This is a genomic window from Amycolatopsis roodepoortensis (assembly GCF_024628825.1).
GTDB classification, from domain to species: Bacteria; Actinomycetota; Actinomycetes; order Mycobacteriales; family Pseudonocardiaceae; genus Amycolatopsis; species Amycolatopsis roodepoortensis.
This window is the reverse complement of the sequence record NZ_CP102415.1, coordinates 8532883-8763568: the sequence shown is the minus strand read 5'-3', so window position 1 is coordinate 8763568 and position 230686 is coordinate 8532883. Positions and strand designations below refer to the sequence as shown.

Below are 230686 nucleotides of genomic sequence, written 5' to 3'. Positions count from 1 at the left end.
CCACCGCGTACAGCGAGGTCGCCGCCGAACTCTCCCAGGAGAAGCTCGCCCTGCTGGACGGCCTGCTGCACGGCCGGTTCGACACCCAGAGCGAACTCGAGAACGCCGCCAAGGAACTCGATCTCCCGGCGGCGGGCACGTTCGTCGCCGTCGTGACCGAGTCCGTCGACCCGGACGAACGCCCGGGCGTCGAGGCCCTGCTGCGAGCACGCCGCTGGAAGTCGGCCTGGCGGCCCGGCGCCGAGGTCGGCCTGGTCGTGATCGACCGCGTCGAGGACGTCCGGCGGCTGCGCGACGTACTGGGCACCCTGCCGCTGGCGGTGGGGATGAGCAGGCCGTTCAACGGATTCCTCGAGGTACCGGATGCGGTCCACCGAGCCCGGATAGCCCGCCGCTCGCTGACCACCGGCGCCGCCGGTGTCGCCGTCTTCGGTGACTCCCCGGTCACCACCCTGGTCGCGAGCGCGCCGGAGATGTCGCGGGACGTCCTGCGTTCGGTGCTCACCGGAGTCCTGGTGCTGCCCAAGGCCGAGCGGCAGGTCCTGCTCGACACGCTGGTCGCGTGGTTCGCCGGGCACGGCTCGGCCAAGGAGGCCGCGGACCGGCTGATCGTCCACCCGAACACGGTCCGGTACCGGCTGCGCCGCGTGCAGGAACTGACCAGACGCGACCTGTCCGACCCGGTCGACGTAGGCGAGCTCTATGTCGCACTGGAGGCGGTCCGGCTGGCGGACGCTTAGGCTCTTCTGTCCGGCGCCATGTCGGCGTCGATGATCCTCGCGAGGTCCAGCAGCGTGTGCCCGAGACCGGGCCGCGCGGTGAGCCGCACCGCGAGGGTCCGGCCGCGCGCGGTCGTGGCGACCGGCAGGGTCACCTCGGGATTCGCCGACCTCGTCCATTGTGGACGTCTTCCGGCCGCGGACAGGACGATGTCGGGATGCGGGGACCGCCGCCCGGGCCGCCACCGTGATCTCCTGGCGTCGAGATCGCGGATCACGTTGCCGTGCAACGAAAGCAGCGCCGCGACATCGGCGACGGCGTCGCGGAGCTCGACGTCGGTGATCGAATCCGAGTAGGCGCCGATGTCCAGCGCGCGGGGATCGTTCGGGTCCTGCGGCACAGAGTTCCTTTCCACGCACCGGAAGTCGTCCGATGGTGGTCCCGCTCACGTTGTTCCCGGGAACAAACATGTTTGGCTGCCTGCGCCGAATGGCGGCGCGCGTACCGCCTTCCGGTCGCACGGCGTGCCTGTGACCCTCGGTCACACCTTTGACGCTGACCGGCGGGCGGGCCAGTATCTGGCGACTGATTACCGATGGGTAATGTGTCTCACCAGGAGGACCGTTGCGTCGAGCGTTGAGCCTGATCTTCTTGGCACTAGGGGTGTTCGCCATCGCCGGCGCGGTGCTGCTGCCGACCTACGTCAAACCCGAACTCGCCAAGGTGCCGCTGAACCAGGAATCGACGTCGATCCTCGAAGGCACCGCGTCCAAGGTGCTCGCGGTGAAGACCGTGGACGGCAAGACCGTCACGGAGATCCGCGACGACGCCAAGCTGAAGGCGACCGCGCGCGTGGTGGCGAACTTCGCGCCACCGGAGATGCGGGAGGGCACGGACGTCGCGGTGTGGCTGATGGCCGTCTCGGTCGTCGACACCAGCGACCAGACCGTGGTCAGCGCGAGCAAACGCCAGGTCTGCTTCGACCGCCGCACCGCCGAAGGCTACGTCCCGCCGGGCGGCGACCAGGAGGCGAAGTGCTCGGCCAACAGCAGCTTCGTCACCAAACTCAAGGAGAAGCCCGCGAAAGAGGGCGAGAAGCCCGAGGAGGTCCAGGAGTACAAGCCGCAACCCGGCCTGAACTTCAAGTTCCCCTTCGGCACCGAACAGAAGGACTACCAGGTCTACGACGACAACACCGGCCGCGCCGTCCAGGCCCGGTTCAAGGGTGTCGAGGAGATCAAGGGCGTCGAGGTCTACAAGTTCGTCCAGGAGATCCCCGCCACGAAGATCTCGACGAAGAAGGTGCCCGGCTCGCTCATCGGCGCCACCGGCGACTCCGTCGAGGCAGGCCAGTTCTACCAGGGCACCATCACGAGCTGGATCGAGCCGGTGACGGGCATCCAGGTCAAGCAGGAACAGCAGTCGCACCAGGAACTGCGGTCGGCCGCGAATCCCACGCCCACGGTGGTCTTCGACGGCAAGCTCGCCTTCACCGACGCGACCGTCGAAGCGATGGTCAAGCAGGTGGACGAGAACAAGGGCAAGCTGGACTTCATCGGCAGCACCGGGCCGATCGTGCTCGGGGTCGGCGGCGCCGCCTTCCTCGCACTCGGCGTCTTCCTTCTGGTGAAGCGGCGCCCCACCCCCTCCCGTCACTGACGCTTGCGCAACACCATCACGAGGTTCCACGACGCGACTTCCCGGATACCGGGGACAGATGCGATCCACTGGGCCCAGGAGGGGTGGTAGCGCGGGTAGACCTCCCGCAGATCGGCGTACGGCGCGGCCTTCCCCCACCGGATGGCCGCGCCGGCCGAAAAGGCGAAAAGACTTTCCCCGAATTTGTTCTTCGGCTCCTTGCCGTTCTTTTCGAGATAACGCCGCCGGGCGTAGTGACCGCCGAGAAAATGCCACGGCGCCGTCTCGTGGCCGCCCCACGGCGAATACCAGGGTGTGAACGAGGCGAAAATCGTGCCGCCGGGTTTGGTCACCCGGCACATCTCGGCCAGCATGACCTCGGGTTCGGAAACGTGTTCGAGGACGTTCGACGAATAGCAGACGTCCACCGACGCGGTACGCACCGGCAGTTTCGTCCCGCTGCCGCGGACCATGTTCTCCCCGGCCTCTCCGCGCGCCGTCAGCTCTCCGACGTCGGGATCTATGCCAAGATACGTGGCGCCGGCGGCGCGGAACGCGTCGGAGAAATAGCCCGGCCCGCCACCGACGTCGACGATGGTCCGTCCGTTCAACGGAGTGTGCTGCGCCAATTGGCGGACCGAGTCGCCGGCGAGCACCGAGTAGAAACCGTCCGGATCCGTCTGTTCGGTGAGAAAAGCCCGGAACAACGTCACCGATCTGCGCAAAGTGGCGCGATGAGGCATCGTTGCTGGAGTCACCGACCGATTACCGACCATCGAACCATCGCTTTCCGAGAATGATTCATCTACCGTGTACGCACCGGTAACCTAGCATTGTCGCTAACAGGTTGGGAGAACCACGATGGAAAGGCCACGTGTGCTGCTCGTCAACTGGCGCGACACCGAGCATCCGGAGGGCGGCGGCTCCGAGCGGTACGTCGAGCGGATGGCCGAAGGGCTCGCCAAGGCCGGATACCGGGTCGAGATCCAGTGCGCGGCGTACCCGGGCGCGAACGCGGGAGAATGGCGCGACGGTGTCCACTATCGCCGCCGTGGCAACAAGTTCGGCGTGTACCTCCACGCGCTCCGGGCGATCCGGAAGGCGCACGCCGACCTCGTCGTCGACGTCCAGAACGGGATGCCGTTCTTCGCCAGGCTCGTCGCGGGCTGCCCGGTTCTCGTACTGGTGCACCACGTCCACAAGGAACAATGGATCAGCGCGCTCGGCGAGACACTGGGCCGGATCGGCTGGTGGATCGAGTCGAGGCTGGCGCCGTGGCTGTTCCGGCACTGCCGCTACGCCACGGTTTCCGAGATCACCAAGGGCGAACTGGCCGGGCTCGGCGTCGAAGGCTCGCGGATCACCGTGGTACCCAACGGCCTGGACACTCCCCCGCGCGGCAAGTCCGTCCGCGAACCCGAGCCGACGCTGGTCGCGGTCAGCAGGCTGGTGCCGCACAAGCGGATCGAGCACGCGATCGACGTCGTCGCGGAGCTGAGCCGGCGCTGGCCGACGCTTCGGCTCGAAATCGTGGGCCAAGGTCCGTGGGAAGAGGTCCTGCGCAAGCACGCCCGTGACCGGGGTGTAGAAGACCGCGTCCGGCTGCACGGCTGGGTCGACGAGCACGAGAAGCACGAGATCCTGGAACGGTCCTGGCTGCACCTGTGCCCGTCGGTCAAGGAAGGCTGGGGAATCGTCATTATGGAGGCCGCCGCGCACGGCGTCCCCTCGGTGGCGTACCGGGCGGCGGGCGGGGTGGCCGAGTCCATTGTGGAGGGCAAGACCGGGCTGCTGGCCGACGACTTCGCCGATTTCACCGCGCAGGTCGAGGGGCTGCTCGCCGACCGCGCACGGCGGGACGAGATGGGCAAGGCAGGCATCACCTGGGCGGGTCTGTTCGACTGGGAACACAGCGTGAACCGCTTCGAATCACTCGTGCGTGACGTGGCCGGGGTGGCCATCCCCCCTCCCAGGGTCCTGACTCCTCAAGGCTTCCACGAGCCCGTCGGCCAGGTCGGCCGTGGCGGCGTCGTCGAAGTCCTTGCGGCGTGCGCGCACGGTGACAGTGCTCGTCTCGCCGACGGTCACCGCGCCGAACGCCACGCCTGAGCGGCCGCTGGCGGCGGGATAGAACGCGATCGAGGTGACCGCGTCCGCCGCCGAAACGACGCCGAGGTTGGAAACAAGGTAGGTCGAACCGAGCCTGCTCGCCAGCAGCCGGGTGCCCAGCCGGGCGATTCTGCTGCTGCGGGCGGGGAAATCGGGTTCCGGCGGCTGGGCGGCCAGCAGCGCGCCCACTTCGGCGACCGTGGGTTTCCCACCGAGCCGCAACCGGAAGAACGCGCTGTCGTGCAAGGGTTCCGGCGCGGCTCCGCTGCGCCATGACGCGCCGACCGCGGCGACCACCCTGACGGCTTCCTCGCCGTGCCGGGCGTTCCACGTCTCGGTCAAGTTGGCGGCTGCCGCCGCGAAGGCCGAGGAACCGAACCGCGAGCGAGGGAGAATCCTCGCACTGAACACGTCCCCTGGGCGACTTTCGGCCCGCTCCGGGGTAATCCTCGCCGGAGGCGCGAAAAGCGCTTCAGCGAGGCGCTGGAAGGCGGACACGAGAAACGATCGATCGGCCGTGCGGGCGCCGATTCCCTTGGCGGCGGACGAGATCGGGACGTCGAGGGCCAGCCCGAGGACGGCGAGCAGGCCGAGGCCGTCGAGGGCGCCGTGATGCGCGGCGATCAGCACGACGGGCTCGTCGGCGCCGACCGCGACCCGGAGCAACGGCGCGCCACGCTCGTACGAGGTCTCGGCGAAACGATCGCGGATCGCCGGAAGTTCTTCGCCGGGCACGGCCAAGACCTCGGGAGCGGCGCCGAGCCACGGCCGTTCCTCGACCGCGACCGCCAGCCGCATCCGCGCCTTTTCCGGCGTCAGCAACGAAGACAGTCTCGCTTCCAGGAGGATGCTCCAGGAAACGGTGGGGTCGCCGTAGAGCCCGACGACCCGGCCGGCGTGGTCGTAAGCGAGCTCGGACACCGGCTCAGCGGTTGCCGTAAATGACGTGCTCGGGGCTCGAGTTCGGGTTGAACTGCTCCTTGATCTTCGCCTGCACCTGGGGTGCGGCGTCCGGATCCGCGGTGGTCGTCAGCGCGTAACTCCCGCCCGCGGCCGTCGCGAGCCCGATGATGACGGCGGCTGCCGCGCCGATGAGGGTGCCCAAGACCTACTCCTTCCGAGACAGGGAATTCCTGCGTCGGCTCAATGTACGCACCGGTAACTTGAGGCACAACAGGGCGACCGCGATCGACACCAGCGCTACTCCGTTTGCCAGCACCACGGGGATCGGTGATCGCGTCCCCGTCACCGCGGGCTCACCGGGAGTGCGGTAAAGCGTGAGCCAGTCACCGGACCACACCGGTTGCGCGCCGGTCAGCAACCGCGGGTCGACCCGCCCCGGGGTCCCGTGTTCGACCAGGATCCAGCCGATTCCCGCCGCCGCCAGGTCTGCCGGCGACTTCGCGGCGCGGACACGGTCCATTCTGGAATCCTCGCCCGCGATCTCCTCACCGCCGACGCGCAATGTGTCGTCGGCGAGGACGGTCTCGGGCAGCGCTCGCGGCGCCGGGTCCAGCTGTGTCCGATGGTCGTTCCAGGCGAAACTCCGGAAGGTGGACAGCGGCAGCGCGACGACGTCACCGGGCCGGTCGTCTTCCGCCAGCACGCGGTGCACTTCGCTCCAGTCCGCCGGGTAGCGCACCGCTTCGAGTCTTCCCCAGCCGCCCCAGGCGAGATCGGGCATGGCGAGCAAGGGAAAGAGCGCGGCGGCCGCGGCGAGCGCCCTGCGCGACGCACCGGCCCGCAGGCGCGCGGCGGTGGCTTCGACCGCCAGCGCGAACCCGAGCGCCACCGGGAGCGCCCACCAGGCCACCCATTTCTGCGCGTCCCGCAGCAGACCCGCGCCGGGAACGTGTCCCATCGCCCAGGAGAGCACGGGCTCGCCGAACGGCAGTGTCGCCAGCGCGGCGAGCACGACACCGAGAACTCCCAGCAGCAGCAACGCTCTCGCCGGCGGTGTCCCCCACTTTCGCGCGAGGGGGCGGAGCCCGGCCAGCGCCACGGCGACCGTGACGAGGATCAGCACCGGGGCCATCGGCGCGCCCCTGCTGCCGGGGACGACGTCGCCGTTCCAGATCCCGCCGAGCCCGAGCACGCTCAGGATGGCCGGGCCCCAGCTTTCCGCGCGGGCGCTGAAGGCGGCCACCCCGGCGGGATCGGACAGCGTGCCGCCGTCGTGCAGGAACGTCGGGACGAGCCACGGCAGGTTGAGCACGACGGCGAGACCGAGCGTGTGGCCGAGTTTCCGTGGTCCGGCCAGTGCGATCGCGGTGAGCGCGGCCAGGACACCACTGGGTGGCGTGAGCACCGCGGGGGCACAGGCGAGCACCAGCCCCGCGAGCGCCCTCGGTTCGTTCCGGCGCAGGGAAAGCGCGGCGCGCGCGATCCACGGGAGGCAGGCGTAGGTCAGCAGGAGCGGCCAATGCCCGATGAACAACCGCTCCGCGAAATAGGCCGTCCACGCGTATCCGGTGGCCGCGACGATCCGCGTACCCAGTTGCTCCGTCGGCACCAGCCGCCCTGCGCCGTATGCCGCAAGGAACAGCGAGAGCAGCAGGACGATTTTCTGGACGATGTCACCGGGAACCACGGCTGTCGCGAGCGCGATCACGGCGTCGGCGGGAACCGATCGCGGGAGGGCGGAACCGAGCCCGAGCGCCTCCGGGATCAGCGACTGACGCTGGGCGAACACCATGTCGTAACTCAGGACGAAGCCGCGTCCGAGCACGGGCAGGAACACCAGCGTCGCCAGCGCGGCCGACACCGCGGCCAGTACGAGACGTTCACGCCGTGCGTCCAACTGCTCTTCCCTTTCCGCCGCGATCACGGTTATGGTCGCGGAGATTACTCGCCGGTAATGGGAGCTCCGTTGAGCGTAGACGTCGAGGTCGAAGCGACCAGGACCGACAAGCGTGTCGCGGCGATCCTCGTTTCCCTCGTGCTGGCGGCCAACAACGCCGGCGCCTACGTGCTGAGCATCGTCGCCGCCCGGTTGCTCGCGCCGAGCGCGTTCGGTGAGCTGAGCTCGCTGCTGGCGGTGCTGGTGATCGGCGTCGTCCCCGCGATGGGGCTGCAAACCGTGGTCGCGCTGCGGGTGGCCCGCAAACCGCAGGACAGCGGGGCCCTCCTCGCGCTCGGCCTCACCACGAGCGCCGTCGTCGCGACCATCGGACTGCTCCTGGCGCCGGTGCTCGTCTTCGTGCTGCACCTGGATTCCGTGGTGCCCGCACTCCTGCTCGCCGTCACGCTCGGCCCGCTGACGCTGCTCGGCCTCTTCCACGGCCTCCTCCAGGGCAGCGGCCGCTTCACCCGGCTGGCCGGGCTCATGGCGCTCGAAGGCGCGGGCAAGGTCGGCGGCTCGCTGATCGGCCTGCTGATCGGCGGCAACGCCACCGGGGCGCTGGCCGGGACCGCGATCGGCTCGTACCTGGTGATCTTCTGCGGCTGGATCCTCTGTGGACGGCAACGCCCACGGAAGGCGGGCTGGCGCGCGGGCGAAGTCCTGCACGCGGCGCAGGCGATGCTGGCGCTGGTCCTGCTGGTGAACCTCGATCTGGTGCTGGCGCGCCACACCCTCCCCGCGACCGAGGCCGGCGAATACGCGCTCGGCGCGATCGTCACGAAGATCGCCTACTGGCTCCCCCAGGCCGTCGGTGTCCTGGTGCTCCCGCGTTTCGCGAACGGCGACGACCGGCGCCGTATCCTGCCCGTCGCCTTGGCCGTCTGCGCCGCTCTCGACGCCTTCGTCCTTTTCGTGTCCCTCGTTTTCGGGTCGCGCTTGCTGTCGTTCATCGGTGGCTCCGGATACGCCGCCAGCACCATGCCGGTCTGGCCGTTCGCCCTCGCCGGCTCGATGCTCGCGCTGGTGCAGATCCTGCTGTTCTCGCGCCTCGCCGCCGGTGACCGGCGGGTGACCTTGCTGATGTGGACGACCGTGGTGGCGGAGACGGTGCTGGTGACCACCTGGCTGCACTCTTCGGCTGTCCAGGTGGTGACCGTCGCCGCTTGCTGTGCCGGGGGTTTGGCTCTGTCCGGCGCCGTCTTGGAGTGGCGGTCGCGTCGCGCTTGACCGGAACTGTGTGGATTTCTGGTCATCCAACGCACCAAAATCCACACAGTCGCGCGTGAAAGGTCCGGTCACGAAGCCGAGGCGCCGGGTTCTGTCGGTGGTCGGCTCCATGCTGATCCGGTGCGTAGAGGAGAGTGGGCGCGCCACCCATTGATCATCGATGGTCCACCGGTGATCGCGGCGAAACGACTCGAGACCATCGGAGTATCGCGGAGCACGATCTCGCGACGCTGCGCGCCCGGCGGGACCTGGCGGATGCTCCTCCCCGGCGTCGTGCTGCTCCAGAACGGCGAACCGACGGACGAGCAGAAGATCCACGCCGCACTGCTGCATTGCGGCCCCGGCTCGCTACTGACCGGTGTGCGTGCCTTGCAGCGATACGGGCTGCGCTGCCTTCCGGAGACCCAGGAGGTCCACATCCTCGTTCCCGCGGAACGCTCGGTCACGAACTGCGGCTTCGTCCGCGTCGAACGGACACGGCGCCTCCCGAAATCCAGACCGCGAGGCGGCGTCCCGACCGTTCCTGTCCCCCGCGCGGTGATCGACGCGGCGCGAAGGACACCGGACAGGGACGCGATCACGGCGATGATGGCCGAGTCCGTCCAGCGAGGTTTCTGCCTCCCGCGTGCTCTCTCCGACGAGCTCGACGAAGGCCGAACAGGCAAAGCACTCCTGCGTTGCGCACTGACCCCGATCCTGGGCGGCGCACGGTCGGTCGCCGAAGCCGATGCCTGGCGGCTCTGGCAGCGATCGGATCTCCCCGAGTTCCGCTGGAACGTCAAGATCTTCGCCGCGGACGGCACCTACATCGCGCAGCCGGACGGCTGGTGCGACGAACTGGGCTTCGCCTGGGAAATCGATTCCCTCGGGCACCACGCGGGAGAGGCAGGCTTTCGGGAAACCCTCGCCCGCAACGCCCGCTATGCCGCGGCCGGGATCGTCGTTCTCCAGACGCTGCCGTCCCGGCTGCGTTCGGAACCCGGCAGGGTCATGGCCGAGCTCCGGGCGGCACTGGACAGCGCACGCCTACGACCGCGGCCCGGCGTCCGTCTCGGGTGAGCGTCCAGCGAACCAAGGCACACACGTCGCCACCATCGCCGCCGCCGCCAGCAGCAGCGAAGCCTGCGTCACCGGACCATAGGCCCACTCCTGCCCGTGCCCCAGCAGCCGCCCCACCACCGCGACGAGCGTCCCCACGACCATGCCGCCGAAAGCGAGGTACCGCGGCGCGCGTTCGCTGAACTGGCGGGCCAGCAGGACGGCGATCAGCAGCACGATCGGCAGCATTCCGCCCAGGACGGCCAGCAGCCCGATGAGCACCACCGGAACCACCCGCCCGGAGCCCGCCTCGACCGGAACACGTCGTCGCCGGACCGGCCACAGAGCGCCGATCAGCACCAGCAGGATCGCGACCGCCCCGATCAGCAGACCCGACCGGTACTTCCAGTCCGGGGTGAACTCCAGCTGCACGACGCCACCGGAGCCGGCGGGCAGGATCCACGCCTGCTGCCAGCCGTCGACGCGCGTCTTCGCCAGCGGAGTCCCGTTCAGCGAAGCGGTCCAGCCCGCGTTCGCGTTCTCCGGAACGGCCAGAATGGACTCGTCGCCGCCCGCCACGGTGACCGAGCGGGACGTCGCGTCCCAGGTGTCCACGGTGACGGCACGGTGTCCGGCGACCCCAGAAGCCTGCCCGATAGGCTTCAGCCACAGGTCTTGGACCACAAAGGACTCGGATCGCTCCGTTCGCAGTTCGTGCCCGCCCGCCGCCAGGTCGACGCCGCCCGCCGAATCGGGGCACGCGGAGAGCGTCAGCGGCCGGTGCGCGACGAAGTCGGCGAGGGTGCCGCGCACGGACGTGTCGTAGTCGAAGCCGTCCAGGCGGACGTTCGGACCCGATCCGCAGGGCAGCGTGAATTCCGCGGCCGGGGCGGGAAGTTCGGCCCCGGTCAGGGAAAGGTTCCCGATGCCCAGCGAATGCCGTGTCCGCTGGTCGTCGTCGAGACCGGCGAACGCGATCTTCAGCTGCGAGGTCTCCAACGGCGGGAACGTCGCCGCGCCGGACGAGTCGAGTTCGACGGAGCGGCTCGACGTCGGGGTGGTCAGTTCCAGCCGTGCGGGCGCGCCCGTGTCGGCGGCGACGCGGATCCCCGAGATCGTCTGGGGTTTCGCCCAGTCCAGGGTCAGCGTCGGCCGGAGATCGGTGACGTCGGGCAGCCAGGTGGTGGCGGGATTCCCGTCCACCGCGGCGAATCCGCTCGCCGACGGATCCCCGCCCAGTTGCGAAGTCGCCGACACCTGCATGCCCGGCAAGTTCACCGGGAACCGGCCGCCACCGGCGGGCAGCACGGTACCGCCGAACTCGTAGGCACTCGGCGACGTCGTCGAGAACAGCCGCCGGATCCCGTCCGGCTCTTCACCGTCGCGGCCCGCGTTAGCATCGCAGCGGACGCGCCCTTCATCGGGCACGCACGCGTAGCGCGGTTGCGCGCCCCGGGTGAACGCGAAGCCCGGCGCCGCGCCAGGGCCGAGGTCGGCGGGGACTTCGAGCGCGCGTTGCGGGTCGACGCCGGGGATCTTCAGTTCCGAGATCCCGACGTTGCCGTCCTGCCTGCCGACCACGAGCGACAGCAACGTGATCCGCACCTTGCGCGTCACCCCCGCGGGCGCCGGGTAGGTGTGCGCCCCCGCGCCCCGGACGACCTGGTGATCGACGGAACCGTTGTCCGTGGTGATCCGGATCCGGGTCGGCGGCCAGCCGACGCGGATGTCGTCGACCATCGCGAGATCGACCGAGTTCACCAGCCTCGGCGTATCGAGTTCGACTTCGAGCCATTCGCCGATCGGACCGGTGAAACTCGACGAATGCCAGGCGGTGCGCGGATCGCCGTCCAGTGCGGCGAACGGCTGGTGGCTCGGATCAGAACCGCCGAACGCGTCCGCGAACGACGCCGCCGTCGACGCGTCGACCGAACGGATCCCCCGGTACGCGGCCACGGTCTGGTGCTGCTCGCCGGGAAACGGCAAGACGTCCAGCGCGGCTCGTTGCTGTCGCGCGGATTCTCCCGCCGTCAGCGTCTGGCTCAGGTTGTCCCGCACGCCGCCGACGTTGCGCTCGGCACGGCGTAGCCCATCGGTGACCAGCCTCGGCCCGGCAGGCGAACCGCCGTCACCGGTCAGCACCGTCGGCGTGCCGGGGTCGAGCTGCCCGGAGTTCATCAGCGGCAGCAGGTTCTCCGGACCGCCGCTCACCGTCGGGACGTCCTTCGCGGACGTCGCGGTGACGAGCGGTACCGGCCGTTTCACCTCGTAGACCTCCAGTGGCCCGAACTGGGCCGACTTCTCGATCCCCGGCGACCCCGCCAGCCCGGCGCGCAACGTCGTGAAATCGGGCGCGCCGACCTTGGCGCGGTCGATGTCGCCGCGCAGCACCAGGAACCGGTAACCCGATCGCGCGAGCAGCGCCGCGAGCCCGGGGTCCCCTCGGCCGTCGGCCAAGGCCGCGTCGATCGAGTCCATCAGGCGGGTGTTGCCCTCCGAACCCAGCGGGACCTGGTTGCGCACCGCCCACGGACTGTCCGCGATGGCCTGCGCCGGTTCGTCCACCGTGCGGCCCCAGTCGTACTCACCGAACCCGGTCGCCGGCAGCAGCAGCGTGCGCGCCGTCGCGTCGGCCTTGGCGACGTGCCCCATCGCGTCGTACCAATACCCCGGCACCTCATCCCAGCCCGGCCCGGGCCGCAACGTCAGCAGCCACACCGGCGCGGCCATCGCCACCACCAGTAAGGCGCCCAGCGCGGGACGCAGGTTTCGCCGCAGCGCGGGCGCGGCGCTCGAGATGCCGTGCACGAACGCCAGCATCAACGGCAGCCGCAGCACCGGTTCGAATTTGTGGACGTTCCGCAGCGGCGCGAGCGGTCCGTCGAGCAGATGCCGCACCGGTTCCGCCAGCGGGCTGTCGAGCGTCCCGACATAGCCGACGGTCAGCAGCGTCAGCCCGGTCAGGACGCCGAGCACCAGGAAACGCCGTTCCGGCAGGCCGCGCCGCGCGAGGCCGAGCAGCCCCACCGCGGCCACCAGCCCGGTGGCCGTCATGAGCACGGGATTGTCGATCAGCGCCCAGCCCGACGGCCACCACGGCGTGCCCTGCACGACGTAGGCGACCCACTGGTTCGTGCCGCGCAGCACCTCGAACAACGACATCGGCGCCGTGGTGTTGGTCGCGGATTCGATGTAGTCGAGGAACGGCAGGCTGTACTGGCCGAGCAGCACCAGCGGCAGGAACCACCACAGCACCACGCCGACGACGAAGACGAACCACCAGATGACCAGCGCGACGTGTGTGCTCCGCCATTTCCGGGTCAGCAGCCACAACCCCGGGAGCACCAGCGCCATCACGACCATCGCGCCGTTGATCCCGCCCATGCACAGCACGGCGAGCGCGGACAACCCGGCGGCACGGCGCGGCGAGCCGATGCGATCGGCGAGGATCAGCGGCAGCAGCACCCACGGCAACAGGACGGCGGGCAGCATTTCCGAGGACAGCGAACCGATTTCGGTGACCATCCTCGGCGCCAGGGCGTAACCGACTGCTCCGATCAGCCGAGTACGTTCGTTCCCTATTTTCAGCGCGCGGGCCACCAGGAGGGCGCCACCGAAGGCGACCGAGAGCAGTATCGCGCACCACAACCGCTGCGCGATCCACACCGGGATCCCGGCCGCCTGGCACAGCGCGAAGAACGGTCCCATCGGGAACAGGTAGCCGTACGCCTGGTTCTGCAGCTCCCCCGCCGTCGCCTGGGGATTCCACAGGTGCAGCGCCCGGCCGAGGAAGGCGAGCGGATCCACGGCCAGATCGAGTTTCGTGTCGAACGTCGTCCTGCCGGGACGCTGCACAAAGGACAGCACGGTGAGCGCCAGCACGATCCACGTGCTCGGCCGTTTCACAAGCGCCCCGGGGGTTACCATCCGGTAGATACTAGGCGGAAACGTGGCTACTATGCGCCCTATGACAGACGGTTTCGAAGATGCGTGGTCGCTCGCCGAACCCGTCAAGGGCTGGATGACACGGGACCAGGGCCTGTCCTTGTGGAACGCGGCCCGCCGGTTGGACAAGGGCGACCTCATCGTCGAAATCGGCAGTCACCAGGGCCGTTCGACGATCGTGCTCGCCAGTGCCGCCCGCACGGTCGGCGCGCGGGTGGTCGCCGTCGACCCGTTCGTCGACGGCCGTCTGTTCGGCGGATCGCCGACACGCCAACGGTTCGAGGCGAACTTGCGGAAGGCGGGCGTCGAGGACGTCGTGGAACTCGTGGCGGAGTACAGCACGAAGCTCCGCCCGGGCTGGGATCGCCCGATCCAGCTGCTCTACATCGACGGCAAACACGACTACTGGACCTACACCGACGACCTGCGCTGGTCGGCCAACCTGACCGACGGCAGAGAAATCCTGGTCCACGACTGTTTTTCGTCGATCGGCGTCACCCTCGGCACGATCGCGAAAGTCCTCTTCGGACGGCGTTACACCTATCTCGACCGCGCGACGTCGCTGGCGCGGTTCCGGCTCTCCCCACCGTCGTTCAAGGACAGACTGCGCGTCCTCGCCCAGCTGCCGTGGTTCCTGCGCAACGTCGGGATCAAGATCCTGCTGCGGCTCCGGCTGGCGCCCGTCGCGAGGATCTTCGGCCACGACAGTCCGTACGACCCCTACTGAGTGAGCGGCTTGCCGACGTCGACCTTCGCGAGACAGACGGGAGCACCCTTCGCGGACAGCTGAAAGCCGATCTTGTCGAAAAGTCCCTCGATCGGCAGGTACATCGTGTGCAGGCCGGGCTGGAACCACACGGGCACGCGGGTGCCGTCGCGGTCCACGAACCCTTCGCCGCCGTCCGAGGTGAAGTAGTCGATCCGCAGCAGGTAACGGCCGAGAACGGGCGTGTCCAACGGAACGCGGACCAGTTGTTCACCGACGGTGTACCCGCAGCCCGCCACCGGGCCGGGCACGCCGCGGGAAACCGGCTCCACCCCGGTGATCGTCCGCGCGGTGCCCGAATCGTCCAAAAGGGACATCCGGCTCGTCGGCTGGTCGAACTGGAAACCCGGGATCAGGCCGACCACCCTGGACGTGCGGGCGTTTTCCCCGAACCACCCGTGCAGGACGTCGTTCGGCACCGCCGTGTCGAACAGCACGAGATCGGGGTCCCGTTCGATCGAGGCACGCGCATTGGCGACGAATTCCCGGGAGTGGTCGAATCGCAGCCCGGGCGCCAGCCGGGAGAATCCCACGGCGGAGCTCACGAGCAAGGCAAGGCACAACGCCAGGGCGATCGGCCGTTTCGCCGTGGACGCCAAGGCATCCGAAGGCCGGTCGAGAGGTTTGGGCTCGAGAAAGGCGAAAGCCAGACACAGCGCGGCGACGAACGCCAGGTCGGCGACGTAGCGGGGATCGCTGCCCAGTTCCGGGCCGACCTCGGTGAGCCGGGTGGCCGCCGACAGCCCGATGTCCGCCACGAACACCAGCCCCAGCAGCAGCCACGCCTTCCTGGCCCGGAGCCCGCCCACGCGGATCCCGGCGACCAGCACCGCGACGGCCAGGAGCAGCAGCGGAATCCGCACCGCCACGGGGGAAGCGGCGAACGTCGCACCGGGACCGGGGCCCGACCAAGGTCCGCCCACGAGTCCGGGGATCAAGGTGTCACCGAGCATCCGTCCCGTCATGTCCGCGACCGTGCCGACGGTGACCGCGCCGCCGCCTTGCCCGACCTGGCTCGTGGTCAACGCCAGGAAGACGACGGCGTAGCCCGCGAGGACGGCGGCGAGGACACCCATGAGCACGAGGTGCCGGCGCAAGGAAATCCCGAGCAGCACGGTGATCCCGGCGATCAGCACCGGGATGAACACGGCCTTCTCGTAGAAGGCCAGCCCGTACACCGTCCAGGCCACGGTGGCGATCGCCCAGCGCCCGCCGTCGGCGAGATACCGCACGTGTGCGTGGAGCGCGGCGGTGGCGGCCAGCAGCACGGGCGCGATCTGGATGGCGTACGCCCACCACAACGTCGGGACGAGCAGCAAGGTCGACGTCGTGAACATGGTGAACGGGACGAGAATCCCCCACCGGCGGCCGAAACAGCGCACCAGCACCGCCCACAGCAGCACGGAGGACACCGCCTGCATCACCAAAACCGGAGCCATCAGCACGGCGAAGTTCAGCGGTGCCCACGCGGTCAGCACGTCGGCGAGCAGGAACCCGCCCGGTGCGAGATGGCCGTGGTAGTCCTGGAAGAAGTAGCCGAAGTCCAACGGGCCCGACTTCGCGGCGTGATACGTGATGACGAAATCGTCCTGCGCGAGGCTGCCGCGCAGCGCGGCCCACGCGTGCAGGACGAACGGGATCGCGCCGGCGGCCAACGCGGCGAGCGTGACCGGCGAAGGTCTTTTCCCCCGGAGGAGCACGGATCGCCTCAATTCTTGCAGGTCGGCGGCTGGCACATGATCTTGCTCAGCGCCTGGTAGAAGACGTCCGAGATCTTTCTCGGATCGGGGGTGGTGAACGAATCCCCGCCGGTGGCGGTGGAAACCTGCCGCAGTTCGGACGCGTCGATATCCGGCCCGATGCCGATTCCGATGACGGGCAATGGTTTCCTCGGGTCCTGGAGTTTACCCAGTTCCTCCAGCAACCTCGGCAGCCCGATCGTCTCGCCGTCCTCGTTGCGCCCGTCGGTGAGGACGACGACCAGGTTGATCCGGCCGGGTTTCCAGTTCTGCCTGGCGTTCTGGTACGCGGCGAGGATCGAATCGTAGAGCCCGGTCGCGCCGCCGGCTTTCGGCCGCACGGCCTGCAGCCGCTCGACGCCGCCCGACGACTTCTGCTCGGCGATCGTCTTCATCGGCAACAGGACCCGATGGTCCTTGTCACCGTCCAATTTGGTCGAGAACAGCCACAAGCCCAGTTCGGTGGAGGGTTTGAAGAGTCCGAGCCCCTGCGTCGCGGCCTGCAGCGTGAGCTCCATCCGGCTCTTTCCCGTCCCCGGCACGGCGGCGGACATCGATCCGGAGACGTCGAGCAGCACCTGGACCCGGGCGCTCAGATTCGTCCCCGCCCAAGCCTGAAGAGCGGCGTACAGGTCCGTCACCGGCGGCGGCCCTGGCGGATGTGGCGCCGGGTCGGTCCGGCTGTCCCGCGCCCGCGGCACGGCGAACTGACCGGTGGGCGCCCGGAATCCCTCGTCGGCGAAGATACTGCCGGCGAGCGGATCGAGCAGCAGCCGCAGAAAACGTTCCGCCGCGGTCCTCGACGCTTCGGACGCCTTCGGCAGCACGACATACGGGTAGTCGAACCCCTGCACCGGGACACCGGGATACGCGGCCACCAGATTCCGTGCGAGTACCGACTGCTCGGTCGCCGGGGTCTGTCCCGGCGCGGGGTTCAGTTTTCGCATGGCGGCGGTGAAGGCCGCGGCCGGATCGGGCTCCTTCTCGGTCAGCTTCCGCAGGGCGAGCAGCGTGGCGACGCCAAGCGGATCACGCGCCGGGTCCGGGATCCCGACCGGGGATCCGTCGAGGATCTCCTGCCAGGAGGGCGCTTTCCCCGGCCAGCCGAACCGCCGCGCGGTTTCGTCGGAAAGTCCCAGCACCACCGGGGAATTCGCCACCGACTGACCGGATTCCGGCAGGTTCCACGCGCCGGCGTCCCTCGCCTGCGACAACATCGTGCTCGACTCGGGAACCCAGACGTCGGGCCCGCCGGAGGCGGTGGTCCCGAGCAGATCGGCGACCTCGGCCGACTCCTTCGCGGTCACGTTGACGCTGAAGCATTCTTCCTGCGGCACGGTCTTCGCGAGCCGAGTGAGCACCGGTGCCACGTCGGGTGCCGCGGTGATCTCGACCGGCGTCAGCGCGTCACAACCGTTGCCCGCCAACCGGGCCCGCAGATAGTCCACGCCCCACCAGGCGCCGAGCGCGATCACCAGCAACAGGCTCAAGACGACGACGGGCGCGTTGAAACGCCCGCCACGCCTCGGGCCTACCTGCATGTGCATGCCTCCGAGGTGCGGGGTGAGGACCTGGGATGTTGCCCAATCCGCCCGCGAACGTCAACCCTCGGGTAACTTAGCGCGTTCCGCTGCGGCAAACGGCCTAACCGAACTCGCGACTCGCGTGATTGAAGGCGTAACTCGCGTGATCAGAGGCGTAACTCGTGAGTTACGCCTTCAATCACGCGAGTTACGGCTCTGATCACGCGAGTTACGCCTAACCGAAATAGCGTCCGGCACCGATGTGGGCGCCGGCGTTCTGCCACCATCCGGCGTCACCGGTCGAGTCGATCCCGTCCGCGATCACCGTCGCGCCCGCCATGGTCGCGGTGTCGATGAGGTTCCGCAGCGAACGTTCCGCCAGCGGTTCCGTCCGCCGCTCCGCCAGCCGGGGCGCGATCCGGACCGTCCGCACGGGCACGTCGACGAGGCAGACGACGTCACCGGCCGCGCCGAAGTCCTGCAGTTCCGCGTCCACGCCGATCTCGGCGAGGAGATGCAGGTTGTCGACCGTCTCGCCTAGGTCGGCGAGCACGGCGCCGGCCGGGAAGCCCAGCCGCAGCCGTGACGGCCCGAGCCCGGTCGTGGTCAGGATGGTCCGCACCGATCCGACGAGATCGGGGTCCGCGGCCTGGTGCGGGGTCAGTCCCACGACCATCGGGAGCCGGTCGTCCGACTCCTCGCAGGCGGTACGGATGAGCCATTCGCCCAGCGGCACGATGAGACCGGTCTCGTCGGCGAAGCGGACGCAGGTGTCGTGACCGATCCGGCCGTGGCGCGGGTGGTTCCACGCGAGTCTCGCCTCGATCCCCGCCGGCCTGCTGTCCGCCAGCCACGTCAACGGCCGGAAGCCGACCTCGAGCTGACCGGTCTCCCAGGCGCCCGCCATGGAGACGGCCAGGCCGAACTCGTGCCGTTCCCTGGTGTCGAGGGTGGAGTCGGACAGCGCCCACTGGCGGTAGCCGTTGGCCTGCGCCCGGCGCAGCGTCATCCCGGAGACGCGCAACAGCTCGTTCGGCGCGATGTCCCTCGGTGGCCGGTGCACGACCCCGATACAGGCCGAAACCGCCACCCCGCTGCCGCTTTCGAGGTAGACCGGTTCGGCGAGCTCGTGGTTGATCATGCCGATTACGGTGGCGACGTCCGGGCTGGCCGCGGTGTTCTGGATGAGGATGCCGAATTCGTCGCCGCCGATCCTGGCGACGAGCGCGTCCTCGCCGCCGACGACGGCCCGCAGTTTCGCGGCGACGCTCTTCAACAGGTCGTCGCTCTGTTTCTGGCCGAGCCCGCCCGCGATCAGGGAGAAACCGTCCAGGTCGAGGTGGTAGACCGTGACGCCGAAGGACGGGTCGGCGTGCCGGAGCGCTCGTTCCAGCCGGGTGCCGAAGCACTGCCGGTTCGGCAGGCCGGTCAGCGGGTCGTGCAGGGCCTGACGGCTCAGCTGCCGCTGCAGCAGGGAGACGTCCGTGTCGCCGGCGACCAGGGTGATCAACTGCTGGGCTTCGCCCGCCGGGTCGCGGATGACGGCGCCGGTGAAACCGGCCCACGTCGGTTCCTCGTCCTCGGCCACGAGTCTTCGCGACAGCTCGAGCCGCTGACTCTCGCCGTCGAGCAGCTTCCGGTAGCCCTCGCGCAGCCCGTCGGCGTCGTCCGGGTGCACGAGGTCGTAGAGGTTGACCCCGGTCAGGTCGGCGACGGGCCGGTTCACCATTTCGGCGAACGCGGGGTTCACCCGCTGGACGCGGCCGTCGACCCTGGTGACGGCCACGCCGGTGGCCGAACCGGTGAAGAGCTGCTCGAAGCGCGCCTGGGTCAGCACCAGCTCACGCCGGGTCTCCCGTTCGAGCGTGACCATGGTGCGGCTCAGGTCCTCTTGCTGGGTCTGGATGCTCTCGCGTAGCGCCTCGCCGTAGCCCGCCGCGAGCGCGCCGAGCACCTGCAGGACCCGTTCTGGGAGCGAATTCACGCTCTGCAACTCCGGCTCGTGCAAGAGCCCCTTGCCGAGCACCTCCATCGTGCGGCGGAGGCTGTCCGGGCCGACGCATCTGAGCGCGACGAGCCGCGCGCCGGCTTCGGTGGCCTGCGCCGGCTCGGCGTCTTCACTTTGCACCGCGGCGAAGACCTGGTCCAGGAGAGCGGCGAAATGCTCTTCGATCTGGGCGTGGGTATACGGAAGATACGCCGTACCGGTGACCAGGTAGGCCCACTTGCGGGCCAGCGTGGCGCGGCTCGGCGCGGTGTTCTTCCGCTTCGGGGATGCGGAGGTTGAAGTTCTCTTCGGGGCGTCCGGCGATACGGGGAGCTCATCGCCGTCCGGAAGTGGGGCAGTCACGTCCGCCGGTCCTGGGGTCGCTTTCGTATTCCGTGGTGGAGAAACATCTTCCACGATTCTCTAACCGTACTCACGGTTCACCGATCATCCAATCGGGTGGTCACCCTACGGTACCGCGACTCCCGTCTTGTCCTTCGGCCATACGCGTTGCGTGGTAAGGCCGGCGAATGTCCGGCACCGGACAGAACATAAGCGGAAAAGCCGCGCCTCGGTGTTTTCCGTCGCGTGGAACAGTCCGCGTATCGAGCGGCATTATCACAGAACCTCTCCGGAATCGGGGCGCTCGGAAGGACCATGAACTCTACACGTGGTGATCGAACGTTCACCGTCAGCCCGCTGCCCCCGGCCCCGTGAATGGTGATGACGGCGAGGTGAAGCGGCCCCCCTCGAAGCCAGGCCCGGTCCCGAGGACTCGAGCCTCGCCTCACCCCCGTGGTACCGCCATCACCACTCCCGGCCCCGTCAGGGCAGCACGTCGGTCACCGTGTCCTTGATGACCAGCCACTTGCCGTGCTCACGCACCAGCGTCAGGCTGATCGTGTAGTGCCGGTCGATGTTCTGCGACGGAGCCTTGTAGTACGCGTCGAGGATCGCGAAGCCCATCTTGCAGTCCTCGACGACGGTGTGCGTCACCGTCCACGGCATGCTCCACTCGTACGGCAGCTTGAACTGCACGTCGATCACCGGATCCACGTTGGCGTCGTAGCCGATGATCGTCTGGCCCTTGCGGCCGATGGTCACCATGTTCTGGTGGATGATCGCCCGGTAGCGGGCCGCGTCGCGTTTGTTGAAGCTGTCCATGTCCTCCCAGACCGCGCGGTCGAACGCGCGCTGGCAGGCCTGCCGCTCCGTCTCCGCCCGCTGGTCACTGGCCGCCGCGGCGGCGGGTACGGCGATTCCCGCCGCCGCCACGACCGCCCCGGCCAACGCCGCGTAATACCGCTTGCGCATGGGATTCTCCTCATCACGTCCTGTATTCCGTCCTCGGCAGGTTCTCCGGACGGCGCATCACAGCTGCATCACTTCCGCACCGGCGCGGGCGGACCGCCGGTTAACCTCGCGGGAGGGGGTGCGATGGAGTTTCGGATTCTGGGTCCGGTGCAGTGCCGCAGCGGCTCGCGGGCGCTGAAGCTGGCGGGCTCACGGCAGGAGCGGATCCTGGCCGCGCTGCTGCTCGGCGCCGATCGCGTCGTCTCGGTCTCGCGGCTGGTGGACGTCGTCTGGGACGAGGACCCGCCCGCCACCGCGACCCGGCAGATCCGCAATCTCACCACCGCGCTGAAACGCGCACTCGTCGCCGAGGGCGCCGCCGATGACGTCCTGACCGCCGAGGGGCCGGGTTTCGTCCTGCGTCCGCGGGTCTTCGATCTGCGCACGTTCGAGGAGCACGTCTCGCGAGGCGAGTTCCGCGAAGCACTCGCGTGCTGGCGCGGCCCTGCTCTGTCCGGTGTGGACAGTACGGCGCTGCGCGGCGAGGCCGAAGAGCTCGACGAGCGCCGTTTGTCCATTGTGGAGCGTTGCCTCGACGAGGAGATCTCCGCCGGGGAGGACACCGTCGCGGAACTGACGGCGCTGGTCGCCGAACATCCGCTCCGGGAACCGTTCGCCGGGTTGCTCATGCGCGCACTGCATCAACAGGGCAGGCAGGCCGACGCGCTGAACGTCTACCGGCAGGCACGGACACGGCTGGTGGAGGAACTCGGGATCGAACCCGGGCCGAAGCTCCGCGAACTCTACGAGCGGATCCTCCGCGACGAGCCGGAATACGGCAAGACCCGGTGCTTCCTCCCTTACGACGTCCCGGATTTCACCGGCAGGGAAGCCGAGATCGGCCGCCTGCTCGACGCCCTCCGCCTCGGCCGCCCGGTGGCCGTCGACGGGATGGCCGGCGTCGGCAAGACCGCGCTCGCCGTCCACGTCGCGCACCGGCTCGCCGCCGACTTCCCCGACGGGCAGCTGTTCGTGGATCTGCACGGGCATTCCCCCGCCCGTGAACCGCTTTCGCCCGAGGCCGCGCTCGAAGCCCTGCTCGGCCAGCTGGACGTTCCGGCGAGCAGGCTCCCCCGCGACGTGGACCGCCGGGCCGAGCTCTGGCGCGCCAGAACGGCGGGGCGGTCACTGCTCGTGGTGCTCGACAACGCCGCGAGCGCGGAACAACTCCAACCGTTGCTGCCGGGTTCCGCCACGGTCGCGCTCGTGGTCACCGGCAGGCGCCGCCTCGCCGCCGTGGACGGTGCCGCGTCGATCAGTCTCGAGGTCCTGCCCGGCGAACAGGCTGGCGCCCTGTTCGCGGCCGCGTCCGGACGACCCGATGCGGGTGTGGCCGCGTTGTGCGGGAATCTGCCGCTGGCGATCCGGATCGCCGCGGCGCGGCTCCAGAATCGTCCACAGTGGACCGTGTCGACCCTGGCCGAACGGCTGGGTTCCGAACACGACAGGCTGGCCGAGCTGAAGGTCGCCGGACGCGACGTGGCCGCGGCCTTCGCACTGTCCTATCGGGAGCTGGACTCCGCACAACAGCGCATGTTCCGGTTGCTGGGGCGGAATCCCGGCACCGACATCGGGGTCCCCGCGGCGGCCGCGCTGGCCGGTGTCGGTGAACCCGAGGCCGAACGGCTGCTGGAGGACCTGCTCGACGCTCATCTGCTCAGGCAGCCCGCGCTGGGCCGTTACGCGTTCCACGACCTGATCGCCGAGCACGCCCGCAGCGTCGCGCGCGACGAGGAATCGGGTCCGGCGATGACCAGGCTGCTCGATCACTACCGCGACGGCGGGGGCCCCGGCTGGTACCGCGGGGAACGGGCGAACCTGGTCGCGGTGACGCGCCACGCGTTCGAAGCCGGTCTCGACGAGTACGCCTGGCGGATCGCCGAGGACACCACCGAACACCTCCGGGAGAACGGCTATCTCGACGAGCTGCTCGCCGTGGCGCGGACCGGGGTCGCCGCCGCCCGCCGGATCGGGGATCCGCACGCGATCCAGCTGAGCCTGGCGGGTCTCACCCTGGCGTTCTGGGAGAACGGGCGGCTCACCGAGGGGATGGACTGCGCCATGGAGCGGCTCGACGTCGTCCGGAGGTCCGGCGATCGGGCGGCCGAAGCGATCGCACTGTCCCGGGCGGGCGCCCTGCACAGCATGCTCGGCCGTTACGCCGAAGCGATCCGGTTCTATCGGGACGGGCTGGCCGTCGCGGACGGCGGCACCGACGCCGCCGCGACGCTGTGGACCAACCTCAGCAACACGCAGGAGGTCCTCGGTGACCTCGACGACGCGCTCGAGTCGGCCAGGCGGTCGGTGGCGCTCCGCGAAGACGACCGCGGCATGATCCTGAGCTCGGCCCAGCTCGGTCTCGTCCTGGCCCGGCTCGGCCACTTCGAGGAAGCCTTCGAGACCATCGAGCGTTCGATCGCCGCCTCGCGCGACTTCGGTTACCTGTTCGGCGAGGCGTGGAGCCGGATCGACCTCGCCGACGCCCTGTTGCTCGCCCATCGGCCGGGCGACGCGCGCGAGCAGGCCGAACGCGCGTGCGCGATCCTCACCCGGCTCAACCACCCACTGCTGCTGTCCATGGCGGCGAACAGCCTGGGCACCGCCTGCCTCGCCCTCGGCGAGACGACGGCGGGCCTCGACCGGCACCGGCTCGCGCTGGAAACGGCGAGGCGGATCGGTTACCGGCTGCAGGAGGCCCGCGCGCTGGCCGGCTTGGGGCAGACCCGCGCCGCGCGCGACCACTACGCGGCGATGGGCCTGTCCCCCGAACCGCTGCAGGTCGTCACCTGAGGAATCCGGTGAGCAGGTCGCGCAAGGTTTCCGGCTGGTGGAGGACGCCGTGGTCCTGCCCCTCGACCGTGGCATAGCGGGCGCCGGGGACCGTGTCGGCGACCGCGCGGGCGCCCGCCCGCATCCAGGCGTCGCTCTCGCCGCCGTCGATGACGAGCGTGGGGACCTGGATCTTGGCCAGCCTGTCCGCGGGCAGCACGTTGCCGGGGCCACAGAGCGCGAGGTCGTAGGGCAGCGTGTGGGCGAGGCCGGTGAACCACGCCCAGAACGCGTCGTCCCGCATCCCCTTCACGACCTCGGCCGGGGTGGCCGTCCCCTCGACCAGGAAGAGCTCGGCCGCGCCGTCGCGGTCGCCGTCGGCGATAAACGCCCGCACGCGGTCGAAAAGGTCGGCCGCGGGCCGCGTACGGCTGTCGTCGACGACATACGGCGGCTCGTACACGGCGAGGCTGGTCATGGCGACGCCTCTCGCGGCGGCCTCCAGCCCCAGCACCGCTCCCGACGAGTGCCCGAACACCGACGCCGAACCACCCACGTGCTCGACCAGCGCGGCGAGATCCTCGACCTCACGCTCCACCGAGTAGACCGCGCCCGCGCCGCTGTCGCCGCGTCCGCGCCGGTCGTAGGCGATCACGGTGTAGTGCGGGGCCAGCGTCGCGGCCAGGCCGGCGACGGTCGTCCGGTCGTTGAACGCGCCGCCGACCAGGATCACCGGCGCGCCCTGCCCGGTGCGATCGAAGGCGATCGAGGTGCCGTCGGCCGAGGTGACGGTCTCGAACGAGGTGGTCATCAGGTCCTCCAAGGGTCTTTCGCACTTTAGCTTCGTCCCTGGGTCGGAGCCGGCGACCACCGCTCGACATCACTTCCGGAGATTTCCGAAGAATTCCCGGAGCTCGGTCACCACGTCGTCCGGAACGGCCATCGCGACCATATGGCTGGGGCTTTCGTGATCCGCCCAGCGCACGATGTCGTTCTTGCGGGTGGCGATCGTGCGCAGCGCGGACGGCCCGCCGTGGGACACGCCGGTCGGCACCGCGGTCTGGTCGATCGGCATCGCGGCCGCGCCCTCGTAGTACGGCCACAGCGAGGTGCCGCCGGTCCCGGTCAGCCAGTACAGGGTCGCGTTGGTGAGCAGGAGGTCGCGCTCGATCGGCTCGGCGGGCGCCGCGCCTTCGGGCCAGCCGTCGAACTCCTTGAACCGCTCGACCAGGTACGCCAGCTGCGCGACCGGCGAATCGAGGAAGCCGAAACTGAGCGTCTGCGGCCGGTTCGTCAGGTACAGCGCGTATCCGCTGCCGCCCGCGAAACGCTCCAACAGCCCCGCGAGCTCCGCCTGATCCCGTTCGGTGAGCCCTTCGAAGTCGGCCGGATCGCCGGTCGGCACGCCGAGCCCGGACGTGATGTGCGAGCCGATGACATGCTCGGGCGCGTGCACCGCGAGACACGGCGTCACCAGCGCTCCGGCGTCGTTCCCGTGCGCGCCATAGCGTTCGTAACCGAGACGGCTCATCAGCTCCGCCCAGGTCTGCGCCACCCGCGCGATGTCCCACGGGTGCTCGTCAGCAGGCTCGGGGAACGGCGAGAAGCCGAAACCTGGCAAGGACGGCGCGACGACATCGAAGGCGCGCGACGGGTCGAGGCCGTGTGCTCGCGGGTCGGTGAGCGGCCCCAGGACGTTCAGGAACTCGGCGATCGAATTCGGCCAGCTGTGCGTCAGGATCAGCGGGATCGCGTCCGGCTCCGGCGACCGGACGTGAAGGAAGTGGATCAGCTGCCCGTCGATGATCGTGGTGTACTGCGGAAAGTCGTTGAGCCGCTTCTCGTATGCGCGCCAGTCGTAGCCGTCTCGCCAGTATTCGGCCAGGTCCTTGAGGTACGCGACGGGAACGCCTCTGCTCCACTCGGCACCGGGCAGCGCCGACGGCCAGCGGGTGCGGGCCAGCCGGTCGGTCAGATCGTCCAGATCGGACTGCGGGATGTCGATGCGGAACTGCTCGATGTCGGTCATGTGGCGACCATAGGGGGCATTCAGGCCAGATCCTGACCTAAATGACCCCGCAGTTAGTCGACTAAACGCGGCGCGGTCGTCCGTGCCCCTTCACGGTGAGGGCACCGCCGTTCATGGCGTGCTCATGGCCGAGCGTGTCGCGAAAGCCACTTTCGCGACGCCTGACGTCCCGAAAGTGGCTTTCGCGACACGGCCCCCTGGCAAGCATGGAGAGGCGAAGGGAGCCTTCTCCGCATCGGATGCGACGAAAGTCCCCTTCACCCCAACCCAAGCCCCGCATTCAGTCGACTAAACGCGGACGATCTGCGTGGCGCCGAAGGTGTCCTTCACCGCCACCTCGACGGTCTTGCGCCGCACGGTCACGCGCAGGACTTCCTGCCGCTGTGTCGGGTCCGAAACGGCCAGCCGCCAGCCGTCGCGGGTCCGGCCCAGCGCCACCGACGCCGGACCGGACACGGACACCTCGTCGACCGAGCCGGCGGCGAAGAAGTTCGCCAACAGCGTCGCGTCCCACAGCCGGACGGCCTGGACGGTCGCGGTGTTGGACCGCACGCGCCACGACCAGGCCGAGGCGATCGTCTCCAGCACCGACGCGGTGGGCAGGACGGCGTACGCGTAACTCGCGTTCGAGGGCTTGGCCCCGTGTTCGATGACCAGCTTTTGATAGCGCCGGGTGTAGGGCACCGTCGTGCCCTTGGTGTTGGCGCCCTTGTCGATGTCGCGCCAGGTGCCCGTCCGGTCCTCGCGCAGCGCGGTGACCTCGGCGTCGTCGAGCAGGACGTACCCGCCGACCTTCTCCAGGTGCAGCCATCGCTTGCGCCGCAAGGGCTCCGAGCCGCCGACGAGATGGCCGTCGGCCAGCAGGACACCGGAGCCGTTCTCGCCGAGGTTGCGGTTCTCGATCGTGGTGCGGATCCGCTCCCCGGAGGAGTCGGTGATCCCGGCACCGAGGCACAGCACGCCCGAGGGTGTGAAGAACCACGACTTCTTCGCGGTCAGCGTGCCGTCCTGGGAAACGAAGTCGAGGGCGTGCGCGCCGTGTCGCGCGTCCCAGCGGACACCGCCGCAGTGATCCTTGCTCGTCAGCGGGACCGACTCCAGTTTGGGGGCCGGACCGGTCTTGGTGGTCGTGCCGGGCAGCAGCAACGGGTCGACGGTCGGCCAGTAGGCGTCGGTGAAATGCCCCTTCGCCTTGGGCAGGAACAGATACAGCGAACCGTCACCGACGTACCAGCCGTGCAGATTCATCGAATTGATCGACTCGTACCGCGAGATCCGGGTCGAGGCGACGCCGAGCGAGGCCGACCAGCCTTCGGTGACGTGCACCATCCGGTCCTGCTGGCCGAACACGCGATGCGTCGCGACCGTCCGCGCCGGCCGGATCCCGGTCGCCAGCAACTCCTGCGCGAACTCGATACCGGGGATGCCGACGAGATCCGGCCCGGGCGCGAACCGTTCGGGATCGGGGATCTTCAGGTACGGCGCGAACGTGTCTTCGGTGATCCACTTCGCCGCAAGGCCGCCCAGCTCCTCCTTGCGCCGGCCACTCGCCGACCGCGCCAGCAGGACCACCGCGCCGGTGAGCTGATGTCCGATGTCGTGCGCGGATTCCCCTTGCCTCGAAAGGAACCGGCCGCGGACCGACTCCATCATCGCGCCGGCGTGGACGAACGGCGCGAACGTGTCGGCGACCAGCGCGTACGCGGCGTCGCGCACGTCGGCGGGCAGCGCGAACTCCGTGCCCTGGGTGACATGGATGGCGGACGCGACCGCGGTGAGCAGGATGATCCCGTAATGCCCGGGATAGGGCACCGAGTCGTGCTGCAGGAACGAGCCGTCGGTGTGGAAACCGTCGCCCGCAGCGCGGTGGAGCTTGGCGATGACGCTCGCCGCTCCCCCGCCTTCGACGTCGGTGAACGCGCCGACACCGCGGTGGATCCGGTCGACGTCGCCGAGCATCGCACCGGAGACGATCGAGATCATCGACTTGTCCGCGCGGTTGGCGCCGGTCTCGACGACACTGGGGTTGTTGGTGCGGCGATTCGGGTCGCCGGAGAACTTCAGCACCGGCTTGAGGTACTTGGCGAGCTCGTCCTGGGTCAGCTCACCGGCCACTGTGGACAAAATGTGCAGCAGGTAGAGCGGGATACCGATCTCGTAGGTGTACCAGTTGCCGATCTCGGCGGTCTTCTCGCTGTACTGATCGCTGGTGTACAGCAGTTCCAGCGCGCCCTTGATCCGGGCGAGCACGGCCGGGTCGCCGGCGAGCGCGCCGCCGGGGGTGCCCCAGTTGACCGCGACCGCGCGGAGCCGGGCGTACATCGACGTCGTGAACTCGCTGCCCGGGCCGAGCGGGAGGTCCTTCCACAGTGGACCGCCGCCGACGGTCATGCTGTCGTGATAGGCCTTCGCGACTCTGTCCAGGTTCGCGAGCGCGGCGGCGCGTTCCGCCGACGGCCGGTCGATCCCGGTCTGCAGCTCGCGATACCCGGACACGATGGACGACGTGCCCGGGGCCGCGGGCTGCGCTGACGAAGGGCTCGCGATCGCGGTCGTCAGCGCCACCGAAGCGGCCGCGGCCGCGCCTCCCCGCAAAGCCGTTCTCCTGTCGAAGTGACCGAATCCGGACATGACGGTGCCTCCCAAGGGGGTCAGAGACGGGTTCAAGGGCGGCGGCGGGTGCTAGGGCTCGTGAGTGGTAAGGACGGTTCTAACCGTCCTTACCACTCACGAGGTGTTACTGGCGCTTCCCGTCGGTCCTGCGAGGCAGGTCCCACGGGTTGTTCTCCTGCAACGGTTCCGGCAGCAGCGCGTCGGGGAAGCCCTGCCAGGCGATCGGTCGCAGGAACCGCTCGATCGCGGCGGTGCCGACCGAGGTACTGGTCGGCGCGGTGGTCGCCGGGTAGGGACCACCGTGTTCCTGTGCCCAGGTGACCGTGACACCGGTCGGCCAGTCGTTCCACAGCAGACGGCCGGCGACCCTGGTCAGCGACGGGAGTACCGGGCGGATCCAGTCCACATCGGACTCTTCGCCCTGGATGGTCGCGGTGAGCCCGGGTTCCATCACGCCGAGCAGGCTGATCAGCTCGTCCTGATCGGCGTAGGTGACGATGAGCGAAGCGGGGCCGAAGCATTCCTCGCGGACGGTGTCGGCGTCGGCCAGGAAGGCCTTGGCGGTGGTGGCGAGCAAAGTCGCGCCGTGCGAGATCCCATCCGTACCACCGGATTCCGACAGCACCTCGACGCCGTCGACCTCGCTCAGCTTCGCCAGCCCGTCGGCGAATCCGGCCGCGATGCGCTCGTTGAGCATCGGCTGCGCCGGGATCGCCGCGACGGCCTCGCGCAGCGTGTCTTCGAGGCCGTGGCCCTCGGGCAGGAACAGCAGCCCCGGTTTGGTACAGAACTGCCCGGCACCGAGGGTGAACGAGCCCGCGTAGCCCTTGGCGATCGCTTCACCGCGCGCGTCGATCGCGGCCCGAGTGACGACGACCGGGTTGACACTGCCGAGTTCGCCGTAGAACGGGATCGGCGACGGCCGCGAGTTCGCGATGTCGAACAGCGCGCGCCCGCCCGGCACCGAGCCGGTGAACGACGCCGCCTGGATCCTCGGGTCCTTCAGCGCCGTGACGCCGTTCTGCTGGCCGTATATGACCGCGAAGATCCCTTCCGGCGCACCGGCGCCGACCAGCGCTTCACGCAGGACCTCGCCGGTGCGGGCGGACAGCTCCGGATGTCCCGAGTGTGCCTTGAGCACGACCGGGCAGCCGGCGGCCAGCGCCGAAGCGGTGTCCCCGCCCGCGACACTGAACGCGAACGGGAAGTTGCTGGCGGCGAACACCAGCACCGGCCCGATCGGGGTGAGCAGCCGGCGGATGTCCGGCCGCGGGCCCATCGGCCACGCGGCGTCCGCGTGGTCGACCGTGGCGCCGAGGAACGCGCCGTCGGCCAGCACCTCGCCGAACAGGCGCAGCTGGAACGTCGTGCGCTTCAGCTCGCCCTGCAGCCGCGGGGAGGCCGGGAGATGGGTCTCCCGGTTGGCCAGCGCGATCAGCTCGTCGGCGGCCGCGTCGAGGGCGTCCGCCGCCGCGTTCAGCCATCCGGCGCGCTGGGCTGGGGTCGCGGCCGCCGTCGTGCCTGCCGCATCGGCGGCGGCCGCGAGGATCTGGTCGAGCGTGGCGGGATCCGTTGCCTGGCTCATTTTCTGGTGTCTCCTAGAGTTCTTGCGCGGCGCTGACGGCGGCGATGAGATCCGCCCAGCGCCCCGGGCCGGCGAGGCCGAGGTGGTACAGGTGCAGCTCGGCGGCGCCCGCCTTGCCGAGTTCGATGGTGTAGGCCTCGATGTCGGGGACCGGGCTCGCCGCCACCGCGGTGATGTAGCTGCCGACGGCGACCTTCTCCGGCAGCTTCGCCCGTGCCGCCGCGACGGCGCCGACGCTGGGCCTGCCGGGTGCCCAGTTCTGCAGCACCACCGCGTCGACGTCGTCCGGGGCCGACGGCGTCAGCCCCGGGAGCGCGCCGGTGACCCACGGATCCATCGCGCCGTGCAGCACGATCCGGGGCCCGGACGGGATCTTCGCGAGCACCTCGCGCCGGAGGGCGTCGGTCGCGTTCTGCCGCGTGTCGAGCAGGACCTGCCGCAGGGTGGGGAGGATCTTGTCCTCGGTCGCTCTGAGGTCGCCGCTGTCGATCAGCCGCCGGACCTCGGCCCGCAGCTTGCCCAGCGCCTTCGCCGGGTCCTGCCCCGCCGCGGCCCAGGCGTCGAGACACTCGTCGCAGCAGCAGATCGAGAGCAGCCGGGCCACGGCGGGTGACCAGACGCCGTCGGTCTTCTCGTGCTGGTGCTGGTGCACGGCGCCGAGCGGACCGCAGGCCTCGAGGATGACCGTGGCGAAGTCGAGCCCGGCGAGGCTCTCCGCCGTCACGTTCGCCGCGTATTCGCGGACGGCGGGCTGGCCCGGGCACAGCGCCCACGGGTACCGCTCGCCGAAACAGTTGCGCACGGTGTAGTCCGGGAACTCCGTGCCCAGCTGCGAATTGTGGGTCAGCACGAGCCACGCCGCGGCCGGGATCCCCGCTTCGTTCAGCATCCGGACGGCGTCGCCCGCGCTGTCGCGGCTTTCGACCCAGTCCGGCTCGGCGGGCTTCAGCTCACCCCACGCCTCCTCACGCACCGGCCGGTACAGCGCCGCGTGGCGCGCGACGACCGAAGTGCGCTCGGGCGACCAGGGCGTCGCCGCCCTGGCGCTGTGGTACGACACGGCGACGGCGACCTCGTCGACGCCGAGTTCCCGCACGCGCTCGACGAAGCCGGGATCGTCGACGACGTCCCAGGGGTAGGCGTATCCGGTGACCTTCACCTCGTCACCACCGCGCCGTATTCGGTTCGAAGCTTCCCACGAACTTCCGCATATAGGTCACGTCATCCCGTTTGGTCTGTCCACTTCGGACATAGTCTTCATGGGCCCGCGCCAGCGCGTCGGGGTCGAGTTCGACCCCCAGCCCCGGCTTGTCGGGCACCGCGACCGCACCGTCGACGAACTCCAGCGCACCCGGGGCGATGACGTCGGCCGTTTTCCACGGCCAGTGGGTGTCGCAGGCGTAGGTCAGATGCGGCGTCGCCGCGGCCACGTGCACCATAGCGGCCAGACTGATCCCGAGATGACTGTTCGAATGCATGGACAGCCCCACGTCGAAGCATTCCGCCGTGGTCGAGAGGGCTTGGGTGTCCCGCAGACCACCCCAGTAATGATGGTCCGAAAGTATGACGCCGACCGCCCGCTGCCGGAACGCCGGCTCGATGTCCGCGAAGCGCACGACGCACATGTTCGTGGCCAGCGGCATGTTCGCCTTCTCCGCGACCCGCGCCATGCCCTCGATACCCGGCGTCGGGTCTTCGAGGTATTCCAGGACGCCATCGAGTTCTTCGGCGACTCGGATCCCGGTCTCGACGGTCCACGCCGCGTTCGGGTCGATGCGGAGCGGGTGGTCCGGGAACGCGTCCGCGAGCGCGCGGATCCCATCCATCTCCTGATCGGGGTCGAAGGCGCCGCCCTTCAGCTTGATGGAGCCGAAGCCGTACTCCTCCACCATGCGGCGCGCCTCGCCGACGAGTGCCTCCGGCGTGGTGACTTCACCCCAGGAGTCCGCTTCGGCGCCGATGTGGGCGCCGAACTTGTAGAACAGGTAGGCGGAGAAGTCGACGGCGTCACGCGCCTTGCCGCCGAGCAGGTCCACCACCGGCCTGCCGAGGTAGTGGCCCTGCGCGTCGAGCGCGGCCACCTCGAACAGGGAGTACACGCTGGCGACGGTCTTGCTGACGGAGAAGCCGCCGGTGAGGCCGTGCGCGTCGGCGAAGACGACCTCGCCGAGCGTGGTGGCGACCTTCCGGCGGAGGCCGGGCAGGTCGAACACGTCGTGCCCCTTGAGTTCCGGGAGCACCTTCCGGACCTGGTCGAGGAACGCGAGGTCACCGTAGGACTCGCCGAGGCCGACCACACCGTCCTCGCAGATCAGCTGGACGACACCGCGCAGCGCGAAGGGCTCGTGCACGCCCATCGCGTTGAGCAGCGGAGGGTCGGCGAAGGCGACCGGGGTCAGGACGACGTCGAGAACCTTCATCGTCAGGCACCGGCCTCGACGGACTTGAGGACGGCGAACCCGTCGTCGATGATCTTCTCCAGGCGGGCGATCTGGTCCGCGGTGGGCTCGACCAGCGGCGGCCGGACCGAGCCGACCTTGTCACCCCGCAGGCGCGCGGCGGCCTTGACCAGCGACACGGCGAAGCCCCGTCCCTCGTCCCGCAACGCCACCAGCGGAAGGTAGAACCCGGCGAGCAACGCCTCCATGACGGCGTCGTCGTTCTCCGCGAGCGCGCGGTGGAAGCGGGCCGCGATCTCCGGGGCGAAGCAGTGCACGGCCGAGGAGTACCGCGCCACGCCGACCGCGGAGTAGGCGCGCGCGGAGACCTCCGCCGTCGGGAGACCGTTGAAGAACAGGAAATCCTTGGCCCGGTCGGTCCCGGCGGAGCGGATCGTGGTGATGATCCGGCTCATCAGCTCGACGTCGCCGAAGCCGTCCTTGATGCCGACCACCGACGGGATGCCGAGCAGGTCTACGGCCGAGTCCGGGGTGAACACGCCGGTGGACCGGTGGTAGACGATCACCGGGATCGAGGAGTCCCCGACGGCGTACCGGACGTGCTCGACCAGGCCTGACGGCGGACCGGTGACCAGGTACGGCGGCAGGAGGAGGACGCCGTCCGCGCCGCCCGCCTCCGCCGCCGCGATCCCGGCGCGGGCCGACGCCGCGCCTCCGCCCGCGCCGACCCACACGGGCACCCGCCCGGCGACGACCTCACGAGCCTTGCGCAGGATCGCTGCGTGCTCGTCCGGGGACAGCGAGCTGAATTCGCCCGTACCGCAGGCGACGAACAGCGCGCCGGCCCCGGCGGCCACATGGCTCTCGACGGTTTCCGCGAACGCGTCGAGGTTCAGTTCCAGCCCCTCGGTGAAGGGGGTCAAGGGGAACGCCAGTAGGCCGTCGAGTTCGATCTTGCGCTCTGCCATGGATTTCTCTTTCGTTCTTTGTGGATGGTCCCGGGTACGGGCCCGGTCAGGCGGGCACGGTGGTGCCGTCCTGCGACTTGGTGGGTGTGACGTCGTCGTCGCGGTCGATCGTGTCGATGATCTCGTCGGTGGCGGCCGTGCGCTCGGGCATGAGGTAGCCGAGCCCGATGAACAGCCCCAGCGAGACCAGGATCGGGGTGGACACGGTGACCGCGAGGGTGGCCTTGAAGCCGTAGTAGGCGATCGCGTAGGCGATGAGACCGCCCGCCCACGAGACCAGCGCCGCGCGGGATCCGGAACGGCGGAACCACGGGAGCATGCCGAGCAGCAACGGCACCGAGATCGGGCCCATCAGGGCCGCGACCCAGAGCACCACGATGCCGAGCACACCGCCGAGTTTGGGGGCCTGCGTGGCGACCGCCATGGTCAGCACGATGAAGATCGCGGTCGTGATGCGGGCGGCCAGCAGCCCCTGCGCCTCGGTCCACCGCCGGGTCTTCTTGATCAGCACCGGCAGCATGTCGCGGGTGATGACCGCGGAGATCGCGTTCGCGTCGGACGACACCATCGCCATCGTGTGGGAGAAGATGCCGGCCAGCACCAGCCCGATCAGGCCCGGCGGCAGGAACGTCGTCGTCATGATCGCGTAAGCGTTGTCCGGGTTCTGGATGTCCGGGATCAGCAGCGGCGCCGCGAACATCGGGAACATCATGAACAGGGGCCACACCAGGTACAGGATCGAGGAGAGCCGCGCGCCCCGGCGTGCCGCGTGCGTGTCCGGCGCGGCCATGTAGCGCTGCGCCAGGTTCCACATACCGCCGTTGTACTCCAGGGTTTTCACCAGCACGTAGACGAGCAACACCACGGTGGTGAACTTCGACGTGGTCGGGTTGAGGTGGCTCGGCGGGAGGTCGCCCCACATCGTCCACAGACCCGAGACGCCGCCGAGTTTGCCCAGCACCACCCAGAGCATGGCGATGGCCGCGATGGCCTGGATCACGAACTGGCCGAAGTCGGTGAGCGCGTCGGCCCAGAGACCGCCGACGGTGCAGTAGACCAGCGTGACCGAACCGGTGATGATGATCCCCCAGGTGTAGTCCACCCCGGCGAAGACGTTGAGGATCGTGGCGATCGCGAACCACTTCGCCGCGATGTCGAAGATCTTCAGCAGGCTGCCGCTCCACGCGAGCGCCTGCTGCGTCGGGACGTTGAACCGCCGCGCGAGGTACTCGAGCGGGGACGCCACCCCCAGCTTCGACCGGAGCCTGTTCCACCGGGCGGCGAACAGCCAGCTGCCGATCCCGACGCCGATGCCGATGCTGGCCATGCCCCAGAAGTAGACGGTGATCCCGCTCGTGTAGGCCACGCCCGCGTAGGCGACGAACAGCACCGCGCTGTAGCCGGACATATGGTGCGAGATCCCGGTCAGCCACCAGGGCATTCGCCCCCCGGCGGTGAAGAAGTCCTTCACGTCGTGGATCCGCTTGTGCGACCACCAGCCGATCACGACCATCAACGCGAAATACGCGCAGACCATCGCCCAGTCGAGTACGTGCACCGTTGACTCCTCTCCGCGTTCACGAAGGCCCAGCCCGACCTGTTCACATCCATGAACGGAGTCTGTTATAGTGATTATGTTCATCCATAAGAACGCTGTTCGGGACGCTAATATGGCCGGAGTCACAAGTCAACGGCCGGATGGAGGAGCGCGGATGCCACAGCAGGAAGCCGCTGTCACCGTGGCGAACGGCGCGCCCGCCGCCGAACCCGCCGGGGTCAAATCGGCCAGGCGGGCGATCGACCTCATCGAGACCTTCGCCGCGAACGACGTGTGGCTTTCCCTGTCGGATCTCCACGCGCGCACCGGTTTCCCCCGGTCGAGCCTGCACGGGCTGCTCCGCACCCTGCTCGAAGCAGGCTGGCTGGAGGTGGACCCGAACACCGCCCGCTACCGCCTCGGCGTCCGCGCGCTGATCTGCGGCACGGCGTATCTGGACCGCGACCCGGTCGTCCCGTACGCGACCGAGGCGCTGGAGCGGATCCGGGAGAAGACCGGCTACACCGCGCATTTCGCGCGCCGCGAAGGCACCGACGTCGTCTACCTGGAGACGCGCGAGTCCCGGCACTCGACGCATCTCGTGTCCCGCGTCGGCCGCACGCTGCCCACCCACGCGACCGCGCTGGGGAAGGCATTACTGGCCGAACTGACGCACGACGAGATCGACGGGCTCTTGACCGGAGAGCTGTCGGCGCTCACCCCGAACACCATCACCAGCGTCGAAGCGCTGCACGCCGAATGCGCGAAGACCCGCGAACGCGGCTATGCCTCGGAAGTCGAGGAAGGCAGCCTCGGCGTGCGCTGCGTCGCGGCCGTGATCCCGTACCGCATCCCCGGCACCGACGCGATCAGCTGCTCCATGCCGGTCACCGAAGTCACCGACGCCGACGCCCGGCGCGTCGGCGAACTCCTCGCCGAAATCACCGCGGAACTCGGCCAGCAACTGCGCCGCGCCGGTATCCGCTGATCATCCCGTACTTCCTTCACTGACAAGGGGTTCACATGGCAGAGCAGCGCGTCCTGATCACCGGCTCGGCGGGTATCGTCGGCACCCTGATGCGGCCGCGGCTACGCCGGCCCGGCCGGGTGCTGCGGCTGCTCGACCTGGCCGCGCAGCCCGAAGCCGCGGGCGGCGAGGACGTCGAGCTGATCACCGCTTCGGTGACCGACCCGGAGGCGATGGCGGAGGCCTGCGCCGGCGTCGACGCGTTGATCCACCTCGGCGGGCACAGCCGCGAGAACTCGTGGGAAGCCACCCTCGACGTCAACATCAACGGCACCCACACCGTCCTCGAAGCCGCACGGGCCGCCGGTGTGCCGCGTGTGATCCTGGCTTCCAGCAACCATTCCGTCGGCTTCCGCCGCAACGACGAAGCGGGCGAGGACGGCCTCCCCGCCGACTCCACGCCCCGGCCCGACACCTACTACGGCGTCAGCAAGGCGGCCATCGAAGCACTCGGCAGCCTGTACCACTCGCGGTTCGGCATGGACGTGATCGTCATCCGGATCGGCTCCTGCTTCGAAAGCCCGCTCGTCCTCGGCCCGCGCGGCCTGACGACCTGGCTCTCCCCCGACGACGGCGCGCGCCTGTTCGAGGCGTGCCTGAGCTACCCCTCCCCCGGCTACCGGCTGATCTGGGGCGTCTCGGACAACACGCGCCGGGTCTACTCGCTCGCCGAAGCCGAGGCGCTGGGCTACAAGTCGCTCGACAACGCGGAGACCTACGCCGACCAGCTGGCGGACATGCCCGCGCCGACCGGGATCGCGGCGGAGTACGTCGGCGGGCCGTTCTGCACCGCGCCGCTGGGGGCGCACAACCCGCTCTGAGGTCTCGGTTCACGTTGGGTGACGGGTGTGTGGGAATAGGGACGTTGAATGTCCCTGTTTCCACACACCCCTCTCCGGATCAACCGGTCAGACACCGCGGTCTACTGCTGGACGTAAGGGACGCCGGGTGACAGAGGCGCGAGGTGCCGTGAACGTGCGCCTGCCTTCGTCCTTCCCTGAACCCGCCACGTGAAGCGTCGCCACCACCTAGGATCACCTCGGCGCGGTCCGGACGTCACGACCTCCGGCGGGGAAGCTGTGGAAGGCAGGTATGTCAACCTTTACGTTCGCGAGCATTGACGTCATCCCGCGGGTATTGCAGCTCGTCGTGGGTCTGCTCGGCTTGATCCTTTCGATCAAAGCCCGGTCCCGCGGAGTCTCCGGCCTGATGGTGGGTGCCTTCGTGCTCATGCTCGTCGCGACGGCCGCGGGCATCATCTGGCGGTTCGTGTCGGTGAACGTGCCGTCCTGGGCCTCGTCCGGCGGCCTCTCCGTCGACGAGATCCAGTGGATCTTCATGGGTGTCAGCATCCCGCTCGACGCCGTCGCGCTGCTCTCCTGGCTCCTGGTCGCCATCGCGGTCGCCAAGAGCGGGAATCCGTCTCGGCAGCAGCCTGGCTTCGCGCCCAACCCAGGACCGGTCAACTATCCGATGACGCCACAGCCGGGGTTCCAGCCGCCACAGCCCGGCTACCCGCAGTCCAACCCGCCGACTCAGCAGCCACCGAGCTGAGACCCACGTACACGATCAGGCCCGTTCGATCCCGAACCGGGCCCGATCGTGTGTTTCCAGTGCCTCGCTACGACGCCCACTCGTACAGGCTGTAGTGCATGAACTTCAGCCTGCATTGATATTTGGGCCACCAGTCCTTCTGCACGCCATACCTCCCCCAGGCGTGGCAGTTGGCGCGGGCGGCCCACATGCTGACGCCGTCCACGAACCAGTAGCGCGCGTGCGCCCACTGCCAATGTCCCTTCTGTGCCTCGGCGGCGACGCCGCCGCTCGGCGTACCAGCGGTCCCGGCCATCGCCGGAGCGGTCATCACGCTCGCCGATGCACCCGCTATCAGCAGCGCCGTCGCGAGACGTACGAAGATGAGTTTGAGCGACATCATTCTCCTTCCGTGAATCGCCGGATCCCGTTCGGGCCAACGACGCCAGGATGGCTGGACCTCACAGGTGATCCAAGGCCTTTTCGCTGGAGGGAAAAGGTCAGCGCACTGAGACCTCCATCCCGTTGCGCGAGGCGGCATTTCATGGCTCACAGGGGCGGAGCCGACCCAGTTTCAACACCGTGACCTGCACCAATCCGCCCTACAGCCGCAGAACGAGTCCGCAATAGAGACCTTTCTGTTGCATGGCACAGAATTTCGTGCCCCCATGAGCACGCCGATAGCTTCGAATCCATGGAATGGAGCTTTCACTCGGCCGAAGAAATCATTGCCGCGTTGCGCGCCGGCGCGGTGACATCGGCGGAATTGACCGACGAGGCGATCACCAGGATCGAGGGCGACGACAAGGTGATCAACGCGATCTGCGTGCCGGACTTCGACCGCGCGCGGGCCGCCGCGCACCGTGCCGACCAGGCACGCGCGCGTGGTGAGGACCGGCCGCTGCTCGGCGTCCCCGTGACTGTCAAGGAGTCGTACGACATGGCCGGGCTGCCCACGACGTGGGGCATGCCGCCGCACCGCGACCATATGCCCGCCGAGGACGCGGTTCAGGTGTCGCGGCTCAAGACCGCGGGCGCGGTGGTGCTCGGCAAGACCAATGTCCCGTTGGGACTGCAGGACATCCAGAGCTTCAACGAGATCTACGGCACCACCGTGAACCCGTGGGATCATGGTCGTACACCGGGCGGGTCCTCCGGCGGCTCGGCGGCGGCACTGGCGTCCGGGTTCGGCGCTCTGTCCATCGGCTCCGACCTCGCCGGCTCCCTGCGCACGCCCGCGCATTTCTGCGGCGTCTACGCCCACAAGCCGACGCTCGGACTGGCGGCCGTCCGCGGCATGGTCCCGCCGTCCGAGCCTGCCTTCCCGGCCGACCCCGACCTCGCTGTCGTCGGTCCGATGGCGCGGGCCGCGCGCGACCTCGCGCTCCTGCTCGACGTCATGGCCGGACCGGACCCGCTGACGTACGGCGTGGCGCATCAATCGGCGCTGCCGCCCGCCCGCCACGAGCGGCTCCGCGATTTCCGGGTCCTGGTCGTCGACGACCATCCGCTCATTCCGACCGGGGCCGCCGTGCGGGCGGGCGTGCACCGGGTGGCCGACGCGCTCGTCGGCGGCGGCGCCCGCGTCGCGTTGCGTAGTCCTCTGCTGCCCGATCTGGCCGAGGCCGCGAAGCTCTACATGGAGTTGCTGATTTCGGGCTCCGTCGCGCGTTTCCCCATCGAATCACTCGAGAAGCTGCGGGCCGACGCGGACGACAAGAGCCTTGACGCCGTTCGGCTGGACGCCATGCTGTTCAGCCACAGCGACTGGATGGAGGCGGACAAGCGCCGGGAGGTCCACCGCCACGGCTGGCGGCGGCTGTTCGGCGAGTTCGACGCCGTGGTGTGCCCGATCACGCCGACGCCCGCCTTCCCGCACGACCACCACCCCAATCCGATGGAACGGCACATCGACATCGACGGCGTCGAGTACCCGTACTTCGATCAGCTCGTCTGGGCGGGCCTGGCCACCATGCCGGGCCTGCCTGCCACCGCCATACCGGCGGGCCGATCTCCCGAGGGCCTGCCGGTCGGCGTGCAGCTGATCGGTCCGATGTTCGAAGACCGCACCCCGTTGCGGCTGGCCGAACTACTCGAACGGGAGATCGGCGGCTTCCAAGTACCAGGCGGCGGCGTGCGATAGGTTGCCGGCCATGACCCACCTCGGTCACGTCGTCTGGCCACCCACCCCGATCAAGACCGAGCGGCTCGTCCTCCGCGGGTCCGAGGCCCGTGACCGCGCGGCGTTCATCGAGCTCTTCGCCTCACCAGAGGTGGGCACGTACATCGGCGGCGCTCGACCACGTGAGGAGCTCGAGCGCACGAGCCCCGCGATTCCGGGCAGGCGACCGGGACTGTTCGTCATCGAGCTCGACGGGTCGCTGATCGGCATGATCACGCTCGATCAGCGTGACGCGGAGCGCCCGGGGCATATCCGTCCGGATGCCGGGGAGACCGAACTCGGCTACCTGCTTTTGCCGCGGGCGTGGGGACGCGGGTACGCCACCGAGGCCTGCGCGGCGGCACTCGACTGGTTCGCCGAGGCGCTTCCTGACGAGCCGGTCGTGCTCTGTACGCAGACCGCCAACGAAGGCTCGATGCGCCTCGCGGCGAAGCTCGGGTTCACTGAAGTGGACCGATTCGAGGAGTACGACGCGGAGCAGTGGTTCGGTGTCCGGTACCCGCCTTCCCGCTGAGCGCACGGAACTCGTGAGTGGTGAGGACGGTTCTAACCGTCCTCACCACTCACGAGGCGGAAATCGTGTCAGCCCACCGCGATCGACTGGAACGTCACCGGGATCCGCGGCGGCCCGGTCCCGTCGCCCGGCCCCTTCGAGTCGTCCACGCCACCGCGCGCGACCTTGTCCAGCGTCTGGAGGCCGGCGTCCGAGATGCTCCCGAACACCGTGTACTCCGGCGGCAGCTCGGCTTCTCCGTAGACCATGAAGAACTGGCTGCCGCCCGAGTTCGGCGCCTGCCTCTTCGCCATGGCGAGAATGCCCCGGCCGTACTTGATCTGGGGGAAGACCTCGTCCGGGATGGTGTATCCCGGCCCGCCCATTCCGGAACCTTCAGGGTCGCCGCACTGGAGCATCTGCAGTCCCGAGGTACCGAGCCGGTGGCACGAGGTTCCGTCGAAATATCCCTGCTGCGCCAGCGAAAGGAAGCTCGCCACGGTGCACGGCGCGAGCCCGCGGTCCAGCGTCAACCCGATGTCACCGGCGGTCGTCTTGACCGTGACCTCCGACGTCCCGGACGCCGGGGTCGGGCCCGCCGCGGGCGGGTTCGCCTTCTTCGGCACCGAACCGGTGGAATCCGCCGGGTAGGCGCAGTCCGTCGGATCCGCCAGCGGCGCTGTGCGTTTCGGCAGCTCGGCACGCCCGGCCGGGATCTGCACCGGGCTCTGCGTCGTCGTCTCCTCGGAGCTGGACGTCGGAGCCGGCGAGGACGACGACGACACGGCCGCGCTCGTGTCCTTCGAGTCCGGCAGGAAGAACCCCGGCGCCACGAAGCCGGTGATCGCCACGACGGCGACGATCACGACAAGTCCCAGCGCACCCAGGCCGACCCAGAGCACCGTCTTGTTCGACGACGGCGGCGGCTGTTGCGGCGCGCCGTACCAGCCTTGCTGCTGGTACGGCTGCTGCGGATAAGGCTGCTGGTACTGCGGAGCCCCGGGGTCGGGCGCCTGGCCTTCGGGCTCGCCCGGCTGCGGCGGCTGGGACATCTGTGCTCCTGTCGTCCGGAAGAAGTACAGGAACACTCTCGCGTATCGCCGCTCACGACGTCACGGCATCCCCCATGGTGCGCTGGTCCCGTTCGACGGGACGGGCCGGATCTCGAGGTCCGGCCGGTCGCCCGCGCGGTGCACGACGGCCTCCTCCCCACGCCGCAGGTCGACGTGGACGTCGCCGTTCGGCGACCGCCGCCAGCGTTTCGGCCGCCCCCACCGGTCGCGGACGGTCAGCTCGCCGTCCATGTCCGTCCGAAGCACGCACGGCGCCCCCGCCTCGCTGGTGATCTTGACCCAGCGGGTCTTCCCCGCCTGCCGGGAAGCGGTGACCAGGAACGCGCCCTCCGTCCGGAAGTCGCGCAACGCGGCGTCGGCCCAGGCGGCGGGCACGGCCGGGAACAGCCGGATCACCCCGCCCCAGCTCTGCACGAGCATGTCGTGCAGCGACTGCGCGGCTGAAAGCGGCGTCTCGATCACCGGGCCGGATTCCTTGTACATCGTGTTCGGCTGGATGTAGCGCCGCTGCAGTTCGCCGAGGTAGAACGCCGCCTTCTCGCCGCGCAGCATCTGCGCCGACATCGACGCGGCGCCGGTGAACGTGTAGCCCTGCAACGCGCCTTCGAAGCCCACCCAGTGGTCGAGCGAGGTCTCGATGATCCGCCGATGCTCCGGCCGCTCCCAGGTGATCTCGTACAGCGGGTAGATCTGCAGCAGATGCGAGTAGTGCCGATGCGATTTCGCGAACGGCACCCCCGCGCCGATCATGTAACCGTTGGTGTCGGCCGGATACGGGACCAGGGTGGCCAGCACCTCCCGCCACCGCCCGGCGAGCGGGTCGTCGACGCGCAGTTCCGCCGCCGACTCCAGCAGGGTCTTGCAGCCCCAGCGGATCAGCGCGAGATCGTAGTTGCAGTCCGGCGCGTTCACGCCGTACTCCGGCGAGAACGTGGCCGGGAGATGCAGTTTGCCGTCCGGCCCGGGCGCCAGGAAGTGGAGGTAGTAGTTGATCGCCTTGCGCAGCAGCGGGAACAGGGTGTCCCGCAGGAGGCGCCGGTCCATCGTGTGCCGATAGGACAGCCAGACGTTGTGCAGCGCCCAGGTCAGATTGCCGACCTCCGGAGTCGGCGTCTCCTTGCCGGGGATGCCCACCGGGAAGCCTGCGTTCGTCCCGACGGCGCCGTTGAGCAGGGTCATGTCGGTGGTGCGCGGGATACCCGCCGAATCGTGCTGGTAGGGCTCGGCGACCTGGCTCGTCAGGTTGGCCCGGAACCTGTCGAGCGCGTGGCTCACCGCGTCCAGTTCGAGATGATTGGACCCGTGGATGAGCCAGTACTCCAGCTGGACGTTCAGGTTCCACCAGGTCGCGGGCCACGGAGTCGGCTCCAGCCACGGTCCGCAGGTCGCCATCACCGGCGCTTCCCGGCGCGCGGCGGAGGCGATCTTGTACAGCTGGATCCAGTAGAAGCTCTGGAGCCGAGTGTCCGGAACGGACAGGAAACCGTGCCGATAATAGTCGTGCCACCAGCGACGATGCCCGGCCGTCAACGCGGAGAACGGCTCTGCCCGGCGGACCGTCTTCAACGCCTCTCGCGCGGCCGTCCGCTTCGGGAACGACCACGCCACGGACGTGTACAGCGTCCGCTTCGATCCACGGGTGACCTCGCGCCACGCCGTGACGTGCTCCCCGCCGGACAGCAGGGTCTGCACGGAAAGCCTGGCGTCGCCGCTGCTTTCCAGAGTCGCGGGCGGATTTGCCACGTACCCGGCTGGCGGCGGCTTCCCGAACTTCGGATCGGTTCTCGGGCTCACCGCCTCGGCCGGATGGAAGATCCATTCGAAGCCGCGCTCCCCCTCGGTCGGCTCGATCTCGACGGCCAGCAGCGACTGTCCGGTGTGGACGATCGCGCGCAGTGAGAGACTGCCCGCGGCCGTGGTGATCGTGCCCCTCAGTTCGGCGTTCCAGAGGTCCATCCGCCAGTCGATCCCGGTGATGGCGCCGACCGGTTCGAGGGTGAAGTACCCGATCGGCAGCCGCGCGAGCCCGAACAGGGAGCCGAACTCCGGCCGGTGATCCTGCACCTCGCTGTGCTGGACGTTGAACCGGACGGCGTTCCGGCCCGGCTCGGCGTAGATGCCCGAGCCGAGGAAACCGTTGCCCAGGAAGGGGCCTTCGTACCAGGTCTTCGGCATGCGGCGCCAGCTCAGGTCGGCCGCGCCGAGGAACCCGGGCCAGTCGATACCGCCGAGCGCGAAGTCGTTCTCCACCGCCGAAGCCGACGGCGCGAACCCGGCCGCCGCCACGCCCGCCAAGGCCCCGCCGAGCATCGTCCTGCGAGTGATGTCCATCCTCAGATCCCCCATGCCGGAGTTCCACGATCACCAGGAACGTCCCGTGGCTCCAGCACCGGACGTGTGCCGCGTCGCGTGACGACGGCCGTCCCGCCGCGGCCGAGCGGGATCGAGATCGTGCCGGGGCCCGCGTGCCGCCAAGGAAGCCGCCGTCCGCGCCCGTCACGGACCTCGATGTCACCGGGGATCCCGTGCCGCAGCGTGAGCGGCTCCCCCGCCTCGCTGCGGACGCGGACCCATTCGGTCGCGCCGTTCGCGCGAGATGCGTCCACAAGAAAGGCGCCCTCCGCACGCAAGCTCTCGAAGGACGCGTCGGGCCACGTCGACGAGACCGACGGAAAGACCTTGAGCACTCCGTGATCACCCTGCAGCAGCATGTCCACTATGGACTGAGCGGCGGTGATGGGACTTTCGATCGCGAGGTTCGCACCCTCGCGGTACATCGTGTTCGGTGTCAGCTGCGTGTTGGCCACGACGGTCCCGTCGAGGAAGATCTTCAGATACCGCAGGGCCTCCTCCGGCGCGTCCATCACGGAGCTCATCGACGATGCCGCCGCGAAACTGTAGCCGTGCCATTTCTCCTGCGCGGCGGACCAGTGCGCGAAGGTGCGGCGCATGATGTCCCGGTCGCCGGGACGGTCCCAGAGCTTCTCACGCAGCGGATAAAGCCAGAGCAGATGAGAGAAGTGCCGATGCGAGTCGGCCAGCGGGACACCGTCGCCGATCAGCACGCCCTGCGCCGGATCCTGGTGGTAGGACACCAGTTTCTCGCCGATCTCCCGCCACGCCGGTACCCGCGGGTCGTCGATCCGCAGCTTGGCCGCCGATTCGACGAGGGTGCGCGCGGCCCAGCGGATCAACGAGAGGTCGTAGGTGCAGTCGGCCGCGTCGGCGTACTCGGGTGACCTCGTCATCGGCAGGTGCAAGGCGCCGTCCGGGCCGGTGGCGAGGAAGTGGCGGTAGTAGTTGAGCGCCTTGGCGAGCGTCGGATACAGCACGTCCCGCAGGACGCGGACGTCCATGCTGTGCCGATACGCGAGCCAGACGTTGTGCAGGCCCCAGATCAGATTGCCGGTCTGGTCGTTCTTGGTGGCGGGGCCAGGGATCCCGACCGCGCGGGTGCCGCCCGGCCGCAGCCGCCAGTCCCCCGGATGCGAAAGGGCGTACGTGTCACCGTCCCGGTAAGCGGGAGGGACCGAGAGTTCGAGGTTGGCGTGGTCGCGGCGGAACGTCGCGGTGACGGCGTCGAGTTCGGGATGGTTGCTGCTGTTGACGATCGGGTACGTGACCTGGACGTTGAGGTTCCACCACACCGCCGTCCAGCTGTTGCCGGCCTCCGGGAACCACGGGCCCCATTCGGCGACGACCGGTCCGTTCGCACGGGTGGCGCAGGCGGTCTTGTACAGCTGGATCCAGTAGAACCGCTGGATCCGTTTGTCCGGAACGGATACGAAACTACGGCGGTAGAAGGCGTTCCACCAGCGCCGATGGCCGGCGACGAGCCCGTCCGGGTGCACCGCCGACGCTCGGTGGACCCTCCTGATCGCCTCGGCGGTGTGGGTCGGCTCGGGGAACGCGTACGCGACCGTCGCCGCCAGGAGTCGTCGCGTGCCGATCTTCCGCTCACGCCACGCCGTCGTGTACCCGCCACCCGCGTGGAGCGGCTGCTCGCAGTAACGGACCTCGCCCGCACTGGCGAGCGTCGGATCGGGATTCGCCGTGTACTCCGGCGGTTTGCGGATCGTCCTGGTCGTCGCCGATACGAGGGGCGTGAACCCCCATTCCGCGGACGCCTCCCCGGTGAGCGAGACGAGGAGGAGGTCCTGGTCGTTGTGGACCAGCGCGGAGAACCGCACCGAACCCCGGGTGGTGGTGATCGTGCCGCCGAGTTCGGCGTTGTACAGGTCCAGGTGCCAGTCCACCGCGGTGATCGCGCCCTCGAAGGTGAGGGTGAGGTAGCCGATCGGGAGCCGCGAGTACCCGATGGCCGCTTCCCACTGCCCGCGCTGGTCCTGGACCTGGGAATGGCCGAGCATCACCTTGAGGACGTTCGGCCGCGCGTCCGCGTAGAACTGCACGCCGAGGAAGCCGTTGGCGAGGAACGGGCCCTCCTGCCAGTTCTTCGGCATCCGCTTCCAGGCCATGCGCGCGTCGTCGACGATCCGGCGGTGGACGTCCTGTCCGGCGAGCGCCGGCGGAGCCCCCTGAGCCCACAGCCCACCGAGCGTGGCCGCCCCCGCCGCGACCCTCAGCATCGATCGTCTGGACAGCTCGGCCATGGGTCGCCTCCAGATTCATACTACGTTTATCGCAGCTCAAGTCCTGGCGACCGGCATGTTTCCAGAAATAGTCGAGCTTTGGCCACCCCCTTCACTCGCGCAGCCGTACATACATCGGATGTATTACTGGACAATTCACTGCTTGTTGAGCAAGCGCGCCTTCAGTGTCCGGACGGCCGCGTCGGACACGCCACGCTGCCGGGCCCAGCCCGCGAAGCCACCGAAGTCGTCCTCGACGCTGTCCAGCAAGGCGGTGATCGTGCTCTCCGTGCACCGGAACAGTTCCTCCGGCAAGCCGAGCGGCCGGAACCGCTCGATCACCCGGGGAAGGCTGTACGCGCTGCGCAGGTAGTCATGGACGATCAGCTCGCGCGGCGCACCGGCGAGCCCGAGCGCGAGCGCCGTGACGACGCCTGTCCTGTCCTTGCCCGACGCGCAGTGCACCACGACGGGACGGGCCAGCAGGACGGCCAGGATCTCGATGGCGATCGGGAGGTTCTCGTCGTGCCGGAGATGATCGACGTAGATCTCCTCCAGCGCGCTCGACCGTCCGCTTTGGACGGTCCGCAACGGCACGTTCACATAGCGGACGCCGGGTAGTTCCGCCCTGCCCTCGCCGACCGTCTCGGCGCTGGAGCGGAGATCGAGCACACTCTCGATACCGAACCGGCCGAGCATGAGCTCCTTGTCGGTTACGGTCAGCGCCTGCAAGGTGTCGCTGCGGAACAGCCGCCCCGGCCGGATCGGCCCGCCGCCGGTGTCGCGGAAGTTGAACGCGCCGGTGAGCGCGGAAGCCACCGCGGTCACCGGGAATCCCCCACCGTCTCGCCGAACGTGATGGTCCCCGCCGAACCGTCGACGGTGATCACCTGGCCGGTGACGATCTGAGTCGTGGCGCCGGGAACGCCGACCACGGCCGGGATCCCGTGTTCCCTGGCCACGGTGGTGCCGTGGGAGATCATCCCGCCCGTTTCGGTCACCAGCGCGGCGGCCGTCAGGAACAGCGGCGTCCAGCCGGGGTCCGTCGTCGCGGCGACCAGGATCTCGCCTGGTTCGATCCGCGCGCCGTCCGGATCGTGGATCACCCGCGCCCGGCCGGTCGCCACCCCGGCGGCCGCCGCCAGCCCGGTGAGGTCGCTACCGTCCGAAGTGGATTCGAGGGCGGGCGCGGTGCCGTCGGACAGCACGACCGACGGCACCCGGGGCCGCCGGGATTCCCGCTCCCAGACCTCTCGCCGACGTGCCACAGTCGCGCGGAAGTCCCTGCTGTCCAAAGCTTCGCGAACCTCGGCGAGATCGAGGAACATCACGTCGCCGGCCCGTTCCAGCCGCTCCGCCCGCACGATCTCCTCGCCGATGAGGAGCAGTTGCGTCCGGAGGGCGGTGAAACCGCGCATGAGGCAGAACTTGGGGAACTCACGCAGCCCACGCAACCGCCTGGACCTCCGAAGCAGGAACCGCGCGAGCAACGCCCGGTGCAGCTTGGTCACCGGAAGCCGCTGGGTGAGCTCGACGATCCGCGCTTCGGCCGCCGCGGCCGCCTGCTCGAAGCGCGTCTCCGCGTCCTGCTCCTCGCCTTCCGCGCGAAGCAGGTTCGACAGCATCGCGAAGACCGGCTCGGGGTCGTCGGACCAGCGAGGCACCCCGAAGTCGATCTCCGAGGTCGCGCGGCAGCCGTACTCGGCCAGAAACTCGGCGACGCCGTGCTGGATCACCTCCGGCAGGGTCCCGGCGAGGTGCTTGGCGGCCAGTTCGTCGGGCGCTGTTTCCAGCAACAGCCGGAAGGCCTCCTCGTCGCGCCGGATCGCGGCCGCCGCCCGCCACAACGCCAGGTCCATCTCGGTGGTCGGATTGTGCGGGATCCCCCGGAAGACGGTGGCCACCTCGGCATCGCTCACGTACCCGCGCAGCAACTGCCCGGCCAGCTGCCCGCCTGTCCCGCCCGCGGTGTTGGCGTCGCGCGGGAGGTTCGCTTCGATCCGGCAGACGTCACTCCGGACCGATTCCACAAAGGACAGACGTTCCTCCGCCGTCGCCTCGGCGGGTCCGGCGAAGGCGGCGATCCGCCGCTCGGCGTCGCGGACGACCTCGGCGCGAGCCCGATCCGGCCACAGCCAAGCCGGGATCATCCGTTCCCAGCGGCGACGCCGTTTCTTCGGCGGGACGTCCTCCTCGGAACCGGGCGCCACCGAGGGGAACCGGCGATCACGGCCGAGCTGCTCGACGAGCCGTCCGGAAGGCGCGGCGAGACTGTCCACGAACGCGGACATCTTCGGCCGCTTCGCCGGGCTCCGCACGCCGTCGGTGATGTCCCAGTACAGCCACCCGTCCACGTCGGTGATCTCGGTGGAGAAGCCGAGCGCGGTCATGTACGCCGCCATCCCGCGCTGGCGTTCGCGGATCATGCACGCACCCATCGGTGTGAAGGGACGGTTGATCCCCTGATAGACGTTGACCGACCAGTACGCGCGCGGTTCCTCGCTCTCCGGGACCGGGAACAGTGTGGTGATATGCCTCGACTGGGTCAGCCACAGTTCGCCGTCACCGTTGAACGCCCACTCGACGTCCTGCGGCGCGCCGAAGTGCTTCTCCAGATGCCTGCCGACGGCCGCGAGTTCACCCAGCCGTGCCGGCGTCAGGCAGCCGTCGTCCGGGCCTTCGAGGGATTCGCCGTCGACGGTCAGCCGGTAGTGATCCGGGGTCACCGCACCGGAGACCACCGCTTCGCCCAGACCGGGAGCGGCGTCGACGATGTTCTCGGAACGCTTGCCCGACACCGGATTCGCCGTGTACAGCACACCGGCGCATTCGGCGTCGACCAGCCGCTGCACGATCACCGCGATGGCGGGATCGCGATCGGTGCCGTGTGCCGCCCGGTACCTGGTCGCCCGCTCCGACCAGAGCGAAGCCCAGCATCGGCGTACCGCCGCGAGCACCTCGCCGGAGCCCCGGACGTCGAGGAAGGTGTCGTACTGCCCGGCGAAACTGGCGTCCGGCAGATCCTCGGCCGTCGACGAGGACCGCACCGCGACCGCCGCCGGCTCAGCTCGCGAAAGCCGTTCGTACGCCTCGACGATCCCGGTTTCGAGCCGGGCCGGGATCGGCACGGTCAGGACGTGGGTCCGCAACCGGCCCGCCAGTTCGGCCAGGCGGCCCTCGTCGTCGGACGGCACACTGGTCAGCTCGCCGAGCAACCGCGGGCCCTCGCCGTCGGAGAGCACCTGCCGGTACGCGGCGGTCGTGACGCAGAAACCCTCCGGCACGGGAAAACCCGCCGAAGTCATTTCCGCGAGGTTCGCCGCCTTGCCGCCGACGAGGTCGCGCGGGATTCCTCCCGCTTCGGCGAGCTCGAGAATCACTTTCATTACCTCCAGGGGGTGTTTGCTTAGCCTAAGCTTGCATCCTCAACCTGGGTTGAGTTCAAATGATGACATGGAATCCGCATCGATCAGAGAGGTCGCCGACCGGTTCGACCTTCCGGTTTCGACCCTGCACTACTGGGAACGCCGCGGACTGATCAAGCCGCACCGGCGATCCGGCTGGCGTTACTACGACACCGACCAGCTCTACCGGATCGCCCTGATCCGGCTGTGGCGGGACACCGGCCAGCTCAGCCTCGACGAGATCGCGACCGTGCTCGCCGGGCGCACCGCCACGCACGACTGGCGGGACACGGTTTCGGCCCGTATCGAAGCCCTGGAGTCCCAGCTCGAAAAGCTCGCTACCGCGCGGACCTATCTGCGCCATCTGCTCCGCTGCCCCGAAAACACGCTGGAACGCTGCCCGGAGTTCCGGTCCACAGTGGAGCTTCCAGGCGCTTGACCTCAAGCCGGGTTGAGGAGGCAGGCTACCGGAGTATGACCGCCCGTGGCCTGATCGACACCACCGAGATGTACCTCAAAGCAGCCTACGAGCTGGAAGAGGACGGTGTCGTCCCGTTGCGCGCCCGGATCGCGGACCGGCTCGAGCAGAGCCCGCCGACGGTCAGCCAGACCGTGGCCCGCCTCCAGCGTGACGGTCTCCTCCTGATCGCGGAGGACCGGCGGCTGGAGCTTTCGCCGGAGGGACGACGGATCGCGGTGCGGGTGATGTGCAAGCACCGACTCGCGGAAACCCTGCTCTATCGGGTGATCGGGCTGGACTGGGTCCGGCTGCACGACGAGGCCTGCCGCTGGGAACACGTGATGTCCGACGCCGCCGCGCGCCGGATCTTCGAACTCTGCGGCAGGCCGCGGTTCAGCCCGTACGGCGGGCCGATTCCCGGATTGACCGTTCTCGGCCTGTCCGGGCTCGCCCCGGTGCCGGCGCCGCCGGGGATGCGGCCCGCCACCCATGCAGGAGGGCACGAGGTCCGGCTGCACCGGATCAGCGAACGGATCCAGGACGATTCCGCGTTCCTCGGAACGCTTCTGGCCGCGGGCCTCACCCCTGGTGCGCGGATGACGCTCACCCCGGCCGACGGACGACGGCTCGAAGCGCGTACGGCCACGGCGACCGTGCTCCTCGAGCGAAACCAGGCGTCGAAGATGATCGTCTGCGATCCCCCCGCACCGATTTCCCCGGTCCCGGCGCGCACCCGCTGCGTCGCCGGTCGCTGAGCCGTTCTTTCGCGCATTGCATATCGTTTTTCGAACAGGCGTGCGCGTTCCAGCCGAGCCAGGCAGTAAGATGTCATATGATCTGCCGATCTGATGTCCAGCTCCGGGGGCCGAAGGAGGGAGACCGCCATGCCACTTCGAGCGGCCAGTACAGCGAGACTCTCGTCCACTGTGGTCGACCAGTTCGAGGAACTGATCGAGACCGGCGAATGGCCGGTCGGCTCCCGTATCCCGCCGGAACAGGAGCTGGTCGAACAGCTCGGTGTCGGACGCAGCACGGTCCGCGAAGCCGTCCGCGCCCTTGAGCACGCCGGGTTGCTGGAGCCGCGCCGCGGCGACGGCACCTACGTGAGAGCACGGCACGGGCTGTCCGCGGCCCTGCTGCGGCGAACCCGCGCCGCGAACGTGCTCGAAGTACTCGAAGTCCGCAACAGCATCGAGCGCCAGGCCGCCAGGACCGCGGCGGAACGCCGGAACGCCGAAGACATCGCCCGGATCACCGAGGCCCTCGCCGCCCAGCACGAAGCACGCGACGCCGGGGACGAAGACGCTTTCCTCGCCGCGGACAACGAATTCCACGCGGCGATCATCGCCGCCACGCACAACGCGGTCCTGATCGAATTGTGGGAGGGCCTCAGCTACGCGCTCAGCAGCGGAGTGGCGACGGTGATGGCCGAGCTGCGCCGCGAGCACATCGACTTCCCGGATCACGACACCCTCGCCGAGGCCATCGCCGACGGCGACGCCGACCGCGCCGAACGGGCCGTCGCGGTGATCATCGACGCCGCCGTCGCGGTGCTGACCAAGGCACAGAACAAAACCGCTTCCCGCAAGAGGAAGAGCCCGCCGAAGCGCCGTTGAGCGCACCTGGCCGGTCAGCCGAGACGGATGGCCGGCCGGTACAGATCGAACCAATGATGGAGATCAAGAACCCGGTCCAGGCCGTGTCGCGTCTGGCCGGTCAACGTCGCCGCGTCGGCCTGGACGGCGTCGTACACCCAGTCCCGGTTCACCAGCTGGAAAACCGGCGAGTCGAGGTCCGCCAGCACCTGTTTCGCCTGTGACTGAAGCGCGACCGCGTATCCGATGTCCTGAGTGGACGGGTACGGGCTCTTCAGCCGCTCGGTGACCGAGGTCGGCAGAAGATGCCTCGTCGCCTGCCGCAACAGGCTCTTCTCCCTTCCATCGAAGTTCTTGAACGCCCACGGAGTGTTGTAGACGTACTCGACGAGCCGGTGATCGCAGAACGGGACCCGGACCTCCAGCCCCACCGCCATCGACATCCGGTCCTTGCGGTCGAGCAGCACCCGGACCCACCTGGTCAGGTTCTGGTGACAGATCACCCGCATCCGTTGTTCAAGGGCGTCGTCCCCCGGGAGTTGCTCGACCTCCGCGACCGCGGCGGCGTACTCGTCGGCGGCATAGGCGGGCACGTCGAGCGCTTCGCGGACGTCACGGCGGAGCAGGTTCTCCCGATCACTGGTGACCGCGTTGCGGAACACCAGCCACGGGAACATGTCGGTGGTGCGGGATTCCTCTTCGAAGAACCACCGGTAGCCGCCGAACACCTCGTCCGCCGCCTCGCCGGACAAGGCCACAGTGGACTGCCGCCGGATCGCCTTGAACAACAGATAGAGCGAGAGGTCGACGTCGCCGAGCCCGGACGGCATGTCCCGCGCCGCGACGCAGGCCCGGCGCACGTCGGGATCGGTGAGCTCGGCGGGGTCCAGCACGACGTTCTCGTGCACCGAACAGACGAGATCGACGACGTCGCGGATGAACGGCGAATCGGGGGCGTCACGCATCTCGTCCGGGCGGAAGTTCTCCTCCTGCCCGGCGTAGTCGACCGAGAACGTGCGCAGTGGCTCACCCGACTCCGCGAGCCGCGACGCCGCGATCCCGGTGACCGCGCTCGAATCCAGCCCGCCCGAGAGCAGAACACACCTCGGCACGTCGGAGACCAGCTGGCGGTGCACGATATCGGTCATCAGCTCGCCGACCCGCGCCACCGTCGCGTCCTGATCGTCGGTGTGCGAAGCGGTCCGCAGCCGCCAGTAGGTGTGCGAACGGATCCCGCGATCGTCGACGGTGACGATCGATCCCGGTTCGACCTCGTGCATGTCCTTCCACAGCGACCAGCCGGGTTTCTTGGTGAACGCGACCAGTTCGCGCAGGCCGTCCGCGTCGACGACCCGCGGCGCCCGCGGGTTCGCCAGGATCGCCTTCGGCTCCGAACCGAACAGCACCCCGCCGGAGGTCGCTTGGTAGTAAAGGGGCTTCACGCCCATGCGATCCCGGATCAGCACCAGCTTCGCGGTGCGGGAGTCCCAGACGGCGAAGGCGTACATGCCGTTCAGCCGCTCCGCGACCCCCGCTTCCCATTCCAGGTAACCGCGCAGAACCACCTCGGTGTCGCTGTCGGTGTGGAACCGATGCCCCTTGTCCCTCAGTTCCTTCCGGAGCTCGGTGTAGTTGTATACCTCACCGCTGTACACCAGCGCCACCTCACCGGCCGGGGTACCGGCCGACATCGGCTGCACACCGCCGGGCAGGTCGATCACCGCGAGCCTGCGGTGCCCGAGCGCGGCGTGGCGGTCCAGCCAGACACCTCCGGCGTCCGGACCGCGGCAGGACATCGTCGCCGTCATCGCGTCGAGGATCGGTCGCTGGCTCCGCAGGTCGTCTTCGAACGACACCCAGCCGGTGATTCCGCACATTTCGCCTCCCAGTAACCGTGGTGTCAGCCGAAAACGGGTTCCGCGGTCCGCGTCCGCTTCAGCTCGAAGAAATACTCGAATCCAGTGAGCGCCCGGACGCCGTCGAAGATCCGGCCGGCGGCCTCACCGCGCGGGACCTGGGCGAGCACCGGGCCGAAGCAGGCGCTGCCGTCGATCCGCACGACCGGCGTGCCGAGGTCGGGCCCGATCGCGGTCATCGCCTCGTCGTGACTTGTGCGGATCGTGGCGTCGAGCGCCGTGTCCGTTCCGGCCTCGGCCAGTCCGGCGGGGAGCCCGGCCGCTTCGAGGGCCAGACCGGTGACCTCGCGGTAGTCCTCGTTCCCGCCGGGATGGATACGGGTGCCCATCTCGGTGTAGAGGGGTTCGACGACCTTATCGCCGTGGTCACGGGCGGCGGCCGCGATGACCCGCGAGAGGTACCAGCCCTCGCGCATCATCACTTCGTACTTTTCGGGCAACTGGTGGCCTTCGTTCAGCACGGCGAGGCTCATCAGGTGGAAGCGCAGATCGATCTCGCGCACTTCGGCCGCTTCGAGCAGCCAACGCGAGGTCTGCCACGCCCACGGGCAGATCGGGTCGAACCACAGGTCGGCCCGGACGGAGGTTTCGGTCATCGCTCTCCTCGTTTCTGGAGACAAGGCGGGTTCGCGTGGTTTGGAGACCGGACTGGCGGGGCGTGCCGGCCCGGGTGGTCGCGGCCGTGGCCGAGAGGGCGGCGGAGTCGCGAAAGCCACTTTCGGGACACCAAGCGTCGCGAAAGTGGCTTTCGCGACGCACACCTCGGCCACGGGGTTCAGCGAAAGCCACTCTCGCTAGGCGAAGGAAGCCGGGGTGTAGGCGCCTTCGGTCCGGGCGGCCTCGAGCACTTCCGGGTAGATGACCGACTTCGGGCGGTCCCCCGCCACGATGACGATCATCAGGCTCTCCTCCGTACCGGGAGCGGCCGCCAGATTGGTGAACCGGCGCTGGAGCCCGGCGGGCAGGGAGATGACGTCGAACGGGCCGAGGTCGACGTACAGGTCGTCCTCGTCGTTGCAGCGGAACCGCCAGGTGCCGCTCAAGGGGATGAACGTCTCGTTCGTGTCGTGGTTGTGCAGGATCGTGCCGTTCCCCGGCGTGGCCTTGATGTAGGCGAGGTTGAATCCCTCGGCGATGTCGATCGGCGCGTTCCCCGAACTCTTCGCGCCGATCGGGGAGATCACCTGTTCGTCGTCGGCACCGTTCCGCTCCGGCGGCCGGAAACCGATCACGTTGAACATCACCCGCGCGCAGCCCGCGAGCACCGTGTCCGGGGCGCCACCGTCCGTCCCGGCCAGGTCGGTGAACCTGGCGACCCGGGCGCGGAGGTCATTCTCGCTGAACCGGATACTGGCCATGAGGTCGCTGGACATTCCCGTCTCCGATCTTCGAACGTCGGTCGATCACTGGGGTTTTCCCGTTGCTTCCGGATTCGATGGTGGTGAGCACGAGGCTGTGTGCGGGAACCACGACGCCGTCCCCGATGGTCACGGGGCCGAGCACCGTCGCCTTGGCGCCGACGACCACCCGGTCGCCGATACGCGGATGCCGGGCCTCGCCCTCGGCCCTGGCGTTGTCGCGCCAGAAGCCGATAGCGCCCAGCGTCACCTGCTGATAGAGGGTCACGTCGTCGCCGATGACGGCGGTTTCGCCGATCACGACGCCGTGCCCGTGGTCGATGAAGAAGCGCCTGCCGATTCGGGCGCCGGGATGGATTTCCACCCCGGTAAGGATTTTCGCCGCGTTCGACAGCAGCCGGGCGAGGATCCGGTGGCCGCGGCGATGCAGCCGGTGCGCGAGCCGGTGACTCCAGACCGCGGGCAGCGCGGGATGGCAGAGCGCCTCCAGGCGCGAGGTCACCGATGGGTCTTTGTCCATTGTGGTCGCGAGATCCTCACGCAACCTGATGAGGGACCGCCGCATGTCATCCGGCCGTCTGCTCGGCCTTGACCCAATCCTCCTCGGGACCGGCGTCGGCGAACAGGGTCACGACGACCTGGCCGGGGCCGAACCGTTCGGCGACCTTTTTCGCGCTCAGCCAAGCGGCCGCGGCGGAGGCGCCGATCGAGGTACCGGTGAGTTTCCGGTACTCCACCATTCCCCGCAGGGATTCGGCGTAGGTGACGTGCAGGTGTTCCGCACCGGGGAGCTGGGTGTCGACGAAGGGCTGACGCAGCCCGTTGCCGAACCCGCCCGCCCCCGCGAACCGCGGCTCGGAATGTGGTGCCCGCTCGGTGCCGTACGGCATTTCCGACGGCGTGACACCGGCGACCACGAGGTCCGGCCACCGCGTGCGCAGCGCGCGGTGGACTCCGGCCAGCGTTCCGCCGGTGCCGATCGCACCGACCCAGGCGGCGGGCCGATGCTCGCCGAGCTGGTCCAGGATCTCTTTGCCGGTACCGAATTCGTGGGCCGCGACGTTGGCCGTGTTCCGGTGTTGCACGAGCGGGGTGAGCGAGGGATCTTCGGCGGCGATCCTCTCGCACACCTTGATCATTCCGAGCAGGCCGCCCGCCGCGTCGGCGAGTTCGATCTCCGCACCCGTCTTCTCCATCGCGGCCAGCAGGCTCGGTGGGATGACCGACGGGACCACGAGCCGGGTCGGGATCCCCGCCAGTTCGCCGAGACCGGCGAGCGCACGGGCCATGTTCCCGGCGGAGGCGTCCAGCAGTTTCAGCGGCTCCGGCCCGGTGTGCGCGGTGATCGCCCGGCAGACCAGCGCGAACGCGGTGCGGTCCTTCACCGAGCCGAACGGGTTGGCGAATTCGTACTTCGCCAGCACTTTCGCCCCGCCCGGCGGGCCGGGGACCTCGACCAGCGGGGTGTCGCCGAGCCGTCCGGCGAACTCCTGCAGGCCGGAATGCCTGCCCAGCGCGATCGAGTGATCCGGCGCCTCGGTGAGCGGTTCTTCCACAGTGAGAGCGATCTCTGGCTGAGCGGTATCGGTCATGCGAGTCCTTCCCCAGGCGCCACTCGAGCAGCGCGACGATCAGCGCGGCGTGGTGTTCGGGTGCGGATCCCTCGGCGGATCCGGATTCTCCGGTGGCGGAAAACGCTCGTACCGGTGGTCCGCGGGACAGGGCCGCCGGCTTGACGGCCGCGCGCGGGACCTGGTTCAGGCTAGCAAGTAAACACCTGCTCTGTCGAACATCAGACGTTCAGTCATCCGCTTGCCCGATGCGCACACGAACAGGTGATCCGGTTCGCCCGAGTTGACCTCAACCCGGGTTGAGGGTCCAAGGTTAGGCTAACCACACCTGATGGATCGGAGGCTGACATCGGCACCACGTTCCCGCTCCCGCGCACCCTCACCGCCACCGCGGCGGCCCTGCGGGACGGCACGGTCACCAGCATCGGCCTGACCGAGGCGGCGATGGCCGCCGCGGACCGCGGCGACGCGGTTTACGGCGCCTATCTCACCCGCCTCGACGAGACCGCTTTCACCGCGGCGAGACGAGCGGACGCCGAACTAGCCGGTGGGCTGGACCGCGGGCCGCTGCACGGGATCCCGATCGGCGTCAAGGACATCATCGCCACCGCCGAAGCCGCGACGACGGCGCAGAGCCTCGTGCACGACCGCGGCTGGCTGGCGGGAACGGACGCGACGGTCGCCACCCGGCTCAAGGCGGCGGGCGCGGTGCTCACCGGCAAGACGACCACCATGGAGTTCGCCTGCGGGATGCCGGAACAGCGGCATCCCTTCCCGATCCCCCGCAATCCGTGGCGCACCGGGCGCTGGGCGGGCGGTTCGAGTTCGGGTGCCGGGATCGGGGTCGCGACCGGGATGTTCCTCGCCGGGATCGGCTCGGACACCGCGGGCAGCATCCGGGTGCCCGCCGCGTTCTGCGGGGTCACCGGCCTCATGCCCGGGTACGGCCGGGTGCCGAGGACCGGTTGCGTACCGCTGGGCTACAGCCTCGACCGGATCGGCCCGCTGGCCCGTTCCGTACGGGACTGCGCGGCGGTGCTCGAGGTGCTCGCCGGGCCGGATCCGGCCGATCCCGACTCCGCGGCCCGGCCGGTACCGCGCCCCGGATTCCGTGGTGATCTCACCGGGCTGCGGATCGGGGTCGTCCGCGACCACCACTTCCCGCCCGGCCGCGATCCCGCGTTGGACGGCGTCTTCGCCGAGGCGCTCGCGGTGCTGGCCGGGCTCGGCGCGCGGTTGAGCGGGATCACGCTGCCGTATCCGGCCGAGCTGGTGACGGCCGTCCTGGTGACCGTCGCCAGCGAGGCGCTCGCCCACCACCGCGCGGAACTGTGCCATCGGTGGCTCGACTTCAGCCGCGGGACCCGCGGCCTGCTGGCCACCGGCGCGCTCGTCACCGGCGCCGACTACGTCCAGGCCCAGCGCGTGCGGCGGGTCGCGCAGCGAGCGGTCGACGAACTCTTCACCGAAGTGGACCTCGTCGTCTGCCCGACGGCGTCCGTCGGCGCGCCCCGGTTCGAGTCGCTGCTCTCCCCCGCCGGGCTACCGGAGAACGAAGAACTCTTCGGCGTCATCCACACGCCGTACTGGAACGGGCTCGCCAATCCCGTCTTGGCGCTGCCCATGGGGTTCACCGCCGACGGCCTGCCGCTGTCGCTGCAACTGGCCGGACCGGTGAACGGCGAAACGGAACTGCTGGAGGCGGGCGACGCCTTCCAGACGGCCACCGGCTGGCATCTGCGGACTCCGCCGGAGCCGGCATGAGCGAGCCGGAGATCCGCGTTCTGCTCGCGGCCGCGACCCTGCCCGCCACCGAGCCCGAGATCGCCGGGCTGGCCGCGCGCTATTCCTGGCAGCGGGCCGCGATCGACGCTTTGTACGACCTCCCCGCGGCTCGCCACGCGCTGCCCGTCCTCGGCTTCCGGACGGGCGACGAAGCCGCGGCAGGAACAGGAAAGGTTTCATGAACACGTCTTCTCCCGCCCGCCGCCGTGACCACCTGGTGCTCGCGCTGGCCTGCCTCGGATCGTTCGTGGTGGTGCTGGACGCCACGATCGTTTCGGTCGCCCTGCCCCGGATCCGCGCCGATCTCGGTTTCTCCGCCGCGACGCTGCCGTGGGCGGTCAACGCGTACACGCTCGCGTTCGCGGGCTGTCTTCTGCTCGGCGGCAGGTGCGCGGACGTCTTCGGACGGCGCCGGGTGCTGCTGGCCGGGATGGGCCTGTTCGCCGGGGCGAGCCTCCTCGCCGGGCTGGCCGCTGACCCGGCGCTCCTGCTGGCCGCGCGCGCCGGGCAGGGCGTCGGCGGCGCGCTGCTGATGCCCGCGACGTTGTCCCTGCTGACCGACACCTTTCCGGCGGGGCCGAGGCGCGCCCGCGCGCTGAGCACATGGAGCGCGATCGGCGCCGTCGGTGCCGCGTCCGGCCCGCTGACCGGTGGCCTCCTGACCGAGTTCGCGGGCTGGCGCTGGGTCTTCTTCGTCAACGTGCCCTTGGGGCTCGTCGCGGTCGCCGGCACGTTGGCCCTGCTGTCCGGCGGGTCCCGGCCCGGCCCGGCGTATCGCCTGGACGTCGTCGGCGCCGGCCTGGCGACGGCCGGGCTGACCGGCGTCGTGTACGCGGTGATGGAGTCCGAGACGATGAGCTGGAACGCGCCGGAAGTGTCCAGCCCGCTGGTCGCGGGAATCCTGCTGTGCGGGCTGTTCCTGGTGCACCAGGCGCGCTGGGCGGCGGCTCCGCTGGTGCCGCTGAGCCTGTTCTCGCACCGCGCGGTCCGCGGCGCGAATCTGGTGATGTTCCTGCTGGGCCTGGGTTTCTTCGGTGCTCCCGTGCTGATCTCGTTCGCCCTGCAGTACGTCCACGGGGTCGGCCCACTCGCCGCCGGGCTCGGTTTCCTGCCCGCCGGGCTGGCGATGTTCGCCGGTGCCAAGGCCGCCGGCCCGCTCACCATCCGGCTCGGTGCCCGTCGCGCGGCGGCGCTGGGCTGCGTCCTCGGGGCGGCCGGTCTCGCCGGGGTGGCCGCCTCGCTGGGCACTGACGGTTCGCCCGTGGCGATGATCGTCCTGCCGAGCGTGGTGTTCGGTTTCGGTACCGCGTCGGCGTTCACCCCGTTGACGGTGGCGGCGACCAGCGGCGTGCCTGCCACCTCGGGCGGGGTGGCCGCCGCCGTGCTCAACACCGTGCGGCAGACCAGCGGCGCGATCGGTTTGGCCGTGCTGACCACGATCGCCGCGGCCGCCGCCGCCGGGTCTTCGGAACAGGAAGGACTCGCGCACGGGTACGCCTTCGCGTTCGCCGTCTCGGCGGGCTGCGTGGCAACCGCGGCCGTCGTCGGCATGCTCGTCCTACCGCCGCGGACCGCGGAACGGCTAGCCGCCGCCACCGGCCGGGTCCGGGGACTCGACGGCGACCCGGTGCCCGGCGCGGTGGTGCTGCTGGTGAATCCGGACGGCGGCCGCGTCGTCCGCACCGTCACCGACGAGACCGGCTGGTATCACGCGGCGCCCACGGCACCGGGGCCGCATCTGGTCATCTGCACCGCGCCCAGCCATCAGCCGTCGGTCGGGCGGATCGTGGCCGACGACACGCCGGTGCGGCACGACGTCGTCGTCGGGCAGGCGGGTTCGTGAGCCGCGCGTCATCGTGCCGCCGCGGCGAGCCGCGGCACGATCCGCTCGGCGGTGTACGCGAGGGCGAGCGCCGAGGGAAACGCCAGTGCTTGCGCTTCCGCCTTGTCGATCGGGAGATAGGAACCCCGGCGGACCGCGGGAAGCCGCGCGAAAAGCGGCTCGGCCTCGAACGCCTGCCGCTGCTGGACCGATTCGTAACTGACCAGCATGATGTCCGCGTCGAGCAGGTCGAGCCGCTCCGGACCGACCGCGGCGACACCCTTCGTCGTCGTGGAGCGCAGCTGGGTCACCTTGTCCGAGAGGCGCAAACCGAACTGCGCCAACGAAACCGCCAGCACGTCCTCCGGCGTGTTCTTGGTGTACACCTGTCCCCCACCGCTCACCGAGCTGCAGCTGAACGTCCGCCCCGCGAGCCGCGCGGCGTCCCTGGCCGTGGCGATCTTGCCCAGCGTGCCGCTGATCAGCTGTTCGGCCGCGGAATCCTTGCCGAGTGCCCGGCCGATCCGCCGGGTGGTCTCCTGCCACGGATCGAGATTCGGCCCGGCGACGTAGCCCAGCACGGGCGCGATCTCGGCCAGCCGCTGGTAACCGGTTTCGAGGTAGTAGTCGCCGACGGCGAGGAAGAGATCCGGCCGCAGGGCGGCGAAATGTTCCAGTGGGCGGTCCGGTCCCGCCCGCACCAGCTCGGGGCGGGCGGCCCCGAGCCGCGGCGCGATCCACGGCTGGATCCTGTCCGGCGTCGACGTTCCCTCCTGCATGGCCACCGGGACGACACCGAGCGCCACGGCGGCGTCGGCGTCCTGCCCGAAGCCGAGAGCGATCACCCTGGCCGGCAAGCGATCCAGCACCGTGGGACCGAGCTTTCCTTCCAGTGTCACCGAAAACCCGCCCGATGGGGCGGGGCCGACCGCCCTTCCGGGCGCACATCCGGCGAGTACGAAACCGGCCGCACCCGTCAGGAAGACCCGGCGGCCCGGCCTGCCGGATAGGTCCTTCACCTGCATCTGCGCACTCCACGAAGTCGGACACGAACGGAGGTTTCCCGGATCACACCGACGCGGCACCGAGGCGACGGGCAAGCGCGACCTACTTAGGTAAGGCTGCCAAAACATCGGTTGTTGCGCTAGTCATACGTCTGCTGTTAGGTTGAATCCTGCCCGCAATCGGGCGTGCTTCCCTTGCGAAAGGCTCACTGTTCGAGCCGATGCAGCGACGGTCGGGTTCCGGGCTTCGGCGGCTGCATGTTTTCGACGTTCGTCATCCACGCACTTGGGGGTGCAAGTGAACGAGGCCGCCGAAAGTACCAAGCCCCGATATCAGATTCCTTCCGCACGACGGGGATCCGTTGTCGACGAAGAAGATTTCGCAGTGCTCAGAACGGTTCTGCAGAACGATCTCGCGTTGACCGCGGGGCCGTGGCGAGACCGGTTCGAAGCCCAGTTCGCCGCGTACACCGGGTCTCGTCACGCCTTGTCCGTGACCAGCGGCACGGTCGCACTCGAGATCGCCATCCGGCTGCTCGACCTCCAGCCCGGGGACGAAGTGATCGCGACCACCCAGACGTTCCAGGCGTCGATCCAGCCGCTGCTGGCGTCGCCCGCCATCGTCCGGTTCTGCGACATCGATCCCGGGACGCTCAACCTCGATCCCCGCAAGCTGGAGGCGTTGATCACCCCGCGGACCAGGGCGATCATCCTGGTGCACTACGGCGGGAATCCGGCCGACATGGCGAGGATCTGCGCGATCGCGGCGAGGCACGACGTACTGGTGCTCGAAGACTGCGCGCACGCGCTCGGATCGGCCTATCGCGGACGGCGGCCCGGTTCCCTCGGCGACATCGGCACGTTCAGTTTCCATTCCTCCAAGAACATCACCACCCTCGGCGAAGGCGGCATGATCACCTTCGACCGCGACGACTGGGCCGTCCGGGTGGACCGGATACGGTCGAACGAGGTCGACATGGTCGCCGGCCCGGTCAGCGGGATCCTCGGTTCCCCGCCGGAAACCCTGCCCTGGATGAAGTTCTCCGAAGCGGTGTACCGGGAATCGGTCGCCGGGCTCCATGGCGCAGGAACGAACGCGACGCTTTCCGAGGTCGCCTGCGCCGTCGGCACCGTGCAGCTGCGGAAACTGCCGTCGCTGGTACGAAGGCGGCGCGTGATCGCGGCGAAACTCGACGAAGTGCTCGGTGGCTATCCGCAGATCCGGCTGCCTTTCGTCGATCCGGGCGACGAACATTCGTACCATCTCTACACCTTCTTCGTCACCGAAGGCGATGATGCCCGCCACGCGCTCGTACGCGCTCTCGACCGTCGCGGCGTCGAGATCCAGTTGCGGTACTTCCCTCTGCACCTCACGCCGGAATGGCAGTCCCGCGGACACGGCCCCGGGGAATGCCCGACAGCGGAACGGCTCTGGTTCTCCGAGCACGTGAACCTCCCGTGTCACCCCAATCTGACCGACACCCAGGTCGCACTCCTGTGTTCCGCGCTCCGCAGCAGCCTCAACGAGGTCTTCGGTAGGCGAGCCGTGCTGAGCCACAGCTGACCTGATCCCGCCCGAAAAGATCGGAGCGAGTTCCGTCATGCCCTACATCCATGTCCAGATCCTGGAAAACCGCCTCACCGAAGAGACCGAGCCGAAACTGATCGCCGCGATCACCGACGCGGTGACCGGAACCTACGGCGAAGACATCCGTGAACACGTGTGGGTGGTACTGGACCCGGTACCCGCACACCGCTGGGGCCTCGGCGGAAAACCCGCCGCGCCACGGCCTTCCTGACCGGCGCCCTTCCGAACAGCTGGGAGTACTGGTGAAATTCGGCTTGAACTTCTTCCCCGTCTTCTCCCCCGACCGCAAAACGGCGGGTGACTACTACCGCGAAGTCATCGATCTGGCCGAACGGGCCGATCGCGCGGGACTCGAACACGTCCAGACCGTCGAGCACCACGGATCCCCCTACGGTGGCTACAGTCCTGACCCAGTGACGCTGCTCGCCGCGATCGCGGCGAGGACCGAACGGATCCGGATCACGACCGGCGCGGTGATCCCCGCGTTCCTCCATCCGCTCAAGCTGGCCGGCAAACTCGCCATGCTGGACAACCTCTCCGGCGGACGGCTGGACGCCGGATTCGGCCGCGGCTTCCTGCCGGACGAGTTCGACTGGTTCGGCGTCCCGATGGACGAAAGCCGGCGTCGCTTCGACGAAGGCGTCGACGCCTGCCGCCGTCTTCTGTCCGAAGTGGACGTCAAGATCGAAGGCGAGTTCCACGGCTTCGGCCCCGTGACACTGTTGCCCCGGCCGGTGCAGCAGCCGTACCCGCCGTTCTTCGTAGCCTCCGCCTCGAATCCGGAGTCGTGTGCCGCGGCGGGCGCCGCCGGCCATCACCTCCAGGTGGTCCCGTCGATCGTCAGCCAGGAGACACTGACCGAGATGATCGGGGGCTATCGCACCGCGTGGGCGGCATCGGGACGACGCCCCGAGGACGGCCGGATCCAGATCAAGTACACCTGCTATCTCGCCGAGGACCGGGCGACCGCGCTGGCCTGGGGCGAGAAATTCGAGAACAACTACATCGAGCAGATGAGCGGCGCGATCGCCTCGTGGGCGTCGACCACGTCGGGCGCGTACCAGGGTTACGAGAAGCTCATCGAGAAGGTCCGCGCGTACGACTTCGAGAAGTCCTTGGCACAGAACAAGGTTCTCGCCGGGACGCCGGACGACGTCGCCGGTCAGATCGGCTGGATCGCGGAGAACTTCGGCAGCGACCTTTCGGTCAGTGTGCAGCTGAACCCCGGCTATCTCGACCACGAGCACGCGGTCCGCGCGCTCGACCTGTTCACCACCGGCGTGGTCCCCCGCTTCGATGCCTGAGCCGGACACCGACGTCGTCGTGGTCGGGCTGGGCGCTTGGGGCTCGATGGCCCTGTGGCAGCTCGCGAGCCGGGGTGTCCGGGCGGTCGGCGTCGAACGGCACGGCCGCGGCCACTCGCTCGGCGCGTCACACGGCGGCAGCCGGATGTTCCGGATCACCTGCCTGGAGCATCCCGGCCTGGTGCCGCTGGCCCGCAGATCCGCCGAACTGTGGGAGAAGCTCGGGCGCCAGGCCGGGAGACCGCTGCTGCACCGGTACGGCGGGCTCCTGATCGGCGCGCCGGATTCGGCGGTGGCGGGCGGGACACTGGCCGCCGCGAAGGAACACGGCATCGAGGTCGAACGGCTCGGCCGCGCGCAGCTCGCCGCCCGCTTCCCCCAGCACACCGCGCTGGCCGCGGACGACATCGGCGTCTGGGAGCCGTCCGCCGGACTCCTCCGGCCGGAGGAGTCGATCAGGGCCGCGCTCGACGCGGCGGAAACCGCGGGAGCACAGGTCTTCACCGGGACCGAGGTCACCGGGTTCCACCCGACCGGCGACCGCGTGCTCGTGCACAGCGCCGCACGGACCTGGCGGGCGCGGCGCGTGGTGGTGGCGACCGGATCGTGGCTCCCGTTCATGACCCCTTTGCCGGAGCTCCGGGTGGTGCGGATGCCGGTCACCTGGTTCCGGCCCGACGGCGGCGCCGACCATTTCCGGCTGGCGGAGTTCCCGGTGTTCATGCGGGAACTCGACGGCGGGACGGTGCTGTGGGGCTGCGGCGCGGATCCGCCGTACGACGTCAAACTCGGCCTGGAGCAGTTCGGCGCCACCGCGGTCCCGTTCGATCCGCTGGACACCGACCGTTCGGTGACCCCGGCCGACTGGACGGCGTTGCGCGACGTGCTCGCCGGTCATCTGCCCGGGCTGCGTCCGGAACCCTCGCGGGTGGCGGTGTGCATGCTGACGCTCACCCCGGACGGGCAGTTCGTGCTCGGCTCGCTGCCCGAAGCGCCGGACGTGATCGTCGCCGGCGGCGACAACGCGCACGGGTTCAAACACGCCACCGGGATCGGCGAACTGCTCGCGGATCTGGCCACCGGCCACGAACCGCGGCTCGACTTCTCGTTCATGGACGTCAAGCGATTCCGCTGACGCGAGCATCTTCTGGAGGAAAGCCGTGGACCTCGACATCTGCGGAATCGGCGCCGTCTCGAGCATCGGCCGCGACCCCGAAACGATCCACGACGCGCTGTGCGCCGGGAGAAGCGGACTGGGGCCGCTGCGGGTCTACGACACGACGAAGTTCCGGTCGCGGACGGCCTACGAGATCGACGACCGGGCCACTCCCGGCGAGGACGAACCCGGCCGATCGACGAACTGGCTGATCGACGCGATCACGCAGGCGCTCGAAGGCGCCGGGCTGACCGAGCTGCCGGAGGACTGCCCGGTACTGGTCGGCACGACACACCGGGAACAGCGCACGATGGAGCTGTGGTGGCGCGGCGAAGCGGCCGCGGATTTCGCCGACCTGCATTTCGGCACGGCGATCCGCGAACGGTTCGGCACGGTGGAAACGCATACCTTCGCGAACGCCTGCGCGGCATCGCTGACCGTGCTCGGCCTGGCGGCCGACCTGATCGCGGACGGCGAATACGACACCGTCGTCGTGGCCGGGACCGACGGCCTGACCGAAGCCACCTTCGGCATCTTCGACCGGGTCCAGAGCGGCGTACCGGGCGAGGTGCGACCCTTCGCGAAGGAACGGCACGGGATGATGATGGGTGAGGGCGCGTCGGCGGTGGTGCTCCGCAGACCGGGGCACGGCGGGCCGGTCGCGGCCCGGCTCCGGTCGGTCGCGCTCAACTGCGACGCCGACCATCCGACGGTGCCGGAGCCGGGCAGCGTCGCCAGGGTGGTGCGGCAGGCGCACGACCGCGCCGGGATCGGTCCGGACCAGATCGACCTGATCGTGTTGCACGGCACCGGGACCGTCCGCAACGACCTGGTCGAGACCGGGATGCTGCACGACGTGTTCGCCGGCGCGAAACCGGCGCTCACCGCGATCAAGGCGTCGACCGGGCACACACTGGGCGGCTCCGGGCTGCTGAGCCTGATCGTCGCCGCGATCTCCCTGCGGAAACGGCTGGCACCACCGATCCTCGGGCTGGCCGAGCCGATGGACGAGGCCGAGGGCCTGGACCTCGTCCGCGACGAACCGCGCGACGGTGAGTTCCGGATCGCGCAGGTCGACGCCTTCGGGCTCAGCGGGATCAACGCCGTGGCGATCCTGGAGGCGGCGTCGTGACCGCCGTGGTCGTGACCGGGACGGGGATCGCCGTCGACGGTCTGCGCGGGCCGGCCGACCTGCTGGAGCCGTACCGGCGCCACGAGGACGGCTTCGATCCGGAGACCGGGTTGAGCGGCAGGCGGTTCCGGCACCGCGACCGGGCCTCACGGCTGGCTTCCCGCGCGGCCACCACGGCGCTGGGCGACGCGGGCCTGCTCGGCGAGGACGGCTCGTATCGCGGGGAATCGCTCCGGACGGCGACCGTGGTCAGCACGAACACCGGGAACCTGGACAGCATCTGCTCGTTCCTGGACACGATCGCCGAAGAGTCCGCGAGTCTACTGCCGCCGACCGGGCTGCCGAACACCTCCAGCAACGTGTCCGCGGGCTGGGTCGCCATCGACCACGGGCTGCGCGCGCCGAACCTGACGCTGTCGAACGGCCCGACCAGCGGCCTCGACGCCTTGCAGTGGGCGCGGCGGCTGATCCGGCATGACCGGGCGGACGCGGTCGTCGTCGCCGGTGTCGAACCCGACAACCGTTATGTACGAAAACTTCTCGCCGACAACGGCGAGACGAACTGGCCCGACGCGGCCGCCGCGGTCGTGCTCGAATCCGCCGGAGCGGCCCGCCGTCGCCGTGCCCGCGTCCGTCTCTTGCTGGGCGAGTACCGGCGGGCCGGGACCGCGCGGGCGGCGGCCTCGGCCGTCCCGGGCGAAGCCGTCGCGACACTGGCCGAGCCGGGGATCCGGCCGGGTGAGGTGCTCGACCTTTCGGCTTGGGCCGGACGTCAGTCGGGGGCGCTCGGCGTCCTGCAGTGCGCCGCCGCGAGCGCGCGCATCGACGGCGGCGGAGGCAGCGCGCTCGCCGTGTCCTGCGGCCTGCCGGGTGCGGCGGCCGCCGCGATGGCGTTCGCCGGACCGGGCGCGGAACAGCCGTGAACGACCGAAATCGGGGAACAGAGACGAAAGAAGGGGCCTTCATGACCGCGAACAAGCTGATCGAGCCGGAACTGGAAGACCTGCGAACGCTGGTGGCCCGGGTACTGGAGGTCGAGCCCGCGGAGGTGACCGACGAGGCGAACCTCGTCGAAGACCTCGGCGTCGATTCGCTCCTGCTGCTCGAAGTCGCGGCGCGGATCCTGCAGCGCTACGGCATCCGGGTGGGTGACGCGGCGATCAGCGAGGTGGAGACGCTCGACGAGATCCACCAGCTGGTCCTCGCCGGGCAGAAGGGCTGAGCCGGGAATGGCACAGAATGGGGACTGGCCGGGGTGGCCGGAAGAGGACGCCCGTCGATACCGTGCCGTCGGCCACTGGCAGGGCAAGACCTTCGGTGAACAGCTCGCCGGCTGGGCGGTCCGGTACGCCGACCGGGTCGCGCTGGTGGACGGCGACCGCCGATGGACCTACGCGGCGCTGGACACCGCCGTGCGGCGCCTGGCGACCGGGCTCACCGGGCTCGGGCTGAACCGCGGCGACAAGGTGATCGTGCAGCTGCCGAACCGAGCCGAGTTCGTGCTGCTGTGGTTCGCGCTGACGCGGCTCGGGCTCGTCCCCATCCACGCGATGCCCGCCCATCGCCGCAACGAGATCGCGCACCTGGCGGCGATGGCCGAGGCCGTCGCGTACGTCATCCCGGATCGGCACGCCCGGTTCGACTACCGCGAACTCGCCGCGCGCGTCCGCGCCGACGCCGGCATCCGGCACGTGATCGTCGCCGGCGACCCCGGCGGACACGACGGTTTCCTCTCGCTGGCGGAGCTGCTCGACAACGAGCCGGGGCCCGATCCCGTCGATCCGCCGGCCGCGGGCGACCTCGCCCTGCTGCTGCTCTCCGGCGGTACCACGGGTATGCCGAAGCTGGTGCCGCGGACGCACGACGACTTCGCCTACAACTCCCGGCGGGCCGCGGAACTCTGCGAGCTGACCGAGGACTCGGTGTACCTCGCCGTGCTGCCCATCGCGTTCAACTACACGATGAGCTGCCCGGGGATGCTCGGTGTCCTTCAGGCCGGCGGGCGGGTCGTGCTCGCTCCGTCGCCGGGCGCGCGGACGTCGTTCGATCTGATCGCGCGCGAAGGCGTCACGATCGCGGCCATCAACCCTCCGCTGGTGCCGCACTGGCTCGCGGAGTTCGAACACGGTGACACGGATCTTTCGAGTCTCCGTGTCCTCCAGGTCGGCAGCGCCCGGCTCGCCGACGACCTGGCGGCCGCGGTCACCAAGACCTTCGACTGCCGTCTGCAACAGGTGTTCGGCATGGCCGAGGGGCTGCTGTGCCTGACCAGGCTCGACGATCCGGACGAACTCGTGCACACCACCCAGGGCAGGCCGATCTCCGCGGACGACGAGATCCGCGTGGTCGGCCCGGACGACGCCGAGGTCGGCCCCGGCGAGACCGGCGAACTGCTCACCCGCGGGCCGTACACCCTGCGCGGCTACTTCCGCGCCGCCGAGCACAACGCGCGGGCCTTCACCGCGGACGGTTTCTACCGCACCGGCGACCTGGTCCAGCGGCTCCCGACCGGGCATCTCAACGTCGTCGGCCGGGCGAAGGACCAGATCAACCGCGGCGGGCAGAAGATCGACGCGACCGAGGTCGAAGGCCATCTGCTGGCCTGCCCGGGCGTGCTGTCCGCGGCCTTGCTGCCCGAAGCGGACACCGTGCTCGGCGAGCGATCGGTGGCGTTCTTGGTATGCACGGGCGAACCGCCGTCCACGAGCACACTCCAGGCCTTCTTCCGTGACCGCGGTGTCGCCGCGTACAAGGTCCCGGACCGGGTCGCGGTCGTCGACGAACTGCCGTCGACGGCGGTCGGCAAAATCGACAAGAAGGCACTGGCCCGCCGGTACCTCGGCTGAATCCCGGTTGGAGGAAACGATGTTCTTCCCGTTCTCGGCCGAGTCACCCGATGGACTGGCGGCCGATGCAGCCACCCTCGCGGATCGGGCCGATCCGCTACCCGTCCTCGCCGCCGAACTCGCCGGACGACGGCACGGCCCTTGGCGTGCCGTCGTCGTGGGAGAGGACCGGGACTCGGTGACCGGCCGCCTCCGCGCGGTCGCCGCCGGGGAACCCGCCACCGGCGCCGCCGTCGGCGAGGCGGTCTCGGCCGGGAACGCGGTCTGGGTGTTCTCCGGCCACGGTTCACAATGGACCGGAATGGGCAAGGCACTGCTCGACGGGGAACCCGCCTTCGCCGAGGAGATCGATCACCTGGCGCCGCTGATCTCCGCCGAAGCGGGATTTTCCCTATACGACGCGCTTTCCGGGACAGCGGAAGGGATCGAACAGGTCCAGCCGTCGCTGTTCGCCATGCAGCTCGGCTTGGCGGCGGCCTGGCGGGCGCACGGCGCCGGACCGGCCGCCGTGATCGGCCACTCCATGGGCGAGACGGCCGCGGCGGTGGTCGCGGGCGCACTGTCCACAGAGGACGGCGTGGCCGTGATCTGCCGCCGCTCCCGGCTGCTGCGCCGCGTCTCCGGTACCGGCGCGATGGCGATGGTCGCCCTGCCATGGGACACGGTCGAAACCGAGCTCGCCGACGTGCCCGAAGTGACCGTCGCCGCGCACTCGGGCCCGACGTCGACGGTCGTCGCCGGCGGGCGGGACCGGGTGCGCACGCTGGTGGACCGCTGGGCCGCGAGAGACCTGATGGCCAAACTGGTCCCGGTCGAGGTCGCGTCGCATTCACCGCAGGTCGAACCGATCCTGGCCGACCTGAGAACCGAACTGTCCGCCTTGCGCCCCAGATCCGCACGCGTTCCCGTCTACTCGACCGTCCTCCCCGACCCGAGATCCTCGGCCGCCTTCGACGCCGCCTACTGGACCGCGAACCTGCGCCGTCCCGTCCGTTTCAGTGCCGCGGTGCGGGCTGCCCTCGACGACGGCCACCGCGCCTTCGTAGAGATCTCACCCCACCCGCTGCTGGCCCACGCGTTACGGGAGAACGCGGGTGCCTGGAAGGTGGCGGTGCTGTCCAGCATCCGCCGGGGAGGTGACGCGCTGCTGCGTTTCCGGACGCAGGTCGGGGCTCTGCACTGCGCGGGCGCTCCGGTGCGGTTCTAGCGTTCATCCCGCGCGACGCAGACGAGCTTCGGCTGCCCAGTAGGCCGCTCGAAGCTCTTTGGCGACCTCCTCGGGCTCCGACCGGAGACGGCTGGGCAAGGTCTGCAGCACGGCGATTCCCGCTGCGGCGTACCGGGCGTTCCTGTCCAAGGTCCTGGCATAGTCCTCCTTCGCGAAATGGAAGTCATATGAGTCGATCTCCCACACGAGCCGGACTTTCTTGAAGTAGCCATCGGGGGTTCCGATGTAACGGCAGGCGGCGTCCCGTACTTCGTGGTTCCACAACGGCTCCGGCAGTCCTGTACGCCGCCAGATCGCCATCGCGTCGACCTCGGCCACCGACCGCGCTCCTCGCACGACGTCGCGCAGGACCTCACGAGACAACGCGCTGCCCCGATCGCTGCCCGCTTCGAGTTCCCTGGTGAGAACTTCGGGATTCAGCCTTCCTCGCTGGACGGCTTCGGCCAGCAACGCCCGGACCGGATCGTGCGTGGTGTACCGGCGGCATTGATCGAGGACCGCCCGGACGAGTGGCGCCATCGCCACCCCGTCCACGACGACCGGCCGGGGCATGCGCGTGGTCCGCTCCACGATCACGTACTCAGTGCTGCTGACCTTGCAGGAGGCGGGCACCAGAAGCTGGATTCCGTTCGCCGCGACTCCCGAACCTCGAAGGCCCTGGCGGCGGCAAGCTTCGAGGCCTGTGACGAGCGCCTGCGCCCCGCCGTAGAGCAGGGCCCCGTCGACCAACTGACGTCGCGTCGGCTTACCCGAGCCGAGCAGGAGGACTCCCGGAAGCAAGCGCTGCCACGGCTGCCCTGGCCGGCAGCGCCGGTAACAAGTCTTCCTGGGAACGCCGAACTCCACCAGTCGCGCGACACTGATCACTCCGCCGCGACTCAGCTTCCACAGAGCCTCGCGATCGCCTCGCCATTCCCCGGTTCGCACCACACACGCGATCGTGGAGCTCCAAGCCGCTCCGCGCCAGCCCCGATCCGCTCTCCTGTGGACAACTCGCCCCACCAGCGCCCCTTGTGGACAACTCGCCAGGTGTTCCCAATGTCGCATTTGAGTCGCTGAGCGACTCAAATGCGACATTGGGAACCTTCAGGCGTCAGAGAAGCGGAGGCAGCGCCGGAGCGTCCAGCCAAGCGTCGAAGAAAGAAGCCAGCGACCGCCCAGCGAAGCGTTCCGCAAGCGCAACGAAAGCCGCCGTGGTCACCAGACCGTGCCGGTTCTCCGCCGCCCAGGCCTTCACCATCGGGAAGAACACCGCGTCGCCGACGGTACGACGCAAGGCGTGCAACAGAAGGCCGCCGCGTTTGTACACCCGCTCGTCGAACATCCGCGCCACGCCGGGGTCGGAGAGACGGAGATCCGCGGGTTTCGCCTTCGTCCGCGCGTGCCAGATCTTCGCCCACTCGTCCGCGCTCTGCTCGCCGGATTCCTCGGACCAGAGCCATTCCGCGTAGGTCGCGAAGCCTTCGTTGAGCCAGATGTGCCGCCAGTCGGCGACGGTCAGGCTGTTGCCGAACCACTGGTGTGCCAGTTCGTGCACGACGAGCCGTTCGTGGGTGCGCCGCCCGTCGACGTGGTTGGCGCCGAAGATCGACATGCCCTGCGCTTCGATCGGGTCGTCGAGGTCGTCGTCGGTGACGACGACGACGTACTCGCCGAAGGGGTACGGCCCGAACAGGCGCTGCAGCGAATCCATGATCCGGCCCTGCCGCCCGAAATCACGCGCGAACGCCCGGCGCAGGCGCGGCGGCACGGCGGCCCGTTGCGGGACGGAGGTGACCACGGAGCCGCCGTCGAGGTTGATCCGGAACGCCTCGACGGACGGTTGCGAGAACCAGCCGGGCTGGGGACCGGAGACGAGCTCGACGTCGTCGTACCGTCCTATTTGGACGCTCATCAGGTACGTCGGCGTCGGTTCGGGACGCTCGAAGACCCACTTCGTGGTGCTCGCGCGCTCGTGCCGCGCCACCAGGTTCCCGGTGACGGCCACGAGATACGGCGAAGACGTCGTCAGCGAGACGCGGTAGGTCGCCTTGTCCGACGGGTGGTCGTTGCACGGGAACCACGACGGCGCCCCGACCGGCTGGCTCGCGACGAGTGAACCATCGGTCAGTTCGTCCCAGCCGATGTCGCCCCACAGCCCGGGAAGCGGCCGCGGGTTGCCGACGTAGTGGACCTCCACCACGAACTCGCTGCCGAGCGCCAGCGACTTCGCCGGCTTCACCTGCAGCTTGTGCGCGCGCCGCAGGTACTTGGCCGGTTTCCCGTTGACCAGCACCCGGTTGATCCGGAACTCGCCGAAGTCGAGCGTGAACCGCGACAGCGCCTGCGTCGCCTCCGCGGTGATGGCCGCGGAGGCCGACAGCCGGTTGGGACCGATCTTGTAGTCCAGCTCCAGATCGTAGTGCCGGACCCGGTAACCGCCGTTACCGTGACGGGGCAGATAGGAGTCGCCGGAGGTGTCCGCGCCGGGCGAGGGCTGCGCGGAGGCCTTCGAAATCACCCGCGAAAGACCCCCAGTCCCTACTTCGTCCAGGCCGAGATGGGATTCCCCAGCCAGCGCGAATCGGCGGGAACCGCGTCGCCCCGGGTCACCAGGGAGCCCGGTCCGACGGTCGTCCGCGCGCCGATGCTCGCGCCAGGCAGCACGATACCGTGCGGCCCGAGCGTCGCTCCCTCGTCCAGGGTCACCGGCGACATCGTCATGATCCGGTCGTGGAACAGGTGCGTCTGCACCACGCAGCCACGGTTGATCGTCGCGCCGTCGCCGAGACGCACCAGGTCCGACTCGGGCAGCCAGTACGTCTCCAGCCACACGCCGCGGCCGATCTTGACGCCCATGGTCCGCAGCCACGCGGGCAGCAGCGGCGTGCCGCCGAGCGAGCCGATCAGCCACGGGACGGCGAGCGCCTCTACGAAGGTGTCAGCGAGTTCGTTGCGCCAGACGAACGAACTCCACAAGGGATGGTCGACCGCGCGGAACCGGCCGACCAGCAGCCACTTCATCGCGGTGGCGGTCAGCGCGGCGACGGCACCGGCGGCGAGCAGCAACGGCCCACCGAGCAGCACGGCGACCACGAACCCGAAGGACGACGCGAGCGCGAAGATCCCGGCGGCCACCAGCACGGTCAGCGCGACGCCGCACATCACCGGCACGATGCGGCACAGTTCGACGAGCGCACGCGCCGCCTTCAGCCGCAGCGGCGGGGTGTACGTGCGGCTCGTGTCGGACTCGCCGACCGACCGGCGGACCGGCAGCGGCGGCATCCCGAGGTACGACGAGCCCTTCTTCGCTTTGAGCGGGGCCGACGACAGCACGCCGACCAGACCGCGTTTCGGCACCGAACGCCCCGGCGCGGCCATCCCCGAGTTGCCGAGGAACGCCTGCTTGCCGATCCGCGCCGGCGCGACGTGCAGCCAGCCGTGGCCGAGTTCGTAGGTGGCGACCATGGTGTCGTCCGCGAGGAACGCGCCACTGTCCACCTGGGTCATCTTCGGCAGCGCGAGGACGGTGGACGCCTCGACGTTGCGGCCGACCTTCGCCCCGAGCATCCGGAGCCACACCGGGGTGAACAGGCTGGCGTACAAGGGGAACAGCCCTTCACGCGCCATACCCATCAGCCGTTCGGTCGCCCAGACCTGCCACGCGACGCGACCGTGAACGGGGTGGTAACCCTCGACCATGCCGATGCTCAGCGAACGGACGCCGGCGAGCACGAGCAGGGCGTAGGACAGGAAGTACGCGACGGTCGCGAGCGGCGTGAACAGCAGCGCCTGCCCGAGCGCGGCACCCAAGGACGAAGCACCGGAGATCGCGTAACCCAGCACCGCGACGGCGGGCAGGGCGGCGACGGCGGGCAGCAGGCCCAGCGCGACCGAGGTCGCGCCGTAGACCGAAGCCCAGAACCGCGAACGCGGCGGGCGGCTCGACGGCCACTTCAGCGAGTCCTTCGTGGCACGGGCGGCGGGGGCACCGGCCCAGCGCTGCCCGGCGGGCACGTTGCCGCGGACGGTCGACCCCGCCGCGATCTCCGCGCCCTTGCCGATCCGCGCGCCGGGGAACAGCGTGCTGCGCGCGCCGATCCGCGCGTCGGCGCCGATCCGGATCTTGCCGATGTGCACGAGATCGCCGTCCACCCAGTGCCCGGTCAGGTCGACCTCGGGTTCGATGGCGGCTCCACGGCCGAGTTTCAGCATGCCGGTGACCGGCGGCGGGGAGTGCAGATCGACGTCCTTCGCGATCCGTGCGCCGAGAGCCTTGGCGTACGTCGTCATCCAGGAAGCGCCCGCGACACTGTCCGCGCCGCTGAACTCGGCGAGCTTCTCCGCCGTCCACAGTCGCAAGTGGACACTCCCGCCACGCGGGTAACTGCCGGGGCGGACCCCTCGCAGCAGCAGCCGCGAGCCGGTGGCGGAGATCGCGATCCGGCCGGCGGGGCTGAACAGCGCGATCCAGGCGGCGGCGATCCACGCCCAGTGCAGCGTCGGCGCCCAGGCGAAACCGGCCAGCGACAGCACGTTCGACAGCGTCGCGGCGATGGTCGTCCAGCGCAGGCCGACCAGGCCCATCAGCGGGACCATCAGCAGCGACTGGATGATCCCGGCCTTGCGCGGGGTGGGCGCGATGTCGCGGCGTTCGGTCTTCTCGCCGCTCAGCGCGTCCAGCAGCGACGCGAGCGCGCCGAGCTTCGGGTTGGCGTAGATGTCGCTCACCGACACCTGCGGGTGCCGGGTGCGGATCCGCGCGATCAGCTGCGCGGCGGTCAGGCTTCCGCCGCCGTTGGTGAAGAAGTCGGCCTTCGGGTTGTCGACCGAGACGCCCAGGATCTCCGCCCAGCCTTCGGCGAGCCAGCTCTCCGTCGGGGACAGGCCGGATTTCGCGGCGTCCACAGTGGACAGCGGCCAGGGCAGCGCGTTGCGGTCGACCTTGCCGGAGGTGCGCGTCGGCAGGTCGTCGATCAGCGCCAGCAGCGGGACGAGCGCGGCGGGCAGCTGCTCGCGCAGCCGGGTCGCGGCCTCGTCGTGGTCGAACTCGACACCCTCGGCGGGCACGACGTACCCGACGAGCACCTGGTTTCCCGCCTTGGTGCGGCGGACCGCGGCGGCGGCGCCCTGAACTCCGGGCAGCGCCTGGAGCGCGGCGTCGACCTCGCCGAGTTCGATCCGGCGGCCGCCGAGCTTGACCTGCTCGTCGAGACGGCCGAGGAACAGCAGGCCCTCGGCTTCGGCGCGGACCATGTCACCGCTGCGGTACGCGCGGCGCCAGCCCAGCGAGGGCAGCGGCGCGAACTTCTCGGCGTCCTTCTCCGGGTCCAGGTAGCGGGCCAGGCCGACGCCGCCGATGACCAGCTCGCCGGTCTCCCCCATCGCGACCGGCTCACCCGCCTCGTCGACGACGGCGAGCTGCCAGCCCACCAGCGGCAGGCCGATGCGGACCGGGCCTTCGCCGGTCATCTGCGCGGCGCAGGCGACGACGGTGGCCTCGGTCGGGCCGTAGGTGTTCCAGACTTCGCGGCCTTCGACGGCGACGCGTTCGGCCAGCTCCGGCGGGCACGCTTCGCCGCCGAAGATCAGCAGGCGGACGTCTTCCAGCGCGTCGGCGGGCCACAACGCGGCCAGCGTCGGCACGGTCGACACCACGGTGATGCCCTGCGCGACCAGCCAGGGGCCGAGGTCGACGCCGGTGCGCACGAGCGAACGCGGCGCCGGGACCAGGCAAGCGCCGTGGCGCCAGGCGAGCCACATCTCTTCGCACGACGCGTCGAACGCGACGGACAGGCCCGCGAGCACGCGGTCGCCCGGGCCGATCGGCTCCTCGGTGAGGAACAACTGTGCTTCGGCGTCGACGAAGGCGGCGGCCGAGGCGTGCGAGACCGCGACGCCCTTCGGCTTCCCGGTCGAACCGGAGGTGAAGATGATCCAGGCGTCGTCGGTCGGCGCGGGCGAGCCTTCGACACCGCCCGGCGAGCCGACGACGGTGATCGCGCCGCCATCGGTGACGACGGCCGCGACGTCGGCCTCGCCGAAGACCAGCTCGGCGCGCTCGTCCGGGTCGTCCGCGTCGACCGGCACGTAGGCGGCGCCGACGGACAGGATGGCGAGGATCGCGACGTAGAGCTCCGCGGTGCCCGAGGAGATCCGGACGCCGACCCGGTCGCCGACGCCGACCCCGTTGGCGGTCAGCTTGCGGCCGTAGGCGTCGATCTCCTCGACGAGCTTGCGGTAGGACAGCGTGGTCTCGCCGTCGTCGATCGCACCCGCGTTGGGGTGGCGGGCGGCGGTCTCGGCGAGGATGTCGAGCAGGGTGCGCTCACCGGCGCCGAGACCGGACCAGAACAGGGCGCGGTCGGCGAGGGGGGTGGAAGAGGGAGCGACGGTGACGTCGGCGACACAGGCGATCGGCCGGGAATCGGCGGTCAGTGTCATCGGCTCATCACCACGGGCAGGGCATAACCATGGGCGCGCAAGCCCACCACACACCTTTCGCGAAGTGCATCATTCGGGCTCGCTCTCCGAATGAGGCGCCCGCTAGCAGACCTATGACTTTACCGCAGGTGAACGACATATCTCGGGAGGGTCTCGGCAGAGTGTCGAACCTCACCGGCGGACACGCCGAAACCCGAGGTCATCGGCGTGTCCACCCAGTGAAATATTCACCTACATCGTGAGAAGTCAGCGCGCTTTCGGTTTACCCGCTGATTTTCCGGCCGCTTTTCCGCCCGCCTTGGGCCTTTGCTTCTTTTCGCGGACCCGGACATTCACCCGGACGGGTGTGCCTTCGAAACCGAACCGCTCACGGAACTTGCGTTCGATGAACCGACGGTAGCCCGCCTCGAGGAAGCCGGTGGTGAACAGGACCAGCGTCGGCGGCCGGATACCGGCCTGGGTCGCGAACAGCACCTTCGGCTGCTTGCCACCGCGCACCGGCGGCGGGGTCGCGGCGATGAGGTCGGCGAGCCAGCCGTTGAGCTGGCCGGTGGGGACACGCTGGTCCCACGACTTCAGCGCGGTCCGCAGCGCGGGCGCGAGCTTGCGCACCGAACGGCCGGTGAGCGCCGAGATGTTGACCTTGTCCGCCCACGGCACCCGCACCAGGCCGCGGTCCAGTTCGCGGACCATGGCGTGACGGCGGTCCTCGTCGACGAGGTCCCACTTGTTGAAGGCGAGCACGCAGGCGCGGCCCGCTTCGACGACCATGGTCAGCACCCGCAGGTCCTGTTCGGACAGCGGTTCGGCCGCGTCCAGCAGCACGATCGCGACCTCGGCCGCGTCGATCGCGGTCTTGGTCCGCAGCGACGCGTAGTACTCCGCGCCGTTGGCCGAGTTGACCCGCTTGCGCAGGCCCGCCGTGTCGACGAACCGCCAGGTCTCGCCGTCCAGTTCGACCAGCGAGTCGACCGGGTCGACGGTGGTGCCGGCGACCGAGTCCACGACGGACCGCTCCTCGCCGGACAGCTTGTTCAGCAGGCTGGACTTGCCCACGTTCGGCTTGCCGACCAGCGCGACGCGGCGCGGGCCGGTGGTCGCGCGGTCGCCGTCGCGCGGCATCTCCGGCAGCGCCTTGACGATGGCGTCGAGCAGGTCGCCCGAGCTGCGGCCGTGCAGCGCGCTGACCGGGTACGGCTCGCCGAGGCCGAGCGACCACAGCGACGCGGTGTCGGCGAGCAGACGGTCGTCGTCGACCTTGTTGGCGGCGAGCAGCACCGGCTTCTTCGACCGGCGCAGCACCTTGGAAACGGCCTCGTCGGTGGCCGTCGCGCCGACGCTGGCGTCGATCACCAGCAGGACCGCGTCGGCGGTGGCCATCGCCATCTCGGCCTGCGCGGCGACGGAGGCCTGCAGCCCGGTCGCGTCCGGCTCCCAGCCGCCCGTGTCCACCAGCGTGAACCGGCGGCCCGCCCAGAAGGCGTCGTAGGCGACGCGGTCCCTGGTCACGCCGGGGACGTCCTGCACGACCGCCTCGCGGCGGCCGAGGATGCGGTTGACCAGGGTCGACTTGCCCACGTTCGGCCTGCCGACGACGGCGAGGACCGGCTGCGCGAGCTGCGCCTCCTCCTCGGCCTCGCCCGCGGCGATCTGGGCGTCGAGCGCGGTGAATTCGGACTCGTCGGACCAGGAGCCGTCGATCTCGCCGACTCCGTCGAGCCCCGCCGACGTACTTCCCCCCGCGGATGCGGAGTCAAATCCAGTCATGTACTCAATCCTGTCGCGTGTCTCGGAGCCCGTGCTCCAAGCGCCATTCGTCCAGTGCCTTCACGAGGTCCGCGAGCGCGATGCGAAGCCGCTCGGTTCCCTCCTCCAGCCCTGTCCTTCCCTTCCCGATCGCGGGAGTGAAAGGTTCGCCGACCATGATGTCGACGCGTGGCCGCCAACGCCTCTTGGCGCCGGCGGGTTTGTACGTCCCCCGAGTGGCGACCGGAACCACGGTCGCGTTCCCGGCACGGACCAGGAAGGCCGCGCCGCGCTCGAAGTTTTCGGCGTCACCGAGGCCGCGGGTGCCTTCGGGGAAGATCCCGACCGCACCGCCGTCCTCGAGCACCTTGACCGCCGCCATCAGCGGCTTGCGGTCCACCGCCCCCCGTTTCACCGGGATCTGGCCCAGTTTCGGGAAGAACCAGCCGACGAACCCCCGGAAGAGTTCCTCCTTGACCAGGAACGCCGTGCGCCTCGGCAACATTCCGAAGAGCAGCTGCGGTTCCACCATCGAGCTGTGGTTGGCGATGAACACCACCGGACCCGACGCCGGAACCCGCTCGGCGCCGTGCACCCGCACCCGGAAGGCGGGCCGCACGATGAACTTCGCGATGCCGCGGCCGAACGTGTGGATCGGGCCGCTCGCGCCCTCGGGAAGGCCTCGCGCGGTCACCTCGTCGCCTCGGCCGGGCAACCTTCGAGAAGACCGCGGTGCAGGGCGAGTTCGGCCAGCGCGACGATCACCTGGTCGATGTTGAGCGCCGAGGTGTCCACCTCGACGGCGTCTTCGGCCGCGCGCAGGGGCGACGCCGCCCGCGTGGAGTCGAGGTGGTCGCGCCGCTCCACGGCCGCCTTCGCGACATCCACGGTGGACTCGCGACCCGCGGCGGAGTCCTGCGCGCTGCGACGCGCGGCGCGGACCTCGGCCGAAGCGGTGAGGAAGATCTTGAGCGGGGCGTCCGGCGAGACGACGGTGCCGATGTCGCGGCCTTCGACCACGATGCCGCCGACGCGGCCGAGCACCTCGGCGATGATCTCGCGTTGCCTGGCGACCAGCAGTTCGCGGACCGCCGGGACGGCCGAAACCGGTGAGACCGCGGTGGTGACGTCCGCGCCGCGGATCTCGGCGGCGACGTCTTCACCCGCCAGGGTCACGGTCGCCTCGTCCGGGCTGGTCCCGATGCCGAATTCGGCCTTCCGGGCGACGTCGGCGATCGCGTCCGCGTCGGTCAGGTCGGTGCCTGCGCGCAGGACGGCGAGGGTGACCATGCGGTACATCGCGCCGGTGTCGAGGTAACCGGCGCCGAGCTTCGTCGCGAGCTTCCGCGAAACCGTGGATTTCCCGGTTCCGGACGGGCCGTCCATCGCGACCACACCACGCAGGGCTCCCGTCACCGAAACTCTCCTCAGCTCATTCGTCGCTCACCTGATCGACGACCATTCTGCCTGGTGGCGCGCGACACGCCTCAGCCGCCCACGGCGAACCGGTCGACGAGCATGCCGATCCGTTCCGCGCGCGCGGGCGCCGGGAGCCGCCGGCTGCGTTCGAGAGTGACCAGGCCGTGCAAAGCCGCCCAGAAGGTCTCGGTGTAGAGGGCCGGGTCGTATTCGCCGGCGACCGGGCCGACGACTTCGAACAGCGCGCCGAACGCGTCCTTGAGCGGCTCCGGACTGTCCGGGCTGGCGAAGCTCAGTTCACTGGCGAGAGTGAAGATCGCGTCGTAGAGCGCGGGTTTGCGGTCGGCGAAGTCGAAGTAGTTCTCGGCCAGCCGCAGCAGCGCCTCCCGCGAGCCCTCCGCCGCCCCGGCACCTTTCCGCATGTCGGCTGCCATTTCGGTGCAGCCTTCGAGTGCCGCGGCCGCCATGATCGCCCCCTTGCCGGAGAAGTGGCTGTAGAGCACGGGCTGGCTGTACTCGATCTTCGCCGCCAGCCGTCGCGTGGTGACCGCGTCCCAGCCCTCCTCTTCGGCGATCTCGCGGGCGGTGGTGACGATCAGCTGTTCGCGTTGCGAGCGGTCCCGCTCGCGCCGGGGGTTGGTGACCATACGAATATGCTAGCACCGCTAGACAAGCTAGCAGTGCTAGCGCTAGTGTCCGTCTCGTTCCTAGCGCTGCTAGCTTTTGGAGTCGGAGACCATGACCAGAATCAAGATCGCTTACGTCCTGTCCGCCGCCCTCGTGCTCTTCGTCCTCTACTTCGGGAGCGGTTACGTGTTCTTCCCGGCGACCCAGACGGGTGGCTTCGGACTGCCGGTGATTCCGTCCGAAGGCGACCCGATCCTCGCCGTCAAAGGCGTCCGCGACATCGGCACGGCGCTCGTGGTGCTCGCGTTGCTCCTGTTCCGGAACGCCCGCGCACTGGGCTGGGCGATGCTCGCGATGGCCTTCATCCCGTTCGGCGACATGCTGATCGTGTTGACCCACAACGGATCCGTGGCCGCCGCCCTCGGCATCCACGGCGCGACGTGTGCCCTGATGCTCGGGATCTCGGCGCTGTTCCTGATCCGCCCGAAGCGCGACGAACGGTGAGTTACTGTTGACGTCGTGAACGTCGAAGTGACCCCGCTCCCCGGAATAGGCGTCCGCAAGGACTTCGCCACCCGCAACGGCCGCCGCGTAGGCGTGGTGACCCATCGCGATGGGCACGTCGAGCTGATCGTGTCCAAAACGGACGATCCCGACGCCTGCCTGGCCTCACTTCCGCTCACCACCGACGAAGCGGGCGCGCTGGGCAACCTGCTCGGCGCGCCCCAGCTGGTCGCCCAGCTCACCGAAGAGCACCGGGACCTGCCCGGCATCAACACCAAGCAGCTGCCGATCAAGGCGTCGTCGCCGTTCGACGGCCGGACGCTCGGTGACACCGCCATGCGGTCGCGCACGAGCGTCTCGGTCGTCGCGGTGATGCGGGCCGGGCAAGTCCACCCCTCCCCCACGCCGGACTTCAATCTCACCGCGGGCGACGTCCTCGTCGCGGTCGGCACCTCCGAAGGTCTCGAGGCCGCCGTCAAGATCTTGAAGTACGGCTGATCGCGGATGGATCACACCGCACTGTCCTTGATCGAACTCGGGGCGGTCTTCTTCGGGCTGGGCGCGTTGGGCCGCCTCGCCGGGAAGATCGGGATGTCCCCGATCCCGCTGTATCTGATCGGTGGCCTGTGCTTCGGGCAGGGCGGGCTCATCCCGCTCGGCGACATCGGCGACTTCACCCACCTCGCCAGCGAGATCGGCGTCGTCCTCCTGCTGCTCCTGCTGGGCCTGGAGTACTCGGCGGCCGAGCTGTTCACCGGGCTGAAACGCTCGTGGGTGGCGGGTCTCGTGGACATCGTGCTCAACGCCGCGCCCGGCGCGATCGTCGCGCTCATCCTCGGCTGGGGGCCGATCGGCGCGATCGTGATGGCGGGCGTCACCTACATCTCGTCGTCCGGGATCATCGCGAAGGTCCTCGGCGACCTGGGAAGGCTCGGTAACCGGGAAACCCCGGTGGTGCTGTCGATCCTGGTGTTCGAGGATCTGGTGATGGCGCTGTACCTGCCGATCCTCACCGCGGTGCTCGGCGGGGTCAGCTTCCTCGGCGGCCTCAAGGCGGTCGGGATCTCGCTGATGGTGATCACCGTCGTCCTGGTGATCGCGCTGAAGTTCGGCCGGTACGTCTCCGCGGCGGTGGACAGCCCGGACCGCGAGGTGTTCCTCCTCAAGGTCCTCGGCGCGGCCCTGCTGGTCGCCGGCCTGGCTTCGGCGATGCAGGTTTCGGCCGCGGTCGGCGCGTTCCTGCTCGGCATCGCGATCTCGGGTTCGACGGCGGAGAACGCGACGCACATGCTCGAACCGCTGCGAGATCTCTTCGCCGCCGTGTTCTTCGTCGTGTTCGGGCTCAACACGAACCCCGCGTCGATCCCGCCCGTGCTCGGCTGGGCGGTCGTCCTGGCGGTCGCGACCACGCTCACGAAGGTCGGCACCGGCTGGTGGGCCGCGCGGAGACAGGGCATCGGGAAGATGGGCCGGGCCCGCGCCGGGGCCGCGTTGGTCGCGCGAGGCGAGTTCTCGATCGTCATCGCCGGGCTGGCGGTGGCGGCGGGCGCCGTGACCGGCGAACTCGCCGCACTCGCGACGGCGTACGTGCTCCTGATGGCGATCCTCGGCCCGACGGCCGCGCGGATCGTCGAACCGGTTGCCCGCGCGCTGCAGCGTAAGCCATTCGGCTCGAAGGCCGCCGCTTCCCAGACCGGCTGAACCTCCGCCAGGAACGGCCCTTTCCCTAGGAGTTTCGCAAGGAAAGGGCCGTTCCGGGCATTGGCCTAGCCGCGCTCGAGCCCCGATACGGTCGCCGGAGCGATCTGCGCGGGAGCCGCCGGAAGCGGAGCCGGAACCGCCGACGGTCCAGCCCCCGAGACGGGCAGAGCCAGCGAAGTCCTGCCCAGATCCACCGTGATCTTCGGATACTGCGACGGGCCGGAGATGAACGAGCCGTCCGTCCCGCCGATGATCAGGGCAAGCTGATGTCCCGCCGGCACGACATGGTCCGTACTCGCCAGCCGGAACGTCATCGTGTACGGCTGCCCCGGAGTCAGCGGCGATTCCTGGGTCAGCGACCGGTGGTTGGCCAGATCCGCCCACCCGCGGCTGATGATGTTCAGGCCCACCGACACCGCGTCGGTGCTCGTGTCCAGGTAGCAGGCGTCGTTACCGGGTGCGCTCGCGCCCCAGCACGACTGGGTCAGCTCGTTCTTGATGCCTTCCTTCGGTCCGGTGTAGTTCCGGATCGTCGCCGGGCCGTAGTCGACCAAGACCGCCGAGAGCCGCGCGGTGGGCGTCGACGGCGTCGCGGTCACAGTCACCTTCGCCGTCCCGGAGACGTGCAGGTCCTTCGCGAGCGCGCCGGTGCTGAACAGCACGCGCCCGCTCGCGGTCTCCGTCGGCCTCGCGGCCCAGCTGTTCGAGGACTGGCCCGACGAGTCCGTGAACGAGACCGTGCCCGTTCCCGCGGTCGTGCCCAGCGTGCCGACACCCGGTGTGCTCCCGGCCGCGGGGCGCAGGGTGACGGCGCTGCCCGCGGGCCACGCCGGCTGGTCCACCCAGACGTCGGGCTCGCGTTCCACACTCGCGCCCGGGGTCTTCTCGATACCGTTGTCCACGCCGAGCAGGTAGTGGTCGAACCACTTGTGCAGGGTGTCGACCCACGCCGATCGCCGGTAGTCGAACGGATCGACGTGGCCCGCCTGCGTCAGCCAGATCTTGCGCTCGACGTTCAGCGCTTCCCACCACTGCCCGAAGTTGATCGTCTTGACGTTGAGGTCACCCAAGCCGTGCGAAGCGAGCACGCTGGCCTTCACCTTCGAAGCGCTCTGCACGTGGTCCCGGTCGAGCCAGAACGCGTTGTAGTCGCCGTTCGAGGTCGCGCCCTCGGTGAGCTTCTGATTCGCCGCGGCGCAGTTCTGCCCGCCGTTGCGCCGCGAGACGGTCTGCGCGAGCCCCGCCGGGCTCCCCTGACGCAGGTTCGCGCCGTCGGAGCGGTAGTAGTCGTACCAGGAGCTGATGGCGCCGATCGGCACGATGGTCTTGAGCCCGTCGACGCCGGTCGCGGCGACGCCGTTGGCCACCGTGCCGTCGTAGGACTTCCCGATCATGCCGACCGCGCCCGTCGACCAGGTCGCGTTCGTCCTGGCCGGACCGGTCGCCGTCGTGTAACCGTTCGCGCGGCCGTTCAGCCAGTCGACGACCTTGCGCGCCGAATTGACGTCCGAAGGGCCACCGATGTCGGTGCAGCCGCGGGACTTGTTGGTACCGGCCAGATCCACCAGGACCACGGCGTACCCGCGCGGGACGAAGAAGTTGTCGTAGTAGAGCGGGAACCCGACCGGCCTGCCCGCCGAGTCGTAGGTCTTGAGCTCGCTCTCGTTGCCCCGCCCGCAGCACGAGTAGTACGGGCTCGCGTCCATGATGACCGGGACCTTCTTGCCCTGCGCCGCCGGTTCCTTCGGCCGGATGATGTCCGCGGCGACCCGGTCCGAACGGCCGTCGCCGTCACCGTCGAGCCCGATGTCCACCCAAGCCGTCTCGCGGACGGCCTTGGCGAAGTCGTAGACCGGTTCACTCGCCCGCGGTTTCGCCGCGGCCTGCGGTGCCGCGACCACGGCCGCGGCGACCGCCAAGATCCCTGCCAGCACAACTGTTTTCACGGTTGAGCCCTTCCCCGTCGGCTGAAAGCCCGTCAGGAAGAGCTAAACGCGGTGATCACCTGTGCAGTAGGGCGGAAAGTCTTGGTTACAGATCGACGGCGCGGTACAGCGAACCGACCTCGCCGCGGTTCAGCCGCCGGATCGAGCCCGAGCGCTGGGCGCCGAGCTGGACGTCGCCGAGCGCGGTCCGGACCAGTTTGCGCACCGGGTGCCCGGTGGCCGCCATCAGCCGCCGCACGATGTGCTTGCGACCCTCGTGGATGACCAGCTCGATCTGGGTGCGCCCGGCCAGCATGTCCTTGACCCGGAACTGGTCGACCTTGACGATGCCGTCCGGCAGCTCGAAACCGGCCCGCAGCTCCTTGCCGAGCCCGCGCGGGACGATGCCCTCGACCTCGGCGAAGTAGGTCTTCAGCACGCGGAACGACGGGTGCATCAGCCGGTGGCCGAGGTCGCCGTCGTTGGTGAGCAGCAGGAGGCCTTCGGTGTTCTCGTCGAGCCTGCCGACGTGCACGATGCCGGGCGTCTCCTCGTACCGGCCGCGCAGGTAGTCGCCGACGCACGGACGGCCGCGGTCGTCGTTCATCGTGCTGTGCACGCCCTTGGGCTTGTTCAGCAGGAGGTAGACGAGGTCCTCGCGGACCTGGACGCGGGTGCCGTCGACGTGGATCACGGAGTTGTCCGGATCGACCCGGCGGCCGAGTTCGGTGACCACCTTGCCGTCCACGCTCACGCGACCGCGCACGATCAGATCCTCGGCCGCGCGCCGCGAGGCGACGCCCGCCTGCGAAAGGACCTTCTGCAGCCGAATGCCGTCGGGATGCGGGTCAGATGTCATCGATGGTGTCCACTTCGGGTAGCAACGGAGCGATGGGCGGAAGGTCGGCCAGGGACGAGAGGCCCAGTCGCTCCAGGAACAGCTCGGTCGTCACGTACAGCGTGCCTGTGGTTTCGGGGTCGGTCCCCATCTCCTCGATCAGGCCGCGCGCCAGCAGCGTCCTGATCACCCCGTCCACGTTCACCCCTCGGACGGCGGCGACCCTGGCCCTGGTCACCGGCTGCCGATAGGCGATCACGGCGAGGCTCTCCAGTGCGGCTCGCGTCAGCTTGGAACGCTGGCCGTCGAGCAGAAGCTTCTCCACGAACGGGGCATAGACGTCCCTAGTGTAGAACCGCCACCCTTCGCCGACTCGGCGCAGGTCGATTCCGCTGGTCCGCTCGGTGAACTTCTGCGCCATCGTGCGCAGCGCCACGGTCACCCGCGACACGGGCTGGCCGACCGTGTCGGCGAGGGATTCCTCGTTGATCGGCGAGTCGACGACCAGGAGCAACGCCTCCAGGGCAGCTTCGAGCGCCTCGTCGGAGGTGACGTCGGGGTAGTCACCGTCGCCTGCCGCGACGAGCCCCTCGTCGGCAGGCGGCTCCGTCTCGGCTTCCGGCTCGACGGCAGAGGCCTCCGCGGTCGCTTCGGTCTCGGGCGTCTCTTCGGTCTTCTCGGTCTCTTCGGGGCTCACCCGTACTCCTCGTCCTCAGCGGCGGCGCGATCGTGTTCGGCCGCCACCGACGCCTCCTCCACGGACCCGCCGGTCCACCGCACGTGCAGTTCGGCGAGCGCCTCCAGCTGCTCGAACTGGACCGTGGCCTCCCGGTACAGCTCCAGCAGAGCGAGGAACCGCGCCACGATCTCGACGGTGTGCTCGCAGTCGTCGACCAGCTCGCCGAAGGTCGCTTCGCCTCGTTCTGCCAGCTTCAGCCGCAGCAGCGCGGCGTGCTCGCGCACCGAGACCCGGCCCATGTGGATATGCGCGATCGACACCTGTGGCGGCGGCTTCGGCCGGAAGACCGCCACGGCGATCTCGGCGAACTTCGCCGGGTCGACGCCTAGCATCACCTCGGGCAGCAGCCCCATGAACCGCTCTTCGAGCGCGACCGACCGCGGGTAGCGCCGCAGCGCACCCGCCTCCAGCTCACCGAACAGCGCCGCGACCTGCTTGTACGCCCGGTACTGCAGCACGCGCGCGAACAGCAGGTCCCTGGCTTCGAGCAGGGCGAGGTCGTCTTCGCTCTCCACCTCGGCGGCGGGCAGCAGCCGCGCCGCCTTGAGGTCGAGCAGGGTCGCCGCGATGACCAGGAACTCGGTCGTCTCGTCGAGGTTCCACTCCGTGCCGAGCGCACGGGTGTAGGCGATGAAATCGTCCGTGACCTGGTGCAACGCGACTTCGGTGACGTCGAGCTGGTGCTGCGAGATCAGCTGAAGCAGCAGATCGAAGGGGCCCTGGAAATTCGACAGGTTCACCTTGAACTTGGACGTGCTCAGCTCTTCACTGGCCAGTCCTTCGGGGACCATCCCGCCGTGCACGGTCTCGTGCACGACGGGGGTCTCGTCTGCCTCTGTCCGCTCGACCGGCTCTGAGCCGCTGGGAGCAGCCGCGGCCGGGTCGTCCATCAGCTCTCGGTCTCTTTCCCGTCCTCGCTGCCCGCCCGCAGGCGCTGGACGAGGACCGAGTCCTCGCCCGCCGCGTCGAAGTCGGCCAGCAGCACGGCCACCGCCTCGCGGACCAGCCTGCCGCGATCGAGGACGAGACCGTGCTTCGCCCGGAGGTTCAGCCTGGCCTGCTCCATCGCCAGCAGTTCGTCGCCGGAGACGTAGACGGTGATCTTCGCGTCGTGCTTGGTCCGCCCGGAGCCGCTGCGCGCGGCACGGGTCAGCCGTTCCTTGTGCTCGTTCCCTGAACCGTTCCCGTTGCCGTTCCCCTTCGCGGGGGCGGGCTGTTCGGGCGCGGGCGGGAGATCGAGCGCGGGGCTGGAGGTGATCCTGAAGAGTTCGGACGCTCCTGGCAGGGAAGCTCGCCTGCTCACCGAGCGATCACCTCGCGTGCCAGCGCGCGATAGGCCGCCGCGCCGGCTGATTTGGGAGCCCAGGTCGTGATCGGCTCGCCCGCGACCGTCGTCTCGGGGAACCGCACGGTGCGGTTGATCACCGTGTCGAACACGGTGTCGCCGAATGCCTCCACCACTCTCGCCATGACCTCCTTCGAGTGCAGGGTTCTCGGGTCGTACATGGTGGCGAGAATCCCGGTGATGTCCAGTTTGGGGTTGAGGCGTTCCTGCACCTTCTCGATGGTGTCGATCAGGAGCGCTACGCCTCGCAGACTGAAGAACTCGCACTCCAGCGGGATGATCACACCGTCCGCGGCGGTCAGTGCGTTCACCGTCAGCAGGCCTAGCGAGGGCTGGCAGTCGACAAGAACATAGTCGTAGTCGTTCATGACCGGACGAAGGACCCGTAACAAAGTGTGTTCGCGCCCTACCTCTGCGACCAACTGGACCTCGGCCGCGGACAGGTCGATGTTGCTCGGCAGCAGGTCGACGCCGTCCACCCGGGTCTTCCGGATGACGTCGGTGATGGCGACCGAGCGCTCCATGATGACGTTGTAGACCGTCTGGTCCAGCTCGTGCGGCTGAATGCCGAGGCCGACCGAGAGCGCGCCCTGTGGGTCGAAGTCGACCAGCAGCACCCGGCGGCCGCATTCGGCCAGCGCCGCGCCGAGGTTGATGGTCGAGGTGGTCTTGCCGACCCCGCCCTTCTGGTTGCACATGGCCATCACCAGTGCGGGACCGTGCCGGTCCAGCGGCGGCGGATCGGGGATCTCGCGGTACGGGCGGCCGGTGGGGCCGATCCCGTCCCTCTCGAGTTCTTGCTGCTTGGTTTCTTTGGCGCGCTTGGCCTTGCGGCCGCGGGAAGAGATCGTGTCCTCCGACGGTTCGTCGCCGTCGTGTTCGGCGGGGGTTGCGATGGTCACCTGGCTGAGGCTCGCGGCAGCCGAACCGGCGGACGCGGACGGCTTCGCCGGCTCGTTCGGTGTCGACATAACGCGAAAGCTCCTCTTCGGCAGGATCCTCGGCAGCCTATGCGCGATCCGGGAGTCGAGCCAACGAGGCACGCCGGGACCGACCGGGTCGATTAGCCCAGCGCGCGGGGATGTGCTGTGGCGTAAACCTCGCGGAGCGTGTTGACCGTGACCAGCGTGTACACCTGGGTGGTGGTCACCGAAGCGTGCCCGAGGAGTTCCTGCACGACGCGGACGTCTGCGCCGCCTTCGAGAAGGTGCGTGGCGAAGGAGTGGCGCAGCGTGTGCGGGGAGACGCCCGCCGTGATCCCCGCGGATTCCGCGGTGTCCTTGAGAACCTGCCACGCGCTCTGCCGGGAAAGCCTGGAGCCGCGGGCGTTCAGGAACATCGCCGGCGTCCCCCTGCCGTGGGTGGCGAGCGCCGGCCGCGCGCGGACGAGGTACGCGTGCACCGCTTCCAGCGCGGGACGGCCGATCGGCACGATGCGCTGTTTGCCGCCCTTGCCGTCGAGCAGCACGGTGCGTTCGGCGTCGTCGATGTCGTCGACGTCGAGCCCGACGGCCTCGGAGATCCGCGCGCCGGTGGAGTAGAGCAGTTCCAGCAGCGCCCGGTCCCGCAGCGGGCGTTCGCCCTCGGGCGGTGGGGTTTCCAGCAGTTTCAGCACGTCGCCCACCGGCAGCGCCTTGGGCAGCCGTTTGGCCGCGGCGGGCGGGCGGACCTCGCGGGCCGGGTCGTTCTCGGTGATGCCGTCGGCGTGCGCGAACTTGTGCAGCCCCCGCACCGCCACCAGCGCGCGGGCCGCCGACGACGCGGCGAGCGGCCGATGCTCTTCGTCGCCCTCGCGCAGCGCCGCGCCGAACGAAGTGATGTGCGCCGAGGTGACGTCGCCGAAGGACTCGACATCGGCGTCACAGAGGTACGCGGTGTACCGGCGCAGGTCGCGGGAGTAGCTGTCGAGGGTGTTCCTCGCGGTTCCGCGCTCGACCACCAGATGGTCGAGGTATGCGGCGACCACCTGGGCGACTCCGGTACCGCCGGCCCGTGACACACGGACACTCTAGGACGATCGCGACCCGTTCGGGGGATCGCCGCGCGTACGCGTCGCGGGTGTGAAACGGGCTACCTTGGGAGCATGTCCCAGCAACCGGACCCGGACGAAATGCGCGTCGGCACCGCCGAGCGCGAGGAGGCGGCACGGCTGCTCGCCGATCACTACAGCCAGGGAAGGATCACGCCGGACGAGTACGAGGGCCGCGTCCTCGCCGCGTACGAGGCCGTGACGCTCGGCGAACTCCGGCCGCTGTTCCAGGACCTGCCCGCGCCGCACCCGAAGTCGCTGGCGCCGCGGTTCGACCCGCCGCCGTTCGTGCCCGTGTATCAGCAGCCCGCCGCGGTGATGCCGTACTCACCGAAGTCGAAGATCGCCGCCGGGGTGCTGCAGATCGTGCTGCCGTTCGGGATCGGGCGCTTCTACACCGGCCATGTCGGTCTCGCCATCGGCCAGCTGGCGGTCGTGCTGGTCACCTGCGGCGTCGGGGCGGTCTGGCCGATCGTCGACGGGATCGTGCTGCTGGCGAACGGCGGCACCGACGCGCAGGGCCGCCGCCTCCGCGACTAGAGCCTCGTGAGTGGTAAGGACGGTTAGAACCGTCGCGTTTCGCATGCCGTCCTGTGCTGCCGGACGTTGCGAAAGCCACTTTCGCAACCTTCAACGTTGCGAAAGTGGCTTTCGCAACGTCGGCCACGGCCAGGCACGGTACCGCCCTGGCGAGCATGTCGCGAAAGCCACTTTCGCGACGTCTGATGTCCCGAAAGTGGCTTTCGCGACACCCTCGCCTCTCCCGTCCCGAAATGCCCTGAGCGGTCCGTTACTTTGCAAGCAACGGACCGCTCAAGCGCGCGAAGGGCGCCTAGAGACCGCGCGAAGCGAACTTCGTCGGCCTGTCCTCCCAAGGCGCGTCGGCCGGCCGCGACGAAGCAGCGCCCGAAAGCACCGCGTGCGCGGCGAGCACACCACCGACGGTCGACCCGTTCACCAGCTCACCCGCCAGCGCCATCCACACTGCCTCGGCGAGCGGGAACTTCCGCATGACGAGGTCCGCCTCCTCATCGCCGAGGACCTCCCTGTCCACTTCGGACAGCTCGCGCGCGAGGTAGACGCGGACGACCTCGTCGGTGAAGCCGGGCGACGCCGCGACGTCGACCAGGGTCTCCCACCGCTCGGCGCTGAGGCCGACCTCCTCGACCAGCTCGCGTTTGGCCGCCTCGACGGGGTCCTCCCCCGCCTTGTCGATCAGCCCGGCGGGCAGTTCCCACAGCCGCCGCCCGATCGGGTGGCGGTACTGGTGGATCAGCGTCACCATGCCGTCCGAGTCGAGCGCGACGACGGCGACCGCGCCGAGGTGCTCGACGACCTCACGGCGGGCGGTGCCGCCGCCGGGCATCACGACCTCGTCGACCCTCAGCCCCACCACACGTCCGATGTGGACGTCCTTTGTGGACGCGACGGTGAACTCGTGCTTACCGGGCTCGCTCACCGGGCCGCCGTCTGGGCGGTTTCGGGCAGCTCGACCGGCAGCCGCTCGGCGACCTTGCGGTCGACGACGGCCTTCACGAACGCGCTGAACAGCGGGTGCGGGCGGGTCGGGCGGCTCTTGAGCTCCGGGTGCGCCTGGGTGCCGACGAAGAACGGGTGCTTGTCGGCGGGCAGCTCCACGAACTCGACCAGGTGGTCGTCGGGCGAGGTGCCCGAGAACACCAGACCGGCGTCGGAAAGGCGCTTGCGGTAAGCGTTGTTGACCTCGTAGCGGTGACGGTGCCGCTCGGAGACCTCGGTGCTGCCGTACGCCTTCGCGACCTGCGAGCCCGGCTTGAGCTTGGCGACGTAGGCGCCCAGCCGCATCGTGCCGCCCATGTCGCGCTCGCCGGCGACGACGTCGCGCTGGTCGGCCATCGTGGAGATGACCGGGTTCGGGCCGTCCTCGAACTCGGCCGAGTTCGCGTCCTTGATCCCCGCCAGGTTCCGCGCCGCGTCGATCACCATGCACTGCAGGCCGAGACACAGGCCCAGCAGCGGCAGCCCGTGGGTGCGGGCGTAGGCGATGGCGCCGACCTTGCCCTCGATACCGCGGACGCCGAAGCCGCCCGGCACCAGCACACCGTCCACATCGGACAGCGCCGCGGCCGCACCGGCCGGGGTCTCGCAGGAATCCGAGGGGACCCAGGAGATCTGGACCTTGGCGCGGTGGGCGAACCCGCCCGCGCGCAGCGCCTCGGTGACCGACAGGTACGCGTCCGGCAGGTCGATGTACTTGCCGACGAGCGCGACCCGCACCGTCTCCGACGGGTTGTGCACCCGGTCGAGCAGGTCGCCCCACACGGTCCAGTCGACGTCGCGGAACGGCAGCCCGAGACGGCGCACCACGTAGGCGTCGAGCGCCTCACGGTGCAGCACCTTCGGGATGTCGTAGATCGACGGCGCGTCGGGGCAGGCGATGACGGCTTCGGTGTCGACGTCGCACATCAGGCCGATCTTGCGCTTGAGGTCCTCCGGCAGCTCGCGGTCGGCGCGGCAGACGAGCGCGTCGGGCTGGATACCGATGTTGCGCAGCGCGGCGACCGAGTGCTGGGTCGGCTTGGTCTTCAGCTCACCCGACGGGGCGAGGTACGGGACCAGGGAGACGTGGAGGAAGAAGCACTGGTCGCGGCCGACGTCGTGGCGGACCTGACGGCAGGCCTCCAGGAACGGCAGCGACTCGATGTCGCCGACGGTGCCGCCGACCTCGGTGATCACGACGTCCGGGCTGTTCCCGTCCTCGTCGGCGCCCGCCGCGGCGGTGATCCTCGCCTTGATCTCGTCGGTGATGTGCGGGATGACCTGCACGGTGTCGCCGAGGTACTCACCGCGGCGCTCCTTGGCGATGACCTCGGAGTACACCTGCCCGGTGGTGACGTTCGCCTTGCCGTCGAGAGCCCGGTCGAGAAAACGCTCGTAGTGCCCGATGTCCAGATCGGTCTCGGCGCCGTCGTCGGTGACGAACACCTCACCGTGCTGGAACGGGTTCATCGTGCCCGGATCGACGTTGAGGTACGGATCCAGCTTCTGCATCGTGACCCGGAGCCCACGTGCGGTAAGGAGCTGACCCAGGCTGGAAGCCGTGAGTCCCTTACCCAGAGAGGAGGCAACGCCTCCGGTGACAAAGACATACTTGGTAGCCCGCGACTGAAGTCCCACGGGCTTCCACCTTATCGCACGCACGCCGGGGCGCTCACCGGCCACGCCGCAAGCGTCCGATGGAGTGGAAAACCGCTACCCTCGCGACGTGACAGACGCGCACGACACCTGGACCGCACCGGTCGCGGAAGGCCCGCTCGACGCGGACATCCGTGTCCCCGGTTCGAAGTCGATCACCAACCGGGCCTACGTCCTCGCCGCGCTCGCCAGCGCGCCGACGCGGGTGCGGACCCCGCTCGACTCCCGGGACGCGCGCCTGATGCTCGGCGCCATCTACGCCCTCGGCGCCCACTCGCAGGGCAGCATCGGCGGTTACCTCGTGCACCCGCTCGGCCCAGGCCGCGTCCATCCCGACGAGACCGTCCGGGTGGAACTCGGCAACGCGGGCACGGTCGCCTGGTTCACCCCCGCGCTCGCCGCGCTGGGCACGGGCCCGGCGCTGTTCGACGGCGACGAGGCCATCCGCCGCCGTCCGATCGGGCCGCTGCTGAAGGCGCTGCGCGACCTCGGCGCCCGTATCGACGACGACCGCCGCGACGCGCCGCCCTTCACCGTCCACGGCGAAGGCGGCTTGCGGGGCGGCAGGGTCGACCTGGACGCCTCGGCGTCGAGCCAGTTCCTGTCGGCGCTGCTGCTCGCCGGGCCGTCGTTCCAGCAGGGCGTCACCGTGCGCCTCGTGGGCGGCCAGGTGCCGAGCGAGCCGCATATCGCGATGACCGTCGAGATGCTCCGCCGGTTCGGGGCCACTGTGGACCGCGAGGGCGCCGAGTTCCACGTCGCGCCGACACGGCTTTCCTGCCCCGAGTACGTCGTCGAGCCGGATCTTTCGACGGCGGCGCCGTTCGTCGCCGCCGCGATCGCGACCGGCGGCACGGTGCGCGTCGCGGGCTGGCCGCAGCGGACGACGCAGCCCGGGGACTGGCTGCGCAGCCTGGCGCCCGTCCTGGGGGCCACCGCCGAACTCGACGCGGCGGGCCTGACGGTCACCGGCAGCGGCACGATCCCCGGCGTCGAACTGGACCTGCACGACGTCGGCGAGCTGACCCCGGTGATCGCGGCGCTGCTGTGCTTCGCCGAGGGACCGTCGGTGATCTCAGGGGTGGCGCATCTTCGCGGCCACGAGACCGACCGGCTGACCGCGCTCGCCACCGAACTGTCGTCGCTCGGCGGTGACGTCCGAGAGACCGACGACGGGCTGCGCATCACGCCGGCGCCGCTGCACGGCGGGAAGTTCCGCACCTACGACGACCACCGGCTGGTGATGGCGGCCGCGGTGCTCGGCCTGAAGGTCGAAGGGGTCGAGGTGGAGAACCCGGGGACGGTCGGGAAGACCTTCCCCGGATTCGCCGAGGCCTGGACCTCGATGCTCGTCGCCTAGGCGAGCCCGCCGGCGAACGGGGTCTCCCGCCACTGTTCGATCATCGGCTTCAAACCTTCCAGCAGCATCGGCAGCTCCGGCGCCATCGCCAAGCAGGCCACCCCTTGAAGCATGGCCAGCGCGCCCAGTGCCTTCAGTACTCGTTCGTCCGCCTCGCGCAGCCCGAGCTGCTCGGCGGCGGCGTTGTAGGCCGCGACGCCCTCGGCTCCCATGGCCGGGAGATCCAGTTCGATCGGGGCACGGTTGACGAGTTCGAAGTCCGAGCAGAGTTCGCCGTCCGGCGTGGCGATCAGGTTGTACCCGGGGGCGTCACCGTGTACCGGCTGGACCGTCGCGCCGGGGAAGGCCCGGGTGAACGCCGCTTCCGACTCGAACAACGGCCGGAGGACGTCCCATTCACGCCGGGCCCGGTCCAGGTCGGCCGGTTCCAGCAGATCCGGGCGGTCCGCGAGCTGGTCGAGGCCGTCGGGGACGAACGGGATCAGACCGCCCATGAAGGCCAGGTCGCCGTCGTACTCGCGGAGGGCGGCGTGCAACCGGGCGACGATCCCCGCCCCGCGTTCGGGGCTGATCTCGGCTTCCTTGTCGTGCTCGACGAACTGCCAGAACGTCATCGAGAAACCGTCGCGCTGCACCGGTTCCGCGGGTACGAGCGGGCTCGGCGGGACGACCGGGTGGCCGCGGCTCGCGAGCCAGCCGGTGACGGCCAGCTCACGCCGCTGGTCGATCAGCTGCGTCTCGAGCGTGGTCGTGCGCGGCAGCACGGTCGGCACGCGCACTACCACCGGCAGGGGTGACAAGCGCACGATGACCGAGAAGACGTCGTACAGGATTTCCGGCTCGTCGAAGGACAGTCCGAGGTCGCGGCCCGCGGAGACCGCGGCGGCCACCGCCCGCGCGGTGCGGGCGGCCCGTTGTTCGTCGGTGATCATGCCCGCGAGTCTGACATGTCCGGTTCACCCGGCGGAGCGTTCTCCGTCGTCCTCGGGGAACAGCGTCTTCAGCGTGACCTCCCGGTTCACCCGCACGTGTTCGACGGCGTGGGCCCGCGCTCGGTCGGCGTCGCCGGAAGCGATCGCGTCGTAGAGGCGGCGGTGCTCGTCGAGCAGCTCGCCCCAATGTTCGTTCTGGCTGGTCAGCCAGCGCAGCCTGCCTTCGAGCGGGCGGAGGATCTCGTGCAGCAGCCCGTTGCCGGCGAGCGCGACGATCTGGTCGTGGAAGCGGGTGTTGAGCAGGGTGATCCGGGCCGGGTCGCCGCTTTCGGTGGCGCGGGCGGCGTCGGTGAGCAGCCGTTCGAGCGCGCGGAGTTCCGCCTTGCCCGCCCGTTCGGCGGCCAGGCCGGCGGCGAGCCCTTCGAGCGCCTCGCGGACGTCGAACAGCTCCTCGACGTCGGCCTTGGCCAGCTGGCGCACGACGATGCGACGCGGCGACTGGACCGCGAGGAAACCTTCGGCCTCCAAGCTCCGGATGGCCTCGCGCACCGGGACCCGGGAGACGCCGAGGTCTTCGGCGAGCTCGCGTTCGACGAGCCTGTCCCCCGGCTTCAGCCGTCCGGCGAGGATACGTTCACGCAGCTCGTCGCGGACCCGCTGCCGGGTCGCGGCCAGCGGCTGACGCGGTCCTTCCTCGGCCACCTGAGCCCCCTTCACCACCGCTGTAACAGCTTGTAACACCGAGTTTATCGGCAGAAACCTTGACGACGGCCCACCGCGGGGTGATATTTGGGATGCCAAATTTTGGGATACCAAATCGACCGGACGTCCCCGTCGATCGGAGGCCCCGCATGACCGCCGCCCCAGCAACCCGGTCCGAAGCGCCTACTACCGAGAACGCCGATCCCCGGCTCTGGAACGAAGACCTCGCCCCGGCGAAGGAACGCCGCTGGAAGGTCTACGACATCTTCGCGCTGTGGATGTCGGACGTGCACAACCTCGGCAACTACACCTTCGCGGCGGGCCTGTTCGTCCTCGGGCTCTCGGCCTGGCAGGTGTTCACCGCGCTGCTGACCGGTTTCGTGCTCATCTACTTCGGCATGAACCTGATGGGCCGGATCGGCCAGAAGACCGGCGTCCCCTTCCCCGTCGTCGCCCGCATCAGCTTCGGCACCTTCGGCGCGAACCTGCCCGCGCTGATCCGCGCGATCATCGCGATCTTCTGGTACGGCATCCAGACCTACCTCGCCTCCGTCGCCATCACGCTGCTCGTGCTCGCGATCGATCCGGGCCTGAAACCGTTGACGGAAGTGGGTTTCCTCGGCCTGCACGCGCTCGGCTGGATCTGTTTCATCGCGCTGTGGCTCGCGCAGGCGCTCGTGCTCACCCGCGGCATGGAGGCCGTGCGCAAGTTCCAGGACTGGTGCGGTCCCGGCATCTGGGTCGTGATGATCGCGCTCGCCGTGTGGATCCTCGCGGCCGCCGACTGGAACATCTCCTTGACCAGCAACCCGAAGGCACTGTCCACAGGGGAGCAAGTACGGCAGTGGTTCGGCGCCGTCGGCCTGATCCTGTCCATCTACGGCACCCTGATGCTCAACTTCTGCGACTTCTCGCGGTTCGCCCCGAACCAGAAAACGGTGCGGCGCGGCAACTTCTGGGGGCTGCCGATCAACTCGACGGCGTTCGCGCTGCTGTCGGTGCTGGTGACCGCGGGCAGCCTCCAGGTGTTCGGCGAAGCCATCACCGACCCCGCCGAACTGCTGGCCCGCATCGACAACACTCCCGTGCTGATCATCGGAGCGCTGACCTTCGCGATCGCCACCATGGGCGTGAACATCGTCGCGAACTTCGTCTCCCCCGCCTACGACCTGGCCAACATCTGGCCCAAACGGATCACCTTCACCATCGGCGGCATGATCAGCGCGGTCGCGGCGCTGTGCGTGCTGCCGTGGAAGCTGTACTCCTCCCCCGCGGTGGTCAACTACTTCCTCGGCGGCCTCGGTGCCTTCCTCGGCCCGCTGTTCGGCATCATGATCGTCGATTACTACCTGGTGAAACGCGGCCGGATCGACGTGGACAAACTGTTCGTCGCCGGGCCCGATTCGCCGTACCACTACAAACGCGGGTTCAACCCGCGCGCGATGATCACCTTCCTGCCCACGGCGGCGTTGTCCGCGATCATCGCCCTGGTGCCGTTCTTCGCCCCGGCCGCGCCGTACTCCTGGTTCATCGGCACCGCGTCCGCCGCGGCCCTCTATTTCGTGGTGACGCGCAAGCAGCGGGTCGCGTGATGCGGATCCTGGTCACCAACTGCAACACCACCGAGGCGATGACGAAGGAGATCGAGGCCGGCGCCCGCGCCGCGGCGAGTCCCGGCACCGAAATCCTGGCCAGAACCCCGCTGTGGGGCCCGGAATCCGCGGAAGGCTGGCTGGACAGCTTCCTCAGCGCCGCGGCCGTCCTCGACCTTCTCAACGGGCTGGACGAGCCGTTCGACGCGCTCGTGATGGCCGGTTTCGGCGAGCACGGACGGGAAGGCGCGCGGGAACTGCTCGACGTCCCGGTCGTCGACATCACCGAGGCCGCCGCGCATCTGGCCTGTCTGCTGGGAAGACGCTACGGCGTCGTGACCACATTGGACCGGACGTGCGGGCTCATCGAAGACAGCCTGCACGCCGCGGGCGTCGCGCAGAGCTGCGTCGGCGTCCTCGGTGCCGGGCTCGGCGTCCTCGAACTGACCGACGAACGCCGGACGGAGTCCGCACTGCTGACCGCCGGACGGCGTGCCCGCGACGCGGGAGCGGAAGTCCTCGTCCTCGGCTGCGCGGGAATGACGGGGCTCGATCGCCAGATCTCGGCGATGCTGGACATCCCGGTGATCGACGGCGTCGCCGCCGCCGTCCGCCTCGCCGAATCCCTTGTCGCCCTCGACCTCAAGACCAGCCGGGCCGGCTCCTATGCCCGCCCACTCCCGAAAACCCGGCTCTGGCCCCGCATTTAGTCCTCTGGACGCGGTCCTTGCACACGCAAGTACCAAATGCGCAAAGGGCTAGTTGCCGTCCGCGGCGATACCAGGGGCAGGTGCCTGGGCGTTGCCCGCGATGCCGTAGCGGCCCGCGCCGCCTTCGAGCTGCTCGCGCAGCGCCAAGATCGTGGTGACCCGGCCCGCCGCGGTCTCCGCGTTGTCCACAGTGGACAGGATCGAGGTCGACGAGGTGTCGGCGCGGACGACGCCGATCGCGCCGGTGCCGTCGGCGGATCCCGCGCCCCCGGCCAGCACGGTGCCCGCGCCGGAGCGGTCCAGCTGCGCGGCGAACCGCGCGATGGTCGAGGCACGGTCACCGGCGCCGTCACCGGTGTACTTCGAACCGGTGAGCACGATCGCGAGCTGCGCGGGCTTCACGTCCCCGCCGGTCTTGAGGAAACCGCCGTCGGTGAGCCCGCCGAGCGCGGCCGCCAGCTCCACCGGCGTGGACTGCGGCTGCGCGTTGTCCTTGTTCAGCAACGCGACCGAGCCGATCAGCGCGCCCGCGAGGGTGCCGGGGTCGCCCGCGGTCGGGAACTGGACACCGGCGGGCTGCAGACGCGACACCACGTCACGCAGCTGATCGGAGCGCATCGGGTCGGAGAACGCCTCGGTCAGCTGGATCTCCCCGGTGACGGCGGCACCGGACTGACCGACGAGCTGCTTGAGCGCGTCCCGGTCCGCCGGCTTCGCGTCCTCTGTGGTCACCAGCACCACCGAGCGCTTGTCCAGCTGCCCGGCGACGACCTTCGGCCCCATCGCGCCGGCGAACGCGTCCGCGTCACCGAGCCTGGCGTTGAGCGTGTTGCGCTGCGCTTCCAGATCCGCGACCTGGGTACCCAGATCCTCCTTCTGGCCGGCGAGGCCGGAAAGCAGGGCACCGTTCAGCGCCGTGGACCCGAGCACCACCCCGATGGCGAGCGCCAGGAAGCAGGCGGCGATGGAAACGATGTGGTACCGCAGTGAAATCACGTGAAGAGTCCCTTGCCCCAGACGATGAACGAGTTCCAGGTGTCGCGGATCCAGTCGAGGTAGACCGAACCCACGTCGGACACCAGCAGCGCGGCCCCGACGGCCACCAGGGTCGCGACGACCAGCAGGACGATCGCGCCGATGGACACCCGGCTGCGGTGCAGGGTCGCGACCGCCTTGCCGTCGACCAGTTTCGTGCCGAGCTTGAGCCTGGTGAGGAACGTCGACGGGTTCGAACCCGACCGGCCGTGGTCGAGGAACTCCCGCAGGGTCGCCTGGAAACCGACGGTGACCACCAGGCTCGCCTCGTGCGCGTCGGCCAGCAGCAGCGCCAGATCCTCGGCGTTGCCCGTCGCGGGGAAGGTGACCGCGCCGATCCCGAGGTCCTGGATGCGCTCGACACCCGGCGCGTGCCCGTCCGGCTGCGCCGGCACCACGACCTCGCCGCCGCTGCGCAGCGTCTCCGCGCCGATCCCGTGCGGGTCGCCGACGATGACGTCCGGCTGATATCCCTGCGCGCGCAGGGTGTCCGCCCCGGCGTCGACACCGATCAGCACCGGCCGGTGCTCGCCGATGTACTTCTTCAGCTTCTTGAGGTCTTCGGCGTGCCCGTTGCCGCCCGCGACCACGAGGGCGTGCCGGTCCTTGAGCGGAACGCGGATCTCCGGGACACCGACACCGTCGAGGATGAGGCTGCGTTCCCGGCGGAGGAATTCGATCGTGTTCGCGGAGAACGCCTCGAGCTGGGTGGACATCCCGGCCTTGGCCTCGATCATCTGGTCCGCGACGCTTTCCCGCGTCTGCTGGACACCCGAGCCGAGCTGCCGCTCTCCGATGTAGACGACGCCTTCGTGCAGGCGGAGTTTCGTGCCGTCCTTCACCTTGCGCAGCAGTTCGCCGCCGACCGAATCGACCAGCGGGATCCCGGCTTCGAGCAGGATCTCCGGGCCCAGGTTGGGGAAACGGCCGGAGATCGACGGCGAGGCGTTCACCACCGCCGCGACTTCGGCCTCCACCAAGGCATCGGCGGTCGACCGGTCGAGGTCGAGCTGGTCGAGGACGACGATGTCGCCAGGGCTCAGCCGGCGGAGCAGCTCGCGCGTACGCCGGTCGACCCTGGCGACGCCGGTGATCCCGGGGAGGGTCTCTTGGTTACGCGAGAGCAAGCCGGTGAGCTTCATGCGACCGATAGTGACAAATCCGCGCGGCCTTCCGTGTCCGCCACGCCGATGGAAACACGCCGATTAACCCACACCGGTTCGGCCGCGGCCTCCCGCCACGAACGGTGCGAAAGCCACTTTCGCAACCTTCAGCGTTGCGAAAGTGGCTTTCGCAACCTTACCGAGTGCCTCGACCCGGCCAGAGCGGCAGAAGTGGTGAAGGCCTCCTTCACCACCCTGAAGGTAGGAAAGGAGGCCTTCACGGACTCACGCAGGCGGAGCTTACTTCGCCTTCTTTCGCTTTCCGCCGCGACGGGCCTTGGGCTTGTCCGGCGCGCTCTTGTCGGCCTCGGCCACGGCGAGCAATTCCTCCGCGTGCGCCCGGCCGGTCTCAGTGCTTTCCATTCCGGCGAGCATGCGGGCGAGCTCGACGACCCGCTCCGACTGTTCGAGCACGCGCACCCCACTGCGGGTCACTCCGCCGCTGGTGCCCTTGTCCACCACCAGATGCTGATCGGCGAACGCGGCCACCTGCGGCAGATGCGTGACCACCAGGACCTGGTGACTGCGCGCCAGCCGCGCGAGCCGCCTGCCGATCTCGACCGCCGCCCGGCCGCCGACCCCGGCGTCGACCTCGTCGAACACCAGTGTCTGCACGGTGTCCGCGTGCGCGAGGACGACCTCGATCGCCAGCATCACGCGGGAAAGCTCACCGCCGGAAGCGGCCTTGTGCACCGGAAGCGGCGGCGCGCCGTTGTGCGCCTTCAGCAGCAGCTCCACTTCGTCGACGCCGTCGGGCCCGGCGTGCACGAGCCTGCCGCCGACCTTCACCGCGTGCGCGTCGCTCTCGTCCACTGCGCGCCGCTCGACGGTGATCTCGATCTCGGCCTGCCCCATGGCGAGCCCGGCCATCTCGGCGGTGATCGCCTCGGCGAGCTCGGCGGCGGCCTCGACCCGCGCTTCCGACAGCGTGAGCGCGTGTTCCGCCAGCGTGACGGCGAGTTCGTCGCGGCGCTTGGCCAGCTCGGCCAGCGCCTCCTCGGAGGTGTCCATCGTGGACATCCGGCGACGGGCGTCGTCGGCCCAGGCGAGTACGCCGTCGACGTCCGCCGCGTATTTGCGCGTGAGCCGCTTCAGGTCCGCCTGGCGCGCGAGCACCTTCTCCAGCAACGCCGGGTCGGCGTCGAGGGTTTCGAGGTAGCTGCCCAGCTCGGTGCCCACTTCGGACAGCAGCACCGATGCCTCGTCCAGCCGGGGCCCGAGTTCGCGCAGCACGGCGTCTTCGGAACCGTTCAGATGGCGCGTCGCCTCGCCGATCAGCCCCAGCGCGCCGGGCGCGTCCGGATCCCCGTCCGCCGAACCGGCGACGGCGGCGTGCGCCGCGCTGGCCGCCGCCCGCAGTTCGTCGACCGCGGCGAGCCGTTTGATCTGCTCGGTGAGCTCGGTGTCCTCGCCGGGTTCCGGCGCGACGGCGTCGATCTCGGCGAGGCCGTGGCGCAACAGGTCGGCCTGCTGCGCCATCTCGCGGGAGCGGGTGGAGCGTTCGGTCAGCTCGGCTACGACGGCGAGCCACTCGTCCCGGACCGCGCGGTAGCGCTCGAGCGGTTCGGTGACGGCCTCGCCGGCGAACCGGTCGATCACCGCGCGCTGCTCGGCGGGCCGCAACAGGCGCAGCTGATCGTTCTGCCCGTGGACGGCGATCAGCTGCTCGGACAGATCGGCCAGCACCCCGACCGGCACCGAACGGCCGCCGAGGTGGGCACGGGACCGGCCGTCGACCGAGACCGCGCGCAGCGCGATGACGCTGCCGTCCTCGTCGACCTCCGCCCCCGCGTCGGTGACGATCCGGGTGGCGCCCTCGGCACCGCCCAGCTCGAAACGGCCTTCCACGAAGGCCTTCAGCATTCCGGTCCGCACCTTGGACACTTCGGCTCGGCCGCCGGAGAGCAGGTGCAACCCGCTGACGACCATGGTCTTGCCCGCACCCGTCTCACCGGTGACGACGGTGAAGCCCGCGTGCAGTTCCAGCAGGGCGTCCTCGATGACTCCGAGGCCCTGGATGCGCATCTCGGCCAGCACGACGCCCACCGTAGCGGCCCACCCCGACCATTCCCGCACCCGGCACGTCATGAAAGGGGCCTTGACGACGAAAGTTGTCCTCAACGGCCCTTTCACGACATCCGTCAGCGGGCGTGTCGCTCCCGCCAGCCCTTGATCGGCAACGAGAACTTGTGCACCAGCCGGTCGGTGAACGGGCCTTCCCACAACCGGACCAGGCGCACCGGCACCCGGCCGCAGGTGACCCGCACGGCCGCACCGGCGGGAAGATCGAAGGTCCGCGATCCGTCGCAGGTCAGGACGGCGGGCGAACCGTCCGGATCGATGGCGACGGTGATCTCCGAGTCCCGCGAGACGACCAGCGGCCGGGAGAACATCGCGTGCGCGTTGCTCGGGACCACCAGCAGGGCTTGGACGTCCGGCCAGATGATCGGCCCGCCCGCGGAGAACGCGTACGCCGTCGAACCGGTCGGAGTGGCACACAGGACGCCGTCGCAGCCGAAGGACGACACGGGCCTTCCGTCGACCTCGATGAGCGCGTCCAGCACGCGCTCACGCGAGCTCTTCTCGACGCTGGCCTCGTTGAGCGCCCACGTGTTGACGGTCTCCTCACCGTCGACGGTCACGACGACGTCGACGGTCATCCGCTCTTCGACCTGGTAGTCGCCGTCGACGGCGCGCTGGACGGTGTCGGCGAGCTTGTCCGAATCGGCCTCCGCCAGGAAGCCGACCCGGCCGAGGTTCACACCGAGGACCGGAACGCCGTTCGGCCTTGCCAGTTCCGCGGCCCGCAGCAACGTGCCGTCGCCGCCGAGCACGAACACCAACTCGGTGCCGGCGGCCGGGTCCTGCTCCGGCGCCATGACCGTGCAGGGGGCGCCGATCCCGCCGTCGGCTTCCAGCATCTCCCGGACGTCCTCGTCGAGTACCCGAAGCCGCACACCCGCCTTGGCGAAACGGGCTGAAACCTCGCGTGCCGCGTCCCGGGTCGCGTCCCGGTCCGGGTGCACGACGAGCAGCACCTCGCGATCGCTCATTGGGGTCCCTCCAGGACTGCGGTCCGGACGAGCCGCTCGGCGTCGGTGCCGTCGGTCTCCCCCGCCCCGCGGGTAAGCCATACGAAGTATTCGACGTTCCCCGACGGCCCGGGAAGCGGGCTCGCCACGACACCGCGCAGGCTCAGGTCCAGCTTCTCGGCCTCGGCGAGCACACCGAGCACCGATTCGGCGCGCAGTTCGGGGTCGCGGACGACACCGCCGCTGCCGAGCCGGTCCTTGCCGACCTCGAACTGTGGTTTCACCATCGGCACCAGATCGGCACCGTCCCGCGCGCAGGCGGCCAGCGCGGGCAGCACGAGTTTGAGCGAAATGAACGAGAGGTCCCCGACCACGAGGTCGACCTGCCCGCCGAGGTCTTCCGGGGTCAGGTTGCGGACGTTCGTCTTGTCCAGGACGACCACGCGGTCGTCGGTGCGCAGGCGCCAGTCCAGCAGACCGCGGCCGACGTCGGCGGCGATCACCGTGGCGGCGCCGTTGCGCAGCAGGACGTCGGTGAAGCCACCGGTCGAAGCGCCCGCGTCGAGACAGCGTTTTCCCTCGGTGGAAAGACCTTGCGGAGTGAAGGCTTCGAGCGCGCCGAGCAGCTTGTGCGCGCCGCGGGACGCCCAGCCGGGATCGTCGCCGTCGCGCACCACGATCGGCGCGCCGGACTCGACCCCGGTCGCGGGTTTGGTGGCCACCATGCCGCGCACGGTGACCTTGCCTTCGGCGATCAGCGCCGACGCCTGCTCCCGGGAACGGGCGAGTCCCCGCCGGACGAGCTCCGCGTCCAGGCGGGCGCGTTTGGGCACGCGGTCAGACCTTGTCGATGGTGGACAGCGCCACCGTCAGCTCGGTGTGCACGGCCTCGAACCGGTCGACGTGCTCCGAGAGCGGAAGCGCGGTGAGGTCGTCGAGACCCGCCACCGCTTCGTCGATCCCGGCCCGGGGATCCGTGTCCTGCTGCGCGAACTGTTCGGCCTGGACCGCCGGAGGCCCGGGCACCGGCGGCGGGCCCGGCACCGGCGGTCGCGGCACGGGGTGGAAGTGGTCTTGCACCCCACCAAGTTAGCAGCGCTGGTCAGCCGAGGCGCAGCTCGGCGAGCGCGGCGCGGGCGGTGTCGCCCACACCACGGACCTCGGTGATCCCCGACTCCCAGGCCGCCGCGCACAACGCGCGCAACAGGTCGAGGGAGTCGCCTTCACCATCGGCTTCGAGGGCGTCACCCTGTGCGGTGACGCGCCAGCCGTCCTTGGGCCCGATTTCGAGAAGATCCGCCCGGCTGCTCAGCCCGGACAGGTCCTGCGCGAGGTAGCGCGGACGCTCCTCGGGCCTCGCCGCGATCAGGGACGCCGCGTCGGCGACGCCGGTCAGGACGCAGAGCGCGTCGATCCCGGCCGCGACCGCGCCCTCGATGTCGGTGTCCAGCCGATCGCCCACGACGAGGGCCCGCTCCGCGCCCGCGTCGCGCGCCGCCGTCGTGAACAGCCCCGGCGCCGGCTTGCCAGCCACCAACGGTTCGACGCCGGTGGCGTGGCGCAACGCGGCCACCATCGACCCGTTGCCCGGCAGCAGACCACGTTCGCTGGGCAGCGTCGCGTCGACGTTCGTCGCCACCCAGAGCGCGCCCGCGCGGATGGCGAGACACGCCTCCGCGAGGGCCGCCCAGGTGTTCTGCGGCGAGTGCCCTTGCACCACCGCGGCCACGTCCGGACCGGCTTCCCGGACCGTCCGCAGGCCGACGGACTCGACCTCGGCGGCCAGCGAATCCGTGCCCACGACGAGGACCACCGCGCCCTGAGGCAGCCGCTCACCCAGCAGGGCGGCGGCGGCCTGAGAGCTCGTGTGGACCTCTTCGGGGGTGGCGGGCAGTCCGAGTGCCTCCAGGTGCGCGGAGACCTCCGCGGGAGCCTTGGAGGCGTTGTTGGTCACCCACCGGACGGCCGTGCCGTGGTCCCGAAGCGCCCGAAGTGCTTCCGGTGCGCCCGGGACCACTTCGGTGCCGTGGTAGACCGTGCCGTCGAGGTCGAACAGGACCGCGTCGTACCCGGCCGACAGGGCGTCAGCCATTGGTGAGCTCCGCGGCGCGCTCGGCGGCGTCGGTCTCGTCCTCCTCGTCGGCCTCTGCCGCGTTCAGGAACCAGCGGATCGCCTCGTCCTTGCGGTCGGCGGCGGCGAGGTTGTCCGCGTAGGCGTAGAACAGCCGGGCGCTCCACGGGTCACGCTTCTCCGCCTTGAGGTCGTCACCCTGGAGGGAGACGACGGCGGCGTCCAACTGGCCGAGGTCACGCCGGGCGCCGGCCGCGACGATCGCAAGCTCGACCTGGGTCGCCTTGGACAGACGCTCCTTGTCGACCTCCTTCGCGAGGTCGAGCGCCCGCTCCGGGCGGCCGATGGCGCGCTCGGCGTCGGCGATGATGGCGATGTGGTCGTCGGTCCGGGTCATCCGGCGGACGGCGCGCAGCTCGGACAGCGCCTCGGACCAGTTGCCCGCGTGGTAGGCGACCAGGCCGAGCGCCTCACGGACGATCGGGACCCGCGACGCCTTGGCCTTCGCGTACTTGGCGTGCTCCATGGCGGCTTCTGGGTCCTCGTCGACGAGGCCACCGGCCGCGACCAGGTGCTTGCCGACGGTTTCCGCCAGTGCCTTGGGCAGGGTGCGGAGCTCCCGGCGGACCTCCTCGTCGAGATCGGAGAACTCGATGCCTTCGGGCAGCTCCGGAGCCTCGAGCAGCTCACGCGCCAAGGTCTCGTCGTCGACCGGCCTGTCGTCCACGCGAGGCGAGGAACGGAAGTCCTTGCGGCCCTCGGAACGGTCGCGCTGGGGACGGTCGTCGCGCTTGCGGTCGAACCCGCCGCGCTTGTCGTCGTAGCGCTTCTCGGGCCGGTCGGACGAGCGACGGTCGGGACGGTCGCCGGACGGCCGGTACGAACCGCGCTTGTCGTCGCCACGATTGTCGCGGTCGCCGAAGCTCTTGCGCTCGTAGCCACCGCCGCTGGGACGACGGTCGCCGCCGGAACGGGAGCCACCGCGGTCGTCGCGATAGGACGGACGCCGGTCGTCGCCGCCGCCCCGGTTGTCACGGCTGTCGCGGTCACCGGAGGACTTGCCCTGGGGGCGTCCCTCGTAACGGTTGCCGGACGGGCGGTCGTCGGAACGGCCGCGGTTGTCCGAGCCATAGCCGGAACGGGCCGGGCGGCTGTCGGAGCGCTTTTCGTACCGGCCCTCGGAACGGTTGTCCGAACGGCTGTCCGAACGATTGTCGGAGCGGTTGTCGTAACGACGCTCGGGACGGCTGTCGGACGAGCGGTAGCCGCCACGGTTCTCGGACCGGTAGCCGCCACGATTGTCACTGCCGCGGTTGTCCCGGTTGTCACTGCCTCGGTTGTCGCCGCCGCGGTACCCGCCGCGATCGCCGCCACGGCTGTCGCGGTTGTCGGACCGGTAGCCACCGCGGCTGTCGCCGCCCCGGTTGTCCGAGCGGTAACCGCCCCGGCTGTCTCCACCACGGTTGTCGCGGTTGTCGCCGCCGCGGTATCCACCGCGATCGCCGCCACGGCTGTCCGAGCGGCTGTCCGAGCGGTAACCGCCGCGGTCGCCACCCTTGTAGTCGCGGCTGTCGCGCCGGTCATCGGAGCGGAAGCCGCCACGACGGTCGTTGTCGCAGCCGCCGGACCGGTCGTCGTTGTTGTAGCGCGGGCGGTTGTCGTCACGCCCCTGGCCTGCGAACCGGCTGCCACCGGGGCGCTGGTCACGAGGACCGTCGCCGCTGCGGGAGGGCTTGCCGGGGTAACCGCCGGAACCGCGGGCACCGCGGTCGTCCCTGCGCGGACGGCCCTGGTAGCCGCCATCGCGGCCGCCCCGGTCCTGCCTACCGCCGGCGGAACCGCGCCGGTCACCTCGCTGCGCGTCAGACCGGCCTCCGCGGGGACTGTCGTCCCGGCGACCCGACCGGCCGGACGCGCCATCATCTGAGTCACGTCGACCGAACTCGGACACCTGGCCTCCTGCCACTATTGAAAAGTTTCGACACTGGGGCCCACCCGTCAGGTGGGCCAACGGACCATTCTAGTCGGTCCATGGACATAAAAAGAGACAGGGCCCTGACCGGGGAGAACCTGTTGGGGTTCTCGACCCTGGTCAGGACCCTGTCCTGAAGTTAGTCCGGCGGTGTCCTACTCTCCCACAACCCTTCGGTTGCAGTACCATCGGCGCTGTCAGGCTTAGCTTCCGGGTTCGGAATGGGACCGGGCGTTTCCCTGACGCTATAACCACCGAAACACTACGAAACAACACTCCCACCGATCTTGCTGGTGGTTGTGTGGTGTTTCAGAGCTGTAGAGTGGATGCGTAACATCTTTGTGGGCAAGTCCTCGGCCTATTAGTACCAGTCAACTCGACAACACATTACTGTGCTTCCATTTCTGGCCTATCAACCCAATGGTCTGTTGGGGGCCTTAACCCACAAAGGGGTGGGATACCTCATCTTGGAACAGGCTTCCCGCTTAGATGCCTTCAGCGGTTATCCCTTCCGAACGTGGCCAACCAGCCATGCCACTGGCGTGACAACTGGCATACCAGAGGTTCGTCCGTCCCGGTCCTCTCGTACTAGGGACAGCCTTCCTCAAGTATCCTACGCGCGCGGCGGATAGGGACCGAACTGTCTCACGACGTTCTAAACCCAGCTCGCGTGCCGCTTTAATGGGCGAACAGCCCAACCCTTGGGACCTACTCCGGCCCCAGGATGCGACGAGCCGACATCGAGGTGCCAAACCATGCCGTCGATATGGACTCTTGGGCAAGATCAGCCTGTTATCCCCGGGGTACCTTTTATCCGTTGAGCGACACCCCTTCCACCAGGTGGTGCCGGATCACTAGTCCCGACTTTCGTCCCTGCTCGACATGTCTGTCTCACAGTCAAGCTCCCTTGTGCACTTGCACTCAACACCTGATTGCCAACCAGGCTGAGGGAACCTTTGGGCGCCTCCGTTACTCTTTAGGAGGCAACCGCCCCAGTTAAACTACCCATCAGGCACTGTCCCTGAACCAGATCATGGTCCGAGGTTCAGATTCCCAATCCGACCAGAGTGGTATTTCAACAACGACTCCACCAACACTAGCGTGCCGGCTTCACAGTCTCCCACCTATCCTACACAAGCCGAACCGAAAACCAATACCAAACTATAGTAAAGGTCCCGGGGTCTTTCCGTCCTGCCGCGCGTAACGAGCATCTTTACTCGTAGTGCAATTTCGCCGGGCCTGTGGTTGAGACAGCCGGAAAGTCGTTACGCCATTCGTGCAGGTCGGAACTTACCCGACAAGGAATTTCGCTACCTTAGGATGGTTATAGTTACCACCGCCGTTTACTGGCGCTTAAATTCTCAGCTTCACCCCGAAGGGTTAACCGGTCCTCTTAACGTTCCAGCACCGGGCAGGCGTCAGTCCATATACATCGTCTTGCGACTTCGCATGGACCTGTGTTTTTAGTAAACAGTCGCTTTCCGCTGGTCTCTGCGGCCACCCACCCCTAGTCCGCAAGGGACTTCAGAGTGTTTGGCCCCCCTTCTCCCGAAGTTACGGGGGCATTTTGCCGAGTTCCTTAACCACAGTTCACCCGATCGCCTTAGTATTCTCTACCTGACCACCTGTGTTGGTTTGGGGTACGGGCCGTGCACGCACTCGCTAGAGGCTTTTCTCGGCAGCATAGGATCACTCTACTTCGCCTCAATCGGCTACGCATCACGTCTCAACCTTGATGAGCGGCGGATTTGCCTACCACTCGGTCTACACGCTTACACCAGTACTACCACTCACTGGCGGAGCTACCTTCCTGCGTCACCCCATCACTCGACTACTACGGAATCAGATCCCACGCTCCACAACCACCCTCCACCCCGAAGGGTCTTGGATGGCGCTTCGGGTGGTTAGTATCAACCGCCTCATCCTGGGCGCACGTGCTCGGGTACGGGAATATCAACCCGTTATCCATCGACTACGCCTGTCGGCCTCGCCTTAGGTCCCGACTTACCCTGGGCGGATTAGCCTGGCCCAGGAACCCTTGGTCATCCGGCGGCAGAGTTTCTCACTCTGCATTCGCTACTCATGCCTGCATTCTCACTCCCACACCCTCCACGACTGGCTTCCGCCGCCGCTTCCCTGGATGCAGGACGCTCCCCTACCCATCAACACGACTAGACGTCCCCGCAAGGAGAACGCCGATCTATATGTGTCAATGACACAGCTTCGGCGGTGTGCTTAAGCCCCGCTACATTGTCGGCGCAGGACCACTTGACCAGTGAGCTATTACGCACTCTTTCAAGGGTGGCTGCTTCTAAGCCAACCTCCTGGTTGTCTGGGCAATCCCACATCCTTTCCCACTGAGCACACACTTAGGGGCCTTAGCTGGTGTTCTGGGCTGTTTCCCTCTCGACGACGAAGCTTATCCCCCGCCGTCTCACTGCCACACTCTCACACCACGGTATTCGGAGTTTGGTTGATTTCGGTAACCCGGTAAGGCCCCTAGACCATCCAGTAGCTCTACCCCCGTGGAGAAACATGTGACGCTGCACCTAAATGCATTTCGGGGAGAACCAGCTATCACGGAGTTTGATTGGCCTTTCACCCCTACCCACAGCTCATCCCCTCAGTTTTCAACCTAAGTGGGTTCGGCCCTCCACGTCGTCTTACCGACGCTTCAGCCTGGCCATGGGTAGATCACTCCGCTTCGGGTCTAGACCACGCGACTCAATCGCCCTATTCAGACTCGCTTTCGCTACGGCTACCCCACACGGGTTAACCTCGCCACGCAGCACTAACTCGCAGGCTCATTCTTCAAAAGGCACGCCATCACCTCAACATCACAAGGATGTGCTCGGGCTCTGACGGCTTGTAGGCACACGGTTTCAGGTACTCTTTCACTCCCCTCCCGGGGTACTTTTCATCTTTCCCTCACGGTACTAGTCCGCTATCGGTCTTCAGGAAGTATTTAGGCTTACCGGGTGGTCCCGGCAGATTCACAGCAAATTCCACGAGCTCGCTGCTACTCGGGAACACCACCAAGGTCCACAAACATGTGTTTTCGCGTACGGGACTCTCACCCACTCCGGTCGCCCATCCCAAGGCGTTCCACTAACACACGCGTAAACCCGGAAGACTGTCAGATCTTCCAAGGCGGGTCCCACAACACCACACACACAACGCCTGACAGCTTGACATGTGCATGGTTTAGCCTCTTCCGCTTTCGCTCGCCACTACTCACGGAATCACGGTTGTTTTCTCTTCCTACGGGTACTGAGATGTTTCACTTCCCCGCGTTCCCTCCACACACCCTATATATTCAGATGCGGGTAACACCACATAACTGGTGCTGGGTTTCCCCATTCGGAAATCCTCGGATCACAGCTCGGTTGACAGCTCCCCGAGGCATATCGCAGCCTCCCACGTCCTTCATCGGCTCCTGAAGCCAAGACATCCACCATGTGCCCTTAACAACTTGACCACAAAGATGCTCGCATCCACTCTACAGTTCTCAAACACCACACCAGAAACAAACAACCCTGGAGCTCGTGTAAGCCCCTCGGCGTGTTGCCTCAGGACCCAACAGTGCGCGTAGTGAACACCGAAATCCTCTTGACCCTGCAGCACACGTTCCACGCACCAGAGGTGCAGTACTAGCCCGTGCGGGCATCAAGCGAACCGGCATAAACCAGTAGTTCCACAATTCCTTGAGCAACCAGCACAACACCACATTCGGGCATTGAGTGCCGGCCACCCCACCGCTCTGGTTCCGGGTATCCCGGGAACGATGGATGTGTTGCTCCTTAGAAAGGAGGTGATCCAGCCGCACCTTCCGGTACGGCTACCTTGTTACGACTTCGTCCCAATCGCCAGTCCCACCTTCGACCACTCCCTCTGCAAGCAGTTGGGCCATGGGCTTCGGGTGTTACCGACTTTCATGACGTGACGGGCGGTGTGTACAAGGCCCGGGAACGTATTCACCGCAGCGTTGCTGATCTGCGATTACTAGCGACTCCGACTTCACGCAGTCGAGTTGCAGACTGCGATCCGAACTGAGACCGGCTTTAAGGGATTCGCTCCACCTCGCGGTATCGCAGCCCTCTGTACCAGCCATTGTAGCATGTGTGAAGCCCTGGACATAAGGGGCATGATGACTTGACGTCATCCCCACCTTCCTCCGAGTTGACCCCGGCAGTCTCCCACGAGTCCCCGCCATAACGCGCTGGCAACGTAGGATAAGGGTTGCGCTCGTTGCGGGACTTAACCCAACATCTCACGACACGAGCTGACGACAGCCATGCACCACCTGTACACCAACCACAAGGGAAGCCCTATCTCTAGGGATGTCTGGCGCATGTCAAGCCCAGGTAAGGTTCTTCGCGTTGCATCGAATTAATCCACATGCTCCGCCGCTTGTGCGGGCCCCCGTCAATTCCTTTGAGTTTTAGCCTTGCGGCCGTACTCCCCAGGCGGGGCGCTTAATGCGTTAGCTACGGCACGGACAACGTGGATGTCGCCCACACCTAGCGCCCAACGTTTACAGCGTGGACTACCAGGGTATCTAATCCTGTTCGCTCCCCACGCTTTCGCTCCTCAGCGTCAGTATCGGCCCAGAGACCCGCCTTCGCCACCGGTGTTCCTCCTGATATCTGCGCATTTCACCGCTACACCAGGAATTCCAGTCTCCCCTACCGAACTCAAGTCTGCCCGTATCGCCCGCACGCTCCACGTTAAGCGTGGAGTTTTCACGAACGACGCGACAAACCGCCTACGAGCTCTTTACGCCCAATAATTCCGGACAACGCTCGCACCCTACGTATTACCGCGGCTGCTGGCACGTAGTTAGCCGGTGCTTCTTATCCAGGTACCGTCACTTGCGCTTCGTCCCTGGCGAAAGAGGTTTACAACCCGAAGGCCGTCATCCCTCACGCGGCGTCGCTGCATCAGGCTTGCGCCCATTGTGCAATATTCCCCACTGCTGCCTCCCGTAGGAGTCTGGGCCGTGTCTCAGTCCCAGTGTGGCCGGTCACCCTCTCAGGCCGGCTACCCGTCGTCGCCTTGGTAGGCCATTACCCCACCAACAAGCTGATAGGCCGCGGGCTCATCCTGTACCGCCGGAGCTTTCCACTTCCACGGATGCCCGCAAAAGTCGTATCCGGTATTAGACCCAGTTTCCCAGGCTTATCCCAAAGTACAGGGCAGATTGCCCACGTGTTACTCACCCGTTCGCCACTAATCCCCGGCCGAAACCGGTTCATCGTTCGACTTGCATGTGTTAAGCACGCCGCCAGCGTTCGTCCTGAGCCAGGATCAAACTCTCCAACAATGTCAAATTTGATCGAGGCAAATAAATGCTCTCAAAGGAACCTCAAACGAGGTTCAAATACATAAGCTCTACTGGCTTAGTTCACTAGCACACTGTTGAGTTCTCAAGCAACACACCCCAGATCGCACCACAGTCACGCGGCCTTATCCGAAGCAGTCATTCCTAGCAGTTTTTGGTGAGACACCCACTCAATCGCACTGAGTCTTTCAACTCCGAGGCGAGAGCTTGGTTCGTGTCCCGGTCGGCCGCCCGGTTTCCCTGGCGACTTGGAGAACTTTACACGCCCCGGAAGGGCCCGAAACAGGGGGGTACCTTAACTGCGTTTCCGCAGGTCAGAGCCCCTGTTTCGGGCCTGGGCCGCGATCAGCCCCCGACGCGCACGCCGGCGACGTTGCGCTTGCCCTTGCGGACCACGAGCCAGCGGCCGTGCAGAGCGTCGTCCGCGGACGGCTTCCACTCCTCGTCGGCGATCTTCGTGTTGTTGACGTACGCGCCGCCTTCCTTGACGGTGCGGCGCGCGGCGCCCTTGCTGTCGACTAGGCCGGCGGCGATCAGCAGGTCGACGATCGTCGACTCGCCGTTCGGGTCGACCTTGCCGTTGGGCACCTCGGCCATGGCGGCGTCGAGGGTCGGCGAGTCGAGCTCACGCAGCTCTCCCCTGCCGAACAGCGCCTGGCTCGCGGCGATGACCTGCCGGGTCGCCGCCTCGCCATGCACCAGGGTCGTGAAGTCCTCCGCCAGCTTCCGCTGCGCGGACCGCAGGTGGGGACGCTGTTCGGTGTCCTCGGCCAGCGCCGCGATCTCCTCCTGCCCGAGGAAGGAGAACATCCGCAGGTAGCGGATGACGTCGGAGTCGGCGACGTTCAGGAAGTACTGGAACCACGCGTACGGGGAGGTCATCTCCGGGTCGAGCCAGACGCTGCCGCCGCCGGTGGACTTCCCGAACTTGCGTCCCTCGGTGTCGGTGACCAGCGGCGCGGTCAGCGCGTGCGTGTGCCCGCCGTCGGTCCGGCGGATCAGGTCGACCCCGCCGACGAGGTTGCCCCACTGGTCGGAGCCGCCGATCTGCAGCTTGCAGCCGTACTCGCGGTGCAGGTGCAGGTAGTCCTGCGACTGCAGCAGCAGGTAGCTGAACTCGGTGTACGACATGCCGTCGGCCTCGAGGCGCCGCTTCACCGTCTCCCGGTTCAGCATCATGTTGACCGGGAAGTGCTTGCCGACGTCGCGCAGGAACTCGACCACGGTCTGCTTGCCGGTCCAGTTCAGGTTGTTCTCGATGATCGCGCCGGTCGGCGAGTCGTCGAAGTCGACGAAGCGCTCCAGCTGCCCACGGATCCGGTCCGCCCATTCGGCGACGGTGTCCAGCGTGTTGAGGGTGCGCTCACCGGTGTCGCGCGGGTCGCCGATCATCCCGGTCGCGACACCCGCCAGCACGATCGGCCGGTGACCGGCGCGCTGGAAGCGGGAGAGCATCAGCAGCGGGACCAGGTTGCCGGCGTGCAGGCTGGGCGCGGTCGGGTCGAATCCGCAATAGAGCGTGAGAGGTCCTTGGTCGAGGTCTCGCCGGAGTGCTTCGAGGTCGGTGGATTGCGCGATCAGGCCGCGCCAGGTCAACTCGTCAAGGATGTGCTCGCTCACGCCTGTAGATCCTCCCGCACCAGGTCAACCGACTATCGGCCGGGGGCGGCCGCCCGTCGCTTGCCGCCCCGCCGGTAGGTGGAGACCGCGGGCGATCCGTCGATCCAGAACCGCCATGGCGTGTCCATCGCCATCGCGACGCCGACACGCGGCCCGGTGCGGATGTCCGCCTCGGGAACGCGTTCGCCGGTGAACAACCGGACGGGTGACGCGGGGTCGGTCAGGTCGACGCCGTTCTCGGCCCGGTCGATGCCGAGCACCGAGGTGAGGATCGCCGGCCCTTTGGCGAGCTCGCCGTTGCCGCGTGCCGACGGCCTGCGCGCCCTGGCGATGTCCGCGCCGGACACCACCTCACCGGCCCGCAGCAGCACGGCGCCCGGCTGCCCGTCTTCGGTGCCGACGACGTTCGCGCAGAAGTGCATGCCGTAGACGAAGTACACGTACAGGTGCCCCGCGGGCCCCCACATGACCGCGTTGCGCGGCGTCTTGCCGCGGTAGCAGTGCGACGCGGGGTCGTCGAGCCCCCGATAGGCCTCGACCTCCACCAGGCGGACGGCGACCGTGCCGTCGGGGCCGGTCGCCTCGATCACCGCGCCGAGCAGGAGCGTGGAGAGCTCCACCGGATCCAGCGCCAGCTCGCGCCGGGTGAACTGCCTGCCGGTCTCCACGTTCCGCACTCCCCTTTACCTCGCGTTCTCCCAGGCCGACCTTAACCGGCCAGGTATTGAGCGATCGCTCAAACATGCTCTACAGTGCTTTTGAGCGGACGCTCAAAACTGGAGGGGCGCCATGAGCCGAAGAGCGCTTTACGTCGAAACGGTGATCCGCACCGACCTCGACACGCTGTGGCGGTACACGCAGGACCCGCGGCTGCACGCACGGTGGGATCTCCGCTTCTCGCAGATCGAGCCGGTCGTGGGTTCGCCGGGACGGTTCCGGTACACGACCGAGTTCCTGGGGCTCGTCGTCAGCGGGACCGGAACACACGCCGGTGAGAGCACGCGGCCGGACGGCGGCCGGACGTCCGCGCTGCGCTTCGCCTCGGCGGATCCGCTGTCGCTCATCAAGACCGGATCGGGTTACTGGCGCTACACCCCGGTCGACGACGGCGTCCGGTTCGTCACCGGCTTCGACTACACCACTCGATGGGGTGTCTTCGGCAGGTTCGCCGACCTGCTGTTCCGGCCGCTCTTCGGCTGGATGACGGCCTGGTCGTTCGACAGGCTCCGCTTGTGGCTCGAGACCGGGGCACCACCGGAAGAACTCCCCTTGCTCTCCCCCTCGGCGAGACGCTGCCGCCGGAGCCCGCGGCCCGGCAAGGACGGCGTCGCGCCCCGCATCCTCGACACCCTGGAGCAGGCATGATCTTCCGAGAAGCGCTGGGCGCCGGCTTCGCGTCCTTGCATCCGCGGATGCGCGAACGGCTGTCGCTGAGTTCCGAGAACGGCGTCGGGATGATCGGCGTGGGCGTGATGGACGAGATCTGGCGCGGCGCCGCGTTCACGACGCCGTTCCTGCGGCTCGGCGCGTCGAGGCACATCCTGTTCCCCGAACGGGGCCGCAACGTCCCCTTCACCATCGAGAACTATCCGTACGTCGACTCGCTCGGCAGGGAGACGGTGTCGTTCGTCCGCACCTTCGAACTGCCGGAACGGCGACGCCGGTTCGACGCGCAGATGATCTACAGCCGCGATCGCGGGAAGATCGTCGACTACCTGGGCACACATCAGCACCTCGCCGTCGATCTCGACATGACGGTGCGGCCCGACGGCGGCTTCCGCATCCGGTCGGAGGAGTTCCGTATCCGCGAAGGCCCGCTTCGGTGTGTGGTGCCGCGATCCCTCGTCGGTGTGGCCGAGGTCGACGAGTGGTTCGACGAGGAGAGCGGGCTCTTCCGCATCGAGATCCGGGTGACGAACCGGCGGTTCGGGCCGCTGTTCGGCTACCGGGGCGCTTTCGAGGCACGGTTCGTCGATCTGCGGCCGGGGGTGAGCGGCGCGGTGAAGCCCCTGCGTGAGAAGGTCCTGGACTGATGAACGGGCCCAGCACGAAACAGCGGTTGATCGACGGAGCGCTGGAGACGATCCGCACCAGCGGGATCACCGCGGTTTCGGCCAGGACCGTCGCCGCGGCGGCGGGCACCAATCAGGCGCTGATCTTCTACCACTTCGGCAGTGTCGAGGAACTGATCGCGCAGGCCTGCGTGACGGCGACCGAAAGCCGCGTCGCCCACTTCCGTGACCGGTTCGCCGACGTGACCACGCTGGCCGAGCTTCTGGACCTCGGCCGGGTCATCCATGCGGAGGAACGCGCCGAAGGGAACATGACGGTCCTCGCCCAGGCGCTCGCCGGCGCGCAGGGCGGCGGACGGCTGGCCGAGGCGACGCGGCAGGCGCTGGACAACTGGGTGCGTGAAGTCCGGGTCACCCTCGACCGTGTACTGGCCGATTCGCCGGTGCTGGAGTTCGCGGAGACCGAGGGGCTCGCCCACGCGGTCTCCGCCGGTTTCCTCGGCCTGACGTTGTTCGAATCGGTGAATCCCGAGGGCAGCGAACAGGCATTGGCGGCGTTGGAGCAGCTTGCCGTCCTGGTCGACGTCTTCGAAGGGCTCGGCCCGGTCGCCACCCGCGCGGTGCGTGCGAAGCTCCGGAAGACCGCTAAACGATCTTGAAGCGCGTGAAGGCCCCCTTCCCTCGGCTGAGCCGAGGGAAGGGGGCCTTCACGCGAGAGGTCAGCTCAGCCAGGCGCGGTGTTCGGCGACCCGCGCGACCAGCCGGTCCCGCTGCTCGGCGACCCGCTCCGGAGCGGTACCGCCGCGAGCGTTGCGCGAACTCACCGAGCCCTCGACGGTCAGCACCTCGCGCACGGCGGGCGTCAAGGCCGGGTTGATCTTCTCGAACTCTTCGTCGGTCAGTTCGTCCAGGCCGACACCGCGGGCTTCGGCGACGCGGACGCTCTCCCCCGCCGCCTCGTGCGCGACACGGAACGGAACTCCCTGGCGCACCAGCCATTCGGCGATGTCCGTGGCGAGGGTGAACCCGGCGGGCGCCAGTTCGGCGAGCCGGTCGGTGTGGAAGGTCAGCGTCTCGAGCATGCCCGCGATCGCCGGGAACAGCAGTTCCAGCTGCTCGACGGAGTCGAAAACCGGTTCTTTGTCCTCCTGCAGGTCACGGTTGTACGCGAGCGGCTGCGCCTTGAGCGTCGCGAGCAGACCGGTCAGGTTGCCGATGAGCCGTCCGGCCTTGCCGCGGGTCAGCTCGGCGACGTCGGGGTTCTTCTTCTGCGGCATGATCGAACTGCCGGTCGCCCAGGCGTCGTCGAGGGTGACGTAGCCGAATTCGGCGGTGTTCCAGATGATCACCTCTTCGGCGATCCTGGACAGGTTGACCGCGAGCATCGCGACGTCGAAGGCGAACTCGGCGACGAAGTCCCGCGAGGCGGTGCCGTCGATGGAGTTCTCGACGCTGGTGTCGAAGCCCAGTTCCGCGGCGACGGCCTCCGGATCGAGACCGAGCGACGAACCCGCGAGCGCGCCGGAGCCATAGGGCGATTCGGCGGTGCGTGCGTCCCAGTCGCGCAGCCGGGTGACGTCGCGCAGCAGCGACTGGCCGTGCGCGAGCAGGTGGTGCGCTAGCAGGACAGGCTGGGCGTGCTGCAGGTGGGTGCGGCCGGGGAGGATCGCGTCCGGGTGCCGCTTCGCCTGCGAAACCAAGGCGTCCACGACACCGAGGGTGCCAGCGACCACCCGCCGGGCGGCGTCCCGCAGCCACATCCGAAACAGCGTCGCGACCTGGTCGTTTCGCGAACGGCCTGCCCGCAGCTTGCCGCCGAGTTCGGTGCCCGCCCGCTCCAGCAGACCGCGTTCGAGCGCGGTGTGGACGTCCTCGTCGGCGACGGTCGGGGTGAACGCGCCCGACTCGACGTCCCGCGCGAGGGTGTCCAGCGCGGCGAGCATGCCGGTCAGCTCGTCTTCGGTGAGCAGCCCCGCCTTCCGGAGCACTCGCGCGTGGGCCCGCGACCCGGCGATGTCGTACGGCGCCAGCCGCCAGTCGAAATGGGTCGACGCGCTCAGCGCCGCCATCGCCTCGGCCGGCCCGCTGGCGAACCGGCCGCCCCACAGCTGCACCGGCTGCTCATTCCCGCTCACAACACTCCTCGAATCCCTTGGTTCTCTTCAGGCGACTGACCGGTCGAAGGTAGCGCCTGCGGTGAAGTCGTACAGCGCGCGCTCGTCGCGCGCGGAGTTCACGACCGCGTTGCCGCGGTGCAGGACCAGCCGCACCTCGCCGGACACCCGCCCGGTACTGACCTTCTGCAGTTCCTCGTGCGCGGTGACCAGTGCGCTCGCGGCAGGCCCCTCGTAGATCTCGCGCCCTTTGAGCCCGAAGGCGCCGACACGCAGGTTCAGCTGCTGGAAGGCTTCCAGCAGCGTCACGGTCTCCCCGTCGATGGCCACCGGCACACCTTCGTCGAAGGTGATGACCAGCTTCTCCGGGTCATCCGGGAAGGCGAACCCGTCAGGCGTCACCTTCGGTCTCCTCACCGCCGTCCACTGTGGACGACCGTCGGGCCAGCGCCATGAAGCGCTCGGCCAGGTCTTTGCCGGACAGCGGTTCCCTCGCGATCACCGCGACCGTGTCGTCGCCGGCGATGGATCCGACGACCTCCTCCAGCGCCGCCCTGTCGATGGCGCTGGCCAGGAACTGCGCCGCGCCCGGCGGGGTGCGCAGCACCGTCAGGTTGCCCGACGAGTCCGCCGAAACGAGCAGTTCGGCGAGCAACCGCGAAAGCCGGGACGTGCCACCCTGCACCCCGCGTACCGGGCTGCCGTCCTCGGGGATGACATACACCGGCGCGCCGGAATCGGCACCCCGGAGCTTCACCGCGCCCAGTTCGTCGAGGTCCCGCGAAAGCGTCGCCTGCGTGACGTCGATACCTTCCGCCGCCAGGAGCTTCGCGAGCTCTGTCTGGCTGCGGATGGCCATCGTGGACACGAGTTCGGTGATCCGTGCCTGCCGGGTGACCCTGCTGCCGGTCATCGTCGCTTCTCTGTGCCAGTGCGGGACACCCACACCCGGTCGGCATGCGCGAGCGAGGCTTCGCCAGTGTGGCTCACGATGCCTCCTTGCCAAGCAGCCACACCAGCAGCGCCTTTTGCGCGTGCAGCCGGTTCTCGGCCTCGTCCCAGACCGCGCTGGCCGGTCCGTCGATGACCTCGTCGGTGATCTCCCAGCCGCGGTGCGCGGGCAGGCAGTGCAGCACGATCGCCTCGTCCGCGGCGCGGCGCATCAACGCCGCGTTGACCTGCAGCTCACGGAACGGGCCGACCCGGTCGAGACCGTCGTTCTCCTGTCCCATGGACGTCCAGGTGTCGGTGACGACGACGTCCGCGCCTTCGACGGCCGCGTACGGATCGGTGAAGACCGTGGTGCTGCCGCCGGTCTCCGTGGACCGGTGCTTCGCGTCGAGCATGACCTGCTGATCCGGCTGGAAGCCCTCCGGCGAGACGACGCGGACGTGCATCCCGGCCGTGGTCCCGCCCAGCAGCAGCGAATGCGCCATGTTGTTGGCGCCGTCGCCGAGGTACACCAGGGTCAGCCCGGCGAGCTTGCCCTTGCGCTCGCGGATGGTCATCAGGTCGGTGAGCACCTGGCACGGGTGGAACTCGTCGGTGAGCGCGTTGATCACCGGGATGCTCGCCGCCGAGGCCATCGCATCGATGCGCTTCTGGGCGAAGGTCCGCCAGACGATCGCGTCCAGGTACCGCGAAAGCACCCGTGAGGTGTCCTCGATGGTCTCTTCGCGGCCGAGCTGCATGGAGCGGCCGTCGACGATGACCGGGTTGCCGCCGAGCTGGGCGATGCCCACCTCGAACGAGAACCGGGTCCGGGTGGAGTTCTTCTCGAAGATCGCCGCGACGGATTTGCCCTCCAGCGCGCGGGAGCTCAGCGGCTCGGCCTTCAGCTGGTCGGCGAGGTCGAGGATCTCGGCCTGTTCGGCGGGGCTGAGATCGTCGTCACGGAGGAAGTTGCGGAGCATGCGTTTCGTCTCTGTCCTAGGTGGTGGTGGAATCGAGCGCCCCGGGAAGGGCTTCGAGGAATCCCGTGGCCTCTTCGGCGCTCAGGATCAGTGGCGGTGCCAGCCGGATGGTGTCGGGTGCGATCGGGTTGACCAGGTATCCCGCGTCCTGCGCGGCCTTGGCGACCGTCGACGAGACCGGTTCGCGCAACGTGATGCCGAGCAGCAGGCCCGCACCGCGGACCCCGGACACCAGCGGGTGGCCGAGCTCCTCCACCCGGGAGGCGATGTCCTTGCCCAGCGCGGAAACGTGGTCGTTCAGATTGTCCTTGGCGATGGTCTTGAGCACGGCGAGCCCGGCGGCGCAGCAGACCGGGTTACCGCCGAAGGTGGTGCCGTGCTGCCCCGGCTTCATCAGCTCCCCCGCCTCCCCGACGCCGATGACCGCGCCGATCGGGAGGCCGCCGCCGAGGCCCTTCGCCAGCGTGATGACGTCCGGCACGATGCCGGTGTGCTGGAAGGCGAACCACGCGCCGGTGCGGCCGATGCCGGTCTGTACCTCGTCGAGGACCAGCAGGGTCCCGGCCGCCTTGGTGATCTCCCGCGCGGCCTGGAGATAGCCGTCCGGCGCCGGGACGACGCCCGCCTCCCCGAGGATCGGTTCGAGGAACACCGCCGCGGTTTCGTCGTCCACAGCGGCGCGAAGCGCGTCGACGTCACCGTACGGAACGTGCGTGACGCCCGGGACCAGCGGCGCGAAGGCGTCCCGCTTCGACGGCTGGCCGGTCAGCGAGAGCGCGCCCATGGTGCGCCCGTGGAAGGCGCCCTCGCAGGCGACGATCTTGGTCCGGCCGGTGAGCCTGCTGATCTTCAGCGCGGCTTCGTTGGCCTCCGCGCCGGAGTTGACGAACAGCACCTTCGCGTTGCCTGACAGGCCGGCGACGTCCAGGAGGGTTTCGGCCAGTTCGACGGCGACCGGGTTCACGTAGAGGTTCGAGGTGTGCCCGAGTTTCGCGACCTGCTCGGTGACCGCGGCGACCACGGCGGGGTGCGCGTGGCCGAGCGCGTTCACCGCGATGCCGCCCAGCAGGTCGACGTACGGTTTGCCGTCGGCGTCCCAGACCTTCGCGCCTTCACCGCGGACCAAGGTCAGCGCCGGGGTGCCGTAGTTGTCCATGAGGGACGACTTCCAGTGCTCCTGGCCGTCTACATTGGACTTGTACGTGGTCACGGGAGCTCCGTTTCGGGGAAGACCATGGTACCGATACCGCGGGAGGTGAAGACCTCCAGCAAAACCGAATGGGCGATGCGGCCGTCGATCACGTGCGCCCGGCGGACGCCGCCGCGGATGGCGCGCACGCAGGCCTCCATCTTCGGGATCATGCCGCTGGCGAGGCCGGGCAGCAGCGTTTCGAGGCGGTCCACGCGGATCCGGTCGACCAGCGATCCGCGGTCCGGCCAGTTGGCGTAAAGACCCTCGACGTCGGTGAGGACGACGAGTTTCTCCGCGCCGAGCGCCGCGGCCAGCGCGCCGGCGGCGGTGTCGGCGTTGATGTTGTGCACGACGCCGTCGACGTCCGGGGCCACAGTGGACACCACCGGGATCCGGCCCGCGTTGACGATGTCGAGCACCGCGTCCGGGTTGACCTCGGAGACCTCGCCGACGAGCCCGATGTCGACCGGTTCACCGTCCACAGTGGCCTGTTTGCGCTCGGCGGTGAACAGCCGCGCGTCCTCGCCGGAGATGCCGACCGCGTACGGGCCGTGCGCGTTGATCAGGCCGACCAGCTCACGGCTGACCTGACCGGTCAGCACCATGCGGACGATGTCCATCGTCTCGGGGGTGGTGACGCGCAGGCCGCCCTTGAACTCGCCTTCGACGCCGAGCCGGTTGAGCATCGCGGTGATCTGCGGGCCACCGCCGTGCACCACCACCGGCCGCAGCCCGGCCATGCGCAGGAAGACCATGTCCTCGGCGAAGGCCTGCTTGAGGCTCTCGTCGATCATGGCGTTGCCGCCGTACTTGACCACGACGGTGGCGCCGTGGAAACGCTGCAGCCAGGGCAGGGCCTCGATGAGGATCGACGCCTTCTCGGCGGCGGTCGCGAGCCGTTCGTCCGCGGGGACGGTGGATTCGGAAGGGCTCATGAGGAGTACGCGCTGTTCTCTTCGACGTACGCGTGCGAGAGGTCGGTCGTGTAGATCGTCGCCCCGCCTTCGCCGAGACCGAGGTCGACGACGATCTGGATGTCCCGGCCCGAGAGGTCCGCTTCGGAGCGGTCCGCCGCCGTGGTGCCCTTGGCGAACAGGGTGACGCCGTTGATCGCGATGGCGACCTTCTCCGGGTCGATCTTCGCGGGCACCCGGCCCAGCGCCATGGCGATACGGCCCCAGTTCGGATCCGAACCGAACAGCGCGGTCTTGACCAGGTTGTCCTCGGCGATCGTCCGGCCGACGGCGATGGCGTCCGCCTCGCTCGCCGCGCCGGTGACCGTGACGTCGACATACTTGGTCGCGCCTTCGGAGTCCGCGCGCAGTTGCAGCACGAGGTCGAGACTGACGGCGGTGAGGAGCTCGGTCAGTTCGGCCTCGGTCGGTTCGACGCCGCTGGCGCCGGACGCGAGGACGAGCACCGTGTCGTTGGTGGAGGTCCCGCCGTCGACGTCGAGCCTGTCGAAGGTCACGCCGGTGGCGGCGCGCAGGGCCTTGTCCAGGACTTCCGGCGTGACGACCGCGTCGGTGGTGAGGACCGACAGCATCGTCGCGAGGTTCGGGGCGAGCATGCCCGCGCCCTTGGCGAACCCGCCGACGCTCCAGCCGCTGTCGTGCTTCGCGACCGCCTGCTTCGGCTTGGTGTCGGTGGTCATGACCGCGGTGGCCGCGGCGAGATCGGCCTCGGCACCGGTGCCGAGGCTTTCGAAGGCGGTGTCCACGCCGGAAAGCAGCGCGTCCATCGGCAGCCGCTCGCCGATCAGGCCGGTCGAGCAGACCGCGACCTCGATCGCACCGGCTTCGAGGAGTTCGGCGACCTTCTCCGCGGTCTTGTGGGTGTCCTGGAAACCGCCGGGGCCGGTGGCGGCGTTCGCGCCGCCGGAGTTGAGGACGACGGCCTTGAGCCGCTGCTGCTTGAGCACCTCCTGCGACCACAGCACGGGCGCGGCCTTGATCACGTTGCGCGTGAACACACCGGCCGCGACCTGGAGCGGCCCGTCGTTGACGACGAGCGTGAGATCGAGCTTGCCCTCGGCCTTGATCCCGGCGGCGACGCCCGCGGCACGGAATCCCTTCGGCTGGGTGACGGTCACGGAGCGACTCCTACGGTCGGTAGTCCGGTGGTTTCCGGGAGGCCCAGTGCGATGTTCATCGACTGGACGGCACCTCCGGCGGTGCCCTTGGTCAGGTTGTCGATGGCCGCGACCACGATCAGGCGCCGGGTGTCGGCGTCGACGGTGACCTGCAGCTGGACGTTGTTCGAGCCGACGACCGAAGCCGAGGACGGCCACTGGCCCGCGGGCAACAGCTGGACGAACGGCTCGGTGGCGTACGCCTTTTCGTAGACCTCGCGGGCGCCGTCGGCGTCGAGGTCGGTCTTCAGCGGGGCGCTCGCGGTGGTGAGGATGCCGCGCGGCATCGGGGCGAGCACGGGGGTGAACGAGACCTTGACCCGCTCACCCGACACCGCGGAAAGGTTCTGCGCGAACTCGGGGGTGTGGCGGTGGGCACCGCCGACGCCGTACGCGGTGGCCGAACCCATCACCTCGGAACCGAGGAGGTTCGGCTTCAGGCTCTTGCCCGCGCCCGAGGTCCCGGTGACGGCCACGACGTTGACCTCCGGCTCGACCAGGCCCGCGGCGAGCGCCGGGGCGAGGGCGATCGAACCGCCGGTCGGGAAGCAGCCGGGGACCGCGATGCGTTTGGTCCCGGCGAGGCGCTCGCGGGCGCCGGGGAGCTCGGGGAGCCCGTACGGCCATTGCCCCGCGTGGTCGCCGCCGTACCAGCGCTGCCAGTCGGCCGCGTCCGAGAGGCGGTGGTCCGCGCCGAGGTCGATCACCAGGACGTCCGGGCCCAGCTGCGCGGCGATCGCGCCGGAGTGGCCGTGCGGCAGGGCGAGGAAGACGACATCGTGCCCGGCCAGGGTCTCCGGGGTCGTCTCCAGCAGGACACGGTCGGCCAGTGGCGCGAGGTGCGGTTGATGCTGGACGAGCGGGGTCCCCGCGGAACTGGCCGCGGTGAGCGCGCCGATCTGGACTTCGGGATGGGTCAGCAGCAGGCGCAGGAGTTCGCCGCCCGCGTACCCGCTGGCTCCGGCCACCGCGATCTTCACCGTCATACGCATGATTATGCACTCCCATGCAAGTTCAATCAAACAAAGTCGTGTGGCTCACCCGATACGGGACTCGGTACCGGCATCCTTGATCGCATGACCGACACGCCCGCCCGGCTGCTGAGCCTGCTGTCACTCCTGCAAACCCCTCGCGAGTGGCCTGGCAGCGAGCTCGCCGAGCGACTGGAGGTCAGTCCGCGGACCATCCGGCGCGACATCGACCGCTTGCGTGAGCTCGGTTACCCCGTCGAGGCGTCGCGAGGTTCCGAAGGCGGCTACCGGCTGGGCGCCGGCACGGCGATGCCCCCGCTGCTGCTCGACGACGAGGAGGCCGTCGCGATCGCGGTCGGTCTCCGGAGCGCCGCCGGCCAGGCGATCTCGGGAATCGAGGAGTCTTCGGTGCGGGCGCTGGCCAAACTCGAGCAGGTGCTGCCGTCGCGGCTGCGGTACCGCGTCGGCGCGCTGGGCGCCGCGACCGTGCCCATCCCGGGCGCCGGAGCCGCGGTGGACCCGGAACACCTCACGGTCTTCGCGGGCGCGATCGCCAACACCGAACGGACCCGGTTCGGCTATCGCACCGGCGACGGGACCGAATCCCGGCGGCACGTGGAACCGCACCGGCTCGTCTCCGCCGGACGCCGGTGGTACCTGCTCGGCTACGACCTCGACCGGGACGACTGGCGGATCTTCCGCGCGGACCGGATCTCGGAACCGCGGGCGACCGGTGGCCGGGCGACACCGAGACAGCCACCCGCGAAGGACGTGGCGGCCTATGTCACCGACAAGATGTACAGCCTCCTTCCCACCTACAGCGCACGCGTGACCCTGCACGCGCCGATCGGCCAGGTCTCCCCCGCGATCGGCGAGGGATCCGGCGAGCTGGAACCGATCGACGACGAGAGCTGCGTTCTCCACGCGGGCACGGACACCCTCGACTGGCTCGCGTTCCGGATCCTCGGGCTCGGCTGTGAATTCACCGTGCACGAACCGCCGGAACTGATCACTCATCTCCGGGGGATGGCGGACAGGGCTCAGCGCGGAACGCGGTCCACAGTGGACTGACGGCGGTCGCGAGGACGCACCGCCCTCGCGACCGCCACGGTTCAACCGAGTTCACCTACCTCTCGTCTGCTCGGCGGGATCGGGAGGTACGCGCCCCGGCGCTCCGGGTCGCAGCCGACCCTGGGCAGCCGGGCACGGATCCCGCCCGGTGTCCGCTCGAACCGCCGTGCGATCTCCTCGACGCTTTCCCCGGCAAGCCAACGGCTTTCCAGTTCCGCGTCCAGCTCGTCGGACCACGGCGAGCCCTGATGGGCGGGGCGGTCCGCCGATCTTCGGCGGCCGTTCCTTCCGTTGCCCCGCCCGGCGAACGCCAGGAGGGTGTCGGAAAGGACGGTCGCCAAGGCCGGTACGGCTTCGGCGTCGATGTCGAGCCTGCCTTCGGCGACAGGCTCCTCCTGCGGTCCGGCTCCGCCGACCATGACGGTCACCCAGCGGTCTTCTCCGGCCGCGCCGCCACCCTCGCGGGCGGCGACCTCGATGCGATAAACGGTGTCCTGCACGCGGATCTCGGTCCGGTGCTCTTCGACGATGGTCATGCCGGGGACGCTAACGGGCGGCGCCGACAGTTTTCCGGCGCGGCGAGAGGATTCGATGCGTGAGCGGAACTTTCATCGCATTCGGGGGCGAGAGGGTGCCGGTCACGCACTATCGGCCACCCCTGTTGCCGCACCTAAGTGATCGTGACCGCGGTCAGCCGCGAGTTAGCTTTGCGCACAGACCGGTACGGATCGACGATTTTCGGGGAGGAAACATGAAAACCACAGCGCGTCGGATGTCGCTTTTCGTGACGATGCTCGTGCTCACGATCGGGACCGTCTTCGCCACGCCCGCCTCGGCGGGGACGACGGGTTCCACCACCGCGCAGGCCACCTGCACCGGAGCGGATTCCTGCTGGTTCACCTGGGGTCGTATCCAGGCGGGCGACTGCACGATGGACAACGCGAAGTGGACGCTCAGACGCAACGGCAGCGCTTCGTTCGAAGCGACGATCGTCAGCAGCGACAGCAACGACGCGTGGTTGATGTGGGTGAACACCCTGGACAGCAACGGAATCGTCCTCGGACCCATCCATCACGGCGGTGACACCAAGTTCGTCAAGGGCACCGTCAAGAACGTGTGGCACTGGTGGTTCGCCGAGGGGTCGTTCGACGCCGGGTTCTTCGACCGCATCCACAGCATGCGGATCACGAGCCACTGCTAAGGGGTGCGCGGGGCGGCTGCTCAGTGTTCCCAATGTCCTCGACGGCCATGTCGCGAAAGCCACTTTGGGGACGTCTGATGTCCCGAAAGTGGCTTTCGCGACACGCCCTCGGCAGGTCGGGCGAACCATCCACGACCACCGCCGCCGCACGTTGCGAAAGCCACGTTCGCAACGTTGAAGGTTGCGAAAGTGGCTTTCGCAACCACGCCGAGGAGCATCAGAGCAAAGAAACGCCCCGGTCCGAAATCCGGACCGGGGCGTTCTCTGGCGAGAATCAGAAAGGCAGCGCCTGGGCCAGCGCCTCCTTCTTCACTTCGGTGACCGCGGAAGGCACGTCGGACTTGGCCGCCGCCGACGCACCGGCGGGAACCGGCGCCGGGACCGGCGAGCACTGCACGTCCGAGCCGTTGCCCGGCTTGCGCACCGGCAGCTTCCCGGTCAGCAGGTAGTCCGCGATCCTGTCGTCCACACAGGACACACCGGACAGCGAACCCGAGTGCGTCGTGCCGCCCGGCGCGCTGATCAGGCTGGAGTTCGGGTAGCGCTTGCGGACCTCGAGGCTGCCGGGGTACGGCGTCGCGGCGTCGTTCTCCTCGCTGATCAGCAGGATGCCGGGGACCTTGCTCCCGTCGATCTCCACCGGCTTGCCCGGCTTCGCGGGCCAGTCGAGGCACGGCGCGTTGAACCAGGCGTTGCCCCAGGTTTCGAACGGCGCCCGGAAGTGCGTGACCCAGTTGTCGAACTTCCAGCGGGGCCAGCTCTGCGGCCACGCCACGTCGGTGCACTGCACGGCCACGTACACCGCGTAGCCGTTGTCCTGGCCAGGCGGGTTGGAGCTGTCGTACAGGCCCTTCAGGGTCTGCCAGTCACCCTTGTGCACCCAGCCGGCGAACGCGTTCGCGATGTCTTCCCAGCCGAACACGTAGTAGCCGGCCTGAAGGAAGATGTCCGTCCACTCGGACCCGCCGATGACACCGCCCGCGGGCTTGTCGTACAGCTTCTTCTGCTCGGCGTACCACAGCTTTTCGACCGCGGCCGCGGTCTTGCCGAGGTGGTAGACGTCGTCGTACTTCGCGATCCAGCCGAAGTAGGTCTTGATGTTCTTGTCGAAGGCGATGTCCTGGTTCAGGTTCGCCTTGTACCAGACGTCGCGGGGGTCGACGGTGCCGTCGAACACCATCCGCCGCACGTTCTGCGGGAACAGCGTGCTGTAGACCTGCCCGAGGTAAGTGCCGTAGGAGAAGCCGTAGTAGTTGATCTGCTTCTCGCCCAGCGCCTTGCGCAGGCTGTCGACGTCCTTCGCCACATCGATGGTCTTGATGTGGTCGAGGATCGCGCCGTTCTTGGCGCACGCCTTCGCGTAGCCCTTCGCCTTCTCACGCCACGCCGTCTCGATGGCGCGCGTGGTCGGCACGTATTGCGGGCGGTTGTAGGAGGCGTAATTGCCGTCGCAGGTCAGCGACGGCTTGCTCTCCCCCACGCCGCGCGGGTCGAAGCCGATCCAGTCGTACTCCTCCCCCGCCTTCTTGGGGACGGCCCTGCCGAGGGTCGAGAGGCCGAGGCCGGAGCCGCCCGGTCCGCCCGGGTTGACCAGCATGACGCCCTGCGACTTGGCGGCCTTGTGCTTCACACGCGAGACGGCGATCGAGATCTTCTCGCCGCCGGGTTTCGCGTAGTCCAACGGGACCTCGAGGAAACCGCATTCCGCGCCGGCCTTGACCAGGCTCGGGCGCGTGCAGGCTCCCCAGGAGATGGGCTTCGGATCGAAGTCCGACGCCGAGGCGGCCGTGGCGGAGGGAGCGAGCGCCATCGTGCCGGCGCCGATCCCCGCGACCGCCAGGGCGGCAACGAATTTCTTCACTGTGTTCCTTTTCGTCCGCGTTCGACCCGGTCGGGCCGAAGCTACCGAGAACCGGCTTCAATCTCGCTGACCGACACGTCGGCCGCCATCCCTCTTTAGTCGGTATCCGCGCCTCGATCCGGGCATATCCGTCTTGTCGGTCCCCTGTCGTACGCTCGCGGCGCCCACTGGGGAAAGGAGAACGCGTGGACGAGGTGAAAAGCCTGGTTTCGGCGGTTCGCAACGGTTTGGCCGGGCTGGCCGATCCGGAGAAGGCTCCGGCGATGCGGGCGTACATGAAGTCGGAGATGCCGTTCCTCGGGGTGGCGTCCCCGCCTCGGACGGCCTTGCTGAAGCGGGTTTACGCCGAGCATCCGCTACCCGATCGAGTGAGTTTTTCGACGGCCGTTCTCACCTTGTGGCGCGAAGCGGAATTCCGTGAAGAGCGCTACGCGGCGATCGCCCTGTCCGGCCATCGTGCCTACGCCCGCTGGCAGGACGGCGATCTGCTCGGTCTCTACGAGGAGATGATCGTGACGGGCGCCTGGTGGGACTACGTGGACGAAGTCGCGATCCGCCGGGTCGGGCCGATCCTGCGGGCGGAGCCGGAGACGGTGACCACGCTGATGCTGACCTGGGCCTACGACGAGGACAGGTGGCGTCGCCGCACTTCGGTCATCTGCCAGATCGGCGCCAAGGGCGGAACGGACACCGACCTGCTCACCCGTGCCGTCGAAGCCAACATCGACGACAAGGACTTCTTCCTGCGCAAAGGGATCGGCTGGGCCCTGCGCGAGTACGCGAAGACCGAGCCGGACTGGGTGCGCGCCTTCGTCACCGCGCATCCGGCACTGTCCACTTTGTCCAGAAGGGAGGCGCTCAAGCATCTCGGAGGTTGAGCACCGGCCTGGGGACGAGGGCGATGAGATCCTCGATCACCCCGCCGAGTTCGGGCATCAGCACTCGGAGCTCCTTGAGATCGTGAAGCAGCTCCAAGCGCGTTTCCTGGGGCACGCCCTTCTCGAGAAGTGCCTTGAGATCACGGGTCATTTCGTCCTCGCGCCCGAGCACGAGGAGGTAGAACAGCGGCTGGAGCTGGACGTCCCAGTCGAAGGCGCCGGTCGCGATCCGGGCGTTGGCCCTGTCGAGGCCTTCGTTCAGCGCGCGGCGGGCTTCCTCAGTTCGCCCGGTCTTCAGCCAGACGAGCGTGAGGAGGTTGTGCGCCCAGCCGAATTCCGGTGCCAGCGGAGCCAGAAGCGCCTCCGCCTCGTCGGTCTCCCCCGCGAACAGCAAGGCCTCCCCGAGGTTTTCGCGGTATTCGGTGTCCTCCGGATCCGAGGCGACCAGTTCGCGCAGCTCCCGGATGGCCTCCCCGTACTCACCGGCCCGGCGGCGGATCTCCGCGCGAAGGGCACGGGCGCTCTCGTCATGCCCTGCTTCCAGCGCGCTTTCCGCATCGGCCAACGCGCCTTCCTGATCACCGAAAAGAAGGCGGTGCCGGGCGCGCCGGTACAGGGCGTACCCGCCGTCCTGTCCCAGCCGTACTCCTTCGTCCAGTGCCGCCCGGGCTTCGTCATGCCGGTCGAGGTCGCCGAGGATGTCACCGCGGGTGGTGTGGAAGAAGGCCATCTCCGGATTCGCCGCGACGGCGACGTCGATGTCGGCGAGGGCCGCCGGGGAATCACCGGAGCGCTGATGGGCCAGCGCACGCCAGGTGTGTGCCCATTCGTTGCCGGGGTCGAGTTCGATGGCGCGGCTCAAGGAGTTCACCGCGGCGCTGTTGTCCTTGAACCTGCTGAGCATCACCCCCCGCTGAAGATGGTTCTCGGCGTCGTCGGGGGCCAGCTCGATGGCCCGTTCGAAGTCGGCGAGTGCCGTGCGGTGCTCGTCCAGACCGTGGTGCGCCTGGCCGCGCATGTAGTACGCCCACTCGTAGTCCGGGTCGATCCGCAGCGCGGCGGTGAAACCGTCGACGGCGAGCCGGTACCGCTCACCGCGGTGGTGGAACGCGGCCCGGAGCGCGTGCGCCCTGGCGCTGCCTGGATCCGCCGCGACGATCGCGTCGAAGGCCGCCGACGCGGCATCCGCGTCTTCCGTCCGCTCCAGGAACAACGCCAGCTCGGTCAGGTAGTAGACGTCTTTGGGGCGGAGGGCGGCGGCCGCGCGGTGACCGGCGAGCGCTTCGGCGTCGTCTCCCAGCTCGGCGAACAGCGTGGCCCGGTAGTGGACGGCCCAGGCGTAGTCGGGGTCGAGCCGGATCGCGATGTCGATCTCGTCGATCGCCTTCCGGATGTCGCCGCGTTTGAAGTGCACCTCGCTCCGGATGGAGTAGGCCCACCTGTGGTCGGGCTGGAGCCGGACGGCTTCGTCGAGATCCGCCATCGCACCGTCGAGGTCGCCGAGTTCGGCACGGGCGGAACCACGTCCGCGCCATGAATAGGCGTAGCCGGGGTCGAGCTCGATCGCCCGGTTCAGATCCGACAGCGCCCGTTCCCAGTCACCCTCGTTGCGGAACAGGTTGCCCCGATCGCTCCACGGGTAAGGATCGGCGGGGTTCAGATCGAGAGCCCGGTCGAGATCCCGTGTCGCCGCGGCGATGTCGTCCTGTGCTTCGTGAGCCCAGGCGCGCCGCCGGATCACCGTCGAAAGCCGCGCGGCGTCGAGTTCGCCGGCGCCGGCGAGCAGGTCGAGCACCGGGATCTCCCGCGGGCCGTCGCCGTCGCCGATCGCGGCGGTCAGCCGTTGGCCCCAGCCCAGCACCGAGGGCGCGTCCGCGTCGGCACCCGCCTGCTCCATCATGCGCGCCCAAGCTCGTGCGGGCGCGGTACCGCTGGTGATCATCTCGGCCGCGCCGAGCAGCGCGTCCGGCAGGGCGTCGGCCGGGGCACCACAAAGCCGGTGATAGGTCTGTTCGAGCTTCCTCTTCTGCCAGCGCTCGTCACTCCAGGCGTCGCGGTGGTGGCTCAGGCCGAGTTCGGCGCACCGGCCTTCGTAGTACTCGCTGAGCTTGAGGTGACGTTCGGCGAACTCGGCGGGCGACCGGCCGCGTTCCATGCGCACCATCGGGCCGCGGACGACCGGGTGATAGCGCACCGGGAGCTCACGGCGCCCGACGAACGGCAGTTCCCGCAGCCAGCGGAAGATCTCGCCCGCGCTCTCCTTGCCGGTCAGCACGCCGATGACGTCTTCGTCCAGGAATCGTGGCAGGGACGCCGTGGCCGCGATGTCCTTCCTGGCCTTTTCGGGAACCCAATGCAGGAACCGCTTGACCGCGTCGTCGCTCGGGTCGCCGACGGCGTCGGCCTCGGCGGGGTTCCCGCGAGCCAGCATGGCGACCAGCACGGGCAGGCCGTCCGTCAGCCGGAGCACGATCTCGACGACCTTCTCGTCGGTGATCCCGTGTTCGGCGAGCAGGCGGCGTGCCTCCGGCTCGGTGAACGGCCGGAGTTCGATCTCGCGCACCAGCGGCGCGTGCCGATTCCATTTCGCCTCGTCCAGCGGGAGCTGGCCCGCGACGGTGAACACCAGGTTCTGCGGGAGATCGCCGTACAGCCCGCCGAACAGGTCGAGCAGCCACGTCTCCAGCACCGGCGCGGTGCGCTCGAAGGTGTCGAAGAACAGCGCGATCTGCCGGTTCTCCGGAATACGCCACAGATCCTCGACGAACGGTTTGGTCAGCTCCTCCGCCGGTTCCAGGAGAAGCTGGACATCGGCCTTCCGCTTGAACTTCGCGGCGAGGTAGACCTGGAGCTGCTCCAGCTGTTTCGCCGTCGCGTCCGCGTCGATGGCGTCGGCGGCGATACTCCCGCCCGGAAGGGTTTTCGCGACCCCGAGCCCGGCCTTGACCACGGTCTTCGTCACCAGTTCGCGCCCGGCGGCCGGAGCCTGCGGATCGCGGTGAAGCCGTTCCCTCGCCTTGAGATAGGACTCGTAGCGTTTCTCGAAGCGGCGCATCTCGTACCCGCCGCGAGCGAGGTCCTTCGCCAGTTTGACCAAGGTCGCGGGCAGATCCTGCTGCCGGTCGTCGGCGAAACCGACGGCGGCACGAGTTTCCTCGGCGATACCGCGAAGCTGATCGAGAAGGAAGGACTTGCCGACCCCCGCGAGACCGTGCACCGAGAACAGGTACCGGCGGCGCCGGTCGTCCCCCGGCAGCCCCAGATTGACCCGGAAGTCCTCGCGTTCCCCGACCCTGCCGACGAAACCGTCGCTCAACCGGGCGCGCGCGATGTCTTGGATACTGGACCGACCGTCTGGACGTGACACAGGTCCTCACTTTGCCACACCTGGAGCGCGTGAAGGCCCCGTTTCCCTCGGCTGAGTCGAGGGAAACGGGGCCTTCACAGGACTACAGGTCAGGCGCGCAGGCTCGCACCGAAGCGTTCACCCGCGACCGCGACGGCGGCGTCGCGGGCTTTGGTGGCCTCGTCGACGGTCAGCGTGCGATCCGCTGCGCGGAACCGCAGCTTGTACGCCACCGAGCGCTTGCCCTCGCCCAGCTGCTCACCCTGGTACGAGTCGAACAGCGTGATGTCTTCGAGCAGTTCGCCCGCGCCTTCGCGCAACGCCTCGGCCAGGTCGGCCGACGGGACGCTCGCCTCGGCTACGAGGGCGACGTCGAGCAGCACCGGCGGGTACGCCGAGATCTGCGGAGCCGGACGGCCGTCCGGGATCGGGATCGCGTCCAGGTCGAGTTCCATCGCGACGGTGCGCGGCGGCAGCCCGAGCGCCTCGACGACCTTCGGGTGCAGCTCACCGGCGTAACCGATGGGCCACTGCCCCACCCGCAGCTGTGCGCAGCGGCCGGGGTGCCACGGCGGCTGATCCGCGGCGGCCGTGGTCAGCTCGACGCCGGCGGCCTGCGCCACCAGCCGCGCGGCCTGCACCGCGTCGGCCCAGTTCGCCTGCTCGCCCGCACCCCACCAGCCTGCCCGGGCACGCTGGCCCGCGAGCACGACGGCGACGTGCTGCGGCTGCGGCGGGACCGCCGCCTCCAGCACCGCGAGCTCCTCGTCGGTCGGGCGCCGGTCCACCCCGAGCGAAGGCATCGGGATCGGGTTCGGCCCGGGCAGCACGACCTGTCCGATGTGGAACAGCGAGACGTCCTTGAAACCACGGGAAATGTTGCGCTGCAGGATCTCCAGCAGCCCCGGCAGCAAGGTGCTCGCCATCCGGTCCTTGTCCGACTCCAGCGGGTTGCGGACCTTCACGGTGCTGCGGCGGACGTCGTCCTCGGGCAACCCGAACGCGTCCCAGACCGAGTCCGAGATGAACGGGAAGGGCAGCACCTCAACGTAGCCGTTCTCCGCCAGCGCACGCGCGACCGACCGGCGACGACGCTGCGTGTCGGTGAGACCGCGGCCGGCCGGGGCTTCGGGCAGCACCGACGGGATGCTGTCGTAGCCCTCCAGCCGGAGCACCTCCTCGACCAGGTCGGCGGGCTGCACCAGGTCACCGCGCCAGCTCGGCGGGACGGCGGTCACCAGCGCGGTGCCGTCCTCGGAGGTGCCCACGTTGACCTTGCAGCCGATCTGCGAGAGCCGCTTGACGGTGACACCACGCTCGTAACGCACCCCTGCCACCTGGTCGGGGAGGCTGATCGGCATGGTGACCGGCGGGTTCGGCTCGACGCCGCCCTCGTCGGTGCGGCCGGGCAGGATCGAACCCTCGCCGTACTGACGCAACAGGCGCGCGGCGAGCTCGACGGCCACCGCGCACAGCTGCGGGTCGGTGTAGCGCTCGAACCGTTTGGCCGCCTCGGAGAACAGCTTGTGACGGCGGGCCGTCCTGCTGATCGACGACGGGTCCCAGTGCGCCGCTTCGAGCAGCACGTCGGTGCTCTCCGGCGTGATCTCGGTCGACGCGCCACCCATCGTGCCCGCGAGCGAGATGACGCCGCTGTCGTCGGCGATCACCACGTCGTCCGCGTCGAGCGTGCGCTCGACATCGTCCAAAGTGGTCAGTTTCTCGCCCGGCTTCGCCTTGCGCACCACCAGATCGCCCTTGACCGAACCGGTCGCGAAGGCGTGCAGCGGATGCCCGAGCTCGAGCATGACGTAGTTGGTCACGTCGACCGCGAGCGAGATCGAGCGGATACCCGCCAGCATCAGGCGGCGGCGCATCCACCACGGCGTCGGCGCGGTCGCGTCGAGGTTCTTGACCCGGCGCAGCACGAACCGCTTGCAGCCCTCGGTGTCTTCGAGGTGCACCGGCCAGGCGTCACTCTCGGCCTCGGGGACCTCGATGGACGCCGGGTCGCCGAACGGGACGTCGAGCGCGTTGGACAGCTCGCGGGCCAGGCCGCGGACCGACAGGGTGTACCCGCGGTCCGGGGTCGGCGTCACCTCGAGGACGGTGTCTTCGAGGCCGAGCAGCTTGTTCGCGTCCTCGCCGGGGCTGGCCGTGCTCGGCGGCAGCACCAGGATGCCGGAGTGGTCGTCGCCGATACCGAGCTCGCTCGCGGAGCAGATCATGCCGTCGCTGAGGCGGCCGTAGGTCTTGCGCGACCCGATCTCGAAACCGCCGGGCAGCACGGTGCCGGGCAGCGCGACGACGACCAGGTCGCCCTCGGCGAAGTTCGAGGCACCGCAGATGATCCCGCGGGTCTTGATCCCCGTGGGCCCCTCGTCCTCGAAAGGACCTTCGTCGTCGTCCTCGTCTTCGTCGAGGTTCTCGTCGGGCTTGTCGGTGTCGTCGTCCGATTCGCCGACGTCGACCCGGCAGAACCGGACCGGCTTCTTGAACTCGGTGAGCTCCTCGATCTCGGCGACCCGGCCGACCACGAGCGGGCCGGTGACCGGTTCGAGCTTCCGGACGTCGTCGACCTCGATGCCGATGCGCACGAAGGCGTCGGCCAGATCCTGGGCCGTGACCTCCTCGTCGACGTCGAGGTGTTCGGTCAGCCAGCTGGCTGGGACCTTCACTCAGGCCTCCGTTCCGAAGGGCAGGGTGAACCTGATGTCGCCCTCCACCATGTCGCGCATGTCCGGGATTCCGTTGCGGAACTGCAGGGTGCGCTCGATACCCATGCCGAAGGCGAAGCCCGAGTAGACCTCGGGGTCGACGCCGCAGGCACGCAGGACGTTGGGGTTGACCATGCCGCAGCCACCCCATTCGACCCAGCCGGGGCCGCCCTTCTTCTCCTCGAACCAGACGTCGACCTCGGCCGACGGTTCGGTGAACGGGAAGAAGTGCGGGCGCAGACGGGTCTTCGAGTTACCGCCGAACATCGCGCGGGCGAAGGCGTCGAGGGTGCCCTTGAGGTGCGCCATCGTCAGGCCCTTGTCCACCGCGAGGCCTTCGACCTGGGAGAACACCGGGGTGTGCGTGGCGTCCAGCTCGTCGGTCCGGTAGGTGCGGCCGGGGCAGACGACGTACACGGGAAGGTCGCGGTGCAGCAGCGTTCGTGCCTGCACCGGCGAGGTGTGCGTCCGCAGCACCAGGCCGGAGTCCTCCTCGCCGAGGTAGAACGTGTCCTGCAGCTGGCGCGCGGGGTGGTCCTTGCCGAAGTTCAGCGCGTCGAAGTTGAACCACTCGGCTTCGAGTTCCGGTCCGTCGGCGACCTCGTAGCCCATCGCGACGAACGCGTCGGCGATCCGGTCCGACAGGGTCGCGATCGGGTGCCGGGCGCCACGGGGCACGCGATCCCACGGGAGCGTGACGTCGACGGCCTCCTCGCGGAGCACCTTCTCGTCACGTTCGGCCTGGAGCACGGCCCGGCGCGCGTCGAAGGCGGCCTGGATGCCCTGGCGCGCTTCGTTGACCCGCTTGCCGGCCTCGGCCTTCTCCTGCTTCGGCAGTGCGCCGATCTCGCGGCGGGCGAGCAGCAGCGGAGACTGGTCCCCGAGGTGGGCGGGTTTGACCGCGGCCAGCGCGTCGAGATCCGCCGCGGCGGCGAAATCGGTCTCGGCCTGTTTGACGGCGGCCGTCAACGTTTCCGGCGCGAGCGTTCCCGCCTGGGGGTCCTGCTTGTCGTTGGCTTCGGACATAACTCCTCGGCGTCCGCTGGGACTGGTCCGGTGCACGCGAGCGCACACATGGGTTTAGCAGCTGCTGAATTCTATGGGACAGCGAACGGCGGCCCCCGATCACCCTCGGGCTGGGCACACCGTCACTCGGAAGTGCGAAAAACGCGCTCTACGCCGTAAACAAGGTGCTGGAACGAACACTGCGTTCCATGAGAGCTCCCTTGGTGTCGTGCTGCGACGGCGTGCTGCCCACGACTCTACGTGGTGACAGCCCGCGAGGCCATCGCATTCGTGTACACGCAGATCGCGGCGGCCGTCGCGAGGTTGAGACTCTCCGCGCGGCCGTACATCGGGATCTTGACCGCGAGATCGACCGTCTCCAGTACCGCCTGCGGCAGTCCGTGCGCCTCGTTGCCGAAGACCCACGCGGTGGGCTCGTCGAAGGTCACCTGGTCGAGCTCGGTGTCGGCGTAGCCATGCGCGCCGAAGGTGCGGAGTCCGGCGGCGGAGCAGGCCTTCAAGGCCGCGTCGACGTCCCGGATCCGGGTGATGGCGGGGTGGAACAGGCTGCCGGCGGCCGCGCGGACGCATTTGCCGTTGTGCGGGTCGACGCTGTCGCCGGCGAGGACGACCGCGTCGGCGCCGGCGGCGTCCGCGACCCTGATCACGGTGCCCGCGTTACCGGGGTCCGCGACGTCGACGAGGACGATGACGAGCTTCGCGCCCGGCTTCAGGACGGTCTCTTGTGGACGGTCGACGAGCGCGCAGACCGCGACGATGCCTTGCGGCGTCACGGTCTCGGACAGCCCGTCGGCGGCGCGATCGGTGATCGGCGAGACGGGGACGCCCGCCTCGCGCGCGGCGGCGAGCAGACCCTCGTGCTGCGCGGCGGCGCGTTCGGTGACGAACAGCTCGTACACCGTGCCGCCGTGTTCGAGCGCGGCTTCGACCGCGTTCGCGCCTTCGGCCAGGAACCGGCCGGTCTTCTCGCGCTCGGCCCGGCGGGTGAGCTTGCGCGCAGCAACGACCCGGGGCGTCCGTTCGGTGAACGGAGCCGCCCCGGGTCGTGGAAGAGCGCTGTGGCCGGTCAGGCCGACTTCTTCTCTTCGGTGTTGACGTTCGCCTTGGCCAGCTCGGCCAGCGCGGTGAAGGCGGCGGCGTCGTTGACGGCGAGGTCCGCGAGGATCTTGCGGTCGACCTCGACACCCGCGGCCTTGAGGCCCTGGATGAACCGGTTGTAGGTGACGCCGTTGGCGCGGGCCGCCGCGTTGATGCGGGTGATCCACAGCTGGCGGAAGTCACCCTTGCGGGCGCGACGGTCCCGGTAGGCGTAGTTCAGCGAGTGAAGCGTCTGCTCCTTCGCCTTGCGGTACAGCCGCGAACGCTGGCCGCGGTAGCCGCTGGCGAGCTCGAGAGTCGCGCGACGCTTCTTCTGGGCGTTGACAGCCCTCTTGACGCGTGCCACTGGGGTCCATCCTGTCGATCTGGGGGCGCGCTGGCGCGCCCGGCGTTTACAAAGTGCGGGGTGTCAGCGGCCGAGAAGGCGCTTGACGCGGCCGACGTCGTTCTTGGCGATCTCGGTCGTGCCTTCGAGGCGACGGGTGAGCCTGTTGGACTTCTTCTCCATCAGGTGGCGGCGGCCGGCCTTCTGGCGGCGCAGCTTGCCCGAGCCCGTGACGCGGACACGCTTGGACGTCCCGCTGTGCGTCTTCATCTTCGGCATTACGTTGTCCTCTTCCGTGCGGCGGCACACCGGTTTTGCCCGGTGTGCCGCTGACATGTGCTGGTCGGCGCTACGCGTCGGCGGGCGGCTCGGACGTTTCGTCCTTGGCTGCCTTCGCGGCCTTCTGCGGCTTCACGTTCTTGTGCGGGGCCAACACCATGATCATGTTGCGACCGTCCTGCTTCGGCGACGACTCGACGAAGCCGAGCTCGGTCACCTCGTCGGCGAGCTTCTGCAGCAGACGGAACCCGAGTTCCGGCCGGGACTGCTCGCGACCGCGGAACATGATCGTGACCTTGACCTTGTTGCCTGCCGCAAGGAAGCGCGACACGTGACCCTTCTTGGTCTCGTAGTCGTGCTGGTCGATCTTCGGCCGCAGCTTCTGCTCTTTGATGACGGTGAGCTGCTGGTTGCGGCGGGACTCGCGGGCCTTCTGCGCGCTCTCGTACTTGAACTTGCCGAAGTCCATGAGCTTGCATACGGGCGGGCGTGCCTGCGGGGCGACCTCGACGAGATCGAGATCGTTCTCCTGTGCCAGCCGCAGCGCATCTTCGATCCGGACGATGCCGACCTGTTCACCGGCCGGCCCGACGAGGCGGACCTCCGGTACCCGGATTCGGTCGTTGATGCGTGTCTCGGAGCTGATGGGGCCTCCCTGGTTCGAGGTAAATTCTTCTACCGTTTCGACCTGGTGCCCACATACCTAAGGCCCCGGTACCGTGCGGTACGCGGGGCCCACTCTTTCCGATCGTGTTCGATCTCCAGAACCGAACACACCGCCTCGACGCCCGAAATCGTCTTGGCGAGACCGGACCCGGACACCTGGTGTACGGCGGTGACACGGGTGGGAGCGGGGCTCCACTTGCCGCCCCCGATCGCTCGGGGGCTGGTCGCTCGTGGAAGGGTACCAGACGTGTCAGATGAACCCGTTCAGCAGCCCCCGTATTCCCCGGACGTCCGCGACCTGGAGGACATCCCGAGCGTCGAGGTGATCAGCAGGGCGGCCGTCATGCTGCTCTCCGCCGGCGCCGAACGCCTCGGCCTCGCGGACGAGGACCCGGCCAGCTCACCGCACCGCGACCTCGACGAGGCCCGCCGCCTGATCACCGCCCTCGCCGGGCTGGTCACCGCTTCGGCAGAGTACCTCGGCCTGCACGCGGGCCCGTTGCGCGACGGTCTCCAGTCGCTGCAGAAGGCGTTCCGCGAGGCTTCGGCCGTGCCGGACGCGCCTGGTCAGGGGCCGGGCGAGAAGTACACCGGGCCGGTCTACTAGCCCCCGAAGTACATGAAGGCCCCCTTCCTTGCGCCTGAGTACAGGAAGGGGGCCTTCATGTACTTCCGCTTCGACGTCAACTAACATTTCAGATGTGAGTGGGTTAGCGAAAGTATCGAGGTCTCTCCTCAGGGACGAGGCCTACGAGAGCATCCGGCGGGCGATCATCGACGGGACACTGCCGCCGGGGACGAACCTGCGCGACGGCGAGCTCGCCGATCAGCTGGGGCTTTCCCGGGCGCCGGTGCGCCAGGCGCTGCTGCGGCTCGTCGAGGACGGCCTCGTCGAGTCGAAGCCGCAGAGCTACACGCGCGTGGCCGGGTTCGTTCCCGACGACGTCCGCGACGCCTTGCAGCTGGTCCGCGCGCTGCACGAGTTCGCCGTCCGGGCGGGTGCCCCGCGGATGGGCCCGGCCGAGGTCGCCGCGATGCGCGCGGCCAACGCCCGGTTCGCCGACGCGATCGCCGCCGGGGACATCGCGGCCGCGATCGCCGCCGACGACGAACTCCACGACGTCCCGGTGGCCGCCGCGCGCAACCGGGCGATCGCCGCGACGCTGGCCCGCTACACGCCCCTGCTGCGACGTCTCGAATACGCCCGCTTCGGCTCCCTGCCCGCCCACCGGTCGGTCCAGCGCCACACGGAACTGGCCGACGCCATCGAAGCGGGGGACGTCGACGCGGCCTGCGCGATCACCGCCACGATCTGGACCGAGCTCGAAGACCTCCTGGAGACGCCATGACCCTCGCCGATTTCCCCCGCTACCCGCTGCTGTTCGGCCCCTCCCCCGTCCATCCGCTGGAGCGGCTCACCGCTCATCTCGGCGGCGCGAAGGTCTGGGCGAAACGCGAGGACGTCAACTCCGGGATCGCGTTCGGCGGCAACAAGACCCGCAAGCTCGAATACCTGGTCGCCGACGCGCTCGCCTCGGGCGCGGACACGCTGATCTCGATCGGCGGCGTGCAGTCGAACCACACCCGCCAGGTCGCCGCGGCCGCCGCGCGGGCCGGGCTCAAGGCCGTACTGGTGCAGGAGAGCTGGGTCGACTGGAACGACCCGATGTACGACAAGGTCGGCAACATCCAGCTCTCGCGCATCCTCGGCGCGGACATCCGGATGGTCGAGGCCGGGTTCGGCGTCGGCTTCAAGGAGAGCTGGGAGAACGCGGTCAAGGAGATCGAAGCCGGCGGCCGGAAGCCGTACGCGATCCCGGCGGGCGGCTCGGACCACCGTCTCGGCGGGCTCGGTTTCGCGAACTGGATGGTCGAACTCGAAGCGCAGGAGGCGGAACTCGGCGTCTTCTTCGACACGGTGATCGTCTGCTCGGTGACCGGCAGCACGCAGGCCGGGATGGTCGCCGGGGCCGCGCTTTCCGGTAAACCGCGCCGGATCCTCGGCATCGACGGCTCGGCGAAACCGGCCGAGACCCGCGATCAGGTCACCCGCATCGCCCGGGCGACCGCCGAACTGATCGGCGCCGGCGAGATCGGCGAGGTCGAACTGGACGAGCGCTACCACGCCGGGATCTACGGCATCCCGGACGAGTCCACTTTGGACGCGATCCGGACGCTGGCGCGGCTGGAGGGAGTGCTCACCGATCCGGTGTACGAGGGCAAGTCCATGGCGGGACTGATCGACCTCGTCGCGCGCGGTGAGATCTCGCGGGACTCGAACGTGCTCTTCGCGCACCTGGGCGGGCAGCCCGCGCTGAACGGCTACACGAGCGTGCTCTAGCCCTCGTGAGTGGTAAGGACGTTCCAGCCGAGGGTCTCTGGGGTACCTACTGGCTTCCGGTCGCTGATGATCCCGGGCCCGGCCACGGCCGACGTTGCGAAAGCCACTTTCGCAACGTTGAAGGTTGCGAAAGTGGCTTTCGCAACCCCCGGCCAAGCCCAGCACCCCGGTGCCGAGTGGGTCTGGTCTCGTGAGTGGTAAGGACGGTTAGAACCGTCCTTACCACTCACGAGGCGCCGGGTCAGTCCGTGACGGCCAGGACGTCGATCTCCACCAGAAGCCCGGCGGGCAGGCCGACGTACACCGTGGTGCGGGCCGGGTGCGGGGCCTCGCCGATCAGCTTGTTGTAGACCTCGTTGAACGCGCCGAAGTGGTCGACGTCGGTCAGGTACACGCGCACCATCATCGCGTCGGCCAGGCTCGAACCGGCGGCCTCCAGCACCGCCTCGATGTTCTTGAAGGTCTGCTCGGTCTGCTCACCGACGGTCTCGCCGACGATGGCGCCGGTGGCCGGGTCGAAGGCGACCTGGCCGGCCACCTGCAGGATGTTGCCCTTGCGGACCGCCTGCGAGAACGCGGCCACCGGCTTCGGCGCGTTCTCCGTGCTGATCGCGGTCTTGCTCATTCCAACTTCCCCTTTCGGTTCCCCGTCCATCCACTGTGGACGGAAGCTTCCTCGGCGGCGGCCAGCAGCTCGGGCACGAGCCCCATCAGGCCGTCGTAGTCCAGCAGCACCTTCGGCACCGACACCGACGCGGCGGCGAGCACCACGCCGCCCGGACCGCGGACGGGCGCGGCGACGCAGTGGATGAAGTCCTCGTGCTCGGCATTGTCCACCGCGTAGCCGCGGTCGGCGACGAGCGCGAGTTCCTTCTCGTAGGCCTCGGGCGTGGTGATCGTGTTCGGGGTGCGGACGAAGAAGTCGATCCGTGAGACCACGTCCGCCTGCTTCTCCGGCGTCATCGCCGCGACGAGCACCTTGCCGACGGCGGTGCAGTGCAGCGGCGCGCGTTTACCGATGCGGGAGTACATCCGCACCGAATGCCTGCCCTCGAACTTATCGATGTAGACCACCTCTCCGTCCTCATAGGACGCGAGGTGCACGGTGTGCCCGGTGCGCGCGTTGAGCCCGGCGAGCGCGGACTGCGCGGTGCGGCGGACGTCGCGATCCTCGAGCGCCTGCTGTGCGAGATCGAAGAGCGCGCTGCCCAGCCGGTAGTACCGCTGTCCCTCCCGGCGCACGAAGTGGTGCGCCTCCAGGGTGCGCAGCAGCCGCAGCACGGTCGACTTGTGCACGCCGATCTCCTCGGCGAGCTGGTCCAGCGTCTTCGGCTCGCGGGCGAGCCCGCTCAGCAGCGTGAGCGCCCTGTCCAGGCTCTGGCTCATCCGCCCACCAATCCCTTGTCCGTCAGCTTCGCCGCCGCCCATGCTGCCTCATCCGCCCCGAGGAGTGTTTCGACGACGGACGCGGGCAGCGGCTGCCCCACGTCGTCGTGGGTCAGCAGGGTGGCCGCGGCCTGCAGATGACCGCGTCGCAGCCGCGTAGCAGGGTCGTCGCCGCGCAGGGTCGCGGCGAGGAAACCGGCCGCGAACGCGTCACCGGCGCCGACCGGCTCCACGACGTCGACCTGGAGCGCGGGCGAGAACAGCGGTGCTTCGTCGCCTTCGATCAGCGTGACTCCGCGTGCCCCGTGCTTGACGACCAGCGTCTTCGGTCCGGGCACGGCGGCGCGCAGCCGTGCCGGGTCACCGGTCCCCCACACGCGCTCGGCCTCGTCCTCGCCCGCCAGCACGATGTCGGCGCGGGCGGCCAGCCCGGCCAGCACCGACGGGTCGCGTCCGGTCCACAGCGCGGGCCGGAAGTTCACGTCGAACGACACTAGCGTGTCGCCCCGCGGTCGTTCCATCAGCGCCCGCACCAGGTCGAGGCAGCCGTCCGACAGCGCGGGCGTGATCCCGGACAGGTGGATGACGCGCACCCCGTCGAGGTCGAGTTTCCCCAGGAGCCCGGCGTCCATTCCGGACGCGGCGGAGCCCTTGCGGTAGTAGCGCACGGGGCTGCCGTCCGCTCCGCTCTCCTTGATGTAGAGCCCGGTCGGGCGCGTCGGATCGACCACGACCGCGCTGACGTCCACCCCCGCCGCGCCGATCTCGCGCACCAGCGCGCGGCCGAACGGATCGTCGCCGACGGCGCTCACCCAGGCGCTGGTGAAACCCAGCGCGGGGAGATGGCAGGCGACGTTCGATTCGGCCCCGCCGATGCTCCGCACCCACTTGCGTACCTCGTCGGGCGGCCCGGATTCGGCCGGCACGAACAAGGCCATCGACTCCCCGATGCACAGAACGTGGGGCGCGCTTGTCACCTTCGCGTCTCCTAGTCGTCACGCCGTTGACCTCCAGCGGACCGGATGCTACACCTATCCCACGCAATATGCGCAACGTCCGTTGCAACATACGCAACCGAGGTGAACCTCATGTTCGAAGCCGGCACCATCGATTCCGCCGCGGTCGCGGCCGTCCGGGAGGAGCGCGTCGACTGGCGCTTCCGCTCGGTCGCGCCCTCGCTGTCCGGTCTCACGATCGGCGAGGCCGCCGCCCGCGGCGCGAAGCTGTTCGACGACGGCTTCCTCGGCCCGTTCGTCGTTCTCGACGAAGAGGCCGTCGAACACAACCTCCGCACGATGGCGGCCTGGTGCGCCGAACGCGGGGTCGCGCTGGCTCCGCACGGCAAGACGACGATGGCGCCGCAGCTGTTCGAGCGGCAGCTGCGGCACGGATCGTGGGGCATCACCTGCGCGAACGCCGGCCACCTGCGGATCTACCGCGCGTTCGGGGTCTCCCGGATCCTGCTGGCGAACCAGCTGCTCGACCCGTCCGGGTTGAAGTGGCTGGCCGCGGAGCTCGACGCCGACGACGACTTCGAGTTCGTCTGCTGGGTCGACTCGGTCCGCGGCGTCGAGCTGATGACCGAAGCCCTGCGTGGCGCCCGCCGCAAGGTGGACGTGCTGGTCGAACTCGGCGCCGAGGGCGGCCGCACCGGTGTCCGCGACACGGAGACCGCGCTCGCCGTCGCCGAGGCCGCGCACGCGAGCCCCGCTCTGCGGCTGCGCGGATCCGGCGGTTACGAAGGCGCGCTTTCCCACCACACCGACGAGAAGTCGCTCCAGCTGATCAGCTCCTATGTGGACGGTCTGCGCGAACTCGTCTTCGCCTTCCACGCCAAGGGCCTGCTCGACGACGCCGGCCAGATCATCGTCACCGGCGGCGGCAGCGCGTACTTCGACCGCGTCGCCGACGAACTCACCAAGGACTGGGGCGGCCTGGACGTCCTGCCGATCCTGCGCAGCGGCGCCTACGTGACCCACGACGACGGCTTCTACCGGGTGATCTCACCGCTGGGTGAGCAGCCGCGTATCGATGGAGTCGCCTCGTTCCGGTCCGCGCTGCGCGCCTGGGCCCAGGTGACGTCGAAGCCGACGGACGAACTCGCGCTGCTCACCATCGGCAAACGGGACGCTTCGTTCGACGAGGGCATGCCCGAGCCGCGCCTGATCCGCAAGGGCGACGGACCACCGTCCGCGCTCGAAGGTCATTCCATCCAGAAGATGAACGACCAGCACGCCTTTCTCACGCTGCCCGCCTCGTCGCCGGTCGAGGTCGGCGACTGGGTCGCCCTCGGCCTGTCGCATCCGTGCACCGTTTTCGACAAATGGCCCCTGATCCCGGTCGTCGGCCCCGACGGCGAGACCGTGCTCGATTTCGTCCGCACCCATTTCTGATCCGTCCTCCACCGCCGCAGAGGAAGAATCGCCATGGACATCGTTGTCCGCTCCGCACTGGTCGCCGACGGCACCGGGGATCCGCTCACCAGGCACGACGTGGGCATCACCGACGGCCGCGTCGCCAGTGTCGCCGAACCCGGCTCGCTCGCGGGCCGCCGCACCATCGACGCCGAAGGACTCGTGCTCGCGCCCGGGTTCATCGACATGCATTCGCATTCCGATCTTCAGCTGCTCGCCAATCCGGATCACCTCGCGAAGCTCTCCCAGGGCGTCACGACCGAGGTGCTCGGGCAGGACGGGCTCTCCTACGCGCCCGTGAACGACGAGGTCCTCGCGGCGCTGCGCCAGCAGCTCGCCGGGTGGAACGACGATCCGGCCGGTTTCGACTGGAACTGGCGCTCGGTCGGCGAATACCTCGACCGGCTGGACACGGGGGTCGCGGTCAACGCGGCCTATCTGGTGCCGCAGGGCACCGTCCGCATGCTCACCGTCGGCTGGGAAGACCGGCCCGCGACCGAAGCCGAGATGAACGCGATGAAGGAACTCATCGCGACCGGGCTGGCCGAGGGCGCGATGGGTATGTCGTCCGGGCTCACCTACACGCCGGGCATGTACGCGACCACCGAAGAACTCGTCGAGCTCTGCCGGGTCGTCGGCGAGCGCGGTGGCTTCTACAGCCCGCACCACCGCAGCTACGGCAAGGGCGCGCTCGAGGCGTTCGGCGAGATGGTCGACGTCTCCCGCCGCTCGGGCTGCCCGCTGCACCTCGCGCACGCCACCATGAACTTCTCGGTGAACAAGGGCAAGGCGCCGGATCTGCTGGAGCTGCTCGACCGGGCGCTCGACGACGGCTGCGACATCACGCTGGACACCTATCCCTATCTTCCCGGCGCCACCTACCTTTCCGCGCTACTGCCGAGCTGGGCCACCGAAGGCGGCCTCGACGCCACGCTCGCCCGCTTGTCCGATGTGGACACCCGCGAGCGGATCCGCGCCGAGATCGAGGAGACCGGCTCCGACGGCGCGCACGGGGTGCCGATCGACTGGGAGGCCATCGAGATCAACGGTGTCCGCCGGGACGAGAACGCCCACCTCGTCGGGCATTCGGTCGCCGCTTCGGCGCTGCGTGCCGGGAAACCGGCCGCGGAGCTGTACTTCGACGTCCTGCTCTCGGAAAAACTCGGCACGTCCTGCCTGATGCACGTCGGGCACGAGGAGAACGTCCAGGCGATCATGCGGCACCGCACGCACACCGGCGGCAGCGACGGGCTGCTCGTCGGGGCGCGGCCGCATCCCCGCGCCTGGGGCACGTTCCCGCGCTACCTCGCGCGCTACGTCCGCGAACTCGGCGTCCTCGACCTCGCCGAATGCGTCGCCCACCTCACCGGCCGCGCGGCACAGCGCCTGCGGCTGACCGACCGGGGTCTCGTCCGCGCCGGATACGCGGCGGACCTCGTGCTGTTCGACCCGGAAACCGTCGCCGACACCGCCACGTTCGACGAGCCGCGGCAGCAGGCCGCCGGTATCCCCTATGTCTTCGTCAACGGTGTCGCCGCCATCGACGATGGTCAACCGACCGGCGCCCTCGCCGGCCATTCACTGCGGAACCCCGGGAGTGCCCGATGATCGACTGGCTCCAACACACGACGGGAGGTCTCCTGACCCTCGCCGCCGTCTCGATCGCGGTGTTGTTGTTCCTCATCATCAAGGTCAAACTCGAGCCCTTCATCGCGCTGATCGTGGTCGGCCTGCTGACCGCGCTGGCCGCGGGCCTGCCGGTGGTCCAGATCGTCGGCTCCGCGCAGAAGGCGTCGGATTCCCTGCTGGAAAAGGGTTTCGGCGGGATCCTCGGCCATATCGCCGCGATCATCGGACTCGGCACCATCCTCGGGTCCATTTTGGAGCGTTCGGGCGGGGCGAAGGTGCTCACCGGCGCGCTGCTGCGGGCCATCGGTGAGAAGCGCGCCCCGCTGGCGATGGGTCTCGCGGGTTTCGTCTTCGGCATCCCGGTCTTCTTCGACATCGGCATCTTCGTGCTGGCGCCGCTGGTCTACGTCGCCGCCAAGCAGGGCGGTCGTTCGCTCGTGCTGTACGCGCTGCCGTTGCTCGCCGGGCTTTCGATCACGCACGCGTTCCTCCCGCCGCATCCCGGCCCGGTGGCCGCGGCCGGTCTGCTGCACGTGGAACTCGGCTGGATCATCCTGATGGGGCTGGTGTGCGGTATCCCCGCGTTCCTCGTCGGCGGTGTGCTCTATTCGACGTGGATCGGCAAGCGCGTCGACGTGGAGGTCCCCGCGGAATTCCTGGTCGCCGAGGAGGAAGGCGAAAAGGAGACGAACCCGCCGTCGCTGGGTCTGGTGCTGGCGATCATCGCCGTCCCGCTGGTGCTGATCCTCGCCGGGACGTTCGGCAGCATCTGGCTTCCCAAGGAATCCGCGCTCTCCGGTGTCGCCGCGTTCATCGGCACCCCGGCGGTCGCGCTGACGATCTCGGTGCTGCTGGCGTCGTGGCTGCTGGGCCTGCGCCGGGGCTTGACCGGCAAGGATCTGAGCGAGCTTTCGGCGAAGTCGCTGCGCCCGGTCGCGATGATCCTGCTGGTGGTCGGCGCGGGCGCGTTCTTCGGCGCCGTGCTGGCCGCGACGGGGATCGGCAAGGCCGTCGCGGGCTCGCTGGACAACGCCGGCCTCCCGGTCATCCTGGCGGCGTACGTGATCAGCTGCGGCATGCGCATCGCGCAGGGTTCGGCGACGGTCGCGATCGTGACCACGAGCGGTATCGTCGCGCCGACGGTGGCGACGCTGGGCTATTCGCAGATGCAGCTCGCCCTGCTGGTCGTCGCGATCTCGGCGGGTTCGATCATCGCCTCCCACGTGAACGACGGCGGTTTCTGGATCATCTCGCGGTACTTCAACATGACCGTGCCGCAGACCCTGAAAACCTGGACCGTATTGGAAACCGTCCTTTCCGTTTCCGGTTTCGGCGTGGCAGCATTGCTCATGGCAGTGGTTTAAACCACCTGACGACTGGGAGAGATCACGATGACCGGACTGGATCGACGCACCTTCCTCGGCGCCGTCGGAGCGGCTGGACTCACCACCGTTCTCGGTTCCCACCTCGCGAACGCCTCCGAACGAACCTGCGGACCGAAGGGAACCGGGGCCATCTACGTCAGCAGCTACACCAGTTCCGGGCACGGACTCGATGTCGCTCACCGGGACGCGGCGAGCAACGCGCTCGTCGTCGACCGGACGATCCCGGGAGTCAGCAACGCTTCCTGGTTCGACATCAGCGCCGATCGCAAGACGCTCTACGTGACGAACGAGGACGAGAACGGCCAGATCTCCTCGTTCAGCCTGGCCGATCCGGCGAAACCCAAGCTGCTCAACAAGAAGTCGGCCAAGGGCCAGCACCCGACCCATCTGAGCGTCCACTCGAGCCAGAAGTACGTGCTGGCCGCGAACTACAGCAGCGGCAGCGTCGTCATCCTCCCGATCCTCGCGGGCGGGAAACTCGGCGACGTCGTCGATCTGGCCCAGCACAAGGGCGCCGAGCGTCAGGCGCACGCGCACCAGGTCGTCAACGACCCCACTGGAAAGTGGGTGCTCGCCGTCGACCTCGGTGCGGATTCTGTCTATGTCTACAAACTCGACGTCGCCACCGGGAAGCTCAAGCTGAACCAGCAGCTGAAGCTCCCGTCCGGCGCCGGGCCGCGGCACCTGGCGTTCCACCCGAGCGGCAAGTACGCGTACATCCTCGGCGAGCTGCGGGCCGAGGTCACCGTCGCGGCGTGGAACCCGGCCACCGGGAAACTGACCGCCGGGCAGGTCGTCCCGGCCGTTCCGGCGGGCACGCCCGGCGCGCAGTACCCGGGCGAGATCACCACGTCCAAGGACGGGAAGTTCGTGTATGCCTCCGTGCGCGGCTCCGACACGATCGCGTCATTCGGCGTCAGCGAGGACGGGAAGTCCTTGAAGCTGCTGAACAACGCGCCCGTCGGCGGTGTCTACCCGCGTCACTTCACCCTCGACCCGACCGAGCGCTGGTTCTACGTCTCGTGCGACAAGTCCGGCACGCTCAGCTGGCTGCCGCGCGATCCCGGTACCGGTCTTCCGGGGGCCGTCGCCGGGAAACTGGCGCTCCCCCAGGTCAATTCCGTCTTTTTCGCCTAAGGAGAAAACCCATGAGAACTCGCGTCCTCATCGCGGGCCTCGCGGCCGTCGGCCTCGTGGCGGGCTGCGCGCCGGCCCAGAACACCCCAGCCGCGAGCGGCGGTGACGAGAAGACCGGCACGATCCGGGTCTGGCTGTTCGACGAGGCCAACCGCGCGCCCAAGGAGGCGGCGGTCAAGGAGGCGATCACCGAGTTCAAGGCGGCGCACTCGGGGGTCGAGGTCGACGTCCAGTGGATCCCGGTGGAGGGCCGTGCGGACAAGTTCTCCGGCGCCTTCAACGATCCGGCGAGCGCGCCGGACGTCGCCGAGTTCGGCAACACCGACGTCTCCAGCTACGCCGCCACCGGCGCGCTGGCCGACCTGACCGGCGATCTCTCGTCGTGGAAGGAAGGCGCCGACATCCTGCCCGCGGTACTGGAGACCGCGAAGTCCGGCGGCAAGACCTACGGGCTTCCATGGTTCACCGGTATCCGCGCGTTGTACTACCGCACCGACCTCTTCGCCGAGCTCGGCCTCAAGCCGCCCACGACGCTGGCGGAACTGACCGAGACCGCGAAGACGATCCGCGCCAAGAAGCCGGAGCTGTACGGCATCTCGGTCGGCGGCAAGTACACCTATGCGATGCTGCCGTTCCTGTGGGCGCACGGCGGCGAGATCGCCAAGCAGGACGGCGACAAGTGGAAGTCCACTGTGGACTCCGAGCAGGCCAAGGCCGGCGTCACGGCGTACGCGAACCTGCTGAAGGCGGACATCTGCCCGCCCGAGCAGTGCGCCAACCTCACCGGCACGCAGAGCATCACGGCGTTCGCCGGCGGCAAGGCCGGGATGTCCATCGGTGGTGACTTCAACCGCAAGGCCGTCGAGGCGGGCCAGGTGAAGGGCAAGTACGCGATCATCCCGATCCCGGGCACCGAGGCCGGCAAGATCGCCCCGGCGTTCGCGGGCGGCAACCTGCTCGGCGTGTTCAACGCGACCAAGCGCAAGAGCCTCGCGGTCGAGTTCACCCAGCTCCTCGGTGGCGCGAAGTACCAGGAGAAGATGTACGTCGCCATGGGCAACCTGCCCACCCTCGGCAGCGTCCAGCAGAAGCTCGCCGCGAGCGACCCGTCGGTCAAGCCGTTCGTCGACACGCTCACCGCGGGCACGAAGTTCGTCCCCGCCACCGCGGCGTGGTCGAAGATCGACGCGCAGAACGTCCTGCCCACCGCGATCCAGCAGATCGCGACCGGCGGCAAGGATCCCGCGGCCGCGCTGACCGCGGCCGCCGCCGAGATGAACAAGGCGTTCGGCTAAGTGGTCACGAAGGAGATCCCCCGCACCACGGCTCCGGCCGTCCCGGCACGGCGGTCGCCCCGCCGTCGCCGGGACGGGCGGGCCGCCCTGCTCTACCTGGCCCCCGGCGGCATCCTGCTGCTGGCGATGCTGGTCTATCCGATCTACCAGCTCGTCCTGATCTCGTTCTACGACTACGGCCAGCCGCAGGCGGTCGGCAACGCCCCGCTGGTGTTCCTCGGCTTCGGCAACTACGTCGAACTGCTGGAGAACCTGCAGTTCTGGGAGGTGCTGGCCAAGACCCTCGGCTTCACCGCGGTCTGTGTCGTCGGCAGCCTCGCGCTCGGGACGGGGCTCGCCGTGCTGGCGACCCGGGTCCGCGCGTGGGCGCGCGTCCCGCTGTTCCTGGCGGCGCTCGCCGCGTGGGCGACGCCGGCGATGGCGGGCTCGTACGTCTGGCTGTTCCTGTTCGACGCGGACTTCGGCCTGGTCAACGAGGTGCTTTCGGGCATCGGCTTCACCGGGATGGCGAACCACTCCTGGACCTTCGACACCTACAGCACGTTCGGGCTGGTGGCCGCGGAGGTCATCTGGTGCTCGTTCCCGTTCGTCATGGTGACGATGTACGCGGGGCTCAAGGGAGTGCCGGAGGAGGTCGTCGAGGCCGCGTACCTCGACGGCGCGTCGACCTGGCGCACCACGTGGTCGATCACGCTGCCGATGGTGCGGCCGCTGCTGACCATCGCCACCATCCAGTCGATCATCTGGGACTTCAAGATCTTCACGCAGATCTACGTGATGACCAACGGCGGCGGCGTGGCCGGGCGCAACCTCGTGCTCAACGTCTTCGCCTATCAACAGGCCTTCGCCGGACAGGAATACGGTCTCGGCGCGGCGCTCGGAGTCGTGATGACCTTGCTGCTGCTGTCCATCACCGGGCTGTACGTCCGGTCGCAACGCCGGAGCGCGGGATGGGTGTGACCGCGGGCCGCCGGGTCCACAAACCCGGGAGGATGATCGCCGAGATCATCTGCGTGGTGATCGCGGGGATGGTCGCCTTCCCGGTGTATTGGATGGTGCTGTCGGCCTTCAAACCCACCGGGCAGATCCAGGCGGAGAACCCCCGGCCCTGGACGCTCACGCCGACGCTCGAACACTTCGAACGGGTGCTGAGCGGCGAAGGCTTCGCGATGTTCTTCCTGAACAGCGTGATCGTGGCCGTCGTGGTGGTGGCGTTGTCGCTGCTGCTCTCGTTCCTTTCGGCGGTCGCGCTGACACGGTTCAATTTCAAGGGCCGGACCGTGCTGCTGGTGATGGTGCTGGTGGCGCAGATGGTGCCGGTCGAGGCGCTGACCATCCCGCTGTTCTTCCTGATGCGGTCGGTCGGCGATGTCGCGCCGGCGTTCGGCACCAACCACCTCGGCTCGCTGATCCTCGTGCACCTGGCGTTCAGCCTGCCGTTCGCGATCTGGATGCTGCGCGGTTTCGTCGCCGCGGTGCCGCAGGAGCTGGAAGAAGCCTCGAAGATCGACGGGGCGAGCCGCATGCGGTTCACCTGGCAGATCCTCTTCCCGCTGGTGGCGCCCGGGCTGGTGGCGATCAGCGTGCTGGCGTTCATCCACGCGTGGAACGACTTCCTGTTCGCGAAGACGTTCATCATCTCCAACACCGAGAACCAGACGCTCCCGCTGGCGATCCTGGTGTTCTTCAAACCGGAGGACACCGACTGGGGCGCGGTGATGGCGGGTTCGACGCTGATGACCATCCCGGTGCTGGTGTTCTTCATTCTCGTGCAACGACGACTCGTGTCCGTCATGGGCGGCGCGGTGAAGGGTTGACATGCCTGGCTTCGAAACGTTGCTCCCCCGTCCCGTCTCGGTGGAACCCTTGCCGGGACAATGCCCAGTACCGTCCGAAGTGGACGTGCGCCGCGACGAGCTGCTGCCCGCCGAGGGTTACCGGCTGGAGATCGATCCATCCGGCGTGACCCTGCACGCGGCCGACGCGGCGGGCGAGTTCTACGGTCGCCAGACGCTCCGGCAGCTGATCGGGCCGGACGCGTTCCGGGCCGCTCCGATCCACAGTGGACAGCAGACGATCCCCTGCGGCGTCGTCACGGACCACCCGCGGTTCGGCTGGCGAGGCTGCTTACTGGACGTGGCGAGGCACTTCCGGACCAAGGCCGAGGTGCTGCGGTTCGTCGACCTGATCGCCGCGCACAAGCTCAACGTGCTCAACCTGCACCTGACCGACGACCAGGGCTGGCGGATCGAGATCCCCGAGTTCCCCAGGCTGACCGAGGTCGGCGGCTGGCGGAAATCGTCCATGGTCGGACGGCACGACGGTCCGGAACGGGACGGGCGGCCGCACGGCGGGTTCTACTCGGCCGACGATCTCCGCGAGATCGTCGCGTACGCCGCCGCACGTTCGGTGACGGTGGTCCCCGAGGTCGACATCCCCGGGCACGCACGGGCCGCGATCACCGCGTATCCCGAGCTCGGCCCGGAAACCGACGCGCCGTGGGAGGTGTGGACGAGCTGGGGTATCAGCACGTCCTTGCTGAACACCGAGCAGTCCACTGTGGACTTCTTCAAACGCGTCTTCGACCACGTACTGGAGATCTTCCCGTCCGAGGTCATCGCGCTCGGCGGTGACGAGGTCCCCGGTGCGACCGAGGAGCACGGCCGCTTCGTCCGTGAGATCGCGCGGCACCTGGTCGATCGGGGGCGTCGTCCGCTCGGCTGGGACGAAGTGCTCGAAGCGGGCGACCTGCCGCCGATGGTCATCGGCTCGTGGCAGAGCGAAGCGGCCGGCGCCCGCGCGGCGGCCGCCGGGCACGACGTCGTCATGTGTCCCGAGGAGCACGTGTACCTGGACCATCGGCAGTCCGATCACCCGGACGAACCGATCCCGGTCGGGTACCTGAGCACGCTGGAGAGCTTCTACGGCTACGAGCCGGTGCCCGCCGATTTCCCCGAGGGGAAGTCGATCCTCGGGGCGCAGGCGCAGGTGTGGTCGGAGCATCTCGACACCGTGCGCCGGGTGGACTACGTCGCGTTCCCGCGCCTGTGCGCCTTCGCGGAGGTGGCGTGGAGCGAGCCGGACGGGCGGGATTACGCCGAGTTCCTGCCGCGTTTGCGGGACCACCACCTGCCCCGGTTGGACGCACTGGGCGTCGAATACCGGCCACTCGACGGGCCGCATCCCTGGCAGACGCGGCCCGGAGTTCCGGGGCGGCCGCGGCAGCGGTGATCGCCGCTCACGACCGGTGTACTTGCCCGCCGAAGTACGTGAAGGCCCCTTCATTGCGCCTAGCGCGGTGAAGGGGGCCTTCACGTATTCGGGATGTGAAGGTCGAGTTTCCTCGGCTGAGCCGAGGGAAGGGGTCCTTCACGCGCAGCCGTTGTGACTCCTGATGCTTGTGTGCCGCACGTGGGAATCACCAATCTTCTTGAGAGATCCAGAGTCCCTCAAGGAGGCCCTTACGGGCGGGCCTGAAGATCAACCGCGGCCTGCCTTGCACCACGCGCGGGGAAGCAGGCCATCATGGGGTGATGAGTGATCAGTGGGTCGACGCCTCCCAGCTTCCTGAAGAACTCGTAGCGCTCATCGACACCCTTCGCCCCGGCGAGAACGTGCTCATCACCCGGAACGGCGAGACCATCGGGACGATTTCCGCCGCCGTCCGCGAAGAACCGGTGCGTTCGGCGGACTCCGACGACATCACGGTGGTGGCCACCGCCATGAAGCTGTCATCGACGGCCAGGGATGCGCTATCCGAGCGGCTCGGCCCCGGCTATCTCGTGCTGGACCTGCGTTCGGCTCCCCCGACCGTCGACGTCCTGCTGGTCCCGCCGGGCAGCCCGCAGTTGATCGGCAACTTCCGCGCGCTGTATCCGAAGGCCAGGATCGTGATCACGGAGATCGAGGACGCCGAGCTCGGCGTCAAGTACGAGGGCCCGGTGCGCCGCCTGCTCGACGCCGGCGCGGAGGCGTACCTGCCGTCGAGCACGATCCCGCGGCTGGCGGAGCAGCTGGACCGGACCATGAGCCGGCTGAACCAGCTCACCGGTGACTCGCCGGTCCCCCTGAGCATCGAAGCGCCGGGAGGCCGCGCGCTCGAGTGATCAGCGAGCGCCGAAGTCACCGAGATTCAGCGAGCCCACGTGGTCGTTCCAGCTGTCCCAGAAGACCTTCTTCCCGGAAGCCCGGTAGTGATGCCGGTACCCCATCAGCTCGCCGCAATCGAAGCTCTCCTCGACGAGATCGGGTGTGCCGAACACATCGAGGAACTCGTCACGGGAACGCAGGTACCCGAAATGGGCGAGAAGACCGCGTTCGCCGCCGTACATCGCGAAGCCGACGACCGTCCCGCCGACGATCCGGTAGCTGAACTTGCCGGAAAAGTGAACGACTCCCTCGGTTTCGACGGCGTTCTCGACCACCTTTTCCCGAGAGAGGGGCTCACCGTCCGCGCCGTAGTACTCCGTGACCCGGCCGCTTCCGGCGATCGCGCGGTGGACGATCGGCGAGAGCGTGACCTCGATGACGCTGTCCCGGACGACGGTATCGGCGGCCTTCGACCCGAGGCGGGCACCGGCGAGGCTCAGGCCGCGCGGGTCGAGATCCGGCCGGGTGAGGACGTCGAGGTCGTCGAGTATCTCGATCACTTGATGAAGCGTAGGGCAGGCGGCCAGGTGACCTCGACGAACCGGGGCCGATAGATCCGCGCGTCCGCGATGTTGTCGGCGTGATCCAGGCTGTTCACGTTGTACGACACCGTGAGCTTCCCGGGGCGGCTCAACTGCGGATGCGCCGTCGCGTCGTAGACGATGCGACGGTCACTGGCTTCGGGTGCCCGGTGGAGCACGACAGGATCACGGAACGGGCCGGTCGGCGAACTCGCGGTGTAGGCGAGCATCACCGGACTGAAGCCGGGACTGGTGTCCATGGTGATCAGCACGTATTCGCCGCCGACACGGTTCACCGAAAACGCCGTCCCGACCCCGGGCAGCATCCGGACCGAGTCCTCCTCGCGGGACGACCAACCGGCGCCGGTCCAGAACCGCCAAGGTCCGCGAAGGCCTCCGGCGGGCACCCTGGCGAGCCTCAGATGGCCTTGTTCGGCACCGTAGATGTAGGTGTATCCGCCGACTTCGAGCAGCTCCGATCCCCACGCGACCTTTTCGCTCACCGGGATCACCAGCAGCTCGGACGGCGTCAGGGCGGGCAGCCGGAAGGTGGCCAGCGACGTCCCGGTGCCCCGGAAGTCGAGGCCGCCCGGACCCGTCGTCCGGTATCTGTTGTAGAGCACCCTCAGGACGTCGCCTTGGACGACGCCGTCGCCGACCCAGTAGTGCTCGCCGGAACCCGCGAGCCCGATCAGCGCCTCCGGCTCGTCCGCGGTGCCGCCGTGCAGCGTCTCGCCCAGTGTGCCGTCGGGCCGCTGGACGACCAGGGTGTTGCGGGCGATCGGGCTGTCCCGGGGGCGGCTGTGGTCGGGATTCACCGTGCCGAGGAACGTGTCCGAAAACAGCCACGCGGTGCGGCCGTCGGGTAAGGGGACCGACACCGTGCGATCCCCGCCGGTCCAGTGTCCGCCCTGATCTCCGTAGTCGTTCCAGAGCTCATTCAGCCCGGCGACGGGAGCCACCGGCGGTGGCGGTGCGGACGCGATCCCGCTGCTCGCCACCACGGCGCTGAACAGCAGCGCGGCCGGTACGAGAATCCTCGACGCCCGGCGCATCGGATCATGCTAAGGGCGACAGGGATTTTGTACGACCCTTGCGCACCGTCCGCGGGATGTCCTGAGACTGCTTTCCGTGGCGGCGTCGCGAAAGCCACTTTCGGGACACCAGACGTCCCGAAAGTGGCTTTCGCGACATGCTCACCAGGGCCGCGGCCGGACCGGGCACCCACCGGCACCGAATGGCACGAGGGACCCGAAGCGTCAGTTGTAGATGCGCTGCATGACACCCGCCGCGACGAGCCCGTTGGCCCACAGCGAGTTCACCCGCGAGACCTCCTGGGCGTTCGGCTTCGCGTTGGTGCAGGACGGGCCGGGGCCACCGCCGGACATCAGCTCGGAGCACGGGCCCTGGTAGTTGTCCGGCAGGCCGAGCGCATGGCCGGTTTCGTGCGCGGCGATCCGCGTCTGGTCGTACTCCCGCGCCTGCGTGTAGTCGATGAAGATCGTGCCGCGGCCGTGGCCGTCGGTCTCGGCGTACGAACCCGAGGGGTCGTTGCCCTCGGTGTAGCGCAGGGTGGCGCCCGACGAGCTCTCCTGCAGCTTCACGTTGGACACCGAGTTGTTCCAGTTCGCCACGCCCGCCTGGATGGCGGCACGGAAGCTGGGCGCCCCCGAGGCGTCGTAGTAGACCGTGGTCGCCGCCGCGGTCTGCTGAGCAGGCTGGACCGCCGCCGTGGCCTGGCCCGCGGTGACCGGGACGGCCAGCAGCGCCAAGCTCACGGACGCGGAGACGAAGAACTTCCTTGCCATGGACCCACTCCTTGTCAGGACAACGGAATGGTTCGTGAATTTAGAAGTCCCGGCCAGGGCACGGCACCAACTTTCGTCGCTTCCGACAGCTGGTGATTTACCAACACTTCTGCCCTATTGACATGCACGTGTTCGCATATGATCATGCCGGGCTCAAGGCCGGAGCACCAGCTTTCCCGACGTCGCCCGCGCCTCGAGTTCCGCGAGCGCCTTCGGCCCGTCCGCGAGGTCGTACACCGTCGGCGTCCCCGGCACGCAGACCCCGGCCGCGATCAGAGCACGCAGTTCGTCCATCAGTTCCGCGAAGATCGCGGGCGCGTGCTCGATCAGGACGCCGAGATGCAGCCCGATCACGTGGATCTGATGCCGGAAGTTCAAGTCCCGGTTGGTGATCGCGACCTCTCCCCCGGCGACGCCGTAGACCACGACACGTCCGGTGACCCGCTTGGCCGCGGCCAGACTGGCGGAGAAAGCCGCGCCGCCCACCGATTCCAGCACGAGGTCCACCTCCCCCGTCTCCTCGCCGTATCCGACCACGCGGTCGGCGCCCAGCGCCCGCACCGAGTCGTGCTTACCCGGCGACGCGGCGCCGATGACGGTCGCCCCGTAGTGCTTGGCGAGCCGGACCGCGGCCTGGCCGACCCCGCCCGCCGCCGCCTGCACCAGCACGGTCTCACCGACGGCCAGCCTGCCCAGCGGTTTGAGCGCGGCGAGGGCCGTGACCCAGTTCAGGATCAGCCCGATCGCCTGCTCGTCCGACCAGCCGCCGGGCACCGGTACCGCACCGGACGCGGACATGACCATGTACTCGGCGAAAGCCCCGCCGCCGGTCCCGACGACGTGATCGCCGACCGCGGGCGTGGTCACCCCTTCCCCCAGCGCCACGACCTCGCCTGCCGCCTCGAACCCGGCGACGTACGGGGCTTCCGGCCCACCCTCGTACGTGCCCCGCGTCTGCATGACGTCGGCGAAGTTGACCCCGGCGGCGGTGACCTTCAGCAGGATTTCACCTGGTCCCGGCGCCGGAACGGATGCGTCGGTGATCAAGTGGAGATCTTCGGGACCGTTCGAGGAGTTCTGTCGCAGCGCGCGCATCGAAGTCATGCCCGCACGCTAAAACCCTCACATTTGCGTGAGGGTCAAGTCGCGGAGGTACGCGTCGAGGGCGTCGCGATTACGGGTCATGAGCGCGATCCGTCGATCGAGCACTTCCCGCTGCCGCGCGACCTCGCCGATCATGTACTCGCACGGCTCCTTCGGCCGGACCTCCTCCGGTCCGTCGAGGTACGGGAGGACTTCGCGGATCAGCCTGACCGGCAGTCCGGCGTCGAGCATCCCGCGGATCTGCAGGACTGCCCCGATCGAGCCTTCGCGGAAGTCGCGATAGCCGTTGCCTTCGCGGCCCGGGCTGATCAAGCCCTCTTCCTCGTAATAGCGCAGCGCGCGGACGCTGACCCCGGTCTTCCGCGCGAGTTCGCCGATCTTCACGATCCCAAGGTAGCCCGCGGGCCGCGGTATAGGTCGTTATACGGTTTTCGGTTTGTACCAGACCTCGGGGCGGCCGACCTGGCCGTAGCGGGGTTCGCGCTGGGCGAGGCCGTTGTCGGCGAGGTATTCGAGGTAGCGGCGCGCGGTGACACGGGAGGCGCCGATCGCGGTCGCGGCCGCCCCGGCGGAGAGGCCGTCCGCGGCCGAGGCGAGGACCTCGGTGATCGACTCCAGGGTCTGCGCGCTCATCCCCTTCGGCAGGGCCTGCCGCTCGGTGGTGCGCAGGGTGCCGAGCGCGCGGTCGATCTCGGCCTGTCCGGTGACTTCGCCCGAAGCGCCGTGAAATTCGGCGTAGCGCTCGAGTTTCTCCCGCAGGGAGGCGAAAGTGAACGGTTTCAGCAGGTACTGCACCACGCCGACCGACACGGCTGCCTTCACCAGCGCCAGATCACGCGCCGAGGTCACCGCGATGACGTCGATCGGGAGCCCGGCCGCGCGCAGCGACCGGCAGACGGCTAGACCGTGCGTGTCCGGGAGGTAGAAGTCCAGCAGCACCAGGTCGACCGGTTCGCGTTCGCAGAACCGCAGTGCGTCGCCGCCCGAGTGGACGACGCCGGACACGGTGAAGCCGGGCATCCGCTCGACGTACACCCGGTGCGCGTCGGCGGCCACCGGTTCGTCCTCGACGACCAGCACCTTGATCATCGCGCGGACTCCTTCGGCGGCAGGCGGACGGTGAACACCGCGCCCTCGGCACGGCCGACGTCGATCGTCCCACTGTGCCGCCGTACCGCCTGACCCACCAGTGCCAGGCCGAGTCCGTGCCCGTCCTCGGGTTTGGTGGACCAGCCTCGCCGGAAGACCTCTTCGACGTCCTCGACGCCCGGCCCGGTGTCGGCGACCCGCAGCAGCAACCCGTCGACGTCCGCGCGGACGGTCACTTCGACACCTGGCCGTCCGCCGTCGCCGGCGTTCCCGGCCGCCGCGTCGATGCCGTTGTCGATCAGATTGCCGAGGATGGTCACCAGATCCCGCGGCGGGACACCGGTGTCCGCGTCCTCCATGACGGTGTCGGGCGTGATCGTGAACTCGACGCCCCGCTCGCTCGCCTCCGCCGCCTTGCCGAGCAGCAGCGCCGCGAGCACCGGTTCGGCGACCGCGCCGACCACGCGGTCGGTGAGTTCCTGCGCCAGCGCGAGTTCTTCGGTCGCGAACTCGACGGCCTGTTCGGGGCGGCCGATCTCGACCAGCGAAACGACGGTGTGGAGCCGGTTCGCCGCCTCGTGCGCCTGCGACCGCAGTGCCTCGGCCAGACCGCGCACGGTGGTCAGTTCCCCGGTCAGCGCCTGGAGTTCCGTGTGGTCGCGCAGGATCACCACGGTGCCCATCGCCTTCCCGCCCGAGCGCACCGGCGACGTGCTGACGACGAGCACCCTGGCCTCGGTGAGATGGAGTTCGTCGGTGCGCTCCTCGCCCGAGGTGAACGCTTCGACGAGATCCTCGGGAATGTCCAATGCGGACAGTTCGCGGCCGACCGGATCATCGGTGACCTCCAGCAGCGCGCGGGCTCCGTCGTTGCACAGCACCACCCGCCCGTCGCCGCCGACCAGCAGCAGCCCTTCACGCACGGAATGCAGGACGGCCTCGTGGTACTCGAACAGGTTGCTCAGTTCCTCGGGCGCGATCCCCCTGGTCTGCCGCCGGAGCCGGGCGCTCACCAGGTAACTGCCGATCCCGCCGACCACCAGCACCGCCACCGCGACGCCGATCAGCGGCCACAGCCGTTCCCTCAGTTCGGCGTCGATCGCTTCGACGGTGATGCCGACCGACACCAGCGCGACGACCTGTCCGGCGGCACCGTGCACCGGGACCACGACACGTTCGGACGGCCCGAGCGAGCCGGCGTAGGTCTCGAGCACCCTGCCGCCGCGTTGCGCCTCGCCGATGTTGCCGATGAACGGCTGCCCGATCAGCTCCGGATTCGGATGCGTGTAGCGGATCCCGTTCTTGTCCATGATGGTCACGAAATCCACTTCCGTGTCCGCGCGGACACGCTGCGCGAACGGCTGCAACGTCGCGGTGGGCTCCGATGTGGACAGTGCGGCCAGCACCCCCGGCGCGTCCGCCACCGACTCGGCGACTGCGATCACCTTGTCCTCCGCCCGGTCTTCGGTGGCCCGGACGGAATCGAGATAGGCGAAGGTCAGCCCCGCCGCGACGAGCACGAAAAGCACCACGAGCTGGAGAACCAGCAGCTGGCGGGCGAGACTGCCGCGCCTGGTCCGGATCCGCGTCGTCGAGGGCACCCGCTCATACCAGCACACCGTCACCGGGGCCGCTCGGCGCGCCCGGCCGGAATTCCCCGGAAACCGCTCGCGCGAACTCAATGAACACAACCGTGACCCAGCTCACCTGGCCGGGTGATAGTGACCGGCGATCCCACGGACACCCCCTGAGCTGGAGGCAAAGGTGCCTACAACGCCGGAAGCGGCGCCACGACGTCGCGACAAGATGCACTACCTGTACCTGGCCGTGATCGCGGCGGTGGTCCTCGGCGTCATCGTCGGTTTCGCCGCGCCGGATCTGGCCAAGGAACTCAAGCCGCTCGGCACGGGTTTCGTCAACCTGATCAAGATGATGATCTCCCCCATCATCTTCTGCACCATCGTCCTCGGTATCGGATCGGTGGCGAAAGCCGCGAAGGTCGGCAAGGTCGGGCTGCTCTCGCTCGGCTACTTCCTGATGATGTCGACCTTCGCGCTCGCGATCGGCCTCGTCGTCGGCAACCTGCTGCACCCGGGTGAGGGCCTGCACCTCGACCCCGCCGCCGCCGCGAAGGCGCACAAGCAGGCCGAAGGCGGCGAAGGCACCGTCGACTTCCTGATGGGCATCATCCCCACCAGCTTCGGTTCCGCGTTCACCGAAGGCCAGGTGCTGCAGACACTCCTGGTCGCGCTGCTCGCCGGATTCGCCGTGCAGAAGCTGGGCACCAAGGGCGAGCCGATCCGCCGCGGCATCGAGCACATCCAGCGGCTGGTGTTCCGGATCCTCGCCATGATCATGTGGGCCGCCCCGGTCGGCGCGTTCGGCGCGATCGCCGCGGTGGTCGGCGAAACCGGCTGGGGCGCGCTGCGCAGCCTCGCCGTCATCATGATCGGCTTCTACCTGACCTGCCTGGTGTTCGTGTTCGGTGTGCTCGGCGCGGTCCTGTGGCTCGGCGCGCGGATCAACATCTTCACCCTGCTGCGCTACCTGGGCCGCGAGTTCCTGCTGATCCTGTCGACCTCGTCGTCCGAATCGGCCCTGCCCCGCCTGATCGCGAAGATGGAACACCTCGGGGTCAGCAAGCCGGTCGTCGGCATCACCGTGCCCACCGGCTACTCGTTCAACCTCGACGGCACGGCCATCTACCTGACGATGGCGACGCTGTTCATCGCCAGCGCGCAGGACCAGCCGCTGGGCGTCGGCGAACAGATCTCCTTGCTGCTGTTCATGATCATCGCGTCGAAGGGCGCGGCGGGCGTGAGCGGCGCCGGGATCGCCACCCTCGCCGGCGGCCTCCAGTCGCACCGGCCGGAACTGGTCGACGGCGTCGGCTTCATCCTCGGCATCGACCGGTTCATGTCCGAGGCCCGCGCGCTGACCAACTTCGCGGGCAACGCCGTCGCGACCGTCCTGGTCGGCACGTGGACCAAGGAATTCGACCGTGACCAGGCCAACCGGGTCTTCAGCGGCCAGGCGCCGTTCGACGAAGCCACCCTGATCGACGATCACGCCGCGGATCCCCCCGAGGACCGTGACGGCGACCGGGAGAAGACCGTGGTCAACGCTTAGCCACGGCGAGAACGAACCGCGGTGCGAGGGCCCCCCGTCCTCGCACCGCGGTTCCTTCTTTTCTGGGAAACTCACCGGCATGCCGGACGCCATCGACCGCTACGTGGTCTCGCGGTATTCCAAGCTGCTGCACGGCAACTTCGCCGGGATGATGAGCGACCCCGAACGCGAGGCCTTCCTGCGCGACCTGGTCGAGGACGCGCGGAGCATCACCGACGACGAACTCGGCGAACTGCTCGCGGCGGACTGGCGGCCACGGATCACCGCGGCCTGGCTGATCGGTGTCGATCGGCGCACCGCGTGGCGAGGCCGCATCCGGGACCTGTTCCTGGAAAGCGGCCTGGTCTTCGCCGGGCAGGGTTACTGTTTCGCGCTCGCCCGGTTCGGCACGATCGCCGACGCCGAGATCCTCGTGTCCTATTTGGACCACTATCTCGCGCGGCCGGACCTGCGCTACGACCAGGAATGGGCGCTCGCGGCCCTGCACCACATCGACGCCGACCTCACGACCGCGTACACGTCACGCTACCTGCGGCCGGGTGGCCTCTGGGAAAGCTGGTCCGCGAAGAACAGCACCGACCTGCCGTTCCACAAGATGTACTTCGCCATGCTGTGCTCGCACGTCCAACGCGCCGTGCACGCGGCGGACGTCAGGCGCTGACCTTCTCGTCGTAGACGACGCGGGACGCGGCGATCGAGTCGCGGTGGCGCTCGGCCCAGCTCAGCAAACCGCTCAGCGACGCATAAAGTTCCTTCGCCATCGGCGTGGCCTCGTACTCCACCTTCGGCGGCACCGTCGGGTACACGGTGCGCACGAGCAGGCCGTCGCGTTCGAGGTTCCGCAACGTCAGCGTGAGCATCCGCCTGCTGATCCCCTCCACCGAGCGTTCCAGCTCGGTGAACCGCACCGGACCGCGCGTGGCCTCCAGCAGGATGCCGATCGCCCACTTGCCGCTGATCCGGTTGATCACCTCGAGCACGGTGCACACCTCGAGTTTCTCCGGATCGACCAGCCTGGCCTGCGCGGTCACATCGGTGTTCCCCTGGGACATGAAAGTGCCTCCTTCCGGCGAGGAACAGAGTCACACAAGATGGGCGCTGTTACAAGTGGTGCACCAAGGCATCACCTGGGGAAATCTCGAAGGATCACCATGCGCGCTCTCACCCTCGCCGTCCTTTGCGCCGTCTCGCTGATGGTCGTCCTCGACGGCTCGATCGTCGCCGTCGCGCTGCCCGCGATCCAGAACGACCTCGGCTTCACGCCATCCACCCTGGCCTGGGTGGTCAACGCCTACCTGATCGCGTTCGCCGGGCTGCTCCTGCTCTCCGGCAGGCTGGGCGACCTGATCGGCCGGAAACGGGTCTTCCTCGCCGGGCTCGGCCTGTTCACGCTCGCCTCGCTGCTGTGCGGAATCGCGCAGGACCAGGCGCAGCTCATCGTGTTCCGCTTCCTGCAGGGCGCGGGCGGCGCGCTGGCGTCGGCCGTCGTGCTCGGCATGATCACCACGCTCTACCCGGAACCGCGGGCACGGGCGAAGGCCATCGGCGTCTACAGCTTCACCCAGGCCGCGGGCTCGTCGATCGGGCTCATCGCGGGCGGAACGCTCACGCAACTGCTCGACTGGCACTGGACGTTCTTCGTCAACCTGCCGATCGGCGCGGTCGCGCTGGCGCTGGCCGTCCGGCTGCTCGCCGACGACCGGGGCCCCGGCCTGCGCGGCGGCACCGACGTCACCGGCGCCGGACTGGTCACCGGCGGGCTGATGCTCCTGGTCTACACGATCGTCAAGGCCGAGGAGTACACCTGGGCCGACGCCCGCACGCTCGGGCTGCTCGCGGTGTCGCTGCTTCTTCTCGCCGGATTCGTGCTCCGGCAGGCGAAGGCCCGGCAGCCGCTGCTGCCGCTGCGGATCTTCCGGCTCCGCGCGGTGTCCGGGGCGAACGCCGTGATGGTGCTGATGGTCGCCGGGTTGTTCGGCTTCCAGTTCGTCACCGCGCTCTATCTGCAACGAGTGCTCGAACTTGACGCGCTGAGCACCGGGTTCGCCTTCCTGCCCGCACCGCTGTCCATCGCGGTGATGTCCCTGGTCTTCGCCGAACGGCTGAACCACCGCTTCGGGCCGCGAACGGTACTCGTCACCGGGCTTTCCCTGGTCACGGTGGCGCTCGGCTTCCTCGCCACCGTCGAGGCGGACGGAAACTACACGACGGACGTCCTGCCCGCGCTCGTCCTGATGGGCATCGGGTTCGGCGCGGCGATGCCGGCGCTGATGGGACAGGCGATGTCGGGCGTCGCCCCCGCCGACACCGGGGTCGCTTCGGGACTGATCAACACCACTCAGCAGATCGGCGCGGCCATCGGGACCGCCGTGCTCGCGACCGCCGCCGCGTCCCGCACCGGCTCGCTCCTGGCCGAGGGCACCGCGATTCCCGAAGCCCTCACCAGCGGCTACCGGACGGCGTACGCGTTGAGCGCCGGACTGCTCGCTCTCGCCGTCTTCTCCGCGACGGTGTTCCTTCGCACCCGGAAGGTTCAGGAAGCGATCGTCGCGTAGGCCCACTCGGAGACCTCGCCGCCGAGGCGTACCTCGGCGGCGCCTCCGGGTTTCCAGACCCCGCTGCCGCCGAACGCGGCCATCCCGCCGGTCTTGCCGGAATACTGGGAAAGCACCACCCACATCCCATACCCGGCCGCGACGCCGACCTGGTCGAGCAGCCGCTGTTCCTGGCCCTCACTGAAGAGCGCGCTGAGGACGTAGACCTCGGCGCCCGCCTCGGCGAGCTCCCGCGCATGGTCCGGATTCGCCGCGTCGAGACAGATCGCGAGGCCGAGACGCCTGCCGCCGACCTCGACGATCACCTGCCGCGCGCCCGGTTCGAACAGCTCTTCCTCGCTGTTGTGCAGGTTCCGTTTCGCATAGGTGGCAATGGTTTCCCCGGCCGGCCCGAGGACGAGCGAGCCGATGAGCCGCCGTCCGTCCTCCACGAGCGGAAGGCCGATGACGGCATGGACACCACTGGCCCGGCACGCCTCGCGGAGCGGTTCGAGGCGGGGGTCGTCGTGGGACAGCCAGAGTCCGGGATCGGCGGCGAGCGCCTCGAACTCCAAGCCGGTCAGGGAAAGTTCGGGGAAGACGCAGAGATCGGCCTCCGCGATCCGGATGAGCCTCGCGTGTTCGGCGATGTTCGCGGAAAGGTCAGCGGGAACGGTGAACGGCTGCACGGTGGCGACACGCATGGCGCGAGCCTAACCCGAGGATGCCCGCAGATAGCCCCGTAATCCGTTGTGGCCCCGCCGCATCATGAGCGCGTGGTTGATCCGGAACACCGGCCGCGCGATCCGGTCGAGCTTGCGCAGCAACGGTTTCCGCGCCTCGACCTCCTGCGTGATCTCCAGCCTGGTGCCGCTCCCCACCGCCATCAGCGCGCCGGCCAGTATCCCTTCGAGATCGCCGCTAAGCCGGACCCGCACCCGGCCCTCGCGCTCGTCCTGCCGGTCCCGGTGCATCCGGACGGTCAGCGCGTACGGCAGCCTGGACCGGCAGACGAGTTCGGCGGTGTCCTCGTCCACCTGGCTGACCGATCGGACGTCGCGCCACCACAGCGGATACGCGGCCAGATCGACGACGGCGTCGAAAACCGCCTTGGGCGAGGCCGGGAGCACCCACGTGTCGCGGAAGCGGTACCAACCGCCTCCGCGACCCGCGAGCGAATCCGTCATACCCGCGCCGACACCAGGTTCCGGCCGTCCATGGTCACGACGTCGACCGAAGCCACGTCGCCGGGGGCGACCAGGGCGGAACCGTCGACACCGGTCCCCTCGCGCTGCCCCTTCTCCGAAACGAGCCAGCTGCCCGCGTTGACCCGCTCTCCGCTCTTGGTCACCACGACGAGCGTGCACTTCTCGCCCTCGCGGACGCCGGTCGCCTTGGCGTGGAGCCGGACCCAGCCCGCCGCCGGGACGACCCGGACCGCCATTTGGACGCCCGTGTCCCGGTTGGTCGCCGCGAGATCGCGGGTGCCGGGCACCGGGGCCGCCACCGTCGGCACCGGCAACGCCACCGTCGACGGTTCGGGCGACGTCTGGCGTCCGACCAGCACACCCGCGCCCAGCGCCACGACGACCAGCACGGCCGCACCGGCCACGGCGAGGAGCCGCCGCGGCTTGCGTTCCTGAGTGCCTTCTTCTTCGCGAACCTGACGCAGCGTGCGCTGCAACAGCAGGTCTCCGCCGTCGGGAGGTCCTTCGAGGAACGCCTCCGGCGGTACCTCGTCGAGGTGGTATCGCAGTTCCGACAGCTCGCGCACCTCACGACGGCACGTAGGGCAGTTCGCCAGATGTGTCTCGAACGTGGCCGCTTCCGCCGCGGTGAGCCCGCCGAGGACGTAGGCGGCGAGCTGGCCCTGGTCGTGTCCCACCGCACTCATCGCGCTACCTCCCTTCCCGGTCCCGCCATCACGGCTCTGAGCGCCCGTAACGCGTAATAAGATCTCGACTTAACGGTACCCGGGGCCACGCCGAGGGACTGTGCCGCTTCGGCCACCGTCCGGCCCCGGTAGTAGATCTCCACCAGCACCTCACGATGTTCCGTGGAAAGGCCGTCCATCGCCCCGAGCACGGCCATCGAGTCCACGACGCTCTGCGCGTGATCCCGCTCGACCGCCGGGGTGGGCACCCCTTCCTCCGGCTCCGCCACTTCCGGAGGCCGCGCCGCCCTGGCCCGCGCGCGGTCGGTGATGATGTTGCGGGCCACCGTGAGCAGCCAGCCCCGCACCGATCCCTTCGCGTCGTTCTCCAGGTCTTCGGCGTGCTTCCAGGCCCGGACCAGGGTCTCCTGCACGACGTCCTCCGCGGCCGCGCGGTCCCCGGTCAGCCTCGTCGCGTACGCCAGCAGGCTTCGCCCGTGTTCGGCGTACAAGTGCCGGACCAAGTCCTCGCCTTTGGCCTTTTTGGGCCGCCAGCCTCCGATCGCCACTCGCGTCCTCCCGACGGTCTTCTGGGTCGGCGAGGACAGTACTGCAACCCGCAGGGGCAGAGTGGATCGTTCGGCGCGCGCCGCGATCGAACTGTGCATCGGCACCGGCCTCTCCTCGGTTCTCCATGGCCGCCTCCTCTTGCCTCCCACACGGACGGCACGGGGACGCGGTTCAACCGGGGCCTTGTCGATCACCGGACGCGCTCGTATGCTGACGCCTCCGGATTCCGCCGCCGCCTGATTCCCGGGAGGGTCTCGGCGTGCCAAGGAAACTCGCGGCCGTTCTGCTGGCGGTCGCTTTCGTGTCGGGATGCGGCGAGGAGCCCGGTTTCACCGCGACGCTGACGGATCCGGTGAACGTCGACCTGAGCTGGCCCGACGACGATCCGGCCGCCGCGGGGCGGATCGTCGAGTACACGACCGATCCGCAGGGCGAATACACGATCCTGCGGTTCGTGCCGCCGCGGCAGACGACCTTCCGCCATCCGGACCTGATGCCGGAAACGCGGTTCTACTACCGGATCCGGCCGTTCTACGGCGCCGTTTCGGACGCCGTCACGGTTTCCGGACCGGCCACTCCGGCCGCTCCCGGACCTCTTGTGCCCCTGCGGTCGGGCGATCGCTCGGCCGCTCCGGCGTCGTTCCGCGCCGAGCCCGCGCCGGAGGAGATGGTGCGGTTCAGCTGGACTGATCGCTCGACCGACGAAGACGGCTTCCTCGTGGAGATCAAGAAACCCGGCGCCGCCGAGTTCGTGCCGATCGAGGTCTCCGATCCGGGGACGACGTCGGCCGGGCTCGCCACGATGCCGGGCGAAAAAGGTGCCTCGTATCGGCTGCGCGCCTTCTACTACGGACCCGCTTCGCCGGTGCTGGACCTCGTGAGTGGTAAGGACGGTTAGAACCGTCCTTACCACTCACGAGCCCCTATGCGAGAACGGTCTTAAGGAACTGCCCGGTGTAACTCTCCTCCACCGAAGCGACGTGCTCCGGCGTGCCCTCCGCGATCACGGTGCCACCGCCGGAACCACCCTCGGGACCCATGTCGATGATCCAGTCCGAGGTCTTGATGACGTCGAGGTTGTGCTCGATGACGATCACCGTGTTGCCCTTGTCCACCAGCCCGTTGATCACACCGATCAGCTTGCTGATGTCCTCGAAGTGCAGACCCGTGGTCGGCTCGTCGAGGATGTAGACCGTCTTGCCGGTGGACCGCTTCTGCAGTTCGCTGGCGAGCTTGACGCGCTGCGCCTCACCGCCCGACAGCGTCGGCGCGGGCTGCCCGAGCCGGACGTAGCCGAGGCCGACGTCGACGAGGGTCGCCAGGTGCCGGTGGATCGCCTTGATCGGCTCGAAGAACTCGGCCGCCTCCTCGATCGGCATGTTCAGCACGTCGGAGACGGTCTTGCCCTTGTAGTGCACCTCGAGCGTCTCGCGGTTGTACCGGTCGCCCTTGCAGACCTCGCACGGGACGTAGACGTCCGGCAGGAAGTTCATCTCGATCTTGATCGTGCCGTCGCCGGCGCAGGCCTCGCACCGGCCGCCCTTGACGTTGAACGAGAACCGGCCCTGCTGGTAGCCCCGCACCTTCGCCTCGGTGGTCGCGGCGAACAGCTTGCGCACGTGGTCCCACACGCCGGTGTACGTCGCCGGGTTGGACCGCGGGGTGCGGCCGATCGGCGACTGGTCGACACGGACCAGCTTGTCGACGTTGGCCAGCCCGTTCACGCGGGTGTGACGGCCGGGGACCTGGCGGGCGCCGTTGAGCTTGTTCGCCAGCACGGTCGCGAGGATGTCGTTGACCAGCGTGGACTTCCCGGAACCCGAGACACCGGTGACCGACACGAGGCAGCCGAGCGGGAACGACACGTCGAGACCGCGCAGGTTGTGCTCGCGCGCGCCGACGACGGTCAGCTGCCGCTTCTTGTCGATCGGGCGCCGGATCGCCGGAACCTCGATCTTGGTGCGGCCCGACAGGTACGCGCCGGTGATCGATTCCTTGTTCCGCAGGATCTTCTTGTACGGTCCACTGTGGACGATGTGGCCACCGTGCTCACCGGCGCCGGGGCCGATGTCGACCACCCAGTCGCTGGAGCGGATGGTGTCCTCGTCGTGCTCGACGACGATCAGCGTGTTGCCGAGATCCCGCAGGCGGACCAGCGTCTCGATCAAGCGGTGGTTGTCGCGCTGGTGCAGGCCGATCGACGGCTCGTCCAGCACGTACAGCACGCCGACCAGACCGGAGCCGATCTGCGTGGCGAGCCGGATGCGCTGCGCCTCGCCGCCGGACAGCGTCCCGGAGGCGCGGTCGAGGGAGAGGTAGTTGAGGCCGACGTCGAGCAGGAAGCGCAGCCGCGCCTGGATCTCCTTGAGCACCGCGCCGGCGATCACCTGCTCGCGCTTGCCGAGCTCCAGTTCGTCGAGGAACTTCGACGCCTCCGCGATCGAAAGGGCGCAGACCTCGGCGATCGACCGGTCGCCCTGCGTCTTGTGCTCCAGGGTGACGGCGAGGATCTCCGGCTTGAGCCGCGTGCCCTGACAGGCCGGGCACGGCACCTCGCGCATGTAGCCCTCGTACCGCTCACGCATGTACTCGGACTCGGTCTGCTCCTGGCGCCGCTCGAGGAACGGGATGACACCCTCGAAGCTCGCGTAGTACGAACGCTGGCGGCCGTAGCGGTTCTTGTAGCGGACGTGGACCTGCTCGTCGACGCCGTGGAGGACGGCCTTCTGCACCTTCGCCGGCAGCTTGCGCCACGGCGTGTCCATGCGGAAGCCGATGGTCTCCGAAAGCGACTCGAGCAGGCGGATGAAGTAGTCCGCGCTCTGGCCGCCCGCCCACGGCGCGATGGCACCCTCGCCGAGGGACATCTCGTCGTCGGGGACCACGAGCTCCGGGTCGACCTCCTTGCGGACGCCGATACCGGTGCAGTCGGGGCAGGCGCCGTAGGGCGCGTTGAAGGAGAACGACCGCGGCTCGAGGTCTTCGATCGCGAGCGGGTGGCCGTTCGGGCAGGCCAGGTTCTCGGAGAACCCGCGTACGCGATGCGGGTCGTTCTCCGGGAGGTCGACGAACTCCAGCTCGATCAGGCCGTCGGCCAGCCGGAGCGCCGTCTCGACGGAGTCGGTGAGCCGCTGCCGCGAGCTGGTCTTCACCGAGAGCCTGTCGATGATGACGGCGATCTGGTGCTTTTCCTGCTTCTTCAGCTTCGGCGGGTCGGTGAGCGGATGGACCGTCCCGTCGACCACGACACGCGCGTAGCCCTGCTGCTGCAGGTTCTCGAAGAGGTCGAGGTACTCGCCCTTGCGGCCGCGCACGACCGGAGCGAGCACCTGGAAGCGGGTGCCCTCCTCCATCGCGAGCACCTGGTCGACGATCTGCTGCGGGGTCTGCTTGCTGATCGCCTCGCCGCACTGCGGGCAGTGCGCCTTTCCGGCGCGGGCGTAGAGCAGGCGCAGGTAGTCGTAGACCTCGGTGATGGTGCCGACGGTCGAACGCGGGTTGCGTGAGGTGGACTTCTGGTCGATCGACACCGCGGGCGAAAGGCCCTCGATGAAGTCGACGTCCGGCTTGTCCATCTGGCCGAGGAACTGGCGCGCGTACGCCGACAGCGACTCGACGTAGCGCCGCTGCCCTTCGGCGAAGATGGTGTCGAAGGCGAGGCTCGACTTCCCGGACCCGGACAGACCGGTGAACACGATCAGGCTGTCGCGGGGCAGGTCGAGATCCACACCGCGGAGGTTGTGCTCGCGGGCGCCGCGAACAACGAGGCGATCAGCCACGCCAGGGTCCCTTCAGGTTTCATTCTCAGCTGCGGTCGCCGTCCCGGTCGATAGCTGCACGGGCGGCCGCATCCATGCTACGAGGCACCACCGACAGAAACCGGTTCCGACTCTTTGACCTGCGGTTTTCCCGACTTTTCGCGTCGATCCCGACGAGCGGTGAGCCACCGGTGGACCGGTCGTTCAACGCCGGCGGTGATCGCCCAGCCCCCGAACACGGCGGCGGCCAGCACGATGGGGAGCCGCAGCCAACCGGGGACGCCGGCGTTCAGCAGGGCACGGGCCAGGATGTAACCGAGTTCCTGGTGCACCAGATAAAGACCATACGAGATGCCCGCGAGCCAGGTGACAGCCGGGGCGACCCTGGAGATGCCGGGCAGCCGCCAGTCCGATCCGCGCGCGGCCAGGCACACCAGCAGAAGCATGATCGCGAACCCGACGGCCGAGGGCCAGCGCTCGGGATCGTTCGGCAGGGCCTGGTGGAACGGGAAGACCTGCAGGTCCTGTGCGGCACAGGCGGCGAGCACGAACAACGCTATGTGCCAGTGCGCTAGACGTCGTTTCGACCACAGCCAGATGGCGATCCCGATGGCGAAGACGTGCACGCGGTGCAGGCCGAGGCCGTAGTAGAAGGTCTCCACGAGCTTCGGCGTGGAAACCGGGTCGAACACGACGAACCGGAGGAAAAGCGGCACCAGGATCAGCGCCCAGAGCAGCCCGACGGTGAGCCGGTGGGTGCGCCACCGGCGTGGCCAGAGCAGGGCGGCGGCGGTGAAGGCGGCGAGCTGGACCGGCAGCGTCCAGTAGGCGCCGTCGAGATAGTAGAAGAGCTCGTACCGCCAGCCCCATTCCTGGACCATGCCCAGGTTGGCGAGCAGATCGGCGCCGGTGGGGACGTACCAGGGCGACGGATCGGACGGCGGGCCCTGCGGCACGCCGAAGAGGAACCCGGACAGTCCCGGCGGGAACGGCAAGCCGCTGAACCGGATCGTCGCGTACCGGGCGATGACGTAGGTGACCACCACCGCCACCAGGTACGCGGGCACCAGCCGCGCGACCCGGTTCCACAGCCACCGCCCGGGCCGCCCCTTGCGCAGGCTCGCGCACACGAAGAAGGCGGAAATCACCAGAAGGATGGCCGCGCCGAACTGAGCGGTTACCCGAAAGGGGTACCCCACCAGTTCGGGATGCAGAAGCGCCCCCTGATGGGTGACGTGCCCGAGCATGACCGCGAAGACGGCTACAACGCGAAGGACGTCCCAGCTGATCTTGCGCGAGGCGCGCGGCGAAGCGTCGGGCACGAGCGTCCTGTGGTTCGGCTGGCGGGGCGACGCGAGCCTACGTCCTGCACCTGTGCGCCGCCTGTGCGGGTGGAACCGATTGCAGGCGAACGACTACCGTATGCGGTGTGAACATCGTCGAGACCTACACCGGGCATGTCGACCCCGGCGGCGACGCCGCCCGTCGCACCCTGGACGCGCTCACCATCACGAAGCTGTCGGTCGGCCCGATGGACAACAACGCGTATCTGCTCGTCTGCCGCGCCGAGAACGAAGCGCTGCTGATCGACGCCGCGAACGACCCGGAGCGGATCTCCGACCTCATCGGCCACGGCCCCGACCGGCCCGCGCTGAAGACCGTCGTGACCACCCACCAGCACCAGGACCACTGGCAGGCCCTCGGCGCCGTCGCCGGCGCGAACGGCGCGAACACCGCCGCCCACCCGCTGGACGCCGAACCGCTGCCGATCCCGCCGGACTTCCTCGTCGAACACGGCGACACGGTGAAGGTCGGGCAGATCACCCTCGAGGTGATCCACCTGCGCGGCCACACCCCCGGCTCCATCGCGCTGCTGTACCGCGACCCGAACGGGCACCCGCACCTGTTCACCGGGGACTCGCTGTTCCCCGGCGGCGTCGGGAAGACGAACTCGCCGGAGGACTTCAAGTCGCTGCTGGACGATGTTTCTTCCCGCATCTTCGACGAACTGCCGGACGAGACGTGGTTCTACCCGGGGCATGGGGACGACTCGACGCTTGGTGAGCAGCGGGCGCACCTGGCGGAGTGGCGCGAACGCGGCTGGTGAGCCGGCGAGGTTTTCGAACGGGGCTGTCTACCTGGTAGGCGGCCCCCGTTTCGCTGCGCAGCCGGGCTTAGCATCGGAAAGGGCTACCGACCGGCGTTATCGATCTGCACGACCAGGACCACGACGTCCCGCTTCGGTCGAAGGGTACTTCGTGCCCCGGCCGAACGGGCGCGGTTCTTCACCGGGTTGTCCGGCGCCCGGTCGCCGGACCGCGGGCGGCGGAGTGGCTGCTCGGTGCCGCCAGCGAGCTGGTGCGCGCGGAGGCAGAGCGGATCGAGCGTGAGGACTTGGTGCCGTTGCCCATGCCGTCGGTGGCAGTGCAGCGCCTGACCAGCAAGCACGACCAGATCGTCGGGCTGCTCAGCGCCGAGGCCGAGGGCGAGGCACGACGCGAGGTGCGCAGGAAGTGGACCCACGCCGGGTGATCAGCTCGCAGAGCGCTCAACACTCACGATCGGCTCACACGCGCAGGCGAGACGGGGGTGAGCGCTCAGTGAGCGTTCCATCATCACCTTGCGTAACAAGGTCGTTGATCAACACGTCTAACGCACAGATCAGCCGAGAGTGAGGCAGGCCGATGACCTCCGACGCGAATGCTTACCCTCAGCCGCAACCCGATCCCGTTCCGATGTCACATCCGAGTCGCCGAAGCCGCAAGCTGATCTTCATCGTGGTCGGAGCCGTACTCGCTGCCTCTATTGCTGCCGTCCTGATCATCGTGACAACTGCGTCAAGTCCCAAGTCCGTCAACGGAACTCTGTACTTGCTGTGCGATAGGCAGTGCACCAAGGCGACGGCCAACGGGTATGACGGCTATAGCGACATAAGCGACGGATCGCAGGTGACCCTCGTTGACGAGGCTGGCCAGGTCATTGCCATCACGGAGCTTCGTCGGGCGCCCGACGAGAAGACCAGCGTCATTGGTGGCGTGTGGGTACGCACCTTTACGTTCGCGTTCGCCGAAGTTCCAAGCGCCGACCGTTATGGCGTGCACGTCGGCAACAACAATCGAGGCACGCTGTGGAAGAACTCGGACGAAATCGAGAAGAGCGGGTTTCACCTGACCATCGGCGGTTAGTCGCCGGGCAAGCTCGCTTACCGGTCTCGCCACGCCAGTGGGGACAGGGTGACAGCGGCTTCCGCGATGCGTCGAGCGGTCTCGGTCGCGAGCCCCTTGCGAGCAGAGTCGATCCATCCGGCGACGCGCTCGACTCCGGTTTCCCGGTACTCGACGGCTTGGAACAGCATTTCGAGCTTGTCCGCGTCCTTCGCGCACTTCGCTTCGATGCTCTGCCGTGTCTCGTACTCATCGACTGCAGACCGGACCAGGTCCTTTGACGTGGACGGCAGGGCGGCCGTCTGGTCGGCGGTGATCTCGCGGGGCTCGGGTTTGCTCATGTACTTGGCCGCCGTGTGCGGGATGTCCCCGGTCCGGGTCTCCTGCGTGTCGTGCCATAGCGCGAGAAACGCAGCACGCTCGGGGTTCGCTCCTTCCTCGGCGGCGAGCAGCGCCGCGACCTGTGCTGTGCGCAAGCTGTGTTCCGCGATTGACTCCGGATCGCGGACGCCAGCGTGCCACCATCCCGCGCGACGGATGCGTTTGAGCAACCCGAGTTCATAGGTGAACGCGGCGAGAGCGGTGGACTCGTCCGGCATGGTGGGAATCTCCTATCGATCGGCGAGGCGCAGAGCATAGTGAAGGCCAGCAACCTGGTCGCGTCCGTCGCGGGTCAGCGTATCGGCGGAGGTGACCACCTCAAGCGCCCTAGCAAGTGCTCTGCGGACGGCAGGGCTTGTCGTCAGCAGAGCGGGACGGCTGGCCACGAGCGTGTGCACGGTGTGCAGATTGAGGGGCAAGTGCGGTAAAGCCGGATCGAGGCGGCTCACGAGGTGGTGAAGCAGCCGCACACCGGACCACGCCATGCTGTCGTCGTCGGCCATGAAGGAGTCGTCGATCTGGTCGTCGTGGAGTTCGCCGATCCAGTGTGCCCAGTAGTTGAGGTTCGCGAGTTCCGCGCGCGTCCCGTTGGCGCGCTTGACGAAGTCGTGCAAGTGCGAGCCGTCGCCAGTTGAAGCGAGCGCGACGGACGCCGAGCGAGCCTCGAGCAGACTGGTCACGTCGCCGTCTGCGATCGGGAGGCGCCCGGCCTTTGCCCATTCACCGCGAAGCCACTCGGCCACCTGCTCGCGCTGGTCGAAGCCGAGCAGATACACCGCTTGTCGCCGCAGCAGCGCATCCTCGGCGTGAGTACCGCGTTCCGCGACGGTCAGCAGATGGTCGAAGAACCGGGTTCGTTCATTAGCACCCATCGTGGGCCCGAACGCGACCGGTCCACGACGCGGCACTTTCGGCTTGAATACCTCCAACTCGGGCGGCATGTGCCCGGTAAATGGCCACGTGATCAGGTTCGTCAGTGACTTGCGGTGCACGCTCGCCGCCAGCGGATGCACCTCGGGATCGAACCGATCGGCGCCGGCCGAAATCCCGGTCGAGAGGACCAGATCGGCTTCGATCGCCACACGCAGATGTCGGCCGGTCGACGACGGCGCGCCGAGCCGTGACAGCCGGGCGCACAACCGGACGAACTCTCCGGCAGCCATCGCCGACAGGGGCCGCCGCCCCGATTCCCATGCTTGAACTGTGCTGGCGTCTACCGCGAGCCGTTCCGCCAGCCGTTCTTGCGTCAGCCCCGCGGACTGGCGTGCGAGCTTGAGTACGTAGCCGGTCACGATGCCCGTTGACCGGGAACCCTGACTCCCGGTCGGTGTTGCCGGTGATCCACCCACGGTCGCTCCCGCTCTGGACGACTTCTGTCGCACCGCACCCGTACTCGCGGTCGGTTCTGCGTAATCACTGGTGATCGTAGCGTCACTTTGCAGGTTTCGGGATGGCTCCGACCAGCCAGAACACGACGGGAGTGACCCAGTCATGCGAACAGCTGTCCGGCGAAATCGACAGTTCTGTGGCCGTCCCAGTGGAACGCGCCGGGAGTGGGCGCCACAGGCACGGCAAGCGTCGGTGTCGGCGGCAGCCGGGTACGAATGGCGTCTATTCGCCGAGTCCGAAGCACACTTGTACCGCCGTGCGCTGTTGACCCCGGGTCTCTACTGGCCTCCGATGCTGCTCCCGTGGTGCGAAGAAGTGCATCAAGAGCCGCTCGGGCACGAGCGGACCGCCATCGGCGAAGACCGGATCGCAGCGCCGGCAGCGGCCATTCGATGCGTCATATGCGGAGGACTACTACGCGATGCGAACGCGGAAGCACGCGGCGAAAGGGGGCGCAGTGGACAAGCGTGACCGCGACCTTCTCTCCGGCCTGGCGCGGGTCAACACCGACATCGGCAAGGTCACGCTGGACCTCTTGGCCTTGCAGTCCTCGGACGAGCACTACGCGGCCGGGCTCCGGTGCCTCGGCCGTGACCTCGTGGCGATCGGTGTCGCGCTCGTACGACGCGCGAACGAGGTCGACGGCGAACAGCTCGGAATCGGAGTATCACCAGCTCCACGCCCCTAGTCCGCCCGGCGCCACGCCCCTTTCACCTGTGTGGCGTCGGGTCGCCTGGTCGGCGTGAGGGTCCTCCCTGCACGTCGACCAGGTTCCAAACCCCGCCGCCGTGGCGGAAGAGGACGGCGGGCAACCGGGACCGGCGGGCGGGCCCCATCCCGCCCGGACTCCAGCCACACCCCCGCCAAGGGACAAGTCCGACAACGAGGACGAGGGATAGGGCCGATGGCACGCGAACGCAATCCCGCAGGGACCAGTCCCACGAATCCAGGACCGGGCAAGGACACACCCACACGGCCCACGGACAAAAACTCCGGTCCGCCCAGCGTCCCCAAGCCGCCGGACTTTCCGGACCCCCCATCGAAGCGGTAGCCGTGGCCAAGAAACGACGACGACGCTACCGCTATAGCTGTCTTGTCGGAGGCCAGATGCGAAACATGGTCTTCGACGGGAAGTCGTCCGCCGAAACAGCCGATCGGGCCAACTCATCCGTGTAGCGCCTATCCGTCCACACCATTCCATTGGCTTCCAGCCCGCCGGAAAAGGACGACGAGGTCTAGAATCGGTTCATGCGCACAGCCCGAGAAATGAGCAGGCTAACGGCGGTGTTCCTCGCAGGAGGCACCGAAGCCCGCTTCTACGCGAGGGACCTCCGGCGCGAAGCTTCCCTCAGCCATCGGCGGCTGTCGGAGATGCTGGATGTGATGCGCAACCTCGGCTGGATAGCCCATGAATTCGACAAGACCACAGCCGACGGGCGACCGTACTACGTGCTCACGGACACCGGTCGGCGCGAACTGACCGGGCCGTAACAGTCCCGGCAAGGCACCCGAGCAGCAGCGAGCTCACCCAGCGGCGGCCGGATCGTGGATCCAGCAAAGCTCCCCCGTCGCCGCCTCCTCCCCCAGCGCTTTGACCTCGCACGCCAACCGCGACAGAACGGCGGCCTTCGACCCCGGCCAAGCCACGAAGTCGCGATCCGCGCCCACCAGGTCGCCGGGGACCGCGCCCCGGTCCATCAAGTCACCGACCACCGAGAGCAGTACCGCGGTCTTCTCCGCGAACGTCGCACCTTCGCCCGCCTTCGCTCCCGCCACGGCGACCACGACCGAGAGCCCGACCCGGTCCTCTCGCGCGTAGTCGAGCAGCGACTCCAAGCCCACGTCACCGGCCATGTTCACTCCCCTCAGCGAAAAGCGATGCCGTACTGCTCCCGTGGGCGGCAAGGCCCCGCGAACGTGTGCTCGACGACGCCGCGCCGGATCTCGAGCAGACGCCGATCGCCGGCGGGCGGCCGGACCACGCGCTCGCACTCGGTCTGCTCCGCGTACCACCAGCAGGCTTCGGGAACGCGGTCGTCGAACGTGATGCTGACGTTCAGCCCTCCGACCACCTTGCCCTCATCGTCGACGGCGCCGGGCGCGATCCCGTGATGGTCGACGTCGACGTTGATCCACTGCCTCTCGCCGTCCAGATCGTCGTCGCAGACGAGGGAGACGAACTCGTGCCGCTCTCCTTTGCGCAGCGGCTTCGGGAAGCGCAGCACCGAAGTCTCGGCACGGCAGCCGATGATCGCTTTGACGGGGACCGAGTCCCGGAAGCCGTCGACGCCGTGTTCGCAGGCGATGACGGTTCGCACGGCCAGACGGCGATGGACCTGCCCTCGCCGCATTTCCACGTCCAGCAGCAGGCGTTCCAGGAACACGGGCTGCGTCCCCGCTCGTGACGACAAGAAACTCCTCCTGACCGTGAAAGATCAGAACCGACGAAGGCTTTCACCGGTCGTCGCGCCCAAGGTGTACTAGTACACCACAAACGAGCGTAACGTTCGACCTCCCCGGCCCGAACCACAGCGCGATGCCGTACTACGGATACGACCCCGGCACAGCGGTCGCCATCGGCGGCCGGTTGCTCGCGCCCGGAATCCCCCGCCACGGCGGATACGGCGAGATCAGCGTGCCGGGTTGGCGCCCTCCGCCGGTCCGCGTGCTCCGTCCAGGTGACAGGGCCGCGCGGCCGATCCGCCGGGCGGTCTGGTCGTTCTGGAGCGTCCCGTACCGGCGCCGGCACGGAAGGCATTGGCCGAGCGACTTCTTCCACGCGTTGTCCTGGGTCCTGTCGTTCCGGCTCGCGTCCCGCCTCTTCCCCACGACGGCGTTGGTGACCGACGACTGGGGGCACGAACTGCTCGTCGGACGGTTACGACTGCCCTTCGACGACATTTCCCTGGCGCTCAACGGACTCGCCGGGCAGGACCCGTCTTGGTGGGCGCTCGGGAAGTTGCACGCGTACCGCGAGCAGAGCGAGCCGTTCCTGCACATCGACAACGACGTGTTCCTCTGGCCCGGATTCCCGGCGCAAGGGCTCGACGGCGAGGTCGTCGCCCAGAATCCCGAGCACGCACCGGCTTCCGATGCGGGCTATTACCGCCCGGCGGCCGCCACCGAGGCGATCCGGAGCACGGGCGGCTTCCTGCCGAAGGAATTCGGCGACTACACCGGGGAAGCCGCGCTGTGCACTGGAATCGTCGGCGGCACGGCGATCCCCCTCCTCCGCCGCTACGCCGATCTCGCCATCCGCATGGTCGAGTCGGCGGAGAACCAGACAGCCTGGCGACGGCTCGCGCCGCTCGAGGACTACAACCTCGTCGTCGAGCAGTACCTTCTCGGCGCACTCTGCTGGAGCAGCGGCACCACGGACGTCCAGTGCGTCTTCGCCTCGCAGGACGACAGTTATCGCGAAGACGATCGGAGATTCACCCATCTCATCGCTTCCGCGAAAAGCGATCTCCGCTACATGCGCTGGCTAGCGAAGCGAGTGAGAAACCATTTCCCCGCCGACTTCGAGATCGTTCGACGCGAATTCGGCGAACGGTAACGATCGCGCGAAGAATACAACCTCCCAGCCCTGGAGGCGTCTCTCCGGAAACAACTCTCCGGCAGGAGGTCATCTCATGACCATCACCCTACGACGCGCGCTCGCCGCCACCGTCCTGATGCTGACCGGCGCCGTCGCCGCGGTCGTCCCGGCGTCCGCCGCGGCACCGCAGATCCCCGCCATGACCGGGATCCGCACCGGCCAGAACCCCGGCTTCGACCGGGTCGTGCTCGACCTGACCGCCGGTCCGGCTCCCGCCGTCCGGTACGACCTCGTCGACGAGTTGATCGCCGACGGTTCCGGCGAGATCGTCTGGCTGACCGGGGAATTCTTCGTCGCGGTCACCGCGTCGCCCGCCGCGGCACACGACGACGCCGGGAATCCGACCTATCCCGGACCGCAGAAGTTCCGGACCCGGAATCTGCGCAACGTCATGGCGGTCGCGGTCACCGGCGACTTCGAGGGCACCCTGTCCATCGGTCTCGGTGTCCGATCGAGGACCTCGGTCAGCGTCTTCACCCTGACCTCGCCGAACCGTGTCGTCATCGACGTCCGTCATTGATCACGAGCGGGAATCCGTGAAGGCTTTTCGGCGATCATCCCATTTTCGGTGAGCAAAATCCTTTTCGGATTCCCGCGGTGAAAATCACGTTCTGCCCCAACGGGCGAATTTTCGGAAAATCAGGTATCTGCCGCCAGGGTTCGCGTTCCTTCTTTCCGTCAGCATCACCGCCGCTGCGAAGGAGAACCTCATGCCGACCCCACGCAATCCCGACACCCCGTCCTTGGGCCCGGGTGGCGACAATCTCGAAGCGGGCCCGGACAGTTCGGGCCTCGGAAGCTTTTCGGACAGCGAAATCGGCGAACTGGTCACCCAGGCAACCGAAACCATGGCCGCGTCCGGCGAGGACGCCGAGCGCAATTACCAGCGGAGCCTCGACCGGCTTCGCGAGCGCGCGGACGACGTCGTCCCGGCGCTCGGAGCGCAGTACGACGCCTTGTCCGAGGAGCAGTACCTGGAGCGTTGGGGCCTGGTCCAGCTGCTCACCGATCTGAGACACCCGGCCGCCGCTTCGGTGCTGGAAAACGTGCTGCGCCAGCCGATCCCGCCGGAGCGTTCCGACGATCCCGCCCACGGGATCAGCACCGTCGGCGAAGAGGTGATCATCCGCACCACCGCCGTGGAAGCGTTGGCGCGCTTGGCATCCGCCGGGGACAGCGCGGCGAAGGAGCTGCTGCTTCGCCAGGTCCGGCACGAGGTGTTCACGATACGGCGCGCGGCGGTCCAGGCCATCGCCGAGTCCGGGGACACCGAGCTCACCGGCCGGGTGCGCGAGGAGCTCAGCGGCACCGAGGACGAGCGCCTGCTGAACATCCGGCGGGTCGACGTCCGCGGCGTGCCCCAGGCCGTCGGCGGCCGGCACGTGAAGGACTCACGGGCCGACGACGTGCCGCCGCCGGAGCCCCCGCGCTCCTGAACCGAACCCATTCCTTCTACAGACAGGTGATCTCCGATGGCCACTTGCAGCTACACCGTGCCCGACAAGAACGTGACCGGGGACAATTTCTACGGCGCCTCGATCTGCAATCAGACCTACATCGACTATTTCTGGAACACCTACGGTTTCGCGGGTAACAAGGACTACTGGGACGACGGCTTCGGCTGGGAAGACGCGTGCAACACCGACAAGCCGCTCGCCCGGACGTTCAACGCGTGCTACCTGCTGACCTATTCGGCGCAGGACTACCAGAACGACGCCTATTCCGGGGCGATGCTGAACTGGGCCCGCCGGTACGTCCGCGACAACTGCGACGACCTCCGCTCGCTGTGCGGCGACGGCAGCGCCATCGCGCGTTCGTTCAGCGGGGCGTTCGTCGACGACCGGATCGAGCTGTACCTCGGTTTCTGGTACTCCAAGGACGTTCCCGGCCGCGCCGAGACGCTGATCCACGAATCGCGACACCAGGGCGGGAAGCCGCACAACGCGAACTTCCCGGCGGGTTCGGTGTTCGGTGCCGGCAAGAGCGGCGCCGACTCCACCTGGGGCTACGAGGGCGCCTGGATGTACGGCGCGCTCTACCTGTGGTGGTTCTACGCCCAGGGCGCCCGCACGACGTCGGCGTTGCGTGAACGAGCCCGCCAGCGCGGGAACCTCGTGATCGACAACGCCTTCGCGACCCACCCGGGCTTCAACATCTGAAGCACGACCGACACGGCCCTCTCGTACTGCAGACGAGGGGGCCATGCCTTCAACGTCACTTAATACCTCTGATGACTTGGACCATGTCCCGCTCATCGGGGCTTGACCACGGAGATTTCTGCCGCAATCATCGGATCTCTCGGGAAACCACGCCTTGGATGAGAGCGGATGGTCATGAGAGTTCGAGCGCATCGCACCGCCTGGCTCGCCGTAGTTCTCGCCCTGCTGGCAAGCCTGCTCACCACGACGGCCGCGAGCGCGGAGGTGCACCATCCCCGGCAGAAGTGGTTACGCGAAGCCACCGCGGGCCTCTTCCTCCATTGGGGCATGTTCACCGCGCCACGTCATACCGATTGCGCGGCTTGGGAACGTGCCGTCACCGACGGCGGCTGGAGCGCGGACTACTGGGTGGACGAAGCCCGCAAGCTGGGCGCCTCCTACATCGTGCTCGCCACCTTCCACAGCAGGCTTGGCTACGCGCGTCCGTGGCCGTCGGCGATCCCGGGCAGCTGCTCCACGCGCCGCGACCTCCTCGGCGAACTCGTCGAAGCGGGCAATGCCAAAGGCGTCCGGACGATCCTCTACATGACCGACGATCCCCAGTGGCACAAGGAGACCGGTGTCGAGTCACTGGATTCCGCCGCGTACTCCGCCTACAAGGGCAAGCAGGTCGACCTGACGACCCGCCAGGGCTTCGGCGAGTACAGCTACGACCTCTTCCACGAGGTCATGGACCGCTACGCCGGCCTCTCCGGGTTCTGGATCGACAACGACAACGACTACTGGGAGAAGAACCGGCTCTACGAACAGATCCGCGAGAAACGGCCGTCCTGGTTGCTGAGCAACAACAACGAGGACACCCCGATCATGGACACCGTCAGCAACGAACAGAAGACGGGCATCACACCAGCGTACGACTATCCGCAGGCCGCCTTCACCCCGATGCCGAGGCTCACCGAGGCCGACTACAAGCTGCCGACCAACGGGGCCTGGTGGTACGACGGCGCCGATCAGGCCGTCGACTTCCGGCTGTCCACCGGGCGCTACATCGCCAACGCGGGTTCGTCGATGAAGTCGCTGATGGCCGAGACCCCGATGGTGAACGGGAAGTTCCCGCCGCGGCAGGAGGCGTACAACAACTTCATGGCGAGCTGGGTGCCCCCGATCAAGTCCTCCTTACAGGGCAAAGAGGGCGGCGGGTACATGTACGGCGGGATGCAGCCCGGGTTCTGGAACGACGGTGCGCACGGCGTCATCACCGTCGGGCCGGGCGCGGCAACGCAGCACCTTCACGTGGTCACGCGGCCGCGCACCGACCTGCTCCGGTTACGCGACAACGGATACAAGGTGACCGCGGTATCCGATCTGCGCACGGGCAAGCCGCTGCGCTTCAGCCAATCCGGCGGTTATCTGACCATTGTGGACATCAAGGACTGGGACCCCTACGACACGGTGTTCAAGGTGGAAACCGCCGGGCAGCAGCACTTCCTCGACTCCCGCACCATCAAGGCGACCGCTTCGTCATCGCGCGCCGGGCATCCGGCGTCGAACCTGGTCGACGGGAACTTCGAGAACTACTGGGACGCCGACGGCAAGCAGCCGGTTTCGCTGACTTTGGACCTCGGCAGGCGACGGACCGCCACCTACCTCGCGGTGAACCAGCGTGAGATGTCGCCGACACACGCGCGCGAGTCGTTCGGCAGGCCGGAGGACTCGGCGCGGATCAAGGACTATCGCGTCTACGTCAGCGACGACGGGCGGAACTGGGGCGAACCGGTCCGCACCGGCGCGATGCCGAGCGCCCGCGGCGTGCAGTTCATCGATTTCGGCGAGCGGCAGACCCGGTTCGTCAAACTCGAAGTGTTGAACACCTGGTCCGGGCCGCAGGCGAAACCCTTCTACAAGCAGTTGGCGATCGACGAGATCAAGGTGGCGTACGGCTACCCGAGCTCTGTGCTGGGCGCGCAGGTTCCGCTGGAGGCGGAGTCCTTCCGCAACGACCACGACGGCCGCGCCAGGCTCGGCCATTGCTCGTCCTGCTCCGGATCGTTCCAAATCACCGGGCTCGGTGGCGGCCCGCGCAACTCGGTCACCTATCCGAATGTGACGGCCATCGAAGCCGGAAGTCACCGGCTTCAGCTCGACACCATGGGCGGGCCCGCGACGTCGGTGGCGGTGAGTGTCAACGGCGGCGCCCCTGTCGAGACGGCGATCGACGCGGGAACGCCAGGAGTCGTGGCTTCGACGGCGGTTCCCGTCGACCTGAACGCCGGCGCCAACACGGTCAAGGTGTTCAGCAACGCCACTTCGGGGCCAGGCCTCGACCGGATCGCGATCGCTCCCCTGCCACCGCCGTCCTACACGCCGAAGACGACACTGACCGTCGAACCGGGCGGCCTCCAATGGCTCGCGACGGGGCGGCAATCCCTTCAGGTGACCGCGAAGCTGCGGCTCGACGCCGATGACACGATCAAGCAGGTCAGCCTGACGCCCGCGGTCCCGGCGGGCTGGACGTTGCAGGGTGCTCCGGCCACGACGGCGTCTATGCGGGTCGGGAACGAGCTCGAAGCCTCGTGGACGCTGGTCTCCCCCGAAGGTGTCACCGCGGCCGACGTCCCGATCACCGCGTCGTTCGACCTGCTCGGCCGGGCTCAATCGGTGAGCAAACCCGTCCGGGTGAGCCCGCGTCCCGCGGACCGGGTCTTCATGCGGGAGGCCGAAGACTCGGCGAACGACGTCGGCGACGCGGGCGTCACGAACTGCGGAGTGTGCTCGGGCGGGCAGAAGGTCCGCAACATCGGCGGCGACCCGGGCTCGTTCGTGCGGTTCGACGGCGTCACCGTGCCCGAGACCAGGCGCTACACCCTCCACATCGATTTCACCGTCAACGGGCCGCGCTCGTACTTCGTCACGGTGAACGGCGGTACACCGATCGAGGTGAAGGTCGACGGCACCGGCAACAACACCCAGCTCACGACCTCTTTGCCGGTCGAACTGAAGGCGGGGGCGAACACGATCACACTGCACAACGACCACGCGTCCGCCCCGGATCTCGATCGGCTGTCACTGGGGTGAGGTACCGGCTTGACCCTCTCCCCGGGAGAGGGTTCAGGCTGGTCCCATGACGACCTTGATGCCGATCGGCGTGTTCGCGCACGCCACGAGGCTGTCGGTCCGCGCGTTGCGGAACTACGACCGGATCGGGCTGCTGGTGCCCGCCAGGATCGACCCCGGCACCGGGTACCGCCGGTATTCGCTCGAACAGTTCGCCCGGGCGAGCCTCATCCGGCGGCTGAGGGAGCTCGAGGTGCCGCTGGCGGAGATCGCGGGGATCCTCGATGCGGGCGACCCGGACGAGGTCAAGGCCGCGATCAAACGACATCACGACCGGGTGGCGGCACGGGCCGCGGAGCTAGCGGCGATCACCGACGGGCTCGACTCCGTGCTCGCCGAACCGACGCGGTGGCTGCATGTCTACGAGCGTGTGCGCACACCGCAGCCGATCGCGCGCCTGTCGATCCGGACCCCGCTGAGCGGCCTGGCGGAGCGGATCGGCCCCGCGTACGCCCGGCTGTTCGTGGCGCTCGGCGCGCAAGGGGTGGCACCGTCCGGACCGCCCGGGACCCGATACCTCACCGGCGATCCCGAGGAGCTGACCGTCGAACTGTTCGTCCCCGTCGACGGGCCGGTGCGGGAAGACGGGGAGATCGGCCCCGCCGAGCTTCCCGGTGGTCTGCTCGTGGCGACGATCCACGAAGGTGGCTACGAAGACGTCGAGACCGCGTACCGATCACTCGGCCGCTGGATCGCCGAGCGCGACCGCGTCCCAGCTGGGCCCGCTGAAGAGCTGTACCTGGTGGCACCGGGACCGGGCGTCGTGCCCGAGGCCTACCGCACCGAAATCGCCTGGCCGGTGACCTCGTGATCATCGAGGGAATCGCGGCCGCGGGCGGGGTGCACTGCGAGACCAGCACGCTCGACGTCCTCCTGCGGCACGCCGGGATCGAGCTGTCCGAGCCGATGCTGTTCGGGCTCGGTGAAGGACTGGGCTTCGTCTACTGGGACGGGAAGAACCTGCCGTTCCCGTTCCTCGGCGGGCGGAGCAAACCCGTCGAGATCACGCGAAGGCTGACCGACCGGCTCGGACTGTCCTTGCGGGTCAAGGAAACGACGTCGGCGCGCACGGCGTGGCGGAACGTGGCCGAGGAGATCGACACCGGTGTGCCGGTCGGCCTGCAACTCGATTCGTACCACCTGGAGTACTTCACGTCGAAAGTCCACTTCGGCGGGCACTTCGTCGCCATGTACGGCTATGACGACGAGCGCGCTTTCCTCGTCGACACGGCTCAGCAGGGTGGGGCCGTGTCGACATCGCTGGAGAGCTTGGAACGAGGCCGTGGAGAGAAGGGCCCGATGACGGCGAAGAACCGCTCGTTCACCATCGGTGTCGACGCGCCTCTCGTTCCGCTCGCCGACGCCGTCCGCGCGGCCGTCCGGGCCAACGCGGCCGAGTTCCTCGACCCGCCCATCGCGAACCTCGGCTATCGCGGGATCGGCAAAGCCGCCGTCCAGGTGCGGAAATGGCTGGAGCGCAGCAGTGATCCGGCGCGCGATCTTCCGCAGGCCGCCATGCTGATGGAGCGGGCGGGGACCGGCGGCGCACTCTTCCGCCGGATCTACCGTGACTTCCTCGGAGAATGCACAGCCCTCGTCGACGACGCCGGTCTCCTTGGCGCCTATGAGAAGTACTGCGAAATCACTCCACTGTGGACAACGGTCTCGGGATTGTTCACCCTGGCAGGGGAAACCGGTGACGCCGGGAAGTTGAACGACGCGTCCGCCGTCCTGTCCGAGCTGGCCCGGCTCGAACAGGAGGCGATGACGGCGCTCGCGACCGTTCAGCCCTGCCGCTCGTAGGGCAGCTTCTCCCCTGCTTCCACCGCGAACGGCAGATCGTTGCCCGCCGGAGGCAACGGGCACGTGGCGAAATCGGTGAACGCGCAGGGCAGATTCGTCGCGCGGGTGAAATCGAGGACGACCGACCCGTCCTCCGCCGGCGGCGGCACCGCGAGCGACCGATTCGCGGCGTAGGTGGTGACGCCGCTCGTGGCGTCGGTGAACAGGATGAGCAGGCCGTCCTTCTTGCCGTTGAACGCGGTGAGCGTGTGCTCCGCGCCGTCGTGGTCGAAACGCACGATGCCCGGCGAGACGTAGACATGGCTGAGCCCTTCGACGACCGCTCCGACCGTGGTCGGCCGCGGCTCGTCGAAGGGCTCGAAAGTCCCGGCCAGCACCCAGGCCGCGTCTGGCTCGTACGCCGGGACACCGCGGAAAGCGTTGAGCACCGGCGCCTTCGGGTCGTGCGTCCGGATCAGGTACCCGCCGCGGCGCGCCACCTCGATCTCGATCTCGCCGGCGACGACCCTGGTGGTCGCGCCGCTGTTGACCAGCTCGAAGCGACGGACACCGGTGATCCGCTCGCCGTCGTGCGAGAGATCGGCGCCCTGAGGGTCGAGGTACGCCGCTTCGGCGTCCTGCCACCACAGGCCGGGCAGCCCGTCGTACGCGCGCGGCTCGTCCTCGAGCCAGTCAAGGGAAACCAGGGCGAGCCAGCCGAGCGGATCGGCGAGATCGCGCTCGCGCTGGGTCTTCCAGTCCTGCCAGTCGTGCGTGAACGTGTCCAGGCTTGTGCTCATCGACGATCCCTTCCCGTGGCCTCGCTCTTCCCCCAGGTCAACGGGCGGGCGGTGATGATATTTCCTGTCCCGGTATGTGGGCTACGCCCGGAAATCCCCGGTGGTGCCCTCCTCGGCGGAGATCAACTCGGTGATGGGCGCGAAGAACGCCTTGATCCCCGGCAGGTTCGCCCCCTTTTCCCGCGATGCGGCGAAGTCCTCCGAGGACCGCCACCACACGACGTCGAGCCAGGTCTCGTCGTCGACCCGGATCAGCTGGGCGTCGAGGAACCCTTCCCGGTCGGCCCGGAAGTCGGCGAGCATCGCGGGCCGGGCCTGGAGCAGTTCGTCCGCGCGGTCGGCCGGGACCTTGAAGCGGGTCAGTTCGACTGTCGTCTTGGTGCCTGTCGTCATGGTGCCGATGCTAGGCGACGACCCTTCGCGTTCGTTCGACCACTTGCTTTGTTCGCGTATAGCCGACTACTTGCGCACGTCCGCCCGCATTTAGCCGACTAAATGCGTCACGTTTTCTTTGCGTGATCTCCCTGCGCAGCAGCATCACCCTTCGGTGTTGTTCGCGCGTTTCGCTTATCGCTTAAAATTACGAACACCTGTTCGATTTTGTCGGGTATTATGGAGGCATGTCCGAGACCTTCCTTCCCGAGTTGCCGCAAGAACTGTGGCGTGCCGGCAAGCTGGAGCTTGCCCATGGCGTGCAGCAGTCGTTGCAGGTGATTCGGATGGCCACCGCGGGTTTGGGGCGGTTTCTGGCGGAGGTCGAGTCTCGGGGCGCGAAAGACTTGTTCGGGCATGGGACTACGGCGAGTTGGTTCGCGGAGATGGCGGGGTTGTCGCGGGCCGAGGCGGGTGCGGTGGTGAAGCGGGCCATTGCTTTGAACCCGACGCGGAACCTGGATGGCACCGAAGCACCGGCCGTGGCACCCGAGACCGCCGCGGTCGCCGCCGAGGGCCTGGTCGGGGACGAGCGGATCGACCAGATCCTGGAGATCTTGAAGAGACTCCCCGCCGACACCTCCGCCGAAGATAAGGCGGTCGCGGAGAAGATCCTCGCCGACCTCGCCCCGACCGCCGGTCCGCAGCAGCTCGCCAAGGCCGAAGCGAACCTCCTGGGCTGGCTGGACCCCGACGGCAACGAACCCAAAGACCCCGAACCCAAACAACCACGCCGCGAAATCACCCTGGAACGCCGCAAAGACGGCTTCTGGAAACTCACCGGCCTCCTCGATGACGAGACCGGCGCCCGCACCGCCGCCGCACTCGAGGCCTACGCCCAACCACGGCCAGTCGACGAATTCGGCCAAGCCGACCTGCGGATGAAGTGCGAACGCCTGGGAGACGCCTGGGCCGAACTCCTCGACCTAGCCATCGCCTGCCCGGACCAACCCGGCACCAGCGGCTACCGCACCCTCGTGAACGTCACCATCGGACTTGAGGAGCTGAAATCCGGCCTCGGCGCCGCGTGTCTCGACTTCGTCGGCACGATGACCGCGAGGGAAGCCCGGCTGGCGGCCTGCGACTGCCTGATGCTGCCCGTGGTGATGAGCGCAGCCGGAGAACCCCTCGATGTGGGACGACTCAGACGCTTCGTCACACCAGGCCAGAGACGCGCGTTGAACATCCGCGACGGCGGCTGCGCCTTCCCCGGATGCCATCGGAAACCCAAGAACTGTCACGCCCACCACATCATCCACTGGGCAGACGACGGACCCACCGACCTCCGGAATCTCGTGCTGCTGTGCGGATTCCACCACCGCCTGATCCACCACGGCGACTGGGAAGTCCGCATGGCCGCCGACGGATTACCAGAGTTCATCCCACCCCAATACCGAGACCCACTCCGACAACCCCGCCGCAACACCCTCCACCACCGCTGAACGTCGAGGAGCCCGCCAGCCACACCGGCGACGGGCCCCTCGTCATGCCTAAAACTGTTCAGTACCGGCGGAAACCCCGGAATCGATTGCGCCGTTCGGGCGTATTGGCGCAAGAGTCCTCGATTGTTCCGCAAAAGCCGGAGCAAGATCGCCGTTCCGGACTTGGGAGGGGACGGAGCGCACCATGGTGAATCAACCGCGCGGCCCGGACGGCCGTTGGGTCAAATACAAGTACGGCGCGGGCGCGATGGCCACGGCAGGAGTGGTCGTCGCCGCCACCAACGGCATAGGCGGAGGCACCGCCGCTTCCCTGGATTCCGCCGCGAGCCAAGCCCTCAAAGGCAAAAGCTCCAGCAAGAAATCCGCCCAGAAGGGCCGTCATTCCGAATCCTGGCAACGTCTTGGCTGGCGTCAGCTGAAGAAGACCGCCAAGCGGGAGCTCGAATGCGGACCACATTCCTTCGGCGAAGTCCAGCGCTTCTTCCTGCGCCATCCTTGCGTCGATCTCGACCGCATGATGGTCATCGTCGACGACGGCGCCGGCAACACCATCACCGTCTCCGTCGCCTGGGTGAAGATGCCGAAGGCAGGCGAGGCGAGCGACCTGAAAAGGCTCGTCGACAAGGACGGCACCGGCAACGTCATGCTCTTCGGCGAGGCGCCGCCGGGAAGCCGTTTCACCGGCAAGAACTACGACTCCCGCCTGGCCAAGAAGCTGGTCGTGATCGCCGAATCCGCGCCCGCCTCTGGACGGCCGAGCGAAGCGACGCTTGAGACGGCCGTCGATGTCGCCGTCGAGTTCCCCGCACCTTGAACCACCACCGACGAACGGAAAGCATGTGAGCAGGAGCGACCATTCCAGAAGGCGACTCGAAAACCAGGCTCGAGAAATACTCGCGAGAAACTTCACCGGTCTGGACTCACTACAACGCAACGTGCTCACCGCCTTGCTCAGCCGAACCGGTACGGGCTGGCGGCTCATGGTCAAAGCGGCGCTGCCGTCGGGGGACAGCCGGAGCGCGGACGCCTTCCTGATCGGCCAGACAGGCGTTTTCGCTCTCCTGATCTCGGACAAGGGGCCTGATTTCGAGACCGCGAACCAGATCCTGCGCCACGCGAAAGAACGCTTTGCCGGAATCCCCGGACCACAGGGCCGTTCCCTGGCCGAGAGCGCCATCCACCTCGCGGTGATCGGCCAGGGCGCGGGCGACCCCCGTCAGGACGGCGTCCACTGGTCACTGACCGAGTCGAGCCTCGGCCGGATTTTCCGTCGGGACGCGCTCCATCTCGACAAACGGTCGGTCGCCGCCATCGCGGAGCAGGCGGAACGACGGCTGCGCGACTACCGGCCCCTGGCCGTCCAGCAGCCGGACCGTGAGCCGAGCACGGGAGGGCTGCTGGACGTCACCGAACTGATCGAAGACCAAGTCGGAGCAGCCCAGCGACGTCCGTTCGATTCGTGGCTCACCTTCCTGCATCCTCAGCAGAACGCGATCGTCAAGCGGGACTACTCGGGGCCGGCGCGGATCAGTGGCCCGGCGGGGACCGGCAAGACGGTCGTCGCTCTCCACCGGCTCAGGCATCTGGCCCGGCTCAGCACCGGGCCGCTGCTGTTCACCACCTACGTCCACACACTGCCCTCGGTGATCAAGACGGCCTTCGACCGGCTCGCGCCCGAGCTGGACGGTCGCGTCGAGTTCACGAACCTGCACGCCTGGGTGCGCCGATTCCTCGCCGAGCGCGAGGTGCCCGCGCAGGTGGATCGGCGCAAGATCGACACGGCGTTCAGCTTCGCGTGGATGGCCCACCGGGAGAAGTTGCAGGTCATCGAACCGAGCGTCGACTACTGGCGCACGGAACTGGACCGGGTGATCAAGGGCAGGGGCCTCACGACGCTTGCCGGCTACGTCGCGGTCCAGCGGCGTGGACGGATCCTCCGGCTCGACGCGAGCCAGAAAGCGCTCGTCTGGGACCTTTATGAGCACTACCAGCGAGGACTGGCCGAAAGGGGCGTGCACGACTACAACGACCTGATCGAGCTCGGCCGCACCGAACTCGCGAAGCGGCCGCTCGAAACGCCGTACGCGGGAGTCGTCGTCGACGAGGTGCAGGACATCCCCCTGTGCGGGCTGCGACTGCTGCGCGACCTGGCCGGTGACGGCCCGAACCGGCTTCTGCTGGTCGGAGACGGTCAGCAGCAGGTCTACCCCGGCGGCTGGCGACTGTCCGACGCCGGCATCCCCGTCCAGGGCCGCGGCGAGATCCTGAAGGTGAACTACCGCAACCGTGCCGAGGTTCTGGGCTTCGCGCGACGTTTCGACGCGACGAACCGGGTCGACGATCTCGACGGCGCCGACGGGATCGCTCTTCGCGCGGCCGAGTCCGCCAGCGAGGGCGGAACGACCGAGACCTGGCGGGGCACGTCCGGAGAACTGCCAGGCGCGCTGGTCGAAGCGGTCCGGAAACTGCCGGCGCGCCTTGATCATTCGGCGCTGATCGTCTTCCATCACAAGGATCTCGGCCGATGCGTCGAGATCCTGCGTGCGGCCGGGATCCCCACGCTGGCACTGGAGCACTACACCGGTGCGGCCGACGGCAAGCTCAAGGTCGGCACTGTGCACCGGGCGAAGGGCTTGGACTTCGAGGCCGTGCTGGTACTGCAGAACACCCACGAGAGCGTGACCGGGAGCCAGGCCGAGGAGGAACGCCGTGAGTTACGCGGCAGGCAGCATCTCGTCGCGGCGACGCGGGCCCGCGACTTCCTCTGGTGGGGCGTGCTCGACGACACCGCGCCCGAGCAGGCCGATGAGCTGGCGAAAGCCGTGAAAGCCGAAGAGGACTGCGTCCACGACATGCCGATCTCGTGGTGCTCGCTGTGCCGTAAGCCGCCACCGAACGTCCTCTCCCATGGCTTCCGGACCTCCGGGGGAAACGCGTATCACAACGACCCGGACTGCACTTGGCTGCGCAAGGGCCAGGGGCGCGCGCATCGGCAGGGCATGAACGTCCACGACGTCACGCGTCTCGCCTGGGGTTCCGTCGCCCCCGGTGAGCTCGAACCGTGCGAGTTCTGCTGCAGTCCACAATGGATGCGACGGCACGGCCACTGACCGACGAGGACACCCATGAACGAACAGACCGACCTGCCGCCCGGCATCGGCAACCCGGCGACACGCGCCTTCACCGCCGCCGGTTACACCCGGCTGGAGCACTTCACCCGCGCGACGGAAGCCGAGCTAGCGAGCCTGCACGGCGTCGGCCCCAAAGCGCTCCGCATCATCCGCGAAGCGCTGGAAACACGAGGTCAGACATTCAAACCCACCGACTAAATTTTTTGTCTTGACAACTTACGCCGTCGGACGATTAGCTGAGCGCAGCACACCGACCGAAGGAGAACGAGTCATGGCCAAGTTCGCGAACGTCGACGACTACATCGCCGCCCTGCCCGAGAACCTGCGCGAAGTCGCCACCGCGTTGCGCCCGATCGTCAACGCCGCCCTGCCCGGCTCCATCGAGGCGATGTACCACGCCTCCCCGACCTGGAGCGCCGGCGAAGCCGTCGGGAAGAACCTCGTCTGCCTGCTGAAGGCCTACTCGTCGTACGTCACCTTCGCCCTGCGGAAGGGCCAGCTCATCGACGACGAGTCCGGCAGGCTGCAGGCGAGCGCGCGGGAGATGGCGCACGTCAAGCTGCGCTCCGTCGAGGACATCGACGCCGACCTGTTCACAGGCTGGCTCAAGCAGGCGCGAGACCTCGAAGTCACCGCGGCGGCTCGATGACACAATCGCCGACGTGATCACCGACGAGTCCCGTTGCCCCTGCGGCCTTGGCGAGCCCTATGGCGCGTGCTGCGGCCGCTTCCATCGGGGAGCCTCGGCCGCACCGACCGCCGAACTCCTGATGCGGTCGCGGTTCAGCGCGTTCGCCGTCGGCAACACCGCTTATCTCATGAAGACCTGGCATCCGAAGACCAGGCCCGCCGAGCTCGAGCTCGATCCCGGACAGCGTTGGACGTTCCTGGAGATCCTCGGCAAGACCGGCGGCGGACTGCTGGAAAAGGAGGGCACCGTGGAGTTCCGGGCCCACTACCGGCAGGACCGGCGGGCGGACAGCATGCACGAGAACAGCCACTTCGTCCGCGTCGACGGGCAGTGGATCTACGTGGCACCCGTCGGCTGACGAACCCGGCGTAAGGGTCTGTTCTCCGCGTGCGGCGGCGGCTACTATCTCCCCCACATTGTTAGGGAACTTTCTTAACGATTTCACCAAAGGTCCGCCGCCGTGTGCCCGAGGAGGCGCGCTCGTGAGTTTTCGGCAGAAGAGAACCCGGCTCCCGTTACTGGCCCTGACCGTCACCGCGCTGGCCGCCGCGGTCTGCGGGGTGACCACCGCCCCCGTCGCCACCGGCGCGGAAGTGGCCGTCGCGGGCAACGCCACTCCGATCCCCGGCTACGTGATCCAGTCTTCGGCGCAGGTCAGCGACGACTCGGCGGTGTCGAAGCCGGGCTTCCCCACCGCCGGCTGGTATCCGGTGTCATCCCGCTCGACGGTCTACGCCGGATTGCTGCAGAACGGCAAGTACGCCGACCCGTTCTACTCGACGAACATGAAGAACGTCCCGACCGCGCAGTTCTCGGTGCCGTGGTGGTACCGCACGGACCTGAACGTCGAGGACACCTCGAAGCGCACGTACCTCGACTTCAGCGGCGTGCTCTCCAAGGCCGACGTCTGGGTCAACGGCACCAGGATCGCGACGAAGGACCAGGTCAACGGCGCCTACACCCGCCACGACCTGGACATCACCTCGCACGTGCGCCAGGGCGTCAACAGCGTCGCGTTCAAGGTCTACCCCAACGACCCCAACAACGACCTCTCGATGGGCTGGATCGACTGGGCGCAGACCCCGCCGGACCAGAACATGGGCATCGTGCGCGACGTCCTCGTCCGCCGCAGCGGCCCGGTCGCGCTGCGCAGCGCCCACGTGGTCCAGAAGCTGAACTCCTCGCTCGACCACGCCGACCTCACCGTGAAGGCCGACGTCCGCAACGACACGGCGGACGCGGTGCAGGCCACCGTCGCCGGCACGGTCGCGGGCAAGCCGGTCACCCAGACGGTCTCGCTGGCCGCCAAGGAACGCAAGACCGTGACGTTCCCCGTGGTCGGCCTCGACAAGCCGAACCTCTGGTGGCCCGCCGGGATGGGCGGCCAGCACCGGTACGAACTCGACCTGACCGCGAGTGTCGGCGGCACGCCGTCCGACACCTCGAAGTCGAAGTTCGGTGTCCGCGACGTCAAGGCGCCGCTGAACTCCAGCGGCGGGCGGCAGTACAGCGTCAACGGCAAACCGCTGCTGATCCGCGGCGGCGGCTACACGCCAGACCTGTTCCTGCGCTGGAACGAGACCGCGGCGGCCGACAAGCTCAAGTACGTGCTGAACCTCGGGCTCAACACGGTCCGGCTGGAAGGCCACATCGAGCCGGACGAGTTCTTCGACCTCGCCGACGACCTCGGTGTGCTGACGATGCCCGGCTGGGAATGCTGCGACAAATGGGAAGGGCACGTCAACGGCGAGGAGAAGGGCGAGCCATGGGTCGAGTCGGACTACCCGATCGCCAAGGCGTCGATGTTCTCCGAGGCCGAGCGCCTGCGTGACCACCCGAGCGTCATCTCGTTCCACATCGGCAGCGACTTCGCTCCCGACCGGCGGATCGAGCAGGGTTACCTCGACGCGATGAAGGCCGCCGACTTCACCCTTCCGGTGATCCCGTCGGCGTCGAAGAGGCCGTCCCCGATCACGGGCGCCTCCGGCATGAAGATGAACGGCCCGTACGACTACGTCCCGCCCGTCTACTGGTACGACAAGTCGCAGAAGGACCGTGGCGGCGCCTGGAGCTTCAACTCCGAGACCAGCGCGGGCGTCGACATCCCGACGATGGACACGTTGAAGCGGATGATGTCGGCCAGTGAGCTGGAAACGATGTGGAAGGACCCGTCGGCGCCCCAGTACCACCGTTCTTCGTCGACGACGTTCGCGAACCTGAAGCTGTTCGCCAACGCGCTCACCAAGCGCTACGGCGCGCCGGCCGACTTGAACGACTTCGTGCGGAAGGCGCAGCTCGCGCAGTACGAGAACGTCCGCGCGGAGTTCGAGTCGCACTCGCGCAACTACACCGACTCGACCAACCCGTCGACCGGGTTGATCTACTGGATGCTCAACAGCCCGTGGACCTCGCTGCACTGGCAGCTGTTCGACGCCTACATGGACCAGAACGGCGCCTACTACGGGGCGAAGAAGGCCAACGAGCCGCTGCACATCCAGTACTCGCACGACAACCGGTCGGTCGTGGTGATCAACCAGACGTCGAACGCGGTGAGCGGGCTGACGGCGACCACGAAGCTGTACAACCTCGACGGCACCGAGAAGTACAGCAACACCAAGACCGGACTGTCGGTCGGCGCGCTGGGCGCCAAGGCCACCGCGGTCACCGTCCCGGCGGTGAGCGGGCTGTCGAACACCTACCTGGCGAAGCTGGTGCTCACCGACTCGTCGGGCAAGGAGGTCAGCCGGAACGTGTACTGGCTCTCCACCAAGGCCGACACGCTGAACTGGGCCGGCAGCGACTGGTACTACACGCCCCAGTCGGGTTACGCCGACCTGACCGGGCTGAAGAACCTCGGCCAGTCCGCGGTCAGCGCGACGGCGAAGTCGGTCGCCGGTGGCGACGGCATCACCACGACCACCGTGACGCTGAAGAACACCTCGGGCGGCAAGCTCCCGGCGTTCTACGTCGACTCGAAGGTCGTGGACGCCGCGGGCAAGCCGGTGCTGCCGGTGGAGTGGAACGACAACGCGGTGAGCCTGTGGCCGGGTGAAACGACCACGCTGACCGCGAAGTACCGCACCGCCGACCTCAAGGGCTCCAAGCCTTCGGTCCGCGTCTCGGGCTGGAACACCGGCACGCAGACCGTTCCCGCCGACGGCTCCGGACCGGCCGACCCGGTCGACTACCAGGCGGAGGAAGCCACGATCCACCAGGGCGCGGTGGAGTCGAACCACGCCGGGTTCACCGGCACCGGATTCGTCAACTACGACAACGTCGCGGGCAGCTCGGTCGAGTGGACGGTGAACGTGCCGGCCGCGGGCACCTACGACGTGGTCGTCCGTTACGCCAACGGGACGACGGCGAACCGGCCGCTGGACTTCTCCGTCAACGGCTCGATCAGCGCGTCCGGTGTCGGCTTCGGCGGCACCGGGGCCTGGCCGAACTGGACGACCAGAACCGTCAAGGTCACGCTGGCGGCGGGAGCGAACAAGATCAAGGCGGTCGCCACCACGGCGAACGGCGGCCCCAACATCGACAAGATCACCCTTTAGCGCGGGAGTCGCCCGAGGCCCCCTTCGCCACCCGGCGAAGGGGGCCTCTCTCGTGCGGGCGTGGGTTACGCTTTCCGGGTGACCGGCAAACCCGACCCGCGCCTGCGGGACCTGGCGATGCTGCGCCGTGTCCGCGACCGGATCGACCGCGACTACGCGCAGCCTTTGGACGTCGAAGCGCTGGCGCGCGGCGTGCACGTCTCCGCCGGGCACCTCAGCCGCGAGTTCCGCGCCGCGTACGGCGAATCGCCGTACAGCTACCTGATGACCCGCCGGATCGAGCGGGCCATGATGCTGCTGCGCCGCGGGGACATGTCGGTCACCGAAGTGTGCTTCGACGTCGGTTTCTCGTCGCTGGGCACGTTCAGCACGCGCTTCTCCGAACTGGTCGGCATCTCGCCGAGCGCGTACCGCAAACAGGCGGCGGAAGAGGGCCGCGGCATGCCCGGCTGCGTCGTCAAACAGGTCATGCGACCGATCAGGAATCGAGAAGCGTCGCCGCCGCGCGCCGACCTACCTTGAGTCGTATGACCCTCTCGATTCAGGCGTCCTACCTTCCCGCGGACGATCTCGAGGCTTCACTCTCCTTCTATCGCGACATCCTGGGCTTCGAAGTGCGCGACCGGGGCCCGCTCCAGGCCACGGTCGGCCCGCCGGGACAGCCGGAGACGTCGCTCGTGCTCCACCCGCCCGCCGCCGATCCGGAGCTCACCGACGAGGAACGCGCGACGATCGCCGAGCTGATGGCCAAGGGCGTCCACGGCATCGTCGTGCTGTCCACGCCGGATCTGGTCGGCACCTTCGACCGGATCCAGGCGGCGGGCGCGGACGTCGTCCAAGAACCGATGAAGCAGTCCTGGGGCGCTTTCGACTGCTCTTTCCGCGACCCGGCGGGCAATCTGGTGCGGTTCGAGGAGCGGTAGCCGGGCCTCGGTGCGCGCGTACTGACGCTCGCGGGTGATGATGAGCGGCGTGGAGATCGCGGTAGAACTAGTGGCACTGGTGGTGGCCGTCCTCCTGGTCACCGCCGCGGCGCGGAAACTCGACTGGTCGGCGCCCCTGTGCCTGATCGCGGTCGGAGTCGCCGCGTCGTACGTGCCGGGCGTCCCGGAGTACGAACTGGATCCGGAGGTCGTGCTCCTGGGGCTGCTGCCCCCGCTGCTGTACGCCACCGCGATCCGCACGTCGCTCATCGACTTCCGCCGCAACCGCGGGCCGATCCTGCTGTTGTCGGTCGGGCTCGTCATCTTCACCACGGCCGCGGTCGGGGTCGTGGCGTGGCTGGTGATCCCCGGTCTGCCGCTGGCCGCCGGGCTCGCCATCGGCGCGGTGGTCGCGCCGCCCGACGCGGTCGCGGCCACCGCCGTCGCCCGCAAGGTCGGGATGCCGCGCAAGCTGACCAGGCTGCTGGAGGGCGAAAGCCTGTTCAACGACGCGGCCGCGCTGGTCGCGTTGCGGACCGCCATCGCGGCCATCGCGGGTTCGGTGAGCCTGCTGCAGGTCGGCGGGGATTTCCTGCTGGCCGCGGGCGGCGGGCTGGTGATCGGGTTCGCCGTCGGCGCGCTCGCCGCGCTGATCCGCACCCGCCTGGAAGACCCGGTCACCGACACCGCGCTTTCGCTGGTCGTCCCGTTCGTCGCCTATCTGGCCGCCGAGGCGATCCACGGTTCCGGCGTGATCGCCGTGGTCGTCGCGGGGCTGATCCTCGGGCACAAGGCGCCGCGCATGCTTTCGGGCCGCTCGCGCCTGGCCAGCAGGCTGAACTGGCAGACCATCCAGTTCCTGCTGGAGAACATCGTCTTCCTGCTGATCGGCCTGCAGGTCCGCCGGATCATGACCGAGGTCGGCGACAGCGGGCTGACCGCGCTGGAACTGGTCCTGATCTGCGCCGCCACGCTGGCCGCGACCATCGTCACCCGGATCGTCTGGATGGCGGGCATCGGCCTGGCGCGACGCGTGTTCCACCGTCACGCCTGGCCGTGGCGGTATTCGGCGGTGATCGCGTGGGCGGGGATGCGCGGGGTCGTCACGCTCGCGGCGGCGTTCGTGCTGCCCGCGGACACCCCGCAGCGAGCCGTGCTGGTGCTGGTCGCGTTCGTCGTGGTGGCGGGAACGCTGCTGCTGCACGGGACGACGCTGCCGGTGCTGGTCCGCCGCCTGAAACTGCCGCCGCCCGATCCGGCCGAGGACGCGCTGCAGGAGGCGGCCGTCCTCCACGACATGACCAGGGCCGCGCTCGAAGAACTGGAGAAGATCCGGACGCCCGAGGACCCCGACGACATCGTCGAACGTCTGCGCAGCCGGCTCCAGCACCGCTCGGACTCAGCTTGGGAGGAGCTCGGCAGGCAGAGTGCGCTGTCCGAGACACCGAGCGACGCGTACCGGCGGCTGAGGCTGCGGCTGCTCGAAGTCGAACGGGAGAAGTTCCTGGAGGCGCGTGACTCCGGCATGGCCGATGATGATGTCCTGCGCCGGATCCTCGAACGCCTCGACATCGAGGAATCCATGCTGGACAGGGAGGAGGAGACCGTGCCGGACTCCGATCGGGAACTGCGCACCCCCGCCGCGACGGCGGGATCCTGCAAACATCTCACCAAGGAGTGGCCCGCGGTCGAACCCAGCTCCCCCGACGTCTGCGCCGTCTGCGTCGAGAACGGGATGACCTGGGTGCATCTGCGTGAATGCGTCAAATGCGGGAACGTCGCCTGCTGCGACTCCTCACCGGGCAAGCACGCGACCGAGCACTTCCACGACACCCTGCACCCGGTGATGCGCAGCCACGAACCCGGCGAGACCTGGCGCTGGTGTTTCGTGGACAAACAGCTGGGCTGAAGGTCGTGTCCGGTGCGTCTTGTCCGATGGGCTCCGTGATCCAGGTGGTTCCTGGCGGTGCGGGCGGATCGGCCTCGTACCGGGTCGTACTCGGCCGCGTCCGCCCGTGCCGTCAGGGGCCGGCTGGGCGCGGAGATCGCGGACAAGACGCACCGGACGCGACCTGGGTATCGTCCGAAGCATGAGCACCCCTGAGCAGGAAGTCGAATACCGCCAGCACCGGTTCTCTCCCCCGCCAGGCGCGACCGAGATCTTCCTTGTCCGCCACGGTGAATCCGCTCCGGCGAAGGGCGACAACCCGTTCGACCTCGTCGACGGGCAGGCCGATCCGGACCTGGCGCCGGAAGGCAGGGACCACGCCGAGCGGGTGGGGCGCCGTCTGGCGGACGAGCGGATCTCGGCGCTGTACGTGACGACACTGCGCCGGACACCGCAGACCGCGGCACCGCTGGCGGCGAAGCTCGGGCTCACGCCGGAAGTCGAGCCGGATCTGCGCGAGATCCACCTCGGCGAGTGGGAGAACGGGCTTTTCCGGCGCTACACCTACGAAGGCCACCCGATCGTCGAGCAGCTGTGGCGCGAACAGCGCTGGGACGTCATTCCCGGCGCGGAGACGATGGAATCGTTCGGCGGGCGGATCAGGGCGGCCATCGGCAGGCTCGCGGCGGCCAACCCGGACCGGAGGATCGCCGTGTTCACCCACGGCGGTGTCATCGGCGAGGTCTTCGCGCAGGCGAGCGAGGCGAAGAACCGGTTCGCGTTCCTGGGCGCGGACAACGGCTCGATCTCACATCTGGTGGTGTCGGGCGACAACTGGATGGTGCGGCGGTTCAACGACACGTCGCATCTTCAGTCGCCTTTCGGCTGATCCGGCCCGCCGCGACCAGGTGCACGACGACCAGGACCGCGACCGCCTCGGCGGCCAGCAGCCCGATCAGCACGAGCACCTGGGTCACGCCTGCCTGCACCGGCCCGGCGCCACCGAGGAGGACACCGACGTAGGCGCCGGGCAAGGTGACCAGGCCGACCGTGCGGGTCTGATCGAGGGCGGGGATCAGCGCGTGTCCCGCCGAGGGGCGGCAGATCTCCAGTGCGGCCGGGCGGCGCAGGAAACCCAGCGCCAGCGCGGCTTCGTATTCGCCGTGGCGGGAAACGAGTTCGTCCAGCGCCCGCCGCGCCGCCTGCGAGGTCGCGGACATCGCGCCGCCGATGACGATCCCGGCGATCGGCACGATCGCGATCGGCCGCCACGGGACCACCCCGGTCGCGAGCACGAGCGTCAGCACCGGCACCACTCCGGCCGCGATGGCGAGCACGACCCACGCCAGATCCTTCGCCACCCCGATCCGGCGCGCCGAGGTGACCGCCGCGATCGTGAACATCAGCAGCACGAAACCGCCGGTCAGCCAGCCTGATTTCAGGATCCCGACGATGACCAGCGACACGGCGGCGAGCTGGACGACGGCGCGCCCGGCCGCGAACAGCACCGCCTTGCCCTGCCCCAGCCGCCCGAACTGCACCACCGCCGCGCCGAAGATCGCCAGCACGGCCAGGACCACGGCGAGCACCGGGCCGAACGCGATCGCACCATCCGTCACCCGGATGATCCTGCCGCAGGATCAGGCGGTGCAGGCCACCGGCGCGCCCGCGGCGGGGGCGGTGCGCTCGCTGACGACCTCGCCGTCGACGAGGATCCGGCACCGCAGCGCGCCGCTGCCCGAACCCTGCGCGGACAGGCTGTAGAACTCGTCGCGGCCTTCTTCGCTCCTGCGCTCGAAGGTGGTGCTCCACGGCGTCGCCACTTCGGTCTTCTGCATGAGTTCCGAACCCTGCGCGACGTAGGTGACGTTCTGGGCGCCCTTCGCGCCGGAAAGCTCGTAGACGACGGTGTGCAGCACGGTGCGCACCGCGGCCGCGGCTTGTTCGACCTGCTCGATCTGCGGCGCGGGCGGGTTCTGCGCGGGCTTGGAGGCCTTCGGCAACACGTAGCTGGTCAGGGTGACGGCGACGGCCATCACACCCAGCACGACCACGACGGTCCCCAGCGGCTTCAGCCTGCCGGGGGCACCCTGTCCCGGCGCCGATGCCGGAGGGGTCGCGGTGGGAACACCCATGGAGAGGTCTTCTCTCGTCCGAGCGCACTTCCGTCGAGTGCGTCGACTACTTCTCGCACGAAGGTGACTCCGCGTTAGCCGTTATCGGGAAGAAACCCGATATTCACCCTTTTGGGTGTCCCAGTGAGTGGAGAACCCCTGGTCATGGGGCGATCGGCGTAAGCACAGTGAGCCGAACAGCTCACTTTGAGTGACCCGGCCTAGGCGGTGGCCTGCGAGTCCGTGCCCGGCTCGTGAGTGGCGTTTCGGGTTCTAACCCGAAACGCCACTCACGACCCGACCCACGCGCAGGACCCCGCCTAGTCGACGAGACCCGCGTCGGCGAGCAGCCCGAGGACCCGCCGTCCCGCCGGCGGGCAGAGGTGCGCGTCGGCCGACGACAGCCAGGCGGACTCCGCGATCTCACGGCCGGGCGCGGGCTCCCCGCGATGGTCGGCGGTGTAGCAGGTCAGGCGGACGCGGCGGCCGTCCGCGTAACCGTCGGCCTGCTCGTTCAGCAGCGCGAAGAAGCGGAAACTCGGCGGGTCGAGCTCGATGCCGAGTTCCTCCCTGAGCTCCCGGCACAGCCCGGCGACGTCGCCCTCGCCGGGTTCCCGCTTGCCTCCAGGCAGGTAGAACTTGGTCTTTCCCTCGGTCCGCACCGACAGCAGACGGCGGTCGCGGACGTGGATCCAGGCCAGTGAATCGATCTCTGCTTCGGACACGGCCCGATTCTGTCGTAGGACGGGGGCATCATGGCAACCGTGTATCGGGAGACGACGGCACCCGGCGGGCCGTCCGGCGTGGTGCGCTGCCTGTGGGAGGACACGGGCACGGCGCCGAAGCGGATCGTGCCCGACGGCTGCGTGGACCTGGTGGAGAGCGGCGGCGAGGTCTTCGTCGCCGGGCCGGACACCGCGGCCTGGACCTGGGAGACCAGCGGCCCGGCGCGGGGCGTGCGGTTCGCCCCCGGCAGAGCGGGTGACGTCCTGGGCCAGGGCGCCGACGAGCTGCGTGATCAGCGTGTCCCCCTGCGCGATCTGTGGGGCAGGGAAGGCGAGCTGCTGGCCGAACGCGTGCTCTCCGGCGCGGCTTCGCTGATGGACGTCGTCCAGCGGCGCGGGGCCGGCCGGGCCGACCGGGAGGTCTCGGCGTTGATCGCCAGGCTGGACGACGGTGTTCCCCGGGTTTCTGCCGCACTGGACAGTTTCACCACCGGCGAGCGGCAGTTGCGGCGGCGGTTCACCCTCGCGGTCGGCTACGGACCGGCCACGTATCTGCGGGTCACCCGGTTCCAGCGCGCCATCGGTCTCGCGGGAACGGCGCCGGATCTCGCTTCGCTGGCGTTTTCGGCGGGGTACGCCGATCAGGCTCACCTGAGCCGGGATTGCCGGGAGTTCTCGGGGCTGAAGGCGAGCGAGTTCTTCCGCGCCAGGAAGTGAGCGATGTCCACAGTGGACCGGTACAGGTCACGGTAGTGCGGGTAGAACTCGTCGTAGACGTCGGCGTCGGCGCCGGGGCGGACGATCTCGGCGACGGGGTTCCAGGCTTCGAGATCCGGTTCCCTGCCCAGGGCGACCGAGGCGAGGACGGCGTCACCGAACGCGGCGCCGATGGTTTCCACGGGGATCTCCTGCTCGATCCGCGCGACGTCGCTGACGATCCGCGTCCACACCCCGCCCTGTGTCCCGCCGCCGACGGCGACGATCCGGCCGGTGCCGCCACCGGCCTCGCGCATGGCTTCGAGGTTGTGCCGCACGCCGTACGCGGTGCCTTCCAGGGCAGCGCGGTACAGATCCGCACGACCATGGGACGTGGTCAGCCCGGCGACGATCCCTCTCGCGTCCGGGTCGGGCACGGGCGTCCGTTCTCCGGCGAAATACGGCAGCATCAGCAGGCCGCGACTGCCCGCCGGTACCTCGGCCGCCGCGGCGGCCAGCTCCCCGAACCCGCCACCGACGAGTTCCCGCAGCCAATCGGTGATCGCGCCGGAGGTGGCCATCCCCGCGGCGAGCGAATAGCTGCCGGGGAAGACACCTCGGGTCGTCCACAGCCCCTGCCCCGGTCGGGGATCGGCGAGCATCTGGATCAGGAACATGGTGGTGCCGTACATGAGCATGGTGTCGCCGGGCGCGGTGACCCCGACGCTGGTCGCCTCGGCCCAGGCGTCCACCGTTCCCGCCGTCACCGGGATCCCTTGTGGCAAGCCGGTTTCGGCGGCCGCCCCAGCGGTGATCGAACCGGCCACCTCGGTCGGCCACGCGAGCCTCGGCAGCTCGATGCCGGGGGCGATCGCCGCGGCCCGGTCCGGCGCCCAGCGCGCCTCGCGCAGGTCGTACATCGGATCGCATTGGCTCGCCGAATGGTGGTCGAGGACGTATTCACCGGTCAAGCGCAGCACGAGGAACGAACTCGCCATCAGGAAGAGCTTCGCCCGCTCGAACACGTCCGGCTCGTTCTTGGCCAGCCAGCGCCATTTCGGCCCGACGGCCTGTGAGCCGAGCGCGCTCCCGCCGCGTTCCACAATGGATTCTTCGCCGAATTCCCGGTTCAATTCCCGGATTTCGTCGGATGCGCGGGTGTCGACGCCGTAAAGGATCGCGGGACGCAAAGGTTTGCCGGAAGCGTCGGCGGGCAACAGCACCGGCCCGATCCCGCTAACCGACACTCCGATGATGGGATGATCCCCGGCGGCCGCCGAAAGTTCCCGCGCCAGCGCCACGAAGTCTTGCCACCACACGGTTTCCGCGTCGTGCTCGAACCAGCCGGGACGCGGCCGGGAGGTTTCGTGCGGCTGGGACGCCCGTGCCACTATGGTGCCCTGGGAATCGACGAGGACGCCTTTGGAACTCGAGGTGCCGATGTCGACGCCGAGCACCAGGCCCGGTTCCCGCACGACGCCTCCGAACTCCTCCGCGCGAGTAGCGCGATCAGCGGATGGTAACGATTGTCGGCCAAGCTATTCTTCCCGTGCGAGGGTGTCAACACACCTGTGGAAGGGGAGGTCACGGTGGCCACCATCAACGACGTGGCGGCGAAGGCCGGGGTTTCGACGGCGACCGTGTCGAGAACGCTCAACGGGAAGTCCACTGTGGACCCGGTGCTCGCGGCAAGGGTGCAGGCCGCCGCGGCCGAATTGGGATACCACCCGAACGGGCTCGCGAGGAATCTGCGCCGTCAGGAGACCGCGGTACTCGCGCTCATCATCTCCGACGTGGAGAACCCCTTCTTCACCGCGATCGCCCGCGGCGTCGAAGACATCGCGCAGACAGCGGGCTATTCGGTGGTGCTGTGCAACGCCGACGACAACGAGGAAAAGGAGCGGCGCTACATAGACGTCGCGCTCCAGGAACGGGTCGCCGGCGTCGTGCTCTCCCCCACCGGCCGGGCCACCAACGTCGACCGGCTTACCGAACGCGGCACCCCCGTGGTCGCCGTCGACCGGCCGCTGCTGGAGAACACCGGCGATCAGGTCCTGGTCGACACCCGGCTCGCCGCCCGCGACGCCACCCGGCACCTGCTCGACGGCGGGTACCGGCGGGTCGCCTGCGTCAGTGGGCCGCCCGGGGTGCGCACGGCCGAAGACCGGCTGGCCGGTTACACCGACGCGGTCGGCGAGGAGAACGCGCTCACCCGGCGTGCCGAGTTCCGCGCCGAGGGCGGCAGGCTCGCCGCGCTCAGCCTGCTCGACGAGCCCGAGCCGCCGGACGCGCTGCTGGTCGGCAACAGCACGATGACGATCGGTGTCCTGGAGGCCTTGGCCGCCCGAGGCCTGCGCTCGGGACAGGACGTCGGGATCGTGTCGTTCGACGACGCGCCGTGGACGACGCTGATCGACCCGCCGCTGACGGTGGTCGCCCAGCCCGCGAACGAGGTGGGCAGGGTCGCCGCCGAACTGCTGCTCGCCCGGATCGGCGACAGCACGCGCAAGGCCACGACGACCACGCTTCAGGCGAAACTGATCGTGCGCCGGAGTTCACGGCGCGACTGACCCCGGGAGACTTCAGGTGCACGACGTGCCTGGGCGACCGGTTCGCACCGGCCGCCCAGGAACGCCCCACCCCCTTGTTCCCCCAAGCCGGCCCCACACCAGCCGGGTTCTCCGAAGCGGTGGGAAGAAATCGTTTACCTTTCGGAAGGTAAGTTCCTGTTTACCACGTGTCAAGCCGAAGTCCTGGACAAGCTCGCCCGATCCGGGCAGACTGTGGCGGACTTGCCTACTGCGCGTGTTTGATTCCGTGCACTCTGTGTTCATCTCTGGTGAATTCACCCACGAAATCGAGATGAGACCGCACGAACCCGCACAGACGCGTTACCCTAGGCGCTATGTCGATAGCGCTCGAGAACGTTCTCGCCAAGGCGGGCCTGAAGGTCGACGCCAACGAGTTCCTGAACCTCGTCGAGGACGCGGCGCGGAGACTGACCCCACCGAACCCCGATCCGTCCCACTATTTCTCGGCGGACCAGCGGGCCGCGCTCACCGATGTCGGCCTCGACCTCTCCCCCCGGGGCGAGGACGAGCCGGACTTCCGTGCCCGCACGGTCGCCGCGCACGCCGTACTCGCCGATTCGGCGCTGAGTGTGCTGGAAGCGGCGAAGGCGCTGGGCGTGGACGACAGCCGGATCCGGCACCGCCTGAAGGAGGGCAGGCTCACCGGCTGGAAGGATCAGGGCTGGAGGCTGCCCTCCTGGCAGTTCGCCGGCTCCGGGGTGCTGCCCGGCCTGGAGGTCGTGCTGCGCGCCGTCCCCGAGGACCAGCCCGCGCTCGTCGTCGCCGCGTTCATGAGCACCCCGCAGGCCGATCTGGTGATCAACGACCACCCGGCCACCCCGCGCCAGTGGCTCCTCTCCGGCGGCGACCCCGAGCACGTCGCGAGACTGGTGGCCACGCTGGGTTCGCCGTTCTGAGATCCTTGCCCGACGACGGGAATTTCAGTCGGGGGTAGGCCGTAGGCTGACCCCATCGAGCAAGATCACCCGACAAGGACGGACGACTCCCGAGGTATGGCCCGGCTTCCCCTGCCGCCCGCACGCTCTGTCCTGGTCAAGGAGCTGCACCGCACCAACGACGTGGTGACGGTGCACCCCGGCACCAGGCTGGTCAGGATCTTCACCGCGCACGGCAACCACCCCCAGCAGTGGAATTCGTTCCGCTACACCGGCCCGCTCCCGCACGGCCGGTTCGACCCGCAGACCCCCGGTCGCGGCGGTCGCCCGGTCACCGACCCCGGGAACGGCGTCCTGTACTTCGGTCTCACCGTGCGCACCAGCATCGCGGAGGTCTTCCAGACCACGTCGACGGTCGACCGCAAGTCCCGCGGCCCGCGCCTGGTCGTCGTCCGGCCGACCCGCACGCTGCGGCTGCTCGACCTCGCCGGCCTGTGGCCGACCAGGGTCGGCGCCTCGCAGGAGATCTCCAGCGGCCCGAAGAAGATCACCCAGGCCTGGGCCCGGGCCATCCGCGCCGCGTTCGGCGACCTCGACGGCGTCTGGTACCGGTCGTCCATGGACTCCGGCGGCCCCGCGCTCGCGCTGTGGGACCCGCCCGCCGGGAACTCGCTGCCGGTCGCGCCGGACGTGCTGCTCCCGCTGGACCATCCGGGGCTCGACGTCCCGCTGGGCCGGGTGTGCGAAGAGCTGAACTACACGCTGCTCAGCTGAGCTCATACCCTTGTGAGTGGCAAGGACGGCTCCAGCCGAGGGTGTCGCCCGGCCCCATGAAGGCCTGAGGAATCTGGAGCCGGTGTCGCGAAAGCCACTTTCGGGACATCAGACGTCTCGAAAGTGGCTTTCGCGACATGATCACCAGGGCAGTGCCAGGCCCGGCCACGGCCGACGTTGCGAAAGCCACTTTCGCAACGTTGAAGGTTGCGAAAGTGGCTTTCGCAACCCCGGCCATGCTCCTGCCCTCGTGAGTGGTGAGGACGGTTAGAACCGTCCTCACCACTCACGAGGTTCAGAGGTGGCGTCCCCACCACTCCAGCACGGCGTCGAACCGCTGCACCCGGTGCCGCGGCAGCCCGGACCGGGTGAGTTCGTGTCCCTCACCGGGGAACAGCAGGAATTCGGCCGCGACGCCGTTCTGCCGCAGCGCCACGTACATCCGCTGCGCCTGCTCCAGCGGGCATCGCCAGTCCTGCTCGGAGTGCACGACCATGAACGGGATGTCGATCTTCCCCGCGTACGTCAGCGGGCTGCGCTTGCGCTGTTCTTCGATGTCGTCGCCGGCGTAGCCCCCGGCGAAGAACCAGCCGATGTCGGAACTGCCGACGAACGAGTCCCAGGCGTTGACCGCGCGCTCGCTCCACGCGGCGCGGAACCGGCCGCCGTGGTGCGCGGCGAGCCAGCTCGTCATGAACCCGCCGTACGAGCCGCCCATCACGCCGACGCGGTCGCCGTCCAGATTCGGCAGCTTGAGCGCTTCGTCCAGCAGTGCCAGCAGATCGTCCGCGTCCACGGTGCCGAGTCCGTGGACGATGCTCCGGCCGTGGCTTTCGCCGTAGCCGGCGGAACCGCGCGGGTTGCCGAGAACGACGGCGTAGCCCGCGTCGGCGAGCACCTGCGCCTCGTCGAAGACCTTCCATTCGTACGCCGCGAACGGTCCACCGTGGACCATCAGGACCACGGGATGCGGCCCGTCCCCTTCGGGCCGGACGACCCAGCCGTGGACCGGATAGCCGTCCGGGGCGGTCGCGTCCAGTTCCTCCAGCGGCAGGATCCCGGTGTCCCGCAACGCCTTCGAGTAGTCGGTGAGCACACGCTGTTCGCCGCCGGAAAGCAGCACGACGTCACCGGAACTCTCGGGTGTCCCGATCACCGCGACGATCCGTTCGCCGTCGACGGCGAACGACTTCACCGCGGTGCGTTCACCGGCGAGGCGGCGCAGGGACTTCAGCTCGGCGAGTTCGGCGTCGAGGGGAACGGCACGCAGCTCCGCGGCACCGCGATTGCTGACCACGACGAGGACCTCGTCGCCGACGACGACCGGAGGACTGGCCGCGTGGTCGCAGTCCACCGTTTCGACGTCGGTCAGCCGGCGCGGTGACGAAGGCTCGTCACCGGAGGGCCACGGCGCCTGCCAGAGCCCGGTGTTGCGGGCGACGTCTTCCATACCGGGGAATTCGTTGCCGTAGAACAGGATCGAACCGTCCGGAGCGGCGATGGGCCGGTCCGCGGTGCCCAGGGACCGGACCAGTGGCCGGGGTTCGCCACCGCCCGCGGGCATGGCGTAGACGTCCGAACGGACGGTGTCCTCGGCGGCCCAGTCACGCGGGGCGGTGAACAGGATCTGCTCGCCGTCGGCCGTCCAAGAAGGATGGTCGACGTCGGCCCGGTCGTCGGTCAGCGGCGTGAGCTCGGCGGGCGGCTCCTCGTCCAGCGCGGCGACGGCGTCCACGACGAACAGACGCCGTGGACGGTCGTTGAGGAAACCCACGTCGTCGACGCGGTAGAAGAGGTTCTTGATGTGCCGCGGCGCTTCTTCGCCCGGCTCCGGGGTTTCGCCGTCCGCGTTCTCGGTGCCGTACCGGCCGGGTTCGGGCACACGGGCGACGAAGGCGATCCGGCGGGAATCGGGTGCCCAGACCGGGGAGCCCGCGCCGAGGGGCAGGCTGGTGATCCGCTTCGCGTCGCCGCCGGCCGCAGGCATCACGTGCACCTGCGGCTTGGCCTCGCGCCCGGAGCCCTCTCCGGCCCGGAGGAACGCGACCCATCGGCCGTCCGGCGAGATGGCGGGGGCGGAGTCCTTGACCCCGTGGGTCCAGGCGCTCTCTCCGCCGCCACCCAGGTCGACCCTGCGCAGGGCGCCGCGGTAGCCGTTCGTCTTCAGATCAGGCCTGCTCACCGCGGTGAGCAGCAGGTCGCCGCGCAGCGTGAGGATGCCGGGGACCGTCAGGGCTTCGATGTCAACGGGACGCACGGCCCCGACGGTACCCGATCCTTAGCAGTTCTAACTACTGATCGAAGATTCCCGCTCAGCGGCTTCCAGCTTCTTCGCCTTCGCGAGGCTGGCCACCGTCGTCACGGTCAGGACCACGACGATGACGCCCAGGGAGACCCAGTTGTTGATGTCCAGCCAGTCCGGGACGACGTGGTACTCGTGCAGCGCGTGCAGGAACAGCTTGGCGCCGATGAAGGCGAGGATCACCGCGAGGCCGTAGGACAGGTACACCAGCTTGGTGACCAGGCCACCGAGCAGGAAGTACAGCTGGCGCAGACCCATCAGCGCGAACGCGTTGGCGGTGAAGACCAGGAAGGCCTCCTGCGTGATACCGAAGATCGCGGGGATCGAGTCGACCGCGAACAGCAGGTCCGCGCTGCCGATCGCGACGATCACCAGGAACATCGGGGTGATCCAGCGCTTGCCGTCCTTCTTCACGAAGGACTTGTGCCCGTGCCACTCTTCGGTGACCGGGAAGAGCTTGCGCACCCAGCGGGTGAGCGCGTTCTCCTCGTATTCCTCTTCTTCGTCCTTGTTGCGGACCATGCTGACCGCGGTCCAGACGAGGACGGCGCCGAAGAGGAAGAAGACCCAGACGAACTGCGCGATCAGCGCGGCGCCCACGGCGATGAACACGCTGCGCATGGCGAGCGCGAGCAGGATGCCGATCAGCAGCACCCGGTGCTGGTGGATCGCGGGCACCTTGAACGACGTCATGATGATCATGAAGATGAACAGGTTGTCGACGCTCAGCGAGTACTCGGTGATGTACCCGGTGAAGAACTGGACACCGAAGTCGTGCCCGGCGAAGACCCAGACGCCGACACCGAACGCGATGGCCACGGCGATGTAGAAGATGACCCACCTGGCGGCCTCGCCGGTGGTGACCTCATGTGGCTTGCGATCGACGATGACCAGGTCCAGCGCGATGAGCGCGAGCAGGCCACCGACCGTGGCGATCCATAGCCACAGGGGAACAGACATGTAACCAACCCTCCGGAAAGTGCACAGCAGCAACTAACCGGAGGTCTCTTCCGCCGGTACGAAAACCGGCCGACGGTGCCGGGGGCCTGCGAAGACCACCGTGCTGACGACACCGCCGCGAAGGAATACTCCCCTCACAGCTGGTCCAGTTTGACCTGTCTGTACGCATGACGCCAGTTAAGGTTGCCCTTGTCACCAAGATGATGGCGTAACTCCCGTCACATCCACCTCTTCTCACTCCTTGAGTACCCGTTCCGGTGGCGGCCTAACGTCACGCTTGTGTGGTCTGTGTGTGCCGGAGAAGCGGTTCTCAGCTTCGGTGAAATACGGTCGTTCCGTGCCCCGAATCCCGCTCCCTCGCACGCGAAGCGCGAAGCTCACCGCGCTCGCCGCGGTCGTGGTGGTCCTGGCCGCCGCGGCCGTCGTGTGGACGAACAGCGAACCCGCGCCGTCCGCGGTCGAAACCCAGGACGCGACCCTCGACCTGCCCGAAACGCCGGGCTCGTCCGAGGTCGTGAAGATCGACACGACCACTTACCTGCCCGAACAGACCCCGGCTCCGGCCGTCCTGCTCGCCCACGGTTTCGGCGGTGACAAGAACAGTGTCGCCGCCGAGGCCCGCGAACTCGCCGGCAAGGGTTTCGTCGTGCTGACCTGGTCCGCACGCGGTTTCGGCCGCAGCACCGGGAAGATCGCGCTGAACGACCCCGACCGCGAGGTCGCCGACGCCAAGAAGCTGATCGACGGACTGACCGCCCGGCCCGAGGTCCTCAAAGAGAACGGCGACCCGAAGGTGGCCGTGTCCGGCGCTTCCTACGGTGGCGCGCTTTCGCTGCTGCTCGCCGGGACCGACAAGCGGGTCGACGCGATCGCGCCGGTGATCACCTACAACGATCTCGCGCAGGGCCTGTTCCCGAACGCCGCCGCACCGGCCGCGCCGAACGCCACGACTCCGGCCGCCGGCGCGTTCACCGCCGACGGCGTCTTCAAGAAGTCGTGGGCGGGCATCTTCTTCTCCGCCGGTTCCGGCGCGGCGCAGAGCGGCTCCCCCGCCAATGACGCGCCCGAAGCGGGTGACGAGACGAGCGAATCCGGTGCGGCACAGGGCACGGGCGCGGCGGGTGCCGCGGCGCAGTCACTGCCGCTCGGCGGCCAGAACGGGCAGCGGCCACCGGCGGGCCCGGCCGACCCTTGTGGACGGTTCACCGCCGAGGTCTGCCAGGCCTACACCGAGCTCGCCACCACGGGGAAGGCGAGCCAGAAGACCGTCGATCTGCTCCGCCGGGTCTCCCCCGCGTCCGTGACGGACAAGATCACCGTGCCGACCCTGCTGGTGCAGGGCGAAAGCGACACGCTGTTCGGGCTGGACCAGTCCGACGCGACCGCCCGGCAGATCACCGCGGCGGGCGGCAAGGTCCGCACGATCTGGTACACCGGCGGCCACGACGGCGGGAAGCCCGGGCAGAAATTGCGCGCGCAGATCGCCGACTTCCTCAAGTTCTCCCTCACCGGGCAGGGCACCGATCCCGGCACCGGGTTCAGTTACGACATCCAGGGCACGCTGCGGGCGAACGGCGCCCCCTCGGTCAGGACCGTCACCGCACCGGCGTACCCGGGAGCGACCGGGGACGCCACCGAGCGGCGGCAGTTCACCCTGGCGGGTCCGGCCCAGCCGGTCGTGCGCCCCGCCGGCGGCAACCCCGCCGCGGTGAGCGGGATCCCCGGGCTGAACGGCGCGGTGGCGGGTTCGTCCCGCCTTTCCGGACTGTTCAGCCTGGACCCGCCGGGGCAGGCGGCGCAGTTCGCGACGCCGCCGCTCGACACGCAGACGATCGCGGCCGGTTCGTCGACGGTCCGGCTCCAGATCTCGGCGGATCCGTCCGCCGCGGCTCCGCAAAGGGAAGCCGTCCTGTTCGCGAAGCTCTACGACGTCAACTCGGAAGGTGTCCGCACGCTTCCGGCCAACGCCGTCGCCCCCTTCCGCGTCTCGGGCCTGCCCGCCGACGGCAGCCCGGTCGAGGTGACCGTGACGCTGCCGGGCATCGTGCGGCCCTTGGAGGCAGGGCACACGCTGCGGCTGGTCGTCGGCACGACCGATCAGGCGTTCTCGACGCCGGTCGAGCCCGCCGTGTTCCGCATCGGGCTGGCGGACGGCGGACGGCTCGGCGTGCCGGTCGTCCCCGGCACCTCGGTCGGCGCGGGCGCGCCCACCGCGCAGCTGCTCGGGATCGCCGGAACGCTGCTCGCGGGGATCGCGATCACCGTGATCGCCGCCTTCCGCCGCCGCCGCGCGCACGACGTCGACGAGAGCCTGGCGAAGACGCCGCTGGTGATCGAAGGTCTGCGCAAGGCGTACGCGGGCGGGTTCGTCGCGGTGAAGGATCTGTCGTTCCGCGTCGAACCCGGTCAGGTGCTCGGCCTGCTCGGGCCGAACGGCGCGGGCAAGACGACCACCCTGCGCATGCTGATGGGACTCATCACGCCGACCGCGGGCACCATCCGCGTATTCGGCCACCTGATCGCGCCCGGCGCGCCGGTCCTGTCCCGGATCGGGTCCTTTGTGGAGGGTTCCGGCTTCCTGCCGCACCTGTCCGGCAAGGAGAACCTGGAGCTGTACTGGGCGAGCACGGGCCGTCCGAGGGACAAGGCGCATTTCGCCGAGGCACTGGAGATCGCCGGGCTCGGCGACGCGGTGAACCGGCGGGTCCGCACCTACAGCCAGGGCATGCGGCAACGGCTCGCGATCGCGCAGGCGATGCTCGGCCTGCCGGAGCTCATGGTGCTCGACGAACCGACCAACGGGCTCGACCCGCCACAGATCCACCAGATGCGCGAGGTGCTCCAGCGCTACGCGGCGACCGGGCGCACCGTGGTGGTCTCGAGCCACCTGCTGGCCGAGGTCGAGCAGACCTGTACGCACGTGGTCGTGATGCACCGCGGCATGCTGGTCGCCTCGGGTGAGGTCGGCGAACTGGCCGCGTCCAGCGGCGAGGCGACGTTCCGCGTCGACAAGCCCGCCGAAGCGGCCGAAGCGCTGCGGAAGGTCGGCGGTGTTTCCGGCGTCGACGTCGACGGCGAACTCGTCCACGCGGATCTCGACGGTCTCGCGCGCGCCGAGGCGGTCGCCGCCCTGGTGCGGGCCGGGGTCGCGGTCGAGCAGGCCGGGCCGCGGCGCCGTCTGGAAGACGCGTTCCTGCAGCTGGTCGGAGAGGACTCGAAGGGTGAGTAAGACCAATGGTTCCGGCCCGGCGACCCGGGCGGATCACGGCGTGCACACCGATCCGGCGGCCCTGCTGGAGCTGACCGAGGTCGCGTCGCACGAACCGACCGAGGTCGGCCCCGACGGGGCGGTGGCGGGTTACCGCGCCGACCGGACGCTGCGGCTCGGCGTCGAGCTGAAACGGCAGCTCAAGCGGCGGCGGACCCAGCTGATGCTGGGGTTCGTCGCGCTGCTGCCGTTCATCCTGGTGATCGCGTTCGAGATCGGGCAGGCCAACCCGAACCGCCGCAGCGGCGGCTTCGTCGACCTCGCCACCGCGAGCGCGCCGAACTTCGTGGTGCTCGCGCTGTTCGTGTCCGGGACGTTCCTGCTCCCGATGATCGTGGCGTTGTTCTACGGCGACACGATCGCGAGCGAGGCGTCGTGGTCGAGCCTGAAGTACCTGCTCGCGATGCCGGTCCCCCGGCATCGGGTGCTGCGGCAGAAGGCGATCGTCTCCGGCATCCTCTCCGCGGTCGCGCTGATCCTGTTGCCGCTGGTCTCGCTGGTGGTCGGCGTGATCTGGTACGGCGCGGGCGACGCGATCAGCCCGACCGGGGACGCGGTGTCGTTCGGCGACAGCCTCGTCGCCATGGGGCTCGCGACGATCTACATCATCCTGCAGCTGGCGTGGGTGGCCGGTCTGGCGATGCTGCTCTCGGTCGCCACCGACGCCCCGCTGGGCGCCGTCGGCGGGGCGGTGATCGTCGCGATCGTTTCGCAGATCCTCGACCAGATCACCGCGCTGGAAGGGCTGCGTGACTACCTTCCGACGCATTTCGCGTTCTCGTGGATGGATCTGATCTCGACCGACATCGACTGGACGAACATGGCCAACGGCATGCTGTCCGCGGCGTTGTACGGCACGGTGTTCTTCCTTCTGGCAGGCCGCCGGTTCGCGACGAAGGACATCACCAGCTGAGAGCGATTCCGTACCGGAAAATCACCGGGGTCCACCGGGAAGACGAAATCCTCTTCCCTGGTGGGCCCCGGTTTTCACTGGCCGTGGCGACCTTCACCCATTAGCGCCGGTAACCGGTGTTTCATGCGCATGAGAACATCGATTTTCCGATCATCGACTCATTGGGTGAAAACCTCGAATTCATCTTCGGACCCCTCCGGGAAATCCTTATCTTCAGTGGAAAGGTGCCGACGCGAGCGGAAAGCGGGGATGTCACCATGACCCAGTCAGTCGAGACCCCGGTCCAGGAATTCTCTCTTGATTGGACCATGAGCACCGGCAAGGGCGGCCGGGTCGGATTCGCCGTCTCGGGCCAGGTGACGCTTCTCGACAACAATCGGTTCTACAAGATCGACGGGGTCCTCTACATCTCCGAGGGCAGCGCCTACTGCCGCGAAATCGGCAATCCGCATCTTTTCGTCCGGCGCAACGGCGTCGAGGAGAGCGGCAGGCAGTGGGGCTGGGAGACCATCTGCAACCGCAAGTCCTGCGCCAGGCTGTGTTCGATGGACGCCTACTTCGTGCGCACCGGCTACTGGGCACCCGCCGACCGCGCCATCCAGCTCAGCATCGGCGCCGAGACCGGCTGGAACCGCAAGCGGTCCTTCAGCCCGACGGTCACCGTGCGGCTCAGGGATTAGCGGTCCACTGTAGATCCTCGCGGGCTCGGGTACGGTCGGGCCATGGCCACCTCCTCGATCCGCGTGGACGACGAAGGCGGGATCGCCGTCGTCACCCTCCAGCACGGCAAGGCGAACACCCTCGACACCGAGTTCTGCCGGGAACTGACGCTCCGGCTCGAAGACGTGCAGCTGAGCGATTGTCGCGGGGTCGTGCTGACCGGCACCGGCGGGATCTTCTCGGCGGGTGTCGACCTGCGGCGAGTGCACGACGGCGGCGCTGACTACATCGAGGACTTCCTGCCCGCGCTGTCGGACGCGTTCCTCTCGGTCTTCGGCTTCCCCGGCCCGGTGGTCGCGGCCGTCAACGGGCACGCGATCGCCGGCGGGGCGGTGCTCGCCGCCGCCTGCGACCGCCGTGTCCTCGCCGACGGCCCCGGCCGGATCGGGATCACCGAGCTGCTCGTCGGCGTGCCGTTCCCGTTGGCGGCGCTGGAGATCCTGCGGTCCGGGTTCGGGGCCGACGTCCTCGCCGAACTCGCCTTCCTCGGCGAGACCCACCTGCCCGCGGACGCGCTCCGGCTCGGCCTGGTGAACGAGGTGACCGCGCCCGAGAACGTCGTCGGGCGGGCGGTGGAGGTGGCCAGGAAGCTCGCCGAGATCCCGGCGGCCGCGTACGCGCACACGAAGGCGCAGCTGCACCGGCCGTTCCACGAGCGGATCGCCGAACACCGTACCGGCGACGACGCCCACGTCCTCGAACTGTGGAGTTCACCCGAAGCCACCGCGGCGATCAAGGCCTATGTCGACCGGGTGTTGCGCGGCGGCTCGACCGGATAGGCGATTGCCCACCGGCGGTGACTCTGTGAGTATCCGACAGCTCAACAGGTCCCGATGGGGAGGGCATGGATGCGGAAGCTCACGGCCGCGTGGCCGGTTCTGGCGATCACCGTTCTCGCCTTGGCCGGGCTCGCCCCGGCCGCGCAGGCGGCACCCGGCGACATCGAGGAAGCGCTCGGGCGGGTCCCCGGGCTGACCGTCGTCTCGGAGAACCCGGCGCCGACCGGATATCGGTTCTTCAAACTCGCCTACACCCAGCCCGTCGACCACCGCAGGCCGGACCGCGGCACCTTCCAGCAGCGGTTCACGTTGCTGCACAAGGAATTCCGGTCGCCAACGGTGGTGTACACGAGCGGGTACAACGTCTCGCAATCGCCCAACCGCTCGGAGCCGACACAGATCGTCGACGGCAACCAGCTGTCCATGGAATATCGGTTCTTCACGCCCTCGCGGCCGGACCACCCGGACTGGGGCAAGCAGCTGACGATCTGGCAGGCCGCCGCCGACCAGCACCGCGCCGTCGAGGCGTTCAAGCGGATCTATCCGGGCAAGTGGCTCGCGACCGGAGGCAGCAAGGGCGGTATGACGGCGACCTACTTCCGTAGGTTTTTCCCGGACGACGTCGACGCGACGATCCCGTACGTCGCGCCCAACGACGTCATCAACTCGCATGACCGCTACAACCGGTTCCTGGCGAACGTCGGCGACGATCCGGCCTGCCGTTCGGCGCTGAAGGCGATCCAGCGTGACGTGCTGACCCGGCGTCCGGAGTTCACGGCGCTCGCCGCCGCCGACGCGGCCAAGAACGGCTACACGTTCAAGACCGTCGGCTCGGCGGACGTGTCGCTGGAGATCTCCGTGATCGACTCGTACTTCGCCTTCTGGCAATACCAGAGGCAGTCGGACTGCGCGACGATCCCGAAGGCGGGCGCCCCGGCGGCGGAGATCTATGCCTGGTTCGAACGCGTCGAGAGCCTCAACACCTACTCCGACCAGAACCTCGAGGTCTACGTCCCGTACTACTTCCAGGCGGCCTACCAGCTCGGCGCCCCCGAGTCCTACGAAGGCTATCTGCGGGATCTGCTGCGCTACCCGGGCTCCAACGTGTCGCGGACGTTCGTGCCGGATTCGGTCGACATCCCGCGGTTCGACCATCTGGCGATGCCGGACATCGACTTCTGGGTGAAGTCCCAGGGGAAGCGGCTGATGTTCGTCAACGGCGAGAACGACCCGTGGAGCGCGGAGCCGTTCAAACTCGGCTTCGGCACGAAGGATTCCTACAGCTACACGGTGCCGGGCGGGAACCACGGCGCCCGGATCTCGCAGCTTCCCGCGGCCCAGGCCGCCGAAGCGACGAACACCGTGCGGCGGTGGGCGGGTCTGCCTCCGGTCTCGCCGGGCGTCAGCACGCGTTCGGCCCCGGCCGGATTCCCGGACTTCGACGCCGACCTGACCATGCTGGAGCGCCGTCGGCTCTGACCCGCCGTCGTGATCCGGTGGACGACACGCGTGATTGACCGGACGACACGCGTGATCAGACGGACGGCACGTGGCCGAACCCGGCCGCAGTCGTGCCGTCCATCCAGTCACGCGTGTCGTCCGCCGGATCACGCGTGTCGTCCGGTCAGTCACGAGACATCGCCGGAGCTGGGCCTCGTGAGCGGCAAGGACGGTCAGAGCCGCCCTTACCGCCCGCGAGGCCGTGCGGCTACTTGATGCCGGCCGCGTCCATGCCCCGGAGCTCCTTCTTGAGGTCCGCGACCTCGTCCCGCAGCCGGGCGGCCAGCTCGAACTGCAGGTCGCGCGCGGCCTGCATCATCTGGTCGGTCATCTGCTGGATGAGATCCGCCAGCTCGGCGCGCGGCATCCCGGCGACGTCCTTGTCGGCGAGCATCCCGGAGCTGCGCACGCGGTCGCCCTGCTCGGGCTTCTTGCCGCGCGAAGAGTTCCGGCCCGAACCGCCGACGGCGACGGACTCCGTGTCCTCGGCCTCGCTGTAGACGCGGTCCAGGATGTCGGCGATCTTCTTCCGCAGGGGCTGCGGGTCGACGCCGCGCTCCTTGTTGTAGGCGACCTGCTTGGCACGGCGGCGATCGGTCTCGTCGATGGCGTGCTGCATCGAGTCCGTGATCTTGTCCGCGTACATGTGCACCTCGCCCGAGACGTTACGGGCGGCGCGGCCGATCGTCTGGATCAGCGACGTGCCACTGCGGAGGAAGCCCTCCTTGTCCGCGTCGAGGATCGCGACCAGCGAGACCTCGGGCAGGTCGAGACCTTCACGAAGGAGGTTGATGCCGACCAGCACGTCGTAATCGCCGGCGCGCAGCTGCCGCAGCAGCTCGACCCGGCGCAGCGTGTCCACCTCGGAGTGCAGGTATCGCACCCGGATGCCCAGCTCCAGCAGGTAGTCGGTGAGGTCCTCGGCCATCTTCTTGGTGAGGGTGGTGACGAGGACGCGCTCGTCCTTCTCGGCCCGCTCGCGGATCTCGTGCACCAGGTCGTCGATCTGGCCCTCGGTGGGCTTCACGACCACCTTCGGGTCGACCAGGCCGGTCGGCCGGATGACCTGCTCGACGAACTCGCCGCCGGCCTGCCCCATCTCGTACGGCCCCGGAGTCGCCGACAGGTAGACCGTCTGTCCGATCCGGTCGGTGAACTCCTCCCAGGTCAGCGGCCGGTTGTCGACCGCGCTGGGCAGCCGGAACCCGAAGTCGACCAGGTTCCGCTTCCGCGACATGTCGCCTTCGAACATGCCGCCGATCTGCGGGACCGTCTGGTGCGACTCGTCGATGACCAGCAGGAAGTCTTCCGGGAAGTAGTCGATGAGGGTCGCGGGCGCGGAGCCGGCGCCGCGGCCGTCGATATGCCGCGAGTAGTTCTCGATACCGGAGCAGAACCCGACCTGGCGCATCATCTCGATGTCGTAGGCGGTGCGCATCCGCAGCCGCTGGGCCTCGAGTAGTTTGCCCTGCTTCTCCAGCTCGGCCAGCCGCTCCTCGAGCTCGGCCTCGATACCGCGGATGGCCTTCTCCATCCGCTCCGGGCCCGCCACGTAGTGGGTGGCCGGGAAGATGCGGACCTCGTCGACCTCCTTGACGATGTCGCCGGTGAGCGGGTGCAGGTAGTACAGCTTTTCGATCTCGTCGCCGAAGAACTCGACACGGATGGCCAGCTCCTCGTACGCCGGGATGATCTCGACCGTGTCGCCGCGGGCGCGGAAGGTGCCGCGCGCGAAGGCGATGTCGTTACGGGTGTACTGCACGTCCACCAGCGCGCGGAGGAAGACGTCCCGGTCGAGCTGCTCGCCGACCTTCAGCTTCGTCGACCGGTCGAGGTACGACTGCGGGGTGCCCAGACCGTAGATGCACGAGACACTCGCGACCACGATGACGTCGCGCCGGGACAGCAGGTTCATCGTCGCCGAGTGCCGCAGCCGCTCGACGTCGTCGTTGATCGACGAGTCCTTCTCGATGTAGGTGTCCGTCTGCGCGATGTACGCCTCGGGCTGGTAGTAGTCGTAGTAACTGACGAAGTATTCGACCGCGTTGTGCGGGAACAGCTCCCTCAGCTCGTTCGCCAGCTGCGCGGCGAGCGTCTTGTTCGGCGCCATCACCAGCGTCGGGCGCTGGACGCGCTCGATCAGCCAGGCCGTCGTCGCCGACTTGCCGGTACCCGTGGCGCCGAGCAGCACGACGTCCTTCTCGCCCGCGTTGATCCTGCGTTCGAGCTCGTCGATGGCCGCCGGCTGGTCACCGGCGGGTTTGTAGTCGCTGACCACCTCGAATCGGCCGCCTGTCCGGGGGATGTCCGTGACGGGGCGGAAGTCCGACTGGGCGAGCACGGGGTGTTCGGTTGCGAAAGCCACGAGAACCAGAGTAAGCGCTGGGTCCGACAGTTTCCGTTTCGCCTGGTCGGATCAGCAGGAACAGTCACAGCAGGAACAGCAGTCACAGTCGCAGTCACAGCTGCTGTTGGGCTTGCCGCTCCACGGGCCGGGGAAGGGATCGCGGCAGCAGAACTGGCACGAACAGCACATGTAGGTCGCCACGGCGCAGCCGAAGAAGAAGTTCCTCGGCTTCGGCGGGACACGGAACTTCGGGACCCAGCAGCCACCGCCCTGACCATCGACCGGTCCGCCCTCGCCGCGGTGCCTGCCCTTCTTCTTCGGCGGCTCCTGCGGCGGGCCTCCGCCACCGGGAGCGCCTGCCGGCGGAGGCGGAGGCTGGTAGCCGCCCTGCGGGTACTGGTGGGGCGGATGAGGCTGGTGAGGATGTTGTTGCGGCTGAGGCCCGGGCCCGATCCAGCCCGGCGGCGGCTGCTGCGGGCCGTGACCGTGCCCGAAGGCGCGCCGCACCGCCTGTCGCAGTTCGTGGACCAGCAGCGCATGCACCAGTTTTGGCTGATCGAACGCCACCTCGCGGAGGGCGAGTTCGACGCCGAGCACCGCGTCGTCGCACAACCGCCGCGCCTCGGCGAGCCCGGTCCCGGTGGCCGTCAGCGGGTTCCACGCGCCGGCGGCCTCGTCCTCCGCGAGGTCCTCGACGGCGTCGAGCAGATGCGCGGCCCGGCCGAACAGGCGTCCGGCCTCGGCCAGCGGCGCCGCGTTCTCCGGGCGGCCCGCCAGGACGGCGGTGTGCGCGAACGCCGCCGCCGTCGCCAGTTCGGCGGGTTCGGTGGCGAGGACGGCCGAATCACCGAGGCGGACGGCGGTTTCGATCTCGGCCTGCCGGTCGACGGCCTCGGTCAGGACGGCCGTGTCGAAGCCGACCCGGATCCCCGTGCGGCTTCCCTGGTCCGCCCAGCGCGTCGCGACCCGCCTCGCGGCCAGTGCGACGGAACGCCGCGCGAAGGCTCCGTCGCGGTCCTCGACGTGGTCACTGATCTTGGCCGACGCCAGCACGAGGGAGACCGCCGCCGCGAGCTGGGCACCGCCACCCTTCGCGACCGACGTCCCCTTCATCGCCCGAAGGGGGCAAGGGCCGGCGTCGCGGCGGCCTTCCGCACGCGGCGACTGCGCTTCGACGAGTGCCGAGATGATCAGCCCGTCATAGTTCGTCACCATTCGGGCGAGATGTCCGTGTTCGTCCCGCAACGCCAGGCAAAGACCGCAGAGATGGGCGAGCCACTCCGCGTGCAGACCCGCGGAAAGCCGGTGGCGGCACGGCCTGATGATCCCGAACATACGTCGACTCCCACTCACCCCACTGGCGGAACCAGCGCACCTTATCCGGCCGGGCGCCGCTGCTCCTCCGAAACCGGCAAACCGTGATCGTCCACCCGGTTGGGCGGTGGTCGCGGGCGGCGCCGCCTTCCAAGATGGGCGGATGACCGCGCTGCATCCGCCCAAGGTCGAGTACTTCGACCCGGCCGCGAAGACCAACACGGACCCCAAGGGCATCGTGAGGGACGTCGAGGAATACCGCGAAGAACCCTTCGGCCTCTACATGGCGCGGCCGACGCCGGGGCGGGCGCAGTTCCACTACATCGAATCCTGGCTGCTGCCGGATCTCGGCCTGCGGATCACCGATTTCTGGTTCACGCCAGGCCACGAACGCGACCAGGACTTCTACCTCGACGTCGTCGACATCCGCCGCGAGGACGGCGTCTGGGTGGCCACCGACCTCTATCTCGACCTCGTCCTGCGGGACAAGAAATCCGTCGAGGTGATCGACGCCGACGAACTCCTCGCCGCGGTCACCGCCGGGCTGCTCTCCCCCGCCGACGGCGAACGCGCGCTCGGCATCAGCCACACGACCGTCGACGGACTGGCAACGCACGGCCACGACCTGCGCGGCTGGCTGTCCACAAAGGACATCACCCTCGGCTGGCGACGGCACTGATCCCCCGCATCCATCGATCGGTTGATCCTGGCTCATCCCTTGGGTGAGCCGATCCTGACCGGCCGATGGATCCCCGGAGAGGCGGCGGCGCGGGACTCTCGATCAAGGGCGTAACCGATCGAGAGGGGGCGGATACCCGTGGTCATGGAGGCCGAGGGACTCCGGGAACGGTCCGATGGACGAGAACGCGGGGAGGTCGCGTCGTTCGCCAGGACACCGGTGCTGGTGATCGCCGGCGCGATGGGGGCGGTCCTCGCGGCGACGGCCGATCGCTACGGCTACTTCGGCGACGAGTTGTACTTCCTGGCGGCCGGACGGCATCTGGACTGGGGGTATGCCGACCAGCCGCCGTTGCTGCCGCTACTGGCCCGCCTGATGGACGCGTTCGGTGCCGATTCACCGTTCGTCCTGCGGATCCCGGCGATGCTCGCGATGATGGCGGGCGTCGTGCTGACGGCGCTCATCGCCAGGGAACTGGGCGGCGGCCGCAAAGCGCAGACGATCGCGGCGGCGACGTTCGCGGTGTCCATCCAGATGCTCGGCGGCGGGCACTACCTGGCCACCAGCACGATCGACCCGTTCCTGTGGGCGCTGCTGATCTGGCTGCTCGTCCGCTGGATGCGGACCCGTGCGGACAAGCTCCTGGTCTTGGCCGGCGTGGTGACCGGCTTCGCCCTGAACACGAAGTTCCTCGTCGGGGGCTTCTGGGTCGTCGTGCTGGCCGCGGCCATGGTGTTCGGGCCTCGTGACCTCGTCCGCCGCCCGGCGCTGTGGCTCGGCGCGCTGATCGCCGTCGCGATGATCGCGCCCACCCTCGTCTGGCAGGCGGCGAACGGCTGGCCGCAACTGACCATGGGCGCCGCGATTTCCCAGGAGGTCTCGGCGGGCTGGGGTGGGCGGATCACCTTCGTCCCGACGCTGGTGCTGAGCGCCGGCATACCGGTGGGGGCGATCCTGGTCTGCTATGGACTGTGGCGCCTGCTGCGGTCCGAACGCCTGCGGCCGTACCGGTTCCTCGGCTGGACCGCGCTCGGCGTCCTCGCCCTGTTCCTCCTGGCGAACGGGCGCTATTACTACGCGGCCGGGATGTTCGCCCCGCTGTTCGCCGCGGCGGCGGTGGAGATCGAAGCGGGCCAGGCGTCGAAGTACTGGCGCTGGATCGCCACCTGGCCGGTGTACCTCCTGGCCGCGATGATCGCGATCCCCCAGGCACTGCCGATTCTCCCGCGTGCGCAGCTGGCGAGCGCTCCGGTGTGGGCGAGGCCGATCTTCGCCGTCGAGGAGGTCGGCTGGCGGGAGATCACGGAGTCGGTGGCACAAGCGCACCGGGCCGCTCCCGATCCGTCCCGGACCGGTGTCGTCACGGCGAAGTACTGGCAGGCCAGCGCCATCGACCACTATGGACCGGAGCTCGGGCTTCCGTCGCCGTCGAGCCCCAACCGCGGCTACGTGACGCTGCCGAGGCCGCCGGAATCGGCACGGGACATCCTGTTCGTCGGGAACGACCCTTCGGGGCTTGTGCCGTACTTCACGCAGGTGCGTGAGGTCGGTGCCCTCGACAACCGCGCCGGGATCGCGAACGTGAGTCAGGGCATGAAGATCTGGCTGGCCACCGGCCGGAACGGGAGCTGGGACACGGTGTGGCCGAAACTCACGGACTGGGGCTTCTGAGCCTCACCGGTCCTCTCACGCCCGACGCGCCACGCCGGTGGCACGTAAGGTGCGAGAGGACCGGCACCCGACGGATCTGCGAGGAATGGATGGAAGCCGCCCCCGCGGCCGAAACACCGACCGTGACCAGTGCGGCGTTCGCCCGGCTCCCGGTGGGGCTCCTCGCCGCCGCGGCCGCGGCGGTCCTGATGGCGACGGCGTGGCGGTACGGCTACTTCGGCGACGAACTGTACTTCCTCTCCGCGGGCAAGCGGCTGGCCTGGGGTTACGCGGATCAGCCGCCGGTGCTCCCGGCCCTGGCGCTGGCCATGGACACGCTCGCGCCGGGAAACGTCTTCGTCTTCCGCCTGCCCGCCGTCCTCGCGACGGCCGCCGGTGTCGTGTTCACCGGGCTCGTCGCCTACGAGATGGGCGGGGACCGCCGGGCGCAGACCCGCGCCGCCGCCGCGTACGCGATCTGCGGGCAGTTCCTCGGCAGCGGGCACTACCTGGCCACCTCGACGATCGACCCGGCGCTGTGGACGCTCATCGCGTGGCTGCTCGTGCGGTGGATGCGGACCCGCGATGACAACCTGCTGCTGTGGCTGGGCATCGCGACCGCCGTCGCGCTGAACGTCAAGCTCCTGATCGCGACGTTCTGGGTCGCCGCCGGGGTCGCGATCCTGGCCTTCGGACCCCGGGATCTCTTGCGCAGGACCAAACTCTGGCTCGGCGCGGGGATCGCCGCCCTCTCGATGGTGCCGACGCTGTGGTGGCAGGCCGCGAACGGCTGGCCGCAACTGGAGATGGGCGACGTCATCGCGCACGAGACCACCGGCGGCTGGAGCGGCCGCGCCGGGTTCCTGCCCGCCCTGCTGACCGGCGCCGGGCTCGGCATCGGTGTGGTCGGAGTCCTTTATGGACTCTGGGTCCTGCTGTTCTCGGCCAGGCTGCGCGAGTACCGGTTCCTCGGCTGGACCGCGGTCGGGGTGATCGCGCTGTTCATCCTGTCGAACGGCCGGTACTACTACGCGGCGGGCATGTTCGGCGTCCTGTGGGCGGGCGCCGCCGTCCACTTCGGACAGTTGAGGCCGTCCCGGTGGTTCCGGTGGATCCCGACCTGGCCGGTGTTCCTGCTTTCCGCGCTGTACACGCTCCCGTACGCGCTGCCGGTGTGGCCGTCCGCCTGGCTCGCGGAAGGCCGGGACGTCCCGCGCCCGGCGTACGCGCTGGAGGAGATCGGCTGGCCCGACCTCGCGCGTTCCGTCGCGGACGCCTATCACCGCCTCCCGCCGGAACAACGCGCGCGCACCACCCTCGTCACGGCCGGGTACTGGCAGGCCGGAGCGCTGGACCGGTACGGCGCCGACTACGGGCTTCCCGCCGTGTACAGCCCCAGCCGGGGCTTCTGGTACTTCGGGCATCCACCCGAGACCGCGGACAGCGTCCTGTTCGTCGGGCCGGATCCGGCGCGGCTGCTGCGTTCGTTCACCGACGCCCGGATCGTCTCCCGCGTGGACAACGCCGCCGGCGTCCGCAACGTAAGCCGGGGGATGCCGATCTGGCTGGTCACCGGCCATACCGAAACGTGGGCCACGGCATGGCCGGGCCTGCGAGAATTCCGGGTATGACCAGCTGGATCCGGTGGCAGGACTCGCTGTGGCCGTCTGCTGACGACGGCGGGTCACTGTGGCGCCCTTGGGGCGGCCGGATCGAGAGGTATCTGCCGTACGCGCTGCTGGCGCTCAGCACGGTGCTCAGTCTCGTGCTTTCCGGCCACGACCCGCTGCCCACCCTGGGGCTGGCCGGAATCGCGGCAGGCTGGCTCCTGCTCGGCTTCACGCTGATACCGGAACGCTGGGAAGATCATCCGGCCGTGGTCGCCGTGTCCTTCGCCGGACTGGTCACGATCGCGGCGGTGCTCGAAGCGCACGACACGATCTTCCTCATCTTCATGATCACCGGGTTCTTCGACGCGATGCGCCTGCGGCCCGCCCCGCTGGCGCTGGCCGGGATCTTCGTGGTCTCCGCGCTGATCAACACGATCCCCAACGGCGGCCCGCTGCGGGCGTTCGCCGATCAGCCCGCGTTGTGGGCCGTGGTCACGCTGGTGCAGACGGCCGCGGTCGGCGGCGGCGGGCTCGTCTCGGCGGCGATGGCACGGCAGCACGCGGAGCGCAAACGCGTGCTCGACGAACTGGCCGCCGCCCAGGAGGAGAACGCGGTGCTGCAACGGCAACTGCTGAGCCAGGCGCACGAAACCGGCGTCCTCGACGAGCGTCAGCGGTTGAGCCAGGAAATCCACGACACGCTCGCCCAGGGCTTCACCGGGATCATCACCCAGCTGGAGGCGGCCGCCGAGGCGAAGGGCGATCCCGCGGAATGGCAGCGGCACGTCGGATCCGCGATGGCCCTGGCACGAGAGAACCTGACCGCCGCCAGGCGTTCGGTGCGGGCGCTCGGCCCGCAGCCACTGGCCGCCGCGACCCTGCCGGACGCGCTCGGCGAGGTCTCCCGGCGATGGAGCGACCGGACCGGTGTGGAGGTCCGATTCACTACCACCGGGACCACGCGGGCGCTGCATCCCGAGATCGAAGCGACGTTGCTGCGGATCACGCAGGAAGCGCTGGCCAACGTCGAGAAGCACGCCGCCGCCACGATCGTGGGGCTCACGTTGTCCTACATGGGCGATCAGGTGACCGTCGACGTCCGGGACGACGGGAAGGGCTTCGAACCGGACACGGCAGGCGATGGTGGTTTCGGCATTCCCGGGATGAAGGCCCGCGTCGCCAGGCTGGCGGGAACACTGCACCTCGAATCCGAGCCGGGCGCCGGGACGGCCGTGTCGGCCGATCTGCCCGCGATCGCGCTGGAGGCCAGGGTATGACGATCACGCTGCTGATCGCCGACGACCATCCCATCGTCCGCGACGGGCTGCGCGGCATCTTCACCGCGGATCAAGGATTCGAGGTGCTCGGAGAGGCGTCGTCCGGCGACGAGGCCGTCGCGCTGACGGAGAAACTCCGCCCCGACGTCGTGCTGATGGATCTGCGGATGCCGGGTTCCGGCGGGGTGGCCGCGATCGCGACGCTGGCGAAGCTCCGTAACCCCGCACGGATCCTCGTACTCACGACCTACGACACCGACACCGACGTCATCCCGGCGATCGAAGCGGGCGCGACCGGCTACCTGCTCAAGGACGCTCCTCGGGAAGAGCTCTTCCGCGCGGTCCGGGCGACGGCGCGGGGCGAGGCGGTGCTCTCCCCCGCCGTCGCCGACGTGATCCTCGGCAGGATGCGCGCACCCACGCCGGAGCCACTGAGCAAGCGGGAGCTGGAGGTCCTCACCCTGATCTCGCGCGGATCGACCAACAAGGAGGCCGCGAAACTGCTGTTCATCAGCGAGGCCACGGTGAAGACGCACCTCGTGCACGCGTACGCCAAGCTCGGGGTGAAGGATCGCGCGGCCGCCGTCGCGGCCGCTTTCGCGCGGGGACTGCTCGGCGGCTGAGGCCTAAGGGGTCCAGCCGGTCGAGTCCGCCCACGCGTCGGCCCGGGTGAAGGCCGCGTCGACCCAGACCTGTTTCTCGTCGGTGTACTGCTCGACCGTTCCATCGCCGGCGTGCTTCGCGGCCATGGCGTTCTTGACCGCCGCGTAGGCGTCGCGCTCGTCCGGGTTCCGCCGCAGCCATTCCGGGAACAGCAGCGCGAGCCGCCAGGCAGGCGTCTCCTGGGAGCGGACGTGCAGGTTGACCGGACGGCGGGGGTCGCCGCCGAAGTGGAACCGCTTGGGCCAGGTGCCCTCTTCACCGTGCGCGTCGTCGTACCACTCCCCCTCCGCCCGCGGGAACCCCGCGTCGGAGAGCGCGTCGGCCAGCTCGTCGGCCTTGTCCAAAGTGGACACGGTCAGCTGGAGGTCGAGGATGTCCTTGGCCGGCAGGCCCGGCACGGACGTCGAACCGATGTGATCGACCCGCACGGCGGCGTCACCCACCACCACGCGAACGCGGGCGAGCGCCCGCTCGGCCTGCACGGGCCAGGTCTCGTCGTACGGCGCGATCTTCGGCGACATCGGCGCGCGCGGCTTGCGGAGCCGGACGTTCGCCTCGAACGGGGTCAGCCTGTCCGCCCACAGCGCGTCGACCTCGGCGAGCACGATGTCGGGCGCCCCGCTGTTGTCGAGCCAGACGTCGGCCACCGCCCGGCGCTGATCGGTCGTGGCCTGCGCCTTGATCCTGGCGCGCGCGTCGTCCTCGGCCATCCCCCGCGCCTCGACCAGGCGACGGACCCGGACCTCCTCTGGCGCGTCGACCATGACGACGAGGTGGTACATCGGCGCGAGCCCGCCTTCGACCAGCAGCGGGATGTCGTGGACGATGATCGCGTCCGGCGGGGCGGCCGCCATCAGTTCGGCCGTCCTGGCGCCGACCCTCGGATGGACGATCGAGTTCAGCCGCTTGCGGGACTCTTCGCCGGCGAACGCCTTGGCGGCGAGCGCGGCCCGGTCCAGCGCGCCCCCGGCGGCGAGGATGTCCTCCCCGAACGCCTCGACGAGTTCGGAGAGCCCCGGTGTCCCCGGCTCGACGACCTCCCTGGCGATCTTGTCGGAGTCGATGAGGACGGCGCCGTGCTCGGAAAGCCGGTTCGCCACCGTCGATTTTCCGGCGCCGATCCCGCCGGTCAGGCCCACACGCAGCATGGCGATCAGCCTAGTGCCGCGAACCGGGCCGACCGCGCAGGGTCACGGGACGCGCACTTCCGGCACAGACGGATGCAAAAGGCAAGTTCATCGTGACGCGAGACTCAACCTTTATGGGTGACACGCCGGGCGGTTACCGGTCTTCGGAGGCTTGATTGCGTACCGTGCGCGGCGAAGGTAGCCCACACGGAGGAAAGATGGCAGACGGTAAGCACGTCGGAAGGCACCGGCTCGGAACGCCGGGCCTGGTGCACTGTGTCCTCCATCGTCCCGTGGCCGACGCCCTCGCCGAATACCGGCGCACGTGGCTGAGCGCGCTCCTCGTTCCCGCCAAGCACAGCTTCGCCGGACTCCGCCGCAAGGCCCGCGCCGCGGCGCTCGAACGCATCTGGGTGCCGTCGGTCCCGTCGGTCCGGACCGCAACCTCCTGACCCCGCCTCCTCCACCGCATTTAGTCCGCTGAATGTGGCGGGAGCCAGCGTCGCGAAAGCCACTTTCGGGACACCAGATGTCTCGAAAGTGGCTTTCGCGACGCCGAAGTCGGCCCGGAGAGGGCGAGGGCAGCGGGACACGGCGACGTGAGCGATGCGGCACCGCCACGCCTTCCCTTCACCGCATTCAGTCCTCTAAATGCGGTAGTTGCGCGTGCAAGGAACGCATCCAGAGGACTAAACGCGGACAAGAAAGCGGCCCCGGTCCGAAGTGGACCGGGGCCGCTGTCTGTCAGCTAGTGGCTGAGCGCCTGGATCAGGCAGCGCCGCCCGACAGCTTCTCGCGGAGAGCCGCGAGCTGCTCGTCGCTGGCGAGCGTGCCACCGCTCTTGGCCTCGGCCGGAGCGGAGGTGTAGCTCTGCTCGCCCGAGTCGCTCGAGGTGACACCGGTCGCGGCGTCCGCGGCGGCTTCGGCGTCGGCCTCGGCTGCCTTCTGGACCTGCTTCATGTGAGCCTCGTAGCGGGTGTGAGCCTCGGCGTACTGACGCTCCCACTCCTCACGCTGCTTGTCGAAGCCTTCCTGCCACTCCTGGGTGTCCGGGTCGAAGCCTTCGGGGTAGATGTAGTTGCCCTCGGCGTCGTACTCGGCGGCCATGCCGTACTGGGTCGGGTCGAACTCGGTCTCCGGCGTGACGCCCTCGTTCGCCTGCTTCAGCGACAGCGAGATGCGACGACGCTCGAGGTCGATGTCGATGACCTTGACCATCACGTCGCCGTTGACCTGGACGACCTGCTCCGGGATCTCCACGTGGCGCTCGGCCAGCTCGGAGATGTGCACCAGGCCCTCGATGCCCTCCTCGACGCGCACGAACGCACCGAACGGGACGAGCTTGGTGACCTTGCCCGGCACGATCTGGCCGATCGCGTGGGTGCGGGCGAACTGACGCCACGGGTCTTCCTGGGTCGCCTTCAGCGACAGCGAGACGCGCTCGCGGTCCATGTCGACGTCCAGAACCTCGACCGTGACCTCCTGGCCGACCTCGACGACCTCGGACGGGTGGTCGATGTGCTTCCAGGACAGCTCGGAGACGTGCACCAGGCCGTCGACGCCACCCAGGTCCACGAAGGCACCGAAGTTGACGATGGACGACACGACGCCCTTGCGGACCTGACCCTTGGCGAGCGCGTTGAGGAACTCGCTGCGCACCTCGGACTGGGTCTGCTCCAGGTAGGCGCGGCGGGACAGGACCACGTTGTTGCGGTTCTTGTCCAGCTCGATGATCTTCGCCTCGAGCTCGCGGCCGACGTACGGCTGCAGGTCGCGCACGCGGCGCATCTCGACCAGCGACGCGGGCAGGAAGCCGCGGAGGCCGATGTCCAGGATGAGGCCGCCCTTGACGACCTCGATGACGGTGCCCTTGACGGGCTCGTCCTTCTCCTTGAGCTCCTCGATCGTGCCCCAGGCGCGCTCGTACTGCGCGCGCTTCTTGGACAGGATCAGACGGCCTTCCTTGTCCTCCTTCTGGAGGACCAGGGCTTCGACCTCATCGCCGACGGTGACAACCTCAGCCGGGTCGACATCGTGCTTGATGGAGAGCTCGCGCGAGGGGATGACACCCTCGGTCTTGTAGCCGATGTCGAGCAGGACCTCGTCACGATCGACCTTGACGATGGTTCCTTCGACGATGTCGCCATCGTTGAAGTACTTGATCGTCTTGTCGATCGCAGCGAGGAAGTCTTCCTCCGACCCGATGTCGTTGATAGCGACTTGCTGGGGCCCGGCGGGGGCGGTCGGGGCGGTGGCGGTGTCGGTCGTCATTAGGCGGGTTGCTCCGGTGGATGGGAAGTAGTGGGTTTGCAGTTAGGGCACCATGGGCTTCCGACATGAGGCGACCGCATAAGCAAACGTCCACAGGGAACGACCGCGAGCATCACCGCATCCGGTACGCGACCCCCTGACCCGGACGCTGAGCGAACCGGGGGAAAGAGTAGCGCGAACCCACTGCGCTAACAGATATCCTACGCGGCCCCCTGTACACGGCACAATCAGGGTCGCCCGCACGATCACGGCGGGCGGATAAACTGTCCCGCGAAGCCCTGACCTGGGGAAAGGATATCGGTTT

General features: G+C 68.8%; 202 protein-coding genes and 3 rRNA genes (2 of these 205 running past the window's edge). 95 read left to right on the top strand and 110 right to left on the bottom strand.

The window, feature by feature from the left end:
- Window positions 1-740, top strand: the 3' portion of a protein-coding gene (locus NQK81_RS42075) for a PucR family transcriptional regulator (RefSeq protein ID WP_257485939.1). The gene continues 433 nt to the left of window position 1, outside the view; the window shows 740 of its 1173 coding nt (coding positions 434-1173); its start codon lies off the left edge, out of view; the stop codon is at window positions 738-740.
- Here NQK81_RS42075 and NQK81_RS42070 read toward each other — a convergent pair.
- Window positions 737-1120: a hypothetical protein gene (locus NQK81_RS42070; protein WP_192741733.1), complete on the bottom strand. Its 384-nt coding sequence runs from the start codon at window positions 1118-1120 to the stop codon at window positions 737-739. The genes NQK81_RS42075 and NQK81_RS42070 overlap by 4 nt on opposite strands.
- Window positions 1121-1356: 236 nt before the next feature.
- Between NQK81_RS42070 and pgfA the strand changes: the two genes are divergently transcribed.
- Complete coding sequence (gene pgfA / locus NQK81_RS42065) at window positions 1357-2379, top strand: cell envelope lipid trafficking protein PgfA (RefSeq protein WP_257485938.1); 1023 nt, start codon at window positions 1357-1359, stop codon at window positions 2377-2379.
- On the opposite strand, the gene NQK81_RS42060 is transcribed toward pgfA, so the two are convergent.
- Window positions 2373-3071 carry a class I SAM-dependent methyltransferase gene (locus NQK81_RS42060; RefSeq protein ID WP_257489950.1) on the bottom strand — a complete coding sequence of 233 codons (699 nt, stop codon included), beginning with the start codon at window positions 3069-3071 and terminating at the stop codon, window positions 2373-2375. The two genes, pgfA and NQK81_RS42060, sit on opposite strands and share 7 nt — an antisense overlap.
- 163 nt (window positions 3072-3234) lie before the next feature.
- On the opposite strand from NQK81_RS42060, the gene NQK81_RS42055 reads away from it, so the two are divergent.
- Complete coding sequence (locus NQK81_RS42055) at window positions 3235-4467, top strand: glycosyltransferase family 4 protein (RefSeq protein WP_306856072.1); 1233 nt, start codon at window positions 3235-3237, stop codon at window positions 4465-4467.
- Between the two features lie 925 nt (window positions 4468-5392).
- Here NQK81_RS42055 and NQK81_RS42050 read toward each other — a convergent pair.
- Both NQK81_RS42050 and NQK81_RS42045 read right to left on the bottom strand, forming a co-directional pair.
- On the bottom strand, window positions 5393-5572 hold the full coding sequence (locus NQK81_RS42050) for a DUF2613 domain-containing protein (protein ID WP_126736791.1): 180 nt from the start codon (window positions 5570-5572) through the stop codon (window positions 5393-5395).
- A gap of 3 nt (window positions 5573-5575) precedes the next feature.
- Entirely contained in the window at window positions 5576-7267 is a 1692-nt protein-coding gene (locus NQK81_RS42045) for an MmpA family trehalose lipid delivery protein (protein WP_257485936.1), read from the bottom strand.
- Between the two features lie 69 nt (window positions 7268-7336).
- Between NQK81_RS42045 and NQK81_RS42040 the strand changes: the two genes are divergently transcribed.
- Both NQK81_RS42040 and NQK81_RS42035 read left to right on the top strand, forming a co-directional pair.
- Complete coding sequence (locus NQK81_RS42040; RefSeq protein WP_257485935.1) at window positions 7337-8536, top strand: lipopolysaccharide biosynthesis protein; 1200 nt, start codon at window positions 7337-7339, stop codon at window positions 8534-8536.
- A 120-nt stretch (window positions 8537-8656) separates the two neighbouring features.
- The gene (locus tag NQK81_RS42035) at window positions 8657-9595 is read left to right on the top strand and encodes a hypothetical protein (RefSeq protein WP_257485934.1); all 939 of its coding nucleotides are present in this window, start codon (window positions 8657-8659) and stop codon (window positions 9593-9595) included.
- Here the strand turns inward: NQK81_RS42035 and NQK81_RS42030 are convergent.
- Entirely contained in the window at window positions 9563-13501 is a 3939-nt protein-coding gene (locus tag NQK81_RS42030) for an alpha-(1->3)-arabinofuranosyltransferase (protein WP_257485933.1), read from the bottom strand. The two genes, NQK81_RS42035 and NQK81_RS42030, sit on opposite strands and share 33 nt — an antisense overlap.
- Before the next feature lie 40 nt (window positions 13502-13541).
- On the opposite strand from NQK81_RS42030, the gene NQK81_RS42025 reads away from it, so the two are divergent.
- A complete protein-coding gene (locus tag NQK81_RS42025) occupies window positions 13542-14246 on the top strand; it encodes a class I SAM-dependent methyltransferase (RefSeq protein WP_126736786.1) in 705 nt (234 codons plus the stop codon).
- Here the strand turns inward: NQK81_RS42025 and NQK81_RS42020 are convergent.
- The 4 genes from NQK81_RS42020 to NQK81_RS42005 all read right to left on the bottom strand — a co-directional run bounded on the left by NQK81_RS42020 (window position 14240) and on the right by NQK81_RS42005 (window position 20848).
- Window positions 14240-15985 carry a hypothetical protein gene (locus NQK81_RS42020; protein ID WP_257485932.1) on the bottom strand — a complete coding sequence of 582 codons (1746 nt, stop codon included), beginning with the start codon at window positions 15983-15985 and terminating at the stop codon, window positions 14240-14242. The genes NQK81_RS42025 and NQK81_RS42020 overlap by 7 nt on opposite strands.
- Before the next feature lie 8 nt (window positions 15986-15993).
- Window positions 15994-17565, bottom strand: coding sequence for a substrate-binding and VWA domain-containing protein (locus NQK81_RS42015; RefSeq protein WP_371878934.1), 1572 nt, complete (start codon window positions 17563-17565; stop codon window positions 15994-15996).
- 217 nt (window positions 17566-17782) lie between these two features.
- Window positions 17783-19897 (bottom strand): EAL domain-containing protein, encoded by a 2115-nt coding sequence (locus NQK81_RS42010; RefSeq protein WP_257485930.1) that lies wholly within the window; start codon window positions 19895-19897, stop codon window positions 17783-17785.
- A 462-nt stretch (window positions 19898-20359) separates the two neighbouring features.
- A complete protein-coding gene (locus tag NQK81_RS42005; RefSeq protein ID WP_257485929.1) occupies window positions 20360-20848 on the bottom strand; it encodes a hypothetical protein in 489 nt (162 codons plus the stop codon).
- A 123-nt stretch (window positions 20849-20971) separates the two neighbouring features.
- Between NQK81_RS42005 and NQK81_RS42000 the strand changes: the two genes are divergently transcribed.
- Window positions 20972-23677 carry an AfsR/SARP family transcriptional regulator gene (locus tag NQK81_RS42000; RefSeq protein ID WP_257485928.1) on the top strand — a complete coding sequence of 902 codons (2706 nt, stop codon included), beginning with the start codon at window positions 20972-20974 and terminating at the stop codon, window positions 23675-23677.
- On the opposite strand, the gene NQK81_RS41995 is transcribed toward NQK81_RS42000, so the two are convergent.
- From NQK81_RS41995 to NQK81_RS41960, 8 genes are all read right to left on the bottom strand, one after another.
- Entirely contained in the window at window positions 23670-24467 is a 798-nt protein-coding gene (locus tag NQK81_RS41995; protein WP_257485927.1) for an alpha/beta fold hydrolase, read from the bottom strand. The genes NQK81_RS42000 and NQK81_RS41995 overlap by 8 nt on opposite strands.
- A 69-nt stretch (window positions 24468-24536) precedes the next feature.
- Window positions 24537-25685, bottom strand: a complete 1149-nt coding sequence (locus NQK81_RS41990; RefSeq protein WP_257485926.1) for an epoxide hydrolase family protein — start codon at window positions 25683-25685, stop codon at window positions 24537-24539.
- A 288-nt stretch (window positions 25686-25973) separates the two neighbouring features.
- Window positions 25974-28316, bottom strand: coding sequence for a polysaccharide lyase 8 family protein (locus NQK81_RS41985; protein ID WP_257485925.1), 2343 nt, complete (start codon window positions 28314-28316; stop codon window positions 25974-25976).
- A gap of 106 nt (window positions 28317-28422) precedes the next feature.
- Window positions 28423-29883, bottom strand: a complete 1461-nt coding sequence (locus NQK81_RS41980) for an aldehyde dehydrogenase (NADP(+)) (protein WP_257485924.1) — start codon at window positions 29881-29883, stop codon at window positions 28423-28425.
- Between the two features lie 13 nt (window positions 29884-29896).
- Window positions 29897-31042 (bottom strand): hypothetical protein, encoded by a 1146-nt coding sequence (locus NQK81_RS41975; protein ID WP_257485923.1) that lies wholly within the window; start codon window positions 31040-31042, stop codon window positions 29897-29899.
- A gap of 4 nt (window positions 31043-31046) precedes the next feature.
- Entirely contained in the window at window positions 31047-32303 is a 1257-nt protein-coding gene (locus NQK81_RS41970; RefSeq protein ID WP_257485922.1) for a glucarate dehydratase family protein, read from the bottom strand.
- Between the two features lie 2 nt (window positions 32304-32305).
- Window positions 32306-33250 (bottom strand): 5-dehydro-4-deoxyglucarate dehydratase, encoded by a 945-nt coding sequence (locus NQK81_RS41965; protein ID WP_257485921.1) that lies wholly within the window; start codon window positions 33248-33250, stop codon window positions 32306-32308.
- Between the two features lie 46 nt (window positions 33251-33296).
- Window positions 33297-34808, bottom strand: a complete 1512-nt coding sequence (locus NQK81_RS41960) for a sodium:solute symporter family protein (RefSeq protein ID WP_257485920.1) — start codon at window positions 34806-34808, stop codon at window positions 33297-33299.
- 154 nt (window positions 34809-34962) lie between these two features.
- On the opposite strand from NQK81_RS41960, the gene NQK81_RS41955 reads away from it, so the two are divergent.
- From NQK81_RS41955 to NQK81_RS41945, 3 genes are all read left to right on the top strand, one after another.
- Window positions 34963-35775, top strand: a complete 813-nt coding sequence (locus tag NQK81_RS41955) for an IclR family transcriptional regulator (RefSeq protein WP_126736773.1) — start codon at window positions 34963-34965, stop codon at window positions 35773-35775.
- A 35-nt stretch (window positions 35776-35810) separates the two neighbouring features.
- A complete protein-coding gene (locus NQK81_RS41950) occupies window positions 35811-36635 on the top strand; it encodes an NAD-dependent epimerase/dehydratase family protein (RefSeq protein ID WP_257485919.1) in 825 nt (274 codons plus the stop codon).
- A gap of 271 nt (window positions 36636-36906) precedes the next feature.
- A complete protein-coding gene (locus NQK81_RS41945) occupies window positions 36907-37368 on the top strand; it encodes a hypothetical protein (RefSeq protein ID WP_257485918.1) in 462 nt (153 codons plus the stop codon).
- Between the two features lie 67 nt (window positions 37369-37435).
- On the opposite strand, the gene NQK81_RS41940 is transcribed toward NQK81_RS41945, so the two are convergent.
- Window positions 37436-37747: a hypothetical protein gene (locus tag NQK81_RS41940; protein ID WP_257485917.1), complete on the bottom strand. Its 312-nt coding sequence runs from the start codon at window positions 37745-37747 to the stop codon at window positions 37436-37438.
- Between the two features lie 294 nt (window positions 37748-38041).
- On the opposite strand from NQK81_RS41940, the gene NQK81_RS41935 reads away from it, so the two are divergent.
- Both NQK81_RS41935 and NQK81_RS41930 read left to right on the top strand, forming a co-directional pair.
- Window positions 38042-39490, top strand: a complete 1449-nt coding sequence (locus tag NQK81_RS41935; protein ID WP_257485916.1) for an amidase — start codon at window positions 38042-38044, stop codon at window positions 39488-39490.
- Between the two features lie 10 nt (window positions 39491-39500).
- Entirely contained in the window at window positions 39501-40043 is a 543-nt protein-coding gene (locus NQK81_RS41930) for a GNAT family N-acetyltransferase (RefSeq protein ID WP_257485915.1), read from the top strand.
- Window positions 40044-40111: 68 nt separating this feature from the next.
- Here NQK81_RS41930 and NQK81_RS41925 read toward each other — a convergent pair whose 3' ends face one another.
- The 5 genes from NQK81_RS41925 to NQK81_RS41905 all read right to left on the bottom strand — a co-directional run bounded on the left by NQK81_RS41925 (window position 40112) and on the right by NQK81_RS41905 (window position 49073).
- Window positions 40112-41074, bottom strand: a complete 963-nt coding sequence (locus NQK81_RS41925) for a peptidylprolyl isomerase (RefSeq protein WP_257485914.1) — start codon at window positions 41072-41074, stop codon at window positions 40112-40114.
- A gap of 60 nt (window positions 41075-41134) precedes the next feature.
- Window positions 41135-43426, bottom strand: coding sequence for a glycosyl hydrolase family 95 catalytic domain-containing protein (locus tag NQK81_RS41920; protein WP_257485913.1), 2292 nt, complete (start codon window positions 43424-43426; stop codon window positions 41135-41137).
- Between the two features lie 2 nt (window positions 43427-43428).
- Window positions 43429-45708 carry a glycosyl hydrolase family 95 catalytic domain-containing protein gene (locus NQK81_RS41915; RefSeq protein ID WP_257485912.1) on the bottom strand — a complete coding sequence of 760 codons (2280 nt, stop codon included), beginning with the start codon at window positions 45706-45708 and terminating at the stop codon, window positions 43429-43431.
- A gap of 135 nt (window positions 45709-45843) precedes the next feature.
- Entirely contained in the window at window positions 45844-46515 is a 672-nt protein-coding gene (locus NQK81_RS41910; RefSeq protein WP_257485911.1) for a tyrosine-protein phosphatase, read from the bottom strand.
- Entirely contained in the window at window positions 46512-49073 is a 2562-nt protein-coding gene (locus NQK81_RS41905; RefSeq protein WP_257485910.1) for a PEP/pyruvate-binding domain-containing protein, read from the bottom strand. Before NQK81_RS41905 ends, NQK81_RS41910 begins: the two co-directional genes overlap by 4 nt.
- Window positions 49074-49140: 67 nt before the next feature.
- Between NQK81_RS41905 and NQK81_RS41900 the strand changes: the two genes are divergently transcribed.
- From NQK81_RS41900 to NQK81_RS41890, 3 genes are all read left to right on the top strand, one after another.
- Window positions 49141-49530, top strand: coding sequence for a MerR family transcriptional regulator (locus NQK81_RS41900; RefSeq protein ID WP_037348190.1), 390 nt, complete (start codon window positions 49141-49143; stop codon window positions 49528-49530).
- Window positions 49531-49565: 35 nt separating this feature from the next.
- Window positions 49566-50306, top strand: a complete 741-nt coding sequence (locus NQK81_RS41895) for a metal-dependent transcriptional regulator (RefSeq protein ID WP_257485909.1) — start codon at window positions 49566-49568, stop codon at window positions 50304-50306.
- A gap of 129 nt (window positions 50307-50435) precedes the next feature.
- Entirely contained in the window at window positions 50436-51167 is a 732-nt protein-coding gene (locus tag NQK81_RS41890; protein WP_257485908.1) for a FadR/GntR family transcriptional regulator, read from the top strand.
- Between the two features lie 14 nt (window positions 51168-51181).
- On the opposite strand, the gene asnB is transcribed toward NQK81_RS41890, so the two are convergent.
- The 5 genes from asnB to NQK81_RS41865 all read right to left on the bottom strand — a co-directional run bounded on the left by asnB (window position 51182) and on the right by NQK81_RS41865 (window position 56012).
- The gene (gene asnB, locus NQK81_RS41885; protein ID WP_257485907.1) at window positions 51182-53023 is read right to left on the bottom strand and encodes an asparagine synthase (glutamine-hydrolyzing); all 1842 of its coding nucleotides are present in this window, start codon (window positions 53021-53023) and stop codon (window positions 51182-51184) included.
- Between the two features lie 23 nt (window positions 53024-53046).
- Entirely contained in the window at window positions 53047-53658 is a 612-nt protein-coding gene (locus NQK81_RS41880; protein WP_257485906.1) for a mycothiol-dependent nitroreductase Rv2466c family protein, read from the bottom strand.
- 198 nt (window positions 53659-53856) lie between these two features.
- On the bottom strand, window positions 53857-54435 hold the full coding sequence (locus tag NQK81_RS41875; RefSeq protein WP_257485905.1) for a cupin domain-containing protein: 579 nt from the start codon (window positions 54433-54435) through the stop codon (window positions 53857-53859).
- The gene (epsC, locus tag NQK81_RS41870) at window positions 54392-54922 is read right to left on the bottom strand and encodes a serine O-acetyltransferase EpsC (protein WP_257485904.1); all 531 of its coding nucleotides are present in this window, start codon (window positions 54920-54922) and stop codon (window positions 54392-54394) included. The genes NQK81_RS41875 and epsC overlap by 44 nt, the downstream gene beginning before the upstream one ends.
- Window positions 54923-54986: 64 nt before the next feature.
- Entirely contained in the window at window positions 54987-56012 is a 1026-nt protein-coding gene (locus NQK81_RS41865) for a pyridoxal-phosphate dependent enzyme (protein ID WP_257485903.1), read from the bottom strand.
- 423 nt (window positions 56013-56435) lie between these two features.
- Here NQK81_RS41865 and NQK81_RS41860 point away from each other — a divergent pair, with 423 nt between their 5' ends.
- From NQK81_RS41860 to NQK81_RS41850, 3 genes are read left to right on the top strand one after another with little or no spacing between them, the layout of a single operon-like run.
- A complete protein-coding gene (locus tag NQK81_RS41860) occupies window positions 56436-57755 on the top strand; it encodes an amidase (RefSeq protein ID WP_257485902.1) in 1320 nt (439 codons plus the stop codon).
- Entirely contained in the window at window positions 57752-57958 is a 207-nt protein-coding gene (locus NQK81_RS41855) for a hypothetical protein (protein WP_257485901.1), read from the top strand. The genes NQK81_RS41860 and NQK81_RS41855 overlap by 4 nt, the downstream gene beginning before the upstream one ends.
- Window positions 57955-59619 carry an MFS transporter gene (locus tag NQK81_RS41850; protein WP_257485900.1) on the top strand — a complete coding sequence of 555 codons (1665 nt, stop codon included), beginning with the start codon at window positions 57955-57957 and terminating at the stop codon, window positions 59617-59619. Before NQK81_RS41855 ends, NQK81_RS41850 begins: the two co-directional genes overlap by 4 nt.
- Window positions 59620-59627: 8 nt before the next feature.
- On the opposite strand, the gene NQK81_RS41845 is transcribed toward NQK81_RS41850, so the two are convergent.
- On the bottom strand, window positions 59628-60467 hold the full coding sequence (locus NQK81_RS41845; RefSeq protein WP_257485899.1) for an ABC transporter substrate-binding protein: 840 nt from the start codon (window positions 60465-60467) through the stop codon (window positions 59628-59630).
- 520 nt (window positions 60468-60987) lie between these two features.
- Here NQK81_RS41845 and NQK81_RS41840 point away from each other — a divergent pair.
- From NQK81_RS41840 to NQK81_RS41800, 9 genes are read left to right on the top strand one after another with little or no spacing between them, the layout of a single operon-like run.
- On the top strand, window positions 60988-62166 hold the full coding sequence (locus NQK81_RS41840; protein ID WP_257485898.1) for a DegT/DnrJ/EryC1/StrS family aminotransferase: 1179 nt from the start codon (window positions 60988-60990) through the stop codon (window positions 62164-62166).
- A gap of 37 nt (window positions 62167-62203) precedes the next feature.
- A complete protein-coding gene (locus NQK81_RS41835; RefSeq protein WP_257485897.1) occupies window positions 62204-62401 on the top strand; it encodes a tautomerase family protein in 198 nt (65 codons plus the stop codon).
- 31 nt (window positions 62402-62432) lie between these two features.
- Window positions 62433-63494 carry an LLM class flavin-dependent oxidoreductase gene (locus tag NQK81_RS41830; RefSeq protein ID WP_257485896.1) on the top strand — a complete coding sequence of 354 codons (1062 nt, stop codon included), beginning with the start codon at window positions 62433-62435 and terminating at the stop codon, window positions 63492-63494.
- On the top strand, window positions 63487-64629 hold the full coding sequence (gene solA, locus NQK81_RS41825; RefSeq protein WP_257485895.1) for an N-methyl-L-tryptophan oxidase: 1143 nt from the start codon (window positions 63487-63489) through the stop codon (window positions 64627-64629). Before NQK81_RS41830 ends, solA begins: the two co-directional genes overlap by 8 nt.
- Window positions 64630-64654: 25 nt before the next feature.
- A complete protein-coding gene (locus NQK81_RS41820) occupies window positions 64655-65782 on the top strand; it encodes a beta-ketoacyl synthase N-terminal-like domain-containing protein (RefSeq protein WP_257485894.1) in 1128 nt (375 codons plus the stop codon).
- On the top strand, window positions 65779-66705 hold the full coding sequence (locus tag NQK81_RS41815; RefSeq protein WP_257485893.1) for a beta-ketoacyl synthase N-terminal-like domain-containing protein: 927 nt from the start codon (window positions 65779-65781) through the stop codon (window positions 66703-66705). Before NQK81_RS41820 ends, NQK81_RS41815 begins: the two co-directional genes overlap by 4 nt.
- A gap of 41 nt (window positions 66706-66746) precedes the next feature.
- Complete coding sequence (locus NQK81_RS41810; protein ID WP_257485892.1) at window positions 66747-67004, top strand: acyl carrier protein; 258 nt, start codon at window positions 66747-66749, stop codon at window positions 67002-67004.
- Between the two features lie 7 nt (window positions 67005-67011).
- Window positions 67012-68628, top strand: coding sequence for a (2,3-dihydroxybenzoyl)adenylate synthase (locus NQK81_RS41805; protein ID WP_257485891.1), 1617 nt, complete (start codon window positions 67012-67014; stop codon window positions 68626-68628).
- Between the two features lie 19 nt (window positions 68629-68647).
- Complete coding sequence (locus NQK81_RS41800) at window positions 68648-69835, top strand: acyltransferase domain-containing protein (RefSeq protein WP_257485890.1); 1188 nt, start codon at window positions 68648-68650, stop codon at window positions 69833-69835.
- A gap of 3 nt (window positions 69836-69838) precedes the next feature.
- Here NQK81_RS41800 and NQK81_RS41795 read toward each other — a convergent pair whose 3' ends face one another.
- The 7 genes from NQK81_RS41795 to NQK81_RS41765 form a co-directional block, all read right to left on the bottom strand.
- Window positions 69839-70636 (bottom strand): hypothetical protein, encoded by a 798-nt coding sequence (locus tag NQK81_RS41795; RefSeq protein ID WP_257485889.1) that lies wholly within the window; start codon window positions 70634-70636, stop codon window positions 69839-69841.
- Window positions 70637-70949: 313 nt separating this feature from the next.
- Window positions 70950-72356, bottom strand: a complete 1407-nt coding sequence (locus tag NQK81_RS41790) for a M1 family metallopeptidase (protein WP_257485888.1) — start codon at window positions 72354-72356, stop codon at window positions 70950-70952.
- Between the two features lie 20 nt (window positions 72357-72376).
- Window positions 72377-76279 (bottom strand): Pls/PosA family non-ribosomal peptide synthetase, encoded by a 3903-nt coding sequence (locus tag NQK81_RS41785; protein WP_257485887.1) that lies wholly within the window; start codon window positions 76277-76279, stop codon window positions 72377-72379.
- A gap of 246 nt (window positions 76280-76525) precedes the next feature.
- A complete protein-coding gene (der, locus tag NQK81_RS41780) occupies window positions 76526-78046 on the bottom strand; it encodes a ribosome biogenesis GTPase Der (RefSeq protein WP_091599524.1) in 1521 nt (506 codons plus the stop codon).
- A gap of 4 nt (window positions 78047-78050) precedes the next feature.
- Entirely contained in the window at window positions 78051-78719 is a 669-nt protein-coding gene (locus NQK81_RS41775) for a lysophospholipid acyltransferase family protein (RefSeq protein WP_240593121.1), read from the bottom strand.
- Window positions 78716-79420: a (d)CMP kinase gene (gene cmk, locus NQK81_RS41770; RefSeq protein ID WP_257489949.1), complete on the bottom strand. Its 705-nt coding sequence runs from the start codon at window positions 79418-79420 to the stop codon at window positions 78716-78718. Before cmk ends, NQK81_RS41775 begins: the two co-directional genes overlap by 4 nt.
- A 92-nt stretch (window positions 79421-79512) precedes the next feature.
- Complete coding sequence (locus NQK81_RS41765; RefSeq protein WP_257485886.1) at window positions 79513-80091, bottom strand: TetR/AcrR family transcriptional regulator; 579 nt, start codon at window positions 80089-80091, stop codon at window positions 79513-79515.
- 91 nt (window positions 80092-80182) lie between these two features.
- Here NQK81_RS41765 and NQK81_RS41760 point away from each other — a divergent pair, with 91 nt between their 5' ends.
- Genes NQK81_RS41760 through NQK81_RS41750 form a run of 3 tightly spaced genes read left to right on the top strand, consistent with a single transcriptional unit; the run spans window position 80183 to window position 82276 of the window.
- Window positions 80183-80575, top strand: coding sequence for a DUF4267 domain-containing protein (locus NQK81_RS41760; RefSeq protein WP_257485885.1), 393 nt, complete (start codon window positions 80183-80185; stop codon window positions 80573-80575).
- A 15-nt stretch (window positions 80576-80590) separates the two neighbouring features.
- Window positions 80591-81073: a cation:proton antiporter regulatory subunit gene (locus NQK81_RS41755; RefSeq protein ID WP_126736758.1), complete on the top strand. Its 483-nt coding sequence runs from the start codon at window positions 80591-80593 to the stop codon at window positions 81071-81073.
- A gap of 6 nt (window positions 81074-81079) precedes the next feature.
- The gene (locus tag NQK81_RS41750; protein WP_126736757.1) at window positions 81080-82276 is read left to right on the top strand and encodes a cation:proton antiporter; all 1197 of its coding nucleotides are present in this window, start codon (window positions 81080-81082) and stop codon (window positions 82274-82276) included.
- 65 nt (window positions 82277-82341) lie between these two features.
- Here the strand turns inward: NQK81_RS41750 and NQK81_RS41745 are convergent, their stop codons facing one another.
- The 7 genes from NQK81_RS41745 to xerD form a co-directional block, all read right to left on the bottom strand.
- Window positions 82342-84210: a Xaa-Pro dipeptidyl-peptidase gene (locus tag NQK81_RS41745; RefSeq protein ID WP_257489948.1), complete on the bottom strand. Its 1869-nt coding sequence runs from the start codon at window positions 84208-84210 to the stop codon at window positions 82342-82344.
- A gap of 97 nt (window positions 84211-84307) precedes the next feature.
- The gene (locus NQK81_RS41740; protein WP_007035528.1) at window positions 84308-85060 is read right to left on the bottom strand and encodes a pseudouridine synthase; all 753 of its coding nucleotides are present in this window, start codon (window positions 85058-85060) and stop codon (window positions 84308-84310) included.
- Window positions 85050-85736, bottom strand: coding sequence for an SMC-Scp complex subunit ScpB (gene scpB, locus NQK81_RS41735; RefSeq protein ID WP_257485884.1), 687 nt, complete (start codon window positions 85734-85736; stop codon window positions 85050-85052). The genes NQK81_RS41740 and scpB overlap by 11 nt, the downstream gene beginning before the upstream one ends.
- Window positions 85733-86668 (bottom strand): segregation and condensation protein A, encoded by a 936-nt coding sequence (locus NQK81_RS41730; protein WP_185927359.1) that lies wholly within the window; start codon window positions 86666-86668, stop codon window positions 85733-85735. The genes scpB and NQK81_RS41730 overlap by 4 nt, the downstream gene beginning before the upstream one ends.
- Complete coding sequence (locus NQK81_RS41725) at window positions 86668-87081, bottom strand: cobyrinic acid a,c-diamide synthase (protein ID WP_192741693.1); 414 nt, start codon at window positions 87079-87081, stop codon at window positions 86668-86670. The genes NQK81_RS41730 and NQK81_RS41725 overlap by 1 nt, the downstream gene beginning before the upstream one ends.
- Window positions 87078-88094 carry a ParA family protein gene (locus NQK81_RS41720; protein ID WP_126736754.1) on the bottom strand — a complete coding sequence of 339 codons (1017 nt, stop codon included), beginning with the start codon at window positions 88092-88094 and terminating at the stop codon, window positions 87078-87080. The genes NQK81_RS41725 and NQK81_RS41720 overlap by 4 nt, the downstream gene beginning before the upstream one ends.
- 92 nt (window positions 88095-88186) lie before the next feature.
- On the bottom strand, window positions 88187-89089 hold the full coding sequence (xerD, locus tag NQK81_RS41715; RefSeq protein WP_126736808.1) for a site-specific tyrosine recombinase XerD: 903 nt from the start codon (window positions 89087-89089) through the stop codon (window positions 88187-88189).
- Window positions 89090-89206: 117 nt separating this feature from the next.
- Here xerD and NQK81_RS41710 point away from each other — a divergent pair, with 117 nt between their 5' ends.
- Window positions 89207-89692 carry a DUF1707 domain-containing protein gene (locus tag NQK81_RS41710; protein ID WP_257485883.1) on the top strand — a complete coding sequence of 162 codons (486 nt, stop codon included), beginning with the start codon at window positions 89207-89209 and terminating at the stop codon, window positions 89690-89692.
- A 292-nt stretch (window positions 89693-89984) separates the two neighbouring features.
- Here NQK81_RS41710 and NQK81_RS41705 read toward each other — a convergent pair whose 3' ends face one another.
- Window positions 89985-90611, bottom strand: coding sequence for an NUDIX domain-containing protein (locus NQK81_RS41705; protein WP_257485882.1), 627 nt, complete (start codon window positions 90609-90611; stop codon window positions 89985-89987).
- Window positions 90608-92308, bottom strand: a complete 1701-nt coding sequence (gene pyrG / locus NQK81_RS41700; RefSeq protein WP_257485881.1) for a CTP synthase — start codon at window positions 92306-92308, stop codon at window positions 90608-90610. Before pyrG ends, NQK81_RS41705 begins: the two co-directional genes overlap by 4 nt.
- 88 nt (window positions 92309-92396) lie before the next feature.
- Here pyrG and aroA point away from each other — a divergent pair, with 88 nt between their 5' ends.
- Window positions 92397-93686 carry a 3-phosphoshikimate 1-carboxyvinyltransferase gene (aroA, locus tag NQK81_RS41695; RefSeq protein WP_257485880.1) on the top strand — a complete coding sequence of 430 codons (1290 nt, stop codon included), beginning with the start codon at window positions 92397-92399 and terminating at the stop codon, window positions 93684-93686.
- On the opposite strand, the gene NQK81_RS41690 is transcribed toward aroA, so the two are convergent.
- A complete protein-coding gene (locus tag NQK81_RS41690; RefSeq protein WP_257485879.1) occupies window positions 93683-94618 on the bottom strand; it encodes an aminoglycoside phosphotransferase family protein in 936 nt (311 codons plus the stop codon). The genes aroA and NQK81_RS41690 overlap by 4 nt on opposite strands.
- 24 nt (window positions 94619-94642) lie before the next feature.
- Window positions 94643-95320, bottom strand: a complete 678-nt coding sequence (locus NQK81_RS41685) for a GntR family transcriptional regulator (protein ID WP_126736748.1) — start codon at window positions 95318-95320, stop codon at window positions 94643-94645.
- 149 nt (window positions 95321-95469) lie between these two features.
- Between NQK81_RS41685 and NQK81_RS41680 the strand changes: the two genes are divergently transcribed.
- Both NQK81_RS41680 and NQK81_RS41675 read left to right on the top strand, forming a co-directional pair.
- A complete protein-coding gene (locus tag NQK81_RS41680) occupies window positions 95470-96912 on the top strand; it encodes an NCS1 family nucleobase:cation symporter-1 (protein WP_257485878.1) in 1443 nt (480 codons plus the stop codon).
- A complete protein-coding gene (locus tag NQK81_RS41675; protein ID WP_257485877.1) occupies window positions 96912-97622 on the top strand; it encodes an aspartate/glutamate racemase family protein in 711 nt (236 codons plus the stop codon). Before NQK81_RS41680 ends, NQK81_RS41675 begins: the two co-directional genes overlap by 1 nt.
- Before the next feature lie 48 nt (window positions 97623-97670).
- Here the strand turns inward: NQK81_RS41675 and NQK81_RS41670 are convergent, their stop codons facing one another.
- The 13 genes from NQK81_RS41670 to NQK81_RS41610 form a co-directional block, all read right to left on the bottom strand.
- A complete protein-coding gene (locus NQK81_RS41670) occupies window positions 97671-98618 on the bottom strand; it encodes a copper transporter (RefSeq protein WP_257485876.1) in 948 nt (315 codons plus the stop codon).
- The gene (gene steA, locus NQK81_RS41665; protein WP_257485875.1) at window positions 98615-99799 is read right to left on the bottom strand and encodes a putative cytokinetic ring protein SteA; all 1185 of its coding nucleotides are present in this window, start codon (window positions 99797-99799) and stop codon (window positions 98615-98617) included. The genes NQK81_RS41670 and steA overlap by 4 nt, the downstream gene beginning before the upstream one ends.
- Window positions 99800-100060: 261 nt before the next feature.
- Window positions 100061-101857 carry a DNA repair protein RecN gene (gene recN / locus NQK81_RS41660; protein ID WP_257485874.1) on the bottom strand — a complete coding sequence of 599 codons (1797 nt, stop codon included), beginning with the start codon at window positions 101855-101857 and terminating at the stop codon, window positions 100061-100063.
- Between the two features lie 104 nt (window positions 101858-101961).
- Window positions 101962-102873, bottom strand: coding sequence for an NAD kinase (locus tag NQK81_RS41655; protein WP_072026471.1), 912 nt, complete (start codon window positions 102871-102873; stop codon window positions 101962-101964).
- On the bottom strand, window positions 102870-103685 hold the full coding sequence (locus NQK81_RS41650; protein WP_257485873.1) for a TlyA family RNA methyltransferase: 816 nt from the start codon (window positions 103683-103685) through the stop codon (window positions 102870-102872). Before NQK81_RS41650 ends, NQK81_RS41655 begins: the two co-directional genes overlap by 4 nt.
- A 4-nt stretch (window positions 103686-103689) precedes the next feature.
- Window positions 103690-103896 carry a hypothetical protein gene (locus NQK81_RS41645; protein WP_371878933.1) on the bottom strand — a complete coding sequence of 69 codons (207 nt, stop codon included), beginning with the start codon at window positions 103894-103896 and terminating at the stop codon, window positions 103690-103692.
- Window positions 103897-103954: 58 nt separating this feature from the next.
- On the bottom strand, window positions 103955-104944 hold the full coding sequence (locus NQK81_RS41640) for an HAD-IIA family hydrolase (protein WP_257485872.1): 990 nt from the start codon (window positions 104942-104944) through the stop codon (window positions 103955-103957).
- Window positions 104937-106874 (bottom strand): hypothetical protein, encoded by a 1938-nt coding sequence (locus tag NQK81_RS41635; protein ID WP_257485871.1) that lies wholly within the window; start codon window positions 106872-106874, stop codon window positions 104937-104939. Before NQK81_RS41635 ends, NQK81_RS41640 begins: the two co-directional genes overlap by 8 nt.
- 163 nt (window positions 106875-107037) lie before the next feature.
- Window positions 107038-107154 (bottom strand): 5S ribosomal RNA (gene rrf / locus NQK81_RS41630).
- Window positions 107155-107236: 82 nt separating this feature from the next.
- Window positions 107237-110373: ribosomal RNA gene (locus NQK81_RS41625) — 23S ribosomal RNA — on the bottom strand.
- Window positions 110374-110699: 326 nt separating this feature from the next.
- A 16S ribosomal RNA gene (locus NQK81_RS41620) occupies window positions 110700-112218 on the bottom strand.
- The 16S, 23S and 5S rRNA genes sit together here, the layout of an rRNA operon.
- Window positions 112219-112581: 363 nt before the next feature.
- The gene (gene tyrS, locus NQK81_RS41615) at window positions 112582-113856 is read right to left on the bottom strand and encodes a tyrosine--tRNA ligase (RefSeq protein WP_126734033.1); all 1275 of its coding nucleotides are present in this window, start codon (window positions 113854-113856) and stop codon (window positions 112582-112584) included.
- 32 nt (window positions 113857-113888) lie between these two features.
- On the bottom strand, window positions 113889-114524 hold the full coding sequence (locus NQK81_RS41610) for a DNA-3-methyladenine glycosylase (protein ID WP_199749945.1): 636 nt from the start codon (window positions 114522-114524) through the stop codon (window positions 113889-113891).
- A gap of 121 nt (window positions 114525-114645) precedes the next feature.
- Here NQK81_RS41610 and NQK81_RS41605 point away from each other — a divergent pair, with 121 nt between their 5' ends.
- Genes NQK81_RS41605 through NQK81_RS41595 form a run of 3 tightly spaced genes read left to right on the top strand, consistent with a single transcriptional unit; the run spans window position 114646 to window position 116527 of the window.
- Window positions 114646-115221: an SRPBCC family protein gene (locus NQK81_RS41605; RefSeq protein ID WP_257485870.1), complete on the top strand. Its 576-nt coding sequence runs from the start codon at window positions 114646-114648 to the stop codon at window positions 115219-115221.
- A complete protein-coding gene (locus NQK81_RS41600) occupies window positions 115218-115889 on the top strand; it encodes a DUF4166 domain-containing protein (RefSeq protein ID WP_257485869.1) in 672 nt (223 codons plus the stop codon). Before NQK81_RS41605 ends, NQK81_RS41600 begins: the two co-directional genes overlap by 4 nt.
- On the top strand, window positions 115889-116527 hold the full coding sequence (locus tag NQK81_RS41595) for a TetR/AcrR family transcriptional regulator (RefSeq protein WP_126734037.1): 639 nt from the start codon (window positions 115889-115891) through the stop codon (window positions 116525-116527). Before NQK81_RS41600 ends, NQK81_RS41595 begins: the two co-directional genes overlap by 1 nt.
- 60 nt (window positions 116528-116587) lie before the next feature.
- Here NQK81_RS41595 and argH read toward each other — a convergent pair whose 3' ends face one another.
- The 8 genes from argH to argC form a co-directional block, all read right to left on the bottom strand.
- Window positions 116588-118003: an argininosuccinate lyase gene (gene argH, locus NQK81_RS41590; protein ID WP_257485868.1), complete on the bottom strand. Its 1416-nt coding sequence runs from the start codon at window positions 118001-118003 to the stop codon at window positions 116588-116590.
- Window positions 118004-118030: 27 nt separating this feature from the next.
- Window positions 118031-118384 carry an adenine nucleotide alpha hydrolase family protein gene (locus NQK81_RS41585; RefSeq protein WP_257485867.1) on the bottom strand — a complete coding sequence of 118 codons (354 nt, stop codon included), beginning with the start codon at window positions 118382-118384 and terminating at the stop codon, window positions 118031-118033.
- Window positions 118374-118895 carry an arginine repressor gene (locus NQK81_RS41580; RefSeq protein ID WP_034321647.1) on the bottom strand — a complete coding sequence of 174 codons (522 nt, stop codon included), beginning with the start codon at window positions 118893-118895 and terminating at the stop codon, window positions 118374-118376. The genes NQK81_RS41585 and NQK81_RS41580 overlap by 11 nt, the downstream gene beginning before the upstream one ends.
- 73 nt (window positions 118896-118968) lie before the next feature.
- A complete protein-coding gene (gene argF / locus NQK81_RS41575) occupies window positions 118969-119895 on the bottom strand; it encodes an ornithine carbamoyltransferase (RefSeq protein WP_126734040.1) in 927 nt (308 codons plus the stop codon).
- Window positions 119896-119911: 16 nt separating this feature from the next.
- Window positions 119912-121051: an acetylornithine transaminase gene (locus NQK81_RS41570; protein WP_257489947.1), complete on the bottom strand. Its 1140-nt coding sequence runs from the start codon at window positions 121049-121051 to the stop codon at window positions 119912-119914.
- Window positions 121052-121101: 50 nt separating this feature from the next.
- Window positions 121102-122022, bottom strand: a complete 921-nt coding sequence (gene argB / locus NQK81_RS41565) for an acetylglutamate kinase (RefSeq protein WP_257485866.1) — start codon at window positions 122020-122022, stop codon at window positions 121102-121104.
- Window positions 122019-123179: a bifunctional glutamate N-acetyltransferase/amino-acid acetyltransferase ArgJ gene (argJ, locus tag NQK81_RS41560; RefSeq protein ID WP_126734042.1), complete on the bottom strand. Its 1161-nt coding sequence runs from the start codon at window positions 123177-123179 to the stop codon at window positions 122019-122021. Before argJ ends, argB begins: the two co-directional genes overlap by 4 nt.
- Window positions 123176-124204, bottom strand: a complete 1029-nt coding sequence (gene argC / locus NQK81_RS41555; RefSeq protein ID WP_257485865.1) for an N-acetyl-gamma-glutamyl-phosphate reductase — start codon at window positions 124202-124204, stop codon at window positions 123176-123178. The genes argJ and argC overlap by 4 nt, the downstream gene beginning before the upstream one ends.
- Window positions 124205-124294: 90 nt before the next feature.
- On the opposite strand from argC, the gene NQK81_RS41550 reads away from it, so the two are divergent.
- The gene (locus NQK81_RS41550) at window positions 124295-125260 is read left to right on the top strand and encodes a helix-turn-helix transcriptional regulator (RefSeq protein ID WP_257485864.1); all 966 of its coding nucleotides are present in this window, start codon (window positions 124295-124297) and stop codon (window positions 125258-125260) included.
- Between the two features lie 41 nt (window positions 125261-125301).
- Here NQK81_RS41550 and NQK81_RS41545 read toward each other — a convergent pair whose 3' ends face one another.
- The gene (locus NQK81_RS41545; protein WP_126734045.1) at window positions 125302-125796 is read right to left on the bottom strand and encodes a helix-turn-helix domain containing protein; all 495 of its coding nucleotides are present in this window, start codon (window positions 125794-125796) and stop codon (window positions 125302-125304) included.
- A 215-nt stretch (window positions 125797-126011) separates the two neighbouring features.
- Here NQK81_RS41545 and NQK81_RS41540 point away from each other — a divergent pair, with 215 nt between their 5' ends.
- Window positions 126012-126461, top strand: a complete 450-nt coding sequence (locus NQK81_RS41540) for a DUF6294 family protein (protein ID WP_257485863.1) — start codon at window positions 126012-126014, stop codon at window positions 126459-126461.
- Between the two features lie 274 nt (window positions 126462-126735).
- Here NQK81_RS41540 and NQK81_RS41535 read toward each other — a convergent pair whose 3' ends face one another.
- A complete protein-coding gene (locus tag NQK81_RS41535; RefSeq protein WP_257485862.1) occupies window positions 126736-128322 on the bottom strand; it encodes an alpha/beta hydrolase in 1587 nt (528 codons plus the stop codon).
- Between the two features lie 185 nt (window positions 128323-128507).
- Between NQK81_RS41535 and NQK81_RS41530 the strand changes: the two genes are divergently transcribed.
- On the top strand, window positions 128508-129200 hold the full coding sequence (locus NQK81_RS41530) for a DNA alkylation repair protein (protein WP_257485861.1): 693 nt from the start codon (window positions 128508-128510) through the stop codon (window positions 129198-129200).
- Here the strand turns inward: NQK81_RS41530 and NQK81_RS41525 are convergent.
- From NQK81_RS41525 to infC, 7 genes are all read right to left on the bottom strand, one after another.
- Window positions 129181-132567: a tetratricopeptide repeat protein gene (locus NQK81_RS41525; protein ID WP_257485860.1), complete on the bottom strand. Its 3387-nt coding sequence runs from the start codon at window positions 132565-132567 to the stop codon at window positions 129181-129183. The two genes, NQK81_RS41530 and NQK81_RS41525, sit on opposite strands and share 20 nt — an antisense overlap.
- 89 nt (window positions 132568-132656) lie before the next feature.
- Complete coding sequence (pheT, locus tag NQK81_RS41520) at window positions 132657-135224, bottom strand: phenylalanine--tRNA ligase subunit beta (RefSeq protein ID WP_257485859.1); 2568 nt, start codon at window positions 135222-135224, stop codon at window positions 132657-132659.
- Window positions 135225-136289, bottom strand: a complete 1065-nt coding sequence (pheS, locus tag NQK81_RS41515) for a phenylalanine--tRNA ligase subunit alpha (RefSeq protein ID WP_126734051.1) — start codon at window positions 136287-136289, stop codon at window positions 135225-135227.
- 236 nt (window positions 136290-136525) lie between these two features.
- Window positions 136526-137359 carry a TrmH family RNA methyltransferase gene (locus tag NQK81_RS41510; protein WP_371878932.1) on the bottom strand — a complete coding sequence of 278 codons (834 nt, stop codon included), beginning with the start codon at window positions 137357-137359 and terminating at the stop codon, window positions 136526-136528.
- Window positions 137356-137733 carry a 50S ribosomal protein L20 gene (rplT, locus tag NQK81_RS41505; RefSeq protein ID WP_005163284.1) on the bottom strand — a complete coding sequence of 126 codons (378 nt, stop codon included), beginning with the start codon at window positions 137731-137733 and terminating at the stop codon, window positions 137356-137358. The genes NQK81_RS41510 and rplT overlap by 4 nt, the downstream gene beginning before the upstream one ends.
- Before the next feature lie 63 nt (window positions 137734-137796).
- The gene (gene rpmI, locus NQK81_RS41500; protein ID WP_007028043.1) at window positions 137797-137991 is read right to left on the bottom strand and encodes a 50S ribosomal protein L35; all 195 of its coding nucleotides are present in this window, start codon (window positions 137989-137991) and stop codon (window positions 137797-137799) included.
- A gap of 70 nt (window positions 137992-138061) precedes the next feature.
- A complete protein-coding gene (gene infC, locus NQK81_RS41495; protein WP_063273553.1) occupies window positions 138062-138637 on the bottom strand; it encodes a translation initiation factor IF-3 in 576 nt (191 codons plus the stop codon).
- A gap of 267 nt (window positions 138638-138904) precedes the next feature.
- On the opposite strand from infC, the gene NQK81_RS41490 reads away from it, so the two are divergent.
- The 3 genes from NQK81_RS41490 to NQK81_RS41480 all read left to right on the top strand — a co-directional run bounded on the left by NQK81_RS41490 (window position 138905) and on the right by NQK81_RS41480 (window position 140998).
- Window positions 138905-139264 (top strand): DUF1844 domain-containing protein, encoded by a 360-nt coding sequence (locus tag NQK81_RS41490; protein ID WP_005163289.1) that lies wholly within the window; start codon window positions 138905-138907, stop codon window positions 139262-139264.
- 94 nt (window positions 139265-139358) lie between these two features.
- Complete coding sequence (locus NQK81_RS41485) at window positions 139359-140006, top strand: GntR family transcriptional regulator (RefSeq protein WP_257485857.1); 648 nt, start codon at window positions 139359-139361, stop codon at window positions 140004-140006.
- Window positions 140003-140998, top strand: a complete 996-nt coding sequence (locus NQK81_RS41480; RefSeq protein WP_257485856.1) for a 1-aminocyclopropane-1-carboxylate deaminase — start codon at window positions 140003-140005, stop codon at window positions 140996-140998. The genes NQK81_RS41485 and NQK81_RS41480 overlap by 4 nt, the downstream gene beginning before the upstream one ends.
- Before the next feature lie 241 nt (window positions 140999-141239).
- Here the strand turns inward: NQK81_RS41480 and NQK81_RS41475 are convergent, their stop codons facing one another.
- From NQK81_RS41475 to NQK81_RS41465, 3 genes are read right to left on the bottom strand one after another with little or no spacing between them, the layout of a single operon-like run.
- Window positions 141240-141623, bottom strand: a complete 384-nt coding sequence (locus tag NQK81_RS41475) for a RidA family protein (RefSeq protein WP_034321592.1) — start codon at window positions 141621-141623, stop codon at window positions 141240-141242.
- Entirely contained in the window at window positions 141620-142384 is a 765-nt protein-coding gene (locus tag NQK81_RS41470; protein ID WP_192741661.1) for an IclR family transcriptional regulator, read from the bottom strand. Before NQK81_RS41470 ends, NQK81_RS41475 begins: the two co-directional genes overlap by 4 nt.
- A complete protein-coding gene (locus NQK81_RS41465) occupies window positions 142381-143322 on the bottom strand; it encodes a sugar kinase (protein WP_257489946.1) in 942 nt (313 codons plus the stop codon). The genes NQK81_RS41470 and NQK81_RS41465 overlap by 4 nt, the downstream gene beginning before the upstream one ends.
- Window positions 143323-143472: 150 nt before the next feature.
- On the opposite strand from NQK81_RS41465, the gene NQK81_RS41460 reads away from it, so the two are divergent.
- The 9 genes from NQK81_RS41460 (at window position 143473) to NQK81_RS41420 (ending at window position 154350) form a co-directional block, all read left to right on the top strand.
- Window positions 143473-144777 carry an amino acid deaminase gene (locus NQK81_RS41460; RefSeq protein WP_257485855.1) on the top strand — a complete coding sequence of 435 codons (1305 nt, stop codon included), beginning with the start codon at window positions 143473-143475 and terminating at the stop codon, window positions 144775-144777.
- 33 nt (window positions 144778-144810) lie between these two features.
- Entirely contained in the window at window positions 144811-146406 is a 1596-nt protein-coding gene (locus tag NQK81_RS41455) for an N-acyl-D-amino-acid deacylase family protein (protein WP_257485854.1), read from the top strand.
- Complete coding sequence (locus NQK81_RS41450) at window positions 146403-147791, top strand: GntP family permease (RefSeq protein ID WP_192741657.1); 1389 nt, start codon at window positions 146403-146405, stop codon at window positions 147789-147791. Before NQK81_RS41455 ends, NQK81_RS41450 begins: the two co-directional genes overlap by 4 nt.
- Before the next feature lie 27 nt (window positions 147792-147818).
- Entirely contained in the window at window positions 147819-148949 is a 1131-nt protein-coding gene (locus tag NQK81_RS41445; RefSeq protein WP_257485853.1) for a lactonase family protein, read from the top strand.
- Window positions 148950-148960: 11 nt separating this feature from the next.
- A complete protein-coding gene (locus tag NQK81_RS41440) occupies window positions 148961-150244 on the top strand; it encodes an extracellular solute-binding protein (RefSeq protein WP_257485852.1) in 1284 nt (427 codons plus the stop codon).
- Window positions 150245-151204: a carbohydrate ABC transporter permease gene (locus NQK81_RS41435; RefSeq protein ID WP_034321570.1), complete on the top strand. Its 960-nt coding sequence runs from the start codon at window positions 150245-150247 to the stop codon at window positions 151202-151204.
- A complete protein-coding gene (locus NQK81_RS41430; RefSeq protein WP_257485851.1) occupies window positions 151195-152061 on the top strand; it encodes a carbohydrate ABC transporter permease in 867 nt (288 codons plus the stop codon). Before NQK81_RS41435 ends, NQK81_RS41430 begins: the two co-directional genes overlap by 10 nt.
- Window position 152062: 1 nt before the next feature.
- Entirely contained in the window at window positions 152063-153475 is a 1413-nt protein-coding gene (locus tag NQK81_RS41425; RefSeq protein ID WP_257485850.1) for a beta-N-acetylhexosaminidase, read from the top strand.
- Between the two features lie 302 nt (window positions 153476-153777).
- Complete coding sequence (locus tag NQK81_RS41420; RefSeq protein ID WP_257485849.1) at window positions 153778-154350, top strand: hypothetical protein; 573 nt, start codon at window positions 153778-153780, stop codon at window positions 154348-154350.
- Here NQK81_RS41420 and NQK81_RS41415 read toward each other — a convergent pair whose 3' ends face one another.
- From NQK81_RS41415 to NQK81_RS41385, 7 genes are all read right to left on the bottom strand, one after another.
- Window positions 154351-154893, bottom strand: a complete 543-nt coding sequence (locus NQK81_RS41415; protein WP_257485848.1) for a hypothetical protein — start codon at window positions 154891-154893, stop codon at window positions 154351-154353.
- Window positions 154890-155969 carry a DUF5005 domain-containing protein gene (locus tag NQK81_RS41410; RefSeq protein WP_257485847.1) on the bottom strand — a complete coding sequence of 360 codons (1080 nt, stop codon included), beginning with the start codon at window positions 155967-155969 and terminating at the stop codon, window positions 154890-154892. The genes NQK81_RS41415 and NQK81_RS41410 overlap by 4 nt, the downstream gene beginning before the upstream one ends.
- A 204-nt stretch (window positions 155970-156173) precedes the next feature.
- On the bottom strand, window positions 156174-156722 hold the full coding sequence (locus NQK81_RS41405; RefSeq protein ID WP_126734066.1) for a snapalysin family zinc-dependent metalloprotease: 549 nt from the start codon (window positions 156720-156722) through the stop codon (window positions 156174-156176).
- A gap of 153 nt (window positions 156723-156875) precedes the next feature.
- The gene (locus NQK81_RS41400; protein WP_257485846.1) at window positions 156876-157826 is read right to left on the bottom strand and encodes an alcohol dehydrogenase catalytic domain-containing protein; all 951 of its coding nucleotides are present in this window, start codon (window positions 157824-157826) and stop codon (window positions 156876-156878) included.
- A gap of 18 nt (window positions 157827-157844) precedes the next feature.
- The gene (locus NQK81_RS41395) at window positions 157845-158210 is read right to left on the bottom strand and encodes a MerR family transcriptional regulator (RefSeq protein ID WP_257485845.1); all 366 of its coding nucleotides are present in this window, start codon (window positions 158208-158210) and stop codon (window positions 157845-157847) included.
- 36 nt (window positions 158211-158246) lie between these two features.
- On the bottom strand, window positions 158247-158915 hold the full coding sequence (locus tag NQK81_RS41390) for a response regulator (RefSeq protein ID WP_257485844.1): 669 nt from the start codon (window positions 158913-158915) through the stop codon (window positions 158247-158249).
- The gene (locus NQK81_RS41385; protein ID WP_257485843.1) at window positions 158912-160516 is read right to left on the bottom strand and encodes an ATP-binding protein; all 1605 of its coding nucleotides are present in this window, start codon (window positions 160514-160516) and stop codon (window positions 158912-158914) included. Before NQK81_RS41385 ends, NQK81_RS41390 begins: the two co-directional genes overlap by 4 nt.
- Before the next feature lie 205 nt (window positions 160517-160721).
- On the opposite strand from NQK81_RS41385, the gene NQK81_RS41380 reads away from it, so the two are divergent.
- Window positions 160722-162044 (top strand): cation:dicarboxylate symporter family transporter, encoded by a 1323-nt coding sequence (locus NQK81_RS41380; RefSeq protein ID WP_257489945.1) that lies wholly within the window; start codon window positions 160722-160724, stop codon window positions 162042-162044.
- Window positions 162045-162123: 79 nt separating this feature from the next.
- The gene (locus NQK81_RS41375; RefSeq protein WP_257485842.1) at window positions 162124-162705 is read left to right on the top strand and encodes a DUF6000 family protein; all 582 of its coding nucleotides are present in this window, start codon (window positions 162124-162126) and stop codon (window positions 162703-162705) included.
- Here NQK81_RS41375 and NQK81_RS41370 read toward each other — a convergent pair.
- A complete protein-coding gene (locus NQK81_RS41370) occupies window positions 162695-163096 on the bottom strand; it encodes a winged helix-turn-helix transcriptional regulator (RefSeq protein ID WP_126734071.1) in 402 nt (133 codons plus the stop codon). The genes NQK81_RS41375 and NQK81_RS41370 overlap by 11 nt on opposite strands.
- 99 nt (window positions 163097-163195) lie before the next feature.
- Between NQK81_RS41370 and NQK81_RS41365 the strand changes: the two genes are divergently transcribed.
- Window positions 163196-164599 (top strand): MFS transporter, encoded by a 1404-nt coding sequence (locus NQK81_RS41365; RefSeq protein ID WP_257485841.1) that lies wholly within the window; start codon window positions 163196-163198, stop codon window positions 164597-164599.
- Here NQK81_RS41365 and NQK81_RS41360 read toward each other — a convergent pair.
- Genes NQK81_RS41360 through NQK81_RS41345 form a run of 4 tightly spaced genes read right to left on the bottom strand, consistent with a single transcriptional unit; the run spans window position 164578 to window position 167020 of the window.
- Window positions 164578-165282 carry a carbon-nitrogen hydrolase family protein gene (locus tag NQK81_RS41360; protein ID WP_257485840.1) on the bottom strand — a complete coding sequence of 235 codons (705 nt, stop codon included), beginning with the start codon at window positions 165280-165282 and terminating at the stop codon, window positions 164578-164580. The genes NQK81_RS41365 and NQK81_RS41360 overlap by 22 nt on opposite strands.
- 9 nt (window positions 165283-165291) lie before the next feature.
- A complete protein-coding gene (locus NQK81_RS41355) occupies window positions 165292-165765 on the bottom strand; it encodes an SRPBCC family protein (protein WP_257485839.1) in 474 nt (157 codons plus the stop codon).
- The gene (locus NQK81_RS41350; protein ID WP_257485838.1) at window positions 165762-166472 is read right to left on the bottom strand and encodes an anti-sigma factor family protein; all 711 of its coding nucleotides are present in this window, start codon (window positions 166470-166472) and stop codon (window positions 165762-165764) included. Before NQK81_RS41350 ends, NQK81_RS41355 begins: the two co-directional genes overlap by 4 nt.
- Window positions 166469-167020 (bottom strand): sigma-70 family RNA polymerase sigma factor, encoded by a 552-nt coding sequence (locus NQK81_RS41345; RefSeq protein WP_167373663.1) that lies wholly within the window; start codon window positions 167018-167020, stop codon window positions 166469-166471. Before NQK81_RS41345 ends, NQK81_RS41350 begins: the two co-directional genes overlap by 4 nt.
- 260 nt (window positions 167021-167280) lie before the next feature.
- Here NQK81_RS41345 and NQK81_RS41340 point away from each other — a divergent pair, with 260 nt between their 5' ends.
- Complete coding sequence (locus NQK81_RS41340) at window positions 167281-167919, top strand: fibronectin type III domain-containing protein (RefSeq protein ID WP_257485837.1); 639 nt, start codon at window positions 167281-167283, stop codon at window positions 167917-167919.
- Window positions 167920-167944: 25 nt separating this feature from the next.
- Here NQK81_RS41340 and uvrA read toward each other — a convergent pair whose 3' ends face one another.
- Together uvrA and NQK81_RS41330 are read right to left on the bottom strand one after the other, a co-directional pair.
- Window positions 167945-170800 carry an excinuclease ABC subunit UvrA gene (gene uvrA / locus NQK81_RS41335; protein WP_192741640.1) on the bottom strand — a complete coding sequence of 952 codons (2856 nt, stop codon included), beginning with the start codon at window positions 170798-170800 and terminating at the stop codon, window positions 167945-167947.
- 77 nt (window positions 170801-170877) lie between these two features.
- On the bottom strand, window positions 170878-172101 hold the full coding sequence (locus NQK81_RS41330) for an acyltransferase family protein (protein ID WP_257485836.1): 1224 nt from the start codon (window positions 172099-172101) through the stop codon (window positions 170878-170880).
- Between the two features lie 107 nt (window positions 172102-172208).
- On the opposite strand from NQK81_RS41330, the gene NQK81_RS41325 reads away from it, so the two are divergent.
- The 3 genes from NQK81_RS41325 to NQK81_RS41315 all read left to right on the top strand — a co-directional run bounded on the left by NQK81_RS41325 (window position 172209) and on the right by NQK81_RS41315 (window position 173964).
- Window positions 172209-172886, top strand: a complete 678-nt coding sequence (locus tag NQK81_RS41325) for an MBL fold metallo-hydrolase (protein WP_126734078.1) — start codon at window positions 172209-172211, stop codon at window positions 172884-172886.
- 251 nt (window positions 172887-173137) lie between these two features.
- Window positions 173138-173311, top strand: a complete 174-nt coding sequence (locus tag NQK81_RS41320) for a hypothetical protein (RefSeq protein WP_257485835.1) — start codon at window positions 173138-173140, stop codon at window positions 173309-173311.
- Between the two features lie 152 nt (window positions 173312-173463).
- The gene (locus tag NQK81_RS41315) at window positions 173464-173964 is read left to right on the top strand and encodes a hypothetical protein (RefSeq protein WP_257485834.1); all 501 of its coding nucleotides are present in this window, start codon (window positions 173464-173466) and stop codon (window positions 173962-173964) included.
- A 17-nt stretch (window positions 173965-173981) separates the two neighbouring features.
- Here NQK81_RS41315 and NQK81_RS41310 read toward each other — a convergent pair whose 3' ends face one another.
- Both NQK81_RS41310 and NQK81_RS41305 read right to left on the bottom strand, forming a co-directional pair.
- Entirely contained in the window at window positions 173982-174542 is a 561-nt protein-coding gene (locus tag NQK81_RS41310; RefSeq protein WP_257485833.1) for an HD domain-containing protein, read from the bottom strand.
- Between the two features lie 12 nt (window positions 174543-174554).
- Window positions 174555-175616 carry a helix-turn-helix domain-containing protein gene (locus NQK81_RS41305; RefSeq protein WP_257485832.1) on the bottom strand — a complete coding sequence of 354 codons (1062 nt, stop codon included), beginning with the start codon at window positions 175614-175616 and terminating at the stop codon, window positions 174555-174557.
- A 554-nt stretch (window positions 175617-176170) separates the two neighbouring features.
- Between NQK81_RS41305 and NQK81_RS41300 the strand changes: the two genes are divergently transcribed.
- A complete protein-coding gene (locus tag NQK81_RS41300) occupies window positions 176171-176401 on the top strand; it encodes a hypothetical protein (RefSeq protein ID WP_257485831.1) in 231 nt (76 codons plus the stop codon).
- 560 nt (window positions 176402-176961) lie between these two features.
- On the top strand, window positions 176962-177204 hold the full coding sequence (locus tag NQK81_RS41295) for a helix-turn-helix transcriptional regulator (RefSeq protein ID WP_257485830.1): 243 nt from the start codon (window positions 176962-176964) through the stop codon (window positions 177202-177204).
- Between the two features lie 33 nt (window positions 177205-177237).
- Here NQK81_RS41295 and NQK81_RS41290 read toward each other — a convergent pair whose 3' ends face one another.
- A complete protein-coding gene (locus tag NQK81_RS41290) occupies window positions 177238-177567 on the bottom strand; it encodes a hypothetical protein (protein ID WP_257485829.1) in 330 nt (109 codons plus the stop codon).
- A gap of 11 nt (window positions 177568-177578) precedes the next feature.
- Window positions 177579-178124, bottom strand: coding sequence for a hypothetical protein (locus tag NQK81_RS41285; RefSeq protein WP_257485828.1), 546 nt, complete (start codon window positions 178122-178124; stop codon window positions 177579-177581).
- Between the two features lie 125 nt (window positions 178125-178249).
- Here NQK81_RS41285 and NQK81_RS41280 point away from each other — a divergent pair, with 125 nt between their 5' ends.
- From NQK81_RS41280 to NQK81_RS41250, 7 genes are all read left to right on the top strand, one after another.
- Complete coding sequence (locus NQK81_RS41280; protein ID WP_257485827.1) at window positions 178250-179269, top strand: DUF6734 family protein; 1020 nt, start codon at window positions 178250-178252, stop codon at window positions 179267-179269.
- Between the two features lie 76 nt (window positions 179270-179345).
- Window positions 179346-179831, top strand: coding sequence for an AMIN-like domain-containing (lipo)protein (locus NQK81_RS41275; RefSeq protein ID WP_257485826.1), 486 nt, complete (start codon window positions 179346-179348; stop codon window positions 179829-179831).
- 190 nt (window positions 179832-180021) lie between these two features.
- The gene (locus NQK81_RS41270; protein WP_257485825.1) at window positions 180022-180747 is read left to right on the top strand and encodes a HEAT repeat domain-containing protein; all 726 of its coding nucleotides are present in this window, start codon (window positions 180022-180024) and stop codon (window positions 180745-180747) included.
- Window positions 180748-180783: 36 nt separating this feature from the next.
- Entirely contained in the window at window positions 180784-181470 is a 687-nt protein-coding gene (locus NQK81_RS41265; protein ID WP_126734084.1) for a hypothetical protein, read from the top strand.
- Window positions 181471-181638: 168 nt separating this feature from the next.
- Window positions 181639-184545, top strand: coding sequence for a discoidin domain-containing protein (locus NQK81_RS41260; protein WP_257485824.1), 2907 nt, complete (start codon window positions 181639-181641; stop codon window positions 184543-184545).
- Window positions 184546-184591: 46 nt separating this feature from the next.
- Window positions 184592-185395: a MerR family transcriptional regulator gene (locus NQK81_RS41255; RefSeq protein ID WP_257485823.1), complete on the top strand. Its 804-nt coding sequence runs from the start codon at window positions 184592-184594 to the stop codon at window positions 185393-185395.
- On the top strand, window positions 185392-186387 hold the full coding sequence (locus NQK81_RS41250) for a BtrH N-terminal domain-containing protein (protein WP_257485822.1): 996 nt from the start codon (window positions 185392-185394) through the stop codon (window positions 186385-186387). The genes NQK81_RS41255 and NQK81_RS41250 overlap by 4 nt, the downstream gene beginning before the upstream one ends.
- Here NQK81_RS41250 and NQK81_RS41245 read toward each other — a convergent pair.
- Both NQK81_RS41245 and NQK81_RS41240 read right to left on the bottom strand, forming a co-directional pair.
- The gene (locus tag NQK81_RS41245) at window positions 186369-187166 is read right to left on the bottom strand and encodes a DUF1684 domain-containing protein (protein ID WP_257485821.1); all 798 of its coding nucleotides are present in this window, start codon (window positions 187164-187166) and stop codon (window positions 186369-186371) included. The two genes, NQK81_RS41250 and NQK81_RS41245, sit on opposite strands and share 19 nt — an antisense overlap.
- 81 nt (window positions 187167-187247) lie before the next feature.
- On the bottom strand, window positions 187248-187559 hold the full coding sequence (locus tag NQK81_RS41240) for an antibiotic biosynthesis monooxygenase family protein (protein ID WP_126734088.1): 312 nt from the start codon (window positions 187557-187559) through the stop codon (window positions 187248-187250).
- Between the two features lie 227 nt (window positions 187560-187786).
- On the opposite strand from NQK81_RS41240, the gene NQK81_RS41235 reads away from it, so the two are divergent.
- The 11 genes from NQK81_RS41235 to NQK81_RS41185 all read left to right on the top strand — a co-directional run bounded on the left by NQK81_RS41235 (window position 187787) and on the right by NQK81_RS41185 (window position 200116).
- Complete coding sequence (locus NQK81_RS41235) at window positions 187787-189040, top strand: HNH endonuclease signature motif containing protein (protein WP_257485820.1); 1254 nt, start codon at window positions 187787-187789, stop codon at window positions 189038-189040.
- 184 nt (window positions 189041-189224) lie between these two features.
- The gene (locus NQK81_RS41230; RefSeq protein ID WP_257485819.1) at window positions 189225-189854 is read left to right on the top strand and encodes a hypothetical protein; all 630 of its coding nucleotides are present in this window, start codon (window positions 189225-189227) and stop codon (window positions 189852-189854) included.
- A gap of 133 nt (window positions 189855-189987) precedes the next feature.
- Window positions 189988-192150, top strand: coding sequence for a UvrD-helicase domain-containing protein (locus NQK81_RS41225; protein WP_306856015.1), 2163 nt, complete (start codon window positions 189988-189990; stop codon window positions 192148-192150).
- Between the two features lie 15 nt (window positions 192151-192165).
- Window positions 192166-192369, top strand: a complete 204-nt coding sequence (locus tag NQK81_RS41220; RefSeq protein WP_257485817.1) for a helix-hairpin-helix domain-containing protein — start codon at window positions 192166-192168, stop codon at window positions 192367-192369.
- A gap of 73 nt (window positions 192370-192442) precedes the next feature.
- Entirely contained in the window at window positions 192443-192820 is a 378-nt protein-coding gene (locus NQK81_RS41215) for a DUF1801 domain-containing protein (protein ID WP_257485816.1), read from the top strand.
- Window positions 192821-192833: 13 nt separating this feature from the next.
- Window positions 192834-193220, top strand: a complete 387-nt coding sequence (locus NQK81_RS41210) for a YchJ family protein (RefSeq protein WP_257485815.1) — start codon at window positions 192834-192836, stop codon at window positions 193218-193220.
- A gap of 124 nt (window positions 193221-193344) precedes the next feature.
- Window positions 193345-196416 carry a glycosyl hydrolase 2 galactose-binding domain-containing protein gene (locus tag NQK81_RS41205; RefSeq protein WP_257485814.1) on the top strand — a complete coding sequence of 1024 codons (3072 nt, stop codon included), beginning with the start codon at window positions 193345-193347 and terminating at the stop codon, window positions 196414-196416.
- A 117-nt stretch (window positions 196417-196533) separates the two neighbouring features.
- Complete coding sequence (locus tag NQK81_RS41200) at window positions 196534-196938, top strand: helix-turn-helix transcriptional regulator (RefSeq protein ID WP_257489944.1); 405 nt, start codon at window positions 196534-196536, stop codon at window positions 196936-196938.
- 5 nt (window positions 196939-196943) lie between these two features.
- Window positions 196944-197339 carry a VOC family protein gene (locus NQK81_RS41195; protein WP_257485813.1) on the top strand — a complete coding sequence of 132 codons (396 nt, stop codon included), beginning with the start codon at window positions 196944-196946 and terminating at the stop codon, window positions 197337-197339.
- Window positions 197340-197379: 40 nt separating this feature from the next.
- Complete coding sequence (locus NQK81_RS41190; protein ID WP_371878931.1) at window positions 197380-199248, top strand: Na+/H+ antiporter; 1869 nt, start codon at window positions 197380-197382, stop codon at window positions 199246-199248.
- 181 nt (window positions 199249-199429) lie between these two features.
- Window positions 199430-200116: a histidine phosphatase family protein gene (locus NQK81_RS41185; RefSeq protein WP_257485811.1), complete on the top strand. Its 687-nt coding sequence runs from the start codon at window positions 199430-199432 to the stop codon at window positions 200114-200116.
- Here NQK81_RS41185 and NQK81_RS41180 read toward each other — a convergent pair.
- The 3 genes from NQK81_RS41180 to NQK81_RS41170 form a co-directional block, all read right to left on the bottom strand.
- Entirely contained in the window at window positions 200079-200846 is a 768-nt protein-coding gene (locus NQK81_RS41180; RefSeq protein ID WP_257485810.1) for an ABC transporter permease, read from the bottom strand. The two genes, NQK81_RS41185 and NQK81_RS41180, sit on opposite strands and share 38 nt — an antisense overlap.
- 21 nt (window positions 200847-200867) lie before the next feature.
- Window positions 200868-201362: an MmpS family transport accessory protein gene (locus NQK81_RS41175; RefSeq protein ID WP_257485809.1), complete on the bottom strand. Its 495-nt coding sequence runs from the start codon at window positions 201360-201362 to the stop codon at window positions 200868-200870.
- Between the two features lie 299 nt (window positions 201363-201661).
- Window positions 201662-202066 carry an NUDIX hydrolase gene (locus tag NQK81_RS41170; protein WP_257485808.1) on the bottom strand — a complete coding sequence of 135 codons (405 nt, stop codon included), beginning with the start codon at window positions 202064-202066 and terminating at the stop codon, window positions 201662-201664.
- Window positions 202067-202096: 30 nt separating this feature from the next.
- Between NQK81_RS41170 and NQK81_RS41165 the strand changes: the two genes are divergently transcribed.
- Window positions 202097-202783, top strand: a complete 687-nt coding sequence (locus NQK81_RS41165; RefSeq protein WP_257485807.1) for a helix-turn-helix domain-containing protein — start codon at window positions 202097-202099, stop codon at window positions 202781-202783.
- On the opposite strand, the gene NQK81_RS41160 is transcribed toward NQK81_RS41165, so the two are convergent.
- On the bottom strand, window positions 202714-204237 hold the full coding sequence (locus NQK81_RS41160) for an FGGY-family carbohydrate kinase (protein WP_257485806.1): 1524 nt from the start codon (window positions 204235-204237) through the stop codon (window positions 202714-202716). The two genes, NQK81_RS41165 and NQK81_RS41160, sit on opposite strands and share 70 nt — an antisense overlap.
- Before the next feature lie 114 nt (window positions 204238-204351).
- Between NQK81_RS41160 and NQK81_RS41155 the strand changes: the two genes are divergently transcribed.
- From NQK81_RS41155 to NQK81_RS41145, 3 genes are all read left to right on the top strand, one after another.
- Window positions 204352-205332 carry a LacI family DNA-binding transcriptional regulator gene (locus NQK81_RS41155; RefSeq protein ID WP_126734099.1) on the top strand — a complete coding sequence of 327 codons (981 nt, stop codon included), beginning with the start codon at window positions 204352-204354 and terminating at the stop codon, window positions 205330-205332.
- A 335-nt stretch (window positions 205333-205667) separates the two neighbouring features.
- Complete coding sequence (locus tag NQK81_RS41150; protein WP_257485805.1) at window positions 205668-206249, top strand: DNA-binding protein; 582 nt, start codon at window positions 205668-205670, stop codon at window positions 206247-206249.
- Between the two features lie 96 nt (window positions 206250-206345).
- Window positions 206346-207002: an RES family NAD+ phosphorylase gene (locus NQK81_RS41145; RefSeq protein ID WP_126734101.1), complete on the top strand. Its 657-nt coding sequence runs from the start codon at window positions 206346-206348 to the stop codon at window positions 207000-207002.
- Window positions 207003-207297: 295 nt separating this feature from the next.
- Here the strand turns inward: NQK81_RS41145 and NQK81_RS41140 are convergent, their stop codons facing one another.
- Window positions 207298-209259 (bottom strand): S9 family peptidase, encoded by a 1962-nt coding sequence (locus NQK81_RS41140; RefSeq protein WP_257485804.1) that lies wholly within the window; start codon window positions 209257-209259, stop codon window positions 207298-207300.
- A gap of 30 nt (window positions 209260-209289) precedes the next feature.
- Window positions 209290-210264, bottom strand: a complete 975-nt coding sequence (locus NQK81_RS41135; RefSeq protein ID WP_126734103.1) for a TerC family protein — start codon at window positions 210262-210264, stop codon at window positions 209290-209292.
- Between the two features lie 319 nt (window positions 210265-210583).
- Between NQK81_RS41135 and NQK81_RS41130 the strand changes: the two genes are divergently transcribed.
- The 5 genes from NQK81_RS41130 to NQK81_RS41110 all read left to right on the top strand — a co-directional run bounded on the left by NQK81_RS41130 (window position 210584) and on the right by NQK81_RS41110 (window position 217423).
- Complete coding sequence (locus NQK81_RS41130; RefSeq protein ID WP_371878930.1) at window positions 210584-213493, top strand: alpha/beta fold hydrolase; 2910 nt, start codon at window positions 210584-210586, stop codon at window positions 213491-213493.
- On the top strand, window positions 213486-214445 hold the full coding sequence (locus NQK81_RS41125; protein WP_052121043.1) for an ABC transporter permease: 960 nt from the start codon (window positions 213486-213488) through the stop codon (window positions 214443-214445). The genes NQK81_RS41130 and NQK81_RS41125 overlap by 8 nt, the downstream gene beginning before the upstream one ends.
- A gap of 257 nt (window positions 214446-214702) precedes the next feature.
- A complete protein-coding gene (locus NQK81_RS41120; protein WP_126734106.1) occupies window positions 214703-215125 on the top strand; it encodes a hypothetical protein in 423 nt (140 codons plus the stop codon).
- Between the two features lie 42 nt (window positions 215126-215167).
- Window positions 215168-215944 (top strand): enoyl-CoA hydratase/isomerase family protein, encoded by a 777-nt coding sequence (locus NQK81_RS41115; protein ID WP_126734107.1) that lies wholly within the window; start codon window positions 215168-215170, stop codon window positions 215942-215944.
- A 69-nt stretch (window positions 215945-216013) separates the two neighbouring features.
- Window positions 216014-217423 carry a S28 family serine protease gene (locus NQK81_RS41110; RefSeq protein ID WP_257485802.1) on the top strand — a complete coding sequence of 470 codons (1410 nt, stop codon included), beginning with the start codon at window positions 216014-216016 and terminating at the stop codon, window positions 217421-217423.
- Window positions 217424-217652: 229 nt separating this feature from the next.
- Here NQK81_RS41110 and uvrB read toward each other — a convergent pair whose 3' ends face one another.
- Both uvrB and NQK81_RS41100 read right to left on the bottom strand, forming a co-directional pair.
- A complete protein-coding gene (gene uvrB / locus NQK81_RS41105; protein ID WP_306856014.1) occupies window positions 217653-219809 on the bottom strand; it encodes an excinuclease ABC subunit UvrB in 2157 nt (718 codons plus the stop codon).
- Between the two features lie 51 nt (window positions 219810-219860).
- The gene (locus NQK81_RS41100) at window positions 219861-221126 is read right to left on the bottom strand and encodes a DUF5685 family protein (RefSeq protein ID WP_257485801.1); all 1266 of its coding nucleotides are present in this window, start codon (window positions 221124-221126) and stop codon (window positions 219861-219863) included.
- A gap of 142 nt (window positions 221127-221268) precedes the next feature.
- On the opposite strand from NQK81_RS41100, the gene NQK81_RS41095 reads away from it, so the two are divergent.
- The 5 genes from NQK81_RS41095 to NQK81_RS41075 all read left to right on the top strand — a co-directional run bounded on the left by NQK81_RS41095 (window position 221269) and on the right by NQK81_RS41075 (window position 226944).
- Window positions 221269-221784, top strand: a complete 516-nt coding sequence (locus tag NQK81_RS41095; RefSeq protein ID WP_257485800.1) for a ribonuclease FAU-1 family protein — start codon at window positions 221269-221271, stop codon at window positions 221782-221784.
- Between the two features lie 144 nt (window positions 221785-221928).
- Window positions 221929-223455, top strand: a complete 1527-nt coding sequence (locus NQK81_RS41090) for an ArnT family glycosyltransferase (RefSeq protein WP_257485799.1) — start codon at window positions 221929-221931, stop codon at window positions 223453-223455.
- Between the two features lie 89 nt (window positions 223456-223544).
- Entirely contained in the window at window positions 223545-225065 is a 1521-nt protein-coding gene (locus NQK81_RS41085; RefSeq protein ID WP_257485798.1) for an ArnT family glycosyltransferase, read from the top strand.
- The gene (locus NQK81_RS41080) at window positions 225062-226321 is read left to right on the top strand and encodes a sensor histidine kinase (protein ID WP_257485797.1); all 1260 of its coding nucleotides are present in this window, start codon (window positions 225062-225064) and stop codon (window positions 226319-226321) included. Before NQK81_RS41085 ends, NQK81_RS41080 begins: the two co-directional genes overlap by 4 nt.
- A complete protein-coding gene (locus NQK81_RS41075; protein ID WP_257485796.1) occupies window positions 226318-226944 on the top strand; it encodes a response regulator in 627 nt (208 codons plus the stop codon). Before NQK81_RS41080 ends, NQK81_RS41075 begins: the two co-directional genes overlap by 4 nt.
- 3 nt (window positions 226945-226947) lie before the next feature.
- Here NQK81_RS41075 and coaE read toward each other — a convergent pair whose 3' ends face one another.
- Window positions 226948-228132: a dephospho-CoA kinase gene (gene coaE / locus NQK81_RS41070; protein ID WP_257485795.1), complete on the bottom strand. Its 1185-nt coding sequence runs from the start codon at window positions 228130-228132 to the stop codon at window positions 226948-226950.
- A 197-nt stretch (window positions 228133-228329) separates the two neighbouring features.
- On the opposite strand from coaE, the gene NQK81_RS41065 reads away from it, so the two are divergent.
- The gene (locus tag NQK81_RS41065) at window positions 228330-228563 is read left to right on the top strand and encodes a hypothetical protein (RefSeq protein ID WP_125682264.1); all 234 of its coding nucleotides are present in this window, start codon (window positions 228330-228332) and stop codon (window positions 228561-228563) included.
- A gap of 316 nt (window positions 228564-228879) precedes the next feature.
- Here NQK81_RS41065 and rpsA read toward each other — a convergent pair whose 3' ends face one another.
- A complete protein-coding gene (gene rpsA, locus NQK81_RS41060) occupies window positions 228880-230382 on the bottom strand; it encodes a 30S ribosomal protein S1 (protein WP_126734118.1) in 1503 nt (500 codons plus the stop codon).
- Between the two features lie 302 nt (window positions 230383-230684).
- Here rpsA and NQK81_RS41055 point away from each other — a divergent pair, with 302 nt between their 5' ends.
- Window positions 230685-230686, top strand: a 2-nt sliver of a protein-coding gene (locus NQK81_RS41055; protein WP_126734119.1) for a class I SAM-dependent methyltransferase. 850 nt of this gene lie beyond the right edge of the window; a 2-nt sliver of its 852-nt coding sequence is all that appears in the window; the start codon is cut by the window's right edge — 2 of its three bases fall inside, at window positions 230685-230686; its stop codon lies beyond the right edge, outside the window.

Coding starts and splice junctions, on each gene's coding strand:
- NQK81_RS42030 (WP_257485933.1), bottom strand. CDS start 13,501: ATGGTAACCCCCGGGGCGCTTGTGAAACGGCCGAGCACGTGGATCGTG.
- NQK81_RS42025 (WP_126736786.1), top strand. CDS start 13,542: ATGACAGACGGTTTCGAAGATGCGTGGTCGCTCGCCGAACCCGTCAAG.
- NQK81_RS42015 (WP_371878934.1), bottom strand. CDS start 17,565: ATGCAGGTAGGCCCGAGGCGTGGCGGGCGTTTCAACGCGCCCGTCGTC.
- NQK81_RS42005 (WP_257485929.1), bottom strand. CDS start 20,848: ATGCGCAAGCGGTATTACGCGGCGTTGGCCGGGGCGGTCGTGGCGGCG.
- NQK81_RS42000 (WP_257485928.1), top strand. CDS start 20,972: ATGGAGTTTCGGATTCTGGGTCCGGTGCAGTGCCGCAGCGGCTCGCGG.
- NQK81_RS41995 (WP_257485927.1), bottom strand. CDS start 24,467: ATGACCACCTCGTTCGAGACCGTCACCTCGGCCGACGGCACCTCGATC.
- NQK81_RS41990 (WP_257485926.1), bottom strand. CDS start 25,685: ATGACCGACATCGAGCAGTTCCGCATCGACATCCCGCAGTCCGATCTG.
- NQK81_RS41985 (WP_257485925.1), bottom strand. CDS start 28,316: ATGTCCGGATTCGGTCACTTCGACAGGAGAACGGCTTTGCGGGGAGGC.
- NQK81_RS41980 (WP_257485924.1), bottom strand. CDS start 29,883: ATGAGCCAGGCAACGGATCCCGCCACGCTCGACCAGATCCTCGCGGCC.
- NQK81_RS41970 (WP_257485922.1), bottom strand. CDS start 32,303: ATGAAGGTTCTCGACGTCGTCCTGACCCCGGTCGCCTTCGCCGACCCT.
- NQK81_RS41965 (WP_257485921.1), bottom strand. CDS start 33,250: ATGGCAGAGCGCAAGATCGAACTCGACGGCCTACTGGCGTTCCCCTTG.
- NQK81_RS41955 (WP_126736773.1), top strand. CDS start 34,963: ATGCCACAGCAGGAAGCCGCTGTCACCGTGGCGAACGGCGCGCCCGCC.
- NQK81_RS41950 (WP_257485919.1), top strand. CDS start 35,811: ATGGCAGAGCAGCGCGTCCTGATCACCGGCTCGGCGGGTATCGTCGGC.
- NQK81_RS41945 (WP_257485918.1), top strand. CDS start 36,907: ATGTCAACCTTTACGTTCGCGAGCATTGACGTCATCCCGCGGGTATTG.
- NQK81_RS41940 (WP_257485917.1), bottom strand. CDS start 37,747: ATGTCGCTCAAACTCATCTTCGTACGTCTCGCGACGGCGCTGCTGATA.
- NQK81_RS41935 (WP_257485916.1), top strand. CDS start 38,042: ATGGAATGGAGCTTTCACTCGGCCGAAGAAATCATTGCCGCGTTGCGC.
- NQK81_RS41930 (WP_257485915.1), top strand. CDS start 39,501: ATGACCCACCTCGGTCACGTCGTCTGGCCACCCACCCCGATCAAGACC.
- NQK81_RS41925 (WP_257485914.1), bottom strand. CDS start 41,074: ATGTCCCAGCCGCCGCAGCCGGGCGAGCCCGAAGGCCAGGCGCCCGAC.
- NQK81_RS41920 (WP_257485913.1), bottom strand. CDS start 43,426: ATGGACATCACTCGCAGGACGATGCTCGGCGGGGCCTTGGCGGGCGTG.
- NQK81_RS41915 (WP_257485912.1), bottom strand. CDS start 45,708: ATGGCCGAGCTGTCCAGACGATCGATGCTGAGGGTCGCGGCGGGGGCG.
- NQK81_RS41905 (WP_257485910.1), bottom strand. CDS start 49,073: ATGAAAGTGATTCTCGAGCTCGCCGAAGCGGGAGGAATCCCGCGCGAC.
- NQK81_RS41900 (WP_037348190.1), top strand. CDS start 49,141: ATGGAATCCGCATCGATCAGAGAGGTCGCCGACCGGTTCGACCTTCCG.
- NQK81_RS41895 (WP_257485909.1), top strand. CDS start 49,566: ATGACCGCCCGTGGCCTGATCGACACCACCGAGATGTACCTCAAAGCA.
- NQK81_RS41890 (WP_257485908.1), top strand. CDS start 50,436: ATGCCACTTCGAGCGGCCAGTACAGCGAGACTCTCGTCCACTGTGGTC.
- asnB (WP_257485907.1), bottom strand. CDS start 53,023: ATGTGCGGAATCACCGGCTGGGTGTCGTTCGAAGACGACCTGCGGAGC.
- NQK81_RS41880 (WP_257485906.1), bottom strand. CDS start 53,658: ATGACCGAAACCTCCGTCCGGGCCGACCTGTGGTTCGACCCGATCTGC.
- NQK81_RS41875 (WP_257485905.1), bottom strand. CDS start 54,435: ATGTCCAGCGACCTCATGGCCAGTATCCGGTTCAGCGAGAATGACCTC.
- NQK81_RS41865 (WP_257485903.1), bottom strand. CDS start 56,012: ATGACCGATACCGCTCAGCCAGAGATCGCTCTCACTGTGGAAGAACCG.
- NQK81_RS41860 (WP_257485902.1), top strand. CDS start 56,436: ATGGCCGCCGCGGACCGCGGCGACGCGGTTTACGGCGCCTATCTCACC.
- NQK81_RS41855 (WP_257485901.1), top strand. CDS start 57,752: ATGAGCGAGCCGGAGATCCGCGTTCTGCTCGCGGCCGCGACCCTGCCC.
- NQK81_RS41850 (WP_257485900.1), top strand. CDS start 57,955: ATGAACACGTCTTCTCCCGCCCGCCGCCGTGACCACCTGGTGCTCGCG.
- NQK81_RS41835 (WP_257485897.1), top strand. CDS start 62,204: ATGCCCTACATCCATGTCCAGATCCTGGAAAACCGCCTCACCGAAGAG.
- solA (WP_257485895.1), top strand. CDS start 63,487: ATGCCTGAGCCGGACACCGACGTCGTCGTGGTCGGGCTGGGCGCTTGG.
- NQK81_RS41810 (WP_257485892.1), top strand. CDS start 66,747: ATGACCGCGAACAAGCTGATCGAGCCGGAACTGGAAGACCTGCGAACG.
- NQK81_RS41805 (WP_257485891.1), top strand. CDS start 67,012: ATGGCACAGAATGGGGACTGGCCGGGGTGGCCGGAAGAGGACGCCCGT.
- NQK81_RS41800 (WP_257485890.1), top strand. CDS start 68,648: ATGTTCTTCCCGTTCTCGGCCGAGTCACCCGATGGACTGGCGGCCGAT.
- NQK81_RS41785 (WP_257485887.1), bottom strand. CDS start 76,279: ATGACACTGACCGCCGATTCCCGGCCGATCGCCTGTGTCGCCGACGTC.
- der (WP_091599524.1), bottom strand. CDS start 78,046: ATGACTGGATTTGACTCCGCATCCGCGGGGGGAAGTACGTCGGCGGGG.
- NQK81_RS41765 (WP_257485886.1), bottom strand. CDS start 80,091: ATGGTCACCAACCCCCGGCGCGAGCGGGACCGCTCGCAACGCGAACAG.
- NQK81_RS41760 (WP_257485885.1), top strand. CDS start 80,183: ATGACCAGAATCAAGATCGCTTACGTCCTGTCCGCCGCCCTCGTGCTC.
- NQK81_RS41750 (WP_126736757.1), top strand. CDS start 81,080: ATGGATCACACCGCACTGTCCTTGATCGAACTCGGGGCGGTCTTCTTC.
- NQK81_RS41740 (WP_007035528.1), bottom strand. CDS start 85,060: ATGACATCTGACCCGCATCCCGACGGCATTCGGCTGCAGAAGGTCCTT.
- NQK81_RS41730 (WP_185927359.1), bottom strand. CDS start 86,668: ATGGACGACCCGGCCGCGGCTGCTCCCAGCGGCTCAGAGCCGGTCGAG.
- NQK81_RS41720 (WP_126736754.1), bottom strand. CDS start 88,094: ATGTCGACACCGAACGAGCCGGCGAAGCCGTCCGCGTCCGCCGGTTCG.
- NQK81_RS41710 (WP_257485883.1), top strand. CDS start 89,207: ATGTCCCAGCAACCGGACCCGGACGAAATGCGCGTCGGCACCGCCGAG.
- NQK81_RS41690 (WP_257485879.1), bottom strand. CDS start 94,618: ATGATCACCGACGAACAACGGGCCGCCCGCACCGCGCGGGCGGTGGCC.
- NQK81_RS41680 (WP_257485878.1), top strand. CDS start 95,470: ATGACCGCCGCCCCAGCAACCCGGTCCGAAGCGCCTACTACCGAGAAC.
- NQK81_RS41675 (WP_257485877.1), top strand. CDS start 96,912: ATGCGGATCCTGGTCACCAACTGCAACACCACCGAGGCGATGACGAAG.
- steA (WP_257485875.1), bottom strand. CDS start 99,799: ATGAAGCTCACCGGCTTGCTCTCGCGTAACCAAGAGACCCTCCCCGGG.
- NQK81_RS41655 (WP_072026471.1), bottom strand. CDS start 102,873: ATGAGCGATCGCGAGGTGCTGCTCGTCGTGCACCCGGACCGGGACGCG.
- NQK81_RS41640 (WP_257485872.1), bottom strand. CDS start 104,944: ATGGCTGACGCCCTGTCGGCCGGGTACGACGCGGTCCTGTTCGACCTC.
- NQK81_RS41605 (WP_257485870.1), top strand. CDS start 114,646: ATGAGCCGAAGAGCGCTTTACGTCGAAACGGTGATCCGCACCGACCTC.
- NQK81_RS41600 (WP_257485869.1), top strand. CDS start 115,218: ATGATCTTCCGAGAAGCGCTGGGCGCCGGCTTCGCGTCCTTGCATCCG.
- NQK81_RS41595 (WP_126734037.1), top strand. CDS start 115,889: ATGAACGGGCCCAGCACGAAACAGCGGTTGATCGACGGAGCGCTGGAG.
- NQK81_RS41580 (WP_034321647.1), bottom strand. CDS start 118,895: ATGACCGGCAGCAGGGTCACCCGGCAGGCACGGATCACCGAACTCGTG.
- argF (WP_126734040.1), bottom strand. CDS start 119,895: ATGCTCCGCAACTTCCTCCGTGACGACGATCTCAGCCCCGCCGAACAG.
- NQK81_RS41570 (WP_257489947.1), bottom strand. CDS start 121,051: ATGGACAACTACGGCACCCCGGCGCTGACCTTGGTCCGCGGTGAAGGC.
- argB (WP_257485866.1), bottom strand. CDS start 122,022: ATGAGCCCTTCCGAATCCACCGTCCCCGCGGACGAACGGCTCGCGACC.
- argC (WP_257485865.1), bottom strand. CDS start 124,204: ATGACGGTGAAGATCGCGGTGGCCGGAGCCAGCGGGTACGCGGGCGGC.
- NQK81_RS41550 (WP_257485864.1), top strand. CDS start 124,295: ATGACCGACACGCCCGCCCGGCTGCTGAGCCTGCTGTCACTCCTGCAA.
- NQK81_RS41545 (WP_126734045.1), bottom strand. CDS start 125,796: ATGACCATCGTCGAAGAGCACCGGACCGAGATCCGCGTGCAGGACACC.
- NQK81_RS41540 (WP_257485863.1), top strand. CDS start 126,012: ATGAAAACCACAGCGCGTCGGATGTCGCTTTTCGTGACGATGCTCGTG.
- pheS (WP_126734051.1), bottom strand. CDS start 136,289: ATGTCCGAAGCCAACGACAAGCAGGACCCCCAGGCGGGAACGCTCGCG.
- rpmI (WP_007028043.1), bottom strand. CDS start 137,991: ATGCCGAAGATGAAGACGCACAGCGGGACGTCCAAGCGTGTCCGCGTC.
- NQK81_RS41480 (WP_257485856.1), top strand. CDS start 140,003: ATGACCCTCGCCGATTTCCCCCGCTACCCGCTGCTGTTCGGCCCCTCC.
- NQK81_RS41475 (WP_034321592.1), bottom strand. CDS start 141,623: ATGAGCAAGACCGCGATCAGCACGGAGAACGCGCCGAAGCCGGTGGCC.
- NQK81_RS41470 (WP_192741661.1), bottom strand. CDS start 142,384: ATGAGCCAGAGCCTGGACAGGGCGCTCACGCTGCTGAGCGGGCTCGCC.
- NQK81_RS41465 (WP_257489946.1), bottom strand. CDS start 143,322: ATGGCCTTGTTCGTGCCGGCCGAATCCGGGCCGCCCGACGAGGTACGC.
- NQK81_RS41460 (WP_257485855.1), top strand. CDS start 143,473: ATGTTCGAAGCCGGCACCATCGATTCCGCCGCGGTCGCGGCCGTCCGG.
- NQK81_RS41455 (WP_257485854.1), top strand. CDS start 144,811: ATGGACATCGTTGTCCGCTCCGCACTGGTCGCCGACGGCACCGGGGAT.
- NQK81_RS41450 (WP_192741657.1), top strand. CDS start 146,403: ATGATCGACTGGCTCCAACACACGACGGGAGGTCTCCTGACCCTCGCC.
- NQK81_RS41445 (WP_257485853.1), top strand. CDS start 147,819: ATGACCGGACTGGATCGACGCACCTTCCTCGGCGCCGTCGGAGCGGCT.
- NQK81_RS41440 (WP_257485852.1), top strand. CDS start 148,961: ATGAGAACTCGCGTCCTCATCGCGGGCCTCGCGGCCGTCGGCCTCGTG.
- NQK81_RS41430 (WP_257485851.1), top strand. CDS start 151,195: ATGGGTGTGACCGCGGGCCGCCGGGTCCACAAACCCGGGAGGATGATC.
- NQK81_RS41425 (WP_257485850.1), top strand. CDS start 152,063: ATGCCTGGCTTCGAAACGTTGCTCCCCCGTCCCGTCTCGGTGGAACCC.
- NQK81_RS41420 (WP_257485849.1), top strand. CDS start 153,778: ATGAGTGATCAGTGGGTCGACGCCTCCCAGCTTCCTGAAGAACTCGTA.
- NQK81_RS41410 (WP_257485847.1), bottom strand. CDS start 155,969: ATGCGCCGGGCGTCGAGGATTCTCGTACCGGCCGCGCTGCTGTTCAGC.
- NQK81_RS41405 (WP_126734066.1), bottom strand. CDS start 156,722: ATGGCAAGGAAGTTCTTCGTCTCCGCGTCCGTGAGCTTGGCGCTGCTG.
- NQK81_RS41400 (WP_257485846.1), bottom strand. CDS start 157,826: ATGACTTCGATGCGCGCGCTGCGACAGAACTCCTCGAACGGTCCCGAA.
- NQK81_RS41390 (WP_257485844.1), bottom strand. CDS start 158,915: ATGATCAAGGTGCTGGTCGTCGAGGACGAACCGGTGGCCGCCGACGCG.
- NQK81_RS41380 (WP_257489945.1), top strand. CDS start 160,722: ATGCACTACCTGTACCTGGCCGTGATCGCGGCGGTGGTCCTCGGCGTC.
- NQK81_RS41375 (WP_257485842.1), top strand. CDS start 162,124: ATGCCGGACGCCATCGACCGCTACGTGGTCTCGCGGTATTCCAAGCTG.
- NQK81_RS41370 (WP_126734071.1), bottom strand. CDS start 163,096: ATGTCCCAGGGGAACACCGATGTGACCGCGCAGGCCAGGCTGGTCGAT.
- NQK81_RS41365 (WP_257485841.1), top strand. CDS start 163,196: ATGCGCGCTCTCACCCTCGCCGTCCTTTGCGCCGTCTCGCTGATGGTC.
- NQK81_RS41360 (WP_257485840.1), bottom strand. CDS start 165,282: ATGCGTGTCGCCACCGTGCAGCCGTTCACCGTTCCCGCTGACCTTTCC.
- NQK81_RS41355 (WP_257485839.1), bottom strand. CDS start 165,765: ATGACGGATTCGCTCGCGGGTCGCGGAGGCGGTTGGTACCGCTTCCGC.
- NQK81_RS41350 (WP_257485838.1), bottom strand. CDS start 166,472: ATGAGTGCGGTGGGACACGACCAGGGCCAGCTCGCCGCCTACGTCCTC.
- NQK81_RS41315 (WP_257485834.1), top strand. CDS start 173,464: ATGACCTCCGACGCGAATGCTTACCCTCAGCCGCAACCCGATCCCGTT.
- NQK81_RS41310 (WP_257485833.1), bottom strand. CDS start 174,542: ATGCCGGACGAGTCCACCGCTCTCGCCGCGTTCACCTATGAACTCGGG.
- NQK81_RS41295 (WP_257485830.1), top strand. CDS start 176,962: ATGCGCACAGCCCGAGAAATGAGCAGGCTAACGGCGGTGTTCCTCGCA.
- NQK81_RS41290 (WP_257485829.1), bottom strand. CDS start 177,567: ATGGCCGGTGACGTGGGCTTGGAGTCGCTGCTCGACTACGCGCGAGAG.
- NQK81_RS41280 (WP_257485827.1), top strand. CDS start 178,250: ATGCCGTACTACGGATACGACCCCGGCACAGCGGTCGCCATCGGCGGC.
- NQK81_RS41275 (WP_257485826.1), top strand. CDS start 179,346: ATGACCATCACCCTACGACGCGCGCTCGCCGCCACCGTCCTGATGCTG.
- NQK81_RS41270 (WP_257485825.1), top strand. CDS start 180,022: ATGCCGACCCCACGCAATCCCGACACCCCGTCCTTGGGCCCGGGTGGC.
- NQK81_RS41265 (WP_126734084.1), top strand. CDS start 180,784: ATGGCCACTTGCAGCTACACCGTGCCCGACAAGAACGTGACCGGGGAC.
- NQK81_RS41260 (WP_257485824.1), top strand. CDS start 181,639: ATGGTCATGAGAGTTCGAGCGCATCGCACCGCCTGGCTCGCCGTAGTT.
- NQK81_RS41255 (WP_257485823.1), top strand. CDS start 184,592: ATGACGACCTTGATGCCGATCGGCGTGTTCGCGCACGCCACGAGGCTG.
- NQK81_RS41245 (WP_257485821.1), bottom strand. CDS start 187,166: ATGAGCACAAGCCTGGACACGTTCACGCACGACTGGCAGGACTGGAAG.
- NQK81_RS41240 (WP_126734088.1), bottom strand. CDS start 187,559: ATGACGACAGGCACCAAGACGACAGTCGAACTGACCCGCTTCAAGGTC.
- NQK81_RS41235 (WP_257485820.1), top strand. CDS start 187,787: ATGTCCGAGACCTTCCTTCCCGAGTTGCCGCAAGAACTGTGGCGTGCC.
- NQK81_RS41230 (WP_257485819.1), top strand. CDS start 189,225: ATGGTGAATCAACCGCGCGGCCCGGACGGCCGTTGGGTCAAATACAAG.
- NQK81_RS41220 (WP_257485817.1), top strand. CDS start 192,166: ATGAACGAACAGACCGACCTGCCGCCCGGCATCGGCAACCCGGCGACA.
- NQK81_RS41215 (WP_257485816.1), top strand. CDS start 192,443: ATGGCCAAGTTCGCGAACGTCGACGACTACATCGCCGCCCTGCCCGAG.
- NQK81_RS41200 (WP_257489944.1), top strand. CDS start 196,534: ATGCTGCGCCGTGTCCGCGACCGGATCGACCGCGACTACGCGCAGCCT.
- NQK81_RS41195 (WP_257485813.1), top strand. CDS start 196,944: ATGACCCTCTCGATTCAGGCGTCCTACCTTCCCGCGGACGATCTCGAG.
- NQK81_RS41190 (WP_371878931.1), top strand. CDS start 197,380: ATGAGCGGCGTGGAGATCGCGGTAGAACTAGTGGCACTGGTGGTGGCC.
- NQK81_RS41185 (WP_257485811.1), top strand. CDS start 199,430: ATGAGCACCCCTGAGCAGGAAGTCGAATACCGCCAGCACCGGTTCTCT.
- NQK81_RS41175 (WP_257485809.1), bottom strand. CDS start 201,362: ATGGGTGTTCCCACCGCGACCCCTCCGGCATCGGCGCCGGGACAGGGT.
- NQK81_RS41165 (WP_257485807.1), top strand. CDS start 202,097: ATGGCAACCGTGTATCGGGAGACGACGGCACCCGGCGGGCCGTCCGGC.
- NQK81_RS41150 (WP_257485805.1), top strand. CDS start 205,668: ATGTCGATAGCGCTCGAGAACGTTCTCGCCAAGGCGGGCCTGAAGGTC.
- NQK81_RS41145 (WP_126734101.1), top strand. CDS start 206,346: ATGGCCCGGCTTCCCCTGCCGCCCGCACGCTCTGTCCTGGTCAAGGAG.
- NQK81_RS41135 (WP_126734103.1), bottom strand. CDS start 210,264: ATGTCTGTTCCCCTGTGGCTATGGATCGCCACGGTCGGTGGCCTGCTC.
- NQK81_RS41120 (WP_126734106.1), top strand. CDS start 214,703: ATGACCCAGTCAGTCGAGACCCCGGTCCAGGAATTCTCTCTTGATTGG.
- NQK81_RS41115 (WP_126734107.1), top strand. CDS start 215,168: ATGGCCACCTCCTCGATCCGCGTGGACGACGAAGGCGGGATCGCCGTC.
- NQK81_RS41110 (WP_257485802.1), top strand. CDS start 216,014: ATGCGGAAGCTCACGGCCGCGTGGCCGGTTCTGGCGATCACCGTTCTC.
- NQK81_RS41100 (WP_257485801.1), bottom strand. CDS start 221,126: ATGTTCGGGATCATCAGGCCGTGCCGCCACCGGCTTTCCGCGGGTCTG.
- NQK81_RS41095 (WP_257485800.1), top strand. CDS start 221,269: ATGACCGCGCTGCATCCGCCCAAGGTCGAGTACTTCGACCCGGCCGCG.
- NQK81_RS41090 (WP_257485799.1), top strand. CDS start 221,929: ATGGAGGCCGAGGGACTCCGGGAACGGTCCGATGGACGAGAACGCGGG.
- NQK81_RS41085 (WP_257485798.1), top strand. CDS start 223,545: ATGGAAGCCGCCCCCGCGGCCGAAACACCGACCGTGACCAGTGCGGCG.
- NQK81_RS41080 (WP_257485797.1), top strand. CDS start 225,062: ATGACCAGCTGGATCCGGTGGCAGGACTCGCTGTGGCCGTCTGCTGAC.
- NQK81_RS41075 (WP_257485796.1), top strand. CDS start 226,318: ATGACGATCACGCTGCTGATCGCCGACGACCATCCCATCGTCCGCGAC.
- coaE (WP_257485795.1), bottom strand. CDS start 228,132: ATGCTGCGTGTGGGCCTGACCGGCGGGATCGGCGCCGGAAAATCGACG.
- NQK81_RS41065 (WP_125682264.1), top strand. CDS start 228,330: ATGGCAGACGGTAAGCACGTCGGAAGGCACCGGCTCGGAACGCCGGGC.
- rpsA (WP_126734118.1), bottom strand. CDS start 230,382: ATGACGACCGACACCGCCACCGCCCCGACCGCCCCCGCCGGGCCCCAG.